We start from the raw sequence: 230686 nt of genomic DNA, 5'->3' as shown, positions 1-230686 counted from the left end.
TAGGGGATTTCGCGCAGACGCGGTTCGGCGTCGGCGGCAACGGTGGCGGCGGCGCCGTGCGGATCGAAAACTTGAGGTGCGTTCATGTTTGGACGACTCGGTAGGTCAGCGGCGTGCGCTCATCGTTGAGGCCCGCTGACAGTGCGCGTGGGGCGCAATGCTGGAAATCTTTCTAGTGTGCGAAGCCGCAACCGGCGGGCCAGCGCCCGGGATCGCCGGGGATATGGCTGGAACGTGGGTGGCCGGCCGCCTCGCGGCGCTCAGAGGCAGCTACACGATCGTGCATGCCGCACGTGCCGCTGCGCCGCGGGACGAGACTCGCGCGGGACGGGCATCAAATGGGCGATCCGAGGCTGCCAGTGCATCTTCCGATCCTTGTTCCAAAATAGGATTCTACCGCATGATCCTATTGCGCGTTGACGCCTGAATGTCCGCGCGACAAGCCTTTGCGCGTTGGCTTGCCAGAATTCGCCACGAAAATGCCCGGCGGCGACTCCCTCAAAACGCATCGCGTCCGCGCCCACGCTGAGCCCGATTTTTCGACCGTCCGGTCGGCTGGCCAAGCTTGTCGATAAAGCGAACGCAATCGGACGAATCCCGGATCAGGTGCGTCCGGACAGACGGTTGGCGCTATCATTGATCCTTTCCTGTCCGAAATAGCGCATCGCGCGTGACCCGCATGGCTTCCCACGACTACCTGAAGAAAATCCTCACCGCCCGCGTCTACGACGTCGCGCGTGAGACCGAACTCGAACATGCGCGGAATCTGTCCGCACGGCTGCGCAACCCGATTTACCTGAAGCGCGAAGACAACCAGCCCGTCTTCTCCTTCAAGCTGCGCGGCGCCTACAACAAGATGGCGCACATTCCCGCCGACGCGCTCGCACGCGGCGTGATTACGGCTTCGGCGGGCAACCATGCGCAAGGCGTCGCGTTGTCGGCGGCACGGATGGGTGTGAAGGCGATCATCGTCGTTCCCGTGACGACGCCGCAGGTGAAAGTCGACGCCGTGCGCGCGCACGGCGGCCCGACCGTCGAAGTCGTGCAGTCGGGCGAGTCGTATAGCGATGCCTACGCACACGCTGTCAAACTGCAGGAACAACACGGCCTGACCTTCGTCCATCCGTTCGACGACGAATACGTGATCGCCGGCCAGGGCACGGTCGCGATGGAAGTGCTGAGCCAGCATCAGGCGCCCATTCACGCGATCTTCGTTCCTATCGGCGGCGGCGGTCTCGCGGCGGGCATCGCGGCGTACGTGAAATCGGTGCGCCCGGAGATCAAGGTGATCGGCGTGCAGACCGAGGATTCCTGCGCGATGGCACAGTCGCTGAAGGCGGGCGAACGCGTCACGCTGAACGAAGTGGGTCTGTTCTCGGACGGCACGGCCGTCAAGCTGGTCGGCGAGGAGACGTTCCGCCTGTGCCAGGAATATCTCGACGAAGTGTTGACCGTGGACACCGACGCACTGTGCGCGGCGATCAAGGACGTCTTCCAGGACACCCGCAGTGTGCTGGAACCGGCCGGGTCGCTGGCTGTAGCGGGCGCGAAGCAGTACGCGGAACGTGAAGGCATCGAGAACCAGACGCTGATCGCCGTCACGTCCGGCGCGAACATGAACTTCGACCGCATGCGCTTCGTCGCGGAGCGCGCGGAAGTCGGCGAGGCGCGCGAGGCCGTGTTCGCGGTGACGATTCCCGAAGAGCGCGGCAGCTTTAAGCGGTTCTGCGAACTGGTCGGCACGCGCAGCGTCACGGAGTTCAACTACCGTATTGCGGATTCGAAGTCGGCCCATATCTTTGTCGGCGTGCAGATCCGCAACCGCAGCGAGTCCGCGCAGATCGCGGGCGCGTTCGAGGCGCACAACTTCGCCACCGTCGATCTGACGGGCGACGAGCTATCGAAGCAGCATATCCGCTACATGGTCGGCGGCCGCTCGCCGCTCGCGCACGACGAGCGCCTGTTCCGCTTCGAGTTTCCCGAACGGCCGGGCGCGCTGATGAAGTTCCTGTCGTCGATGGCGCCGAACTGGAACATCAGCCTCTTCCACTACCGGAACCAGGGCGCGGATTACAGCTCGATCCTCGTCGGCATCCAGGTGCCGTCGGCGGAAGATTCGGAATTCGCGCGCTTCCTTGCGACGCTCGGCTATCCGTATTGGGAAGAGACGTTGAACCCGGTGTATCGACTGTTCCTTGGATAACGAAGCACGCGCATGGCCTTTTCGCTCGACGACAAACTGGTAGTGGCGATTTCCTCGCGCGCGCTGTTCGACTTCGAGGAAGAGAACCGCGTGTACGAGGATGGCAATCTGCGCGACTACGAAGCACTGCAGCGTGAGCGGCTGAACGTGCCGGCCAAGCCAGGCGTCGCGTTTCCGCTGATTCGCAAGCTGCTTGCGCTCAACACGGGCGCGCATTGCGTGGAAGTGGTGATTCTGTCGCGCAGCGATCCCATCAGCGGCTTGCGTGCGTTCAGTTCGTGCCGCGAGCATGGGCTCGCAATCGAGCGTGGAGTGTTCACGCGCGGTCGCGCGCCGTTCGCATATCTGAAGCCGCTGAATGCATCGTTGTTTCTGTCGGCGAATCAGGATGACGTTCGCGATGCCTTGGCCGCCGGTTTTCCTGCTGCACGCGTGTTGCCCGAATCGGCGAGAATGGCGAGCAAGTATCCGGACGAAATCCGCATTGCGTTCGACGGCGACGCGGTGCTGTTTTCCGACGAAGCGGAGCGCGTGTTTCAGAAGGACGGCTTGGGGGCGTTTGTCGGTCATGAGATCGACAACAAGGATTTGCCGCTTGCCGATGGACCGCTCAAGCCTTTGTTGAAAGCGTTGCATCGGCTGCAGACGCTGGCCGACGAAGCCGCGCCGATGCAGATTCGCACCGCGCTGGTGACGGCGCGTTCGGCGCCCGCGCATGAGCGCGCGATACGCACATTGATGGCCTGGAACATCGAAATCGACGAAGCGATGTTTCTTGGCGGGCTCGACAAGAGCGCGTTTTTGCGCGAGTTCGAGCCGGACTTTTTCTTCGACGACCAAATTCGCCACTGCGAGTCGGCCCGTGACGTGACAGCGATCGGGCATGTATTGAGTGGCATCGTGAACGCATCATGACACCCGAACAATCACCGCTGGGCAAACCGTCCAGCTACACCGAACAGTACGATGCATCGTTGCTCTTTCCGATCGCGCGAAAGAATGCGCGCGAGCAGATCGGTATTGGGGCGACGTTGCCGTTTTTCGGCACGGACATCTGGAACGCTTATGAACTGTCGTGGCTGAATGCGCGCGGCAAGCCGCAGATTGCGATCGCCACTTTTTATATTCCGGCGGAATCGCCGAATATCGTCGAGTCGAAGTCATTCAAGCTGTATCTGGGCTCGTTCGCGCAGACTTCGTTCGATTCCATCGAGACGGTTCGCGACACGATCAAGCGCGATGTTTCCGCTGCGTGTGAGGCTTCCGTTTCGCTGCATCTTTATCCGCCGGCGGAATTTTCGAAGCTCTCGATGGATGAGTTTGAAGGGACTTCGCTGGATCGGCTCGATCTGGATACCGATGTTTATTTGCCGGATGCTTCGTTGCTCAAGGCTGCGCTTGACGAGGCGCCTACCGAAGAGACCTTGTTCTCCAATCTTCTGAAGTCGAATTGTCCGGTGACTGGGCAGCCTGATTGGGGTTCGGTGCAGATCCACTACGTGGGGCCGCAGATCGATCATGCTTCGTTGCTGCGGTACATTATTTCGTATCGAAACCATACTGGGTTTCATGAACAGTGTGTCGAGAAGATCTTTCTCGACGTGCTCAAGGTTTGTCAGCCTGTGAAGCTGGCCGTCTATGCGCGCTATACGCGGCGCGGTGGGCTGGATATCAATCCTTTCCGTACTAACTTTAATCTGCCGATGCCGGATAATTTGCGGACCGCAAGGCAGTGATTTTGGGGTTTTCTGTCTGCGACGCTTGGGGTGGGGTTTGGGTTTTGGGGTTTTGGGGTTTTGGGGTTTTGGGGTTTTGGGGTTTTGGGGTTTTGGGGTTTTGGGGTTTTGGGGTTTTGGGGTTTTGGGGTTTTGGGGTTTTGCGGTGGCAGCCGGGTTGCGGGTTCTGAGCTTTCGGTGGCATCCGCGAACTGTTAGCGTGCTTCACGCGTCGCCGTTCGGTGTTTTGGTCTTTGCGCCGGCATCCGCGATGCGTTAGCTCGCTTCAAGCGTCGCCCCTGTGCGGGGCGGCACCTACTTTTCTTTGCCGCCGCAAAGAAAAGTAGGCAAAAGAAAGCGGCTCAAACCGCCAACATTTCTTCTTGCCTGAGGGCCCCCAAAGGTTCTTACGCTTCACACGGCAATCACGTCATTCTTGCTCGTTGCCAGCGCTCTTGCTGGGCGCCTCACCCGCTTCACGCTCCCGCGTCACGCTACGCCCTGCCAGACAGTCCACCGCCGCCCAGGTGGCAAACTGTGTGTCGGCCCTCGGTGCTCCACATGCTTCACTCCAGACCAATTGCGCACGCGCTCCACCCTGTAAGAGCGCTAACGTGTACGTCAGGAAAACCTACACACAGTTTGCCACCTGGGCGGCACATACCATTCGCTGGCGCCGGCTCATGTACGGGTTTTTGAAGTGGGTGAGGCGCTAATTCAGCGCGTTGGCAACGCCCATCAACTAGCACGTTGCCGTTTGAAGCGTGGGGACGTTGGGGGCCCGTGGGCAAACGTCAAGCGCTGGCGGTGTGAGCCGCTTTCTTTTGCCTACTTTTCTTTGCGGCGGCAAAGAAAAGTAGGTGCCGCCCCGCACAGGGGCGACGCGTGAAGCACGCTAACGCATCGCGGATGCCAGCGAAAAAGCAAATCGCGGATGCCAGCAAAAGCAAAAGCAAAAGCACAAGCAAACCAAACCAAACCAAACCAAACCAAACCAAACCAAAAAACCTCAACCCGCAGGCTTCTTATAAGCGACGCAGTCAACCTCAACCTTACAATCGATCACCATCGACGACACAACACATGCCCGCGCAGGCGGATTCGCCCCAAAGTACTCCTTGAACACCTTGTTAAAGGAAGCAAAATCCCGCGGATCATCGAGCCACACCCCACACCGCACGACGTGCTCAGGCCCATACCCGGCCTCGGTCAAAATCGCCAGCACGTTCTGAATGGTCTTGTGCGACTGCTCGACAATCCCGCCATTGATCACTTCGCCGTTCTCCATCGGCGTCTGCCCCGACACGAACAGCCAGCCGTCCGCCTCGACCGCACGCGCAAACGGCATCACCTGACCGCCCGTGCCTTTGCCACCTTCAACGCCATAACGCTTCATCGTTCAACTCCTGTAACGTAAGCGCGTCCGCACCCAATGCGAACGCAAAAATTCAAAAGCCCTGCGTATGCTCGGCCCGCGACGCCGCCGTCGCCCCACGCGCCACAAACTTCCCCGCGCGCTCGCCCGTCGGCTTGCCATCCAGATACGACAGCACACCATTCACCCACACCGCGTCGATTCCGTCAGCCGCCTGCTGCGGCTTCTCGAATGTCGCCGCGTCGCGCACGCGCGCCGGGTCGAACAGCACGAGATCGGCGTGATAACCGATGTGCACCTCGCCACGCTCCTTCAACCCAAAACGCCGCGCCGACAAACTCGTCATCTTGCGAATCGCCTCTTCCAGCGGAATCAGCTGCTGGTCGCGCGCATAGTGGCCCAGCACACGCGGAAACGCGCCCCACAAACGCGGATGCGGCAACGGATCGTTCGGCAAACCATCGGAGCCCACCATCGTCGCCGGATGCGACAGGATGCGCCGCACATCGTCCTCGGACATGTTGTGATAGACGGCACCCGCAGGCTGCAAACGCTTCGCCGCTTCCTGCTGCGGCACACCCCACTCCGCCGCGATCTCCTTCACCATCTTGCCCGCCATCTCGGGATGCGGCGTCGACCACGTGATCGTGATGTCGATATCGCCCGTCACCTGCTTGACGTCGAGCGTCGATGAACTGCGGTTGTACGGATAACAGTCGCAACCGACAGGATGAAACTGCCGCGCGCCTTCCAGCGACGCAAGCACCTCGACACTGCGCCCCCAGTTCGACGGCCCCGCGCATTTCAGGTGCGAGATGATGACTGGCACGCGCGCATGCTTGCCGATGCGGTACGCCTCGTCCATCGCATCGAGAATCGCATCGAACTCGGTGCGCATGTGCGTCGTGTACAACGCGCCCGCCACCGCGAGCGGTTCAGCCAGCGACATCACTTCTTCCGTCGGCGCGGCAAAGGCGGAGCCATACGCGAGCCCCGAACTCAAGCCCAGCGCGCCATTCGCGAGCGCCTCTTCGAGCTGCACGCGCATCCCGTCGATTTCCTCACGCGTCGCCGCGCGGTCGAGCCGGTCCATGTGGTTGTTACGCAGCGCCGTATGTCCGATCAACGCGCCGACATTCACAGAAGGCTTCGCCTCATTCACGGCATCGACATAGGCGGCGAATGTGGGGTACTGAAATGCATCGCGCGCGCCGAGCAGGTTCATCGGATCGGGCGGGTCGCCTTTGAGCGACACGGGCGACGCGCTGATCCCGCAATTGCCGACGATCACCGTCGTCACGCCCTGGGTGATCTTCGGCAGCATTTGCGGCGAGCGGATCACGTGCGTGTCGTCGTGCGTGTGCACGTCGATGAAGCCGGGCGCGAGCGCGCGGCCGTTCGCCTCGATCACCTCTTCGGCCAGCCAGTTCGACAGATTGCCGATCGCGGCGATCTTTCCATTGCGCAACGCGACATCGCGTTCGACAGGCGGCGCGCCCGTGCCGTCGTACAGTTGCGCGCCGACGATCAGCGTATCGGCGGCTTCGGGGTGCGAGTGCATGAATCAGTCTCCTAGCGGTTGTCGATCGCCGCCGCCACGATGCGCATCGAGCGCATGCTTCATGCGGCGCAGCAGTTCACGGCTCTCGTCGCCGAGGCTCACGGCCAGTTCGGTGACGAGCACGTCGAGCGCCATCATCATCGCGTAGCGCGACGACGACGGCTTGTAGATGAAATCGGTTTCGAAAGCGACGATGGGAATCACCCAGTCGGCCAGCTTCGCAAGCGGCGAGGCAGGCGCCGTCACCGTGATCAGCGTCGCGCCATAGCTGCGCGCGATCGTGCAGCTGTCCACCATTTCCGGCACGCGCCCTGTCGTCGACAGCGCGATCACGACGGTGTCGCGCGAGACCGTCGATGCAACCATGCGCTGCAACAAGCCGTCCTGATACGTCGCCACGGGCCGCCCCAGGCGCACGAGCCGAAAGCGCATTTCATCGGCAAGCGCCGTCGAGCCGCCGCCCATGCCGAACACGTAGATCATGCGAGCTTCGCGCATCGCCGCCGCGGCCTGCGCGACGGGCGCCTGACACAGCAACTGATGATTGTGCGTAAGCGCCGTCTGCAACTCGTCGAACACACGCGTCGCCAATGGCTCAGGCGCGTCGGCCTGTGCACCCGGTTGCAGGAACCGCTGACCGACGGCGGCCGCCTGCGCGAGCCGCAGCTTGAGCTCGCGCACGTCGCGGCAGCCAACCGCTTTTGCAAAACGCGTGACCGTCGCGACGCTCACTTGCGCCCGCTCGGCCAACGCGCCGATGCTCGCGCGCGACGCGCCCGTCAGATCGTCGAGAATCAGCGCGGCGACCTTGCGCTCGGCCGAACGCAATTCGGGCGCGCATTCCGCAATGCGGGCGACAATGTCGAAGGCAACGGGTTCGGCGGTGGAATTCATGGCTCGCGAGTGCCACGCGCCGCGGGTAACATTGCTCGCGGCACGCGTGGTACTAAATAACATTTCATCAAACATCGTACTTTCGGTAACATATGAAAGTCAACTTCGATTCGATTTAACTGGCCGATGGAGCAGGATGACATGAAAGTTACAAACTATCAGGGAGCCACGATCGACCCTTACAGCAAGGGCTTGGGCAATGTGCCGGGCACCAGCATCCAACTGACGGACGCGGCGCGTCTCGAATGGAATCTGCTCGACGAAGACGTGAGCCTGCCCGCCGCCGTTCTGTATGCGGACCGTATCGAGCACAACCTGAAGTGGATGCAGGCGTTCGTTGCCGAGTACGGCGTGAAGCTCGCGCCGCACGGCAAGACGACAATGGCGCCGCAACTGTTCCGCCGCCAGATCGAAACGGGCGCGTGGGGCATCACGCTTGCCACCGCGCATCAGGTGCGCGCCGCGTATCACGGCGGCGTCTCGCGCGTATTGATGGCGAACCAGCTGGTCGGCAAGCGCAACATGCTGATGATCGCGGAACTGCTGAGCGATCCGGACTTCGAGTTCTTCTGCCTGGTGGATTCCGTCGAAGGCGTCGAGCAACTGGGCAAGTTCTTCGGCTCGGTGAAGAAGCAGTTGCAGGTGCTGGTCGAACTCGGCGTGCCTGGCGGCCGTACAGGCGTGCGCGACGACGCGCAAACGCATGCGGTGCTCGATGCGATCGCGCGTTACCCGGATTCGTTGAAGCTCGCGGGCATCGAACTGTATGAAGGCGTGTTGAAGGAAGAACAGGAAGTGCGCGACTTCCTGCGCAGCGCGGTGAAGCTCACGCTCGAACTGTCGGACAAAGGCCGCTTCGCTCGCACGCCGGCTGTGCTGTCGGGCGCGGGCTCGGCATGGTACGACGTCGTCGCGGAAGAGTTTTCGAAGGCGTCGCGCAAGGACCGCATCGAAATCGTGCTGCGCCCGGGTTGCTATCTGACGCACGACGTCGGCATCTATCGCAAGGCGCAGACGGATATCTTCAAGCGCAATCCGGTTGCGAAGCGCATGGGCGAAGGGCTGTTGCCCGCGCTGCATCTGTGGGCGTACGTGCAGTCCATTCCCGAACCGGACCGCGCCATCATCGGCCTCGGCAAGCGCGACTCGGCATTCGACGCGGGCTATCCGGAGCCCGCGAAGCACTATCGTCCGGGCACGCAGGCGCCGCGCGACGTCGCCGCAGACGAAGGCTGGGAAATTTTCGGCCTGATGGATCAGCACGCCTATCTGCGGATTCCCGCAGGCGCCGATCTGAAAGTCGGCGACATGATTGCGTTCGACATCTCGCATCCGTGCCTGACGTTCGACAAGTGGCGTCAGGTGCTGGTGCTCGATCCGGCGTATCGCGTGACGGAAGTGATCGAAACGTTCTTCTGATTCTTCTTCGATCGAAACGGCGCTGCGTCTCTCACGACACAGCGCCGTTTTCTATTGGCTCATTGCTGGCTCAACGCCCGGTTTGCGTCGCTTCCACATCGGTCCCCGCAGACGCGGCTACTTCGCCGATGCGCGCTTCGAGCATCGTCAGCGCGCTCGACAGACCCTCTAGCACATCGTCGGGCAAGGCGGCCATCGTGTCGTGCAGGAATGCGTTGCGATCCGGCAGGCTCGTTTCGATCGCGGCGCGGCCATGCGCCGTGAGCTTCACGTTCGTGATGCGGTTGTCGCGCTCGTCCATGCTGCGCGAGATCCAGCCCATCGCTTCGAGCGACTTCAATTGCCGCGTCAGCGCGCCCGGATCGATGCGCAAGCGTTCGACCAGTTTCTTCTGCGACGACTCGCCCGCCTGCTCGTACAACGCGAGCAGAATGCGCCAGCGCGGCATAGGATGCCCGACGCGCCCTTCGAACGCCGACATGAACGCGCGATACGTGCGTCCAAACTGATGCAGGATAGCGACGCGGTCCTGTTCTTCCATGATCTATCTTCGATTCAAAAGCGCTTACATTCCCGTCAATCCGCGTGGATGACCGGCTCGATCTGCTTGCGCAGCTTGACGGGCGGCACGCGCCGGCTCTGCCAGATCGCAAACAGCGACACCAGCGCGCCCAGCATCAGGCCGATATGGATCGCACCCACCAGCGACTCGCGCGCCGACTCCAGCAGTACGGCGCCATTGTGCCCTGCCTTCGCGAGTTCGTTCAAAAGCGTGTGCTGCGCGTCGCGGTTCACGAGGATCTGCGGATCGCCGAGATCGGCGATCCATTGGCTCGCCTGATCGCCATCGAGCGCGCTGCGCACGCCGCTCGCGTACATATGCGTGACGAGCGTGCCCGTCAGCGCCGTGCCGATCATCCCGCCGATCATCCGCAGCGACTGCAGCAGCGCCGTCGCGATGCCGAGATGCTCGCGGCCCGCCGTCTGCTGCGCGAACACGGTCAGGTTCGGCAGCACGAAGCCGAGGCCGAGTCCGCCGAAGGTCATGAACAGCATCAGCAGCCAGTGCGGCATCGCGCGCGTCGCGACCACCACGCCGAGCGACGCCGCCGCGAACAGCGCGAAGCCGATGAACAGCATCACGTTCGGGTTCGGCACGCGCGACACGATGCGCCCATTCGCAATGCTGCCAATCGTGATGAACACGACGAGCGGCGTGATCACGAGCCCCGCCTCGTTCGGCGTCATGCCGAAGCCGCCCTGGAACAACAGCGGCGCGTAGAACAGCAGCGAGAACATCGCGAAGCCGCCGAGCACGGCCAGCACGAACAGCGCGGACAGGCTCTTGTTGCGGAACATGTCGATGGGGAGAATCGCTTGTGGGAAGCGCTTTTCCCATTTCCACAACGCAATCGCGCACGCCACGCTCACGACGAGCAACGCAAGCGCCGAAGCTGTCACGCCATGCTTGGGCAGCAATTCGACGAACATCTGCAAGCTGCCGAGCGACAGCGCGATCAACAACGCGCCGGGCCAGTCGAGCCGCATCTTGCCTTCGTGAACGACATGCCGCAGATGCGGCAGATAACGCCACACGAAAAACAGCGACAACAAACCGACGGGCAGATTCACGTAGAACACCGAGCGCCAGCCGTAGTACTGCGTGAGAAAGCCGCCGAGCGACGGACCAATGGCGTTCGCGATGCCGAACGCCGTACTCATCAGCACCTGCCAGCGCAACCGGACCACGGAATCGGGAAAGAGATCGGGAATGCAGGCGAACGCGGTGCCGACCAGCATGCCGCCGCCGATGCCCTGCAAGCCGCGCGCGATCACCAGGAACAGCATGTTGTTGGCCGCGCCGCAGAGCACGGAAGCAGCCGTGAACACGATGATCGATGCAATGACGAACGGCTTGCGGCCGTAATAGTCACCGAGGCGCCCGAAGATCGGCACGGTAATCACCGACGTCAGCAGATACGACGTCGCGACCCACGCGTACAGCTCGAAGCCCTTGAGATCCGCGACGATCGTCGGTAGCGCGGTGCCGACCACGGTTTGGTCGAGCGCGACGAGCATCGAGACGAAAGAAACGCCGAGCATCGCCAGCAGCGACTCCCGGAACGGTAAAACTTGCCCACTCGAATGGTGGGCGGCGGTATGCACGGCCATTTTTGATCGAACAACAGTTGACGAGTCAACGATAAGGAATCATACCATGCTGAATGGTTCTAATTCGGGTGCGTCGATTGCGACCGCTTCCTCCGACGATTCTCAAAAATACCGACACTCAGGGACATCATGGAACCCACTATGCTCGCCGCCCCGCCGCTTTCCGCGGACGATCTCGCGGCCCTGCGCCGCGCCAAACACGAGCTCGAAAGCCCGGCGCTGACGATGAAGCTCGCCAGCATCGTCGGCTCGCCGATGGAAAAGCTGATTTCGCGCATGCCGTCGATCGCCAGCGACAAGGTCAACGACGCGACGCAACTCGCACTGCGCAAATGTCTGCAGATCGCGCTGCGCACGCTCGGTCGTCCGATGGGCGGCGCGCCGCTCGGTGCCAGCGACCGGCCGAGCAATCTGCTGCACAAGTTCGCGGTGGCGACGACGGGCGCAGCGGGCGGCGCATTCGGGCTGTTCGCGCTACCCGTCGAACTGCCCGTCACGACCACGCTGATGTTCCGCTCGATCTGCGATATCGCGCGCAGCGAGGGCGAGGATCTGACGTCCGTCGATGCACAACTGCAATGCCTGACGGTGCTCGGCATGGGCGGCACGTCGAAAGCCGACGACGACGCCGATTATGGCTACTTCATCATGCGCGGCGCGCTGGCGCAGGCGGTGTCGAAAGCGTCGTCGGAGATCGCGACGAAAGGGTTTACGACACACGGCTCGGCGGCGTTGCTGCGGCTCTTGAACACGATCGCGGCGCGCTTCTCCGTGCAGGTGAGCGAGCAGATTGCTGCGAAGTCGATTCCGGCCATCGGCGCGGTGCTTGGCGCGATGGTCAACACCGTGTTCATCGATCACTTCCAGCAGGTTGCGCACGGCCACTTCACCGTGCGCCGGCTCGAGCGCCAGTACGGCACCGAGGCCGTGCAGGCCGCGTATCAGGCGATCGACCTTTCGCTCGCCGGATGAATGTCGCGCGGCTCGCTCGTCACGCGCGCGACGAAGCGCGCGGCGAGATCGAGCGCACGGCGCGCTTCGGGAATGAACGGCGCCCAGAGCTGCCACACGTGCGGCATCTTGCGCCAGATCTCGAAGTCGATATCGACGCCCGCTGCGCGCGCCTTGTCCGCGACGCGGCGCGAATCGTCGAGCAGGACTTCTGTGCTGCCCACCTGCATGAAGAGCGGCGGCAGCCCCTTCAGTTCCGCGTAGAGCGGCGATGCGTATGGATGCGTAGACGGCGTGTCGGCGAGATAAAGCCTTGCGGCCCTTGCGATGGAAGGGCCGTGAAACATCGGATCGATGCCGTCATTGGTTTGCAGCGACGCGCCGGTCGCCGCGAGATCGGTCCACGGCGAAAACAGGATTGCACCGGCCGGCAATGGCTCCCCCGCATCGCGCAGCGCGACCAGCGTTGCGAGCGCGAGGCCGCCGCCCGCCGAATCGCCGGCGATCACGACCGAGTCGGGCTTCGTGCCGTCTTCGAGCAAGCGGCGATACGCGGCCAATGCATCGTCGAGCGCGGCGGGAAACGGGTGCTCGGGCGCGAGACGGTAATCGAGCGAGAACACCCGCGCGCCGCTGCGCGAAGCAAGCCCAAAGGATGCCGCGCGATGCGTTTGCGGCGAGCAGAAGTAATAGCCGCCGCCGTGCAGATAGAGGATCGTCGCCGTGTGCCTGCCGTCGACGCGCGTCAGCCATTCGCCGCGCAACGGCCAGTCGTGCTCGCCGTAGCGTTCATCCAGCGTCCAGCCGGACGGCACACGCGGCGTGTACGCGCGTTTCGCCGTCAGCCTGCGTGCACGTTCGGCGCTGATCGTCGGATGCCGCGTCTGCGGATGAAACTGACGGCGCAGGAACCAGCATGCCAAGGCGCTTTGCCAACTCATCGGGCACTCTCCGTCGCGGGTTGAATCGCCATGGTACGTGGCTTTCGACGCGCTTCAGTCGAAGTCGGCTTCTATTGGCGACGTGGACGCGCGCGCGCCGTTTGAAAACAAACGGCCGGAACCCTTGCTTGAAGGTTCCGGCCATCGTACTGCGTGCTTCGCTTAATTCGCCGGCAACACCTGCCCGCGAATTTCCCCCGTCGGATTCTGCGCGGTGTGAACGTTGAAGTACCACTGGCCGCCCATCAGGTCGGTGACCTGATGCTCCGTCAGCGTTGCCGAGCCTTTGATCGGACTGGCGAGCGCGTTTTTGTCGATGGGCACCTGCACCTTGGCGTTCTGCCCGACGGGCGCTGGACCGTGGAAATGCGCCATCGTCACGGGACCCGACAGACTCTCGTAAGTCGCTGTCCACTTGAGTGTATTGGTGGAGGTATCGAACGTGGCGTTCAATGCGCCATGCCCGTGACTCACGCGCGGCGGCACTTCACTCGACGGCTCCAGGTCCGCCTTCAATTCCACCGTATCCGCCAGCGCGACGCCCGACGCCAGCGCCCACAAGACAGCCACCATGCTCAGCTTTCGAATTGCAATCATCGTTCTCTCCGAGTCTTTGCGCGCTGGATCGGCGTCGCTTCACGCGTGGTGCGTGAGCAGACGCCGTCTCATGCGCCAGCACATACTAGTGTAATTCGGAGCACTGCGCGTGACGCACGCGCAGCGGTGCAAGGCGTGGCGAAGCGGGAGAAGGAACGGGGGAACTCAGGCGAGCAGCGCCGCCTGCTCTTCGATGCCGTCGAGCATCGCATTGCACGTCCGCACGAGCGCAATGCCCTCGCTGCGCAGCGCATCCGACGGCGCCGAGGTCAATTGCCCCCGATACTGTTCGAGCGCGCCGAGCAGCGGCGGATACTGCAAGACGCCCACCGCGCCAGCGACACGATGATGCCATTGACGCAACGCCGGAATATCGATGTCGTTCAGCAGCGGCGGCAACGCGCGCAGATCGTCGCGCACGGCCGACACGAACGCATCGAGCAGCGATTTGACCGTCGATTCACTGCCCCAGATCTGCGTCAGCTGGCTGAGATCGACGGGAACGAATGGGATGCCGCCGGCGCTTTCATGTCCGGCATCCGGGACGACAGCCGTGGTTGCGTCGCCTAGCGTGGCGGGCCGCGCGCTGTCCGCGCCGAACCAGCGGCTCAGATATTCACGCAAGGTGGCGAGCCGCGTCGGTTTGACAAGGCAATCGTCCATGCCGGCCTCGCGGCATGCCTTCAGATCTTCGGGCGCGGTGTTCGCGGTGATCCCGAGTATCGGCAGATGCGCGCCTGTCAGCCGCTCGCTTTCGCGCACCGATCGCGCCAATTCGTAGCCGGACATGATGGGCATGTGACAGTCGGTAATCAGGAAGCCGTACGGTGTGGCGTCGAGTGCTTCGAGTGCCTCGGCGCCGTTATTGACGACGTCGCACGCGAAACCGAGCAGCGCCAGTTGATGACGGATCAGCTCCTGATTGACGGGATGATCTTCGGCGACGAGCACGAGGCGCCCGCACGCAATCGCGCGCTCCCGATCCGGCGGCGCGGCCGCGGTTTCGGCTGCGCCGGGAAGACGCGCGGGCGTCGGCGAAAGGCCCGTCAACGCGGCCGCGCATGCCGCGCTCAGGCCGCGCCATGAGATCGGGTTGATGCTCACGCGCACGGCGTTATCGACGATCCGGTAGCCCGTCGGCTTCGGCTTCTCGGTCAAGCTGATGATTTTCGCGCCGGCCTGCGCGACGGCCGCCGGCAGTTCGACGCCGTCGCCGACGAAGATGAGGTCCACGCTTCGCAGCGCTTGCGGATCGCGCAACTCGGCAAGGTCGGCACCGGCGCACCGCAGTTCGATGCCGAGGGCCGCGCCGAAGTGCGCGAGCGCCTTCGCGACGCACGCATCCGGCGTCGCAACGATGCCGCGCTTGCCGCGCAATCCGCCCGCCGTGTATTGCTGCATTTCGAGCGGCATGCGCAAACGCAGCGTCATATGCGTGCCTTTGCCAGGCGTGCTCGACAACGACAGCGTGCCGCCCATCAACGCGATCAGTTTGCGGCAGATCGTCAGCCCCAGGCCCGTGCCGCCGAAGCGCCGCGTGGTCGACGATTCCGCCTGCATGAAAGGCTCGAACAGGCGAGCCTGGACCTCGGGCGCGATTCCAATGCCCGTATCGACGACGGTCATCTCGACCGTTTGTCCCGCCTCGCTCTCCTCGACTACCTTCACATTCACGTCGACCTCGCCTCGCGGCGTGAACTTGATCGCGTTGCCGAGCAGATTGAACAGGATTTGTCGCAGACGTACGCTGTCGCCGCGCAGCGTTGCAGCGATTTGCGGATCGATATCGACGCGCACCTTGAGACCTTTCTCATGCGCACGCCCCGCCAGCAGACCGACCGCCGTATCGACCAGATCACGCAGGTCGATCGGCTCGGACTCGATGGTCAGTCGTCCCGCCTCGATCTTCGAATAATCGAGCAGGTCGTCGAGAATCTGCAGCAGCGCACCCGCCGATTCGTGGATCATCCCGAGCATCTCACCTTGGTCGGCATCGAGCCGGGTGCGCTCCAGGACTTCGACGAGTCCGAGCACACCGTTCATCGGCGTGCGGATTTCGTGGCTCATCATCGCGAGGAAATCGTCCTTCGCACGCGATGCCGCTTCGGCCAGATCGCGTGCGCGCGCCAGTTCGTCGGCGCGCAGGCGTTCGATGCTCGCATCGACCCAATAGCCGCTCCAGACGGTCGCATTGCTCGGCTCGCGACGCGGCACGAGTTGCGCGCGAACCCAACGCTGCTCGCTCGGACCGTCGATCCGGAACTCCAGATGCAGCGGCTCCGACATTTCAGCGGAACGCTCGAGCGCGGCGACGACGCCGGGACGGTCGTCCGCGCAAATGCTGCCGAAATCGAGCGCTGGGCGGCGCATCAGCACAGCGCTGTCGTAACCCAGCAAGTGTTGGGTATCGCCGCCTACATAGGGGAACGTGTATCGGCCATCGAGCCCGCGGCGCAACTGGAAGACGACCGCCGGCAACGAGCTGGTTACGTCGACGAGACGCCGCTGCATCTCGCTGGCGAGCATTTCGGCGCGGCGGATATCGGTGATGTCGACCAGCGTGCCGAGCACGCAAAGCGGCGTACCGTCGGCGCCGTTACAGATGCACACGCAAAAGAGTCCATGCCGGATGTCGGACTCGCCGTCTTCGAACTCCAGTTCGATCTGCGTGGCCGAGCCGCTCTGCAGCGCTTCGCGCGTCAACTGTTCGAGACGTGAGCTATTGTCCTTCCCCCAGGCGTGCACGTCCGCGCTCGTGCGGCCGATCACGGCTTCACGCCTGAGGCCCGTCGCCTGCTCGTAAGCCCTGTTGACGCCGATATAGCGCCCTTGCAAGTCTTTGGCGACGAGCGGATATGGGACCATTTCCATCATCGTCTGCTGGAAGTTCAGCTGCGACTCGAGCTCGCTCTCGGTGCGCTCGCGTCGACCCACTTCACGCTGCAGCAACACATAGGCGCGCAAGGTCACCAGCAGCACGACGCCGATGCCGATCAGCACGGGCAGCAGTCGCAGTGCCGTCACGCTCCAACCGCCTTGCGGCGGCGCGTCGCCCGTCACCCATTTCTGACGGATACGCTGGCGCTCGGAAGCAGGCATCGCGAGCAGCGCGCGGTCTATCAGCCCCGCCAACGGCGCGAGGTCGTCATGAACCGCGAAGCCGACGGGAGCTGGCTCGCGCACCACGCCGACCACTTTCAGCACGCCCGCATATTCCCGTGTCAGCGCAGCGTCGATTTCCGCGACGTTGCCCACCAGCGCGTCGGCGCCGCCGGCGGCCAGCAGTTTCAGCGCGGCATCGAGATTGGGCGCGACCGTCGCGTGCGTCGCGACGACGCCGTACAACTCGAATGGCAACGCCCCCTGGCTATGCATCGACACCACGATGCGGCGCGCGGCAAAATCGTTGAGGCCGCGCGCAGCAGGTTCCGCCTCGCGCGCGACGATGACAAGCGGATAGGTTTCGTAGGCGCGGGTAAAAGTTGCGTGCTCCAGTTCGGAATCATTGCGCGTGGCAGTGGCGAGCAACGCGACGTTACCGCGGTTGAAGTCGGCAATCGTGGTCGGCCAGTCCTTCGCTGGAGCGCGGTGAAACGAGAGGCCGAGCGTGCGGCCCAGATAGTCGAGATAGTCGGCGGCGATACCCGCGGGACGGCCAAGCTCGTCGAGCGTGGTGAACGGCGCCCAGTCGGCGTCGAAGCCAACGGAAAGCGGCGGAAGCGACTTGAGCCACGCCTGCTCCTCACGGCTTAGCACGAGACTGGACACCGACGGCTCTGGCCGCGATTCGAAACTGCCGCCGATCCAGCGCGCCCGGATTGCGGCTTCGTCGTCCGGCCGCAACGCGGACAGCCCGCGGTCCAGCTTGTCGCGCAGCTCGCTTTTCGCGGCGGGCACGGCAAAGCGCATCTCGCTCGCCTGCCCCGTCTCCTCGAACGCGATACTGAGGTCACGGAATTCCGGGTCCGCCAGATAATGCCGCACGGCAGGCGTAAAACCGAAATAGGCGTCGTCGTCACCCCGCTTGATGGCGCGCAACGCGGCAAGCGTGTCGGCGAAGCTGTCGATACGTGCGCGCGGGAAACGCTCGCGTAGCACGGCGCCGAGCGCGAACCCCCGCTCAATGGCGACGCGCGCGCTTTGAATCTGTGCCTCGCCCGTGAAAGCCATCGCATTGCTCGCCCGCGTCACGACGGAAGTCGATCCCCGAAAATACGGCACCGAGAACGACAGGCAATGCTCGCGCTCCGGCGTGCGGGCTATGCTCATCAATACATCCACGCGATTCGCGCACGCGGCGGCAAGCAACTCGTTGAGGTCTGGAAACGACTTCGTCGTGATCTCGACGTCCGGCCCGACGACGGCGCGCAGATAGTCGACGCTCAGCCCGGTGATACGGCCTTCCTGAAACATCTCGAACGGCGACCAGCCGTTGGTGAGCACGCCGACTATCAGTCTGGACGGAAACGCTGGTGGACGCGCGCCAAGCGCGGCTTGGGCCGGCTGACCGCTCAGCAGTATCAACAGCAGCGCGAGGCTTGCCTTCAATGCCAGGCAAACTCCCGGCAACCAGGCGCGACGTGTGGCGTGAACACGAGAATGGGTGAAGATGCGCGATCGGTCCATGTGCGTACGCTCAGGCCGACTCGCCATGCCGCCCCCCCCGGGACGGCTGCGCGAAGATATCGCCCGGGTCGCCGGACAGATGCGAATGGAGCAAGCCGGCAAGCATGCCGCCCGCCAGCGGAGCCGCCCAGAAGAGCCACAACTGGTCGAGCGCCCAGTCGCCTACGAACAGCGCCGGTCCCGTGGAACGCGCGGGATTCAACGATGCATTGGTGATGGGCGTCGCAACGACGTAGCTCAGCATCAGCCATACGCCTGCCACGAGCGGATCGATCAGGTTCGCCGACTGGACATTGGAAACGAGCATGCGCACCAGCACGAACGCAAACGACATGGTGATTTCGACGGCCAGCGCGGAATGGAGCGGATAGTCGCCGGGAGAATGGTCGCCATATCCGTTCGCGCCGAACTCGCTTGCTGCGAGTTCGAAGCCGGGACGTCCGCTGGCGATGTAGACGAGCAGCGCCGCACCTGCGAGCGCGCCGAGCACCTGCGCGGCGATATACGGCGCGAGATAGCGAACGGGAAAGCGTTGCGCCGTCACAAAACCGACGGTGACGGCAGGATTGAAGTGGGCGCCCGAGAAGCGCCCGAGTACATAGGTCGCTGTAGCCAGCGCGAGACCGAATGCGAGCGGCGCAGCGAGAAGGCTATTCCCCTGCGCCCCAGCGTTGAGCATGGCCGTGCCGCATCCAACGAACACGAGCCACGCCGTACCGGCACCTTCGACAACCAACCGCTTTCCCAGCCCTGACATGCATCCTCCCGTAACGGCTCGTCGCGGCAATTTTTTGAGACGGCTTACATACTTGCGCCGGGTGTCGATTGATTCGCATGACAAATCAATGTTGGCGCCGCTCCCCCGCGATCCGGGAGTCCAACAGAAGATTGTTGGCCCCGTGAACGAGATAGAGAATCAGACAACTCCTAAACCATTCAGGTGAGGCCGATCTGGCAGGCAAAGTCGATCACGTCAGCCTCCGTCTCGAGTCCGAGCTTGCGCATTGCATTGCGCTTCTGCGTGCTGATCGTCTTTGCGCTACGGTTCAGCCTGGCGGCAATCTGGCCGATGGTCAGACCGCTCACGTACATCGTGAAGACTTTCCATTCGCCTGCGCTCATCACGCCGGCCCGCGGCTGCGGTGTGCCCGCCTTCGCAATGGCGGCGCGCGCGTGATCTGACACATAACCTTGACCAGTCAGCGCAGCGTCGATTGCGTGAACCAACGATGCGGTGATATCCCGCTTGTCGACGATCGCCGCAACGCCATGCTGCAGCAGCCCCATCAGGATGGACGGCTGATGAATCATGGTGAGCACGACAACCGGCAACTGAGGCGTCTGATGCAGCAACCGCCGCAGGAACTGGATCGCATTGCTTTCTCCGTCGATGCCCGGCATGCCGATATCCGTTACGACGACGTCGCATGCGCATGCATCGAGCAGTTCGGCGAGCGCCTGCGTGTTCGCTGCTTCGCCCGCCACCGACACATGGGCGATCTGTTCAAGCAGACACCTGACGCCCACGCGTACACACGCGTGATCGTCGGCGACGATGACGCGAATCTTGTTTTCCATCTTGTTGTGATCTTGTTGATGGACCGTCACCGTACAGCGCGTTCCCCTCGAGGACGGTCACTTCGCCAGGGTTGCAGCTTCGCTGCGTCAGCCTCTTTTGCCCGACCCGCCGGGGCTGCTTGATGGATCGTCAGGCACCAGTCCATGTTCGACGGCGAACCGGAATAAATCGGCATCGCTATGCAGCGACAGCTTGCGCATTGCAGTGCATTTCTGTGCGCTGATGGTCTTGACGCTGCGGCCGAGCCTCAGCGCAATTTCGGTCACGCCGCGCCCGGTCGCATAGTGCGTCAACACTTCGAGTTCGCGTCGCGAAAGAACCTGTCGGACATAGTCGATCCGGCGCGACAACGTGGCGTCGGCGAGCAGCACGCGAATGGCGGGGCCGACATAGCATTCGCGCGCCAACGCGGTGATGATCGCCACATGGATCAGATCGATACGGTCGCGCTTGCTGAGGACCGCACCCACGCCCAGCGAAATCACCTTTTGCAGGCAATCCGCCGCGGTTTCCATGGTCAGCACCACGACCACGACGTCGGGATGACGTTCCTTGAACTGTCGAACCATTTCGACGCCGTCGCCATATACGCCGCCGGGCATGTGCAGATCCATGACGACCAGCTCGCATTTGATACGCTGCGCCTCGGCGAACAGCTCCGATGAGTCCGTTGCCTTCCCAACGATCTCGATATTGGGGAACCCCGACATCAGATTCTCCATCGCGAGCAGGACCAATGGATGGTCGTCGGCGATGACGGTGCGGATTGGCCGTGTCACATCCTTTCTGATATTCACGCGTGATCGCTCCCTGTGCTCTGTAGATTGGTATTGATTTGGCGAGCCTTTAGCCGGCTGAGGATCAGACATTCAACCGCTTCCCGACATAAGACTTCTCTGAATTTGAATGAACCTCTAACAACTACGCTTGATTAGCGGTCCTGTATAACTTTCTGTGCGAAACCGTACGCCCGCACGAACGCAAAAAGCCCTGGGTCGTTGCTGACGCCCAGCTTCGCCATTGCGTCGCGCTTTTGGCGGCTGACCGTCCGCACATCCCGCCCCAGGTCACGGGCGATTTCGGAGATCGACTTGCCGCGCACGAACATGCGGATCACCTCGGCCTGGCGTGGGGAAAGATTGCGCATGGGCGATATGCCAATTGGCTCACCGCTCGCTTCTGCGAGCGTCAGCAGGATCGACTGGCTGACGTAGGAACGGCCCGCGCCCGCCGCGCGGATAGCCGCGGCCAGCTCGTCCATTGATTCGCTCTTGTTGAGCATGCCGGTCACGCCGTCGGACATGATCGACCGGAGAATGGCCGCGTTAGTCAAACTGGTCAGCACGACGATGCGCACCTCGGGCCAGCCGCCCCGGATGCGCCGGATCAGCCGCAGCCCGTCGTCCGCGTCACCCGACGCATCCGGCATGGTCAGGTCCGTGACCAGCACATCGCATGAGGTCTTGCTCATCAGTTGAACGAGCGACGAAGGGTTCGTCGCCTCGCCGACGATCGTGAATCCTCCGTGCGCCACGAGCGTGGCCCGGATACCGAGCAGAACAAACGGATGATCGTCTGCCAGCATGATTCGAAGATTCACTATTGCCGCCTTGTTATTGGTTTGTGTTTGTCGATGTCGAAACGCTCATTTCGCAGCAACGTCGAAACGAGCCCGCTTTACGACAGCGCTCGCGACATATAGCGAATCATGTTCCGACAAATGAATCAAAACATTTACGTCAAAAACGGAATATCAGAGAGTTCCGAATCAATGGCCGATTCAAAGATAAACTACAAGGTTCGTTGAGTAATTACCGATTTCAGAATTCTCCATTGAGATAGCGCTTAACCATTTTCATCACGCTATTTCCGAAATTTCCAAAGAGCTGCTAGGAAACCACAGCGCTCAGAACGACGGCACGCAGAGGCGATCGGCGCACCCGGCTCGTTCTCGCAACATCGCGCCAATGCATCTTAGATTCGCCTTGAGTACGAGGCACGTCGCGGAATAGCGGTCACGAAATACGCTCACGAGAGAAGAACTCCCTTAGAAATCGAAACCCGTTAAATCAACCTCTAAAATAATTCCTACTTTCACAGCAGAAACATCAGACACATCAGATCGAATTCCATCCATAGGACGAACTCGATTAACTTCACCTCGAAGCAATACCGCAAATAAAAAAGGCGTCCGGCTCATCACCGGACGCCAAAAGAGATGTTCAGAAAAGTGTCGACGCGATCACGCCCTGGCTCTCGACGCATACCGCGCCGTGCGCACAGGGCGCGGGAAGATGGGCAGCGCAATCAGCGCGCACGCGCTCGCGATCGCCCACACGGCCGGCCACGATGTCGCCGCGAGCAGCGGCGGGATGGCGAGCGGCGTCACGAACAGGGTCATGAACGCGCACGTGTTGCCCATCGCCAGCGCGGTGCCGGCGCGGCGCGTGCCCGCGAGCGTCGCAAGTTCGGTGTAGGCGACGCCGTGCCATGCGGACGCGCTCACGCCACCGAGCACCACCATCGCCGCGAGCACGATCGCGATTGCGCCATGCGCGCCGTGCGCGCCGTGCGCGCCGTTGGCGCCCGCGGCAATCAGCGCGAGCGTCGCGAACAGCAGCGCCGTCAACACGCTGCAAGCGCGCATGTACTGACGCCGGTTGCCGTGCCGGTCCGTCCAGCGCCCGCTCCACACGCGCGCGACGGCGGCGCCCGTCTGCACGGCGGCCATTGCCGCGCTGATCTCGAACACGCCTGCATGGCCGAAGTCGTGAAGAAAGACCGTCGCGAACGTCACGACGGCGAGCTGCGGCACGCACAGCACGCCGATGCCGAGCGCAACACGCCACACGCCGGCATCGCGCAGCGGCGAAACAGACTCGGCCGAGGAAGCCGCGGGCTCGCCGCCCGCCCCTGATTGCTGGCCGGCCGACGCAGCCGCGACGGGCGGCTCGTGCAGCCAGCGCCACGCGAACCACGCGGTCACCGCACACAGCACGGCGAGCACGCCATACACGGCGACGAAGCCGAAATGCGCGGCAAGCGAAGGCAACGCCAGCGCGCCCAATCCGCCGCCTGCGGGCACGGCCGTCTGCCGGATGCTCATCGCGAGGCCGCGCTCGCCTTCGCGAAACCACGCCATCACCGCGCGCCCGCTCGACCCATTGACGCTGCCGCCCAGCAGCCCGACGGCCAGCAATCCGAGCGCGAGCGGCACGATGCCGGGCGCAACGGCGCCGTGCGGCACCACGAGGCCTGCCATCGCGGCGAGCGCGGCGGCCGTCGTCAGGAGGCCGAGCAGCAGCACGCGCCGGTCGCCCCATCGGTCGGTGAGCAATCCCCATGGCAATTCGCTGACGGCGATGCCGAGCCCCAACATGCCGAGCACGAGGCCGAGCCCGCCGTTGCCTATGTGATAGCCATTGCGCAGAAAAATCGCCGTCGTCGGAATGCCCGAAAACGCGGCCGAAAAGCTCGCGTTCGCGGCAAAACCGACGCCCAGCACCTTCCAGCGGTGATTGCCGCCCATTCCAGATCCCTGTCCCACGCTCGCCTCCAGTTGTATCGGTTGGCGACCATCGTAGGATTGGACGATCAATCGGAAAAGCGGGAAAATAGGATGTCATCCATCGGAAAATCCGAAACATGAACCAACGTGCGTTCGACCTTGCGCAGTTGCGCACCTTCGTTGCCGTCGCGGAAGCGGGCAGCGTGTCGGCGGGTGCGGAGCGCTTGTTCCTGTCGCAATCGTCGGCGAGCGAGCAGTTGAAGAAGCTTGAAGAGCGCGCGGGCCAGCCGCTGTTCTTGCGCGGCAAGCATGGCGTCACCGCGACGCCCGCGGGCGCGAAGCTGCTGGACCACGCGCGCCGCATTCTGGCGATGAGCGAAGCGGCGTTCGAAGATCTGCAAGGCCGCTCGCTCGACGGCGAACTGCGCATCGCGATCACCGACTACTATCGGCCGCAGGATGTCGCGCGCGTGCTGAAAATGTTTTCGGAGCAGCATCCGCGGCTGCGGCTGCATGTAACCGTGCTGCCGAGCGCGGTGATCGACAGCAGCGTCGAAGACGACACGACGTTCGATATCGGCCTGTCGCTGCGCATCGTCGCGCCGGACACGAAGCGCGCAGTATCGAACCGGCCGCACGCGGCGAGCACCGTCGTGCGGCGCGAAAAGCTGGTGTGGGCCATGTCCGCCGACGCCGAGCCGAGACACGTCGCCGCGCCTTTTCATCTCGTGCTGCTGCCGTCCACGTGTCAGCTGCAACGCTTCGTCGTCAGATTGCTGGACGAGAACAAGGTGCCGTATCTCGTCTCGCATTCGGCATCGGGCATGGCGGGTCTGCAACTGGCGTTGAAGGCAGGGCTCGGCATCTCATGTCTGAATGAATCGTCGATCGGCCCGGGCATGGTGCTGTGTCCGCCGGCCATCGGCCTGCCCCAGTTGCCTGCCGTCGAGTTCCATTTGCTGCCAGGACGTCCCGGCGAAAACGCACGCGTCACCGATGCGCGCGAAGCGTTCATGCGTCTGCTCGCGTGAATGCATTTGCAGTATCTGCACAAGTGCTTAGTTGACACGACAATTGCTGCAACTGTTTTTGCTGCGTTGAAACGCGCCCGATTGCCACCTATGATGATTGCAACGCCAACGTCATCCCGATGCCTTACTGTGTCGACGCGTTCGCCGCATCGACGGCAGGCGCGAGGCATACGCGCGTCAATCCGTACCCTCTTCTGCGGGCTTTTACGGGCTTGACTAGACTGTCGTCGCCGCGCATCAAGTATGCAAGAGAAGCAGTTATTCGCATGTCGTGGGTCGCTTATGCGGCAGCGGTAGAGAAGCAAAAGAGAAGAGCGCAATGCGTTTCTTCTCAAGGGTGCAACACAACGATACCTACAAACCCTATTTCCCTACGAGGCCAGTCGTGCATCGCAGAACCATCGGCTCTTCGATCCTTTTGCTGCTGTGCGCCCTTTGTGCGCGAGCGTCATCCGCAGCGTCGAATGACGCACCCGCGCCGTCGGCGATGGACGAGAAAATGCACGCCTGCACGACCTGCCACGGCGCGCAGGGCCAGGGACGCAACAACGATTACTTTCCGCGTATCGCGGGCAAGCCCGCCGAATACCTGTTCAATCAGTTGACGGCGTTTCGCGACGGCGGCCGCACCTATCCGCCGATGGGTTATCTGCTCGCATTTTTGCCCGACGAGTACCTGCACAAGATCAGTCAGTACTTCGCCGATCTGCAGCCGCCGTATCCGAATCCCGACACCAACCCGGTGCCGCAAGCGACGCTCGATTACGGCAAGCAGGTCGTCATGCAAGGCGACACGAAGCGCGGCATACCGGCCTGCGCCGCCTGTCATGGCGAGCGTTTGACGGGCCAGCAACCTGGCATCCCCGGTCTGCTCGGTCTGCATGCGAGCTATATCGCCGGGCAGATGGGCACGTGGCGCTCGGGCACGCGTCACGCGCTCGCACCGGACTGCATGCACACCATCGCCGTCAAGCTGAGCGACAAGGACATCACCGCCGTATCGAGCTGGCTCGCGCGCCAGCCGCGTCCCGCCGATCCGCGTCCCGTGCCGCGATTGCCCGGCAAGCTGCCGCTCGCATGTGGGAGCCAACCGGAATGAAGACTCTCTCCTTTAGCTCCGTGTCGATCAGCTCCGTGTATCGCATGCCGCGCGTCGCGCGCCGCATCGCCGTGTCGCTCGCCGTGGGCGCCATGTTCACGCTCGCCACGCTCGCGCCGAACTCGCCGCTCGTCGCCTGCGCGCATGCGGCAGAAGCCGCGCCGCCTGCTGGACCGGACACGCGCCCCGAGATCGTCAGGCGCGGCGAGTATCTTGCGCGCGCGGGCGACTGCGTGGCCTGTCACACCGCGCCGCGCGGCAAGACGTTCGGCGGCGGCCTCGCGATGGAGACGCCGTTCGGCACGTTCTACACGCCGAACATCAGCTCCGACAAGGAGTACGGCATCGGCAAATGGACCGCCGACGAGTTCTTCAAGATGATGCGCACGGGTAAAAGTCCCGACGGCAAGCTGATCTATCCGGTGATGCCGATTGCGGCCTACACCAAAGTCACGCGCGAAGACTCCGATGCGATCTTCGCGTATCTGCAGTCGGTGGAACCCGTCCATCAACCGAGCCGCAAGCTGGAGCTGCGCTTCCCGTTCAATCAGCGCGAGCTGCTGATCGGCTGGCGCTCGCTGTATTTTCGCGAAGGCGAGTATCAGCCGAACCCGAGCCGTTCGGTCGAATGGAATCGCGGCGCGTATCTGGTGGAAGGGCTCGGCCACTGTTCGATGTGTCACACGAAGATCAATCTGCTCGGCGGCTCGTCGAAGAGCGAGCAGTTCGCGGGCGGCCTGATCCCCGTGCAGAACTGGTACGCGCCGTCGCTCACGTCCGACAAGGACGGCGGTCTCGGCGACTGGAGCATCAAGGACATCGTCGATCTGTTGCAGGCGGGCATCTCGGATCGCGGCGCGGTCTATGGCCCGATGGCCGAGGTCACGTATCACAGCCTCCAGTACCTGAGCGATGACGACGTCAAGGCGATGGCCGTCTATCTGAAGACGCTGCCCGACAACGACCCCGGCCGCAAGACGGGCCCGTCGGCGACCGTGAAGCCGGCCGTGTTCGAGAACGGCCAGCGCATCTACATGCAGAAGTGCGCGACCTGTCACGGCGAGCACGGTGAAGGGCGACTGCAGCACTATCCGCCGCTGGCGCACAACCAGTCGATCGAAATGGACTCGGCCGTCAACCCGATTCGCATCGTGCTGAACGGCGGTTTCCCGCCCGGCACGCGGCGCAACCCCGAGCCGTATGGCATGCCGCCGTTCGCGCAGGAGCTGAACGACACCGATCTCGCCGCCGTCGTCACGTATATCCGCACCGCTTGGGGCAATCATGGCCAGCCTGTGACGGCGAAGCAGGTCAATGAACTGCGCAAGGCGCCGTTGCGCTAGCACACATCAGTCGCATAAACCCTGTCCTCGGAGATATGGCAGATGGACCCTAACGTTCACTCCGGCGACCGTTCCGGCAACGCTTCGGACGACGAAGTCCAACGCATCGTCGCGCAAGGCCCGCACGGCGCAATCGCGGTCGCGGGCGTAGCAGCCGTGGTGGTGCTGGCAATCTGGATCGGCTTTTACTTTCTCGTGTTTCTGCCGCGCGGCGTCATTCACTGATCATGTCGACCCAACCTTCTCACTCGCCCGATAACGGCCACGACATCGCCGAGCGCTCTGAACGGCGCTGGGCCTGGTTCGTCATCGCGATCGTCGTGTTCATGCTCGTGGTCGTCGTGTACTCGGGCTTGCACTACGCGATGATGCCGCCGTCGCGCGTCGAAACCGTCGACCCGTCGCGGCTGCAAATGTCGGGCGAATTCGTCGAAAGCAATCTGGGAACAGGCGTCGATCCCGACGGCAAGGTCGTCGTGCGCTTCATCGCGCAGCAATACTCGTTCACGCCGCAATGCCTGGTCGTGCCCGCCGGCACGGACATCACGTTCCGCACGACCAGCGCCGACGTCGTGCATGGCCTGCTCGTCACGGACACGAACATCAACACGATGGTCGTGCCGGGCTACGTCGCGACGTTTTCCTCCTTCTTCGACAAACCCGCCGATCACCTGATGCCCTGCCACGAGTTCTGCGGCTTCGGCCACCAGACGATGTGGGCGCACGTGAAGGTAATCGACAAGGCTGCCTTCTTCGAACAGGCAAAACAACATCGGAGGCTCAGCTGTGTTTCACGCTAAGCGACTCGTTCTCGCGCACTTCTGGCTCGCGTTCATCGCGTTCGGAATCGCGCTGCTGTTGGGCGCATGGCAGATGCTCGTGCGCAGTCCGCTGCATCCGTGGATCGGCGAACCGGAGCTGTACTACCGCTCGGTGACGGCGCACGGCACCGTCATGGCCTACGTGCTGCCCACGCTGGTGGCGATGGGCTTCGGCTATGCGATCGTCGAACTCGCGCTGCAACAGGCGCTGGTGGGGTTGAAGTGGGCGTGGGGCGCGTTCGTCCTGCTGGTGGTCGGCGCGGTGATGGCGATGATCCCCGTCGCGGCGGGCCAGGCATCGGTGCTCTTCACGTTCTATCCGCCGATGATCGGCAGCCCGTTCTATTACCTCGGCGTCGTGCTCGTGGTGGTCGGCTCGTGGATCTGGGTCGCGCTGATGGGCATCAACCTGCACATCTGGAAGCGCGCGAATCGCGGCAAACCGGTGCCGCTCGCGATGTACGCGAACGTGGCGGGCGCGTATCTGTGGGCATGGACGGCCGTGGGCGCCGCGCTCGAAATCCTGTTGCAGATTCTGCCCGTCGCACTCGGCCTGAAGTCGACCATCGACGCGGGCCTGGCCCGCGTGCTGTTCTCGTGGACGCTGCACGCGATCGTCTATTTCTGGCTGGTGCCGTCGTATATCGCGTACTACACGCTGGTGCCGCGCGCGATTGGCGGCAGGCTGTATAGCGATTCGATGGCGCGCGTGTCGTTCATCCTGTTCCTCGTGTTCGCGATGCCGATCGGCATCCACCATCTGTTCGCCGATCCGCAGGTCGGTGCGGGCTTCAAGTTCGTGCATGCCGTGTTCACGGGCATGGTGTCGGTGCCGACCCTGCTCACCGTGTTCACCATCTGCGCATCGGTGGAAATCGCCGGACGGCTGCGCGGCGGCAAGGGCGCATTCGGCTGGCTGAAAGCGCTGCCGTGGGACAACCCGATGATGCTCGTCATCGCGTTCTCGTTCATCATGCTCGGCTTCGGCGGCGCGGGCGGGCTCATCAACATGAGCTATCAGCTGAACGAGACCATTCACAACACGCAGTGGGTCACGGGGCACTTCCACCTGATCTTCGGCGGCGCGATCGTCATCATGTACTTCGCGATTGCGTATGAGTTGTGGCCGCAACTGACGGGCCGTGCGATCGGCTCGCTGAGCCTGATCCGCTGGCAGTTGTGGCTGTGGTTCATCGGCATGATGGTCGTTACGCTGCCTTGGCATTACGTCGGTTTGCTGGGCGCGCCGCGCCGCATGGCGTACTACGACTACAGCAACCCCGCGATTGCGCCGCAAGCCGTCTGGGTCGCCGTGTCGGCATTCGGCGGGTTGATTCTGGTGATCTCCGGGTTCCTGTTTCTCTACATTCTCGCGAAGGCGCAGTTCGGCGCGATCGAGCAGCCCAGGCAATTCCGCTTCAGCGCGCCTGTCCATCCCGTCGAACGCGTGCCCGCGGCGTTGAACAGCTTCGGCCTGTGGGTCGCGCTGATGATCGGACTGACGATCGTCAACTACAGCGTGCCCATCGCGCAACTGCTCGGCTTGCAGCAGACTTCGGTGCCGGCCGTATCGGTGGGAGCGCGGTCATGAACGAAGAACGCGTCTTCAGCCTCAGCAACCGGTGGTTCACGTCGAGCGTCGGCGGCGTGATCGTGATTGCCGTCGTGTCGATCCTGATCGGCTTTGTCTGGCTGCCGTCGAAGCATCCCGACTTCACGCAACGCGGGCTGTGGGCGACGATCTGCAGCGCAGCGGGCGCGCCGTCGAGCTGGTTCACGCAAAGCGACAACATCGCCGGCCCCGCGCCGAGCAACGTGCTCGTGCTGCCGCCTCTGCCGCCGTGGGGACGCACGCGCCCGAGCGCCGACTCGATCGGGCGTGGCGCTACGCTGGCGCAGAACTGCTCGATGTGTCACGGCGTCGAAAGCCTGATCCAGGTCACGGCGCCCGTGCTCGCCGGGCAATATGCCGACGTGGTCTACAAGCAGTTGCGCGACTACCAGAGCGGCCAGCGCGCGAACGCGATCATGCCGCCCATCATTGCGCATCTGAACGACCGCGATCTGCACGACCTCGCGAACTACTATTCGACGCTGCCCCGTCCCGCCGCCGTCGAGCAGGCAACCACGGATGACGCGACCATCCGCAAGTTCGTCAACGAAGGCTCGCCGATGCGCAACATCGCGCCTTGCGCGGCCTGTCACGGCGACCGCGATCGCAAGGGTGCCGCGCCCTGGCTGGGCGGGCAGTCGTCGGTGTATATGGCGGCGCAGCTGCGCGCGTTCGCCAACGGCGACCGTCATAACGACATCAACGAACAGATGCGCAACGTGGCGCGCAATATGACGCCGGAAGAGATCGACGGGGCCGCGAAGTATTACGCTGAAAGGCAGCCTTGAAGCGTTACGTCGAAAGACGAACGGCGGTGCAAGCCTGAAGGCTTGCACCGCCGTTTTGTTGTATGGCCGTGCATTTCTGTGCCGCGAGTGAATCGCACTTCGCGATTCACTCATGCCTGGCCACCGCGATCAAACCGCTTCCGCCGCCTCCATCTGCATCGCCACGTCCTGCCTGTGTGTCACGACATGGCGCGCTGCACCTCGCGACGCCGATGCCTGCCCGCTGTCCGTGCGGAACACGGCCACCGCTGTCGTCAGCCGGCGCGCCTGCTCTTCGAGCGAACTCGCCGCTGCCGCCGCCTGCTCGACGAGCGCCGCGTTCTGCTGCGTCACTTCGTCCATCTGCGCGACGGCGAGATTCACCTGATCGATGCCCGTGCTTTGCTCGGTCGCGGCCTCCGCGATCTCGCTCATGATCGCGCTGACACGCGCGATTGCATCGACGATGTCCGTCATCGTCGAGCCCGAACGCTGCACGAGGTCCGCGCCCGCCGTCACGCGCTCGTTCGATTCGCCGATCAGACCTTTGATCTCCTTCGCCGCTGCCGCGCTACGCTGCGCAAGCGAGCGCACCTCGCTCGCCACCACTGCAAAGCCACGGCCCTGCTCGCCCGCGCGCGCTGCCTCGACGGCCGCGTTCAAGGCGAGAATATTGGTCTGAAACGCGATGCCTTCGATCACGCCGACGATATCCGCAATGCGCCGCGAGTCGTCGACGATCTTCTGCATCGTGCCCACCACCTGCTGCGTGAGATCGCCGCCCTGCGCTGCGAGTGTCGATGCGCCCTGCGCGAGCGAGCTTGCCTGCTTGGCGTTGTCGGCCGTCTGCTTGACGGTCGACGTGAGCTCTTCGATGCTCGCCGCTGTTTCTTCCAGCGACGCCGCCTGCTCTTCCGTGCGTTGCGACAGGTTCGTATTGCCTGCGGCGATTTCGCTCACACCCGTATCGATCGAATCGGTGCCGTGACGCACGGTGTTCACCGTCGCGATCAGCGACTCCTGCATCTTGCGCAGCGCCGCCGCGAGACGTCCCATTTCGTTGTCGCTAACGTTGTCGATACGGCCCGTCAGATCGCCGTTCGCGATGCGCTGGAACTGTTCGATGGTGGCATCGACGGGATGGACGATGGCGCGAACCATCATCATGCGTCCGAGCCACGCGAAGATCAGCGTAGCCGCCATGCCGATCGCGACCGCGACGCTGATCGTGTAGAAGAGTTGCTGTGCTTCCTGGTAACGTTGCTCGGCGTGATCGAGCTGCAGCTTTTCGAGCGTCAGCATCGCCTTTTCATAAGCGCTGTAGAGCGGCGACAGCTTGTGCGCCTGAAGTTGCTGGAAGGCCGCCTTGTCGCCGGACTTGAGCGCCGCGAGCGCGGGCTCGGCGCCTTCGTGCAGGAACGCATCGCGCTTGTCCTGCATGTCCTTGATGAGACGCTGTTCGTCGGCGTCGTTGCTGGCCTTGCTGATGTAATGCGCAAGACGTTCGTTCGACACCTTCTGATACGTATCGAAACGCTTCAGCACCGCGTCGGCGCCTTCCTGATCGTTCAGCTCGATCAGCGAGGAGTAGGTTGCCAGCGCGAGACGCAGGCGCAACAGCTGGCCGGCGCTGCCTTCGAGATCCGCGACGGCGGGCGTATCGACGGTGTACATCTGTTGTAGCGACGCATTGCTCTCACGCAGCGATAACAGACCCGCCGCCGCGCCGATCAGCAATACCACGCCGAACAGCACGACCATCAACGTAAGGTATGCGCGAATCGAAAGACCTTTCAACATGAAGCATGTCTCCTATGGCCGCCTGACGGGACTCGTCGAGTTCCACGGCAGGCTTGCTGCGCCCAGGCCCATAGGCAAGGTCCGCAACCCGATTAAAAATTAAGCAAACGCACCACATTTTCAGTTACGGCTGATTCGCGAAAAACTTTATGGCCTGTCAGGTCGCTTTCGACTGAAACGCTCGCTAATTGATCTGGCGCATAGACATGTGTCGCCTTGCTAAATATTTCTTCTCGCTATTTGGGTTTTCTGCGCTGGATTTAACAGTTCGGATAGGAACTTGCCCGCGCCGCAAAGTTGTTGGACATTAGCTAGGCGACGGCTATGTGGACCAGACTCATGCAAGAGACCTTGTCAGCGCTCGTGGTGTTCGCCCTGCTTCTGGCGGGAACGGGCGTCGGCTTTTTCGGCAAGGCTTATCTGCCTGAAGAGCACCGCAGGCACGAGACGCTTCAGCTGATCCAGCTCGTGATGACGATGCTCGTGACGTTCGCGGCGCTGGTGTTGGGCTTGCTCACGGCATCCGCGAAAAGCAGCTTCGATACCGTCGGCAACGACTTCCGCTCTTATGCCGCAGAACTGATCCAGCTCGACGCGGCGCTGCGTCAGTACGGTCCCGAGGCGCAATACTCGCGTACGCTGCTGCGCGCGTACACCGCTGCCGCGATCGCCGCGACATGGCCCGGGGAGGACCCGCCGTCGGGCGACTATCCACGATTCAAGTCGGATCTGAACCACGACAGGCTCGAAGGCATCGGGCTCGGCGAAATGCTGAATGAATCGTTTGTCGCCGTGCGCCAGCTGCAGCCGCTCGACAGCTACCAGCAACACACGCAGGCCGAATGCATCGCGCGTTTCGAGCGCGTCATCCAGGCCCGCTGGAAGTTGATCGAAGAAGCGCACAGCTCGATCTCGAAGCCCTTTCTCACCACGCTCACCTTCTGGCTGATGATCATCTTTCTATGCTTCGGCATCGTCGCGCCCCACAACGCGCTGGCCGTCGTGATGATCGTGCTGGGCGCGGTGTCGATTGCATCGGCCGTGTATGTGATCGTCGATCTCGACACGCCGCTGACGGGCCCGATCGTTTCCTCCAGCCTGCCGATGCGCGATGCGCTCGCGCATCTCGACCGCGCCTCCGCGCCCCCCTTGGTCGGCCATTAGGCGCTTGTTAGCCGACCTTCAGCCGACCTTCAGCCCGCCCGCCGCGTCGAAGATCTCGCGCAGCCATTGCGCGAACACCCGCACGCGTGACGACAACTGACGGCTTTGCGGGTAGAGCACGGTGACGGGCATCGGCGGCGGCGGAAATTGCGGCAGCACGACAACCAGGCTGCCCGCGGCGAGTTCGCTTTCCACGCGATAACGCGGCACCTGCACGAGACCCAGCCCAGCGACGGACGCGCCTGTGTACAGATCAGTGCCCGTCACGGAAACAATCGCCTCGAGATTCACCTCGACGATGCGTTCATCGACGGTGAATTCGAGCGGCAGCGCGTTGCCCGTCGCACTCGACATGTAATTGACGGCGCGATGCGTGGTGAGCGCGGCGAGATCGTCGGGCATGCCGTGGCGTTCCAGATACGCCGGGCTCGCGACCGTCACCTGTTCGAGCCGCGCGACGCGCCGCCCGACCATCGACGAATCCTGCAGATTCCCCGCGCGCAGCACGCAATCGACACCCTCGCGCACCAGATCGACCAGCCGGTCGTCTTCGCCGATATGCAATTCGATACCCGGATAGCGCGCGAGAAAGGTCGGCAACGCGGGCACGATGAAATGCCGCGCGAGCGTGCCTTGCAAATTCACGCGTAACAAACCCTTGGGCGCGGCGTCGCGAAACGAACCCTCCGCTTCTTCCATGTCCGCGAGCAGACGCACGCAGCGGCGGTAATACGCTTCGCCGTCGTGGGTGAGGCGCACGGTGCGCGTCGTGCGTTCGAGCAGCCGCGCGCCGAGCCGCTGCTCCATCCGCTTCATCAGGTTCGTGACGGTCGCGCGCGGAATCTGCAGATCGTCCGCCGCACGCGTGAAGCTCTGCCGCTCGGCGATACGGACGAACACCTGCATTTCCTGAAAACGGTCCATGACGGTATGCGGCGGCTTGGCTTCCGCGCCATTGTTAAAGTGAATGGAATGATGATAACAACTTTCGGCTGATTATCTCTTTGCCGAGATATCCGATCATCCTTCTCACGCACTCACCACTTCAAGGAATCGGATCATGAACAACGTCAAGAATGCACAGGTTGCGATCGTCACGGGCGCGTCGCGGGGTATCGGCGCGGCCATCGCGCGGCGGCTCGCCAGCGACGGCTTTGCGCTCGTCGTGAACTACGCGGCGAGTTCGAAGGAAGCGGATGCGCTCGTCGCGGAGCTGAAGGCGCAGGGCGCGGCGGCGATTGCGGTGAAAGCAGACGTCTCGAACGCCGACGACGTGCGCCGCATGTTCGAAGCGACGGAACAGCAACTCGGCAAAGTCGACGTACTCGTCAACAACGCGGGCATCCTGAAGACGCTGCCGCTCGCAGAAACCAGCGACGCGCTGTTCGCGCAAACCTTCGATATCAACGTGCGCGGCACCTTCAACACGCTGCGCGAAGCGGCAACGCGGATGAATAGCGGCGGACGTATCGTCAACTTTTCGAGCACGACGCTCGCGCTGAACATGCCGGGCTACGCGATCTACAACGCAACCAAGGCAGCCGTCGAATCGTTCACGCATGTGTTCGCGAAGGAGTTGCGCGGGCGGAACATTACCGTCAATGCCGTGGCGCCGGGGCCGGTAGCGACTTCGCTGTTTCTCGACGGCAAGACGGAGGAGCAGATTCAGACGTTCGCGAAGATGCCGCCGCTGCAACGTCTGGGACAACCGGACGATATTGCTTCCGTGGTCGCGTTTCTTGCAGGGGCGGATGGCGCGTGGGTGAACGGCCAGATTCTGCGGGCGAATGGCGGGGTGGCTTGAGGCTTCTCGCCCGGCGCTTTACACCGGATTTGCGTTTGCGATCCGGCCGAAACGTCGGCATGTAAAAAAACACCCCGCTCGATGGCGGGGTGTTTTTGTGTTCGTTCGTCGACGCTTGTGGTCGTGGACGGCTTCAGAACGGAATATCGTCGTCCATTTCGTCGAACCCGCCACCAGCCGGCGCGCTCGGACGGCTCTGACCGCCGCCACCGCCGCCCGACACACGGCCTGCACCACCGCCGCCGCCCGACATGCGGCCACCGCCGCCACCGCCGCGCTCCATCGATTCGCCACGGCTATAACCGCCGTCGTCGCCACCGCCGCCGCCCGCGCCACCACGGCCGCCGAGCATCTGCATCTGTTCAGCGACGATTTCCGTCGAGTAACGGTCGGTGCCGTCCTGCGCCTGATACTTGCGCGTGCGGATGCGGCCTTCGATGTACACCGCCGAGCCCTTCTTCAGATACTCCGACACGATCTCAGCCAGGCGCCCGAAGAACGAAATGCGGTGCCATTCCGTCATTTCCTTGAATTCACCGGATTGCTTGTCCTTGTAGCGATCAGTCGTGGCAAGGCGAATGTTCGCCACTGCGTCGCCGCTCGGAAGATAACGGACTTCCGGATCGGCACCCAGATTGCCGACGAGAATGACCTTGTTCACGGATGCCATGAGTTTCTCCTGTTGATTCCGTTGCCGGCGACGCGGCGCCGATGGCGCCTCGCGCCCCAGCCGCCTGTGTCAGTGAACGGAAAGCGCGCCGCTGCGCCCCGATTGACCGCCGCCTTGTAAATTCGTGCCGTAAAAGCGTTACGCCTTGCGTGGCGGCTGTTTCATGCTGGCCGCGATTATAAGCCAGCAAGCGACAAGCCCTGAGCATGCAAAAAACACGGCGCTCTGTCCATCGACTTTCAAAAGCCAGCCGCCGATCACGCCGCCCATTGCAAGGCCGATCGACTGCGTGGTGTTGTAGACGCCCGCCGCCGCGCCCTTGCGGGTGCCCGGCGCCAGCTTCGACACCAGCGAAGGCTGCGAAGCCTCGAGAATGTTGAAACCGAGAAAGTAGACGAACAGAATCGCGGCCACAGTCAGAATGGTATGCGGTGCGATGCCGAGAAGTAACTGGCCGATCAGGATAAGACCAATCGCACCCAGCAGCACCGGCTTCATCTTGCCGCGCTTTTCCGCAGCGATGATCGCCGGGACCATCATCACGAACGCGAGGCCCATCACGGGCAGGTAAATCTTCCAGTGCGACGAGACGGGCAGGCCGCCCGCCTCCAGAATGCGCGGCACCACGAGAAACAGCGCCGTCTGCGTCGCGTGCAGCACCAGCACGCCGAAGTTCAGACGCAGCAGTTCCGCGTTGTGCAGGACTTCGCGGAACGGCGCGGGCACATGCACGGGCTTCGGCGCGTCGGGAACGATCCACAGCACGACGCCGATCGCCAGAATCGAGAAAATGCCGACCAGCGCGAACAGGCCGCTCATGCCGAGCCAGTGAAACACGATCGGCGCGCCGACGATCGCCACCGCAAACGACACGCCGATCGAGCCGCCCACCATCGCCATCGCCTTGGTGCGATGCTCTTCGGCCGTCAGGTCCGCGATGAACGCGATCACCGCCGACGACACCGCGCCCATCCCCTGGATCACCCGGCCGACGATGATCCACGTCATGTCGTGCGCGAACGCGGCGACGAAGCTGCCCAGCGCGAAGATCAGCAGGCCCATCGCGATGACCGGCTTGCGGCCGATCATGTCGGACACCCAGCCGTAGAAGATATAGAGCAGCGACTGCGTCACGCCGTACGCACCCAGCGCAATGCCGACCAGCAGCACGTTGTCGCCGCCCGGGATCGTCTTCGCGTAGATCGAGAAGACGGGCATGATCATGAAGAGACCCAGCATGCGCAGCGCGAAGATCGCGGCAAGCGACACGGTCGCGCGCAACTCGGGCGCGCTCATGCGTGTGGAGGTGGCGGACGGATTGGACATCGGGAACGATTATTGAATGAACGGGCAGCGAATGCGCGGTAGCCCGCATGCACGACGCACGCGCAGCCTCCGACGCTGACCGAGCTTACAACGGCTGCCTGGTGCCTTGCAGAAGGCAGAAATCGCCCTCACATACGAGCCATTCGCCACAACGCTGAACCGCGAAAAAACGACGCTTTCGTCTTTGTCAGCGCGCCGTTTGCGCACTGTCAGGAAGCCGTAACGGCGGTCTGGAAAAGTCGTTATAGTAGCAGGTTTAGCCTTCTCCTCTTCCCGCCGGTTCATGGAACAAATCCGTATCCGTGGGGCTCGGACCCACAACCTGAAGAACGTCAATCTCGACCTGCCGCGTCACAAGCTGGTCGTGATTACCGGCTTGTCCGGCTCGGGCAAATCGTCGCTCGCCTTCGACACGCTCTACGCCGAGGGCCAGCGCCGCTATGTGGAGAGCCTGTCCGCGTACGCCCGGCAATTTCTGCAACTGATGGAAAAGCCGGACGTCGATCTGATCGAGGGTCTGTCGCCCGCCATTTCGATCGAGCAGAAAGCCACCTCGCACAACCCGCGCTCGACGGTCGGCACGGTCACCGAAATCCACGACTACCTGCGACTCCTTTACGCACGTGTCGGCACGCCTTACTGCCCGGACCACGAAATTCCGCTGGAGGCGCAAAGCGTCTCGCAGATGGTGGACGCCGCGCTCGCGCTGCCCGAAGACACACGGCTGATGATCCTCGCGCCCGTCGTCGCGAACCGCAAAGGCGAGCACACGGAGCTGTTCGAAGACATGCAGGCGCAAGGCTTCATCCGGTTTCGCGTGCGCTCGGGCGGCGGCACGGCGAACGAAGGCGTCGCGAAAATCTACGAAGTCGACTCGCTGCCGCAGTTGAAAAAGAACGACAAGCACACCATCGACGTGGTGGTTGACCGTCTGAAGGTGCGCGCCGACGCGAAGCAGCGTCTGGCCGAATCGTTCGAAACCGCGCTGCGTCTTGCCGATGGCCGCGCGATCGCGCTCGAAATGGACACCGACAAAGAGCATCTGTTCAGCTCGAAGTTCGCGTGTCCGATCTGCTCGTATTCGCTGCAGGAACTGGAGCCGCGCCTTTTTTCGTTCAACAATCCGATGGGCGCGTGCCCGGAGTGCGACGGCCTCGGCCAGATCACGTTCTTCGACCCGAAGCGGGTGGTCGCGCATCCGTCGCTGTCGCTTGCGGCGGGCGCGGTCAAGGGTTGGGACCGGCGCAACCAGTTCTACTTCCAGATGCTGCAAAGCCTCGCGGCGTTCTTCGAATTCGATATCGACACCGCGTTCGAAGACCTGCCCGAAAAGGTCCGCCAGATCCTGCTGTATGGCTCGGGCAAGCAGACGGTGCCGTTCTCGTACATCAACGAGCGCGGCCGCACATCCGTGCGCGAGCATGTGTTCGAAGGGATCATTCCGAATCTGGAACGGCGTTATCGCGAGACCGATTCGGTCGCGGTGCGCGAGGAGCTGGCGAAGTATCAGAACAACCAGGCGTGTCCGTCGTGCGAAGGCACGCGTTTGCGCCGCGAAGCGCGTTTCGTGCGAATCGGCGCGGACAGTGACGCGCGCGGCATCTTCGAAGTCAGCGGCTGGCCGCTGCGCGACACGCTCGGCTATTTCCAGACGCTGCGGCTCGAAGGCGCGAAACGCGAAATCGCCGACAAGGTCATCAAGGAAATCGTCGCGCGTCTGATGTTCCTGAATAACGTCGGGCTCGATTACCTGTCGCTCGAACGCAGCGCCGAAACGCTGTCGGGCGGCGAGGCGCAGCGCATCCGTCTCGCGTCGCAGATCGGCTCGGGCTTGACGGGCGTGATGTACGTGCTCGACGAGCCGTCCATCGGCCTGCATCAGCGCGACAACGACCGCCTCATCTCGACGCTCAAGCATTTGCGCGATCTCGGCAACTCGGTGATCGTCGTCGAGCACGACGAAGACATGATTCGCATGGCCGATTATGTCGTCGATATGGGGCCGGGCGCGGGCGAGCACGGCGGCATGGTGATCGCCGAAGGCACGCCTGACGAAGTGCAGGCTGACCCGGCGTCGATGACGGGCCAGTATCTCGCGGGCGCGCGGCGCATCGAATTCCCCGACGACCGCAAACAGCCCGACGAACGCCGTCTGCGCATCATCGAGGCGTACGGCAACAATCTGAAGCACGTAACGCTCGATCTGCCCGTCGGTCTGTTGACCTGCGTAACGGGCGTGTCGGGCTCGGGCAAGTCGACGCTGATCAACGACACGCTGTATCACGCCGTCGCGCAGCATCTGTACGGTTCCTCGGCCGAGCCTTCGCCGTTCGAGGCGATCGAAGGGCTCGAACATTTCGACAAGGTCATCAACGTCGACCAGTCGCCTATCGGCCGCACGCCGCGCTCGAATCCCGCCACGTACACGGGCCTCTTCACGCCGATCCGCGAGCTGTTCGCGGGCGTCCCCGCCGCCAAGGAACGCGGCTACGATCCCGGCCGCTTCTCGTTCAACGTGAAGGGCGGGCGCTGTGAATCGTGCCAGGGCGACGGCGTGCTGAAGGTCGAAATGCACTTCCTGCCCGACGTATACGTGCCGTGCGACGTCTGTCACGGCAAGCGCTACAACCGCGAAACGCTCGACATTCTCTACAAAGGCCAGAACATCAGCGAAGTGCTGGAGATGACGGTCGAGCACGCATACGACTTTTTCAAGGCGGTGCCCGTCGTCGCGCGCAAGCTGAAAACGCTGCTCGATGTCGGTCTGGGCTATATCCGGCTTGGCCAGTCGGCGACCACGCTGTCGGGCGGCGAGGCGCAGCGCGTGAAGCTGTCGCTGGAACTGAGCAAGCGCGATACGGGTCGCACACTGTATATCCTCGACGAGCCGACCACGGGTTTGCACTTCCACGATATCGCGCTGTTGCTGGAAGTGATCCATCGGTTGCGCGATCAAGGAAATACCGTGGTCATCATCGAGCATAATCTCGATGTGATAAAAACTGCCGACTGGGTCATCGATCTCGGCCCCGAAGGCGGCGCCGGCGGCGGTCAGATCATCGCGCAAGGCACGCCGGAGCAGATTGCGAAGTCGAAGGCAAGTTTTACCGGACGCTACCTCGCGCCGCTGTTGCAGCGCGACAAGGCGGCAGACGAAGCGGCAGCAGGCGCGGACAATGCGAAGCAGGTGGACAGCGAAGAATCTGACGAGGAAGCGGAGGCAACTGTCATCGAAGGCGCTGCAGAATCGGCGAAACCGGCCGTAAAACCGGCAAGGTCGAAAAAGGCCGTTGCCGCAGATGCGCCGAAACCGGCATCGAAATCGACAGCGAAACCAGCGGCAGGAACAGCAAGAGCAACGGGCAAGGCACGGGCGAAAGCCGGCAAGCCGAGCGTCAAAACCTGAGGTTGGAGACTATAGAAAGCCATGGCCAAGCGTAATCCGGCCCGTGATGACGGGCAGGTGCAGGATCTGCGCCCTCGCCCGGTCAGGCTGACCAGCGACATGAGCCTGCCGAAACTGTCGGCGGTCGAAATCGGCAGCTACATCGTCGCGCTCGTCGCGATGTGGGCGGTGCTCGAACTCAGGCTGCTCGGCGCGCTGCTCGCCGGTATGCTCGTGTACCAGCTCGTCCACACGCTCGCGCCCCGCATCGAAAAGCACATGTCGAGCGGGCGCGCGCGCTGGCTCGCGGTGGTGATTCTCTCGGCGGTGATAGTCGGTGCCCTCACAGGCTTCACCGTCGCCATCATCGAACACTTCGAGAAGGACGTGCCCAGCGTGCAGAAGCTGCTCGACCAGGCCATGTCGCTGATCGATCAGGCGCGCGGCCGTCTGCCGCAATTCGTCGCGCAGAACCTGCCCGTTTCCACCGAGCAGATGAAGGAAAAGGCCGCCGTGCTGATGCAGACGCACGCGAGCACGCTGTCGCAAGGCGGCAAGAACGCGGCGCGCATCTTCACGCATGTGCTGATCGGCATGATCATCGGCGCGATCATCGCGGTCGGCGCGACCCGGCATATGCAGCGGCTGCCGCTGTCCACAGCCTTCATCACGCGTGTCAGCCGTTTTGCCGACGCGTTCCGCCGCATCGTGTTCGCTCAGGTGAAGATCTCGGCGATCAACACCGTGTTCACGGGCATTTTCCTGTTGCTGCTGTTGCCGCTCTTTCACGCGCCGCTGCCGATGGCGAAGACGCTCGTGATCATCACGTTCATCGTCGGCCTGCTGCCTGTGATCGGCAATCTGATCTCGAACACGCTGATCGTGGCCGTGGCGCTTTCGGTGAGCTTTCCGGCTGCTGTGACGGCGCTGATCTTCCTGATCCTCATCCACAAGCTCGAGTATTTCCTCAACGCCCGCATCATCGGCGGACAGATCGAGGCGCGCGCGTGGGAACTGCTGATCGCCATGCTCGTGATGGAAGCCGCGTTCGGCATTCCGGGCGTGATCGCTGCGCCGATCTTCTACGCGTACATCAAGCGCGAACTGATCTATCTGCGGTTGGTTTAACGCTACGAAGGGCGAGCGCACGAGCACAAAGGGCGGCCTGAGGTCGCCTTTTTCATATCCGCGACGCAAAGAAAGTGCGTTGAAAAGGCATCTGCGTCATTTTGTCGCACAACCGTACGATCTCATTGACGGCACCGCGCCGACCGTCGCACGCACAGAAATAAACATCTCCCGTCCTTACGAAGCTCTTGCGGCATCCTCGTTCGCCCCATAAGATGCGAATCATTCTTATTCGCAAGGCATCGCGCCGTCATGTCCGTCATTTTTCCGCCGTCCACGGCCGTCATCGTCGACGGGAGCTGCGCATGAGACCCGTGCTCGTGCGTCTGCATCGATGGTTCGGCATCGGAACGGCGCTGTTTCTGTTCGTCGCGGGACTCACGGGCGCGCTGATCGCGTGGGATCACGAACTCGACGCGATGCTCAATCCGACCTTCTTCTATGCGCGCAGCGACGCACGGCCGCTGCCGTCGCTGGAACTCGCGCGCCGCGTCGAAGCGGGCGATCCGCGCCTCGAGGTGACCTATCTGCCGCTCTCCGTCGAACCGGGCCATGCGTTGCAGATGATGGTGCTGCCGCGCGTTGACCCGAAAACGAACCAGCCGTACACGCTCGACTTCAACCAGATCGCCGTCGATCCCGCGACAGGCGCAATCCAGAGCCGCCGTGAATGGGGGGCGCTGTCCATCGCGCGGCTCAATCTGATGCCGTTCATCTACAAGCTGCACTACACGCTGTTCCTGCCGTTCACGGGCGGCATCGACATCGGCACGTGGCTGATGGGGATGGTCGGGATCGTGTGGATTTTCGATAGCGTGATTGCCCTCGTGCTGTCGTTCCCGAGCATGAAGGCGTGGAAGAAGTCGTTTGCGTTTCGTGTGCGGCGCGGCGGCTACGCGCTCACGTTCGACTTGCACCGCTCGGGCGGCGTCTGGATCTGGGGTTTGCTGCTGATGATGGCGGTGACGTCGGTATCGATGAACCTCTCGGCGCCTGTCGTGCAGCCGGTCGTCAAGTTCTTCTCGACGCTCACGCCCACGCCGTTCACCGATCCGTCGTTGCTGCCCAACGCAAAGCCGAACGAAGCTCCGATCGCACGCGAAGCGATCCTGAAGAAGGCGGTGCAGGCACGCGCGGACAAGCACATCGAAGCGCCGCCGGGCGCGATCTACTACGCACCGATGTTCCACGTGTACGGCATCGGCTATTTCGGCGCCGGCGACGACCACGGCGACGGCGGTCTCGGCAACGCGTGGACATACTGGAACGCGCAAACCGGCCAGCCGCTAGGCGCGCAAATTCCCGGCAAGGGAACGGCGGGCGACCTCTTCATGCAGGCGCAATTCCCGTTGCATTCGGGGCGTATTCTCGGCACGGGCGGGCGAATCCTGATCAGTTGTGTCGGCGTGATGGTCGCCGTGCTGAGCGCCACGGGTCTGCTGATCTGGCTGAAGAAGATGAACGCGCGCCGCCAGGCATCGAGCGCACGCAAGACAAAAACGCGGGTCGTTCAGACGCAGACGGAAAGCGCGGCTTCGCGCTGACGCATCATCCGCTTCGCCAAATAAAAAACCGGCGCTGCCGATCATGACACGCGCCGGTTTCAATCAAGGCAAGCAGTATCAGCGGAACACGACCGTCTTGCTGCCGTTCAGCACGATACGATGCTCGACGTGCCACTTCACCGCGCGCGCAAGCGTCACGCATTCGACGTCGCGGCCAATCGCCGTCAGTTGATCCGGCGTCATGCTGTGATCGACGCGCTCCACTTCCTGTTCGATGATCGGGCCTTCGTCGAGATCCGTCGTCACGTAATGCGCAGTCGCGCCGATCAGCTTCACGCCGCGATCGAACGCCTGGTAATATGGCTTCGCGCCCTTGAAGCTCGGCAGGAACGAGTGGTGAATGTTGATCGCGCGTCCCGCCAGCCGTTCGCACAGTTCCGGCGACAGAATCTGCATATAGCGCGCGAGCACGACCAGATCCGCCTTGCACTCGTCGATCACTTCGAGCACCCGCGCTTCCTGCTGCGCCTTTGCGTCCTTCGACGTCAGCGGGAAGTGATGGAACGGAATGTCGTAGCTGGCGGCGAGCTGATAGAACTCCTTGTGATTGGAGATGATGGCGGGAATCTCGATGTTCAGTTGCCCCGTGCGATAGCGGAACAGCAAATCGTTCAGACAGTGGCCGATCTTCGACACCATGAGCACGACGCGCGGCTTCTCGTTCGCGTCGTGCAGTTCCCAGCGCATGCCGAACTGCTCGGCGAGTGTCGTGAACGCAGCGCGCAGCGCGTCGAGGCCGGGATCGCCGCCCACCTGCTGGAAGTGGACGCGCATGAAAAACTCACCCGTGTGGCTGTCGCCGAATTGCGCGGAGTCGAGGATGTTGCTGCCGCGCTCGAACAGAAAACCCGACACGGCGTGAACGATGCCGGGCCGATCGGCGCACGACAGTTTGAGAATAAAGCTGTGTTCGGTCGACATGACCTCGGTGACTCCCTTCTTCAGTGCGTGTTTCGTGGTGTACGTCAAGTCGCGTCGTCAGGCGAGAACGGGCGGTGCGAATAGCGCTTCGATGCCTTCGCATGCATCTTCGTCGATCCAGCGGCGGCGCAACAGACAATCGAGTGTCGCGAGACTTGCATCGACTGTCATCGCGCCTTCTTCGATCGCCTGCGCGACATCTTCGATGCGCGCCAGCCGATGCTCGCCGACTTCGCCGTCCTGATTGCGCGGCGCAAAGTCTTCAGGCAACGCGAGGTCGTAGATGAAGATCTGCTCGGCCTGCGTGCCTTCGGGCAGCGATTGCAGCACATGCGCGGTGCGTCCGGCCACAGCGCGCGCGGCGATCTCTTCCGGAATGCCCGCTTCTTCCCAGCACTCCTTGACGATAGTCTCGGCGAGGCTGAAGCCCCAGCCGATGCCGCCCGCGACGACGTTGTCGAGCATGCCGGGATCGGTTGCCTTCGTGTCGCTGCGGCGCGCGATCCATAGCTGCGGCGCGCGATCCGCATATTCTACGACGCCGTTCAGGTGCACCGCGTACGTCATCGTGCCGAAAAAGCGCGACGCCGCACGCTCGATATAAGCGAGGGGCGGCGCATCGAAGGCATTGCGGATCGCATACGTTTCATCGCGCCAGCCAGGAATGCGGCCCTCGGCGGCAAGCGCGCCGATCACCGAGCCGAGCGCCGCGCTGCGCAGATCGACGGTGCCGAACTGCGGGGAAAGCGCCACGCGCTGCGTGTCGATGTCAAACACATCGGGCCAGCGCTGGAGCAGCGGCACGTCGCTCGCGCGAAACCAGCCGACTCGCTCGCCGTCGATCACAAACGGAACATGCAAGGCAGGATCGAAACGGCGCGCGGCGACGATGCAAGGCAAAGACATGAAAACTCCAGACAGCGTGTTGAATTGAGCGCGATGAATCAATCGCGCAGCGCGACGCGAATGCCGATCGCGATGAAGGTCGCGCCCGCGAGCCGGTCGAGCCACACGCCTACGCGCGGCCGGCGCTTGAGCCATCCGCCGATCATGCCGGCGCACACGCCGAACAGCGAGAACACGACGACCGTTTGCAACATGAACAGCGCGCCCAGTTCGAGCATCTGCAACGTGACGCCCTGCGCGCCATGCGGATCGACGAATTGCGGCAGGAACACGACGAAGAACAACGTTACTTTCGGATTCAGCATGTTGCCGATCACGCTCTGACGGAAGATCGACGCGAGCGGTTGCGGCGGACGCTCGTGCGCCGTCGCAAGACCTTTGCTGCGCAACGCCTTGATGCCGATCCAGATCAGATAGGCGGCGCCCGCGAGCTTGAGGACCTCGAACGCAACGGGCGACGAACGCAGCACGGCCGCGATGCCGAGCGCGGCGAGCGTCGTGTGAAACGAAATACCCGCCGCGAAACCGAGTGCCGCGACGAAGCCCGCTGCGCGTCCCTGCGAAATGCCGCGCGCGAGAACCTGCAGATTGTCGGGACCGGGCGCGAACGTGATCGCGATCGACGTCGCGAGGAAGAGCAGGAAGTTTGGCATCCGCTTAAGCTCCGTTCGAAGGGACGTACACAGAGACGTGCAAAGGAATCAATGGCCGCCAAACGTCGTGACGGTGAAAAGCGGCAGGCCGGCTTCACGCAGCAGCTTCGAGCCACCGAGATCGGGCAGATCGACGATCGCCGCGCCTTCGATCACCGTCGCCCCGAGACGCTCGAGCAGCTTCTTGCCCGCCATCATCGTGCCACCCGTTGCGATCAGATCGTCGACGATCACGACGCGGTCGCCCGGCTTGCAGGCGTCCTCATGAATCTCGACAGTCGCCGTGCCGTATTCGAGTTCGTACGATTCGGACACGGTCTTGTACGGCAGCTTGCCGACCTTGCGGATCGGGATGAAACCGAGGTTCAGCTCGTACGCGAGAATCGGCCCGATGATGAAGCCGCGCGCATCGAGCCCCGCGACATAGTCGAGCCTCTGGTCGATATAGCGCTGCACGAACAGATCGATCAGCACGCGCAGCGTTTTGGGGTTTTGCAGAAGCGGCGTGATGTCGCGGAACTGCACGCCGGGCTGCGGCCAGTCGGGCACCGTGCGGATCTGGCTGTTGATGTAATCGGCCGGATCGAAAGGCTGATTCGCAGGCGCGTTGGACATGATGACTCCAGACGGGTCCGTCAAGACCCTGATATTTCCAGTGAATTGCTTGAATGCAGCGCGCGTTCGTCTAGCGTGGCGAACCGCGCGCGGCGTGATCTACGGTGAAATGACAGCAAGCGTCAGGCCGCTGCCGCGCCCGCGCGCCGATGCTTCGACAAACGCTCTTCCGCTTCGGCCAGCGCCTCGGGCAGGCCGCGCAGCACGACGATATCGCTTGCGCGCAGCTTGGTCGACGGATCGGGCTCGACGCCGCGTATACCGTGCCGGCGAATCGCCGTGACTTCGACGCCCAGATCGAACAGCCCGAGCTCTTCGAGCGTGCGTCCGACGGCATCCGCCTTTTCGTCGACGGGCACCGATTGTAGCCGCACCTGCTCGTGACCGTCGTCGTCATCGACGTCGTCCGCGCCGTGGAAGTAGCCGCGCAACAGACTATAACGCTCGTCGCGCAGCTCCTCGACACGCCGCACGACGCGCCGCATCGGCACGCCCATCACGACCAGCGTGTGCGACGCGAGCATCAGGCTGCCTTCGACGATCTCCGGAATCACTTCCGTCGCCCCTGCGGCGAGCAGCTTTTCGAGGTCGGAGTCATCGACGGTTCGCACGATCACGGGCAGCGTCGGTTCGAGCTCGTGGATGTTGTGCAGCACGCGCAGCGCGGACGGCGTGTTCGCATAGGTGATCGCGACGGTCGCCGCGCGATGGATACCCGCAGCAAGCAGCGACTCCCGCCGCCCGGCGTCGCCGAACACGACCGACTCGCCCGCCGCAGCCGCCGCCGCGACGCGGTCGGGATCGAGGTCGAGCGCGACGTACGAAAGGCCTTCGTGTTCCAGCATGCGCGCAAGGTTCTGCCCGGCGCGGCCGTAACCGCAGATGATCACGTGGCCGCTCTGCTTGAGACTTTGCGTCGCAATACGCGTCATCTGCAGCGATTGCATCATCCATTCCGTCGACGACACGCGCAGCACGAGACGGTCGGCGTTCTGGATCATGAACGGCGCGGCGAGCATCGACAGCAGCATCGCGGCGAGAATGGCCTGCAACAGCGTCGCGTCGACGAGATGTTTGTCGAGAATCAGATTGAGCAGCACGAAACCGAACTCGCCCGCCTGCGCGAGCCCGATGCCCGTGCGCATCGCCACGCCCGGCGTCGCGCCGAACAGGCGCGCGAGCCCCGTGATCATCACCGCTTTCAGCAGCACCGGGCCAATCAGGAACGCCAGCACGATCAAGGGATGCTGCCAGATCACCATCGGATTGAGCAGCATGCCCGTCGTCACGAAGAACAGACCGAGCAGCACGTCGCGAAACGGCTTGATGTCCTCTTCCACCTGATGCCGGTACGGCGTCTCGGCGATCAGCATGCCCGCGATGAACGCGCCGAGCGCGAGCGACAGGCCGAATTTATCCGTGATGAACGCAGCGCCGAGCGTGACGAGCAGCAGGTTCAGGATGAACAGTTCCTGCGAGCGCCGCCGCGCGACCACGTTGAACCAGCGCGTCATGAACTTCTGGCCGACGATCAGCAGCAGCGCCAGCGCGATCACGATCTTGATCGACGCGATGCCGAGCGCCGCCATCAGGTCTTCCGAGTTGCCGCCGAGCGCCGCGATGATGATGAGCAACGGCACCACGGCCAGATCCTGGAACAGCAGCACGCCGAAGATATTACGGCCATGCTCGGTTTCGATTTCGAGCCGCTCCGCGAGCATCTTGCTGACGATGGCCGTCGACGACATCGCGAGCGCGCCGCCCAGCGCGACGCTCGCCTGCCACGAGATATGCACCCAGCGCTCGAATACGAAGCCGAGCGAGACCGCGACGGCAATCGTGCCGAGCACCTGCAACAGGCCGAGGCCGAAGACGAGCCGGCGCATCGAGCGCAACTTGGCGAGCGAGAACTCCAGCCCGATCGAGAACATCAGGAACACGACGCCGAATTCGGCGAGGTTCTGCGCGCCGACCGAATCCGGCACGATGCCGAACGCGTGCGGCCCCACCACGATCCCGACGGACAGATAGCCCAGCATCGGCGGCAGGTTCAGATAGCGGAACACGACGACGCCCACCACTGAAGCCAGCAGCAGGAACAGCGTCATTTCGAGCGGGGAAATCATCGGCAAAAGCGCATGGAAGAGAGCATCCTGGTTCGTCGGCGGAGCCACGCGCAAACGCCCGCGCAGCAAGGTTCAGGGGCCCGTGAAGGCAATGTCCGGAAAGGTCGTTCCCGGCGCGGCGAACAAGCGCCTTTGCTATACTCCCCGGATGATAGCGAAAATCAATGGCGACCGGGCACTTGCGCTCGCTCGCGACGTGCTGGACATCGAAGCAGAAGCCGTGCGCTCGCTTCGCGATCATCTCGACGATGCGTTCCTCGAAGCAATCGACTTCATTCTCGGCTGCCGCGGGCGTGTGGTCGTGTCCGGCATCGGCAAATCCGGTCATATCGCGCGCAAGCTCGCAGCGACGCTCGCGAGCACGGGCACGCCCGCGTTCTTCGTGCATCCCGCGGAAGCCAGCCACGGCGACCTCGGCATGGTGACGGCCGACGACGTCTTCATCGGCATGTCGAATTCCGGCGAATCGGAGGAACTGGTTGCGATCCTGCCGCTCGTCAAGCGCCTCGGCGCGAAGATGATCGCGATGACGGGCCGCCCCGGTTCGAGCCTCGCCACGATCGCCGACGTGCATCTGTACTGCGGCGTCGAAAAGGAAGCGTGCCCGATGAATCTCGCGCCGACGGCCAGCACCACGGCTGCGCTCGCGCTCGGCGATGCGCTCGCCGTTGCCGTGCTCGAAGCGCGCGGCTTCGGCGCCGACGATTTCGCGCGCTCACATCCCGGCGGCGCGCTGGGCCGGCGTCTGCTCACCTACGTGCGCGACGTGATGCGCACGGGCGACCAGGTGCCGAAGGTGCTGTCGGACGCGACCGTACGCGACGCGCTGTTCCAGCTGACGGCCAAGCGCATGGGCATGACGGCCATCGTCGACGAAAATGAGCGCGTCAAAGGCATTTTCACCGACGGCGATCTGCGCCGCGTGCTCGAGCGCGACGGCGATTTCCGCGCGCTGTCAATCAGCTCCGTGATGACGCACGGCCCGCGCACGATCGGTCCCGACCGGCTCGCGGTCGAAGCCGTGGAACTGATGGAGCGCCACCGGATCAATCAGATGCTCGTCGTCGATGAAGCAGGCAAGCTGATCGGCGCACTCAACATGCACGATCTGTTTTCGAAGAAGGTGATCTGATGGCCACCGCCCTGACCGCAGCCGAACGCGCAAGCCGCGTGAAGTTGATGATTTTCGACGTCGATGGCGTGCTCACCGACGGCAGCCTGCTGTTTACGGCCGAAGGCGACACGATGAAGGCCTTCAACTCGATGGACGGTCACGGCGCCAAGCTGCTGCGCGAGGCAGGCATCGACACGGCGATCATCACGGGGCGCAAGTCGGGCATCGTCGAAAAGCGCGCGGAAAATCTGCGCATCACGCATGTGTATCAGGGCGTCGAGCACAAGCTCGCGGCATTTGAAGCGTTGCTGAAGGAAACGGGCCGCACGCCGGAAGAATGCGGCTACATGGGCGACGACTGGGTCGATCTCGCCGTGATGCTGAAAGTCGGCTTCGCGGCCGCACCGGCAAACTCGCATCCCGAAGTGATCGCCCGTGCGCACTGGGTCAGCGAAGCGCGCGGCGGCCACGGCGCGGTGCGCGAAGTGTGCGACGCGCTGCTGCGCGCGCAAGGCCGCTATGACGCGCTGCTCGCCGCCGCATGCAGCGGTGAGGTGCAGCGAGGCCTTGTCGGATGAACCAGTTTCGCTGGACCTCGCTGATCCCGCTCGTCGCGATGGCGGCGCTCGCCGGCGTCACGTACTGGCTGCTGCAGGCTACGCTGCCGCGCCAGGACGAAGGCGTGGTCAGGCCGAAACAGCACACGCCGGACTATTTCGCGGATAACTTTTCGATATCCGAACTCGACCAGTCGGGCGCAACGCAATACCGCCTCACCGCGTCGAAGCTCGTCCACTACGAAGATAACGAAGTGAGCGACCTCACCATGCCCGCCATCCGTGCGTTCCAGCCGGGCAAACCCGTCGTCACGGCGACGGGCGACCGGGGCACGGTGAACGGCGACGCGTCGATCGTCGATCTGTACGACAACGCGCGTATCGTGCGCGACGCGGGTTTTGGCGACCCGAGAATGCAGGCCGATTCCTCGCATTTCCGCGTGCTCGTGAACGACGATGTGATCGAGACGGAAAAGCCGGTTAAACTTCAGCGCGGCCAGTCGATCATGACGGCCAGCGGTATGAACTACAACAATGTCACCCGGGTCATCCAGCTATTCGGCAACGTGCGTGGCGCCATCGCCCCCGTCGACTCCGGCAGTTCCCAGAAGCAACCCGGGTAAATCCAATTCCAGCGTGACTGCATGAACGAATCGTTCCCCCGTTTTGAGTCCGGCCGCATGCGCGCGTTTCGCACGAGCCGCGCCGGGCTTGCGGCTCTGTTGATCGCCTTGCCGCTTGCCGGTATTGCGCCGCTCGCGCACGCCGAACGTGCCGACAAGGACAAACCGCTCAATATCGAAGCGGACAACATGACGTATGACGACCTCAAACAGGTCAACATCTTCACCGGCCACGTGGTCGCGACCAAAGGCACGATCGTGATCAAGGCGGACCGCGTCGAAGTGACGCAGGACCCGCAGGGCTATCAATATGCAACGGGCACGTCGACGGGCAAGAACCTCGCGTACTTTCGCCAGAAGCGCGACGGCGTCGATGAATACATCGACGGTGATGCCGAACGCATCGACTACGACGGCAAGCAGGACCTCACCACGCTGACGACGCGCGCAACCGTGCGCCGCCTGCAAGGTCTGAACACGATCATGGACGAAGTGCACGGCAGCGTCATCACGTACGACGGCCAGAACGACTTCTACACGGCGAAGGCCGGCAAGGACGTCGCAGGTCCGGGCAATCCGAACGGCCGTGTGCGCGCCATGCTGTCGCCGCGCAACGGCGGCGCCCAGCCGATCACCGGGCCGTCCACCACACTACAACCGACCAACCAGTTCCAGGGACAAGGATCGACGAAGCCGTGAGCGCCCCCGCCCTTCCCAACCGAAAGCCGGCGGGCACCAGCAGTTCGCTCGTCGTCCGCAATCTGAAGAAGCGCTATGGTTCGCGCACGGTCGTCAAGGACGTCTCGCTCGACGTGAAGAGCGGCGAAGTGGTCGGCCTGCTCGGCCCGAACGGCGCCGGCAAGACCACGTCGTTCTACATGATCGTCGGCCTGGTGCCGCTCGACGCCGGCGAGATCGATCTCGACGGCAAGTCGATCAGCCTTCTGCCCATTCACAAGCGCGCGTCGCTCGGCCTGTCGTATCTGCCGCAGGAAGCGTCCGTGTTCCGCAAGCTCTCCGTCGAGGAAAACATCCGCGCGGTGCTGGAGCTGCAGATCGGCGAGGACGGCAAGCGTCTGTCGAAGGACGCGATCGCGTCGCGCACGGAAGCGCTGCTCGACGAACTGCAGATTGCGCACTTGCGGGAGAACCCGGCTCTGTCGCTGTCGGGCGGCGAGCGCCGCCGCGTCGAGATCGCGCGCGCCCTTGCGACCAATCCGAGCTTCATCCTGCTCGACGAACCGTTCGCGGGCGTCGACCCCATTGCGGTGCTGGAAATTCAGAAGATCGTGAAGTTCCTGAAGCAGCGCAACATCGGCGTGCTCATCACCGATCACAACGTCCGCGAGACACTCGGTATCTGTGATCACGCATATATCATCAGCGACGGCAGCGTGCTCGCAGCCGGCGCGCCCGGCGACATCATTGAAAACGAGAGCGTGCGCCGCGTCTATCTGGGCGAACACTTCCGCATGTAACGCCCGCACGCGGCTCGTGCACGCCGCTTGCAGCGCCCTCACGGCCTGATCCCAGGCCGTTTCATAACACGGGTTCAGTAATTTTGACGGGCTACGCTGGCGCGTTGTCGCTTGCGCAGTTGCGCGCGGTTTGCGCGCGTTATCGGCCGTCCGCGCCAAAATCTGGGACACGCGCGTTTTTGCGGGTGTCGCAAGGTATCGCGGTCGTGGCAAACTCTCTACAATGAATCACACATTGCCATGAAAGCCAGCCTCCAACTTCGCCTGTCGCAGCATCTTGCGCTGACACCACAACTGCAACAGTCCATCCGGCTGCTGCAGCTGTCTACGCTCGAACTGCAACAGGAAGTGTCGATGGCGATCGCCCAGAATCCGTTGCTCGAAACGGAGGACGACTGGATCGCGAGTCCGTTGCGCGTCGCCGCCGACGGCACTGTCATCGCGCAGACCTCGCAGAACACGTCGCCGGAAGAGATGTCGGGCGCGCCGCCGTCCTCGTCGTCGTCGACCTCCTCCGGCGAAAGCCAGGAAGGCGGCGAGCCACAGGGTGTGGACGAATACAACGGCATGGGTTCGGATGCGAACTCGGACGCCAACCAGTGGAATCTCGACGACTACGGCCGTTCGGGCAACGCATCGGACGACGACGATCTGCCGCCGCTGCAAATCCACGAATCGACCACGACGCTGCGCGATCACCTGACTGCTCAACTTCGCGTAACGGGAGCAAGCGCACGGGACCGCGCGCTCATCACGTTCCTGATCGAATCGCTCGACGACGACGGCTATCTGACGGCCACCTTCGACGAAATCCTCGCCGATTTGCCGGAAGAACTCGAAGTCGATACCGACGAACTCAACGCGGCCCTCGCCTTGCTGCACAGCTTCGACCCAGCGGGGGTCGGCGCGCGTTCGGCGTCGGAATGCCTGCGTTTGCAGTTGGGCCGGCTCGAGCCGTCGCCCACGCGCACGCTCGCGCTCGACATCGTCGCGCATCACCTGGAACTGCTCGCCGCACGCGACTTCACGCGACTGCGCAAATACCTGAAGGCAAGCGACGACGATCTGCGCGAAGCGCATGCGCTGATCCGCTCGCTGGAGCCGTTCCCCGGTGCGGCCTACGGCAAGGCCGAGGCGGACTACGTCGTGCCCGACATCATGGTGCGCAAAACGGCACAGGGATGGCAGGCCGAACTGAATCCGGAAGTCGTGCCGAAACTGCGTATCAACCATCTGTATGCGAATATCCTGCGCAACAATCGCGGCGATCCGGGCAGCGGTTCGCTGCGGCAGCAACTGCAGGAAGCGCGTTGGCTGATCAAGAATATCCAGCAGCGCTTCGAGACGATCCTGCGTGTCGCACAGGCAATTGTGGAGCGTCAAAAGAACTTTTTCGCCCACGGCGAAATTGCCATGCGCCCCTTGGTTTTGCGGGAAATAGCTGATACGCTGGGTTTACACGAGTCGACGGTCTCGCGTGTGACAACCGGCAAGTACATGCTCACCCCATTCGGGACGCTTGAATTTAAGTACTTCTTCGGATCGCACGTGTCCACCGACACGGGGGGCGCGGCCTCTTCAACGGCCATTCGCGCACTCATCAAGCAACTGATAGGAGCGGAAGACACCAAATCTCCTCTTTCAGACAGCCGCATTGCCGAACTGCTGGCGGAACAGGGTTTCGTCGTCGCTCGCCGTACCGTTGCGAAATACCGCGAAGCACTGAAAATCCCGGCAGTCAATCTGCGCAAGTCTCTTTAGCCCGCTACCTCCTGTGGCGGGTATTTTCCGGCCGCGCCGCTGTTTGGCGGAGCAGGCTGGCCGATGCGACCTGCCAGCAGCCTGTCAAACGGGGGACGGCGTGGCAGATCGAGGGAATCGACCGGCGCTCGCGCGATTCATGCGGACCAGGCGGCCACTAGCTTGGAGAAGCACTATGAATCTGAAGATCAGTGGACACCATCTCGATGTAACGCCAGCGTTGCGAGAATACGTGATCACCAAACTTGACAGGGTGCTAAGACATTTCGATCAGGTGATCGATGGCAGTGTGGTCCTCTCGGTCGACAACCACAAGGAAAAGGAAAAGAGGCAAAAGGTTGAAATCAACCTGCATCTGAAGGGCAAGGATATCTTCGTCGAAAGCTGTGATGGCGACCTCTACGCCGCGATCGACCTGATGATCGACAAGCTGGACCGGCAAGTCATTCGTCACAAGGATCGCCTGCAGGGCCATCAGCACGAGGCAATCAAGTATCAGCCACTGGCGGCACAACCCGAAGTGCCACCGCAATAAGCCAGTAGAGGCTTTTGCTTAGCCCCGCGAACCGCCCGATATCGGGCGGTTTTTGTTTGTGCGCATGTTGCTCGCGGCACGCGGTGTTGCATGCGCGTGGTTGGCAGTCCCGGACGATCCGCGGGGCACGCCAATTAGAGTCATGGCGCGGCGCACCATCGGTAGCAACCCTGTTCTATAATAAATCGGTTACCTTCGGGGTCTTTGTCCAGCCCGAGCCCTGCACAAAGGGATCATTGCGGGTCTCAAGAGCAGGGCTCATCGCGCGTCGCTGGATTCGCCATGAGCAGCTGCGAGGCATGGAACGCTTTTCAAACGCCACAGCGAGGAGAATCCAGGCGACCTTTGCGCCTGTCAACATGAATCGTTTAGCCAAATATCTTCCCCTCGAAAACGTCGTCGTCGGTCTCGCGGTTACAAGCAAGAAACGCGTATTCGAGCAAGCGGGCCTGATCTTCGAAAACCAGAACGGCATCGCCCGCAGCACAGTGACTGACAATCTGTTCGCGCGCGAACGCCTCGGTTCAACGGGGCTCGGCGAAGGCGTGGCGATCCCGCACGGCCGCATCAAGGGCCTCAAGCAGCCGCTTGCCGCGTTCGTGCGGCTCGCCGATCCGATCCCGTTCGAATCGCCGGACGGCCAGCCCGTTTCGCTGCTCATCTTCCTGCTCGTCCCCGAACAGGCGACGCAGCAGCACCTTGAAATCCTGTCGGAGATCGCCCAACTGTTGTCGGATCGCGAAGCGCGCGAACGGTTGCACACAGAAGAGGACCGCGAGGCGTTGCATCGCCTGTTGACTCAGTGGCAACCTTGACGTATTCGCGGCATTTCGCGGCTGAAATGCGCAGGAGCCACCAGCGCGTTTGATTCGAGGCTTGCGGCGAAGTCCGGCAAACCCGCATCGCCGCGAGCCGAACATGTTCCGTGCACGCCGTCGCAGCGCTGGCAACAGCGCACCGGCAACAGCCGACGCGCAGCAGGCGGGCGGCAGACCAGAACGCCAGCAGCACCCTAGCGGCACATACGAGGTCAGGGAGTCAGGGATTCATGGATACGTCCAGCATCAACGCCCAAAGCATTTTCGACGACAACGCCGCCGCGCTGAAACTCAGCTGGCTGACGGGGCATGAGGGCTGGGAGCGCGGCTTCTCGGCAGAAACGGTTGCGACTGCAACGTCCAGCGCCGACCTCGTCGGCCACCTTAACCTGATCCACCCGAACCGGATCCAGGTGCTCGGCGAAGCCGAAACCAACTACTACCAGCGTCAATCCGACGAAGACCGCTCGCGCCACATGGCCGAGCTGATCGCGCTCGAGCCGCCGTTCCTGGTTGTCGCGGGCGGCGTCGCCGCGCCGCCGGAACTGGTCCTGCGATGCACGCGCTCGTCGACGCCGCTGTTCACCACGCCGATGTCGCCCGCTGCGGTGATCGACAGTTTGCGGCTCTACATGTCGCGCATCCTTGCGCCGCGTGCAACGCTGCACGGCGTGTTTCTCGACATTCTCGGCATGGGCGTGCTGCTCACGGGCGACTCGGGCCTGGGCAAGAGCGAACTCGGCCTCGAACTGATCTCGCGCGGCCACGGTCTGGTCGCCGACGACGCCGTCGACTTCGTGCGCCTCGGCCCGGATTTCGTCGAAGGACGCTGCCCGCCGCTGCTGCAGAATCTGCTCGAAGTGCGCGGCCTCGGCCTGCTCGACATCAAGACGATCTTCGGTGAAACGGCCGTGCGCCGGAAAATGAAGCTGAAGCTGATCGTCCAGCTGGTACGCCGCCCGGACGGCGAATTCCAGCGCCTGCCGCTCGAGAGCCAGACCGTCGATGTGCTCGGCCTGCCCATCAGCAAGGTTACGATCCAGGTGGCGGCCGGCCGAAATCTCGCCGTGCTGGTCGAGGCGGCCGTGCGCAACACGATCCTGCAACTGCGCGGTATCGACACGCTCCGCGACTTCATGGACCGCCAGCGCCTCGCCATGCAGGACCCCGACAGCCAGTTTCCCGGCAAGCTGATCTGACGTAATGCGCGCAAAGCCGCGGCGGCACAGCGGGTGACACCGGATGCTATGATGAACCCAACGGATTCCACGACTCCATGCGCATTATCCTGATCACCGGTATCTCCGGCTCCGGCAAGTCTGTCGCTTTGAACGCGCTCGAAGACGCGGGCTACTACTGCGTCGACAATTTGCCGCCGCGCTTTTTGCCCGAACTCGCCGCGTACCTCGCGGGCGATGGCCAGGACCGGCTAGCGGTGGCGATCGACGCGCGCTCGGGCGCCTCGCTCGACGACATGCCGCAAATGATCCGCGATCTCGCCGGTCAGCACGACGTGCGCGTGCTGTTCCTGAACGCCAGCACTCAGGCACTGATCCAACGCTTTTCCGAAACACGCCGCCGCCATCCGCTGTCGGGGTCGCCCGCACACGATGCCGACGTCGGCGTGTTGACGTCGCTGGCCGAAGCGATCGAGCGCGAGCGCGAACTGGTCGCGGGGCTCGCCGAATTCGGCCATCAGATCGATACCAGCAACTTGCGGGCAAACGTTTTACGCGCGTGGGTCAAGCGTTTCATCGAGCAGGAGCACACTGGGCTCGCGCTGATGTTCGAGTCGTTCGGCTTCAAGCGCGGCGTGCCGCTCGACGCCGACTTCGTGTTCGACGTGCGCACCCTGCCGAACCCTTACTACGACCGCGAACTGCGTCCGCTGACGGGACTCGACAAGCCTGTCATCGATTTCCTCGACGCACTGCCCGTCGTTCAACAGATGATCGGCGACATCGAGTCGTTTCTGCAGAAATGGCTGCCGCATTTCCGCGACGACAATCGCAGTTATCTCACCGTTGCAATCGGTTGTACGGGCGGACAGCACCGCTCGGTATTCATCGCCGAAACGCTTGCCGCGCGTTTCGCGAGCGAAGCAAACGTGTTAGTGCGGCATCGCGATGCGCCGATCAACGTCGACGACTCATCGAAACTGGTCGCCTGAGTTATCCGATGGTGGCCCGACCGGCCGTCGCTCGCAGCGGCGGCCCTAACCGAAGCGTTGCGCCATGTCCTCTACACCGTCCGTGCTTGCCGATGTGCCGCTGTTTCCTTTGCACACCGTCCTCTTTCCCGATGGACTGCTGCCGCTGAAGATCTTCGAGGCACGCTATCTCGACATGGCGCGCGACTGTCTGCGCGACCACACGTCGTTCGGCGTGTGTCTGCTGAAAAGCGGCGGCGAAGTCGCGCAGCCCGATGAGCCGTCCGTGCCGGAGAGCGTCGGTTGTCTCGCGGAAATCGACGTTTGCGATGTCGACGAGTTCGGCATGCTGCTGATTCGCGCACGCGGCACCGAGCGTTTCCGGCTGCTGTCGCATCGCGTTGAATCAGGCGGGTTGCTGGTCGGGATGGCCGAGTTGATCGGCAGCGACGTCCCGCTCGAAGGCACCCATTACATGGAAAAGTTCGGCGCGTGCGCGGAAGTGCTCGAGCGCATCATCGCGACGATCCGCGAGCGCGACGCCGAGAGCCTGCCGTTCCTCGAGCCGTTCAGGCTCGACGATCCGACATGGGTGTCGAACCGCCTGTCCGAAGTGCTGCCTGTCGCGCTGAAGGCGCGGCAAAAGCTGATGGAACTGCAGGACGCCGGGGCACGGATCGACATCGTGCATCACTACATGCAGCAGCATCAGCTGCTGTAGCGCCGGCGTTCAGATCAGCGAGCCCTGCAGGGCTTCGAGCAGCTTGCGCACGGGCGCGGGCACGCCATACGCGTCCAGTTCGTTCAGCGAGATCCATACGGTGTCGGCGTCGCGCGCGCTCGCGACTGTCGCCGCATGATCGAACTCCGCGATGCGCGGCTCGATGTCGAGCCTGAAGTGCGTGAACACATGAGTGAGCGGCGCGAGCGGCGAAACGTCTGCTGTCGCGCCGAAGTCGCGCGCGAGTTGCACGAGCGCCGCTTCATCCGCTGCTTCCGGCAGGCTCCACAAGCCGCCCCAGATGCCCGACGGCGGGCGTTTTTCGAGCATCACCGTGTCGCCGTCGCGCAGCAGCAGCATCCACGTGCGGCGCGTCGGCACCGTTTTCTTCGGGCGCGCCGCCGGTAGTTCGCGCTGACGGCCCGTCACGTTCGCCACGCAATCGACTGCAAACGGACAGCGCACGCAATCTGGCTTGCCGCGCGCACACAGGGTCGCGCCGAAATCCATCAGCCCCTGCGTGTAGGCGCTGATGTCGTCGTCGGTCGCATTCACGGGCAGCAGCGACTCCGCCAGCAGCCACATCCCGTTCTCGACTTTCTTCTCGCCCGGAAAACCTTCGACGCCGAACACGCGCGCAAGCACGCGCTTCACGTTGCCGTCGAGAATCGTCGCGCGCGCGCCGAATGCGAACGATGCAATCGCGGCCGCTGTTGATCGTCCGATACCCGGCAACTCCGCGAGCGCTTCCACGCTCTCGGGAAACCGCCCGCCGTGCTGCTCGACGACGACCTGCGCGCAGCGATGCAGATTGCGCGCGCGCGTGTAGTAGCCAAGGCCGGCCCACAGCGTCATCACGTCGTCGTCGGGTGCGGCGGCGAGGGCGGCAACATCCGGAAAACGCGCGAGAAAGCGCGCGTAGTACGGGATCACCGTCGACACCTGCGTCTGCTGCAGCATGATTTCGGACAGCCAGATCCGATATGGATCGCGCGTGTTTTGCCACGGCAGGTCGTGACGGCCGTGTTCGCGCTGCCATGCGATCAGCCGCACAGAGAAATCGGACAGCGTTGGTATCCTGGGAAAAACAGTCGAGGAAGCGGGAACGGACATGAACGGATCAGCGTTGGCAGGTCGGACAGTAGTAAGTGGAGCGTTGCCCCTGCACGATCTGTTTGATCGGCGTGCCGCATACGCGGCATGGCAGACCCGCGCGATCATAGACGAAATAGTCGAGCTGGAAGTAGCCGCTTTCGCCGTTGCTGCCGACGAAGTCGCGCAACGTGCTGCCGCCCTTCTCGATCGCGGCGGCAAGCGTGATGCGCACGGCGTCTGCAAGCAGACCGTAACGAACGGACGAGATCCGGCCGGCGGCCGTGGTCGGCCGGATACCCGCGCGAAACAGGCTTTCAGATGCGTAAATGTTGCCCACGCCGACGACGATATCGCCCGCAAGCAGCGCCTGCTTCACCGAAATCTTCCGCCCGCGCGTCTTTCGATGCAGCAGCGCGCCGGAGAACGACGGTGCGAACGGCTCGACGCCCAGATCCGCCAGCAACGGATGTTCGAGAACGTCGCCAGCCGAGCGCGTGTGCCATAACACAGCGCCAAAGCGGCGCGGATCGCGGAAGCGCAAAATGAAGTCGTCGAACACCCAGTCGACATGATCGTGCTTCGCAGCGGCCGGCGGATGCGGCACGTTGCGCAGCACCCTGAGCGTCCCCGTCATGCCGAGATGCACGATGAACCAGCCTTCGTCGATCTCGAACAGCAGGTACTTGCCGCGCCGCGCTACTTTGTGGACCAGCCGGCCCTGCAGCAGACGTGCGAAACCGGGCGGAATCGGCCAGCGCAGTGCCGGCGTGCGCACGTCGACTCGCTTGACACGCTGTCCGGCTACATACGGCTCGATTCCGCGTCGGGTAACCTCGACTTCTGGTAACTCTGGCATGTGTTGAGACCTGATATCGCTAACAACCGGCTTGCGCTCACCGTCGGAGTGATCGGGCGCAAAAAATGGAACGAAGTGGATACTGGACGTATCCACAAGGAGCACGACGCGGCGAATGGCCCTTCGGGCGTCCCGCCGAACAAGGCGTGTTGCAAGCGGCAGATTGCGCCTTGACGGCCACACGCCCTTTATGGGCGCGAATGGCCGCGACTGGTCTGCTACTTGCGTCCGCGGTTATGCGCTTATTGTAGCGAGCGCGTTACAATCGACTGAAACATTGAACGGATATGTATGAACCTGTCCATCGTTAAGCAGTTTTTGAAGCGCCGGACCGGTGCGAACGGCGTGCCGCACGCTGTTTCCGCACGCCGGCTGCTGGGTGTGGCCGTGCTGGCTGTCTGGGCGCTCGGCGCATTGCCCGCGCATGCGCAGGATCAATCGCCCGATGCGGATGACAACACCGTCTCCGTGCAAGATGCTTTCGGCCCCGATTCCGCCGACGAAAAAGCCAATCTGCCCAGCGTCGCGCTGACGAGCCAGATTGTGTTCCAGGTGCTCGCGGCAGAAGTCGCGCTGCAGCGCAATCAACCCGCGCCCGCGTATCAGACCTACCTCTCGCTCGCGCGTGACACGCACGACCCGCGCATGGCGCAGCGCGCGACTGAAATCGCACTGGCCGCGCAGAGTCCGTCGGATGCGCTGACGGCTGCGCAATTGTGGCAACAGTATGCGCCGCAATCGGAACGCGCCGCGCAACTGGATGCGTCGCTGCTCGTGTTGTCGGGCAAGCCCGACGACGCGAAGCCGATGCTCGCGAAGGAACTCGCGAAGATTCCGCCTGAAAACCGCGGCAACGGCATTCTCGCGTTGCAACTGCTGATCTCGCGCGGGCCGAACCGGATCGGCGGCCTGCACGTGCTGCAGGATCTCGTCGCGAACGACCTGAACCGCCCCGAAGCGCAATTCGCGATCGCGCGTCAGCAACTCATTGCCGACGATGCGCCCGGCGCGCGCAAATCGCTCGAACAGGCGCTCAAGCTGAAGCCCGACTATCTGCCCGCGGCATTGATGCTGTCGCAGATGGGGCCGGAGGAGCGCAAGGAAGGCATCGCGTCGATCGAGAAGTACGTGCAGGCGAATCCGAAGTCGCACGAGGCCCGCCTTGCGCTCGCGCAGATGTATCTGGCCAGCGACCGCCTCGACGACGCGCAGAAACAGTTCGAGTTCATGCAGAAGGACAACCCGAACGATCTGACGCCGCTGATGGCACTCGCGCTCATCAAGATCCAGCAGAAGAACCTGCCCGAAGCGCAGAACTATCTGCAGCAATATGCGCAAAAGGCCGAGAAGACGCCGGGCGCCGATCCGGGCCAGGCGTATATCTATCTCGCGCAGTTGTCGCTTGAACAGAAAGATACGGCAGGCGCGAACCGCTGGCTGGACAAGATTCCCGCCACGAGCACCCAATACATTCCCGCGCAGATCACCCGCGCGCAACTGCTGCAAAGAGACGGCAAATCCGATGACGCGCGCAAGCTGCTCGCCGGCATTCGCACGCAGGACCCGCATGAGCAGGCGCTGATCGCACGCACCGACGCGGCGATCCTGTTCGATGCGAAGCGCTATCCGGAGGCTGAAGCGCGCCTCGCCCAGGCCACCACCGATTTCCCCGACGACCCCGATCTCACGTACGACTACGCGATGGCTGCCGAGAAGAACGGCCATTTCGACGTAATGGAAACGCAGCTGCGCAAGCTGATGCGCACGCAACCCGACAACGCGCAGGCGTATAACGCGCTCGGCTATTCGCTCGCGGACCGCAACCAGCGTCTGCAGGAAGCGGACAAGCTGGTCGAGAAGGCGCTGGCGCTGTCGCCGAACGACGCGTTCATCATGGACAGTGTCGGTTGGGTCAAGTACCGGCTCGGCGATACGTCGGATGCGATCCGCGTACTGCGCAAGGCCTACGATCTGCAACCCAACGCCGAAATCGGCGCGCATCTGGGCGAAGTGCTGTGGAAGAGCGGCGATCAGGATCAGGCGCGCGCTGCATGGCGTGATGCCCGCAAGCTCGAACCCGACAACGATACGCTCGTCAAAACGCTCAAACGTTTTCAGGTGAACGATCTCTGATGCATTTTTCTTTTCCTGTGTTTTCTTCTCCGGCGCCGCGCCGCGCGGCGCTGGGTCTCGCAGCCGCAGCCATCGTCGCCTTGTCCGGCTGCGCATCCGTCAAGCCGCAAGGTCCTTCCACGTCGAATGCCGCGACTGCCGTCACCGCGCAGACGAGCCGCGCGTATCACGGTCGCTTTGCCGTCCAGTACGTCGACCAGAACGGGCAGCAGCGTAACGCCTATGGCAATTTCGACTGGCAAGAACGTGGCGATACTGTCACGCTGCAGCTGCGCAACCCGCTTGGACAGACAATGGCGATCGTCACGTCGTCGCCGTCGGCCGCCACGCTCGAACTGCCGAACCGCCAGCCGCTGACGGCCGATAACGTTTCCACGCTGATGCAGAACGCGCTGGGCTTCGCGCTGCCTGTCGAAGGACTGCGTTACTGGCTGCAGCCATCGGTTGCGCCGACATCGAAGGCGACGACCGAGAAAGATCCGCAGCAGGAAACGCGTCTGAAGGAGATTCAACAGGACGGCTGGACGATCGACTATATCGCCTATGCCGATGCGCCCGCAGCGGGCGTGAAGCGCGTGAATCTCGCGCGCACCGAACCACCGCTCGACATCAAGCTCGTGCTCGACCAGTAACCCGCACGCGCGCCTTGCAAAGACTCATGATCGAAACGAACGACTCGCTGCGCGACTGTCTCGCTCCAGCGAAGCTGAACCTCTTCCTGCACATCACCGGCCGTCTGCCGAACGGATATCACGCACTGCAGACGGTGTTCCAGTTGCTCGACTGGGGCGACACGCTGCACTTCACGCGTCGCGACGACGGCGCGATCACGCGCGGCACCGACATCGCCGACGTTCCCGCCGATACCGACCTCACCGTGCGCGCCGCGAAGTTGCTGAAGGAACACACGGGCACGCGCCTCGGCGTGAACATCGAGATCGACAAAGTACTGCCGATGGGCGCAGGTCTTGGCGGCGGCAGCTCCGACGCGGCGACGACGCTGCTCGCGCTGAACCGTCTGTGGAAGCTCGATCTGCCGCGCGCGGAGCTTCAGGCACTCGCATTGAAACTCGGCGCCGACGTGCCGTTTTTTGTTTTTGGAAAAAATGCATTCGCAGAGGGTGTCGGAGAAGCACTTGAGCATGTACAATTGCCGCCGCGCCACTTTCTGGTGGTGACACCGAGGGTTCATGTTCCAACGTCAGCAATTTTTTCAGAAAAAGCGTTGACAAGAGATACAAAGGCTCTCATAATTACGGACTTTCTTGCACAGCAAAGTTGCAACGCAGAATGGCCTGATAGCTTCGGCCGGAATGACATGCAGCAAGTTGTCGTGGGAAAATACGTGGAAGTTGCGCAGGTGCTTAGATGGTTTGATAACATCGCGCCGGCGCGGATGACGGGATCAGGCGCAAGCGTTTTTGCAGCGTTCCGTAGTAAAGATGAAGCAGTTGCGGCGCAAGCCAAACTGCCAGTCGAATGGAACAGCGCAGTGACGGCAAGTCTGGATACGCATCCACTCTTTACTTTCGCGGCATAAGTTTCGCGGCACTGAATGGCCTACACGTTCAGTGAAGCTCAAAGTTAGTGTAGGGGAGTCGCCAAGTTGGTTAAGGCACCGGATTTTGATTCCGGCATTCGAGGGTTCGAGTCCTTCCTCCCCTGCCAAAATTTCTCGCAGTTCCTCGCCTCCCACAGCCTGAAGCAGGTGCATGATGAGCAGCCATGACGGCCTGATGGTTTTTACTGGCAACGCAAATCCCGCGCTTGCACAGGAAGTCGTCAAAATCCTCGGTATCCCCCTCGGCAAAGCAATGGTCTCCCGTTTCTCGGACGGTGAGATCCAGGTCGAGATTCAGGAAAACGTGCGTGGCAAGGACGTCTTCGTCCTTCAGTCCACCTGCGCGCCGACCAACGACAATCTGATGGAACTGATGATCATGGTCGATGCGCTCAAGCGCGCATCCGCAGGCCGGATCACCGCAGCCATCCCCTACTTCGGCTATGCCCGTCAAGATCGACGCCCGCGTTCGGCGCGCGTTGCCATCTCGGCGAAGGTCGTGGCGAACATGCTGGAAATCGCTGGCGTCGAGCGGATCATCACGATGGATCTGCACGCTGACCAGATTCAAGGTTTCTTCGACATCCCCGTCGACAACATCTACGCCACGCCCGTGCTGCTCGGCGATCTGCGCAAGCAGAATCACGAGAACCTGCTGGTCGTGTCGCCGGACGTCGGCGGCGTGGTTCGCGCGCGTGCGCTGGCCAAGCAACTGAACTGCGATCTCGCCATCATCGACAAGCGTCGTCCGAAGGCGAACGTCGCCGAAGTGATGAACATCATCGGTGAAGTCGACGGCCGTACCTGCGTGATCATGGACGACATGGTCGACACGGCGGGCACGCTCTGCAAGGCAGCGCAAGTGCTGAAAGAACGCGGCGCGACGAAGGTGTTCGCTTACGCCACTCACCCGGTTCTGTCGGGTGGCGCTGGTCCGCGCATCGCTGCATCGGCGCTCGACGAACTCGTCGTCACCGACACGATCCCGCTCAGCGAAGAAGCCCGCTCGTGCGCAAAGATCCGTTCGCTGACCAGCGCGGGTCTGCTGGCAGAGACGTTCTCGCGTATCCGTCGCGGCGACTCGGTGATGTCGCTGTTCGCGGAAGGCTAAAGTATTCGCGAAGGCGCCGCATGACGAATGCGGCGTTTTTGCATTTGGCGTGAACGAACGAAGGTTCATGCCGGTTTGTCTGGGTCTTCAGCCCGTCACGGGTAGCAAGGCCCGTTTTACTGCCTGGTCGCGGGCAGATAATGGAGATTCAAATGAAAGTAGTCGCTTTCGAGCGTAATTTGCAAGGTACGGGTGCGAGCCGCCGCCTGCGTAACTCGGGCAAGGCCCCGGGCATCGTGTACGGCGCTGGCGAACCGCAACTGATCGAACTCGATCACAACGCGCTGTGGCACGCTCTGAAGAAAGAAGCATTCCACTCGTCGATCCTCGACCTGGAAGTGGCAGGCAAGTCGCAACAGGTTCTGCTGCGCGACGTGCAATACCACCCGTTCCGTCAGATCATCCTGCACGTGGACTTCCAGCGCGTCGACGCGAAGAAGAAGCTGCACACGAAGGTGCCGCTGCACTTCATGAATCAGGAAAGCAACCCGGCTGTGAAGCTGGGCGGCGCGATCATCTCGCACGTCATCAACGAAATCGAAATCGAATGTCTGCCGGGCGCTCTGCCGGAGTTCATCGAAGTCGATCTGGTGAAGATCGAAGCGGGTCAATCGCTGCATGCAACGGACATCGTTCTGCCGGCTGGCGTCGCACTGGTTGCGCACCTCGTTGCAGAAAACCCGGTGATCGTTTCGGCGCCGGTTCCCGCTGGTGCACAGTCGGAAGAAGCGTCGGCTGAAGGCGAAAAGCCGGCAGCTGAATAAGGCCGCTATCCTCTCGATCCGTTTCAATGGAACGGTCGACGTAACCCGCCGCGGTTCGCCCCGGCGGGTTTTTTTTCGGTTTTTTCAGGCTGCGTGGCACGCCGCGCGGCCCACTTGAACATGATCAAGCTGATCGTCGGGCTCGGCAATCCGGGCGCTGAATACACCGCGACGCGGCACAACGCCGGCTTCTGGCTCGTCGACCAACTGGCGCGCGAAGCCGGCGCGACGTTGCGCGACGAGCGGCGCTTTCACGGCTTCTATGCGAAAGCGCGCCTGTATGGCGAGGAAGTGCATCTGCTGGAGCCGCAGACGTACATGAACCGCTCGGGTCAATCGGTCGTCGCGCTCGCGCATTTCTTCAAGATCCTGCCGGATCAGATTCTCGTCGCGCATGACGAACTCGATCTGCCGCCCGGCACCGTGAAGCTCAAGCTTGGCGGCGGCAGCGGCGGACACAATGGCCTGAAGGACATCTCCGCGCATCTGTCGACCCAGCAGTACTGGCGCTTGCGCATCGGCATCGGTCATCCGCGCGACCTGATTCCCGAGAGCGCACGTGCGGGCGCGAAGCCCGACGTCGCGAACTTCGTGCTGAAGCCGCCGCGCAGGGAGGAGCAGGACGTGATCGACGCGTCGATCGAACGCGCGCTCGCGGTGATGCCGACCGTCGTCAAGGGCGAACTCGAACGCGCAATGATGCAGTTGCATCGCAATTCGTGACTGCCTGCCGCCACGGATAACAGAGGAGCAGAACTTGAGCCGCTACTGGAGCGATATCGTTCATCGCTTGACGCCGTACGTGCCGGGCGAGCAGCCCGCGCTCGCGCATCCCGTGAAGCTGAACACCAACGAGAATCCGTATCCGCCCTCGCCCGCCGTGGTGAGCGCGATTCGCAACGAGCTTGGCGAGTCCGCCGAGTCGCTGCGCCGCTATCCCGATCCGACGGCGCGCGTATTGCGCGAGACTGTCGCCGCGCATCACGGGATCAAGGTGGATCAGGTGTTTGCGGGCAACGGTTCGGATGAAGTGCTCGCCACGGTGTTTCAGGCGCTTCTGAAGCACGACACGCCGATTCTCTTTCCCGACGTCACATACAGCTTCTATCCGACCTACGCGCGTCTCTACGACGTCGCGTACCGGACGATTCCGCTCGACGATGCCTTTCAGATCCGTATCGACGACTACACGCAACCGAATGGCGGCATTCTCTTTCCGAATCCGAATGCGCCGACTGGCCATGCGCTGCCGCTTTCGGACATAGAACGGCTTGTCGCATCGAGTCCTAGTTCTGTCGTCGTTATCGACGAAGCATATGTGGACTTCGGCGCGCAATCTGCGGTATCGCTGATCGGCAAGTATCCGAATCTTCTCGTCGTGCATACGACGTCGAAGTCGCGCTCGCTTGCGGGAATGCGCGTGGGCGTCGCGTTCGGCGATGCTGCGTTGATCGATGCGTTGAACCGCGTGAAGGACAGCTTCAATTCGTATCCGCTAGACCGTCTCGCGCAGGCCGCCGCGACCGCGGCATACCAGGACGACGCGTGGTTCCGCGAGTCCACCGAAAAGGTCATCGCGAGCCGCGAACGGCTGACGGCGCAATTGACGGCGCTGGGTTTCGAAGTCGTGCCGTCGTCGGCGAATTTCGTGTTCGCGCGTCACGAGGGCTATGACGCCGCGACGCTGGCGGCACAACTCAGGGAAAAGGAAATCTTCGTGCGGCATTTCAAGCTGCCGCGCATCGATCAGCATCTGCGCATCTCGATCGGCACCGACGCCGAGTGCGACACGCTGCTGGATGCGTTGAAGAATATTTTGGGCGGGTACGTCGGCTAAGGCGCCGCCGACAAAACAACGGCGCGCTGTTAGACAGCGCGCCGCTTCCAGATGCTTCCAGATGCGCCTCCGGATGAATCAGGCGTTCTTCGCGGCTTGCAGCCCGTTGTACTTCTCCATCAACTGGTCCTGCGTCTCCAGATGCTCCGGATTGCGCGGAATACATTCGACGGGACATACCTGCACGCATTGCGGCTCATCGAAATGGCCAACGCATTCGGTGCACTTCTTCGGGTCGATCACATAGATTTCCGGGCCCATCGAAATCGCGTCGTTCGGGCACTCGGGCTCGCAAACGTCGCAATTGATGCACTCGTCGGTAATCATCAGGGCCATGCTGTTCTCACTTCATGCCGGCACGCATGCTCCACATGCCGGCTAACGATCCGTAATCCGCAATTTTACGCCTGACGAACAGACCACGCTGAGCGTCCGGTTATCGCGGACAACGCGTGCGTTGCGTTCTGTCAGGCGCGCAAGGATCACGGCTTGGCGGCGCGCGCCTCTTCGAGCACGGCAACCTTGTCCTGCAGCCGCTTTTCCACGGACGGGAACACGAACTTGCTCACATCCCCGCCCAGTTGGGCGATTTCGCGGACGATCGTGCCCGAGATGAACTGGTACTGATCGGACGGCGTCATGAACATGGTCTCGACGTCCGGCAGCAGATAGCGGTTCATGCCCGCCATCTGAAACTCGTACTCAAAGTCCGACACGGCGCGCAGCCCGCGCACGATCACGCGCGCATTGTTGACGCGAACGAAATCCTTCAATAGCCCCTTGAAGCTCATCACCTGAACGTTCGGATAGTGGCCTAGCACTTCGTTCGCAATCTCGAGCCGCTCTTCGAGTGTAAAGAAGGGCCGCTTGTTGCGGCTGTCCGCCACGCCGACCACCAGCGTGTCGAAAATGCTCGATGCACGACGCACGAGGTCTTCGTGACCGCGCGTGAGCGGATCGAACGTACCCGGATACACGGCGACAACCATGGGATTTCTCCTCTCTACAGACTAGAAGGCGTGCCGGAACACGCCCCGCAGGGCTCGTCTGACGACGACACCGCGCGCGTAACGGCAAGCCGCCCGGCGCTTGTTATGGAACGCGCATTATTCCTCATTTTCGCGCTGCAGCAAATGATAGTGGACGGCGCCTGCCTTGCCCTGCCGCACCACGGTCCAGCCTTCGAGCGCCGCATGTCCGGCGGCATCGAGCGAGTCTCCAGATTCGACATACAGGAAGCCATCCGCGCTGATCAGAGGCGCGGCGAGTTCGAGCGCGCGGTCGAGCAGATCTTCGCCGAACGGCGGATCGAGGAACACGACGTCGAACGAGCCGGGCGCGAGGCTCGCGGCAAGACGCAACCCGTCGGCTTCGGCGATTTCGATTGCGCCTGCTGCCAGTTTGGCCTGATTCGCCCGCAGTTGCGCCGCCGCGCGCGCGTTGCGCTCGACCATCAGCACGCGCGCCGCCCCGCGCGACGCGGCCTCGAAGCCGAGCGCGCCGCTGCCGGCGAACAGATCGAGACAGCGCTGGCCGTCGAGCCGCTGCCCGAGCCAGTTGAACAGCGTTTCGCGGACACGGTCGGGAGTGGGCCGCAGACCGTCGAGGTCGATCACGGGCAGCGGCGTACGCTTCCAGTCGCCGCCGATAATGCGGATAGCGTGTGGCTGGCCACGGCCGGAAGGCGCGCTTTTCGCACCGGTTTTTGCGCGTGAGGGGGAAGTACGGGACATACGGTTCGTGTGTTGAGCGTGCGCCCGCCGATCGTCGATGAAAACCTTGATCCGCGGGCCGGAGCGCCAACGTTACCACACGCGCGCGCAGTCGCCTTCGTCAAAGTTCACTACGGCGGTGCACGCGTGCCGGCGCTCACGACGCGGCCTGACGCGCCTGATAAAATATGCGGCTTCCAGCGCTTCGCATCATTCGCTGCCATGCGGACGCCGCCGAACTGTCGCGTGGCTCGCGCCGTTCGTCGCCACGCGTCGCCGGGCCAAAGCAGGAATCCGGCGCAATCTCACTCCAGTCCAGACCATGTTCAGCTTTTTCAAACGATTCAAGGGTTCCAAGGCGCCCGACGACACGCCTGAAGCGCCGCACGCCGATTCCGGCGCCGACGTCGACATGCAGGACGGGGCTGCGCCGGAAGCGCCCGCCGCCGCGCGTTCGCAAGCCGTCCCGGACTCGGCCGATGCGCCTGAATTCGATCCCGATTACGTCCCCGACGCCGCCGACTTCGAAGATGCGGACGACGAAGCCGCGGAAATCATCCCGCCGCCCGTGCCCGAAGCGGCCGAAAAGCGCTCGTGGCTCACGCGCCTTCGCAGCGGCCTGTCGAAGACCAGTTCGAGCATCACCGGGATCTTCGTCGGCGCGAAGATCGACGAAGACCTGTATGAAGAACTCGAAACGGCGCTGCTGATGTCCGACGCTGGCGTCGACGCGACTGAGTTTCTGCTCGAAGCACTGCGCGAGAAAGTGCGCGCGGAGCGACTCACCGATCCGCAGCAGGTCAAGGGCGCGCTACGCACGCTGCTGGTCGAGTTGCTCAAACCACTGGAAAAATCGCTGACGCTCGGCCATTACCAGCCGACCGTGATGATGATCGCGGGCGTCAACGGCGCAGGCAAAACGACGAGCATCGGCAAGCTCGCGAAGCATATGCAGCACTTCAACCAGTCGGTGCTGCTCGCCGCGGGCGACACGTTCCGCGCCGCCGCGCGCGAACAGCTCGCGATCTGGGGCCAGCGCAACAACGTGACGGTCGTTCAGCAGGAAAGCGGCGACCCCGCTGCGGTGATTTTCGATGCCGTCGGCGCCGCGCGCGCCCGCAAGATCAACGTGGTGATGGCGGACACGGCCGGCCGTCTGCCGACGCAGCTTCATCTGATGGAAGAACTGCGCAAGGTGAAGCGCGTAGTCGGCAAAGCGATGGACGGCGCGCCGCACGAGGTGCTGCTTGTCATTGACGCCAACACCGGTCAGAACGCACTCGCCCAGGTGAAGGCTTTCGACGATGCGCTCGGTCTGACGGGCCTGATCGTGACGAAGCTCGACGGCACGGCGAAGGGCGGCATTCTCGCGGCGATCGCGCGGCAACGCCCTGTGCCTGTGTACTTTATCGGCGTCGGTGAAAAGGTCGAAGATCTTCAGCCGTTCAGCGCCGAAGAGTTTTCGGATGCGCTGCTGGGTTGATGTCGTGGTCTTCTGAAGCTGGCAGCGATTGAAATATAAAGGGCGTCATGCATTCGCATGACGCCCTTTCTTCATTGCCTCAGCGCTTCATTCGGCATCCGGCTGCACGCTGGGTTCCGCGCGCGCGAACGCGTCGAGCGTGTTCGCATGCTCGCACATGCGCCGGATGGTCGGATACGGGCTCATATCGACATTGAACCGGCTCGCGTTGAACACCTGCGGCACGAGGCAGATATCGGCGATGGTAGGCGTGTCGCCGAAACACAGCTTGCCCGCACGGCCGTCCGCGACCAGATATTCTTCGAGCGCGGCAAAGCCCGAGCTGATCCAGTGGTGATACCACGCGTCCTTCACCTCGTCGTTCACGCCCACGGTGCGCTTCAGGTACTTCAGCACGCGCAGATTGTTCAACGGATGAATCTCGCATGCGAGCTGCTGAACGATCGAGCGGACATACGCGCGATCAATAGGCTTCGACGGCAGCAGGGGCGGCTCGGGATGCGTCTCGTCGAGATATTCGACGATCGCCAGCGACTGCGTGATCACATGGTCGCCGTCCACCAGCGTGGGAACGACGGCATCGTGATTGAGCGCGCGGTACTCGGGCTTGAACTGCTCGCCGCCGTCGCGCAACAGATGCACGGGCTGGTACTCGTAAGGCAGGTTCTTCAGGTTCAGCGCGATGCGCACGCGATACGACGCCGAACTGCGAAAGTAGCTGTACAGCTTCATTGTGTTGTGCTCCCCCTGAATGGCGTTGTCGAGCTCAGACGACGCGCACGCTGAACTCGCCCAACCCGTCCACGCCGCCCTTCATCAGATCGCCCTGCACGATCGCGCCGACGCCTTCCGGTGTGCCCGTGAAAATCAGATCGCCCGGTTGCAGTTCGAACAGCGTCGACAGATACGCGATCGTCTCGGCGACGGACCAGATCAGTTGCGACACGTCCGAACGCTGCTTTTCCTCGCCGTTGACGGACAGCCAGATCGCGCCCTTGCCGACGTGACCGACTTTCGAAACGGGATGGATCGGGCCGAGCGGCGCCGAATGGTCGAAGCCCTTTGCGGTGTCCCACGGACGGCCCAGCTTCTTCGCTTCCGCCTGCAGGTCGCGGCGCGTCATGTCGAGACCGAGCGCGTAGCCGTAGACGTGATCGAGCGCGCTGTCCGCCGAGATGTTCTTGCCTGCCTTGCCGATTGCCGCAACGAGTTCCATTTCGAAGTGCACGTTCTTCGACTGCGCCGGATAGGGAAATTCGCCCGTTGCGCCCGGCGCGACATACAGCACGGCGTCGGCAGGCTTGGCGAAGAAGAACGGCGGTTCGCGGTCGGGATCGTGGCCCATTTCGCGCGCGTGCGCCTCGTAATTGCGACCGACGCAGTAAATGCGGCGCACTGCGAATTGATCGTCCGATCCGATGACCGGCACTGCCGTCACCGGCGCTGGCGCAAACACGTAACCCATTCCATTCTCCGTCTTTTGTTGGGCCGCTCCGATGCGGCGAAGCAATGAGTGTAGCGCGCCGCCGTTTCCCGCGTAGCCTGGCCGAACGGCCAGGTGGCGCGCGCTGAAGCCGTCCCGTAAGGTTCGTGGCAGGCGATGAATTTGCTCGCATTCTGCAGGCGCACCCGGCGTGCGATACTCGAAAGGAAAACGTAGCGCCCGGTAGCACCGCTCGCGGCGCGTGCAAAGCGTCGTTGCCCGCCGTCCCCACATTCTGATTTGCCCGATGACCGATCTCACCGACACCACACCATTGCCCTGCGCCCGATTCATCAAGGAAATCGGCCGCGGCCCCAACGGCGCGCGTGCGCTGACGCCGGAGGACACGCTCGCGCTCTACACGGCGATGCTCGACGGCCGCGTCGGCGACCTGGAACTGGGCGCGATCCTGTTGGCGTACCGTGTGAAAGGCGAATCCGCCGACGAACTGGCCGCCATGCTCGCGGCCGCCCACGCTTCGTTTGCGCCCGTCAACGTGAAGCACGGCGCGTATCAGGCCGTGTCGATCCCGAGCTACAACGGCGCGCGCAAACAGCCGAATCTCGTGCCGCTGCTGGCATTGCTGCTCGCGCGCGAGGGCGTGCCCGTGCTGGTGCATGGCGTGACGGAGGACCCCGGCCGCGTGACGAGCGCCGAAATCTTTGCGCATCTGAACCTCGCACCCGCCCAGACGCATGCGGATATCGAAACGAGTCTGGCGAACCAGCGGATCGCATTCGCCCCCATCGACACACTCGCGCCGAAGCTGGCGCGGCTGCTGTCGCTGCGTCGGCGGATGGGCGTGCGCAATTCGACCCACACGCTCGTGAAGATTCTTCAGCCCTTCGCGCCGGCGGGCCTGCGGCTCGTGAACTACACGCACCCGCCGTATCGCGAGAGCCTGACACAGCTGTTCGTCTCGCATCCCGACATGGCGGTGGGCGGCGCATTGCTCGCGCGCGGCACCGAAGGCGAAGCCGTCGCCGATACACGCCGCCAGGTGCAGATCGACTGGCTGCATGACGGCATCTGCGAGACACGCGTCTCGGCCGAGCGCTCATCGGCGGATGCGCCTGAGGTCGCGTTGCCGGAAGGCCGCGACGCGCCGACCACGGCCGCGTGGATCGCAGCGGCGCTGGCGGGCGAAGCGCCCGTCCCGGCTGCCATCACACGCCAAGTCGAACTGATCGTCGAGATCGCGCAGAAGGCCGCCTGACAAGGGCTACACCTTCCCTGATGGCCTCGGCGACCGCTCTCGGGAACGCCTCGCAGCGAATGGCGGGTTGACAGCCCCCCGCCGCCTCGCTTATCTTGTAAAAATGCGTTCCATTCCGAACACCCTCCGAATTACCCTCGGCCGCCTAGCGCGGCCCCTATCGCTACGTCTAGCGTAAGCAAGGCGTAGCGCCGCACGCAGTCGCCACAGCGGCTAGCGGCGGTCCTCCAGAGCAGTTCCTGTTTCACCCCAGTCCGTAGTTCCTTCAAAACCTGTAGTCGTCCGTATTCGTCCGTTTATCGCGCGGACGAATCGCGAGGGTCAAATGCACGTTGCATGGGCTTCCGTTCCGATTGTCGCCTTCGTCGTCGTTCAAACGACGCTGTTCGTTCGCGCCCGTTCGTTGCTCCCGCTAGCGCCCGGCTTGCGGGACGTGCATCTGTGGCAACCCGCCAGCCGCTCGACGCCACACCACCCAGCACACGACTAGACGAATCGAACGAGGCCTCAACATGTTGCGCAACCCTGCCGAAAAGTACCGCCCCTTCCCCACCGTCCGTTTGACCGGCCGCAAGTGGCCCACCCGCACCATCGACCGCGCGCCCATCTGGATGAGCACCGATCTGCGCGACGGCAACCAGTCGCTGATCGAGCCGATGAGCATTGCGCAGAAGACGGAGTTCTTCGAGATGCTCGTCGCGATCGGTTTCAAGGAAATCGAAGTCGGTTTTCCGTCGGCGTCGCAAACCGACTTCGATTTCGTCCGCAAGCTGATCGACGAAAAGCGCATTCCCGACGACGTGACCATCGAAGTGCTCGTGCAGTCGCGCGCCGACCTGATCGCGCGCACCTTCGAAGCGCTCGAAGGCGTGCCGCGCGCGATCGTCCATCTGTACAACGCGATCTGCCCGTCGTTCCGCAAGATCGTGTTCAACCAGTCCCAGGACGAAGTGAAGGCGCTCGCCGTCGAGGGCACGCGGATCATTCGCGAACACGCCGACGCCCGCCCGCAGACGCACTGGACCTACCAGTATTCGCCCGAAACCTTCAGCATGACCGAGTTGCCGTTCGCGCGCGAAGTCTGCGACGCCGTCGCGCAGACGTGGCGCCCGACGCGCGATCACAAGATGATCGTGAACCTGCCCGCCACCGTCGAAGCCGCAACGCCGAACGTGTATGCCGACCAGATCGAGTGGATGGACCGCAATCTGGGCTACCGGGACAGCATCGTGTTGTCGGTGCATCCGCACAACGACCGCGGCACGGCCGTCGCCGCAGCGGAACTCGCGCTGATGGCGGGCGCCGACCGCATCGAAGGATGTCTGTTCGGCAATGGCGAGCGCACGGGCAACGTCGATATCGTGACGCTCGCGATGAACCTCTACACGCAAGGCATCGACCCCGGCCTCGATTTCTCGGACATCGACGCCGTGCGGCGCGTGGTCGAGCGCTGCAACCAGATTCCCGTGCATCCGCGTCATCCGTATGCGGGCGATCTCGTCTATACGGCGTTCTCCGGCTCGCATCAGGACGCGATCCGCAAGGGCTTCGCACAGCAGCAGCCCGACGCCGTCTGGGAAGTGCCGTATCTGCCCATCGATCCCGCCGACGTCGGCCGCAGCTACGACGCCGTGATCCGCGTGAACAGCCAGTCCGGCAAGGGCGGCGCGACGTATCTGGTCGAGCGCGGCATGGGCTTCGCGCTGCCGCGGCGCGTGCAGATCGAATTCAGCCACGCGGTGCAAAAGGTGGCGGATCAATCCGGCGAGGAAGTGACGGGCGACGCGATCTGCGCGCTCTTTGCCCGCGAATACTTCGAGGCCGACGGCCCGGCGCAGCGCGTCAACGGATCGACGGTGCGCTGGAACAAGCGCGAGATTGCCGTGCCCGCGACGGCAGCGGCGAGCATCGACGGCCACGAGGCGTATGCGAAGGCGGTCGCGCAGGAAATGGCGGTGGTGGCGAAACACGCCATTGAAATCACGTCGTTCGAGGCGGCGCGCACCACGGACGGCCGCACGGTCGTGTTCGTCGCGAGCCGCGTGGGCGACCAGCCCATGCGTCATGGCATCGGCGTAGCGGAGGACGAAATGACGGCCGTCGTCGATGCCGTCGTCAGCGGCGTCAATCGTGCGGGTTGGGCGACTGTCGACCGGCGGGTCGCGGCGTAACGTCAAGTAACGTAACGGCATCCGAAAACGGCAGAGGCGCAAACGCCGGCGACTCAAGCGTCGCCAGCGCGCACGGACCGCTCACGAGGCGGCCTCCGTCAGGTGAAGAGTGATGGCGCGATCCGCGTCACTCGATTGCGCAACGCGTCGCCTGCCAGGCGATCAGCTGCCATTTGCCGTCTTCCTGCGCCTGAATCGCCATGTAGGCGATCGGAAAGAGCAGCGCGCCGCTATTCGCTTCCATCTCGATCAGCGCGCGCCCCGTGACAACGCAAGTCTCGCGTCCGACAGGCAGCACGTCCTGCGACTGCACCTCGATCTGGCGATAGCGCCGGCGCCCGGCCGTGATGGCGTCGATGAACTGCTGCTTCGACTCGCGCTTGCCGTTCGTGTGGACGTAGATGACGTTGTCCGACAGCAGCGCGTCGAGCTGCTGTCCGTTTCCTTCCACCATCGCGCGAAATCGATCGCGCTCGAGCCCGCGAATCGCTTCGATCACTTTTGCCGGCATCGCGTTCGCCCCTATCGACGACCGCGCCGACAACGGCAGCGGTCGTCAGAAGTTGTACTGCACGTAAATCTGCTGGAAATTTATACCAGGATTCGGCTCTTTGATACTTGCATTGGAGACGTGCTGAAAGCGGTAGCCAAACTGGTACTGCTGATGCTCGCCGAATTGTGCGCCGACACCCACCATATCGGCGAACTGGAAGGCGGTGCTGAGCGTGTAATTCGACGAGATGCGCGGATGCGTCAAAAGCCGCACACCGACGCCCGCCTCGATGAACGGGCGGAAATAACCCGCGCTCTTGATGAACCGCACTACGGGCGTCACGCCGAATTCGCCGATGTCCTCGTGAACGTTGCCTTCGTCCGTATGCCACCACGCGGCGTGCGCCTCGCCGAGCAGCGCGAAATGCCAGCCGCCGATTTCCCACCACGTCAGATTGGGGTCCCAGACGAAGCCAAGGTCGAGTTTTCGAACGTGGTGATCGGCGACACCGCCCGCAATCTGAATGCCGAACTGGTCCGCCGAGGCGAGACTCGATACGCCGAAAAGCGCTGCCACGACGACACATTTCGGTGCCACATTAAACGAGCGCTTGTTCTTTTTTTCCATCGTGCGTCCACCGGATGCGAGGTTTAGCAGGGACATCGTGCAGCGACATTCTAGAGATAGAAGCAACTATCGGACCCTTTAATAACAACCGAAAGCCGCAAATCACTGCTTCTGTTTGCGAAAAAATCTTACAGACGATTGCAAAATCCTGCTGCAGCCGACGAATGCTAAGCGGTCGGTGCCAAACCCGCAGATGAGGTACTATGCTATTGAATGTGTATTTTCGATAGGAGAGAGGGAACTCTCATGCCCCTACGGCTTCTAAGTATTAGCACTCGGGAAATGAGAGTGCTAACATCCATCGTGGTCCGCTTTGGCGGACATTTGTCTGAATAAAGGAGTTTGCTACGTGAGCAACACACTGACCCTTCCGAGTACTCTGAGCCCGTCGTCGGCTAAGGCCGCTCCGGCAGGTGCACTGGCGCTCTCGCACGCTTCGCTTCTGCCCGGCCAGCTGGGCAACATCGACGCCTACATCCAGGCCGTAAACCGGATTCCGATGCTGACGCCGGCAGAAGAGCGCCAGTACGCCACCGAATACCGCGAGCAAAACAATCTTGGCTCCGCTCGCAAGCTCGTCCTGTCGCACCTGCGGCTGGTCGTGTCGATCGCGCGAAATTACCTCGGATATGGTCTGCCGCACGCCGACCTGATCCAGGAAGGCAACATCGGCCTGATGAAAGCCGTGAAGCGCTTCGACCCGACGCAGAACGTGCGCCTCGTGTCCTATGCAATGCATTGGATCAAGGCCGAAATCCATGAGTACATCCTGCGCAACTGGCGCATGGTGAAAGTGGCGACGACCAAGGCGCAACGCAAGCTGTTCTTCAACCTGCGCAGCCACAAGCAAGGGTTGCAGTCGTTCACGCCGGACGAGATCGAGGGCCTGGCGAAAGAGCTGAATGTGAAGCGCGAAGAAGTGTCCGAGATGGAAACGCGTCTGTCGGGTGGCGATATCGCGCTCGAAGGCCAGGTCGAAGACGGCGAAGAAGCATTCGCCCCGATCGCCTATCTGGCCGACTCGCACAGCGAGCCGACAGCCGTGCTGGCCGCGCGTCAGCGTGACCGTCTGCATAGCGACGGCATCGCGAGCGCGCTGGAATCGCTCGATCCGCGCAGCCGCCGCATCATTGAAGCACGCTGGCTGCAGGTGGAAGACGACGGTTCGGGCGGCTCGACGCTGCACGAACTGGCCGACGAGTTCGGCGTATCGGCCGAACGGATTCGCCAGATCGAAGCAAGCGCGATGAAGAAAATGCGCACGGCGCTGGCCGAGTACGCGTAACCTCAGAGAAGCAGCGGTGCGCGCCGGTCCTCCGGCCGCACCGTCTCGAAACAGAGCCCTGCTCTTCGCAAGAAGGCGGGGCTTTTTCTTGTGCGTCGTCAAATATTGCGTCGATCCGCATCAATGTCGAGACATTGTCTTGACCTCGCTCAGAACGTGAATTATCAGTGATAGAAACGGACCACCTCGCGACACGATGACGCGGGCCCGTCCGTCGTCCCATTCCTACAATGGTTGTGCATGCGTCAGTGCCGCGAGTGATGCGCACTGTGTCCTGCCGGGTCAACCGGCGCGATGTCGTTGCCCATAAAACATGACCATTACGCTAGATCACAGGAATGCCGCCCGCCGCACATTCGCCAGCCGCATCGTCGCGTGGGCTCGCGGTCCGACATTCGCCCGCGACATCCTGATCGTGCTCGCGATCAAATTCGCGCTTCTTTTCGCGCTCAAATTCGCGTTCTTCAATCATCCGCAGGCGCAGAACATGTCGCTGCCGCCTGCCCAGGTCGCCCAGGCGCTGCTGTCGGTGCCGGCGTCCGCCTCACCGCCGCCTTCGACTCAAGGTGACAACCATGCCCGCTAGCGACGTCGTCGATCTCTCCCGTCTGCAATTCGCCGTCACGGCGCTCTATCACTTCCTGTTCGTGCCGCTGACGCTCGGCCTGTCGTGGCTGCTCGTCATCATGGAAAGCGTCTACGTGATGACGGGCAAGCCGATCTACAAGGACATGACGCAGTTCTGGGGCAAGCTGTTCGGCATCAACTTCGCGATGGGCGTCACCACGGGTCTCACGCTGGAGTTCCAGTTCGGCACCAACTGGTCGTACTACTCGCATTACGTCGGCGATATTTTCGGCGTGCCGCTCGCCGTCGAAGGGCTGATGGCGTTCTTTCTCGAATCGACCTTTGTCGGGCTGTTCTTCTTCGGCTGGAACCGGCTGTCGCGCATCCAGCATCTGATGGTCACGTTTCTGGTCGCGCTCGGCTCGAACCTGTCCGCGCTGTGGATCCTGATCGCCAACGGCTGGATGAACAACCCGGTCGGCGCGGAGTTCAACTACGAAACGATGCGCATGGAACTGTCGAGCCTGTTCGCCGTGATATTCAATCCCGTCGCGCAGGTGAAGTTCGTGCATACGGTGTCGGCGGGCTATGTGACGGCGTCGATGTTCGTGCTCGGGTTGTCGTCGTGGTATCTGCTCAAGCGCCGCGACATCGACTTCGCACTGCGCTCGTTCGCCGTCGCGGCTGGCTTCGGGCTGGCGTCCACCTTGTGCGTGATCGTGCTCGGCGACGAATCCGGCTACACCACAGGCGAAGTGCAGCAGATGAAACTCGCCGCGATCGAATCCGAATGGGAAACCGCGCCGCCGCCCGCGCCATTTACGATTGTCGGCATTCCGAATCAGCAGGAAGAGCGCACCGACTACGCGTTGCGCGTGCCGTACGCACTCGGCATCATCGCGACGCGTTCGATCGACGAGCCGGTCATCGGTCTGAAAGAACTGATGGCGCGCAACGAGACGCGCATCCGCAACGGCATGCTGGCATACGGCGCGCTGCAAAAGATCAAGCAAGGCGACGCGAGCGACGCCACGCACGCCGCCTTCGACCAGCACAAGCAGGACCTCGGCTACGGCCTGTTGCTCAAGCAGTTCACGCCGAACGTCACCGACGCTTCCGCCGAGCAGATCAAACAGGCCGCGAAAAAAACCGTGCCGCCCGTTCTGCCCGTGTTCTGGTCGTTCCGGCTGATGGTCGGCCTCGGCATCCTGTTCCTTGCCACCTTCGTGCTCGCGTTCTTCTTCTGCGCGCAACGCTCGCTGCTGCGCGACAGCCGACGCTGGTTCCTGCGCTGGGCCGTGTGGGCGATTCCGCTGCCGTGGCTCGCGGCGGAGTTCGGCTGGATCGTTGCGGAACTCGGGCGCCAGCCGTGGACTATCGCAGGCATTCTGCCGACTTCGCTATCGGCGTCGAGCCTGACGACGGGCGATCTGTATCTGAGCCTCGCGGGCTTCGTGGTGTTCTACACCGCGCTTTTCATCATCGAGATCACGCTGATGTTCAAGTACGCGCGGCTTGGTCCATCGTCGCTGCATACGGGGCGCTACCACCACGAGCAGGCCAGTAAGCCGGCGGTCGGCGCGAATACGGCGGCATGAGCGGCTTGCATAGCGGCTTCGACCGCGACGCGCTTGCTGTCGCACGAAAACACGAGGAAACATCGCTATGGATTACGCAACCCTCAAAGTGATCTGGTGGGTGCTCGTCGGCGTGCTGCTGATCGGCTTCGCGCTCACCGACGGCTTCGACATGGGCGCAGCGATCCTGCTGCCGTTCATCGGCAAGACGGACGCAGAGCGGCGCATCGTCGTCAACACGGTCGGCGCGACCTGGGAAGGCAACCAGGTCTGGCTGATCACCGCGGGCGGCGCGATGTTCGCCGCGTGGCCGCTCGTCTACGCCGCGTCGTTCTCGGGCTTTTACTTCGCGATGCTGCTCGTGCTGTTCGCGCTGTTCTTCCGCCCGGTCGGCTTCGACTATCGCGGCAAGCGCGATGATCCGCGCTGGCGCAGCGCGTGGGACTGGGCGCTGTTCGTCGGCGGCTTCGTGCCGGCGCTGGTGTTCGGCGTCGCGTTCGGCAACCTGCTGCAAGGCGTGCCGTTCCAGTTCGATCAGGATCTGCGCGTCACCTATCACGGCAGCTTCTTCGAGTTGCTCAATCCGTTCGCGCTGTTGTGCGGCGTGGTGAGCGTGTCGATGCTGGCGGCCCACGGCGCGGCGTTCGTCAAGATGAAGGCGGATGGTGTCGTCGCGCGGCGCGCGTCGATTGCGCTGCGCATTGCGTCGCTGGTCGCAGTCGCGCTGTTTCTGATCGGGGGCGTGCTGATCGCGACGCTGATCGGCGGCTTTCAGATCACCGAGCCCGCGCCATTCGACACCGTCGCGAATCCGCTGCTGAAAAACGTGATCGGCGCGCCGGGCCTGTGGCTCACGAACTACGCGACGTATCCATGGATGGTCGCGGCGCCCGTCGCGGGCGTGGTCGGCGGCGTGCTCGCGCTCCTGCTGGCAAGTTCGCGCTTCGAGCGCAGCGCCTTTCTGTCGACATCGCTGATGGTGATCGGCGTAATCCTGACGGCGGGCTTTTCGATGTTTCCGTTCATCATGCCGTCGTCGCTCGATGGGCGCAGCAGCCTCACCGTCTGGGATTCGACATCGAGCCAGATGACCCTGCAGATCATGCTGATCGCGGTGATCATCTTTCTGCCGCTGATACTCATCTACACGAGCTGGGTGTATCGCGTGATGCGCGGCAAGGTGACGGCCGACGCAATCGAGCAAAACCATCATTCGATGTACTGACACGCCGCGCGCAAGAGGAGCGAACCATGTGGTACTTCAGCTGGATTCTCGGTATTGGACTTGCGCTCGCGCTCGGCATCATCAACGTGATGTGGCTCGAAGCGAATAACGCCGTCGACCCGGACGCCAATCCGGACCGACGGTAAGCGCGTAAGCGAAAATCGGCGCCCTGCGGGGCGCCGATTTCCATTGCTCGAGGCTCAGGCCGCGACGAGCGTCAGGCCGTTGCCGTCAGGCGCGTCGACAGTTGCTGCGCGTAACGTTGCGCATCGTCGCCGACGACGATGTGGAACGTATCCGTCGACACCCACGCGACGCTCAGCGTGTCGAGACGCTGGCGATCCACTGCCGACGGATCGCGCACGACGATACGCAGACGCGTCGCCGCGACAGCTTCCAGCGAAACGACATTGGTCGCGCCGCCGAACACCGCGAGCCAGCGCAGCGGGTCCGGATCGAGCGGGCCGTTGCCTGTGGCGACAGCGGCAGCGGGCGCCGAAGCGGCAGCCGCCTTGGCCGAGACAGGAGCGGTCGAAACAGCAGCCGCCGCGCCGCCGCTCGCGATCGTCGTGCGGATTTCATCGGCGATGATGTCCGCTTCCGGTCCGATGATCACCTGCACGTTGCCGCCGCCGCGCTTCAGCACGCCACGCGCGCCGATCGACTTCAGCCCGTTCTCCGACACCTTCTCCGAATCCACCACCGACAGACGCAGACGCGTCGTGCAGGCATCGACCACCGACAGATTCGCCGCACCGCCCAGCGCCGCGATGTAACGCTGCGCGCGCGTGCCCGACGCGGCCGCCGCACCTTCGACAGGCGCCACATAACCGGCCGACGCGTACGACTCATTGGCCACTTCCGGCGTTTCCTGCTCGCGGCCCGGCGTCGCCATGTTGAACTTGCGGATGAAGAAGCGGAACAGGCCGTAGTAGATGACGGAGTACGCGATGCCGATGGGAATCGCTTCCCAGCCCTTCGTCGACAGGCCGTAGTTCAGCACATAGTCGATCGCACCCGCGGAGAACGTGAAGCCGAGCTTGATCCCGAGCGCCGAGCAGATCGCAAGCGACAAACCCGTCAGCACGGCGTGGATCGCGTACAGCACGGGCGCGAGGAACATGAAGCTGAATTCGATCGGCTCCGTCACGCCCGTCAGGAACGAGGTCAGGGCCATCGAGAACAGCAGGCCGCCGACCATCGCACGGCGCTCCTTCGGCGCTTCATGGAACATCGCGAGACACGCTGCGGGGAGACCGAACATCATGACCGGGAAAAAGCCCGTCATGAACGTGCCCGCCGTCGGGTCGCCCGCGAAGAAGCGGTGCAGGTCGCCCGTGACAGCGGCGCCGCCCGGCGGCGTGAACGAGCCGAACACAAACCACGCGAGCGAGTTCAGGATGTGATGCAGACCCGTCACCAGCAGCAGACGGTTCAGCAGACCGAATACGAATGCGCCGACTGCGCCTGCCGTCGTCAGCCAGTGGCCGGCTGCGTCGATGGCCGCCTGAACAGGCGCCCACGCGTAGCCGAACACGATGCCTAACACCAGACACGCCACCCCCGTGACAATCGGCACGAAGCGCTTGCCACCGAAGAACGCGAGGTAGTCAGGAAGCTTGATGTCCTTGTACCGGTTGTACAGCATCCCCGCGACGATACCGGCGACGATCCCCGACAGCACGCCCATGTTGAGCTTGTCGTTGATGTCCTTCATCACGGCCACTTCGACCAGATAACCGATCGCGCCCGCCAGCGCCGCAACGCCGTTATTGTCCTTCGCAAAGCCGACAGCGACGCCGATCGCGAACAGAAGCGGCAGGTTGTCGAAGATCGCGCCGCCCGCGTCGGCGATCATCTTGATGTTGAACACATCGGGCTGGCCGAGACGCAGCAACAGGCCGGCGACGGGCAAAACCGCGATTGGCAGCATCAGTGCGCGGCCAAGGCGCTGAATCTTCAGAAACGGATTTCCATCCATTGATACCTCCACTCCTTTGTCTCGTGTAGTTGCGTAATTGCTTTACATGCTGGTTGAAATGTCGAGCTGACGGATCTGGCTTTTCAGACTGGTTGCGACGCAAGCGCCTTCAGTCTTGCGGCCAGATTTCGCGGCTCAGGGCTCTTACCGCTTGTGCCGATTCGAGCGCCAGAGCGTCCTGGGCGCGCTGACGGCACAACTGATAATCGAGTTTGCGCACGCGCGCCTTGATGCCTGGCACGGAGACGGGATCGACCGACAGCTCCGTCACGCCGAGACCGACGAGCAGCGGCACCGCGAGCGGATCGCCCGCCAGCGCGCCGCACACGCCGACCCATTTGCCGTGCTGGCCGGCGCCCTGCACCGCCGCCGCAACCAGCCGCAGCACGGCCGGATGCAGGCCGTCCGCCTGGGCGGCGAGGTCCGGCTGGCAGCGGTCCATCGCGAGCGTGTATTGCGTGAGATCGTTGGTGCCGATCGACAGGAAGTCCGCGTGCTTCGACAGCTGATCGGCGAGCAGCGCCGCCGACGGCACTTCGATCATCACGCCGACTTCGATCTTGTCCGTGCGGCCCGCTTCAGCAGCGAGTTCGTCGATCCGTTTGCGCAGTCGCAGCAGTTCACCCACGTCCGTCACCATCGGCAGCAGAATGCGCACCTTACCGACAGGCTGAACCGCGAGCAGGCCGCGCAACTGGTCTTCGAGCAGATCCGGGCGCACCTGCGCGAGACGGATGCCGCGCAGGCCGAGCGCCGGGTTCGGCTCCGGCGGCAGCGTCAGATAGTCGACTTCCTTGTCCGCGCCGACATCGAGCGTACGGATGATGGCGGTGCGGCCCTGCAGCGCCTCGACGATCGACTGATAGCTCTGGCGATGTTCGTCGACGGTCGGCGCCGCCTGGCGATGGATGAACAGCAGTTCGGTACGCAGCAGACCCACGGCGTCCGCGCCGTTGTCGACGGCCGTGCTTGCATCGTCGAGTGTCGCGATGTTGGCGGCAACTTCGATCGCGCGGCCGTCGCTGGTGGCGGCGGCTTGCTGCGACGTGCGGCGATTCACTTCGCGCACGCCGGCCAGGCGCTCGCGCTCAGTGCGCGCCCGTTCGACATCGAGCGCGCTCGGCGCGTATTCCAGACGGCCCGCCGTCGCGTCGACTACAACCTGCGTGCCGTCGGCGATCGCGTGCAGCGCGTCGCCCATCGCGACCAGCGCGGGAATGCCAGCCTGACGCGCGATGATCGCCGCGTGCGACGTCGCGCCACCGCGCGCCATCACGAGCGCCGTCACGCGCTTGCGATCCAGCGACGACAGATCGGACGGCGTAAATTCGTCCGCGCTCAGCACGGCCTCGTCCGGCAACGAACGCGCAGCAGCGTTCGAGTAACCGAGCGCGCGCAGCACGCGCTTTTCGATGTCGCGCAAGTCGGCAGCACGTTCGGCGAGCAGCGCGTCATCGACCTTCGACAGCACCCCGATCTGCGCACGGATCGCCTCGCGCCACGCGAAGCCCGCGCTCTTGCCGAGGCTGATCAGATCGCGCGCGGCGTCGATCAGCGTCGGGTCTTCGAGCAGCACGCGATGTACCGCGAAAATGCCCGCTTCGCCATGCGCGCCGCGTTGCGATGCGTCGCGCACAGTCGTGTTCAGTTCGCCGTCGACGGCGGCGATTGCCTTGTCGAGCGCGCGGCTTTCGGCGGCGGGCGTGTTGCCCGCCGTCTCCGGCGGATCGATGTCGGCGTCGTCCCAGCGCACCAGCTTGCCGACGGCGATGCCGGGCGCCGCGCACACGCCCGCGAGCGTGTTCGGCGCGAGCGGCTCGCCCGTCGTCGGCACCGCGGCAACGGGCGCCGGAGACAGCTGACGTGCAGGCTTTTCTTCCGCTTCGCCGTGCGCCTCGCGCGTCATTTCGCGCACGACGGCTTCGACGGCCGCAGCCGCCTGCGCACCGATGCCGACCACTTCGACCGTTGCACCCTGTCCCGCACCCAGACCAAGCAAGCCAACGACGCTTTCGATCGCCGCCTTCCTGCCTTCGAAACGCACTTCGACACGCGCATCGAGACCGCGCGCTGCTTCGCGCGCCCGTGCGGCGGGACGCGCATGCAGACCGCCAGCATGTTCGAGCACGATGGTCTGGCGCGCTTCCTCGCTCACGCTCGACGCTTCGCGCGACGCGGCAACGGCCGCGCCGTCGCGCACGCGCAGCGTGAGCAGCGGCGACTGGCCAGCCTTGAGCACGCCATCGGCAGCAGCGCGTTCAACGATCTCGAACGCATCCGAATTCGCAATCGCGATCACCGACACGAGACTCGGCGCCTGGCGTGCAACCGCGTCCTGATCGAACTCGATCAGCACGTCGCCCGCGCGCACGCTCGCGCCTTGCTCGATCAGCGGGGCAAAGCCCTTGCCGTTCAGCTCGACCGTGTCGATACCGATATGCAGCAGGATTTCGACGCCTTCTGCCGTCGTGATCGTGACGGCGTGGCCGGTGCGCGCCAGATGCATCACGACGCCGTCGCACGGCGCAACCAGCTTGCCTTCGAGCGGATCGATACCGATCCCGTCGCCGAACATACCGCCCGAAAACACCGGGTCGGGCACTTTAGCGAGCGGGACGACGGGACCCGTCATCGGCGCGAGCAGGACAATATGGCCTTCGGAATGGCTCTTCAAACGGGACTCCTCGACACGTCGCATCTGCATCTCTCGATCAATGAGTTTCGGTGACTTTCATCAGATGGCGCGGCGCGTCAGGATTGCGTCCGCGGGCGGCGGCGAGGCCGGCAGCCATCACATAGAAAGAAAGGATTGCGGCAATCGGATCGAGCGCCGCGTGCGCCGTCGATACGAGCGGCAAGGTGGCTTCGGGCACGTCTTCGGGTGCGGCGAGCAGCACGCGCGCGCCGCGCGCCTGCATGTCGCGCGCGAGTTGCAGAAGACCCGCCTGCTCCGGTCCGCGCGGCGCAAACACCAGCAACGGATAGTCGCGGTCGATCAGTTCCATCGGACCGTGACGCACTTCGGCGCTCGAAAACGCCTCGGCCTGGATGCCCGAGGTTTCCTTCAGCTTGAGCGCCGCTTCCTGCGCGATCGCGAGACCGAGACCACGGCCGATCACGATCATGCGTTCGACATTGCGCAGTTCATCGACGGCCTTCGACCAGTCGAGCGCGCCCGCGCGGCGCAGTGCGTCCGGCAGCGACTTCAGGCCGTCGAGCAACGCTGCGTCCTGCTGCCAGTGCGCGACGAGTTGCGCGGATACGGACAGCATCGCGATGTAGCTCTTGGTCGCCGCGACGCTCAGTTCAGGACCGGCGACGAGCGGCAGATAGAACTCGCACGCGTTTTCGAGCGGCGAGCCTGGCACATTGACGGCGGCCACGGTCAGCGCGCCCGCTTCGCGCAGCGCCTGCATCGTGCCGACCAGATCGGGGCTCTTGCCTGATTGCGAGAAGCCGAGCGCAAGCTGATTGCGCACCTGAAGCGGCGCCTGTTGAAGCGTCGCGACCGACATCGGCAGCGACGCGACGGGCAGGCCGACGCGGCTCATCGTCAGCGAGGCGAAGTAGCTCGCCGCGTGGTCCGAGCTGCCGCGCGCCACCGTCAGCGCGACGTGACGCGGCTCTTGTGCGAGCCGGGCCGCGAGCGATTCGACGCGCGAGGTATCGTTGAGTTGCGCGGCGACCACGTCAGCGGAAGCCAGCGCCTCTTTAAGCATATTCGACAATCGATTCTCCTTCGACGTAAGTCGCCGTCAACGCCAGTTCGCGATCGAACACGACGATGTCTGCCCACGCGCCGCGCGCGAGACGGCCGCGGTCTTCGAGGCCGAGATAGTCGGCGGCGTAACGGGACATACGGTTTGACACATCGGCCATCGGCAGGCCGAGCGATACGAGGTTGCGCAGCGCCTGATCCATCGTCAGCGTGCTGCCTGCGAGCGTGCCGTCGGCAAGGCGCACGCCGCCGAGGCACTTCGTCACGTGCTGGCTGCCGAGGCGATATTCGCCGTCAGGCATGCCCGTCGCCGACGTGCTGTCCGTCACCACGTAGAGGCGCGGAATCGCGCGCATCGCGGCGCGGATCGCGCCCGGATGGACGTGCAGCAGGTCGGGAATGATTTCCGCGTATTCGGCATGCGCGAGCGCCGCGCCGACCATCCCCGGATTGCGGTGATGCAGCGGCGACATCGCGTTGAACAGATGCGTGAAGCTGCGCGCGCCGTGCTTCATCGCGGCGACGGCGTCGTCGTACGTGCCGAGCGAGTGACCGAGTTGCACGCGCACGCCGCGCGCGTTGATCTCGGAGATGATCTCCATGTGGCCGGAGATTTCCGGTGCGATCGTCACGACGCGGATGGGGGCGATCGACAGATACTTCAGCACTTCGTCGAGCACGGCCTCCACCGCCGCGTCAGGCTGCGCGCCGAGCTTGCCGGGGTTGATGTACGGACCTTCGAGGTGCACGCCCAGCACGCGGGCGCCGCCCGGCACCCGGTTCTTCGCGACGTCGCCGAGGCCCGCCACGACGGCCATCAGCTCGTCGCGCGGCGCCGTCATCGTGGTGGCGAGCAGGCTCGTCGTGCCGAAGCGCGCATGGGTACGCGTGATCGCCTCGATCGCGTTGCCCGCTTCCATCACGTCGGCGCCGCCGCCGCCGTGCACGTGCAGATCGATGAAGCCCGGCAGGATGTACGGCGCGTCGTTGGTCGACGGATCGGCGGCGTTGCCCGTGATGGCCGTGATGCGGCCGTTTTCGGATTCGATCGTGCCGTGGATCCAGCCTTCAGGGGTGAGTATGTTTCCGGTCAGCATGAGTCTCTCTGATGTTGCGTTATGCAGTGCGTGACTGATTCGCGCCGCGTGCGTTCCGTTTGTCTGCCGTCGCGCCCGTCAGCGCGCCAGGTCACAGCCGCAGTTCAGCGACGAAGTCGTAGTAGTCGTCCCGGCAATAGGTATCGGTGAGTTCGATGGCGCGCTGATCCGCGCTGTAGCCCACGCGCGTGATCAACAGCAGCGCGCAGCCCTGCTCGATGTCCATCAGCGTGGCGATCTCGCTCGACGCGTTGACGGCGCGAAAGTGCTGCAGCGCCCGCACGACGGGCATGCCGCGCTGTTCGAGGTAACTGTAGAGCGAGCCGCCGATGGCCTGCGGATCGGACACGATCGACACGGGCAGCGACGAATGCTCGACCGCCATCACGATGCCGTCGGCGCGCCGCAGGCGGCGCAGGCTCGCGACGGACGCGCCCGGCGACAGCCCCAGATGCACGATCTCGTCGCGCGTCGCGCTGCGGACTTCGCGTTCGAGCCAGATCGAATCCGGGCGGAAGCCACGCTGCTCCATCTTCTTCGTGAAGCCGGTGAGACGCGACAGCGGATCTTCGACACGCGGCGTGATGAAGCTGCCCGCGCCGCGTGCGCGCCGGATCAAGCCTTGCTCGACCAGCAGCGCAATCGCCTTGCGTGCTGTGATGCGCGACACGCCGATCGCGTCGGACAACGAGCGCTCCGACGGCAGCGCCTCGCCCGCCGACCACACGCCGCAATGGATCGCCGTCGCCAGATTGCGGGCGAGCTGCAGGTAGAGCGGCGTGACGTTGTGGGCGTCAGGTGTGAGTGCGGACCAACGGGTTTCCATATGGCTCGGTCGGGATCGTGAGGAGGCAGGATTGCTTGGCCTACGAAATTGGAGCCCATTATATAACCACAATAATACCAGTCAACGAGCTGGTATCTAGTTGGTCTTCCTCAAGCAAACCCTTGTCCAGTAAGGAATCGCGCGAATTAAGCGGTTTCCAACTGACAGCTCACTGGCATTAGGGCATACCCGTATTTGAGACCACTTGCCCGACTGGTCCGCACGAATCGTCTGTCAAGTTACGTGCGTTAACCCGCAAATGTCATACCTCTTTATTAACAATCTGGTGCAAACTTCGAAATTCGCACGCGATCACTCGATGGAAACAACATAGCTTGGTGACCGAATGACAGGCCAACACGGGGAGCGGAAACGGTGAACGATCCCGCGATAGTCCGGGCGGAAGCCGTCCGCCATTTCAACCGCTTCTACACGCAGCACATCGGGGCGCTGCACGAGCATCTGCAGAAAAGCCCGTTTTCGCTGACCGAGGTGCGGGTCATGCACGAACTGTCGCGCAGCGAGCACCAGACGGCAGCGGCGCTCGCGCGCAATCTGGGTATCGACAGCGGCTATCTGAGCCGGCTGCTGGCGAGCTTCGAACGGGGCAACCTGATTTCCCGGCGGACCTCGGAGATCGACGCGCGCCAGTCGCTGGTGTCGCTGACCGAGGCGGGGCTTGCCGCGTACCAGCCGCTCGACGCCGCCGCGATCGATGAGGTCGGCACCGTCCTCGCGCGGCTCGCGCCGCATTCGCAGGATCAACTGATTCACGCAATGAAGCTGATCGAGCGTCTGCTCGACGAGCGGCCGAGGCATAGCATCGTCACGCTGCGCGCACCGCGCGCGGGCGAATACGGTTGGCTGATTTCGCGCCAGGCACAGTTGTTCACACACGGCTATGGCTGGGATCACACCTTCGAAGCGCTGCTCGCGCAGCAGGCCGCGCGCTTTGCGCAAAGTCATGACACGCAGCGCGAGATTTGCTGGGTTGCGGAACAGGATGGCCTTATCGTGGGTTCGGCGCTGGTCGCGGCGATATCGGAGATGCAGGCGAGCGTTCGCATGCTGTACGTCGAACCCGACGTGCGGCGGCTCGGCATCGGCACGCAACTGATCAACGAATGCCTGCGCTTTGCGACGCGCGCGGGATATCGCACGCTATCCATTGAAAGCGAAAGCTCGCTCGACGAGGCGCGGCGGCTCGTGACGCAGGCTGGCTTTACCGTGGTATCGACGGCACCCGAGCGGCGTTTCGGGCGCGATCTCGTCATCGAGCAGTGGGAGCGCACGCTATAGCGGCGGCGTCTCGTGCCTTCGCTACGCGCACAAAAAAAGCGCCACGGTTTCCCGTGGCGCTTTTTTCACGTCATTGAGCAGGCCGCGCCGCTCAGAACGACGGCACGACAGAACCCTTGAACTCGGTTTTGATGAACTGACGCACATCTTCCGACTGATACGCCGCGACCAGTTTCTTCACCCACGGCTGATCCTTGTCCTTGATACGCACGGCGATCAGATTCGCATACGGGCTATGCACGTCTTCAAGCGCGATCGCATCCTTGGTCGGCTGCAGGCCCGCTGCCAGCGCGAAGTTCGTGTTGATCGCGGCGGCATCGACGTCGGCGAGCGAGCGCGGCAATTGCGCCGCGTCCAGTTCGATCAGCTTCACCTTCTTCGGATTGTCGGCGACATCGAGCGGCGTCGCGTTGCTGCCGTTCGTGCCCGCGCCCGCCTTCAGCTTGATCACGCCTTGCGACTGCAACAGCAGCAACGCGCGGTTTTCGTTCGACGGATCGTTCGGCACGGCAACCTTCGCACCTTGCGGCAGATCCTTCAGCGACTTCAGCTTCTTCGAATAGACGCCGAGCGGCGAGATGTAGGTCAGGCCGGCGTTGACGATCTTGTAGCCGCGCTGCTTGATCTGGCTGTCGAGATACGGCTGATGCTGGAAGCTGTTTGCATCGAGATCGCCCGCGTCGAGCGCGGCATTCGGCTGCACGTAATCGTTGAATTCGATGACCTTCACGTTCAGGCCTTCGCGCTTCGCGACCTTCTGCACTACCGACCAGATTTGCGCGTCGGGGCCGCTGATCGTGCCGACCTTGATGACCTTGTCGTCAGCGCGAGCGCCGAAGCTCGTGACGAGCGCCGCCGAAGCGAGCGCTGCGGAAAAGACCTTGATGAGTGTTCTGCGCTGCATGTGATTCTCTCTTGACTACCTTGTTACGGATTCGTGTTCGACAGCGGGCGCATTGACGTTGCCCTCGAAGTGTCGAGGCCGGAATGGTCTCACAGGCGCGCGTGGATGGGAAATACAGGGTTCGCATATGGGTATGCGCGTTGTCGGATGGGGTTTGAGGCGGGATGGAACTCGACGTCCTGCGCGGGGCGGGTGCCGTGCTTGAACGGCATCGCCCCGCGATGCTGATCGAGATGATCAAGTCCGATCGTGGCGCAATTGAGACTTTGCTCACAGGACTCAGGTATCGTCAGTTTGCCTACGTAATCGACACGCTGGCGATTCATGAATCGGACCCGATTCTCCAGCACATCCAGCAGACTGACGGCGGCCTCGCGATCAGTTGACGCGCCGCTAAAACGTAGTCCAATCGTCATCCGATGACGCCGCCTTCGCCGCGCGCGGTGCCGCGGCCGGCTTGGCTGCCGGGCTCGATGCTTCGCGCGCCGTCGCTTCGGACGCCGCTTTCGGGGGCGCGGTGGTCGTAGCGGCAACCGCCGTCGGTTTCGCGAGAGGCTTTGCCGCCGCCAGGCGGGTCACCTTCTTTTCAGCCGCTGTCACCGTCCTCGCAGCAACGACGGCCGGCTCGCCGCCATTCACCCGAAACGTGCCGATCGTCTGACGCAAACGCGCGGCCTGATCCTGCAACGACGCAGCCGCAGCAGCGGCCTGCTCGACCAGCGCCGCGTTCTGCTGCGTGACCTCGTCCATTTGCGTGACGGCACGTCCGACCTGCGAAATGCCGCTGCTCTGCTCTTCCGACGCCGCCGCGATCTCACCCATGATGTCCGTCACGCGGCGCACCGCCTGCATGATCTCGCTCATCGTCGTGCCGGCCTGCTCGACGAGCGTGTAGCCGTTGTTGACGCGCTCGACGGAATCGCCGATCAGTTGCTTGATTTCCTTAGCCGCCGTCGCCGAGCGTTGTGCAAGGCTGCGCACTTCGCCTGCAACCACGGCGAAGCCACGCCCCTGCTCGCCCGCGCGCGCCGCTTCGACGGCCGCGTTCAGCGCGAGAATGTTCGTCTGGAACGCGATGCCCTCGATCACGCCGATGATGTCGGAGATCTGCCGCGAGCTGTCGTTGATCTCCGTCATCGTGCTGATCACGCGGCTCACGACCTCGTTGCCCTTCGTCGCGATCTCCGACGCGTTGTTCGCAAGACCACTCGCCTGACGCGCGTTGTCGGCGTTCTGCTTGACGGTCGCCGTCAGCTCTTCCATGCTCGCCGCCGTTTCCTGCAACGACGCCGCCTGCTGTTCCGTGCGCTGCGACAGATCGCCGTTGCCTGCCGCGATCTGCTGCGTCGCCGACGCAATCGACTCCGCCGACTGGCGAATCTCGCCGATCGTGCGCTGCAAGCGGCTCTGCATCTCGTTCATCGCGGCCATCATGCTCGACGAATCGTTCGCGCGCACGGACACGATCTGCGTGAGGTCGCCCGTCGCGATCCGCGCTGCGAGCTTCGCGGCATCCTGCGGCTCGCCGCCGAGGCTGCCGCGCACATTGCGGATGATCAGCAGCATCGCGAACGAAATCACCGCGCCGATCACCAGCACGACGATGAAATGCTCGATCAGGTTCGCGTAGTAAGCGGTATCGATGTCGCGCACGAACACGCCGCTGACGATGTTCCAGTCCCAAGGCGCGAAGCGCACCGCATAGCTGATTTTCGGCACGGCCTCTTCGCTGTGCGGCAGACGCCCGCGATATTCAGCGAAGCCCTTGCCCGTCGCCTTCGCCGCATCGACGATCGACACGTACAGCAACTTGCCGTCCGGGTCCTTGAAGTCGCCCACCGCCTTGCCGTTCATCTGCGGCAAGGTCGGGTGCATCAGCACGACGGGCTTCGAATCCATCACGAACAGATAACCGGACTCACCGTAGCGCATCGTCGCGAGACGCGCGAGTGCTTCGCGCTGCGCATCTGCCTGGCTCATCTTGCCGGCCTGCGCGAGCGCGTAGTAGCCGCTTACGACGCCTTGTGCTGCATCGACGAGGTTCACCATGCCGGCCTTGCGTTCGTCGAGCATCGTCGAGCGGGTTTCTACCGCGCTCCACAATCCGACGCCCAGCAGACCCAGCCATACGAGCACAAGCGATAACCACAGCTTGCGGTTCAGACTCATCCTACTCATTGTGTTGGTCTCTTGTTGTGTGGTCACATCTTTGGCATATCTGCGGCGCCCGCCTAAGACAGAATGGGCGCAAACGATTGCTCTCCTGGATAACGGCAAATCGATTCTCCGACTTGAGGCGGCGAGTCCGTCACGCCTCGTGCCGTGTCAGCCGATAATGACGCGATGCGGCGCCGACACGCGCCGTCCGCCTCTTCCCCATTTGCGAGGTTTTTTATGTATGTCGTCTCCCTCAGCTACACGGCATCGCTCGATCGGGTCGACGATGCACTGGAAGCGCACCGCGCCTTCCTGACGCGTCAGTTCGATGCCGGCGTGTTCATCATGGCAGGGCCGAAGGTGCCGCGCGACGGCGGCGTGATCATCGCGGCGGGTATCGAACGATCGAGACTCGACGAGATCCTCGCAAGCGATCCATTCGCGCAGCAGAAGGTGGCGCGCTACGACGTGACGGAATTCAAGGCGACGCGGATGGCGCCGGGGATGAATCTGAAAGTGCCAGAGTGAACTGGGGCCTGGAAAATGAAAAAGGCTGCACGACGACGTGCAGCCTTTTTCATTTCAATAGGCGATTTTTGCGCCGCCCGCTCAGCCGAGCAACAGCTTCAGATCGTGCACCCACGGCGATGCGCCCTGTCCGTCGCGCGCGAAAAGACGCAGCTTGCCGTCGGTGTCGAACACATAGCTCGCGGCCGTGTGATCCATCGTGTAGCTGTCGGGCGTCTTGCCCGGCACCTTCGCGTAGTAGACGCGGAAGTCCTTTGTCACCTTCGTCAGTTGCTCCTGATCGGCGGGGCGCAGGCCGACGAAAGTCGGATTGAACGCTGGCACGTACTGCGCCAGCAGTTCGGGCGTATCGCGCTCGGGATCGACGGTGACGAACAGCACTTGCACGCGCTTCGCGTCTTCGGGCCCGAGTTGCTGCAGCGCTTGCGAAAGCTCGGCCATCGTCGTCGGGCAGACGTCGGGGCAATGCGTATAGCCGAAGAACATCACGACGACCTTGCCCTTGTAATCGGCAAGCGAGCGCGTCTTGCCGCTCGAATCCGGCAGCGAGAAGTCGGCGCCGAACTGCTTGTTGCCCGTGATATCCACGTTCGTGAATGCGGGCTGTTCCTTCCCGCATCCCGACATCAGTGCCGCGCCGCCGAGCGCGCACGCGACGAGAGCAACGCGCGCCGCGCGCGCGAACCGTTTAGTGAGCATGGTGTTACGCGCCGATCAAGGCACGCGCATAGTGGTCGATCAACAGCGCCGCAAACAGCAGCGACAGATAAACAATCGAATAACGGAAGGTTTTACGCGCGAGGTCGTCGGAATATTCCCGATAAATCTTCCACGCATACGCGAGGAACACGGCACCCAACAGAACCGCCGACGCCAGATACACGATTCCGCTCATGCCCGAGATAAACGGCATCAGCGTGACCGCGAACAGAATGACGGTGTACAGCAAGATATGCAGACGCGTGTACTGCTCGCCGTGCGTGATGGGCAGCATCGGCAGGCCGGCGTTTTCATAGTCTTTACGGCGATATAGCGCGAGCGCCCAGAAATGCGGCGGCGTCCAGACGAAGATGATCAGCACGAGAATCCATGCGTCGCCGGGCACGGCGCCCGTCACGGCCGCCCAGCCGAGCGCCGGCGGCATTGCACCCGAGGCACCGCCGATCACGATGTTCTGCGGGGTATACGGCTTGAGCAGCAGCGTGTAGACGATCGCGTAGCCGACGAAGGTGGCGATGGTGAGCCACATGGTCAGCGCGTTGGTGAACGTGTAAAGCGTCCACATGCCAAGGCCGCCGAGCACGGCCGAGAACAGCAGAATCTGTGAAGTGGTGATCTCGCCGCGCGCCGAAGGACGCCACGCGGTGCGGCGCATCTTCGCATCGACTTTCTGTTCGACGAGACAGTTGATCGCGAACGCAGCGCCCGCCAGCAACCAGATGCCGACAGCGCCGCCGATCAGCACCGTCCACGGCACCATGCCGGGCGTGGCCAGGAACATGCCGATCACTGCGCAAAACACGGCGAGCTGCGTGACGCGCGGTTTTGTCAGCGCAATGTATTGGGAAATCCGGCTACCGGGCGAATGGGGGAGAGTTGTGCTGTCCATGAGGGATCACGCTGGCGCGGCGTCGCGCGCGGGAACCGTGGCGCGGCCGGGACGGCTATAAGCGATTCGAAAGTTTAACATAACGAGCAAAAGCAACAGGATCGCGGCCCCGCCGTTATGGGCGACGGCAATGGGCAAAGGCCATTGCAAAACGATGTTCGACAGGCCCGTGACGAACTGGATCACGATCACGAGCAGCACGCCGTTTGCGGGCCGCCGCAGCGACTCGAAGCGGCGCATTTTCAGCGCGAACCACAGCAGATACGCGACCACGACAAAGGCGAACGTGCGATGCGTCCAGTGGATTGCGACCAGCGCGTCCTGCGTGATCACGTCGCCGTCGCCCGTCATGCCGAGCGCGCGCCACAGATGGAAGCCGTGCTCGAAGTCCATCGGCGGAAGCCACTGGCCGTTGCAGGTCGGGAAATCGGTGCAGGCGAGCACCGCGTAATTCGTGCTGACCCAGCCGCCGAGCGCAATTTGCACGATCAGCAGCGCAAGGCCGAACAGCGCTGCGACACGCCACTGCGACGCTTGCGGCTCGTACGCGGGCAGCGGCGTCTGACGTGCGGCGAGCCAGCCGAGCGTGCCGAGCAGCGCGAGCCCGAGCAGCAGGTGAATCGTCACGATCACGGGTTGCAGCTTCATCGTCACGGTCCACGCGCCGAACGCGCCCTGCACGAGGATCAGCAGCAGCAGCGCGGTCGGCCACCACGGCGACACATGCAGCGGACGGCGCTTGATGCGCGCGACCCACGCGATGACCGTCTGCGCGACGATCAGCACGCCGATCGCCATCGCGAAGTAGCGGTGAATCATCTCGATCCACGCCTTCGTCATGCTGACGGGGCCGGACGGCATCGCGTGATACGCGGCATTGATCGCCGCGTGCGCGATGAAGGGCGACGACGTGCCGTAGCAGCCCGGCCAGTCCGGACAGCCGAGGCCCGAGTCGGTCAGGCGCGTGAAGCCGCCGAACATCACGAGATCGAGCGTCAGAAAGGTGGTGACCCAGACCAGCTTGCGAAACTTGTTGTCGTCGGCTTTCACCCACACGTACGACAGCGGCAGCAGCGCAATGCACAGCCCGATCAGTCCCAGTTGCAATACGAACATCTATCTTTCCTTCTCTCGCCACCAGGCGAGTTTCAACGTGCTCGCGGCACTTTAGCCGATACCCGAATTTCTGAGCAGTTTCGTGACATCGCCCTTGATCTTGCTCGGGTTTGCGTCTTTCGGGAAACGCATCATCAGGTTGCCGTTCGGGTCGACCATGTAGATGTGATCGGTGATCTGCGTGCCTTGATCGGCGGGCAGCCATGCGCTCACTTCCTTCGGATCGGCGATCAGCATCTCCGTGTCCTTGTACGCGTTATCGACGACGTCGGGCACCTTGCCGGGATCCGTGCGAAGAAACACGTTGACGATGCGCTCGCGTTCGCCCGCCTGCGTGGCGCGCACCTGGCGCATGAAATACAGCTTCGTCACGCAAGGCTTGTCACACGCGCTGCTGTCGACGGAAATCATCAACCAGCGGCCGCGCAACGATGCGAGCTTGATCGGCTTGCCGTCCTCGCCTGTGACGACGAGCGCTTCGGGGATCGGGCGTTGCGGATCGATCAGCGTGCCGTAGCTCGTCGTGCTGCCCTTCGGCTTGATGACGTAATACGTGAAATACGACCCGATGACGGGCGCCGCGCAGACCAGCGCGATCAGCAGCAGCATCCAGCGGCCGCGCTGCCACGAGCCTGTGCCGTTCGGTTGACCCGGAACCTTATTTTGCTCGCCATGCGCGCGTCGCTGTCCGGTTTGCTGCGAACGGGGGTTTTGCGTCGACACTCCTGATCCTCTTTTCATGATGGCGCCTGCATCGCGCCTGTAAGCTGCATCCGGGCAACGCGTGAAGCATCACGCGCGGGGCGTCTGTCCGTTGCCGGCCGCGTCGCCCTCTTCCAGTCCCTTGCTCTCGATCCGGTTCGCATTCTTCGCTGCACGCCGGGCCGCATACAGGCCGAAAACCACTGCGGCAGCGGCGATGCCCCACCACTGGGCCATATAGCCATAGTTGCGTTCGACACCCGACGTCGGCATCGGCCAGTCGCGCACGAGCTTGTCGCCGTCGTCGCTGGTCTGCTGGATCACGAACGGCTGCAGCGGCAAGCCCGTTTCCGCCGCGTACGACGCGACGTCGAGATTCTGGCGTATCGTCTGATGCGCGGCCGAGCCGCCCTCGCCGAGTTCGTACGCCCGGGTGGCGTCGGCTCGCGCGATGCCTTCGATTTCGATCTCGCCCTTCGGCGTATCGTACGGCGCGATCGCCGTGCGTTCGTTCATGTTGCGCGGCAGCCAGCCTCGATTGACGAGCACAACGCCGCCGTCGCGCAGTTTAAAGGGCATCACGACGTAAAAGCCCGGCTGATCGTTATACGGGCGATTATCGAGGTACACCACTTGCTGCGGCATAAACTGTCCAACCGCACGCACGCGATGAAACTCGATGTCCTTCAGCGCGACGGGCGCGGCGCCCACGGTCTGGGCGGGCGCGTTCTCGAACTGCGTGATCTGCGCCTGCAACGCTTCCTTCTGATGCGCGCGGTCGCGCTGCCAGAAACCGAGCCGCACCGTCACCGCGACGACGATCAGAATCAGCAGCGTCGGTATGAGACGAATCTTCATCGCGCGATTCTGGTCGGAACACGAACCATTGCGTGCGGTGCGATAATGAAATCGTTGCGTCCGCTTTCCTGAATTTCAGTTGGTTCCATGCACATTCTCGTTCCCATCGCGTTCGTTCTGATCATCGCCAGCATGGTGTCCGCGCTGTATTTCATGATGCACGACCGGGGCAGAACGAAGCGCATGGTCTGGTCGCTCGCGACACGTGTTGGCCTGTCGATTACGCTGTTCCTGTTCATCCTGTTCGCAAACTGGATGGGCTGGATTCATTCGACGGGCATTCCGTACGGACGCTGACGGCACACTTGCCACGCGTTCGGCGGCGGCCGCACACCGCCGCGCCTTGCGCCGGCGTGACGCGAGCCGTCTCAATTTGACGGCGAAGTATGCCACTTAATTTCGCGCCTTTCAGGCAATACACCGTTACGCGATCGGCGAAATCCTCACACCATCGAAGCAAAACGCCGCCCTGACGGGGTCGAGGGCGGCGCTCCTAAGTCTTTCCGATACAGCACTCACAACTGAACGCTCGACGTTCACGGCACGCCACGCCCCAACTGCTTGTGGGCAGCCTGCGGCGCCTTTCTGCGTCGATATGACGCACGAATCGACGCATACGCCGCGCAGGCTCCGTGGCGTTCCAACGACGCTTACAGCCAGTACACGACGACGTACAGACCCAGCCACACGACGTCGACAAAGTGCCAGTACCACGCCGCGCCTTCGAACGCGAAGTGATGGTCGGCCGTGAAGTGGCCGCGGATCATTCGCACCAGTACGACGGCCAGCATCGTGCCGCCGAGGAACACGTGAAAACCGTGGAAGCCCGTCAGCAGGAAGAACGTCGAGCCGTACACGCCCGATGCAAGCGTCAGGTTCAGTTCGTTGTACGCGTGGAAATACTCGAAGCCTTGCAGGAACAGGAACGAGACGCCCAGCACCAGCGTGGCCGCGAGCCATGCAATCGCTTTCGTGCGGTGATTGTCGCGCAGCGCGTGGTGCGAGACCGTCAGCGTCGCGCCCGACGACAGCAGCAGCGCCGTATTGATGGTCGGCACGGGCCACGGCGTCATCGACTTGAAGTGCGACACGAGATCCGCCGGTCCGATATTCGGCCATACCGCCGTGAAATCCGGCCAGATCAGCTTGTAATCGAGACTGCCGAGCTGGTGCATCGCGATTTCGCGCGCATAGAACAGCGCACCGAAAAACGCGCCGAAGAACATCACTTCCGAAAAGATGAACCAGCTCATGCTCCAGCGGTACGACGCATCGACTTTCTTGCCGTACATCCCGCCTTCCGACTCGGAGATCGCATCGCCGAACCAGTGATACAGCGTGAAAAGCAGCCAAAGCAGACCGATCAGCGCCGTGATGGGCGCCCACGGCTCGCCGTTCACCCACGCCGCAAACGATCCGAGCATGACCAGCAGGCCAATCGCAGCGCTGATCGGATGCCGCGACGGGTGCGGTATGAAATAGTACGGGCTCTCGTTTTGACCGCTCATCGTTGATTCTCCACTTCAGTCCAGTTGTTCTGCTTGGTCCGGTTGAATCCGCAGCCGACTGCGCTGCGCCCCGGCTCTATCTCCAACGGCGCGCTGCGTTGCGCCGCCCTGCTCCATCCATTCGGTTCCGCGAAGACCGCCATGCCGCCTTGCCCTGCTAGCCGACCACCACGCGCACGATCAGGATCAACACCCCGATGAAAATCGCCGCGCCGATCAGCGCCGCGATGATCACGTGCAACGGGTTCAACTGTGTGGCATCCGCTTCCAGATCGCGCCGTTTGCGCACGCCGAAAAACGACCACATCACCGCTTTCATCGACTGGCCGAAACTGCTCTTCCTGCCGCGACCGCTATCGTTCATATCCTCGCCTTCTTTGGGCAAGCGTCGTTGGTACGCGTCAGGCCGGGTTCGCTGCTTTCGCTGCACCGTCCGCCGTCTGACCTGCCGTGCCGCGCGCCGTGGGCGCAGGCGCGTTCAGTTCGAAGAACGTGTACGACAACGTGATCGTCTTCACATCTTTCGGCAGCTTCGGATCGACAACGAACACGACGGGCATCCGCTTCGATTCGTTCGCCTTCAACGTCTGCTGCGTAAAGCAAAAACACTCGATCTTCTTGAAGAACTCGGTAGCCTGCTTCGGCGCGTAGCTCGGGATGGCTTGAGCCTGAATGGTGCGCGCCTGCTGGTTGCTCACGTCGTACATCACCGTCGTCACTTCACCCGGATGCACGTCGATACTGTTCTGCTCCGGCTTGAATCCAAGCGGTCCGCGCGCATTCGCGTCGAACTCGATCGAAATCGTGCGGCTCATGTCGACCTGCGTATTCTTCGCCTCGCGCGCGGTTGCATCGCGCTGCACGAGGTTGTTGATGCCCGTGACCTCGCAGATCGCGCGATACATCGGCACCAGCGCAAACCCGAAGCCGAACATCAGCAACGCGACGACGACGAGCTTGAACAGCATCGGACGGTTAAAAGAGCGGTCGGCCCCGGCGGGCGGTTGCGTCGACATCGAACTTCCTCAACAGATCACATGCACAGGCGATCCCAACTCGTCACGGCAGGTCAGGTCAAGTCACGAAGCAAACCAGACCTGCTTGACGACGGCACCCAGAAAAAAGACGGCGACGACGGCAAGCAGAATCAGACCGAGTCGCAGGTTCCCTGCACGAATTTCTTCAGGCGTACGGCTTTTTTGTGGGTTCCGGGTCATGCTGAAGTTTCTTGATGCTGCGTGCTGCTGGATGATTCGGTTCCGCTTCGGTCCCGCTACGGGCCCGCTTCGGTCCAGCCAGTCCGCCCCGGCATTGCTCAGCCGGAGCGGACTTCGAAGACGGCTTATTCGACCGTCGGCGGATTTTCGAACGTGTGGAACGGAGCCGGGCTCGGCACGGTCCACTCGAGGCCCGTTGCGCCATCCCACGGCTTGTCGCCGGCCTTTTCGAGTTCGCCGCCGCCGCGATAGGCAGGCAGCGCGACGGCAAACAGGAAGTACACCTGCGCGAGACCAAAGCCGAATGCGCCGATCGTGATGACCTGGTTCCAGTCGGTGAACTGCGCCGGGTAATCGGCATAACGACGCGGCATACCGGCGAGACCCACGAAGTGCATCGGCAGGAACGCGAGGTTGAAGAAGATCAGCGACGACCAGAAGTGGATCTTGCCGCGCGTCTCGTTGTACATCCAGCCCGTCCACTTTGGCGCCCAGTAGTACCAGCCGGAGAACAGGCCGAACAGCGAACCCGCCACCAGCACATAGTGGAAGTGCGCGACCACGAAGTAAGTGCCGTGATACTGGATGTCGAGCGGCGCCATCGCGAGCATCAGGCCCGTCAGACCGCCGAACGTGAACACGAACAGGAAGCCCACCGCGAACAGCATCGGCGTTTCGAAGGTCAGCGAACCGCGCCACATCGTCGCGACCCAGTTGAACACCTTCACGCCCGTCGGCACGGCGATCAGCATCGTGGCGTACATGAAGAACAGCTGGCCGGTAACAGGCATGCCCGTCGCGAACATGTGGTGCGCCCAGACCATGAACGACAGGATCGCGATCGACGCCGTTGCGTACACCATCGAGCTATAGCCGAACAGCGGCTTGCGCGCGAACGCCGGGATCACCTGCGACACGATCCCGAACGCCGGCAAGATCATGATGTACACCTCGGGGTGGCCGAAGAACCAGAAGATGTGCTGATACATCACCGGGTCGCCGCCGCCTGCCGCGTTGAAGAACGACGTGCCGAAGTGGCGGTCGAACAGCACCATCGTGATCGCGCCAGCCAGCACCGGCATCACGGCGATCAGCAGGTAGGCGGTGATCAGCCACGTCCAGACGAACATCGGCATCTTCATCAGCGTGAGGCCGGGTGCGCGCATGTTCAGGATCGTGACGACGATGTTGATGCCGCCCATGATCGACGACGCGCCCATGATGTGCACCGCGAAGATCGCGAAGTCCATGCCCGGGCCCATCTGCGTGGACAGCGGCGCGTACAGCGTCCAGCCGGCGGCCGTCGCGCCGCCCGGCGTGAAGAACGAGCCGACCAGCAGCACGGCGGCAACGGGCAGCAGCCAGAAGCTGAAGTTGTTCATCCGTGCGAAGGCCATGTCCGATGCGCCGATCTGCAGCGGAATCATCCAGTTCGCGAAGCCGACGAAGGCCGGCATGATCGCGCCGAACACCATGATGAGGCCGTGCATGGTGGTCAACTGGTTGAAGAACTCGGGACGCATGATCTGCAGACCCGGCTCGAACAGCTCGGCGCGGATGCCCAGCGCCATCACGCCCCCGGACAGGAACATGATGAACGAGAACAGCAGGTACAGCGTACCGATGTCCTTGTGGTTGGTGGCGTACAGCCAGCGGCGCCAGCCATGCGGCGTTTCGTGGGCATGATCGCCGTGAACATGCTCGTGGCCCGCGGCTACATCGTGTCCGATGCTAGACATGACAATCTCCTAAATCTCGAATGCTGCTTTTCTCTGACTGTGACACGTCAGGCCGCTGGGCTGATCTCGACACGGCGTGCTTCCTTCGCGTCCGCACCGCCCGTGATCGTCTCCGGCTTCTTCAAAATAATGTGGTCTTCGGCGATGCCTGCTGCCTTCAGCGCGTCGCGCACGGCTTCAGCGCGCGCCTTGGCGAGCTTCGCGTTTTTATCGGCGGAACCCGTTGCGTCGGTATAGCCCGACAGCGTGAACTTCGCGTCCGGGTGCGCCTTCGCGTAGGCAGCGGCTGCGTCGATGGCGGCTTTCGCGTCGGCGGGCAGCGTGCTCTTGTTCGTTTCGAAGTAGACGCTGGCGGGCAGCGACGCTTGCGGCGCCGATGCCGCCGCGTTGTCCGATGCGCCCGAGGCCGCTGCAGGAGCCGATGCGCCCGCTTCGCCGCTGGCCGCAGCCGCACCGCTCGCGCCTTCCGCGCCGCTCGCCGCGGCTGCGTCCGAGGCGGCAGCCGCCGCCGCGCCCGCCAGGTGATCGCCACCCGCCGGCAGACGGCCGTTGCGTGCATCGGCAACCTGCTTGGGTTGCAGGATGTCGCCCGTGTGGTTGCCCCACGAGTTACGCTCGAACGTGATGACGGAAGCGATCTCGACGTCGTTCAACGTCGGCGCCCACGCCGGCATCGCGTTCTTGCCCTTCAAGACGATGCTCACGTGCTCGGCGAGCGGGCCGTTCGCGACCTTGCTGCCGTCGAGCGCCGGAAATGCGCCCGCGCCCTTGCCCGTCGGCTGGTGGCAGACGGCGCAGTTCGCCGCGTACACCTTGCCGCCGCGCTCCGTCAGTTCGGCGAGCGTGTAGTTCTTGTTGGGATCGTCCTGACCAGCGGCCATTTTCTTCTTCTGGTCGTCGACCCACTTCGCGTAGTCGTCGTCCGACAGCACGGTCACGACCACGGGCATGAACGCGTGTTCCTTGCCGCACAGTTCGGTACAGAAGCCGCGATACGTGCCGATTTTCTCCGCCTTGAACCACGTGTCGCGCACGAAGCCGGGAATCGCATCCTGCTTGACGCCGAACGCGGGCACGTACCACGAGTGCACGACGTCATTGGCGGTGGTGATGATGCGGATCTTCTTGTTGACGGGAACGACCAGCGGGTTGTCGACTTCCTGCAGATAGGTATCCGTCTTCGGCGCGCGGCCGTCGACCTGGCTACGCGGCGTGGTCAGCGTGGACAGGAAGCTGATGCCTTCGCCCGGGCCCTTCACGTAGTCGTACGCCCACTTCCACTGGTAGCCGGTGACCTTGACGGTGAGATCGGCGTTCGTGGTGTCCTTCATCGCGACGACCGTCTTGGTGGCGGGCAGCGCCATCAGCACGACGATGATGAACGGAACGATCGTCCAGATGATTTCGACGGTGGTGCTTTCGTGGAAATGCGCGGCCTTGTGGCCCTTCGACTTGCGGTGCGCAAACATCGAATAGAACATCACGCCGAACACGCCGATGAAGATCACCGTGCAAAGGATCAGCATGAATGTGTGGAGGCTGTAGAGCTCTTCGGCAATCCTCGTCACGGGCGGCTGGAGATTGATCTCGTTGACGCGGGGGCCGCCCGGACTGTCGCCGATTGCATGGGCAGCGCCGGCGAACAGCAGTCCGCTAGACGCCAGCACGCCCACGAGGGCTCGCTTGATTGTTTTCATAGCTTCCTTACCCAAATTTTCCATTCAAACCCTCGACCCCGCTGGAAGGCTGCCTCTCGTCTTCTGGAACGGCGCGCGATTCGATTCATTACGCAACTTTTTACGCCTGACACTGCCTGAGCCACAGACGCAGTTCGTCGGCGAATTGTGCGCGCCGATATTGCGCAAGGTGCTGCCCGACCGCGACCGTCTCGCCGCGCGAAACCAGTCTGATCCGGTCGCGCGGCGTCGCTCCTGGTTCTACCCGCACCCAGCACGGGTTGAATTCGAACTGCGTGAGATGCTCGGCGCTGACCTGTTCGATCACGAGCCGGTTGGGAAACAGCCGGATGCGCTCGTAATCGACAGCATGGCGTGCATAGATGGCAAATGCGACACCGACAGCGAGCAGCTCGATACCTGTGAACGGCAACACCAGCCATGCACCGCACAGGACCAGCAGGAATGCTATCAAGAGCGAGAATGCCGCGAGCGACACATAGAAGAACACGAATTGCCGCGGCGAAGCCGAACAGTTGCGCTTCATCAACCAGTCCTTGAGGACGGGTTCTGACTCAGCCAGCAGATCGGTTGCATTCATCGCTGCCTCCCGCGAACCGCCAGTCACCGCATACCGCCAATGCCATTCACGCCCAGCGCAACTACCGCCACCCGAACCGCAAAGGCCTCGGGCCTGTCGCTCCTATTGTGTGAGCTTTAAGCGACAAACTGACGCATTATAGGGCCGATCCAGGGCATCCACAAGCAACGCTCTATCGGCCGAAAAGCCAAGCCACACAAGCCTCTGCGCCGTTTTGACGCAGTTTTCGAGCCGCTAATTTCGAGCATAACGGATGCCCTCTTTACCGACTCAACGATTGCCCTGCCGCCCTCTTCCGATGTCTTCTATTCGCACGATTCCGTGCCCTTCGGGGGTCATTCTCGGCACCGCCTTCCATGCATGTCCGTAGATCACCTCGAAGGTCAGAGGGATCGTGCCGTCGGCGCGCCGGCGCGCCTCCAGCGCGGCAAGCAGCGCTTTTCGCATGCGCCTCGAGGCGACGCCCGGCGACGTCTCGCGCCGGAACGGATAGGCGCCCCAGCGACGCACGTCGGCAAGCAGCGACTCCGGCGACTTGTACGTGATGGTCAAGGTCTCCTGGTCCATCACGGGAATTTCGAAGCCACTTTCGACAAGCATATCGCCCAGATCGTGCATGTCTACGAAGTCGATTACATGTTTGTGCGTATTGACGCCGTGCGCCGCTTCGATTTCGGCATACGCGCCGCGCAGTTCTTTCAGCGTGTCAGGCCCGAGCGTGCTGAACATCAGCAGGCCGTTGACCTTCAGGACGCGCTGCCATTCGGGGAACACGAGGTCGGGCCGCGAGTGCCAGTGCAACGCGAGATTCGACCAGATGAACTCGAATGCACCCGATGCAAAAGGCAGCGCGGAAAAATCCGCCTGAGCGAAGCGCGGCCCGCGCGAGCCGAGCGCCTTGCCAAGCGAGGCGGGCAGAAAACGGCGCCAGCTGGTGTCGGTGGCGTCGTGCTGGACCGCGCGCGCGAGCATCGCGCGCGAAAGATCGGCGCCGAACACGGGCGCCTCGGGAAAGCGCTCACGCAGCGCCGGGAGGTCGTCGCCCGCGCCGCAGCCGGCGTCGAGCACCTGCGCCGGATTGACCTTGATGTAGTCGAGCCGTTCGCGCATGCGTTGGGCGATCTCGCGTGGCAGGAACGCGACGTCGTCGAAGGTCGCCGCCCGGCGGTCGAAAATCTTCCGGAGACGGCGCGAATCATAGGCCGGACGGCCAGTATCGGTGGGAGACACGGTATTCGAGTCGTGCGGACGAAGAGTGCGAAGTATACTCGCTCGATTCCGTCCCTTCAGCGTCAGCGGCCTTCGGAGGCGTATCGATATGCCGAATTGGGCTTTTCGTTGGTCTCGCGCCACCCGTTCCGGGCGACTGCTTCACGAACGGCTCTTCGAGGTCGCGCAACGATCCATCTCGAAACTTCCGGCGCTCGCGCGTTGCGCGCTGCCGAATCCATGTGTGTTGTGCGGCAATATGTCGCATCGGGCGCTGTGCGGCTTTTGCGACGAGGCCTGGTGGAACGAAGCGCGGCTACGCTGCGTCGTCTGCGCGATGCCGTTGAGCAGCTTCCGGCGGGCAAGCGTCATGCATTACCGGTGCGGCGACTGCCTCGCCGCGCCGCCCGCGTTCGACGCGACCGTGGCGCTTGCCGACTACCGCGCGCCGCTGGACGCGCTGGCCGTCGGCCTCAAGTTCCGCGCGCGGCTTGGGCTCGCGCATGAATTCGCGCGGCGGCTCGCGTGGTCCGCGATCGATGCGCTCGACGAACGCGATCGCCCGGACGTCGTCGCGCCCGTGCCGTTGTCGGCGCGGCGGCTGGTCGAGCGTGGCTACAACCAGGCATGGGAAATCGCGCGGCCCTGCGCGAGAGCGCTCGGCATTCGCGGCGACGCGACGCTGGTTCGGCGCGTGATCGACACGGCGCCGCAATCGAAGCTCGATCTCGATGCGCGCAGGCAGAATGTCGGCCGTGCGTTCGAAGTGGCAAGGCCGGTGCAGAGCCTGCATGTGGCTGTCGTCGACGATGTGATGACGACAGGCGCGACACTCGATGCGCTAGCTCGCACGCTGAAGGCAGCCGGCGCGCGGCGCGTGACGAATCTCGTCGCGCTTCGCACGCCGAAAAACTAGATTCCGACTCAGTTTCCCCATTCAGTGCATATGTTCAACGTCGTTCTCGTCGAACCCGAAATTCCGCCGAACACCGGCAACGTGATCCGCCTGTGCGCAAACACGGGCGCGCGCCTGCATCTGATCGAGCCGCTCGGCTTTCCCCTCGACGACGCGAGAATGCGCCGCGCCGGCCTCGACTATCACGAGTACGCGCAGATGCGGGTGCACTCCAACTGGGACGCGCTGATCGACAGCGAAGGGCCTGACTTCTCGCGCATGTTCGCGTTCACGACGCGCGGCTCCAGCCCGTTCCACTCGCATGCGTTCCTGCCCGGCGACTGGTTCGTGTTCGGCGCGGAAACGCGCGGCCTGCCGGACGCCGTACTGAACCGCTTCCCCGACGCGCAGCGCGTGCGCCTGCCGATGCGCCCCGGCAATCGCAGCCTGAACCTGTCGAACACGGTCGCCGTAGTCGTGTTCGAGGCATGGCGTCAGGCGGGCTTCGAAGGCGGCGCCTGAAGGCGTCGTTCGAATTCGGACTGGTAGCGCGTGTGCATCGCTTCGTCGAAGCAGGCGAAGATCACGTGTTCGACAGCAGGCGTGTGCGGCAGCGTGTCGATTACCGTTTGAATGGCGATACGCACCGCTTCGTCGGCTGGGAAACGGTAGACACCGCAACTGATCGCAGGAAACGCGATGCTCTTCGCTTTGGCGTCGCGTGTCAGCTCCAGCGAGCGCCTGTAGCACGCAGCCAGCAGTTCCGCCTCGCTCCGTTCGCCGCCGTGCCATACAGGGCCGACGGCATGAACCACATGGCGCGCCTTCAGCCGGTGGCCGCCCGTGATCTTCGCGTCGCCTGTCACGCAGCCTCCCAGTGTTTCGCATTCGCGCAGCAGGTCCGGGCCCGCCGCGCGATGAATCGCGCCGTCCACGCCACCGCCGCCCAGCAATGATGTATTCGCCGCGTTGACGATCGCGTCGACGTCGAGCGTCGTGATGTCGACGATGCGCGCCTCCAGCGTGCAATGGCCAATGGTGAGCATGGGGAAAACCTCCAGATTCGATGCAACGAGCGATAGGAGGTGGACAGCAAAAGAAACGAGCCGTTCGGCGCTGGCCATTACCGGCTGTGTAAAAGACCTTCAGGCAACGTGCTGCAATGGTTGCGGGCCGCGAGGCCCGCTTCGGACAGCGGCTGTTATTCAGCCTTCGCGTCCCGGCGCAGCAGCGCGCTAACGGCGTCGCGCGGCGCCACGTTGTTGAACAGCACGTCGCAGACGGCTTCGGTGATCGGCATGTCGATCCCGTGCGACTGCGCGATCGACAGCACGCTCCGCGCGCAGCGCACGCCCTCGGCGACATGCCCGAGCGCGTTGAGAATGTCGTCGAGCGAACGGCCGCTTGCGAGCTGCATGCCGACCGTGCGGTTGCGCGAAAGATCGCCCGTCGCGGTCAGGATCAGATCGCCCAGGCCCGTGAGGCCCGTGAACGTTTCCGCCCGGCCGCCCAGCGCCGCGCCGAGGCGCGACATTTCGGCAAGACCGCGCGTGATCAGCGCCGCGCGTGCGTTCAGCCCGAGACCGAGGCCATCGGCGATGCCCGTGGCGATGGCCAGCACGTTCTTCACCGCGCCGCCCACTTCGACGCCGACCACGTCGTCGCCGCTGTAGATACGCATGGCGCCGTGATGGAACGCCGCGACAGTCCGCTCGCGGCAGGCCGCCGACGCACTCGCCACCGTCAACGCGACGGGCAGTCCCTGCCCCACTTCGCGCGCGAAGCTCGGGCCTGACAGTGTGCCGTTGCTCGTGTGCCCGCTCAGTTCTTGAGCTACGACCTGATTCGGCAGCAGTTGCGTGTCCGCCTCGAAGCCCTTGCACAGCCACACGATATGCGCGGGCACCTTGCCCATGTCGCGCATCGTGCGCAGCATGGCGCGCAGGCCCGCGACGGGCGTCGCGACCACGCACAGCGCGTCGTCGGCAAGCGCGTGATCTAGCGCGAGATCGAGATTCGCTTCGAAGCGAAGCGCGGATGGCAACGCAACGCCCGCCAGATAGCGGACGTTTTCATGCGAAGTGGAGAGTTCGGCGATGAGCGCGGCGTCGCGCGCCCAGAGCACCGTGTCGTGCCGCGCGGCCAGATGGCCGGCGAGTGCGGTGCCCCATGCACCGGCGCCGAGAACGGCGACCTTCATACCCGGCACCGGCTGCACGCGTCAGTGATGCGCAGCGCTGCCCGCGCCGGTTTCCTGCGTGGCGATCTGCGCGAGGCGTTGCTCGTACAGTGCCTGGAAGTTGATTTCGGCGAGGTGGATGGGCGGGAAGCCTGCGCGGGTGATCGCGTCGGCGATGTTCGAACGCAGATACGGGAACAGGATGGTCGGGCACGCAATGCCGACGAGCGGATCGATCTGCTCAGCCGGGATGTTGCGGATGTCGAAAATACCAGCCTGCTTCGCTTCGATCAGGAACGCGACCTTGTCGCTGACCTTGGCCGTCACGGTGCCCGTGACGAGAATTTCGAACACCGTGTCCGCGAGGCGCTCGGCCTTCACGTCGACTTCGACTTCGACCGACGGCATTTCCTGCTCGAGGAAAATAGCCGGCGAATTCGGCTGCTCGAGCGACATGTCCTTCAGATAAATGCGCTGGATATTGAAGAACGGCTGGTTGTTGTCGTCGGACATGAGTCTCTACTCCCTAAATTTCGTTGCGGCGGACGGATGCCGCCAGATCTCGTAATGGTGCGAGCCGCCCCGAAGGGCGGCATTCAGCTGGCCGGTGCGAATCCGGCCTTGTTTTTTCGCTGCCGCGCGGCGTCCGACACCGCCGGCACACCGGGCCGACCGCGCTTCAGCGTGATGTCAGGCGACGGCTGCCAGCAGCGGCGTCAGACCGCCCGCGCGATCGAGCGCGGACAGATCGTCGTAGCCGCCGACGTGCGTGTCGCCGATATACACCTGCGGCACCGTGCGGCGGCCCGTGCGCGTCATCATTTCCTGACGGCGCGCCGGATCCTTGTCGATCAGCACCTTTTCGACGTGATCGACGCCGCGCGACTTTAGTAGACGTTCGGCCATCTGGCAATACGGGCACACCTGCGTGCTGTACATGATCACTTTGTTCACTTCGCAACTCCTTGTTTGACGACGGGCATGCCCGCCTGCTGCCAGGCGTTGACGCCGCCTTCCAGCACGTGCACTTCCGCATAGCCTGCGTCGCGCACAATACGTGCCGCCTTGTTCGACTGCTGTCCGTTCTGGCAGACGAGCAGCACCGGGTTGCTCTTATTTTTCACGAGTTGGGCGACTTTCGCTTGCAACTCGCCAAATTCGACGTGGCGCGCCGACGGCAGGTGCCCACCGGCGTATTCCGCCGCAGGGCGCAGGTCGACGACCACGGCGTTGCGCCGGTTGATCAGCTGGGTGGCGGCAGCCGCCGACAGGCCGCCGCGTCCGCGCCGGGAAATCGACGGCCACAGGAGCAATGCCCCAGAGATGAGGGCGACCGCGATCAGTACAAGGTTCGTGTAATCGGTGAAAAACTTCACGGAAGATCCGCCGGAAAAAGAGAAGAAATCGGGATAAATCGGAAAGGGCAATCCGACCATTATAAAATAACCGTCTGACGCGATGGCGACCGCCAGCAGCAGGCTGCGGTGCCGCCCCGATTACCGCTTCCTCACTACCGACCGGCACGACATGTACAAACTCGTTCTCATCCGCCACGGCGAATCGACGTGGAACAAGGAAAACCGCTTCACGGGCTGGGTCGACGTCGACCTGACCGAACAGGGCAACCTCGAAGCGCAGCAGGCAGGCACGCTGCTCAAGGACTCGGGCTATACGTTCGACATCGCCTACACCTCGGTGCTCAAGCGCGCGATCCGTACGCTGTGGCACGTGCAGGACAAGATGGACCTGATGTACCTGCCCGTCGTGCACTCGTGGCGTCTCAACGAGCGACACTACGGCGCGCTGTCGGGCCTGAACAAGGCGGAGACGGCCGCGAAGTTCGGCGACGAGCAGGTGCTGGTCTGGCGCCGCAGCTACGACACGCCGCCGCCCGCGCTGGAGCCGACCGATTCGCGCACGTCGTACAACGACCCGCGCTACGCGAAAGTGCCGCGCGAGCAATTGCCGCTCACGGAATGCCTGAAGGACACCGTCGCGCGCGTCATGCCCATCTGGAACGAATCGATCGCGCCCGCGATCAAGTCGGGCCGCAAGGTGCTGATCGCCGCGCACGGCAATTCGATCCGCGCGCTGGTCAAGTATCTGGACAACATCTCCGACAACGATATCGTCGGGCTGAACATCCCGAACGGCGTGCCCCTCGTCTATGAACTGGACGAGGACCTGAAGCCGATCAAGCACTACTACCTCGGCGATCAGGAAGCGATCGCGAAGGCGCAGGCGGCTGTCGCGAAGCAAGGCAAGGCAGGCTGATCACGGCCATTCCAATGATCGTGACCCGCCGCCATGCCGCTGCGGGTCACGGCGCGCGCGCTTCGCGCGTGCCGTGCGCTTGCCTGACAGCATTGCCATGTAACCGCCATGCTGACGCCATCATGCGTCGTCGCGAGCCGGGGGGACGTTGCGCCACGCTCCCTGCACGCAAGCAACCCATACCGATGCGCACGCAACCAGGTTGGCAGTCCAGCCCATGCGTGGCGGCGCTTTTGGCGTTGCGGGCGTCCGCCAACGCACAGTCGCTGCGCAGGACGGCAGCGATCCTTAGAACCTCGCAGCGCGACCGCTGTCGAAACCCGATTACCCACACGTACAGGCCGTGCAAGCGTCAAGTTATACTTGTCCGTCCTTTTTCCTTTGACGCTGCCACGCGCTTCCGACCGCAACACACTCTATGCGAAAGAACCTGAAAAATATCGGCCTTATCGCCGCGGGCCTGGCTACCGGCGTTTTTGCAACCCTGCAACTCAGCGCCTCGGCCCAGCAACCCGCATCGGCGGCCACGCCCTTGCCGCTCGACCAGTTGCGCCTCTTCGCCGAAGTCTTCGGGCAAATCAAGCATGAGTATGTGGAGCCCGTCGACGACAAGAAGCTGCTGACGGCCGCGATCAAGGGCATGGTGTCGAGCCTCGATCCGCACTCGTCGTATCTCGACAAGACCGACTACGAAGAACTACAGGAGCAGACCAAGGGCCGCTTCGCGGGCCTCGGCATCGAAATTTCGCAGGAAGACGGCCTCATCAAGGTCATCTCGCCGATCGAGGACACGCCCGCGTTTCGTGCCGGCATCCGTCCGGGCGACCTGATCACCCGCATCAACGACAAGCCCGTGCGCGGCATGACGCTGGACAAGGCCGTCAAGCAGATGCGTGGCGACCCGGGCACGAAGGTCACGCTGACCATCTTCCGCAAGACCGACGACCGCACGTTCCCGCTTACCGTCACGCGCGCGATCATCAAGGTCCAGAGCGTGAAGTCGAAGATCCTCGCGCCGGGCTATGCCTATGTCCGCATCACGAGCTTCCAGGAACGCACGGTGCCCGACCTCGCAGCCAAGCTGCAGGACATTGCGCGCCAGCAGCCTAACCTGAAGGGCCTGATCCTCGACCTGCGCAACAACGGCGGCGGTCTGCTGCAAAGCGCCGTGGGCGTCGCGGGCGCGTTCCTGCCGCCGGATTCCGTCGTCGTGTCGACCAACGGCCAGATTCCGGACTCGAAGCAGGTCTATCGCGACACCTACGACAACTATCGTCTGCCGTCCTTCGACACCGATCCGCTGAAGAACCTGCCGTCCATCTTCAAGACCGTGCCGATGATCGTGCTGACCAACGCGTACTCGGCGTCGGCGTCGGAAATCGTCGCGGGTGCGCTGCAGGATCAGCATCGCGCGCTGATCGTCGGCAAGACGACGTTCGGCAAGGGCTCGGTGCAGACCGTGCGTCCCATGACAGCAGATTCGGCGCTGCGCCTGACCACCGCGTACTACTACACGCCGAGCGGCCGTTCGATCCAGAACAAGGGGATCCGCCCCGACGTCGCAGTGGATCAATACGCAGACGGCGATCCGGACGACGCACTCGTCACGCGCGAAGTCGACTACTCGAATCACCTTGCGAACACGCAAGACCCGAACGAGAAGAAGGAACAGGAGCAGCGCGAACAGGAGCGCATGGACCAGTTGCGCCTGCTCGAAGAGCAGAACGACAAGAAGACGCCGGAACAGAAGCAGAAGGATCGCGATCGCAAGCCGGTCGAGTTCGGTTCCAACGACGACTTCATGCTGCAACAAGGTCTGAACAAGCTCGAAGGCAAGCCGGTGCAGGAGTCGAAGTCGCTGATGGAGCGGCGTCTCGCGCAGAACAAGCCGGCGCAATCGGCTTCGGCGCCCGTCGCTGTGAAGCCCGCGCTGCCTGCCACGCCGACGGCGTCGAACCCGGCCGCGCCCGCTTCGGCGACGCAGCCCGCTTCGCAACCGGCAGTTCCGGCGAAGTAAGCGTCTTGGCTGTCCCAGTGTCTTCGCGGCCCACGTTGCCGCGAAGACACTTTCCTCCGCGCGATTAGAATAACGAGAACCTCGCGCCGTCTCTCTTCACAGCCAGCGCGACATCAACGATACACGCCGCGCCCCGCCATGAACGACGATCAACTCCTGCGCTATTCCCGTCACATCCTCGTCGATGAACTCGGCATCGAGGCTCAGCAACGCTTTCTCGACGCGCACGCCATCGTAGTCGGCGCGGGCGGTCTCGGCTCGCCGGCGGCGATGTATCTGGCGGCGGCGGGCGTTGGCAGGCTGACGCTGGTCGATGCCGATACCGTCGATCTCACCAATCTGCAGCGGCAGATCCTGCATGTGACGAAGTCGGTTGGCCGGTTGAAGGTCGAGTCGGGACGCGACGCGATCGCGCAACTGAATCCGGAAGTGGTGGTGAACGCCGTGGCCGAACGCGTCGACGACGCATGGCTGGACGGCAACGTGCCGCGGGCGACGGTCGTACTCGACTGCACGGACAACTTCGCGACGCGTCACGCGATCAACCGCGCGTGTGTGACGCACGGCGTGCCGCTGGTATCGGGCGCGGCGCTGCGCTTCGACGGCCAGATCAGCACGTTCGATTTCCGCAGCGAAGCGTCGCCGTGCTACGCGTGCGTGTTTCCGGAAGATCAGCCGTTCGAGGAAGTCGCGTGCTCGACGATGGGCGTGTTCGCGCCGACCGTCGGCATTATCGGTGCGATGCAGGCGGCGGAAGCGCTGCGTGTGATCGCGGGCATCGGCGAGCCGCTGGTGGGCCGCCTGATGATGCTCGATTCGCTAAGGATGGAGTGGAACACGATGCGCATCGCGCGCCAGCCGGATTGCCCGGTGTGCGGCGAGCGGCATGGTTCGTAACGCCCCACCACTCGCCGAAAGGTAGAACGCGTCAGGCCTGCGCGATGCGGTCCAGCGCCGACTGCACCTCTTCAGGTTCGAACGCCGCGAGCACGTCCGCCACCGGCTTTTCGAGCGCCTTCAGATGCGCGCGCAGAACCTCCTGCTTCACCAGCAGCACCTGGCTCGGATGCATCGAGAACTCCGTCAGACCCATGCCGAGCAAGAGACGTGTGAGCGTCGGGTCGCCGGCCATCTCGCCACAGATCGACACCGGCACGCCCGCGCGCTTCGCCTCGCGCAGCGTGAACGCGATCAGATGCAGCACCGCGGGATGCAGCGGATCGTACAGATGCGCGACCGCGTTGTCGGCGCGGTCGATGGCAAGCGTGTACTGGATCAGGTCGTTCGTGCCTATCGACAGGAAATCGAGCCGCTTCAGAAATAGCGGCAACGCGATCGCTGCGGCCGGAATTTCGATCATCGCGCCGACGCGCACGTTCGGATCGTACGCGAGGCCCGCGTCGTCGAGCTGACGCTTGGCTTCCTGGATCAGGTCGAGCGTCTGGTCGATCTCGCGCGCGTGCGCGAGCATCGGGATCAGGATCTTCACCGTACCGAACGCCGACGCGCGCAAGATCGCGCGCAGCTGCGTGAGGAACATATGCGGCTCGGACAGGCTCCAGCGGATCGCGCGCAGGCCCAGCGCCGGGTTGGGCGCCGTCTCGTACTCGTCGCCGATCGAATCGAGCGGCTTGTCCGCGCCGACGTCGATCGTGCGGATCGTCACGGGCATGCCGTTCATCAGTTCGACGGCACGCCGGTACGCGGCGAACTGCTCTTCCTCTTCCGGCATCCCGTCCTTCTGGTTCATGAACAGGAACTCGGTGCGGAACAGGCCGATGCCCGTCGCGCCCGCGTCGAGCGCGGCCTGCGCGTCGTCGGGCAGCTCGATGTTCGCGCACAGGTCGATGCGCGTGCCGCACACCGTTTGTGTGGGCGAAAACTTCAGGCGCTGCAGCTTGCGCGCTTCCAGCGCCTTCTCGCTCTGCCGGTATGAATACTCTTCGAGCACGATAGGCGCCGGATCGACGATCACGATGCCATGATCGCCGTCGACGATGATGAGATCGTCCTGACGGATCAGCGCGCTCGCATGCTGCACGCCGACCGTCGCGGGAATGCCGAGGCTGCGCGCGACGATCGCCGTATGCGACGTGCGGCCGCCGAGATCCGTGACGAAGCCCTGGAAGGTTTGCCCCTTGAACTGCATCATGTCGGCGGGTGCAATGTCGTGCGCGACCACGATCATTTCGTCGCAGCGTCCGTGAATGCCGTTGACGAGCCCGCCCGTTGCGCCCGCGAGCGCCTTCAGCACGCGCTCGACGACCTGCTCGATGTCGGCCTTGCGCTCGCGCAGGTATTCGTCTTCCACTTCGTCGAAATGACGGGTGAGGCGTTCGAGCTGCTCGGTCAGCGCCCACTCGACGTTGTAGCGGCGCGTGCGGATGAGGTCGATGGTTTCCTGAACGAGCATTGCATCGTTCAGGATCATGGTATGGACGTCGATGAAGGCGCCCATTTCGGAGGGCGCGTCGGCGGCGAGGTCGGCACGCAGCTCGTCGAGCTCCCGATGCACGAGCGCCTGGGCCGTGCGAAAACGCTCCACCTCGCCCTCGATCTGGGTGGGCTCGATCAGATAGTGGTCGACGTCCAGTGCAGCCGGGGCGATCAGATATGCCCGCCCGATGGCGATACCGCGTGACACGGGAATTCCATGCAGCGTGAACGACACGCGCACCTCCTCTAGTTGTGTGATGCCGCGGCAAACCGCTGCAATGCTCTCAGACCCCGACGGTCATTATAAATTCCGCACCGCAGATCGGTGCTGTGCAGCGCAGCATCGAATGTCGCAGCAAGCAGTCAGCAGGAAGCAGTAAGGCGCGCGCAATCCGGCGGACCAAAAGAAAAACGCCGCGACATCGCGCGGCGTCTTGCATGCAGAACGAATGCGGCAGCGGATTTTTTATTGTCCTTCGCCGAATTTGTCGGCGATCAGCTGGAGCAGCGCATCCATGGCATCTTTCTCGTCGGCGCCTTCCGTTTCGATCACCACCGTACTGCCGATTCCCGCCGCCAGCATCATCACGCCCATGATGCTCTTCGCGTTGATCCGCCGTCCGTTGCGGCTCATCCAGATTTCCGACTGAAAATTGGCGGCGAGTTGCGTGAGTTTGGCCGACGCGCGTGCGTGCAGCCCCAGCTTGTTCACGATAGTCGTTTCCTGTTGCAGCATGTGTTGGTCCGATGCGCGGGTGTTGATGTTATCGAGGTAAAGCAGAAATCTTGTGGGCGGTGCTCAGGTGACGTTCCCGCCGCAGCCCGTGTCGCCGCCTGCCTTGCAGCTTTCGACGAGCACCTTGTCCGGCGGCGCGACGGGGAGGCAGTCGTCGGTGTTCGCGACGGCACAGGCGGCCGCCGCCTGCGTCGCCGCTCCGACAGCGTGGACGCCCTTGGTCGCGCCCGCCAGCGCCTTGTCGACGAGCACGTCGAGCGGCGTTGCGCGATAGCAGACGGCGCGCACGAGCATCGGCAGATTGACGCCTGCCAGCACGCGCACATCGGGAATCGACGCAAGCCGGCCCGCGATGTTCGCCGGCGTCGCGCCGAACATGTCCGTCAGCACGAGCGCGCCGTTTTCTTCCCTGAGCCTGTCGATCTCCGCATGCGCGAACGCCACGACCTGGGCGGGATCGCAATCCGCCGACACGTCAATGACGCCGATGCGAGCGGGCAAGCCGCCGTAAATATGAGAGACACACTCGCGAAGCGCGGAGGCGAAGGGAGCGTGCGCAATGATCAGAATGCCTGCCATGTCAGCCTTGCTGCAGAAAACCGCCCGAAAATCGCGGCCATGCTTGCGTTGCGCTGTCTGGCTGCCGAAACAACGGCGCAGACGCGGCGAACGGCACAGCAGGCCATCGAACTCGCCTGAGATCCGACCGCCAAGGGGCCGGATCGCGTGGGCCCTCGCGGGCCGCTTTCAGGGGAGCGGGCATTGTATCAGCCTCATTTTCGCGCTTTCGGCCTTTTCTCGCTTGGCTGGCGGACAGCGCGACGTCCAGAACAGAACATGGCGGCGGACCCGCGCCGCTTCAACCGACGGCCTTCTCTAGCGCGTCGATGAACATCGCCGCCACATCGAAGCCCGTCTGATCCATGATCTCGCGGAAACATGTCGGGCTCGTCACGTTCACTTCCGTCAGCCAGTCGCCGATCGCGTCCAGTCCGACCAGCAGCAGGCCGCGCGACTTCAGCACCGGGCCGAGCGTTTCGGCGATCTCGCGGTCGCGCGCCGTCAGCGGCTGCGCGACGCCCAGGCCGCCCGCCGCGAGGTTGCCGCGCACCTCGTTGCCCTGCGGAATGCGTGCGAGCGAGTACGGCACCGGCTCGCCGCCGATCAGCAGAATGCGCTTGTCGCCCGTCTTGATCTCGGGGATGAACTTCTGCGCCATCACCGAACGCGCGCCGTCGTGGCTCAGCATCTCGACGATCGAGCCGAGATTCATGCCGTCCGCCTTCACGCGAAACACGCCCATGCCGCCCATGCCGTCGAGCGGCTTCAGGATCACGTCGCCATGCTCGGCGTGGAAAGCGCGCAAACGCGCGGGATCGCGTGTGACGAGCGTGGGCGCGACGAACTGCGGAAACTCGCCGATCGCCATCTTTTCCGAGTGATCGCGAATCGCCTGCGGCTTGTTGAAGATGCGTGCGCCGGCGCGCTCGGCCAGTTCGAGCAGCCATGTCGACGTCACGTATTCCATGTCGAACGGCGGGTCCTTGCGCATCAGCACGGCGCCAAAGCCCGTCAGCGCGCGCGGCTCGACGGGTTGCGCTTCGAACCACAGGTCGCGATGCCCGTCCGACTGGTCGCCGACGATCTCGAAGCGGTACACGTTCGCCTCGACGCCGCTGCCCGTCCACGCCAGATGCTGCGGCTCGCATGCGTACAGCGTATGACCGCGCTTCGCGGCCTCGGCCATCATCGCGTAGGTCGAATCCTTGTAGATCTTGAAGCGGGAAAGCGGGTCGGCGATGAAGAGAATGTCCATGGAGTTCCTGAGGCGCCCTCGCGGGCCACACGTTGTTCGTTATAGCGTACGGCGGACGCGCTGACGCCGCACATCCGCCTGCAAATGCTGCCGCGTTCGACGCGGCGGGAGCGTCAGCCTACCGCGAGCGAGCTGTACGCGCTTGCGGGGTGTCTGTCCAAGATCGGGCCCGATCAGACCTGGATGGCCTCGGGATCGGTCTTCTCCAGTTCCACCGACGCCGCCAGCAGCCCCAGCCGCCCCACCACGCCGTACATGTAGAAGCGGTTCGGCGGCGCGGCGCCCGGCTTCGCGTGGGCATCCGGCAGGGCCGTGTGCTCGAAGCCGAGCGGCACGAAATGCATGCCTGGCGCGTTCAGGTTCTGGTCGCGTTCGCGGCTGCCGTGCACACGGTAGAAGCCGCCCACCACATACCGGTCGATCATGTACACGACGGGCTCGGCCACCTCCTCGCCGATGCGCTCGAACGTGTAGACGCCTTCCTGCACGATCATGTCGTGCACGTCGAGGCCTTCCTTCGTGGTGGACATCCGGGTGCGCTCGCGCTTGGTGAGCGCGGCCACTTCCGACGCGTCGTGCACCGTCATCACGCCCATTCCGTACGTGCCCGCGTCTGACTTGATGACGACATACGGCCGCTCCGAAATACCGTACTCGCGATACTTTTTGGCGATTTTCTTCAGCACGCCGTCGATCGCGTCGGCGAGCGCTTCCTCACCCGTGCGCGCCTCGAAATCGACGCCTTCGACATGCGCGAAATACGGATTGATCATCCACGGGTCGATCTCGACCATCTTCGCGAACTTCTTCGCGACGTCGTCATAGCACGAAAAGTGCGTGGATTTGCGGCGCACGGCCCAGCCCGCGTGTAGCGGCGGCAGCAGGTACTGCTCGTGCAGATTTTCGAGCACGGGCGGAATGCCGCCCGACAGATCGTTGTTCAGCAGAATCGAGCAGGGATCGAAATTCTTCAGTCCGATGCGGCGCGCGGAGCGCTCCAGCGGCTCCAGCACGATTTTCTGGCCGTCCGACAGCGCGATCGTGACAGGCCCGACGATGCTTTCGTCGAGCGTGCCGAAACGCACGTTCAGGCCCGCCTGACGCATGATCGTGGCGAGCCGCGCGACGTTCTCCAGGTAAAACGCATTGCGCGTGTGACGCTCGGGAATCACGAGCAGGTTCTTGGCGTCCGGGCAGATCTTCTCGATCGACGCCATCGCCGCCTGCACGGCGAGCGGCAGCGTTTCCTGCGGCAGGTTGTTGAACGCGCCGGGGAACAGGTTGGTATCGACGGGCGCGAGCTTGAAACCGGCGTTACGCAGATCGACCGAGCAATAGAACGGCGGCGTGTGCTCCTGCCATTCGAGACGGAACCAGCGTTCGATCGCGGGCGTGGCGTCGAGGATCTTCCGCTCGAGATCGAGCAGCGGGCCGTTTAACGCCGTGACTAAATGCGGAACCATTGATCACTCGCAGACTGGAGAAAAAAGATTGTAGAGCAAATGCTTTGTCCATTTGGGGGCGCTTTCTCCATTCGCAAGTTATGGGTGGATGCATTCTCCCTATAGGAACGATAGCCGGAAAATCTGCTGTTTGTGAGACAAGATGATTGCGGTGGTCTGCGACGCTGGGATGGGTTTGCTTGGGATTGTTGCGGGCGTCTGCGCCTTGTTTTTGGTGTGCCGGGGATTGTTGCAGGCATCCGCGAATTGTTAGCGTGCTTCAGGCGTTGCCCCTGTGCGGGGCGGCACCTACTTTTCTTTGCCGCCGCAAAGAAAAGTAGGCAAAAGAAAGCGGCTCACACCGCCAGTGCTTGACGTCTGCCCACGGGCCCCCGGCGGCCCCGCCCCGTACGCGGCCGCATCCTTCTCGATGCCCGTTGCCAGCGCTCTCATTGAACGCCTCACCCGCTCCACACTCCCGCGTCCGCCAGATGCGCGATCAAGTCGCCCACGCTCTATAGCGGCAAACTGTGTGTAGGTTTTCGCGGCGGATGCGCGCCACTCCGGACGAAAAGCGAGGTCTGTGTCGTAAGAGCGCCGACGTGTGAAGCGTCACGACCTACACACAGTTTGCCACCTGGGCGGCAGTGACCATTCGCTGCCACTGGTTGCCCTACGGTTGCCTGAAGTGGGTGAGGCATTTGTTCGACGCGCTGGCAGCGGGCATCGAGAAGGATGCGGCCGCATACGGGACGGGGCCGCCGGGGGCCCGTGGGCAGACGTCAAGCACTGGCGGTGTGAGCCGCTTTCTTTTGCCTACTTTTCTTTGCGGCGGCAAAGAAAAGTAGGTGCCGCCCCGCACAGGGGCAACGCCTGAAGCACGCTAACAATTCGCGGATGCCAGCGAAGCGCGAATACCAGCAAACCGCGGATACCAGCGAAGCGCAAATACCAGCACAGCAGCAAAAAGACCAGAAAAAAGCCCGCCATGAAGGCGGGCCAAAGTCGCTGTGCTTATACCTTTCGAATCCCCGTTGCCGGGGAAAACCGGCCTTGCCAGACGTGTTACTCGACGTGTTCGCCGTGCAGAATCACGTCCAGACCTTCGCGTTCTTCTTCTTCCGTCACGCGCAGGCCAATCGTCACGTCGATGATCTTCAGCAGGATGAAGCTGATCACGCCGCTATACACCAGCGTAGTCACGACACCCTTCAGCTGCAGCAGCACGCTGCCATCCGCGCCGCCGATGTCCTTGACAGCGAATACGCCCGTCAGGATCGCGCCAACAATACCGCCGATGCAGTGCACGCCAAACGCGTCGAGCGAATCGTCGTAACCCATCTTGTGCTTGAGCCACGTAGCCGACCAGAAGCACACCACGCCTGCAATCAGACCAATGGCGAGCGCGCCGCCCACGCCAACGAAGCCCGAAGCCGGCGTAATCGCAACCAGACCTGCCACTGCGCCTGACACGATGCCGAGCACCGACGGCTTACCCTTCGCGATCCATTCGGCGAACATCCAGCCGAGTGCGGCGATAGCCGTTGCAACCTGCGTCGTCAGCATCGCGAAACCGGCACGGCCGTCAGCCGCCACTGCCGAACCCGCGTTGAAGCCAAACCAGCCCACCCACAGCATCGAACCGCCGATCATCGTCAGCACGAGGTTGTGCGGCGCCATCGAGTCCTTGCCGTAACCCGTACGCTTGCCGAGCACGAGACAGCAGACGAGACCCGCGATACCCGCGTTGATGTGCACCACCGTGCCGCCCGCGAAATCGAGGATGCCCGCCGTCGCCAGCCAGCCCGTCGGTTCCCAGACCATGTGCGCGATCGGCGAGTAGACGATGATCGACCACAGCGTCATGAAAATCAGCATCGCGGAGAACTTCATACGGTCGGCGAATGCGCCCGTAATCAGTGCCGGCGTGATGATCGCGAACGTCATCTGATAGACGAAGTAGACCGATTCCGGAATGGTCGGCGCGAGGTGGCTGACCGTCAGGGTCGTCGCCTTGTCGCCCTTGATGAAGGCCATGCCGTGCAGCATCACGCGCGAGAAGCCGCCGAGGAACGAGCCGCCCGGCGTGAACGCAAGGCTGTAGCCGACCACGGTCCAGATCACCGTCACGATGCAGGTGATCGCGAAGCTCTGCATCACCGTCGCAAGCACGTTCTTCTTGCGGACCATGCCGGCATAGAAGAGCGCGAGACCGGGGATCGTCATGAACAGAACGAGGGCCGTCGAGGTCAGCATCCAGGCGGTGTCGCCCGAGCTGATCTTCGACGAATCAACCGAGAACGGCGCAGTCGGCGCAGCAGGCGCCGCGTCCGACGCGGCAGCCGCTGCCGATGCGTCAGCGGGCGCGCTGGCGGCGGGTGCGGCCGAAGCGTCGGCGGCAGGGGCGCTCGCAGCGGCATCCGACGCAGCAGGCGCGCTCGCCGTCGTGTCCGGGGCGGAAGCCGCGGCGGGAGCCGACGCGTCGTCCGCGAGGGCAGCGCCGATGCCGACCGTCAGCAGCGAGCCGGCCATCAGCAGGGACATCAATAATTTACGCATCTTCAGTTTCCTCTTGTCGCTGTTTTTTACAGTGCGTCCGCGCCGGTCTCGCCGGTGCGAATCCGAATCACCTGTTCGATCGGCGTGACGAAGATCTTCCCGTCACCGATCTTGCCCGTACGTGCCGCGCGCTCCAGAGCTTCGATCGCCTGGTCGACGATGTCGTCCGACACCGCAGCCTCGATCTTCACCTTCGGCAGAAAGTCGACGACGTACTCGGCTCCCCGATACAACTCCGTGTGGCCCTTCTGACGACCAAACCCTTTGACTTCCGTCACCGTGATCCCCGAGACGCCGATCGCCGACAGGGCTTCGCGCGCCTCATCGAGCTTGAAAGGCTTGATGATTGCGGTAATGAGTTTCATGAAATCCTCGCTGTAGTGACTCAACCCGTTTGCGTGACTTGCATTTTCCTTGCGCCCTGCTTTCGGCAACTCCCCCGAAACCCCTAGCAATGGCGCTTCTCCTGACGGCGTCCCGCCGGTGCGCGGGGCAGTAACAGCAACGTCCATGCCATGTTTGTGGCAGACTCCCGCCGGCGCTTGTGGCACAAGGCTTTGCGCGTTTTCTTGTCCGGATGGCCAGTTCAGGCCGGGCACGCTGGCGCGCTATCGGGATCGTTGCTAGAGTGTTTGCAGGCTTGGACAACAGGCGTGCGCACCAAAGGCGCCCATGCTGTAGCGGGCGACAGGGGAACATGCACCAGAAACGATCATTCAGTGTTACGAGGCACGCGCGTAACATCACATGCACATTTTTTGTGCAATTAAGGGGAATGAAATGAAACAACCAAACGACGTCTTCAATGACTTTCAGGCCAAGGTTTCCGAGTTGTTCAAAAACTCGCCGGCCAAAGATGTCGAACGCAATGTGCGCGCAATGCTGTCGCAAGGCTTTTCGAAGCTCGACCTGGTGACGCGCGAGGAATTCGACACGCAGACGCAGGTGCTCGTGCGCACCCGCGCGCGGCTCGAGGAACTGGAGCGGCGCGTCGCCGAACTCGAGCAGAAGCTGCCCGTGAGCCAATCGTCCTGAGCACGCCCGTCTGATCTGCACATCACAGGCAAGCGGCCCGTGACGTCATTAGCGCTTTAAGGTGAACGCGCCCTGCGGGCGCGTCGGGACGGGAGACAACATGTCGCTTGCCGTGGTGCGCAGTCGCGCGCCGGCCGCTGGCCGCGCGCCCGAAGTTACCGTCGAGGTTCACCTCGCCAACGGACTTCCCTCTTTTTCCATCGTCGGACTGCCCGATCTCGAAGTGCGCGAGAGCCGCGAGCGCGTGCGCGCCGCGTTGCTCAATTGCGGTCTCGATTTTCCTGTGCGCCGGATCACGGTCAATCTGGCGCCCGCCGATCTTCCGAAGGAATCCGGCCGTTTCGATCTGCCAATCGCGCTCGGCATTCTCGCCGCCAGCGGGCAGATCCCCGTTGAGTCGCTTGCGAATCGGGAATTTGCGGGAGAGCTCTCGCTGACAGGCGCGTTGCGTCCGATGCGTGGCGCGTTCGCAATGGCGTGCGGCACGGCGCGCGGCCATCAGTCGTATCCCGAAGCTTCGCCCGGTACGCCGGAAGACGCTGCGAGCGGCCGCACGCCGGAACTCTACTTGCCGCTCGCTAGCGCAAAAGAGGCGGCGCTCGTACCCGGCGTCGCTGTGTATGGCGCGGCCGATCTGCCGTCGCTATGCGCGCATCTGGCGGGCGACGCGGACGCGCGGCTCTACCCGGTCGAGGCGGCGACCTTATCCGACGATGCGCGGGTCGCGCCACCCGATATGGCCGACGTCATCGGTCAGCGTGGCGCCCGGCGCGCGCTCGAGGTCGCGGCGGCGGGCGGCCACCATATGCTGATGATCGGCCCGCCAGGCGCGGGCAAGTCGATGCTCGCGGCGCGCCTGCCTGGCGTGTTGCCGTCGATGACCGACGACGAAGCGCTGACCTCCGCTGCGCTGCTCTCGGCGAGCGCGATTGGATTCACGCCTGCGCAGTGGCGGCAAAGGCCGTTTCGCGCGCCGCACCATTCGTCGAGCGCCGCGGCGCTGGTGGGCGGACGCAATCCGCCGCAGCCGGGCGAGATCACGCTCGCGCATCTCGGCGTGCTGTTTCTCGACGAACTCCCGGAATTCGACCGGCACGTGCTCGAAAATCTGCGCGAGCCGCTGGAGAACGGCCGCATCACGATTTCGCGCGCCGCACTCCAGGCCGACTTTCCAGCCGCATGCCAGCTGATCGCCGCGATGAACCCGTGTCCGTGCGGCTGGCGCGGGGATCCGGGCGGGCGCTGCCGGTGCACACCGGAAGTGGCCGCGCGCTACATGCGCAAGCTGTCCGGGCCGCTGCTGGATCGCATTGATATCCAGATCGAGATTCCTGCGTTGTCACCAGCGGAACTGTCGGCCCGTTCGACGGCTTCCGGGGAATCAAGCGCGCCGATCGCGCAACGGGTCGAGGCGGCGCGCGAGCGCCAGCTCCAGCGGCAAGGCAAAACGAACCGCGAACTCAGCGGCCGGGAGGTCGATGCCGTCTGCCGGCCCGACAACGATGGCGAACGTCTGCTGCGCGAAGCGGGCGAGCGCTTCGGCTGGTCAGCGCGCGCTTACTACCGCGTCCTGAAAGTGGCGAGAACCATCGCCGACCTGGCCGGCCAGGATGTCCCGAACGCGGCGCAAGTCTCCGAGGCGGTCCAGTATCGGCGGGCATTCGGCGCTCAGTAAAAGCTGCGGGCGACAAAAAATGCATGTCAAGACTTGACTTATGCACATTTACGGCTGCGCGACAGATTTTGATACAACTGAAAGCCTGTTGTGAGACATTCGCCGAACGCCCTTGATTTTATTGGTTTTTTCAAAATGCCAAGATTCAGGGCAAAGTGGCAAACTGCCCGTCCGATGGGCATTTGCGGCCTACCGCACAGAGTTACTAACAAAGTTATCCACAGATCCTGTGGGTAACAAAAAAAGTCCCGTGTAAACGCGAGATTAGCGAACTTTTCTGCGAACAAACATTCACTCTGTCGGGCGAGCGCCGCCCTGCTGTATGACCCCAAATCAGTAAAGTTTGAACGATCCGAAGAATTGCTCAACTTGTTCCGGAGGCGGTTCCTTGCTCGCAATGACGGCCGCCTGGTACACATGCCGCCCCTTCGCGACCAGGCGCGCGTGCATGATCCGCGCTTCCTGTTTCGGCCCCGCCTTGCCGCTGAACGTCATTTCCAGCCCCGGCACCTGACCGCCCGCCGCGAGCGGGATCGACGCCACGTGGGCATCGGGCGGCGAGCCCAGATTGTGAGCGAGGCCCGAGCGCAGGTAGTCGAGCGCGGTGCGCTGCACCTGCGGGTCGTCGCTCGGCAGCATCACGGTGCCCACCGCGAACACTGCGTGGTCCGCCTCGGCAATCTGCATCGACATATTCATCGGCGTGCCGCCGATGTCGATCTGCCGCTGGTCGGTCGTCGGCTTGGCGGGCAGGTCGACGGTGTAGCCGTTGTCGTTGTTCATGATCGTGCGCCAGTCGTAGGTCGGCGAACAGGCGGCCAGCAGCCAGCCTGTCGACGCGGCGACGACGGCCGTTGCCAGCAGCGGACGGAAGGGGACGGACAACCAACGGAGAGCGGAACGGAGCATGACGCGGCGAATGGAATCCATGAGGCGGAAAGCATCATTATCGGACGTTATTCGCGGCTTAACCGCGCCGCCAACTGCGTCACAAGATTGCCGGTACAATATGAGACAGTATCCGGGGCGCCCGTTTCCGTTGCTGTTCTCGCAGCCGTCAAGCGCCTCAAGACGTGTGTTCCACGCGTTCCCCGAGGTCTGTTCATGAGCCAAACCAACGTTTCCCGGCGTTCGAGCCCGATTCGCTACATCGCTGCCGCCGTCGTCGCAGGCGCGATCGCCGTTGCGGGCTACTTCGCGTTCGGCAGCCAGCAGCACGTGCCCGACGCGACGTTCACGCTGCTGTCCGGCCAGAAGGTGTCGACGGCAGATCTGAAAGGCAAGGTGTATCTCGTCAACTTCTGGGCGACGAGTTGCGACACCTGCATGAAGGAAATGCCGCAGATGGTCCAGACCTACAACCGCTTCAAGGACAAGGGGCTCGAGTTCGTCGCGGTCGCGATGAGCTACGACGCGCCGATGTACGTGACCAATTACACGGAAACGCGCCGCCTGCCGTTCAAGGTCGCGATGGACGACGGAACGGCTGCGAAACAGTTCGGCAACGTCCAGCTCACGCCGACCACGTTCGTGATCGACCGGAACGGCAAGGTGCTGAAGCGCTATGTCGGCGAGCCGCAGTTCGCGGAACTCGATCAGTTGCTGGCCAAGGCGCTCGGCACGACCTGATCGCCTGGACGTCTCTCTTCTGCGGCGGGCGTCGCGCTGAAATCTTCACAGCGCACCCGCCGCCAGCAGCACCTCACTCCCGCTTCGTCTCTCGCTTCACCCCCGCCTCACCTCTCGCTTTCCCCACGCGCCGCCAGGCCATAGCGCTTGATCTTCTCGTAGAGCGTCGCCTTGCCGACCTGCAGCCTGTCCGCCGCCACCGCGACCGCGCCGCCCGTCTGCTCCAGCGCCTCGGCGATCACCGCCCGCTCGAACTGCTCGACGCGTTCCTTCAAAGGCTGCGTGATCGACGTCAGCGCATCGTCGGCGGGAGCCGCGACGGTATCGTCCCCGACGCCGAGCACGAAGCGATCCGCCGCGTTGCGCAACTCGCGCACATTGCCGGGCCATTCGCGCTGCATCAGGTTCGTGCGCTGACGATCGGTGAGAATCGGCGCGGGACGCTGATAACGCACCGCCGCGTCGAGCAGAAAATGCTCGAATAGCGGCACGATGTCTTCGCGCCGTTCCGACAGCGGCGGCAACGCGATCGTCACCACGTTGAGCCGGTACAGCAGATCGCGGCGGAAAGTGCCCGAGGCGACATGGTCGGTCATGTCGCCCTTCGCTGCCGCGACAATGCGGCAATCGACGCGTATCGGCTGGTTCGATCCGAGCCGCTCCAGCACGCCATCCTGCAACACGCGCAGCAGCTTGACCTGTAGCGCGAGCGGCATGCTTTCGATTTCGTCGAGAAAAAGCGTGCCGCCCGAAGCGTGCTCCAGCTTGCCGATGCGCCGCTTCGCCGCGCCCGTAAACGCGCCCGGCTCATAGCCGAACATCTCCGATTCGAACATCGGCTCCGGCAGCGCGCCGCAGTTGACCGCGAGAAACGGTTTGTCCCGGCGCGGCGACAGCTCATGCAGGCTGCGTGCGATCAGTTCCTTGCCGGCGCCCGTATCGCCGTTGATCAGCACCGACGCATCCGTCGGCGCGACGTTCGCGATCAGCTTGCGCACCTGCTCGATGGCGAGACTGCGCCCGATGATGCGCGGCGCGAGCGTCCCCTGTTCCGCCAGTTCGCGGCGCAGCGCGAGGTTTTCGAGCACCAGCGTGCGGCGCTCCAGCGCGCGGCGCACGGTCTCGATCAGCCGCTCGGAAGGGAACGGCTTTTCGATGAAGTCGTACGCACCGTCGCGCATCGCCTGCACGGCCATCGAAATATCGCCGTGACCCGTGACGAGAATGATGGGCACGTCGGGCGCGCGCTCGCGGCATTGCGCGAGCAGATCGAGGCCGCTTGCGCCCGGCAGCCGGATATCGCTGACGATCACGCCGGAAAACTCCGCGTTGATCAGCTTCGCCGCCGATTCCACCGACGCATGCCCGACCACGTCGAACCCTGCGAGTTGCAGGCTTTGCACGCTCGCGCGCCGCACGAGTTCGTCGTCTTCGATATAGAGGACCTGCCAGCCCTTGTTCATTGTGTTTCCCACGCCTTGAATACGCTTTGAATCACGGGCCCGTCGTGACGGAGCGCGCGATGTCGGTTGCCTGCGCCCGCGCGCGGCGCAGCGTCAGCATGAACTCGGCACCGCCTTGCGCGTTGTTGCGCGCGACGAGCGAGCCGCCGCAATCGCGTGCAATCGACGAACAGATCGCCAGACCCAGCCCCAGCCCCTGACCCATTTCCTTCGTCGTGAAGAACGGCTCGAACAGGCGCGGCAGCACGTCCTCGGGAATGCCCGGGCCATTGTCGCTCACGACGATCGCGAGCGATTCCTGCGAGGTTTGCACGTCGATCGCGATGCGCGGCGCGGGCGTGCCCGCCACCGCGTCGAGCGCGTTGCCGAGCAGATTGATCAGCACCTGTTCGAGCCGCAGATCATCGCAATGCGCGACGAGCTTCGGATCGTCGCTTTCGAGATTGAAGCGCACGGCCGCCGCGCCCTCCTCGATCAACGATACCTCGACCGTCACGCCCTGCAAGCGTTTCTGCAGCAGCGCCAACACATTGCGCAATGCGCGCGCCACGCCTGCGCGCGCATTGCGAGGCCGCGCACGGCCGACGAAGAGCTTCAGTTGATTCGTGATCTTGCCCATGCGCTCGGTGAGCGCGGCGATCGCTTCGAGGTTCTCCTTCGCCGATTCATGGTCGCCGCGTTCGAGAAACACGCGCGTGTTGTCGGAGAAGCCGCGCAATGCGGCAAGCGGCTGGTTCAGCTCATGCGTGATGCCCGCCGCCATCTGGCCGAGCGCGGCGAGCTTGCTCGCCTGAATCAGTTCGTCGTGCGCGGCGCGCAACTCCTGTTCGGCGCGCGTGCGTTCGCTCACTTCCTTCGTCAGTTGCTCGTTCGCCTGCGACAGGTCGGCCGTGCGCTCGGCCACGCGCTGGTTGAGTTCCGCATACGCCTTCTGCAATAGCGCGCGGCTGCGCATCACTTCACGCACGCGCGCGCGGCGCATGCGCCAGTAGAACAGCAGCAGACACAGCGAGACATAGCCGAAGCCCGTCACGATCGTCGCGTAACGCGCGTCGGCGTTGACGGGATCGATCGGCGCCATGGTAATGAGACGCCAGTCCGGCTCGCCGAGCATGCGCTGCGACGCCAGAAAACGCGGCGCCGCATAGTTCCCGGTGCGCCCGCCGCCGATCCGCACGATCTGCGCGCCGCCTTCGAGGGTGCGCACCACCGACATCGGCAGCGGCGCGATGGGCTGGCGCGCGTACTGGCGCGTGTCGAAGATCGACGCTATCACGTCGCTGGTGAGCGGCTTGACCGTGTGATACTTCCACGCAGGCACCGACGACAGAAAGATCACGCCGTGATCGTCGGTGACGATGAGCGGCTCCGACGCGTCCGCGCCCTGGAACCATTCGAGATTCAGTTTGACCACGGCCACGCCGACGATCTTGCCGTCGCGGCGCACCGGTTGCGAGATGTAGTAGCCCGGATCGAGCGAAGTCGTGCCGATGCCGAAGAAGCGCCCAACGTTGCCCTTCACCGCTTCGACGAAATACGGCCGGAACAGATACTCCTGGCCGATGAAGCTGTCGGGTTGATTCCAGTTGCTCGCCGCCACGCAACGGCCCGTGGCCGTGACGATGTACGCGACATTCGCACGGGCGCGGCGATTGAGGTCTTCCAGATATTGATTGGCGCGCGCGACATTGTCCGCATCCGGCGACGCGAGCGCGTCCTGCACGATGGGATGTTCGCCGAGCAGATAGGGCAGCGACTCATAGCGTTCGAGCGTGCTCTTGAGGGCGGCTGTGGTGCGATCGGCGCGCACGGCGGCGTTGCGCCGCAGCGTATCGATGCCGTGCTGCCACGTGATGGTCCATGTGAGTCCGCAGGCCGCCACGAGCCCGGCGACGAGCGCGAACAGGATCAACAGGCGGCGCGTCACGATGGCGGGTGTCGTTCGATGAGGATCGCCTATTGTGGCATATCGCTCCTCATCGCCGAACGCGTCGAACTCGTCGAGCGCTTCGGCTGCCGCACGCGCTTGCGTCTGCGCGGACGGCGCCTGCGTTGCATGCGGCGCCGCGCCATGTTGCCGCGGCGCCGCTTTCATGGCTCAGACCTCAGCCGCTTCGCTGACCGACACATCGCGGCGCATTTCGTTGCGCAGCTTCGTACGGTCCAGTTCCTTTTCCCAGGCCGACACGACGATCGTCGCCACGCCGTTGCCGACGATGTTCGTCAGTGCGCGGCACTCGCTCATGAAGCGGTCGATGCCGAGAATCAGCACCATGCCCGACAGCGGAATGGTCGGCACGACGGCGAGCGTCGCAGCGAGCGTGATGAAGCCTGCGCCCGTCACACCGCTTGCGCCCTTCGACGTCAGCATCGTCACCGCGAGCAGCGTCAGCTGCTGGCCCCACGAGAGGTCGGTGTTGGTTGCCTGCGCGATGAAGAGCACGGCCATCGTCATGTAGATGTTCGTGCCGTCGAGGTTGAACGAGTATCCCGTCGGCACGACGAGGCCCACCACCGAGCGCGAGCAGCCGAGCTTTTCGAGCTTCAGCATCAGTTGCGGCAAGGCTGCTTCCGACGAGCTCGTGCCCAGCACGATCAGCATTTCTTCCTTGATGTACGCGACGAAGCGAAGGATGTTGAAGCCCACGACACGCGCGATGAGGCCGAGCACCACGACCACGAACACGATCGAGGTCAGATAGAACGTGCCGATCAGCTTGAGCATCGGCACCAGCGAGCCGATGCCGTACTTGCCGATCGTGAACGCCATCGCGCCGAACGCGCCGATCGGCGCCAGCTTCGTGATGATCTTCACGATGCCGAACAGGATGTGCGACAGGCTTTCGATGAAGCTCACCACCGGCTTGCCCTTGTCGCCCGCCGTTGCCAGCACCGCGCCGAACAGCAGCGCGATCAGCAGGATCTGCAGGATTTCACCCTGCGCGAACGCCGACGACAGCGTGTCCGGAATGATGTGCATGAAGAAATCGACGGTCGTCTGACCGTGCGCCTTCGCGGCGTACGACGCGACAGCCTTGCCGTCGAGCGTGGCGGGGTCGATGTTGAAGCCGACACCCGGCTTCAGCAGGTGCGTGGCCGCGAGGCCGAGCACGAGCGCGAACGTCGACACGATTTCGAAGTACAGCAGCGCCTTGCCGCCGACGCGCCCGACCTTCTTCATGTCTTCCATGCCCGCGATGCCCGTCACCACGGTGCAGAAGATGATCGGGCCGATCACCATCTTGATGAGCTTGATGAACCCGTCGCCGAGCGGCTTCATGTCGGTGGCGAGCGCGGGATAGAAATGCCCCAGGGCAATGCCGACGATGATCGCGAAGATCACCTGCACATAGAGGACTTTATAAAAGGGTTTCTTCACGATGGTGTTCCTGCAATGGAGTAAAGCTGGGTGGACCGAAGGCCGGCCACGCATCACATGGGACGAATGCGTCGACATGCGTCATGCGGTGGCAAAGCCGCCGGAACGACGAAATGACGACGAAATCAGAGGGACCAGAACAGGAACTCAGGCATCGTTGTCTCCATGCTTATTTATGGACGGGCCATTGCGGCCGCGCTTTCTTTTTGCAAGGTCGATGCCAGCGCGCAAAACATGCTTAGCGCGTTGATTTTTAAGACACTTTGGAAGCGCCGACGGACGCCGTCTTCCGGGTTTCCGGAAATCCGGAATCCGGGCGTCCGGAATCCCGAACGCCCTGCTCCAGCAAACCCAGGGCTAACCCTGAGCGCCTTCCTCGAGCACGAGCAGGTTCTCGTGCGAGAAACCGAGCGCCACCGGCTGACCGCGCTCGGGCAAACGGCGGTTCGGATCGTTGAAGACATCCAGCGAAATCACCTCGTCCTTCACGCGGGTGCGGATGCGCACGATCGCGCCGAGAAAACTCACCTCTTCGACGGTCGCCGTCAGCGTGTTGCGGCCCGCGACGGGCGGTTCCAGCACGATCGCCTCGGGACGCAGCGCGAGCATCCGCTTCTTGCCGGCGTCGTCGGCGGGTAGCGCCTGGGTGGTGCGCAGTTCCTGACCGTCGACAGCCATGCGTCCTGTGGACGGATCGACCACGTGCCCCGACAGAATGTTCAACGTGCCGACGAACGACGCGACGAAACGCGTGCGCGGAAAGTTGTAGATTTCGAGCGGCGTGCCGACCTGCTCGACGCGGCCTTCGTTCATCACGACGATGCGGTCGGAAATGGACAGCGCCTCTTCCTGATCGTGCGTGACGAAGATCGACGTGATGCCGAGTTCGCGCTGCAAGGCGCGAATGTCCTGGCGCAGCGAAATGCGGATCTTCGCGTCGAGGGCCGACAGCGGCTCGTCGAGCAACAGCACTTGCGGCTTGCCCGCGAGCGCGCGCGCCAGCGCGACGCGCTGCTGCTGACCGCCCGACAGTTGCCACGGATACCGCTCGCCCAGATGCGGCAGCTTGATCAGTTGCAGCATGTCGTCGACGCGCTTCTTGATCTCGCCTTGCGGACGATGCGCGATCTTCAGCCCGAAGCCGATGTTGTCCGCGACCGTCATGTTCGGAAACAGCGCATATGACTGGAACACCATGCCGACCTTGCGCTGCCGCGTGCGCAAATGCGTGACGTCGCGGCCGTCCAGACGGATCGTGCCGCGTGTCGGCGACTCGAAGCCCGCGATCATGCGCAGCACCGTCGTCTTGCCGCAACCCGACGGCCCGAGGAAGGTGATGAACTCGCCGCGTTCGATCTTCATGTCGAAGTGATGCAGCGCCGTGTTCGCGCCGAACGTCTTGTGCAGATTGTCGATCTCAAGAAATGCCATGACGGTGCCTCAATTCAACATCAGGGTTTTTGCGCAGCGAGCGTGCGCGCGGAGCCGAACACCTGGATCAGTCCCATCGACGCCCACGTGACCACGAACGCGATGATCGCGAGCGCCGACGGTTCATACGCGCGGTTCGCGCCGATCAGCTGCAGATAGGGGCCGAACGCCGGCCGGTCCAGCAGGCTCGCGAGCGTGAACTCGCCGATCACGACCGCAAAGGTGAGAAACGCGCCGGACAGAATGCCCGAGCGGATATTCGGAAAGATCACCTTGAAGAGAATGGTCGGCCAGTTCGCGCCGAGACATTCGGCCGCTTCCGTCAGCGAACGGATGTCGACGGCGCGCAAGCCCGCATCGACCGCGCGGTACATGTAGGGCAACGACAGCGTCACGTAGCCGAACACGAGCAGCAGATCGGTCGCGCGTTCGTTCGACGTGAGCGGCAGAATCGAACTGCTGTTGTAGATGCGCAGATAGCCGAACACGATCACGATGGCGGGCACGACGAGCGGCAACAGCGTGATGAACTCGACGATGCCGCGCAACTTCGGCAGGCGAAGTTGCACCCAGTACGCCGTCGGCACGACGAGCAGCACGCCGACGACGATCGTCAGCAGCGCCATCAGGATCGAATAGCCGAACGACGCCTGAAAATGCGGGTCGCCGAGCACCACCTTGTAGGCGTCGAAGCTATACGTGCCGCGCCGCATGCGCAGACTGAACTCGAAGGTCGCGATCAGCGGAATCAGGAAGTACAGGGAACCGACGATCATCGCCGTCCATGCGCCCACGCGCGATTGCCTGTTCATCGGCGGCCCCTTTCAACACGCGAACGCAACCAGATATAGCCGCCGTTCGACAGCCCCGTCACGAGGATCATGCCTAGCGCGAGCGCATAGCCGAGGTTCTGGTTATGCAGCACGTCGCCGCGAATCTGCGCGTAGAGCAGAATCGTCACGATGTTCAGCGAGCTGCCCGTCAACGCATACGCCGTCGCGACCGCGCCGAACGAGTTCGCGAACAGCAGCAGCGTCGCGCCGAGCACGCTCGGCCACAGCACGGGCAACGCGACATGGCGCCAATACTGGTAAGCCGTGCCGCCGAGGCAATCGCACGCCTCGCGCCATTCGCGCCGGAGACCGTCGAGCGCGGGCGTGATGATCAGCACCATCAACGGAATCTGGAAATACAGGTAGGTGATCGTCAGGCCCCAGAAGCTAAGGATGCTGAAGCCCGTCGAATAGAGATTGATGTCCGCGTACTTCTTCAGCAGCACCGTCACGAGACCGACGCGCCCCAATGTGCAGATGAACGCGAACGCGAGCGGCACGCCCGCAAAGTTCGACGCGACGCCGGAGAACGTCAGCAGCGTCGGACGAATCCAGCCCGGCAGCTTGCCGTGCACGGCCGCCCATGCGAGCAGCGAGCCGAGTACCGCGCCGCCGATCGCCGAAGCCGCGCTAACCTTGAAGCTGATCCAGTAGGCGTCCATCACGCCCTCCTGGAACAGCTCGCGCATGTTGGCTAACGTGAAGTGGCCCTGCGCATCCTGAAACGCGCCGACCATCAGGAAGCCCGTCGGCAGAATCAGGAACAGCAGCGCGAAGATGAAGAACGGCAGCACGCCGATCCATGTCCAGACAGGCGACGTCCTGCCCGGGCCGTCGACCTTCGGCGCAGGTTGCGGCACGGACGGAACCAGCAGGTCGGCCTGACCGCCGGGCCCGGCTCCCGATGAAGCGCTCATAACTCATCCTCGAACAAACTCAACCGCTTCGTCTCGCCGTTCCATCCGGCGCGCGATGCGGACCGAAAGCGCGGCCCGCATCGCATCATGCAGCGCTTACTTGACGTTGGCGCCGACCACGGAGTCCCACTGCTTGGTCACGACTTCCTTCGTCGCGTCCTGCTGCTGGAGCGTCGGGAACACAGCGTTCTTGTATGCCGATGCGGGCGGCAGCTTGTCGAGCAACGCCTGCGGCACCTTCTTCTGCGACACGAGCTCGTTGTAGCGGATCGGGTGGCAATAGCCCGTCAGCCAGCCGATCTGGCCTTCGTCCGAGTACAGGTATTCCAGCCACAGCTTCGCGGCGTTCGGATGCGGCGCGTAGGCGCTGATCGCCTGCACATAGACGCCCGCGACCACGCCCGTCTTCGGCACGACCACCTGCACCTTCGGGTTGCCCTTCAGCGTGTCGCGATCGGCGAGCGCGTTGTAGTCCCAGCGCACGATGATGGGCGTCGTGCCTTGCGCGAGCGATGCGGCCTTGCCGATTACGGGTACGAAGTTGCCGTTCTTGTTCAGATCGGCGAAGTACTTGAGACCGGCTTGCGCGGCCTTGCTCGCGTCGCCCTTGGCGGCGGAAAGACCGGCGGCGTACACGCCCTGGATTGCCTGGTTCGCCGAGCGCGGATCGCCCGCAAGCGACACGGCGTTCTTGTAATCGGGCTTTTGCAGATCGGCCCAGTCGGTCGGAATCTTGTCGATCATGTCGGCGTTCACTTCGAACGACAGCACGCCGTAGTAGTCGCCCGTCCAGTAGCCTTCCGGGTCCTTGTTTTCGTTCGCGATCGACTTCCACGTCGACACCTTGTACGGCTGCAGCAGACCTTGCGCCTTGGCCGTCGGACCGAACGACAGGCCGACGTCGATCACGTCGGGCGCCTGCGGACCCTTGTTGCCCTTGTTCGCCTTGATCGCTTCGACCTCATCGCCGGAGCCGGCATCGGGGTTCAGTTCGTTGATCTTGATGCCGTACTTCTTCTGGAAGTCCGCGATCATCGGACCATAGCCGCACCAGTCGTGTGGCAGCGCGATCACGGTCAGCTGTCCTTCCTGCTTCGCCGCGGCGACGAGCGCATCGGGCGGCGCTGCGACGGCATTCCCCGCGGCGGCCACGCCGGCCAGCGCCGACGCCGAAATGAAACAACGCAACGTGGTCGGTTTCATAGTTTTCTCATCCTCTGCCGAAAATTGCTACGTTAGGAAAACTGCATGTCGACGTCTTTCGATGTGCGTGCCTGCACGCTTATGTCTGGCTCACGACGTCCGCGCCGATCATATCGAGGCGATCGGTACAAATCATGTCAACGCCCCACCTCGCCAGTTCGCGCGCGCGTGCCGGTTCGTTCACCGTGTACGCGAGCACACGCAAGCCGGCATCGCGGATCGCGCGGATGTTCTGTTGCGTCAGATGCTTGTGGTCCGCATGCAGCGACACACAGCCGAGTTCGCGCACGATCGCGAGCCAGTCGTCGGGCAGCGCCTCGAACAACATGCCGCGCGGCAGCGACGGCGCGGCGTCGCGAGCGGCCTTCAGCGCGTCGAACGAAAACGACGACAGGAGCGGCTTCTGCGCGCGCCACAGGTCTTTGGCCGCGAGCGCGACCAGGCGCCCCGTGATTTCGTCGCGGCCGGGACAAGGCTTGATTTCAATGTTCGCTGCAATCGCTTCGCTCGCGCAGCGCGCCGCTACCTGCGAGAGCGTCGGCAGACGCTCGTCCGTATAGCGCGGATCGAACCATGCGCCGGCATCGAGCGATGCCAGTTGATGCCATGTGTGCTGCGCGGCCGGGCCGTGCCCGTTGGTCGTGCGGTCCAGGTCGTCGTCGTGCAGCAGGAAGATCTGGTCGTCGGAAGAAAGCTTCGCGTCGAACTCGATCATCTTGTAGCCAAAGCGCGCGCACATCTCGAAGCCCGCGAGCGTGTTCTCCGGCGCGAGCTTGCCGCCGATGCGATGCGCGACGAGCCGTGGATACGGCCAGTCTGCGATTAATGCCTGATCGATCCCGTTGCCCATCGTGCTTGCCTTCACAAAGATCTGATGGAACTGCGGCCTGCGTGCGCCGATGTATCTTATTCTGAGGATCGCGAATGGATGCTATTCCATCCGCAAAGCGACGCAAGCTTGTCAATGCACGACATCGCGCTTGCCTGGAACATGGTGCAGCGCATATTTCATTTCGTTTTCGAAAATGTGCTGTTCGCGATGTTTCAAATCGGGCGCGAATGTCTCAAAATGCGAAGGCTAAATACAAATACCCAAAGTTGCAAGCTCCCAAAAAAATACAACCGCAAAGGACACAGGCAACCCGCCTGTCATGCATTTTGACATCGCATCGACATAATCCGTTGGTAGTGGTTTATACGGAAACGTGCGCATGGCAAGCGGTGCGAAGAGCAGAGCGCGAGCAGCACGCAAAACGTTAAATACGACCAGGCGAGGAACGATACGCATGTGGCAGGAAGACCGTCATCAACGAATACGCGCGCTGCTCTCGACACTCAAACGTGTGTCGACGGAGCGCATCATGGCGGACCTGGGCGTATCGCGCGAAACCGTACGGCGCGACCTGGTCGATCTCGAAGCGCTCGGCGAGTTGCGCCGCGTGCATGGCGGCGCAATCAGGCCCGCCGACGAAGCGCCCATTGCCGAGCGTGCGCAGGCGCACGTTAAGTCGAAGAAGGCCATCGCGAAGGCGGCGACGGGCGTCGTGGCGAGCGGACAGACGCTTTTCATCGACGCAGGCACGACCACGGCGGCGCTCGCCGATGAACTCGCGAAGCTCGCGAACCTGACCATCGTTACCAACTCGATCGACGTCGCGATGAAGATGCGCGGCGCGCCGGATAAACGCGAGTCGTCGGCAAACGAAGTCATTCTGCTGGGCGGCTCGATCAGCGACCGCGCATTGTCCACCACGGGCGAGACGACTATCCTCGATATCCAGCGTTATCGCGCGGATATCGCGCTGCTGTCGCCCGTCGGCGTCGATTCGAAACACGGCGCTAGCAACTACGACCTCGCGGAAACCGATGTCGCGCGCGCGATGGTCGCCAACTCGGACAGCGTCGTGATACTCGCCGACTACAGCAAAATAGGCCAGCGCAGCCGCATCGCGTATTGCCCGCCCGAAAAGATCGATCTGCTCATCACCAACCGCAAGGCGGCGGAAGTCGCAACGTTCGCGCAACTCAAGCGCAAGGTCGGTAAGGTGATACTCGCGTGATGTCTTGTGTGCGGCGGGTCACATTTGTTGGGGCACCGTGTCGGCGGGCACTTCTTCATGCATGCGTTTGCGCAAACGCGTATCGTGCAGTGCGCCCGCCGCGTCGAGCACCGGATAGGCAGTCGAACAGAACAGCGAGTTGAGCCGCTTCATGTCGCTGATCACATCCAGATGCAGCGCGCTCGTTTCGACGCTTCGCAACGTCTGTCCCGAGAGCCGGTCGAGATGCTTGTACGAATAGGCGCGCTCGAGATCGCGGAAACGCTCCTTCTCGGCGAGCAGTAGCTCCGCGCAACGCAGATCGTTGTTCAGGAACACCGACATGCCCAGCTGCAGATTGCCCACCAGCCGCGTGTGCAAATCGTCGAGTTCGCTCAAGCCTTCTTCCGAAAACGCGAGCCGGTGCGCAATCTTCTTCTCTTCGATGTCGGTGACGATGCGCTCGATGATGTCGCCCGCGTGTTCGAGGTTGATCGTCAGGGCGATGATGTCGGTCCAGCGGCGGCTGTCGGCGTCATCCAGTTGCTCGCGCGAAACGCGTGCGAGATAGGCTTTGACCTCTGCATACAGATGATCGACGTCGTCGTCCATGCGGATCGTGTCGCGTGCCTTCGCGAGATCGTTGTGATGAATCAGATGCGAGACGTTGTCGAGCATCGACCGCACAATATCGCCGATGCGCAGCACCTCGCGCGCGGCATTCGACAGCGCGAGCGCGGGCGTGGCGAGTGACGCGGCGTCGAGATGAATCGGACGAAGCTGACCGTTCGGATCCGGCCGCTCAGGCAGCACGCGGCAGCATGCGCGCGCGACGGCATCGATCAGCGGCATGCACGCGCAGCAGCGCAATGTGTTGTAGATCACATGGAAGCCGACCACGGATTCGCGGGGATTGTTGATCAGGACGGGCAAGCCACGCGCGAGCAGTGACGTGAAGGGCAGGATCAGCAAGGCGCCCGCCAGCTTGAACGCGAGGCTGCCGAGCGCGAGCCGGCGCGCCGCGGTGTTCTGCGCGACCGTGCCTGCCAACGCGAGCAATCCGCTGCCGAGGTTCGCGCCGATCACGAGACACAGCGCCACCTTCAGCGAGATCACGCCCGAGGACGCAAGCGTCGCCGTCAGCAGCACGGCGGCGAGACTCGAATACGAAATGACGGCGAAAGTCGCGCCGACCAGCGCATCGAGCATCGTGTCGCCCGTCAGCGCGCCGAACATGACGCGCACGCCGGCGCCGTGCATCATCGGCTGCGCGGTTTCGACGATCAGATGCAGCGCGAGGAGAATCAGTCCCAGCCCGATCAACGTCCGGCCGACCTGGCCCAGGCGGTTCTGCTTGCGAGAGAGAAAGAGCGGCACGCCGAAGACGATCAGGAACGGCGACAGCCACGATAGATCGAGTGTGAGAATGCGCGCCATCAGCGCCGTGCCGACATCCGCGCCGAGCATGATGGCGAGGCCGCTTGTGAGCGGCAGCATGCCTTGGGCAGCAAATGACGTGACGATCATCGCCGTGGCATTGCTGCTCTGCACGAGACTCGTGACGCCGACGCCGGCGGCGAAAGCCTTTGCGCGGCTATTTGTGCTGCGCGCCAACGCGCGCCGCAGATCGGCGCCCCACACGCGCAGAATACCGGTGCGCACGATGTGCGTGCCCCACACCAGCAGAGCGACACCCGACAACAAGTTCAACAGGATCAACATAGGCACGACGCTTCAGGACTTCCGCGATCGCCCGGAATGCATGCGCCGTTGCTGCTGGACGCGTGCGTCCGGATCTCATGCTGCCTAGTGTTGCATAGTTTTGCGTTGTTGTAATTTTGTGCGTTTTGTTTTTTTGTGGCATTTGCAACAGAATGTGTGCGGTGCTGCGCATGGTGGGTGTGTTTTTTTTGTCCTTGTGCATGCTTTTGCGGTGGCAGTTGCGTTTTGTTAGCGGGCATCCGCGCATTGTTAGCGTGCTTCACGCGTCGCTCCTGTGCGTTTGCCTTTGCGCTGGCGTCCGCGATTCGTTAGCTTGCTTCAGGCGTCGCCGTTTGGTGTTTGGGCCTTTTCGCGGGCATCCGCGCGTTGTTAGCGTGCTTCACGCGTCGCCGTTCGGTGTTTGGGCCTTTTCGCGGGCATCCGCGCATTGTTAGCGTGCTCCAGGCGTCGCTCCTGTGCGTTTGCCTTTGCGCTGGCGTCCGCGATTCGTTAGCTTGCTTCACGCGTCGACGTTCGGTGTTTTGCCCTTTTCGCGGGCATCCGCGCATTGTTAGCCTGCTTCAGGCGTCGCCCCTGTGCGGGGCGGCACCTACTTTTCTTTGCCGCCGCAAAGAAAAGTAGGCAAAAGAAAGCGGCTCACACCGCCAGCGCTAATTCTTGCCTGAGGGCCCCCAAAGGGTCTTACGCTTCACACGGCAACCACATGATCCACGTCCGTTGCTAACGCTCTGAATGAGCGCCTCACCCACTTCGCGCACCTGCGTGTCAGCATGCCTCACCAGACAGTCCACGGCCGCCCAGGTGGCAAACTGTGTGTAGGCTTTCGCGCCATACACGCATCACTCCGGACTGGGTAGCACGATTGGTGTTTCTGGTAAGAGCGCTAACGTATGTGGTGCGACAACCTACACACAGTTTGCCACCTGCGATACCATTCGCTGCCGCTTGCCCGGGTACGGGTAATCGAAGCGGGTGAGGCACCTGTTCGAAGCGTTGGCAACGAGCACCAGCCACGGTACTGGCGTGTGAAGCGTGGGGCCGTTGGGGGCCCGTGGGCAAGGGTCAAGAATTGGCGGTGTGAGCCGCTTTCTTTTGCCTACTTTTCTTTGCGGCGGCAAAGAAAAGTAGGTGCCGCCCCGCACAGGGGCAACGCCTGAAGCGAGCTAACAATGCGCGGATGCCCGCGAAAAGGCCAAAACACCAAACGGCGACGCGTGAAGCAAGCTAACGAATCGCGGACGCCAGCGAAAGCGAAAGCGAAAGCACAAGCACCCCCCCACGTCGCAGACATAAAAAAAAGCCCGCTTACGCGGGCATTCCCTGATCAGTCGGCATCTGCCGACAGACAAAGACAACGACAAAATCAAAAACAAACCTCACACCACCCCAGCATCATGCGCCTGCACATCCGCGTGATAACTCGAGCGCACCATTGCGCCAACAGCCGCATGCGTGAACCCCATCTTGTACGCTTCTTCCTCGTACATCTTGAATGTATCCGGGTGCACATACGCCCGCACGGGCAAATGGTGTTCCGAAGGCTGCAGATACTGCCCAATCGTCAACATATCGACGTTGTGCTCGCGCAGATCGCGCATCACCTGCAAGATTTCTTCTTCCGTTTCGCCCAGGCCAACCATCAAACCAGATTTCGTCGCGACGTCCGGATGCAGCGCCTTGAAGTCCTTCAGCAGCTTCAGCGAATGCGCATAATCCGACCCGGGGCGCGCTTCCTTGTACAGACGCGGCACCGTTTCGAGGTTGTGGTTCATCACATCGGGCGGCGCCGCGTTCAGGATGCCGATTGCGCGATCAAGACGGCCACGGAAGTCCGGCGTCAGGATTTCAATGCGCGTCTCCGGCGACAGCTCGCGCGTCTTCGCGATGCACTCGACAAAGTGCGCCGCGCCGCCATCACGCAGATCGTCGCGATCGACGCTCGTAATCACGACATACTTCAGCTTCAGCGCGGCGATCGTGCGCGCAAGGTTCAGCGGCTCTTCCGGATCGAGCGGGTCGGGACGGCCGTGACCGACGTCGCAGAACGGGCAGCGGCGCGTGCACTTGTCGCCCATGATCATGAACGTCGCAGTGCCCTTGCCGAAGCATTCGCCGATGTTCGGACAGCTCGCTTCCTCGCACACCGTGTGCAGGTTGTGCTCGCGCAGAATCTGCTTGATCTCGTAGAAACGCGAACTGCCCGTCGCCGCCTTCACGCGAATCCAGTCGGGCTTCTTCAGTTTTTCGATCGGAACGATCTTGATCGGAATGCGCGCGGTCTTGGCTTGCGCCTTCTGCTTGGCGGTCGCATCGTAGGGCGCCGCAGCAGCGGCGTTGACAGGACTCGAGGCTGCGGGATTCGCGGTAACGTCAGTCATTCGTTCGTTCCAGTCAGGCGGTGATGGCACCGGCCTGCGGTAGGCCGACGGCTGCGGGGACGCCGTCGATGTTGGCGATGAGGCTTGCTGCAAGGGTTCGGGCTACGTCGTCCCAGCCGGCTGCGACGCCAAGCGTCGCCATATCGACTGTTTCGAGCCCCGCGTAACCGCACGGGTTGATCGCGAGAAACGGCTGCAGGTCCATTTTCACGTTGAGGCTGACGCCGTGATAGCTGCACCCGCTACGGATCTTGAGGCCCAGCGCGGCGATCTTCGCGCCGACATGCAGCCCGGCGTTCGGCTGCTCAGGCGCGACATAGATGCCCGGCGCACCCGCCTTGCGTTCACCGGCGAGATTATACGCCGCGAGTGTGTCAATCACGGCCTGCTCGATCCGCGTCACCAACTCGCGCACCATCAGCTTGCGACGGCGCAAGTCGAGCAGCAGATACGCGACCACCTGGCCGGGACCGTGATACGTGATCTGCCCCCCACGATCGACCTTGACGAGCGGAATGCGACTATCGGCAGTGAGCAGATGGGCGGGATCGCCGGCCTGGCCGAGCGTGAAAACGGGCGGGTGTTCGACGAGCCAGATTTCGTCAGATGTTTCGGCGGTGCGCGAATCGGTGAACGCGCGCATCGCGTCGAAGCTGGCCTGATAGTCTTCCGAGCCGCGCCAGCGCACGATCACCGGCTGTGCGGCACGACTTTGCGGCGCGGCCTCCGACGCAACGGCGTCAGGCTGGATGGAACTCGAAGACTCGGGGGACGGTGAAACCGGCGTGGCACACATGATTCCGGCAGTTTACCGAAATCCCGCGTGCCTCGCCGACCACGCGGGCAATAACTGGGATCAGGAGCAGTGATCAGACCGTGCGCCATCCGGAACGCAGCCACGCGCCAACGCGTTCGCTGGCACGCGCGGCCCAGTTGAGCGCCTTTTGCTCCGGCCGCGTCGGCACGTAAAACGCCACCCGCGCCTGCGTGCCGCGCTCGACGGACAGCCACAGCCGCTCGCCGCGCCGCAGACGCAGCGTCTTGCCCGGCTCGAGCCAGTAATCTTCGACGTCGTCGCTGCGGGTCACCCACACCGCGCCGCCTGAAACGGCCAGGCGCGTACTGCGCGTGATCTTCATCGGAACGGTTTCACCAGCTACGATTTCAAACGTGATGCTAGAGGAAATTTCTCGCATGATGGGCCTCGCCAAAAATCGTTTCATGGCTACAATCCTATATGTGACAAGGGTTTACGCCAAACGATCAATTTTCACCCTTATGTGAGAAAAATTGCGATGGACCTCCGCCAGCTGCCCGCCCTGAATGCGATCAAGGCCTTCGAGGCCGCCGCCCGTCACGAGAGCTTTTCGCGCGCCGCGGACGAGCTGTACGTCACGCACGGCGCCGTCAGCCATCAGATTCGCGCGCTCGAAGAAGAACTGGGCGTGAAGCTTTTCGCCCGCGACGGCAAGCGCGTGCGGCTCACCGATGTCGGCCGCCGCTATGCCGCGCAGGTGCGCACGGCCCTGATCTCGCTGGCGGAGGCGACGCGCGAGATTCGCGCCGGCGACCGCGACCGGCGGCTGGTCGTGTCGATGCTGTCGTCGTTTGCGGCACGCTGGGTGACGCCGCGCATCGGCAGCTTCATCGAGGCGAATCCGCAATGGGATCTCGAACTGCTGTCGACCAACGCGCTCACCGATTTCGCCCGCGACGACGTCGATTGCGCGATCCGGTTCGGCTACGGTGACTATCCGGGGCTGCACGCCGAACTACTGCTAGAAGAGGTGTTCTTTCCGGCCTGCTCGCCGACCTTCAACGGCGGCAATCTGCCGAAAGTGCCCACCGACCTCGCCAACGTGCCGCTGCTGCGCTCCGACGACGAACTATGGCGTCCGTGGTTCGACGCGGCCGGCCTCACCGACTGGCCGGAGCCGAAGCGCGGCGTGCTGTATCAGGATTCATCGAACCTGCTGCAGGCCGCCAGCGACGGCCAGGGCGTCGCGCTGACGCGTCGCTCGCTGGCGATGCACGAAGTCGCGGCGGGCCGCCTCGTGCGGCTATTCGACATCGACGGGCCGAGCCCGTGGCAATACTTCTTCATCTGCACGCCGCAGATGCTGCAAACGGCGCGCGTGAAGGCGTTCCGCGACTGGGTGTTCGACGAAGTCGGGCGCTTCAGGCAACTGTTCGAGAGCGCGTGTAGCGAGAGCGCGAAGCGCGCGAGGCCGGATAAAACGCAGGGAAAAAGAGAGACACAAGCTGAGCCGAACGCGTTGCACGTCCGGAATCCGGCGGCGCAGGCGGAACGCTGAAGCGCTGCCGCCCGCTCACCGGCCCAACAATTACAGCACAACCTTCACCATCGGATGCCCGGTCAGCGCCCGGTAGATATCGTCCAGATGCTCGCGATTCAGCGCGCGCACCGTCACTGTCAGGCCGGTGTAGTTACCGCCGCTAGACGGCCGCACTTCGACACGCGCCGCATCGAAACCGCCATCGAACCGGCGGATCACCTCGACGATGGTTGTCTGGAATTCCGGGTGCGACTTGCCCATCACCTTGATGGGGAAATCGCACGGAAAATCTATCAATGATTCGTTCACGGCATTCATCCTCGACTCCTTCATTCACCGCACGCAATCACCGTATATGACTGCGTGCGGCGAAAAAGCAAGCCGCAGGTTTCCTTCTTGTCTACGGCTTACTTCTTCTTGTTGAACATCAGCATCATCGAATCCCACACGCGGCCGACAATGCCCGCCTGCGGCACCGCCTGCAGCGCCACGAGCGGCACCTGCGCGAGCGTCTTGCCGTCGGCGACGAACTTCACCGTGCCGACCTGCTGACCTTCGGCGATCGGCGCGATCAGCGGATCGACGTGTTCGACCTGCGGCTTGGCCTTGTCGGCCATGCCCTTCGGCAGCGTGATGTACTGGTCCGTCTTGACGCCCAGCTTTACGGTATCCTGCGAGCCCTTGTAGACACGAGGCGTCTCGACCACCTGATTCGCCTTGTACAGGCGCACCGCGTCGTATGCGGAATAGCCGTAGTTGAGCATCTTCAGGCTGTCCTGCACACGGTCGTGTTCTTTCTGCTCGCCCATCATCACCGTCACCAGACGGCGCGACGCATCGGGCACGCCCGGCAGCGGACGCTTCGCGCTCGCGATCAGGCAGTAGCCGGCCGCTTGCGTATGACCCGTCTTGAGGCCGTCGACGGTCGGGTCGATCCACAGCAGACGGTTGCGGTTCGGCTGCTTGATCTTGTTATACGTGAATTCCTTGACCGAGAAGATGTTGTAGTAATCCGGATAGTCGCGGATCAGGCGCGCCGACAGAATGGCAAGGTCGCCCGCCGTCGTGTAGTGCTGCGCGTCGGGCATGCCGTTCACGTCGGCGAAGTGCGTGTTCTTCATGCCGAGCTTTTGCGCTTCCGCGTTCATCATGTTGACGAACTGCGCCTCGCTGCCGCCGACCAGCTCAGCCAGCGCGATAGCGGCGTCGTTGCCCGACTGGATAATCATCCCGTAGACGAGATCGTGCACCGTGACGGGCTTGTTCGCCTCGATGAACATGCGCGATTCGTCGTTCTTCACGCGCCGCACAGCCTCGCTCGGATTGACCGACTGGTCCATCGTGATCTTCTTGGTCTGCAGCGCCTCGAACGTGAGGTATGCGGTCATCAGCTTGGTCAGCGACGCCGGCTCGACGCGTTCATCCGGATTGCCCGATGCGAGCACCTGGTTGCTGGTTGCGTCGACGAGCACCCACGAGCGCGCGTTCACGCCCGGCGGCGGCACCTGCGCGAACGCCGTGCCGGCGATCAGCGCGGCAGGCAGCGCAAGACCCAGCGCCAGCTTGCTGGCGGCGGATTGCGGAACGAAAGAAACAAGGCTGGGGAGGCTGAAAGAGCCGGGATTCGAAAAGCGCATAGGATCGATTCGGGCAGAAATGGGCTGGTGCGCAGGATGCGCAGTTCGGATGATTCGCGTGATGCCGGACTGGCAGTCACCGCCGCGCGCGAGTGTCATAAGCGGTACAAGTGACCTGAATGACATAAACGCGGCACGGCGTGGTTTTGACTGCTCGTCAGACTGTCTGTCACGCGGTCGGTTCGCGCAGCGCGCCTCGCATCTCGCGCCGAATCCGCTGCCATGAACTCACGAGCGAGGCGATTCGATCCACCAGACGGGCAATGCTGCGCCCAAAAAAGAGCGCTCATTATACGCGCCGCCGCCTGACAATTTGCCGTACATCATGGAGTTTTCCCGCATTTTTCGCGGGTTTTTACAACATCGGCGGCACGCGGCCGCCGATGTTTTCGTGATACGCCTGCGCCGTGAAATCAGCGCCACGCGTCGACGATGATGCGCTTGAGGATATGCAGCTTGCGATGCAGGAAATGCTCCGCGCCCGGAATCACCACGACGGGCAGTTCCTGCGGCTGCGCCCAGTCGAAAACCGACTGGATGGGCACGGTATCGTCGGTTTCGCCGTGAATCACGAGCGTGTTTTCGGGCACGGGCGCGACCTCCCAGCGGCTCGCCGCCGTGCCGACGAACACCATCCGCTCGATCTCCTGCCCTTCTTCGCGCAGCCGCGCGGCGACGTGCGAGAGAACGAACGTGCCGAACGAAAAGCCCGCGAGCACGAGCGGCAGATCGGCGTGGCCCGGCTGCTCACGCATGTGGTCGAGCACCGCGCGCAAATCGTCCCGTTCACCGATACCGGCGTCGTGCGTGCCTTGCGTTTCACCGACACCGCGGAAATTCGAGCGATAAGTGATGTAGTTCAGCTGCACCAGCGTGCGCGCGAGCGTCTGCGCGACCTTGTTGTCCATCGTGCCGCCGAACAGCGGATGCGGATGCGCGACCAGCGCGATGCCGCGCGGCGCGGCTCCGCCGTCGCGGCTGGCGTCGGGCGCATCGACGGCGACTTCGATCTTGCCCACCGGGCCGTCGATCAGATATTTCTTCGTGTGTACGTTCATCTTGTATGGACGAGTGACGCGGTTGAAACGCTACGGATCAGCGGTCGATCAGCAGGCGCTCGACAATCTTGCCGTTGGCGAGATGCGAATCGACGATCTCGTCGATATCGCTCTTGTCGACGTACGTGTACCAGACGCCTTCCGGATACACGACGACCGTCGGCCCTTCCTCGCAGCGGTCGAGACACCCCGACTTGTTGATGCGCACCTGGCCGGGACCGGCAAGGCCGAGCTGTTTCACGCGTTTCTTCGCGTATTCCTGCATTTCCTGCGCGCCGCAGTTCGCGCAGCTCGGACGCGTTGCGCCCGGTTCGCGCTGATTCAGACAGAAAAAGACGTGATACTTGAAGAAGGAATCCATGGTGGCCGACGTGTGAGGTGCGTGGACGAAGCGCTGCGCATGCGTGACGCGGCTCGTCGTAAGCGGAGATAAGAGGTCCCGTCGATTATAACGACGGGGATCGAACATCGCAGATTGCCGCGGGCGTCGATCGCGCCGATGGCGCCGTCGCACCGGCAGCGACCCGGCATGTATGCCTGCTACGCGCGCGAGCCGCGCCGCTTCGACAGCAATGCGCGTTCCGCCGACAACCCTACCCAAACAAGCGCCGCATACGGCCACATCCACGCGAGCCAGCGCGCGAGGCCATTGAAATGCAGATAGCGGCCTTGCCGCCAGTCGGCGAGCACGACGTCGAAATACGGGTTCACGGGCAGCAGATTGACGAACACCAGCGAAACGCCGAGCGCGATCGCCGCGAGCGCGACGCGCGAGCTGCGCGGCAGCATGAGCGTCAGCAGCATCGCGATGAAACCGCCAGCGAGACCGATCAGCGCGCCCGGCGTCGCCCAGTTGAACGCGAGGCCCGATTGCGATTGCAGAAACGTCGCGCCCGCCTTGACGGCGAGCGTCGCCACGACGAACGCGATCAGAAGGCGCACGCGCGGCGCGCGCTCGCGCATCGGCAGCGAGGCGAGCGCGCCTGCCGCCAGCAGATTGAGCGCGGTGATGATGGCTTCCCACGCATCGTCGGGCATCCACGCGGCGACGAGCGCCGGCCACGCCGGCACGTGCCACGTGGCGGGCGCCCAGGCGAGCAGCGCATCCTGCATCGAGGCGTCGGAGCGCAGCCACAGCTCGCGCGGCCACGAGCCCAGGCCGAGCAACAGCGGCGCCGGGTACATCGTCGCGACCGGCCACAAAGCCGCCAGCCCGATCACGGCCGTGCTGTCGCGCTCGAACCACAGGAAGCGCATTCGCCGCAGCATGCCGCGATCGAGCAGCGCGCCCGTCAACGGCGACATCAGCGTCGCGCCGAGCAGCGCGCCCAGCGCGTTCGCGGCGAGATCGAGATTGGACGCGACGCGCGTCGGCAGCCAGGTTTGCACGGCTTCCATCAAGCCCGACAGCAGCGTGCCGAGCCCGAATGCGAACGCCACGGCAGCCGCGCCGCGCCAGCGCGGATAGACGGCGAGCACCACCAGCGCGCCGAACGGCATATAGCCGAGCACGTTCGTGACGACATCGAAGGCCGTCAGATACTGCGGGAAAGGATCGAAGAGATAGTCGAGCGGGCCAATGCCGAGCGAGCGCCAGCCATAGAACGGATACCACGACCCGTAGACGATCAGCGCCGCATACAGCAGCAGCGCCTGCCTCGCAAACGCCGACGGCCGCCGCTGCCATGGCTTGTCAGCCATCCAGCGCTCCCGTGACCGCGCGACAACGCGTCATTGCTGCGCGACGAGCGCCTGCACGCCGAGCCAGGCGGAAATCTGCGCGACGAGGTCGTCGGTGGCTGCAGCGAGCGCGCGCGCACCGCCTGCGGCGTCGGCGGAACTCGCGGGCGCGCGGGCCATGAAGGTGCGCTGCCCGACCACCTTGCCGTCGACGAACAGCGTCGTGCGCGCGGTGACGGAGCCGTGGCTCTCGGACTGGCCGTCGAAGTCCTGCTCGAACTCGTCGAGGTCCACCTTCAGCACGGGCGCGCGCACGCCGTCGCCGCCCGTGAGCACCGTGCCGCGCGACGACAGCGCGTTGCGCAGGCGCTGCGTGACGAGTTGCGCGGGCGGCATCGTCCAGTGGCTGTTCGCGTACGAGGCCGTCTGCTGGGAGTCCGAATAGCTCATGCGATAGATCAGCTTGTCGGAATCGAGCGTGGCCGGCGCGGTGACCTCGAGCACCTTGATGGCCGGCATCGTGCCCGTGCTGCCCGGCAGCGGGGCCGGGCCGAGGTCGTAGCGGATATCGGAGAGCGCGGCGGGATTGCCCGCGCAGCCGGCCAGCGCGCCGAGCAGGAGGAGCACCGCAGCGAGCGCGGCGCGCGAGGTGAAGAGACGGTTGATCGAGCGTGACATGCTGTGTTTCCTTTGAAATTCATTTGGCCGCGTGGCCCGCAGGCCACACGAAGCCCGGTTCGCCGGGACCGGGCGCGGCGCGCGGCGCGCCGAACAGCACGCTGTTGGGCGCTTCGTCGAACGTGTTCGCGGCGCGGTCGACGGAGCGCACGGCGGAGCGCACGTCTTCCGCCAGCGAATTCACGCGCGGCAGCGTGTCGTAGCCGACGCGCGCCGAAATGTCCTGCAGCGTCGCGTTCATCGCCGTCAGCGCGTCGCCCGCCTGCTGCGCAGCCGTGCCGACCTTGTTCAGCGTGCCTTCCAGCGGACCATCCGGGCGGTTCAGGCTGGTGATCATCCGGTTCGTCGAAGCAAGCGTCTGATCCAGCTGATTGAGCGTGCCCGGCAACTTGCCGACGGCGGGGCCCATCTGCGCGGTGAGCGTGGTGACGCCATCGGCGGCGTGCTGCAGGCTCGCCGCCGTCGCCATCAACTGGTCGCGCATTTCCGGCGACAGCAGCAAGTCGACATCGCGCACCGTCTTTTCGATCTGCCGCAGCAGCACGTCGCCGCGCGCCTGCAACTGATCGAACAGACCCGGACGCATGGGCAACTGCGCGACGTCCTTGGCCGACGACACGAGCGGCGAGAGATCCTTCCCCGTATCGTCGAGCTGGATGAACGCGAGGCCCGTGACGCCCTGCAGCCCAAGCGTGCCGAAGGTGGAATGCGTGATCGGGGCGTTCTTGTCGACGAGAATGCGGATCAGAATCTGCCCCGGATGCGCGCGGTCGAACTTGATCGACTGCACCTTGCCGACGTCGAGGCCGCGATATCGTACCGCAGCATCCGGGTACAAACCTGTGACATTGGTCCGCGCAATCAGATCGAAAGGTATGCGCACCGACCGGTCGACATTGAACAGAAACGCCGCCGCAGCAATCGCAACCACCATCACGACGGTGAAGAGCCCGGCCCAGAAGGCGTGTGATTTGTTTTCCATTGTCAGGTTCCTTCGGCGTTCATGGCGCGGTGCGCAGCGGAATCGCTTCCGACGCGGGCTCCAGCGCTTCGGGCGGCAGCTTCATGCGCCGTTCCGGCGACAGGCCCTGCAACGCGAGCCGCCCGCGCAGCCCGAGAAAATACTCGCGGATAAACGGATGATCGTAGCCCGCCACTTCTTCGACGGGCGCCGCGACGATCACCTTGCGGTCCGCGATCACCGCGACGCGGGTCGACAGCGCGACCATCGTGTCGAGATCGTGCGTCACCATCACCACGGTCAGGCCGAGCGCGCGATGCAACGCGCTGATCAGTTCGACGAATTCGTCGGAGGCCTGCGGATCGAGCCCTGCCGTCGGTTCGTCGAGGAACAGCAGTTCCGGCTCCAGCGCGATCGCGCGCGCGATGCCCACGCGCTTGACCATCCCGCCCGACAGCGCCGCCGGCATCTTCGACGCGTGCTTGCACGGCAGCCCGACCATTTCGAGCTTCAGCATCACGATGTCGCGCAGCAGGTCTTCGGGCACCTTGCCGAGTTCGCGCAGCGGCTGCGCGATGTTGTCGAACACCGACAGCGACGAAAACAGCGCGCCATGCTGGAACAGCATGCCCGAGCGCACGCGCATCAGGCGGGCTTCTTCCTTGTCGAGCGTGGCCATGTCCTCGCCGAACACCTTGATGTTGCCCGAGGTCGGCCGCTCCAGCCCGAGAATCTGGCGCATCAGCGTTGTCTTGCCCGAACCCGAGCCGCCGACGATCGACACGATCTCGCCGCGCCGCACGTCGAAGTCCAGGTGCTGGTGGACGATGTTGCGCCCATAGCGTTTGGTGAGGTTGCGCACCTCGATCACGGTTTCGGCGATTTCCGGCAGCGGCTGGTCCCGTACGGCGGTGGTGAGCGGCGCGATCATGACAGCCCCACGTTCTGAAAGAGAATCGCGAACACGGCGTCGGCGAGAATCACGACCGTGATCGATGTGACGACCGAGGTCGTCGTGCCCTCGCCGAGGCTCTGCGAATTGGCCTTGATGCGAAAGCCGAAGTGACAGCCGACGATCGCGATCAGCATGCCGAACACCGTGCCCTTGCCGAGCCCGATCCACAGATTGGCGACGGGCACGACGGTCGGCAAGGCGCGCGCGAAATACGACATGTCGATTTGCAGCACGAGCTTCGCGGCAAGCGCGCCGCCGAGCAGCGAGATGATGTTGGTCCACATCACGAGCAGCGGCATCGCGAGCGACAGCGCGAGCACACGCGGCAGGATCAGGCGCAGGCCGTGCGGAATGCCCATCACGCGCATCGCGTCGAGCTCTTCGGTCACGCGCATCACGCCAATCTGCGCGGTGATGGCAGAGCCGGAGCGCCCCGCGACGAGAATCGCCGACAGCACGGGCCCGAGTTCGCGCAACACCGACATGCCCAGAATATTCACGATGAACTGGTTCGCGCCGAATAGCCGCAACTGCTGCGCGGACAGATAGCTCAGCACGATGCCGATCAGAAACGCGACGAGCGCGGTAATGGGCAGCGCCTGCGTGCCCGCGCTGTAGACGTTCGCCGAAATCTCCTTCCACGGCGCGAGCTTCGGATTGCGCGCGATCGCCACCAGATCGATGATCACACGGCCGAACATCGCGATGCCGCCATACAGATGCTCGACGAGCGCGAAGATACCGAGGCCGAGCTTCGTGAACGGATCGAAGCGGTGCACGGGCTCCGGGTTCTCGCGCACGGTGTCGAGCAATGCAATGCGATCGAAGATGTCGCGCTGCGTGTCGTTGAGCGCGACGAGATCGACGGGCAGCTTGTAGCCCCACACGCGCCACAGCGCCTGGCCGCCCACGTGGTCCATCCGCTCGACTCGCGACAGATCCCATTGCGCGACGTGCGCACGGCTGTCGATCAGTTCACGCAGACGCGGCAGCGCCTTTCCGTGCAGTCGGTCGCGCGCGAGCGCGAGCGCCGTCCACTGCCCGGACAGGCGGACGATCTTGCCCTGGCTGCCTGCCGCCACTTCGAGGCCGGGAGGAGTGTCGTAGTTCAAGGATCGCTGGATGTGGTTATCGGATTAACGGGCATTGTAACGAAGCGTTCGAGATTGGGTCCTGGTGGGATGCGCGGCAGGGCGGCATACCGCGCGCATCTCGTGAACAAGGCGCGGCCGGCGCATCTATCGATCACGATGACAGGCGCAGTAGCTAAAATACCCTTCATGAATACTCCACTCTCCCCCAGCCCTTCGGGCGACTGGCGAATCGACCGGCAGCGCGCCGTCGCGCTGTTCGGCCCGGCTGCCAATGACTGGCCGATCGAAATCGTCGAAGAAACCGGCTCGACCAACGCCGACCTGATGGCCCGTGTGAAAGCGTTGCCGCGCGAACCCGGCGCGCTTGCGCGGCCGATCGTGCGCGTCGCCTATCTTCAGACGGCAGGACGCGGCCGGCGCGGCCGCCCCTGGTATGCGGAGCCGGGCAATGCGCTGCTGTTCTCGGTTGCCTGCGTGCTGCCGCGGCCGCTCGAAGGACTCGCGGGTCTGAGCCTCGCGGTGGGTGTCGCGCTGGTCGACGGCCTGCGCTCGCTGCCCGTCGCCGGTCCCGGCCAGATCGCGCTGAAATGGCCGAACGACGTGCTGCTCGAAGGCGACAAGCTCGCCGGCATCCTGATCGAAACGGCATGGAGCACGCCGGACGCGAGCGCGGTCGTGATCGGCATCGGCACGAACGTGAAGGGCGCCGAGGAACTCGCAGCCAAAGTCGGCGCGCTCAACGCCGGCGTGCCGGCGCAAGCGCGCGGCGCGGCGCCGACGGCGCTCTCGCGTGCCCTGCCGAACGCGAATCTCACCGACACGCTTGCCGCCGAGCTCAACGCGCTCGAACCCGCGTTGCAACGCTTCGGCGTTGAAGGCTTCGCGCCCTTCCGGCAGCGCTGGAACGGCTGCCATGCGTATGCGGGACGCGATGTCGTGCTGTTCGAGCAAGGCGTGGAAATCGCGCGCGGTGTGGCTGCGGGCGTCGACGATCTCGGGCAACTGCTGCTCGATACGCCGTCCGGCCAGCAAGCCATCGCGACGGGAGACGTGTCGCTGCGTCTCGCGGACGAAGCAAGCGGCGCCGCATGAGCGCGCCGTATCTGCTGATCGATGCGGGCAATAGCCGCGTCAAATGGGCGCTGGTTGATGCGGATGGTACACAGACGCACTCGGGCGCGTTCTCGCATGGTGGTCAACTGGTAAAGGGCACTGGCGATCCGTTGCAGTCGCGGCATGAACCCGATTGGTCGACGTTGCCCGCACCGGGTTCTGCATGGTTATCGAATGTTGCAGGGGACGCGGCGGCGCGCCGTATCGATGCATTCATCGACAGGCGCTGGCCCGGTCTCGCGCGCACGACGATCCGCTCGGCCGCGCAGCAGTGCGGCGTCACGAACGCATACACGGCGCCGACGCAGCTTGGCAGCGACCGCTGGGCGGGTATGATCGGCGCGCGCGCCGCATTTCCGGGCGAGCCGCTCCTGATCGCAACCTTCGGCACGGCGACGACGCTCGAAGCATTGAACGCCGACGGCGTGTTCGTCGGCGGATTGATCGCGCCCGGCTGGTCGCTGATGATGCGCTCGCTCGGTGAGCACACGGCGCAATTGCCGACGCTCGACGCCACGGCCGCGCGCGGCCTGCTCGACGGCGATGCCGCCGGCGCGAGCCAAGGCGCGCCGCTCGCGCGCGCAGCGTGGTTCGCAACCGATACGCCGCGTTCGTTGTCGTCGGGATGCGCGCTGGCGCAGATCGGCCTGATCGAGCGGATGTGGCGCGATCTGCAGGACGAATGGAAAGTGTCCGTGCGGCTCGTCGTGAGCGGTGGCGCCGCGGGCGAACTGGTGCAGGCGCTCGGCGTGCCGTACACGCGTCACGACTCGCTCGTGCTGGCGGGACTCGCGCTGATCGCCGCGCAGGCATCGGCCAGTCCGCCGACGGACGCTCACCCGGCCTGAACGCCGGGCTACTGAACAAGCAAGCTGGAGAATTTCAACGATGCTGCGCTGGCTACTCGCCCTGCTCTTTCTCGCCAACATCCTCGCGTTCGTCACGATGCGCGGGCTGTTCGGTCCGTCGCCCGCCGCCGGGCCGCGCGAGCCGAATCACCTGAACCGGCAGGTCCGTCCGGACCAGTTGCGCGTGCAGCCCATGTCGTCCGCCGATGCTGCGGATCTGGCTGTCGTCGGCGGTCCGGCGCCCGTTGCGCCCATCGCGGCTTCGGCGTTGCCGCAGTAACGCGGACGTCTTCTACGACGCGGGCTGCGTGCCCGCGTCGCCTTGCGCTCAGCCTTGAGCGCGCACCTTCTTCAGAAGCGCTGTCGTCGAGCGGTCGTGCTCGAACGGAATTGCCAGCGCCTTGCCGCCCCAGCCGCGCACCAGCGCGGATTCGGGCAACTTGTCCATGTCGTAGTCGCCGCCCTTCACCAGCACGTCCGGACGCAGTGCGTCGATCAGCGCGACGGGTGTCTGCTCACCAAAGCACACCACCCAGTCCACGCTCTCCAGCGCCGCCAGCAGCGCCATCCGGTCGGCTTCGTTGTTGATCGGCCGGTCGTCGCCTTTGCCCAGCATGCGCACCGACGCGTCGCTGTTCACGCCGACGATCAGCGTCGCGCCCAGTGCTTTCGCGTCCGCGAGATAGGTGACGTGCCCGCGATGCAGGATGTCGAAAACGCCGTTCGTGAACACCACGGGGCCTGTCAGCGACGGGCGAAGTTGAGCGAGGGCGTCGCGTGTGGTGAGCTTGCGTTCGAAGGTAGCAGCCATGAGAGCAATCGTTGAGCAGGTTGGAGAGGCGAGACGCGCCTCCGAGAATAGAAGACGCACGCCCGCGACAAGGCAAAAAAAACGGCCCGGCGGGTTCTCACCTGCCGGGCCGTTGCGTTTCTGTGCGACGCGCCGGGCGGTCGGCCCGGCCGGCGCGCGGCCCCTATCAGGCCGGTTGCTGTTGCGCAGTCTGCTGGCTAGCCTGCAGACGCGTCACGACTTCCTTGCGATAGCGGTTCAGTTCCTGAGCCGTCGTGAACGAGCGCTCGAACAGAATGGACAGGTTATGCAGAATGCGTTCGACCACCTTCTTTTCCCAGCCGTCGTCGAAACGGATCTGCTCGTCGAGCCAGCGCTCGAGCCACTCGGGATCGGGCAGGCGCGATTGAACGGTGTCGCGCGGGAACAGCGACTGGTTCACGTGCAGGTTGGTGGGGTGCAGCGGCTTTTCCGTGCGGCGCGCGGATGCCATCAGCACACCGATCTTGGCGAACGCGGCGCGCGCGCCGTCGCCGAAGTTCGTCAGTGCCTTCTTCATGTAGCGCAGATACGCGCCGCCATGACGCGCTTCGTCGCGCGAGATGGTTTCGTAGATGTGCTTGATGACAGGCTCGGTGTGCCATTCAGCCGCGCGGCGATACCAGTGGTTCAGGCGGATTTCGCCGCAGAAGTGCAGCATCAGCGTTTCGAGCGGCGGCGCCGGATCGAATTCGAAGCGCACCGCATGCAGTTCTTCTTCCGTCGGGCACATCTCCGGCTTGAAGCGGCGCAGGTATTCCATCAGCACCAGCGAGTGCTTCTGCTCTTCGAAAAACCACACGCTCATGAATGCCGAGAAGTCGCTGTCATGGTGGTTATCGCGCAGGAACATTTCCGTGGCGGGCAGCGCTGACCATTCGGTAATCGCGTTCATCTTGATGGTCGCCGCCTGCTCGTCTGTGAGCAGCGACGCGTCGAATTTGTCCCAGGGAATGTCCTTCTCCATATCCCATCGAACGGACTCGAGCGATTTATAAAGTTCCGGATAAAGCATGGTGTTCATGATCCCACCCCTGTTCTGCGCAAGGCGACGTCTGTTATCTGTTGCTACATTTGCGGCCGACGAACGGGAACTTTCGGAAACTTTCTCCGTCGTCAGCGCAGCATTCAATTTTACGCGGTAATCGGTTGCCAAGATGCAAGTGTTTGGCAAAAGAACTACTGCGGCTCGTGATACGTACGCGATTTTCGTGCCTCGCGTGCGCGGCCAACCGTGGGTGAGGGAGAACCTTTGCCTGGGGTCGTGCCAGCCTGCCGCCGAACGACGGCATTAGGGTCCGCAGCGGACGAACCGGCACCGCATGACACCGGCTAAAACGGCGAATCTGGCGATCTTCGCACGCGTCCGCGGGCCAGAAAAAGCTTACACAATAATAGCATGCGGCCCTTACACGCCCCATTTTCGGACCGTCGAAACCCGCTTTGGCATTGACGTAAAACAACGTCGGCACGCGTTGACCGCACGCTGTCAAAGGAATGTGCTAACGCGGCGACATTCCGTCGCAGTTCGAGGCGCGCTGGCCGTCGCGGCCGCGCGCGCCCGTTTCATCGCATACACCCGCGTTCATTCGGACGTCGACGAGGTCTTCCTGGCGGACGATGCGCCCGGCCGTTTCGTGCTGGCCGCACGCTTCGCGGCGGGACGCGGCGCGTCATCGGATTTCGCCTGCGCGGCGCCTTCCGGGTCCGGCTCGGGCGCGTCGTCGGGTTCGAGATCGCTCGGTTCGATTCCCGCGCCCGCTTCGGATGCGCCCGTCGCCGTCGTGGCCGGCGGCTGCGCCATCGCGAACTGCGCGATCTGGTTGAACTGCGCTTGCAGCAGATTCCACCAGCCGGACGCATCGAACGCGGGCGATGCCGTCGACTCGCCTGCTTCACCCGCTTCCGGCGCGCTCGCAGCGGGCGGCGGCTCGTGCCGCGGCGGCGCTTCAGGCGCGGGCTGCGTCATCGATTGCTGCGCAAACGCGCCGAACGCGCGCAGCGTCGCGAGCGTCGCGCGCTGCACTTCGAGCGCCTGGATCGCCGACTGCAGCATGTTCAGATTCAGCTTGAGCCATTGCTCGACAGCGCGCATGTCGGTGATGCGCTTGTCGAGTTCCTCGACGTTCGTGAGCGGCGCCATCATGTCGGACATCATCGACAGCGACGGCACGAACCCCTGCGCCGAAGCCGGACTCGTGCCCGGGAATGCTGCGCCGAACGGCGTGAGCCGCATCATGCCCCACATGCGATCCAGCATCTCGGCGGGGGGAAAACCTGGAAATCCGGGGAAAGGCGGCGTCGAGCCGGGATTGTCGGTCATTGCTGAGCTCCTGTGTTCGGTTCTGGGCCTGTGGCGCCTGTTGCCGTTCGCTTATCGCGGTTCGCTTATCGTGGTTCGCTTATTGTCCTTCGATCCAGCCTTCGAAGCGACGTTCGACATTCACGGCTCGATCATACCGCGTGAAATTTTCGCGTCGAGCCGCAGACGCAGACGCAATCGCGGGGTATCGTGCGCACGCCGCCATGACGCTTTTGCGTCCGCCTGACGCAAGCACACGCGTTCGCCTAGAACGGCTCCTTGCCCGGGAAATCAGGCGCGCGCCGCTCGCGCAGCGACGCCACGCCTTCGCGCACGTCGGGTCCTGCGAAACCCATGAACTCGAGTGCGAGCGACGTATCGAAGGTCGGCCCCGCCGAGCGCAGCCAGTTGTTCAACGCATACTTGGTCCAGCGAATCGCCGTCTGCGAACCCTGCGCGAGCTTGCGCGCGACTTCGAAGGTCTTCGGCAGCAGGTCGTTGTCGTCGACGGTCAGCGAGACGAGGCCGATGCGCTCCGCCTCTTCGCCGCTCACCGGCTCGCACAGCAGCAGGTAGTACTTGGCCTTCGCCATGCCGCACAACAACGGCCACACGATCGCCGCATGATCGCCCGCCGCGACGCCCAGACGCGTATGACCGTCGATGATGCGCGCCGACTTCGTCGCAATCGAAATATCCGCGAGCAATCCGGCGACGAGCCCCGCGCCCACGGCCGGCCCGTGCATGGCCGAGACGATCGGCTTGCTGCAGTTGATCACGTTGTAGACGAGATCGCGCGCCTCGCGCCACACGCGCGTGCGCACGTCGAAGTCGGTCGCCATCTCTTCGACGAGAGCGAGATCGCCGCCCGCCGAAAAGCCCTTGCCCTCGCCGCGGATCACCGCGACGCGTGTCTCCGGGTCGCGATCGACATCGCGCCAGATGTCGGCCAGTTCGCGATGCATGTTCGCATCGGCGGTAGCGAGCGCGCTGCGGTTCGCGCCTTCGCCGCTCATCACGATTTCGAGGATGCCGTGCGCATGACGCCGCACGCGCAGCGACGTGTAGTGCGCGTAAAACGCGGGTTCAACCGATTGCGATTCCGATTCGTGAGACATGGCAGACATCCGTAAGAGCGACGCGTCGGCGTCGATACCCACATCATGCGCGTAACGCAGCCGACGCCGCGCCACGCGAACCACTTTGCCTAACGCGGCTGATACACCCACTTGCCGTTGCTGATCTCGACCATCACGCGCGCGCGCTGATCGAGGCCGAGGTGATCAGTCGCGCTCATGTTGACGACGCCGTTGGTATCGGCGAGTCCTTTCGTCGCTTCGAGCGCATCGCGCAGCGCGCGGCGGAACTCGACCGTGCCGGGCGCGGCCGTTTTCAGCGCAACGGGAATCGCGTTGTTCAGCAGCATGCTCGCGTCCCACGCATACGAGCCGAACGCCGACACGCTGCCCGGCCCGCGCAGCTTCTCGAATCGCGCGATGTAATCGAGCGCGAGGCGCCTGGAAGCGTAGTCCGCGGGCAGCTGCGAGGCGACCAGCACCGGGCTCGCGGGCAGGAACGTGCCGTTGCAGTCCGCGCCGCACACACGCAGGAAATCGTTATTGCCGACGCCGTGGTTGTGATAGATCTTCCCCTTGTAGCCGCGTCCGATCAGCGTCTTCGGCGGCAGCGCGGCAGGCGTTCCCGCTGCGCCCACGACGACGGCATCGGGATTCGCCGCCATGATCTTCAGGATCTGGCCCGTGACGCTCGGATCGGTGCGATTGAAACGCTCGTTGGCCACCACGTTGATCTTGTGAATCTGCGCGAATTTCGCGACCTCGGCGTAAAACGTTTCGCCGAGCGCGTCCGCCTGGCCGATGTACGCGATGGTCTTCACGCCGTGCTGGCTCGCGTGCTCGGTGATCGCGGATGCCATCATTGCGTCCGTTTGCGGCGTCTTGAACATCCAGTGCCGTTTCGCGTCGACAGGCTCGATGATCTTCGCCGACGAAGCGAGTGAGATCGCCGGGGTTTCGCCTTCGGCGACTACGTCGATCATCGCCAGCGAGTTCGGCGTGATCGACGAGCCGATGATCGCGTCGACGTGATTTTCGGAGATCAGCTTCTTGGTGTCCTGCACGGCTTGCGTCGTATCGGACGCATCGTCGAGCACGATGTATTCGACTTTCTGCCCGGCAATCTCTTTCGGGAAAAGCGTCGCCGTATCGCGCGCGGGAATGCCAAGCGACGCAGCCGGCCCCGTCAGCGACAGCACGAGACCGATTTTCACCTGCGCGAGCGCAAGTCCGGGTAACAGGGAAAGCGTAGCGGCGAGCGTCGTGCGCCGCCTGAGTGTGAATTTGCGAGCGCGGTTGCGCAAAGTTGAAGATGCAAACGTCCCGTATCGCGGCATGCGTTGTCTCCTTTGGTTTTTGTGCGTTCTGCGATGCTGCGTGTTGCATGTTCCTGCCCGCGCGTGGTGTCGTTCGCGCGGGCGAGCGTGCGAGACCCGATGGCCTCGCGCGAGCGTCAGTGTAGCGGCGCGCGTGGCGCTGCCGGCATCGGGCGAAACCCTCTCGGTTCGCCTGCCGCCTCGCGCCGGCTACATAATCAAAGCCCGCCTTCGAGCGGCGCGACAGCCTGATCGATCGAACCGAAAATCGACTTGCCGGCTTCGTCGAACATCTCGATCTTCACGGTATCGCCGAACTTCATGAATTCCGTCTGTGCGCTGCCGTGCTCGATGGTTTCGAGGCAGCGTTTCTCGGCGATACAGCAATAGCCGCGTTTCGCGTCCTTGTTCGATACCGTGCCCGATCCAACAATGGCCCCCGCGCGCAGGTTGCGTGTTTTCGCGGCATGCGCGATCAACTGGCCGAAATGGAACACCATGTCGGTGCCCGCGTCGGGCTGGCCGACCTTCTTGCTATTCCAATGCACGATCATCGGACGATGCACGCGGCCCTCGCGCCACGCGTCGCCGAGTTCGTCGAGCGTGACGGCAACGGGCGCGAACGACGTCGCCGGCTTGCTCTGGAAAAAGCCGAAGCCCTTGGCGAGCTCGGCGGGAATCAGGTTGCGCAGCGAGACATCGTTGACGAGCGTGACGAGGCGAATGCTCTTCAACGCCTGCTCGGGCTTCACGCCCATCGGCACGTCGCCCGTGATGACGGCGACTTCGGCCTCGAAGTCGATGCCGAACGATTCGGACGCGCACACGATGTCGTCCTTCGCACCGATGAAATCGTCGCTGCCGCCCTGGTACATCAACGGATCGGTCCAGAACTCGGGCGGCATTTCCGCGCCGCGCGCGCGGCGCACCAGTTCGACGTGGTTCACATACGCGGAGCCGTCGGCCCACTGGAACGCGCGCGGCAGCGGCGCCATGCATTCCTTCGCATCGAACGAAAACGTGTTGCGCGCCCGGCCCTGATTCAGCTCGTCGTACAGATCGCGCAGTTGCGGCGCGTAGAAAATCCAGTCGTCGAGGACGCGCTGCATCGTCGGCGCGATGGCGTCGGCGATGGCGGCCGTATGCAGGTCACGGGAAACGACGATCAGTTGACCGTCGCGCGTGCCGTCCTTCAGCGAGGCAAGTTTCATGGCGGAAAAGGCATGTGGATGACGATAAGAGGAATCTATTCTACGATGGTGAATCGGCGCGGCCCAAACGGACGCTTCAAGCAGACGATGTCCATTGCAAAGCCCGCGTCGCTTTTCGCCGCTTTAAGGCTCACCGTTCAACCACTGCCTATGCCGCCGACCGCCCGCTCCAGTTCGATCCGCAAGGATGCCCATTCCGCCGAACCGCTCGATCCCGCCGACGACGATGCCGCCGACGAACAGGACGCTGGCGAAGAAAAACTGCGCTCGGGCATCCAGTCGATCGAAGTCGGGTTCCGTCTGCTCGACGTGCTCACGCACGAGCCACGCGCGATGATGCTGCGCGATCTCGCGCAGCGCGCGGGCATGAGCCCCGCGAAAGCGCACCGCTATCTGGTGAGTTTCCAGCGCCTGGGCGTCGTCGCGCAGGACCCGTTGACGGGCCGCTACGAATTGGGCGGTTTCGCGTTGCAGCTAGGGCTGGCGCGGCTCGCGCGCGTCGACGGCGTAAAGCTCGCGCGCATCGCGCTTGCCGGATTGCGCGACCGGCTCGATCTGACCGTCGGCATTGCTGTATGGGGCAATCAGGGGCCGACTGTCGTGCACTGGATGGAATCGAGCTATCCCGCGAAGGCATCGCTGAAACTCGGCGACGTGATGCCGATGCTCAGTTCGGCGACGGGTCTGCTGTTCGCCGCCTATCTGCCGCGCAGCAAGACGGCTGCGATGATCGCGCGCGAACTCGCCGACACCCGGCGTTGGGCCGCCGCCAACAGTCCGCGCACGCCGGAAGATGTCGAACGCGTGCTCGATGACGTGCGTGCGCATGGCTCGGCACGCGTCGAAGGCATGTTGCTGCCGACCATTCACGCGTTTTGCACGCCCGTGTTCGATTCGAATGGCGATCTCGCACTCGGATTGATCGCGCTGGGTCACGAGGGCGCGTTCGATATCGCGTGGGGCGGGGAAGTCGACACAGCGCTGCGCGAATGCGCGCAGAAGCTGTCGTATGAACTCGGGTATAGTCCGACGCCTCGATGAGCGTGAGGAACACATGACGGCGGTGCGCGGTCGAATTGTGTTCAAACGCGCATAGCCTTGCGTTCCGCCTTCAGGATTCTGCCTCTTCCGATGTCATCTCCAGCCGCTCTCCGTTCCGTCACACAGGCTCGACTCGCCGCTGCGCAGCGACGCTCGTCGCGCTGGCGTTGGGCGGGCGTGCTGGCGGCTGTGGTCGGCGCGCATTTCATCGCGGCGCAATGGTTCGAACGGCATCACGACACCTTCAAACCGGCGTCGCCCGAGCATGTTCCCGTGCAGGTCGCGCTGCTCAAGCCCGAGCGTATCGAAACGCAGGCGGCCGGTTCGCCGCCGCCCGTGAAGGCGGCGCCTGCTACCCCAAAACGCGTGGCGCGAGCGCCTCGAGAACATGTACTGACGGCCACCCGGCCCCGTCCGGAACCGCTTGAAACAGCGCCCGCAACGCAAACCGCAAGCACACCTGCAGACGCTACGGCTGCCGCTTCAGCACCGAACGTTGCGTCGTCCGCAACGGCAGACGCCGGTTCCAACGCCGATGCTGCTGGTCAAGGCAACGCGCCGCACACTGCGCCGGGCGTGAAGTTTTCCGTGCCGCCCTCGGGCGAACTGCAATACGACACGTTCTACAACGGCGTGCGCAATCAGCCCGGAACGATCCACTGGTCGAGCGATGGCCGCTCGTACGACATGGTCGTATCGGTGCCCTTGCCGTTCATAGGCACGTTCAGCTATTCGAGCCATGGGCATGTCGATGCCTTCGGCCTCGCGCCTGATCAGTACATCGAAAAGCGCGGCCGGCGCGGCGAAGATATCACCGCCTTCCATCGCGACACGAAACAGATCGGCTTCACCCGTACGCCGAACACGCTGCCGCTGCAGGACGGCGCGCAAGACCGCTTCAGCATGGTGATGCAACTCGCCAGTCTGGTGCGTGGCGACCCCGACGCGTATCAGCCGGGCGTGACGCGCCAGTTCTTCGTGACCGACAACGACAGCGGCGAAATCTGGTCCATTGAAACAATAGGCGACGAAGGCGTGCGCACCGATCAGGGCACCATCGATGCGCGCCATTTCATGCGCCTGCCCCGCCACGAAGGCGACCGGCGGCGCATCGACGTATGGCTGGCGCCGTCGCTCGGCTGGCTGCCTGCGCGTCTCGTGCAAACCGAGCCGAACGGCACGCAGATCGAACTTGTATGGCGCGGCAAGATCGCGCCACCGGAGGCGAACAGCAGCAACGCCGCTTCGTCCGACGACACGCCACCCGCCCCTTCCCAACCGTCCGTCGCCGATCCAGGCGCAGGGCCGGAAAAGCCCTGACGCAAACAGGTCCTTCTTCATGCAGGACACTGTCAAACCGGGACTACAAACGCTGCGCGTCAGAAACTTCCGTCGTTTGCATGAATCGCACGACAAAGCGCGCTGATACGCGCCGGCGGTTCATGCAGATCCAATGAACTGTCGATCCGTTCGTACTTTCATTGCGACATCAATTATGGAGTCTGCATGCAAATCAATGTGAATGGCATCGATACGCGCTACGTCGTGAGCAACGAGGGCGGTGGCCCCTGGCTCACGTTCATTCATCAGCTTGGCGGCGATCTGTCGATCTGGGATCAGCTCGCCGGATATTTTCGGGACGACTACACGGTCTTGCGCTACGACGTGCGCGGGCACGGTCAAACGGCCGTATCAGACAGGCCCTTCGGTGTTGCAGATTTGTCGCAGGATCTGGGCATGCTGCTAGATGCGCTTGGCGTTGAGAAAACGCATATTGTCGGTATGTCGATGGGCGGGATGATTGCGCAACAGTTCGCGCTGGATCACCCGGCACGCATCGAAACCTTGACGCTCGCCGACACGCACGCCGCCACGCCGCCCGACGGTCGTGCCATATGGGAGCAGCGCGCGGCGAAGGCGCGCAACGAAGGCGTCGCGGCGCTGGCGGGGGCAACGATGGAACGCTGGCTCACGGCGGGTTTTCGTGACGCGCATCCGGAGGTGGTCGAACCGATTCGGGAGGTATTGGAGAACACTTCGTCTGAAGGTTACGCACAAGCGTGCATTGCGCTGCGCGATTTCGACGTGCGCAGTAGACTGAGCGAAATCGATCTTCCTACTCTGACTGTGGCTGGACGCCACGACGCAGGCACGCCACCTGCTGCTACACACGAAATTGCGAATGCCATCCGGAACGCGCAGTTCGAGTTGCTGGACGCAGCTCACCTCGCACCGATCGAACAGTCGCAACGCTTCACCGCTTTGCTGGAATCGTTTTTGCAAAAACGGGTCTAACCGATAGGTCCGGAGAATTCAAAGCGTCAGGCCGGACCCACCCCTTGAATTCCAAACCAAGGGCTCCATCTACGCTGCAACACTGGCCAGGAGCCATCGGAAATAAGGAGTGTCGCCATGCAAATGATCTACAACAGCCCCAACTACTGTGTCGTCGAGTTCCCGCCGCAAGACGGCCATGTCTCGATGCTATCCGGCGGGTATGAGATCGTCGACAAGAACACGCAGCGCGAGATTTACATCGACGGTGCGATGGCAGCCAGTTTTCGCGAACACGTGCAGAAACTGATCGAAGACGAACCGACGCTCGACGAAGTCGACGAGTTTCTCGGTCAATTCGACAGTCTGATGAACCAGCCGGTCATTCTTCACTGATCGACAGGCGCCATCCTCCAGGCGACACGTCCCCATCAACCCCGTCCGGCCCCGCGCCGGGCGGGGTTTTTCGTTTTATGCGGCCGGCTGGCGCTGAATGTGGCGCTTTTGTGTGATATCGCGTCGCGAAACGCGGGGGCGCTCTGTTGCGAAAGCAGCGACCCGCGTCAGATTTACGCGTCGCGCTGGCCTGCCCGCACCCGCCGCGCCCTGTGCCAGTCCGTCCCGCGCGGCACGCCCGCGACCATGCGGCTACAATATTGAGTTTCCTGAAAAAAGCCGGCCCGTCCGGCACGAGCCCGATCAGACCATGAACCAGCCCGTCACGTCAGCCCCGTCAGCCGTCGGCCCGCGCGCCGCCTACACGCGCGGCGCGGCCCTGCCCGCGTTGCTCGAATCGCGCATCCTGATCCTGGACGGCGCAATGGGCACGATGATCCAGCGCTACAAGCTCGACGAAGCCGCCTATCGTGGCGAGCGCTTCAAGGACTACGCGCGCGACATCAAGGGCAACAACGAACTGCTGTCCATCACCCAGCCGCAGGTCATCAGCGAGATTCACGAGCAGTATCTGGCGGCGGGCGCGGACATCATCGAGACGAATACGTTCGGCGCGACGACCGTCGCACAGGCCGACTACGGCATGGAAGATCTCGCCGTCGAGATGAACCGCGAATCGGCGAAGCTCGCGCGCGCCGCATGCGACAAGTACTCGACGCCCGACAAGCCGCGCTTCGTCGCGGGCGCAATCGGACCGACGCCGAAAACGGCGAGCATCTCCCCCGACGTCAACGATCCGGGCGCGCGCAACGTCACGTTCGACGAACTGCGCACGGCGTATTACGAACAGGCAAAAGCACTGCTGGAAGGCGGCGCGGACCTGTTCCTGGTCGAAACGATCTTCGACACGCTGAATGCAAAGGCCGCGCTGTTCGCACTCGACGAACTGTTCGAAGACACGGGCGAGCGCCTGCCCATCATGATCTCGGGCACGGTGACGGACGCATCGGGCCGCATCCTGTCGGGACAGACGGTCGAGGCTTTCTGGAACTCGCTGCGTCACGCAAAGCCGCTGACGTTCGGCCTGAACTGCGCGCTCGGCGCAGCTCTGATGCGCCCGTACATCGCGGAACTGGCGAAACTGTGCGACACGTATGTGTCGTGCTATCCGAACGCCGGTTTGCCGAATCCGATGAGCGACACGGGCTTCGACGAACTGCCTGCGGATACTTCCGGCCTCCTGAAGGAATTCGCACAAGCGGGCCTCGTGAACATCGCGGGCGGCTGCTGCGGCACGACGCCGGAGCACATCGCTGCAATCGCGAAAGCGCTGAACGACGTGAAGCCACGCAAGTGGCCGAGCCAGTATCGCGACGCCGCCTGACACATTCATAGCCCGCTTGACGGCGCGCGCACACCGAAGCTTTGACGCACTGACGAAACACGCACACCAACATGACCGATCACACGATGCGCCTTTCCGGCCTCGAGCCGTTCAACGTCACTTCGGGGACGCTCTTCATCAACGTTGGTGAGCGCACCAACGTGACGGGCTCGAAGGCATTCGCGCGGATGATCCTGAACGGCCAGTTCGACGAAGCGCTGGCCGTCGCGCGCCAGCAGGTCGAAAACGGCGCCCAGGTCATCGACGTCAACATGGACGAAGCGATGCTCGATTCGAAAGCGGCCATGGTGCGCTTCATGAATCTGATCGCGTCGGAGCCGGACATCGCGCGCGTGCCGATCATGATCGACTCGTCGAAGTGGGAGGTGATCGAAGCGGGCCTCAAGTGCGTGCAGGGCAAGGCGATCGTCAACTCGATCTCGCTGAAGGAAGGCGAAGATAGCTTCCGCCATCATGCGAACCTGATTCGCCGCTACGGCGCGGCGGCCGTCGTGATGGCCTTCGACGAGCAGGGCCAGGCAGACACCTTCAAGCGCAAGACGGAAATCTGCAAGCGCTCGTACGACATTCTCGTCAATGAAGTCGGCTTCCCGCCCGAAGACATCATCTTCGACCCGAACATCTTCGCAATTGCGACGGGTATCGAAGAGCACAACAACTACGCCGTCGACTTCATCGAAGCGACGCGCTGGATCAAGCAGAACCTGCCGTATGCGAAGGTGAGCGGCGGCGTGTCGAACGTGTCGTTCTCGTTTCGCGGCAATGACCCGGTGCGCGAAGCGATCCATACCGTGTTCCTCTACCATGCAATCCAGGCGGGCATGGACATGGGTATCGTCAACGCGGGCCAGCTTGGTGTGTACGCGGACCTCGACGCCGAGCTGCGCGAGCGCGTCGAAGACGTCGTGTTGAATCGCCGCGAGGACGGAACCGACCGTCTGCTCGAAATCGCCGACAAGTTCAAGACGGGCGCAGCGAAGAAAGAAGAGAACCTCGAATGGCGCAATCAGCCTGTCGAGAAGCGTCTCGCGCATGCGCTCGTGCACGGCATCACGAACTTCATCGTCGAAGACACGGAAGAAGCGCGCGCGAAGATCATGGACGGCGGCGGCCGCCCGATCAACGTGATCGAAGGGCCGCTGATGGACGGCATGAACGTCGTCGGCGATCTGTTCGGCCAGGGGAAGATGTTCCTGCCGCAAGTCGTGAAGTCGGCGCGCGTGATGAAACAGGCTGTCGCTCACCTGATTCCGTTCATCGAAGAAGAGAAGCGCCAGCTTGCCGAAGCGGGCGGCGACGTGCGCGCAAAAGGCAAGATCGTCATTGCGACGGTGAAGGGCGACGTGCACGACATCGGCAAGAACATCGTGTCCGTGGTGCTTCAGTGCAATAACTTCGAAGTGGTCAACATGGGCGTGATGGTCCCGTGCAACGAGATTCTCGCGAAGGCGAAGGTCGAAGGCGCGGACATCATCGGGCTGTCGGGTCTGATTACGCCGTCGCTCGAAGAGATGGCCTACGTCGCCTCGGAAATGCAGCGCGACGACTACTTCCGCGTGAAGAAGATTCCGCTGCTGATCGGCGGCGCAACCACTTCGCGCGTGCACACGGCCGTGAAGATCGCGCCGCACTACGAAGGCCCGGTCGTGTATGTGCCGGACGCGTCGCGCTCGGTGTCGGTCGCGTCGAACCTCTTGTCCGACGAAGGCGCGACGAAGTATCTCGACGAACTGAAGTCCGACTACGACCGCATCCGCGACCAGCATGCGAACAAGAAGGCGCTGCCGCTCGTCACGCTCGCCGAAGCGCGCGCGAACAAAACGAAGATCGACTGGAGCGGCTATCAGCCGGTGAAGCCGAAGTTCATCGGCCGGCGCGTGTTCAAGAACTTCGATCTGAACGAGCTCGCGAACTATATCGACTGGGGTCCGTTCTTCCAGACGTGGGATCTCGCGGGTCCGTATCCCGCGATCCTGAACGACGAGATTGTCGGCGAATCGGCGCGCCGCGTGTTCTCGGATGCGAAGTCGATGCTCGCGCGCCTGATCCAGGGCCGCTGGCTGACGGCAAATGGCGTAGTCGCGCTGCTGCCCGCCAACACCGTCAACGACGACGACATCGAAATCTACACGGACGAATCACGCAGCGAAGTCGCGATGACGTGGCGCAACGTGCGCCAGCAAAGCGTGCGTCCCGTCGTGGACGGCGTGATGCGCCCGAACCGGTCGCTTGCCGACTTCATCGCGCCGAAGGACTCGGGCGTCGCCGACTACATCGGCATGTTCGCGGTCACGGCGGGTCTCGGCGTCGACACGAAGGAAAAGCAGTTCGAACAGGATCACGACGACTACAGCGCGATCATGCTGAAGGCGCTTGCCGACCGCTTCGCCGAAGCCTTTGCCGAAGCGATGCATGCACGCGTGCGCCGCGATCTGTGGGGCTACGCGCAGAACGAAACGCTGTCGAACGACGAGCTGATCGGCGAGAAGTATCGCGGCATCCGCCCCGCGCCGGGCTACCCGGCTTGCCCGGATCACCTCGTCAAGCGCGACATGTTCGACGTCCTGCAGGCGGGCGAAATCGGCATGAGCGTGACGGAATCGCTCGCGATGCTGCCCGCCGCGAGCGTCTCCGGCTTCTACCTCGCGCATCCCGACAGCACGTATTTCTCGGTGGGCAAGATCGGGCAGGATCAACTGGAGGACTACGCGCAGCGCATGTCGCTGTCGAAGGCGGATGCCCAGCGCGCTCTCGCGCCGTTGCTGTAAGTCGGGGACGGCGGGCGGCAGGACTATATCGCTGGCCGTAGGCTGAATATTTTCAGTTGAAAGCACAGCGAGTATTTTCGGCTTTGTAGACTGAGTGGGCATTACTTGCCGACCTGCCAGACGCGACCGAAAAAAACGCGTCGGCTCAACGACTTGCAACCGTCAACGGAGAAAAATCGTATGAAGAAGCTGACGCTGATGTTGACCGCGTTATCGCTTGCCGCCATTGCACCGATCGCCGAGGCCCAGCCTCAGGCGCCGGGCGGATCGAGTTCGGTGAGCTCGTACTCCCCGCCCACCGTCAAGCATGTGAAAAAACCGAAAAAGAAGAAGAACGGCGCATCGGCTCCCGCGACTGCGCCGCAGGGCGCGAGTCAGTAAGGCTTGCGGCGCTGCAAAAGCAAAAGCCCGTCGTTCGACGGGCTTTTGTGCTTCTGGGCTCGACGCAAGGGGCTGACCGAGCGCCATGCGCGGTCTGCGCCACCACGAAAGCGGCGGCCATAAAACCCGACGCAGGCGCCTGGACAGGCGCCGCTCAACGCACGCTGGCGGCTCGCTTCACAGGCCCCAGACGATATCCGTATTGTCCTTCTGCGCCGCGCGCAGCATGTCGAGAAACGGATACGACCGTTGCGCGAGACCAATCGGAATTTCGTGGTGCTCGTGGCCTTCCTCCCCTTCGTGGAAGTGGCCTTCATGCTCGGCGCGCTCCTGCTTGTCCGTGACGATGGCGGCTTCGAGCTTCGAGATCGCCACGCCCAGTTCGTCGTGATTGATCACGCCGCGTTCGCCGAGCCGCTTGCCGATGATGCCCAGCAAATATTGGGCGAGATTCTCCAGCATCACCACATCGGGGGCGGAGCGGCATTTGAAAGTAATCAGCATGATGACGGTTCCCTTTTCGTTATGTTGGCTTCTCGCGCGGCCAGCCGCCGGACACTCGCGACATCGCAACAACCGGCCGCACGGGTTCCGTTGACGCGCCCGCCTGTCAACCGGCGGCAGGCTGGCGGCCACGGCCCTTGCTGGGCATCTCATTGGACATATTAGCACCTGCTAAAATCCGACATTGACGGAAAAAGCTCGCTGCCGTGCGGCCGGGCACGCTGCGCTGCGGCTGCGCGTGTTGCAGACTGTCGCCACGGCCCGCGCCACGATACGTTAGCCGCCTGCCGCGCCGCCGCAGCGTCACGCGGGCGCCGCGCATCGGGCGCCCAAGCGCTTTCCACGCCGTCGACGGCCTTGCATCACGCCGTTCGCGGCGCTGCCCCGCTTCATCGGACTGCCTCACTGGACTCGCAACAAGCATGCTGCCTGCACACAAACACACTCTCGAAACCCTGTTGACCGACGTGGTCAAGCAGGTCGCCCAGGCGACGCAAGGTGAATCCGAAGCCGCGTTCATCGCGCCCGCCATCACGCTCGAACGGCCGAAGGTTGCCGCGCACGGCGACGTCGCGTGCAACGTCGCGATGCAGCTCGCCAAGCCGCTGCGCGCGAACCCGCGCCAGCTCGCGCAGCAGGTCGTCGATGCGCTGCTCGCGCATCCGCTCGCCAAAGGCCTCGTCGACAGCGCCGAAGTGGCGGGTCCGGGCTTCATCAACCTGCGTCTGTCGGCGGCTTCCAAGCAGGCCGTGATCGCCGCCGTGTTCGAGCAACGCGAAACCTTCGGCCGCTCGCAGCGCGACGCCGGCAAGCGCGTGCTGGTCGAGTTCGTTTCGGCCAATCCGACCGGCCCGCTGCACGTCGGCCACGGCCGCCAGGCCGCGCTCGGCGATGCGACGTCGAACGTGCTCGCGTCGCAAGGCTACGACGTGCACCGCGAGTTCTACTACAACGACGCCGGCGTGCAGATCGGCAATCTCGCCATCTCGACGCAGGCGCGCGCCCGTGGCCTGAAACCGGGCGACGCAGGCTGGCCCGAAGCCGCGTACAACGGCGAATACATCGCTGACATCGCGCGCGACTACCTGAACGGCGAGACCGTCTCTGCCAGCGACGGCGAACCCGTCAAGGGCGCGGGCGACGTCGAAGACCTCGAAGCGATTCGCCGTTTCGCCGTCGCGTATCTGCGTCATGAGCAGGATATGGACCTGCAGGCGTTCGGCGTGAAGTTCGACCAGTACTACCTCGAATCGTCGCTGTACAAGGAAGGCCGCGTCGAGAAAACCGTGAGCGAACTGATCGCGGCCGGCAAAACCTACGAGCAGGAAGGCGCGCTGTGGCTGCGCACCACCGACGACGGCGACGACAAAGACCGCGTAATGCGCAAGTCCGACGGCACGTACACGTACTTCGTGCCCGACGTCGCGTATCACGAGACGAAGTGGGAACGCGGCTTCACCAAGGTCATCAACATCCAGGGCTCGGACCACCACGGCACGATCGCGCGCGTGCGCGCCGGGCTGCAGGGTCTTGGCATCGGCATTCCGAAGGGCTATCCCGACTACGTGCTGCACAAGATGGTCACCGTGATGCGCGACGGCCAGGAAGTGAAAATCTCGAAGCGCGCGGGCAGCTATGTGACCGTGCGCGATCTGATCGAATGGTCGGGCGGCGCGCTGCCGGGCCAGGAGGCCTCGCCCGACCTGCTCGACGAAGAAACGATCCGCCGCGGCCGCGACGCCGTGCGCTTCTTCCTGATCTCACGCAAGGCCGACACGGAGTTCGTGTTCGACGTCGATCTCGCGCTCAAGCAGAACGACGAGAACCCGGTGTACTACGTGCAGTACGCGCACGCGCGCATCTGCTCGGTGATCAACGAATGGAAGTCGCGCTACGGCGCCGATGAAGCCGTGCTGCCGTCCGTCAGTCTCGCGCCGCTCGACAGCGAGCGCGCGATGGCCCTGCTGCAGAAGCTCGCCGAATACCCCGACATGCTCACCCATGCCGCCGACGAGCTTGCGCCGCATGCCGTCGCGTTCTATCTGCGCGACCTCGCAGGCGAATTTCACTCGTTCTACAATGCCGAACGCGTTCTCGTCGACGACGAAGCGCCGCGCAACGCGCGCATCGCGCTGCTCGCGGCGACGCGCCAGGTGCTGGCTAACGGCCTTGCTGTGATCGGCGTGTCGGCACCCGCAAAAATGTAATCTCCGCGCGGTTCAATTGAACTTAATTGGGACGATACAAAGATGACCGTCGTTATAATCGACGGTCATTCCAGATTTCCTTTTGCAGGTGAATTAGACGATGGCAAAACCACGCCGCACTACAAAGCAGTCGAAACAAACCGGGGGCACTTTTCTCGGTATCGTGCTGGGCCTGATCGTCGGCCTGGCCATCGCGGTGGTGGTGGCGCTCTACATCACGCGCGCACCGACGCCGTTCGTTGCGAAGGTCGCGCCGCCCGCTGCGTCCGATAGCGGCGCAAGCCAGCCGCAATACGACCCGAACCGTCCGCTGCAAGGCAAGACCCCCGGCCAGCCGGTGCCGCAAGCTGCGCAACCCGCGCCGCCCAACACCGCGCCAGGCCAGACCACGAACCAGACCCAGACGTCGGGCATGCTCGAAGAGCCGCAGATCGTCGAAGTGCCGCCGTCGAACAACGGCGTCGCCGTCGCGCCGAAGCCCGCGCAGGACAACGGTGCCAACAACGGCACGACCACGGCAGCCATTCCGCCGAAGAAGGCGCCGAACCCGACCAGCGCACCCGCCACGACGGCCAGCAACGCGCCGACGCAGCCGCCCAAGGCCGGCTCGACGCCGAACGCCAACGCCGCGCCGCCCGCCGCGAACGACGCGAACACCGGCTATCTGCTGCAGGTCGGCGCCTACAAGACGTCCGCCGACGCCGAACAGCAGCGCGCGCGCCTCGCGTTCCAGGGCTTCGAATCGAAGGTCACGCAGCGCGATGCGGGTGGTGTGACGTACTATCGCGTGCGTATCGGCCCGTTCTCGAAGTTCGAGGACATGAACACCACGCGTCAGCGTCTTTCGGATGCGGGCGTCGATACGGCCGTGATCCGCTTCACCAAGCAGTGATTCACATTCGGTAATGCATTGTCATGCGCCGCCGCTGAACCTTCGGCGCGCGGCGCAAGTCTCAGGTGCGGCAGTCTGCCGTCGAATCCGTAGCGGTCGCGGCGCGCAACAGCCGGCCACCGTTACTTTCCCTGATTGGGTTCACAAGACATGAAAAAACTGCTCAGCATTCTTTTCCTTTCGATCGGTCTCGTCGCGAGCGCGGTGCAAGCGGCGCCTGCCGCGCCCGTCGCCGGCAAGGACTACACGGTGCTGTCCACGCCGCAGCCCGTCGAAGCACCTGCCGGCAAGATCGAAGTCATCGAGTTCATGTGGTACGGCTGCCCGCACTGCAACGAGTTCGACCCGTATCTCGAAGCGTGGGTCAAGAAGCAGGGCCCGGACGTCGTGTTCAAGCGCGTGCCCGTTGCGTTCCGCGACGACTTCATTCCGCACTCGAAGCTCTATCACGCAGTGGATGCGCTCGGCCTTGCCAATCAGCTCACGCCGGACATCTTCCACGAAATCCACGTCAACAAGAACTATCTGCTGACGCCGGAAGACCAGGCCAAATTCCTCAAGACGAAGGGTGTCGATCCGAAGAAGTTCATGGACGCGTACAACTCGTTCTCGACGCAGAGCGCGATCCAGCGCGACAAGAAGCTGCTCGAAGACTTCAAGATCGACGGCGTGCCGACGCTGGCCGTGCAGGGCAAGTACGAAACGGGTCCGGCGCAGACCAACAGCCTGCCGGGCACGATTCAGGTACTCGACTACCTGGTTGCGCAGGTTCGCGCCAAGAAGATGTAATTCGGTTCGCACGCGCCGCATGAATTCACCATTGAAGGTTTTCATCACCGGCGCGTCCAGCGGTATCGGCGAAGCGCTCGCCGCCGACTATGCGCGGCGCGGCGCGATTCTCGGCCTCGTCGCCCGTCGGGGCGACGCGCTCGCCGCCTTCCAGCAGTCCCATCCCCAGAACGCAATCTCCGTGTATTCCGTCGATGTCCGGGATGCGGAGGCGCTCGCGCAGGCCGCGCAGCAGTTCATCGCCGAGCACGGCTGCCCCGACATCGTGATCGCGAATGCGGGCATCAGCCGCGGCGCCGTCACGGGCCACGGCGATCTGCAAACGTTTCGCGACGTGATGGACGTCAACTACTTCGGCATGGTCGCGACCTTCGAGCCGTTCGCGCAAGCAATGGTCGATGCGCGCAAGGGCGCCCTCGTCGGTATTGCGAGCGTCGCCGGCGTGCGGGGGTTGCCGGGTTCGGGCGCCTATAGCGCGTCGAAATCGGCGGCGGCGAAGTATCTGGAAGCGCTGCGCGTCGAGATGCGGCCGTTCGGCGTGTCGGTGGTGACGATCGCGCCGGGCTATATCCGCACCCCGATGACGGCGCACAATCCGTACGCGATGCCCTTCCTGATGGATGCGGACCGCTTCGCCGCAAAAGTCGCCGATGCGATCGCGCGCAAAAAACGCTTCGCGACCTTCCCGTGGCAGATGCGCCTCGTGTCCATGCTGCTGCACGTCGCGCCTCGCTGGCTGTACGACGCCGTCTTCGAAAAGGCTCCGCGCAAGCCGCGCGCAGCGCAGTAGAGCATGCGCACGCGTGACTTCGATGCAGCCGGTGTCGAGCACGCGAAAGCGGAACGCGGTGCGCGCATCGTGTCGCTGGTGCCGAGCATCACCGAACTTCTCTTTGCCTTGAAGCTGGATGCGCAGATCGTCGGGCGCACGGGTTTTTGCGTGCATCCGCGCGACAAGGTGCGCCGTGTGCCAAAAGTCGGCGGTACGAAAGCCGTGAAGATCGACGCCGTGCGCGCGCTGCAACCCACACATGTCATCGTGAATATCGACGAGAACGAGCGCGCAACTGTCGAACAGTTGCGCGAGTTCGTGCCGCATGTCGTCGTCACGCATCCCTTGGCGCCCGAGGACAACTTCGCGCTGTATGCGCTGCTCGGCGCGATTTTCGATCGCGACGACGAAGCGCGCGCGTTGGGCGTCCAGCTTCAGACGCAACTGGATGCATGCGCATCGCGCGAATGGCCGCAGCAAACCGTGCTGTACGCAATCTGGCGCGAGCCGTGGATGACCGTCGCGCGCGACACCTATATCTCGGCGATGCTACGCCTCGTGAACTGGCAGACGCTGCCCGATGTGCGCGGCGGCGCAACGGGCGCGGCGCGGTATCCTTCGTTCGATCTGGACGCCGCGTGGCTCGCTCAGGCCGACCGCGTGCTGCTGTCGAGCGAGCCGTATCGCTTCACCCAGCAACATTGCGACGCTCTCTCGCAGGATGCACGCCTCGCGGGCAAACGGATCGGGCTGGTCGACAGCGAGCAGGTGTCGTGGTACGGCTCGCGCGCGATCGACGGCATCGCGTATCTTCTGGACTACGCCAGCCGTTAGCGCGTATCCGCCGCCATATGGATATGCAGATTCAATTGTTGTCGCTGCTGAAAGCGTTCGATAAGCTTGCGCCAGAGCCGGCGAGACGCGCAGCACCGCAGTCACGTACGCCTGCACCGAAACCGTATCAGAATCAGTTTGCGTGAAAGCACCCGCCCGGAGCGCGCGTCGTGAGCAGCCAACGCACGACGCCGCCCCGCCACGAACAATTCGAAATCCCGGGAGATCTTATGCGTTTCAAGTTGCTTGCCGCCGCCGCGGCGCTGACGGCCCTCGCCACCGTGCCCGCGCTGGCCGTCGCGAAGCCGCTCACCGTTTGCACGGAATCGAGCCCGGACGGCTTCGACGTCGTCCAGTACAACTCACTCGTCACGACCAACGCATCGGCGGATGTGATTTTCAATTCGCTCGTGTCGTACGACGAAGCGGCGAAGAAAGTCGTGCCGTCGCTCGCCGACAAGTGGGATGTGAGCACCGACGGCCTCACCTACACGTTCCATCTGCGTCCGAACGTGCAGTTCCAGACCACCGACTATTTCAAGCCCACGCGCGCGCTGAACGCCGACGACGTCGTCTTCACGTTCAGCCGCATGCTCGACGACAACAATCCGTGGCACAAGGTCGCGGGCGCGAGCGGCTTTCCGCACGCGCAGTCGATGGGTCTCGTGAAGCTGATCAAGGCGGTGTCGAAGGTCGACGACAACACGGTGAAGTTCGAACTGAACGAGCCGAACGCGACCTTCGTGTCGATCCTGACGATGGGCTTCGCGTCGATCTATTCGGCCGAATACGCAGACCAGTTGCTGAAGGCGGGCAAACAGGCCGACCTGAACGCGAAGCCTATCGGCACGGGCCCGTTCGTGCTGAAGGGCTACACGAAGGATTCGATCATCCGCTATGACGTGAACCCGTCGTACTGGGGCGCGAAGCCGAAGATCGACCGTCTGATCTACGCGATCACGCCCGATGCCGCCGTGCGCGCGCAAAAGGTGAAGGCGGGCGAATGCCAGATCGCGCTGTCGCCGAAACCGCAGGATGTCGCCGACGCAAAGCAGGACAAATCGCTCGCCGTCGTGCAGACGCCCGCGTTCATGACGGCGTTCGTCGCGCTGAACACGCAGAAGAAGCCGCTCGATAATCAAAAGGTGCGCGCGGCGCTGAACATGGCGTTCGATCGCACGTCGTACCTGAAAGCCGTGTTCGACAACACGGCAACGCCTGCCACCAATCCGTATCCGCCGAATACCTGGAGCTACGACAAGGCCGTCAAGCCGTGGCCGTACGACGCGGAGAAGGCGAAGAAACTGCTCGCCGAAGCGGGCTACCCGAACGGCTTCGAAACGACGATCTGGGTACGGCCGAACGGCAGCGTGCTGAATCCGAATCCGAAGGCCGGGGCGGAAATGCTGCAGGCGGACTTCGCGAAAATCGGCGTGAAGGCCGAGGTGAAAGTGATCGAATGGGGCGAATTGATCAAGCAGGCCAAGCAGGGACAGCACGACACGCTGTTCATGGGCTGGGCCGGCGACAACGGCGACCCCGACAACTATCTGTCGCCGCTGTTCAGCTGCAATGCGGTGAAGTCAGGGATCAACTTCGCGCGGTATTGCGACCCCGAACTCGACAAGCTGATCGCGCAAGGCAAAGAGACGGCGGATCAGGGCAAGCGCACGAAAGCGTATGAAGCCGCGCAGCAGATCATTCACGATGCCGCGCTGTGGATTCCGCTCGGTTATCCGACCGCGGCGGCGATCACGCGGACGAACGTGAGCGGGTATCACGTGAGCCCGTTTGGCCGCCAGAATTTTGGGGCGGTGGTGGTGCAGTAAGCGGCATTGCGCTTCACACCATGAAAAAAGCCCGGCCTGCAAGATGCGGCCGGGCTTTTTGTTTGGGGTAGTGAAGTGGCTCGGGCGCATCGCGTGCGCCGAACACTTTCACCATAAAATCAAATTTAGCCCGCGTTACTTCGCGTTTATGACGATTCGGGCAATTTCCAAGTTCTTCTGAGGTGTGTCTGCAAGGCACGGATTCATGCCCAGCCCGGACTCTCACCGTGTGATGCAAACGGCCTAGCTGACCTCGCCCTCGAACCGGATCACCCCGTCCTCCCCCAACACCCGCTTCAATTCGCCCTGAAGCCACAGCAGATGCAAATGCGCGAGCGCTTCGCCCATCGCAAACGTCATCTGATGAATATCGAGTTCCCGCCTGAACATGATGGGAACGATATCCGCCGCGCTACACGGCTTCTGGGCGCACGCTTCACGCACTTCCGCCAGCCGCGCCGCATGGTGATCGCGCAACTGTCCGATGCGCGTATGCAGACCGCGAAACGGCTTGCCATGCGAAGGCAGCACGAGCGTATCCGGCGCCATCGTTTCATAACGCCCAAGCGAACCGAGATACAGCGCCAGCGGATTGCCTTCCGGCTCGATGTCGAATACCGATACGTTCGTCGAAATGCGCGGCAACACCATATCGCCGGAAATGAGCACGCCGTCCGCTTCCGCGTGCAAGGCACAATGCTCCGGCGAATGACCGAAGCCCGTCACGACCCGCCACGTCCGCCCGCCGATCGACAGCGCATCGCCGTCGCGCATGCGCCGGTATTGCCCCGGCACGGCCGGTACCAGGTTCGCGTAATAACTCTTGCGGTTGCGCAGTTTGTCGAGCGACGCCTCGTCGCGCAGTCCATGCCGCGCGAAGTGCCGCGCCGCGCCCTCGCCGCCCGCGTTCGAGCCGTCGCCCGCCGCCATTACGCGGCCCAGCATGTACTCGCCGAGGGTGATCCACAGACGCACGTTCCAGCGCTTCTTCTCGCCGCCCTCGCACAACCAGTCCGCGAGCCCGAGGTGATCCGGATGACAATGCGTGACGATCACGCGCAGCACGGGCAGGCCTTCGAGCGCCGTGTCGAATAGCGTTTCCCAGTTCGCCTTGATCTCGTCCGAAGCGATCCCGCAATCGACGATCGTCCAGCCCTTCTGCCCGTCGATTTCGTCGCGCAGCAGCCAGAGGTTGATGTGGTTCAGCGCGAACGGCAACGGCATGCGCAGCCAGTAGACGCCCGGCGCGACTTCCTGCGTCATGCCGGCGGCGGGCATCTGGTCCGCGAATGGATAGTCGAGTTGGTGTTCGAGAGCATTCATCGTGGGGTTTCCTTCGTCGGCGGCACGGTCGGTTACATGAAGCGGCCATGCGCGTGGTTGCGCTTTGTTCAGCTTGACGATAACGTAAACGTCGATTCTAGCGTTCAATCCGTTTTTGTGCCCGGCCCGTCTGAACCGATCGGACAGATCGGACCGACCGGACAGGCCGACCCAGACCCAACGATGAACACCCAATACACGATTACCGAACTGGCCCGCGAATTCGACGTGACGCCGCGCGCGATCCGCTTTTACGAGGACCAGGGTTTACTCTCACCGAGCCGCGAGGGCTCGAGCGGATTGCGCCGCGTGTACTCGGGCCGCGACCGCACACGGCTGCGGCTGACCTTGCGCGGCAAGCGGCTGGGGTTCACGTTGTCGGAAATTCGCGATCTGCTCGACCTGTACGATTCTCCGACGGACACCCAACCGCAGTTGCAGGCGTTCCTCGCGACGGTGGTCCGACATCGCGAAGTGCTGGAACGTCAGCGCGAAGACCTCAACGCGACGCTCGAAGATCTCGCCCAATACGAAGCGCAGGCGCGTGCGCTGCTCGAAAGCGGCACGCGCGGCGACGGCTACAGCGACGCAGAGAAACTCGCGCACGAAGATACGAAGGCAAGCTGAAAGAAAAATCCTGATCGGAAGATCGGACGCCAAACACGACAGTTGGCGCGGCGTTGCGTGAAGATGCGCCGAACGCCATGCAACATGCTTCAAACAGCCATGCGTCGGCGCCGTGCTCAAAAGGCCTGAAGGCGTCTCGCAAGCTCACGCGGGCGATACAATCGCAGGGGTCTTCACGACATTGAGCGAACACTGAGCGAATGCACGGTCGACATGAATCACTTTCCCAAACTGCTGTCGTCACAGATCGGCTTCGACGTCGCGGAGGCGCTACTCGCGGGGTTCGACCGACATTACCGGATCTTCCGTGAAGCGGCCGTCCACGCGAAAGACCTGTTCGAAGCCGCCGACTGGCACGGCCTGCAGAAGCTCGCGCGCGACCGGATCACATCGTATGACGAGCGCGTGCGCGAATGCATCGAACAGCTCGAGGACGAATACGACGCCGAGAGCATCGACGACGATGTGTGGCAGCAGATCAAGCTGCACTACATCGGCCTTCTGACGTCGCACCGCCAGCCCGAATGCGCCGAGACGTTCTTCAATTCGGTGTGCTGCCAGATACTGCATCGCTCGTACTTCAACAATGATTTCATCTTCGTGCGGCCCGCGATTTCGACCGAGTACATCGAGAACGACGAGCCGGCCGCGAAGCCGACGTATCGTGCGTATTACCCCGGCAGGGACGGTCTCGCCGTCACGCTGGAACGCATCGTCACGAATTTCCAGCTGAACCCGCCGTTCGAAAACCTGACGCGCGACGTCGGATGCGTGATTCAGGCACTGCACGACAATTTCGGCCCCTTCAACGAAGCGCCGAATTTCCAGATTCACGTGCTGTCGTCGCTGTTCTTCCGCAACAAGGCGGCGTATGTCATCGGGCGCATCATCAACGGCGACACGATGGTGCCGTTCGCATTGCCGATCCATCACGTGAAGCCCGGCCTGCTCGCGCTCGATGCGCTGCTGTGCAAGCGCGACCAGTTGCTGATCATCTTCAGCTTCGCGCATTCGTACTTCCTCGTCGATATGGAAGTGCCGTCCGCGTATGTGGCGTTCCTCGGCAGCATTCTTTTGGGCAAACCGAAGGCGGAGATTTATACGTCGGTGGGCTTGCAGAAGCAGGGCAAGAATCTCTTCTATCGCGATCTGCTACAGCATCTGAAGCATTCGAGCGACCAGTTCATCATCGCGCCCGGCATCAAGGGCATGGTGATGCTCGTGTTCACGCTGCCGTCGTTTCCATACGTGTTCAAGCTGATCAAAGATTCATTCCCGCCGCCGAAGGAAACGACGCGCGAACAGGTATTGGGCAAGTATCAGCTCGTCAAACGCCATGACCGTCTGGGTCGCATGGCCGACACGCTCGAATATTCGAGCGTCGCACTGCCGCTGTCGAGGCTCGATCACGCGCTCATTCGCGAGCTCGAAAAGGACGCGCCGTCGATGCTCGAATACGAAGGCGACAATCTCGTCATCAGGCATCTGTATATCGAGCGGCGCATGGTGCCGCTGAACATTTTCCTGCAGAACGGCACCGATGCCGACGTCGAGCACGGCATCCGCGAGTACGGCAACGCGGTGAAAGAACTGATGCAGGCCAACATCTTTCCCGGCGACATGCTGTACAAGAACTTCGGCGTCACGCGGCACGGGCGCGTCGTGTTCTACGACTACGACGAGATCGAATATCTCACCGATTGCAACGTGCGCGCCGTGCCGCCGCCGCGCAACGAGGAAGACGAAATGTCGGGCGAGCCGTGGTACACGGTCGGTCCGCACGACATTTTTCCGGAGACGTACAACACGTTTTTGCTCGGCGACACGCGCGTGCGCGAATATTTCCTCAAGCATCACGCGGATTTCTTCGACCCGGCGCTCTGGCAAAAGCACAAGGATCACATCCTTCGCGGCGAGTTGCCCGACTTCTATCCGTACGACGGCAGCCTCCGGTTTTCCGTGCGCTATCCGGAACGGTTCGCGGCGGATCAGAATCACGCCGCCAATGCATCTACCCCGCCGACGGTGCGCGTAGCATGAAAGCGCGCGCCGTCCACGATTGAACAACATCAAACAACCAGATTTACGTCGGAACGAATCATGACTATGAACGCCTCTGCTACTGAACATCCCCTCGCCCATCTGTTCGCGAACAACGATGCATGGGTCTCGCACAAGCTCGAAGAGGACCCCGAGTTTTTCTCGCGGCTCGCGCATCAGCAGGCGCCCGAGTATCTGTGGATCGGTTGCGCGGATTCGCGCGTGCCCGCCAACGAGATCATCGGCCTGCCGCCGGGTGAAGTGTTCGTTCACCGCAATATCGCCAACGTCGTCGTGCACTCGGACCTCAACTGTCTGTCCGTGGTCCAGTTCGCCGTCGATCTGTTGAAGATCAAGCACATCATGGTAGTCGGCCACTACGGCTGCTCGGGCGTCGGCGCGGCGCTGCACGGCCGGCGCGTCGGTCTCGCCGACAACTGGCTGCATCACGTGCAGGACGTGCGCTCGAAGCACGCCGCGCTGCTCGAGCAATGGCCGATGGGCGAAGCGCGGCATCGCCGCCTGGTCGAACTGAACACGATCGAACAGGTCGTCAACGTGTGCCGCACGACGATCATCAACGACGCATGGGCGCGTGGCCAGGACCTCACCATCCACGGTTGGGTGTATGGCGTGCATGACGGCCGCGTGCGCGATCTCGGCATGACGGTCAAAGATCCGTCGAAGCTGGAGGAGACCTACACCAGCTGCGTCAAGGCCGTTTCCGCGAGCCGCGCGCACACGGCTGACAACGACGTGGTCGCCGCCGACGCCGAAAAGCTCGGCGACGTGGCCGCGGTCGTTCACGGTGTTATCAAGGAGCTAAAACATGAGTGAGACAAGCAAGGACCCGATCGTCATCGTTTCCGTCGCGCGTACGCCGATGGCCGCGTTCCAGGGCGAGTTCGCGTCGCTGACGGCGCCGCAACTGGGCGCGATCGCGATCAAGGCCGCCGTCGAGCGCGCGGGACTCAAGCCGGAACAGGTCGAGGAAGCCGTGATGGGCTGCGTGCTGCCCGCGGGCCAGGGCCAGGCGCCCGCGCGCCAGGCGGCGCTCGGCGCAGGGCTGCCGCTATCGACAGGCTCGACGACGGTCAACAAGATGTGCGGCTCCGGCATGCGCGCCGCCATGTTCGCGCACGACATGCTCACGGCCGGCTCCGCCGACGTGATCGTCGCGGGTGGCATGGAGAGCATGACGAACGCGCCGTATCTGCTGCCGAAGGCGCGTGGCGGCATGCGCATGGGCCACGGCCAGGTGATGGACCACATGTTCCTCGACGGCCTCGAAGACGCCTACGAAAAGGGCCGTCTGATGGGCACATTCGCCGAAGAGTGCGCGGGCTCGTACGATTTCACGCGCGAGGCGCAGGACAAATTCGCCATCGAATCGCTGACGCGCGCGAAGCGCGCCAATGAAGACGGCTCGTTCGCGTGGGAAATCGCGCCCGTTACGCTCGAAGGCAAGAAAGGCAGCGTGACGGTCGAGCGCGACGAACAGCCATTCAAGGCGAATCCCGACAAGATTCCGACGCTCAAGCCCGCGTTCAGCAAAACGGGCACGGTGACGGCCGCGAACTCGTCGTCGATCAGCGACGGTGCGGCCGCGCTCGTGATGATGCGTGAATCGACCGCGAACCGGCTCGGCGTGAAGCCGCTCGCGCGCGTCGTCGGCCATGCCACGTTTGCGCAGGAACCCGCCAGGTTCACCACGGCGCCCGTCGGCGCGATTCGCAAGCTGTTCGACAAGAACGGCTGGAAAGCGCAGGACGTCGACCTGTACGAAATCAACGAAGCGTTCGCCGTGGTCACGATGGCCGCGATGAAAGAGCACGGCCTGCCGCACGACAAGGTCAACGTGAACGGAGGCGCGTGCGCGCTCGGCCACCCGATCGGCGCATCGGGCGCGCGCATCCTCGTCACGCTGATCGGCGCGCTGAAAAAGCGCGGCCTGAAACGCGGCGTCGCGAGCCTGTGCATCGGCGGCGGCGAAGCGACGGCGATGGGTGTCGAACTGGTCTGACGCATCGTTCGGATGGTGGCGCGCGGCGGCCCGCGCGCCACGAGACACGACAGGACATCTCATGAAGACAGTGTTGATCGTAGGCGCGTCGCGCGGCATCGGACGCGAGTTCGTGAAGCAGTATCGGCACGACGGCTGGCGTGTGCTCGCCACCGCGCGTGACGAGGCGTCGCTGGGCGAGCTCGTCGCGCTCGGCGCCGAAGCGTTTTCGCTCGATGTCGCCGCGCCCGAGGACATTGCCGCGCTCGGCTGGAAGCTGGACGGCGAGCGGCTCGATGCGGCCGTGATCGTGTCGGGCGTGTACGGGCCGCAGACGGAAGGCGTGGAAACCGTCACCGCCGACGACTTCGACTTCGTGATGACGACCAACGTGCGCGGGCCGATGCAGCTGATCCCCGTTCTGCTGCCGCTCGTCGAGGACGCACGCGGCGTGCTGGCCGTGCTGTCGAGCCGGATGGGCAGCATCGGCGAGACGACGGGCACCACGGGCTGGCTGTATCGCGCGAGCAAGGCGGCGCTCAACGACGTGCTGAAGGTGACGTCGCTGCAGACGCGCCACGCGACCTGCGTGTCGCTGCATCCGGGCTGGGTGCGCACCGACATGGGCGGCGCATCGGCTGCCCTCGATCCCGCCCATAGCGTGCGCGGCATGCGCGAAGTGCTGGCGCAGGCGGCCAGCACGCCGCATCTCTTTCACGGCCGGTTCTTCCAGTACGACGGCACGGCGATCGACTGGTAACGGCAAACAACACACGAATAATCAGGAGACACCCGCATGTTGCTCGATCAGGACCACCTGATGATCCGCGACGCGGTACGCACTTTCGTGCGCGATGCCGTGACGCCGAATGCGGCGCGATGGGACCGCGAGCGCACGTTTCCCGCCGACGTGCATCGCCAACTCGCCGAACTCGGCGCGTACGGCGTGCTGGTGCCGGAGGAATACGGCGGCGCCGGGCTCGATGCGCTCGCGCTCGCGCTGATACTCGAAGAGATCGCGGCGGGCGACGGTGGCACGTCGACGGCGATTTCCGTCAACAACTGCCCCGTCTGCAGCATTCTTCTGGCGTACGGCAACGAGCAGCAAAAACGCGACTGGCTCACGCCGCTCGCGCGCGGCGAGATGCTCGGCGCGTTCTGCCTCACCGAACCGCAGGCGGGCTCCGATGCCTCGGCATTGCGCACCACGGCTACCCGCGACGGCGACTGCTACGTGCTCAACGGCGTCAAGCAGTTCATCACGAGCGGCAAGAACGGCAATGTCGCTATCGTGATGGCCGTCACGGACAAAAGCGCCGGCAAGCGCGGCATCAGCGCGTTCATCGTGCCGACGGACACGCCCGGTTATGTCGTCGCGCGGTTAGAGGAAAAACTCGGGCAGCATTCGTCCGATACCGCGCAGATCGTCTTCGACAATTGCCGCGTGCCGGCCGCGCACCTGATCGGCGCGGAAGGCGAAGGCTACCGGATCGCGCTGTCGGGGCTCGAAGGCGGGCGTATCGGCATTGCTGCGCAGAGCGTCGGCATGGCGCGCGCGGCGCTCGAAGCGGCCCTCGCTTACGCAAAGGAGCGCGAAAGCTTCGGGCAGACGCTCTTCGCGCACCAGGCCGTGCAATTCCGTCTCGCCGACATGGCGACGCAACTCGAAGCGGCGCGCCAGTTGATCTGGCACGCGGCGTCGCTGAAGGACGCGGGCCGGCCATGTCTGACGGAAGCGGCCATGGCCAAACTGTTCGCCTCCGAGGCTGCGGAGCGCATCTGTTCGGCCGCGCTGCAGATTCACGGCGGCTACGGCTATCTGAGCGACTTTCCCGTCGAACGCATTTATCGCGATGTTCGCGTCTGCCAGATCTACGAAGGCACAAGCGATATCCAAAAGATTCTCATCGCACGCGGACTGAGCTGAACCCTTCTCAATCTTCCATGACGGCATCAACACAACAACGTCCGACCGATTGCCCTTGCGGCGGCGCCGCGCCGAACCGGCGTGATTCGGACAAGCCGCCGCGGTTCGCGGATTGCTGCGGCCGGTTCATCGACGGCGGCGCGGCCGCGCCGACTGCGCTCGAATTGATGCGCTCCCGCTATAGCGCCTACGTGCTCGGCGAATCCCAATATTTGCGCGAAACGTGGGCGCCGCAAACCTGCCCCGCCGATCTCGACGTCGACCCCAGCGCCGCCGACGCACCCCGCTGGCTAGGTCTGCAGATCAAACGCTTCACGCCGCTCGACGCCACGCACGCTGAAGTGGAATTCGTCGCGCGCTACAAAGTGGGTGGGCGGGCGCATCGGCTGCACGAATCCAGCCGCTTCAGCAGAGGGGAAGACGGGCAATGGCGTTACGTCGATGGCGATGTAAGCGATCGCTGACGCCCGTATTCCGGTTGCGCTGCAACAACGTATCAAGCCTCCCTTACATTTCTCAAATAAGGGACATTTCTGTAAGAAAATCAACGTGTTGGGCGCGCGCCACGTCCCTCAATTACCCATTCTTTCCGAATCGCCGCTGAAACCCGCTCCGAACGGCGCCGTGCACATCCGACAAAAGGAAATTCGTGGCGCAAGGGGTTTGTACTGAATTGCACAAATATAAATTGTCGTGCCAGGATGAGCCTCACAGATGTTGCAGCGCTCCGTAGCGAGGTGGCGGTCCACCGCTCCCGCAGGATGTCCAGACGCACCGCCTGCTGACTCTTCAGCGGGCACGCGATCAGGGGCATCGCGAGGCGCTCAATTCGACGCGTGGGGTCGCGTCGACCGGGTTCGGTTCATTCCAATGCGGTCTTGATCTATCTAAGTGCGTGTCCACGCACCGTACGATATTTTTGACCCTTGTTTTGGTGTGTCACCGTACCGAAATCCGTTCTACGGGGAACCGTAGAGAAGGTTCGGGCGTTTTTGAGAGCAGGTGTTGCGGATGGTGTTCAGCAAAGTTCTGACGGTATGTGCGATCTCGGCGGCCTTCGTGGCGAGCGCCGTGACGACCGCGCACGCGGACCCGCTCGCGGACGTCGAAGGCGGCCCGCTGGGCCGCGCCCAGGTGCAACGCCTCGCGCTCGATGAAGATGGCTATCTGCCCGTCGTCAAGCTGAGCGAACAGATCGTCCGCATTCCCGTCGCCGCCGACGGCGATGTCACCCTCGAAACGACCATCTACAAGCCCGAAGGTCCGGGCCCGTTCCCGATGGTCGTGTTCAACCACGGCAAGATTCACGGCGATCCGCGCATGCAGACGCGTAGCGATCCCGTGTCGCTGGCGCGCGAATTCGTGCGCCGCGGCTACGTCGTGGTCGCACCGAACCGCCAGGGCTTTGCCGATTCGGGCGGCACCTATGTACAGGACGGCTGCGACGTAACGCGCAACGGCATGAGCCAGGCCGCCGACGTCGCGACGACCGTCGACTACATGTCGAAGCAAAGCTATGTGGACGCGAAGCACATCGTGGTGGCGGGCACCTCGCATGGCGGCCTCGCGACGATTGCCTACGGCACGAACGCCGCGTCCGGCGTGCGCGGGCTGATCAATTTCTCCGGCGGCCTGCGCCAGGACGCCTGCACCGACTGGCAAGGCAATCTGACGCACGCCTTCGGCACGTACGGTGAAAAGACACGTGTGCCGTCGCTGTGGCTGTACGGCGACAACGACTCGATCTGGCCGTCCACACTCGTTTCGAAGATGTACGCGGCATATACCGATAACGCGCAGGGCAAGGGCGCGACGGCGAAAATGGTCGATTTCGGTTCGTACAAGAATGACGCTCACCGTCTGGTCGGCGATCGCGACGGCGTGCAGGTCTGGTGGCCGTCCGTCGAAGCGTTCCTTGCGCGCGTCGGCATGCCGACAGGTGTCCAGTATCGCGTCGCCGAGCCGACGCAACCGAAGGCGACGCATTTCGCGTCGATCGACGCCGTCGACTCCGTGCCTTTCGTGGACGAAGCGGGCCGCGCAGGCTATCGCAACTTCCTGCATCAGTATCCGAGCCGCGCGTTCGCCGTGTCCGATTCGGGCGCGTGGTCGTGGGCGGAAGGCGGTGACGATCCGATGTCCGTGGCCGTCGCCAACTGCCAGAAGCAGAGCGCGGACCCGTGCCACCTGTACGCGGTCAACGACGCCGTCGTGTGGAAAGACGGCGCAACCCGAACGGCCGACGCCGACTCGCCTTCGAAGGACGGCAGCAAGCCCGCACTGGCTAGCCGCTGATTCCGTCTCCGCCCGTTGCGTGTAGCGCGACGGGCAACACCTCCAGACTTCCGCCGCATTTCGAGCACGCGTCCCAGCTGCGTACGGCGTGCTTGCGCAAGCGCAGCGCGTGAACTGCGCGAAGCGCTTCGTCGCCGCTTCGTCCACCGCCGTCCAAACGAGCCAGTCATCAACTTGTTCGATCGATCGCTACGCTGGCGTGCGCAATCTTTGTCAGCTCGTCCAGCACAGGCCGCCAGATCGCACGCGAGCTTGTCGAGCCCGCATCCGTCGCGCCTTTGACGCGCGCCCGCTGCACACCGCCCTCTGCACCCTGCCAGCACGCCCTCCGCCACAAGCGTTCCCCGATACAGCACTGAAAACGCCGACATGCGGTCAGAATTTTTTCACAGGGGGCCCATGACTTTGCCGTCGTCATCTACGGCCATTTGCGGTCTTTGAAATCGAACGGTCGCGAGCTGTCGCGAACCACCAAAAATCGCACGCAGGTCCTTGAAAACAGGGCGTTTTCAGATAGTGCATCGCAGCGGAGTTCGCGCTAATCTCACCTCCTCTGTCGCAAAAAAGGCGTGCTGCGGAGGCACTGCAAGCCTTTGCAGCACATCGTCGCGGCAGCCAATCCGACGCGCGGAAAACGCCCGCAGTCGCCGTCTCCGGCGCGCTGCCAGTCACGCTTCCCGTCGATGGATTTCAGGTGGACCTCAACCGTCCCGATTCGCCAGCAGCATTTGCATGACCGACACGCAAGACGCGCCGCACCGCCAACGCCCGCGCCCTGCCCGGTTCATGTCCGGAGCAGTTTTGAATACACAGGCAAACGAAGACTGGATCGCCCGCAGCCTGCGCGCTGTGTGGCATCCCTGTACGCAGATGAAGCATCACGAGCGCTATCCGCTCGTGGCCGTATCGCGCGGCGCCGGCGCGTGGCTTTACGACCGCGCCGGACACCGCTATCTCGACGCGATCAGTTCGTGGTGGGTAAATCTGTTCGGCCACGCAAACCCGCGCATCAACGCGGCGCTGAAAGATCAGCTCGACACGCTGGAACACGCGATGCTCGCCGGTTGCACGCATGAGCCCGCAATCGAACTCGCCGAACGTTTGAGCGCGCTCACGCAGAACACGCTCGGTCACGCATTCTTCGCGTCGGACGGCGCGTCGGCCGTCGAAATCGCGCTGAAGATGAGCTTCCATTCGTGGCGCAACCGCGGCTACGACTTCAAGCGCGAGTTCGTCTGCGTCGCGAACAGCTACCACGGCGAAACAATTGGCGCGCTCGGCGTCACCGACGTCGCGCTGTTCAAGGACGCCTACGATCCGCTGATCCGCAATGCGCACGTCGTCGCGTCACCCGACGCCCGTTTCGCGCGCGAAGGCGAAACGGCCGCCGACGTCGCGCAGCGCGCGCTCGCCGACGTGCGCTCGCTGTTCGAATCGCGTGCCGACAACATCGCCGCGTTGATCGTCGAGCCGCTCGTGCAATGCGCGGCGGGCATGTCGATGCACGACGCGTCGTATATAGCAGGCTTGCGCGCGCTCTGCGACCGCTACGGCGTTCATCTGATCGCCGACGAGATCGCCGTCGGCTGCGGACGCACGGGCACGTTCTTCGCCTGCGAACAGGCCGGCGTGTGGCCGGATTTCCTGTGTCTGTCGAAGGGCATCAGCGGCGGCTATCTGCCGCTGTCGATCGTACTGTCTCGTGACGAGATCTTCGCCGCCTTCTACGACGACGACACCACGCGCGGCTTTCTGCATTCGCATTCGTACACGGGCAACCCGCTCGCGTGCCGCGCGGCGCTCGCCACGCTCGACCTGTTTGGAAGCGACAACGTGCTCGCCGCGAACGAAAAGAAATCGGCGGCACTGCGCGCCGCGCTCGAACCGCTCGCGCAACACGCGCAGGTACGCAATCTGCGCCAGCGCGGCACGATCATCGCGTTCGATGCCGTCATCGACGATACCCATGCCGCGAAGACCTTCTCGCGCCGCTTCTTCGAGAACGCATTGCAGCGGGAATTGCTGCTGCGCCCGATCGGCACGACGGTGTACCTGATGCCGCCGTACATTCTCGACGACGAAGAAATCGCGCTGCTGGCCGAACGCACGCGCGCCACCTTCGACGCGACATTGACGGAGGCGCGCTGATGCACTTGCTCGAAACACTAGAACAAGACTTGCAGGACATCGACGCACGCGGCCTGCGCCGCCGCCGCCGCACGGTCGACTCGCCGTGCTCCGCGCATATGACCGTCGACGGCCGCAACATCATCGGCTTTGCGAGCAACGACTATCTGGGTCTCGCCGCGCACCCGCTGCTGGTCGCGGCGATTGCGGAAGGCGCGCGCCGCTACGGCGCGGGCAGCGGCGGCTCGCATCTGCTCGGCGGCCATTCGCGCGCGCACGCGCAACTCGAAGACGACCTCGCCGAATTTGCGGGCGGCTTCATCGACAATCCGCGCGCGCTGTATTTCAGCACCGGCTATATGGCGAATCTCGCGACGCTCACGGCGCTCGCGGGCCGTGGCACCACGCTGTTCTCCGATGCGCTCAATCACGCATCGCTGATCGACGGCGCGCGGCTGTCGCGCGCCGACATCCAGATCTATCCGCACGGGAATGCCGAAGCGTTGAGCGCGATGCTCGAAGCGTCGGAGGCCGCGGTAAAGCTGATCGTCACCGACACCGTCTTCAGCATGGACGGCGATATCGCACCGCTCGCGCGTCTTCTCGAACTTGCGGAACGGCACGGCGCATGGCTCGTCGTCGACGATGCGCACGGCTTCGGCGTGCTCGGCCCGCAAGGTCGCGGCGCGATCGCAGAGGCGGCGTTGCGCTCGCCGCATCTGATCTCCATCGGCACGCTCGGCAAGGCGGCGGGCGTGTCCGGCGCGTTCGTCGTCGCGCACGAAACGGTGATCGAATGGCTGGTGCAACGCGCGCGTCCGTATATCTTCACGACGGCGTCAGTGCCGTCGGCGGCGCATGCCGTATCGGCGAGCCTGCGCATCATCGGCGGCGACGAGGGCGAGCATCGTCGCACGCATCTGCGCGCGCTGATTGGCCGCACGCGCGAGATGATGAAGCGCACGCCGTGGCTGCCCGTCGATTCGCATACCGCCGTTCAGCCGCTCATCATCGGTTCGAACGAGGCGACGCTCGACATTGCCGCTGCGCTCGATCGCGCGAATCTGTGGGTGCCCGCGATCCGTCCGCCGACCGTGCCCGAAGGCACGTCGCGCCTGCGCATTTCGCTGTCCGCTGCGCATTCGCACAACGATCTCGACCTGCTCGAAAGTGCGCTGACGAAGACTGCGGAGGCGGCCGTATGAGCAACGCACTGTCCCTCTTCGTCACGGGCACCGATACGGAAATCGGCAAGACCCTGGTTTCGGCAGCGCTGTTGCGCGGTTTCGCGCGCGAAGGACTGCGCGCGACCGCGATGAAGCCGATCGCGGCGGGCGCGTCGCTGGTGGACGGCGTGCTGCACAACGAAGACGCCGATCAGCTCGACGCAGCCGCCAATGTGCTGCTGCCGCGCGAGATTCGCACGCCGTACATGCTCAGGGAACCCGCAGCGCCGCATATTGCCGCCGCGCTCGACAACGTGGTGCTGGACATGACGCGTATCGTCGACGCGCATGGCGCGGCGCTGCAAATGGCCGATGTCGTCGTCGTGGAAGGCGTCGGTGGCTTTCGCGTGCCGCTCACCGACGCGCACGACACCGCCGATCTCGCGTTCGCATTGAATCTGCCCGTGGTGCTGGTCGTCGGCATGCGGCTGGGCTGCATCAGTCATGCGCTGCTGACGGCGGAAGCGATCGCCGCGCGCGGCCTGACGATTGCCGGTTGGGTCGCGAACCGCGTCGACCCGTCGATGCTGTTCCCCGACGAAAACATCGCGGCGCTACGCGACCGGCTCGACCGGCAGTACGGCGCGCCGTTGCTTGGCATCGTGCCGCATCTGAGCCCTGCGTCGGCGGATATCGCCGCGACGCATCTGGACACCAACCGGCTGTTGCAGACGCTGCGTGCCGCGCAGCGCTAGCCGCGCGCGGTTTGCCTCTCGCCAGTCAAACGCCTTCAAGAAATCAGATCATCGAGGATCGATCCCATGAGCCATATCACTACCGCTGCACTGCCCGTCACGCCTTCGCAGGCCGCCGCCGCTGCCGATGCCGCCGCCGCGCGCTGGCGCGTCGCCGACGTCGTCGCGTTGTACGAACTGCCGTTCAACGACCTGCTGTTCCGCGCGCAACAGGTGCATCGCGAGCATTTCGACGCGAACACCGTGCAACTGTCCACGCTGCTGTCGATCAAGACGGGCGGGTGCGAGGAAGACTGCGCGTACTGTCCGCAATCGGTGCATCACGACACGGGGCTGAAGGCCGAAAAGCTGATGGATGTCGAAGACGTGCTGGCCGCTGCGCAAGTCGCCAAGCAAAACGGCGCGACGCGTTTCTGCATGGGCGCGGCATGGCGCAATCCGAAGGACCGGCATCTCGAACCGATCAAGGACATGATTCGCGGCGTGAAGGCGATGGGTCTCGAAACCTGCGTGACGCTCGGCATGCTCGAAACGCACCAGGCGCAGAGTCTGCGCGACGCGGGTCTCGACTACTACAACCATAACCTCGACACGTCGCCCGAGTTCTACGGCCAGATCATTTCGACGCGCACGTATCAGGACCGGCTCGAAACGCTCGAACGCGTGCGCGACGCGGGCATCAATGTGTGCTGCGGCGGCATCGTCGGCATGGGCGAGTCGCGCCGGGAACGCGCGGGGCTGATCGCGCAGCTCGCGAATATGGAGCCGTATCCGGAATCGGTGCCCATCAACAATCTGGTGCAGGTGGAAGGCACGCCGCTCACGGGTACGGAAGCGCTCGACCCGTTCGAGTTCGTGCGTTCGATCGCTGTCGCGCGTATTACGATGCCGCGCGCGATGGTGCGGCTGTCGGCTGGCCGCGAGCAGATGGATGAAGCGCTGCAGGCGTTGTGCTTTCTCGCGGGCGCGAACTCGATCTTTTATGGCGATCAGTTGCTGACTACGAGCAATCCGCAGGCGGAAGCCGACCGCAAGCTGTTGGAGCGCCTGGGTATTCGCGCGGAGGCCGCGCAGCAGATGCCGCTCGAGGGCGGGGGCTGTGAGGGGCATTGAGGTTTTTTTGCCGCGTGGCGGGTGCGGTGGTCGATGCTGGCTGAATGATGTTTTGGGGCGTTAGAGGTTTGTCCTGCGCGGACGCTTGTTGGTGTTTTGCTTTTGCTTTTGCTTTTGCTTTCGCTGGCATCCGCGATTTGTTAGCGTGCTTCATGCGTCGCCCCTGTGCGGGGCGGCACCTACTTTTCTTTGCCGCCGCAAAGAAAAGTAGGCAAAAGAAAGCGGCTCACACCGCCAGCGCTAATTCTTGCCAGAGGGCCCCCAAAGGTTCTTACGCTTCACACGGCAACCACATGACCCCACGTTCGTTGCCAGCGCACTTGCACTGCGCCTCACCCGCTTCATGCTCCCGCGTCGCAGCCGCCGCGCCAGACAGCCCGCCGCCGCCCAGGTGGCAAACTGTGTGTAGGTTGTCGCGTCGTATAGGGTAGCGCTCTTACAGGGTGGAACGCATGCGCTATCGGTCTGGAGTGAAGCATGTGGAGCACCACGGGCCGACACACAGTTTGCCACCTGGGCGGCGGAGGACTGTCTGGCGCGGCGTGTTGTGACGCGGGAGTGTGAAGCGGGTGAGGCGCAGGGAGAGAGCGTTGGCAACGCAGGTGAACAGGTGCGTTGCCGTGCGAAGGGCGGGGACGTTGGGGGCCCGTGGGCAGACGTCAAGAATTGGCGGTGTGAGCCGCTTTCTTTTGCCTACTTTTCTTTGCGGCGGCAAAGAAAAGTAGGTGCCGCCCCGCACAGGGGCGACGCGTGAAGCACGCTAACGTAACGCGGATGCCAGCGAAAGCAAAGGCAGAGGCAAACCGCGGATGCCAGCACCAAAACAGGCAAACCACCCAGCGTCGCAGACAAGACCCCCCCAGCGCTCTGCGCCTATTTCCTGTCTACGATGATCTGATCGAACGTACCCCCATCTGCGAAATGCGTTTGCTGCGCCTTCTGCCAACTGCCGAACACCTGTTCGACGGTGAACGTCTTCAGCGGCTTGAACTCGCTCGCATGCTTCGCAAGCACGGCAGGATCCCGCGGACGCAAGTGGTGCTGCGCGATGATCTCCTGCGCGGGCGCCGTGTACAGATAGTCGACATACGCCTGCGCTTCCTTACGCGTGCCACGCTTGTCGACGACCTTGTCGACGATCGCGACGGGCGGCTCGGCCAGAATGCTCATCGACGGATACACGGCCTCGAAACTGCCCGCGCCCACGCCCGTGTCGATCAGCGACACTTCGTTTTCGAACGTCACCAGCACGTCGCCGATGTCGCGCTGCGTGAACGTCGTCGTCGCGCCGCGCCCACCCGTATCGAGCACCGGCACGTTGCGGAAGATCGCCTTCTCGAAATCGAGCGCCTGTGCATCCGTTGCGCCATTCTGCTTCTTGTAACCCCACGCGGCCAGATACGTGTAGCGGCCATTGCCCGCCGTCTTCGGATTCGGAATCACGACCTGCACACCGGGCTTCGCCAGATCGTCCCAGTCCTTGATGTGCTTGGGATTGCCCTTGCGCACGAGGAACACCATCGTCGTCGTGTACGGCGCACTGTGGTCCGGCAGGCGCGCCCGCCAGTTCGCGGGCACGAGCTGGCCACGCTCGGCCAGCAGATCGATGTCGTTCGGCTGGTTCATCGTCACGACGTCAGCCTGCAACCCCTGCAACACCGACAGCGCCTGTGCGCTCGACGCACCGTGCGACTGTTTGACCGAGACCGTCTCGCCGCTCTTCTGCTTGTACGCCGCAATGAAGCCCGGATTGATGTCCTTGTACAGCTCGCGCGTGACGTCGTACGACACGTTCAGCAGCGATGCATCCGCACGCGCGCCCTGCGCAGCGCCGAGCGAAAGCGTCAACGTCATGAAGCCAACCACGAGCCTGCGCGTTTGATCCCCTCTGCCTGCCATCTTTTCCCCGCTTGTCAATGATGAAGCATGTCGCCGCGACGTTGCAGCTGGAGCAGCGATTCTAGCGGATCGATTCGTGAGAACGCGTGGATAAATTCCTACGTCGTCCGGCCAGGTTTCTCGACTTGATAGCCGCGCGTACGATTGGTTCGTAACGGTGCACGCGAAACGCGGATCGTCGCGTTGCAGCGCAATTTGCCGTTGTTCGTCCGTTGGGTTTCTGATCATTCAGAACCCTACTTAAGAAAGATTTTGCTTAGGATGATACGAATGGAAACGCTAGAAAAACCCCTTGTGAAGCACCGCTTTCACACGCTTCGACTGATCCACGGTGGTCTCAATATGGAGGCACGCATGACCCGGGCTGAAACCACAATCGAACATATTCTCCAGGACCTCGAAGACCTCAAACGTGAAGTGCGAGAGTTGAGGGCCTACGTCGACCAGCGCTTCAGTGCGCTGGAAAGTATCATGCGCACCGAATTCCGCCTGCTATGGGCGGCGAACTTCGCGCTCGCCGGTCTGCTGGCCAAGGGCTTCCACTGGATCTGACAAATATGACCTTGCCAGGCCGCAGGCTAGCCGACTACCTGCGTGGCAAGCGCCTCGCTATCATCGTGAAACCGTAGCGGCGCGGCGCAATGCGCGAGCGTGTCCACGAAGTATTTCGCGCGCGGCCACGGTCCAAAGCCCGCGGCAGTATTGATGTGACCTGCATCGCCCAGATTGACGAACGCGCTGCCCAGATGCCTTGCCAACTCGCGCGCGTCGGCAAGCGCCATCCACGGGTCGGTCTCGCTGCCGATCAAAATGGAAGGCACGCCAAGACGGCGTGCGTCGAATGCACCCGCAAACTCGAACTTCTTCGGGCTGGCAGGCGCGACGAATAGCACGCCCGCTATATCGGCAACTGGCACGCCCTGTTGCAACGCATGCACGGCGGCGAGGCACCCGAAGCTATGCGCCGCAAGCACAAACGGCCCGCGCTCCCTGGCCAGTACATCGCGCACCGCCTGCGCCCATCTTGCGAGATCCGGTGCGTCCCAATCCGTCTGCTCGACTCGCAAGGCACGCGGAAACTGACGCTCCAGCCAGGTTTGCCAGTGTGCCCCTTCGCTGCCGTGCAAGCCCGGCACGGTCACGAGCCTTGGCGGCCAGATCGATCGGGTGCACGAAAACATGATTCTTTCCTCGTAGCGGGAATCTGGAAATCATTGTCGCGTGGGCGGCGCATGGCTTGAACCAATTTTTCGTGCTTTGCATATCGCCGTGCCGCTGCGCGTGCCCGCTCGCGCCCGCATCGTGCGCCTCGCGTCCGCGGGAATGCGCGCGAAGGCCGGCGAAAAAGTAGAATGAAGCCTATCCATAAAAGCCGCCCGACATCTGGCGACAGCAACGCTCCACCTGCCACGCATGAAAGTCCTGTTCTATACACCGCAATCCGATGCCGATGTCTGGCTGCACGATCTGTCGCGCGTACTGCCGGGCGTCGACTTGCGCGAATGGCACCCGGGCGACAACGCCCCCGCCGATGTCGCCGTCGTCTGGAAACCGCCGCGCGAAATGCTCGCCGGCCGCGACGACTTGCGTGCGATCTTCAACCTGGGCGCCGGCGTCGACGCGATCCTGAAGCTCGAACGCGAGCATCCCGGCACGCTGCCGCGCAACGCGCAGCTCGTGCGGCTCGAAGACACAGGAATGGCGCAGCAGATGTCCGAGTATGTGATGCACGCGGTGCTGCGCTACATGCGACGCTTCGACGAATACGACCGGCTGCAGGCAGAACAGCGCTGGCATGTGCTCGAACCGCATACGCGCGAAACCTTCACGGTCGGCGTGCTCGGTCTGGGCGTGCTCGGCTCGCATGTCGCGACGACGCTCGCCGCGGCGGGCTTCCCGGTGCGTGGCTTTAGCCGCAGCGCGCGCGAAATTGACGGCGTCACGACCTTTGCGGGCGAAGCGCAGTTCGACGCGTTCCTCGATGGCCTCAGCGTGCTCGTCAATCTGCTGCCGCACACGCCCGACACGCATGGCGTGCTGAATCAGCGCAACTTCTCGAAGCTCGCGCGCGGCGCGTACCTCGTCAATATCGCGCGCGGCGCGCATCTCGTCGAACAGGATTTGCTCGTTGCACTGGAGCAAGGCCAGATCGCCGCAGCAACGCTCGATGTATTCGTCGAGGAACCGTTGCCGTCGCAGCATCCGTTCTGGACGCACCCTCGCATCTCGATCACGCCGCATATCTCGGCATTGACGCTGCGCGAAGAAAGCATTGCGCAGATTGCGCAGAAGATCGACGCGCTGATGCGTGGCGAGCCGATCGGCGGAATCGTCGATATCGGGCGCGGCTACTGAGCGCGTTGGCAGCACGATAATCTCGCGGCAAGCGCCGGTTGCCGTCGACACAGGAGACAAACATGACCATGCCACAAGCAGTGAAAATCGTCGAAGTCGGTCCGCGCGACGGGCTGCAGAACGAGAAGGAATTCGTACCCACTGACGTCAAGATCGAGTTGATCAATCGTCTGTCGGCGGCCGGGTTCAGAAATGTGGAAGCGGCGTCGTTCGTGTCGCCCAAGTGGGTGCCGCAGATGGCCGACGGCGCCGACGTGATGGCGGGCATCGCGCGTCGCGCGGGCACGATCTACTCGGTGCTGACGCCAAACCTGCGCGGCTTCGAAGGCGCGCTCGCCGCGCGCGCCGACGAGATCGTGATCTTCGGCGCGGCCAGCGAGGCGTTCTCGCAAAAGAACATCAATTGCAGCATTGCGGAAAGCATCGAGCGCTTCGTGCCCGTCGCGGAGGCTGCGAAGGACAAGGGCCTGCGCATACGCGGCAGCGTGTCGTGCTCGCTGGGATGTCCGTATCAGGGCGACGTGCCCGTCGCGTCCGTGGTCGATGTGGTCGAGCGTTTCGCCGCGCTCGGTTGCGACGAGATCGACATCGCCGACACGATCGGCGTCGGCACGCCGAAGCGCACGCGCGAAGTGTTCGCCGCCGTCACGCAAGTGTTTCCGCGCGAGCGTCTGTCAGGGCATTTCCACGATACTTACGGCCAGGCGCTCGCGAACATCTACGCCGCGCTGCAGGAAGGCATCGAGATTTTTCATGCGTCGGTGGCGGGCCTCGGCGGGTGTCCTTATGCAAAGGGCGCGACGGGCAACGTCGCCACGGAAGACGTGCTGTATCTGATGAACGGACTCGGCATCGAGACAGGCATCGACCTCGCGCAGGTCGTCGAGATCGGCGATTTCATTTCGACGTCGATCGGCAAGCCGAACGTATCGCGCGCGGGCAAAGCGCTGCTGGCGAAGGCGCGCAGCGAAAAGTCCACCTGCGTATGACCCATCACAGGAACCCACCACATGTCGGATAACGCAACGGTACAAACACCTCACACGCCTGATCTGGATTCGCTGCCCGATTCGGCGCGCCGCGTCGCGCTCTTGCTGCGCGAGCGCGGCCATGCCGGGCAGGTCGTGATGCTGCCGGAAACGGGCAAGACCTCGGCGGAAGCGGCGGCGGGACTGGGCTGCTCGATCGCGCAGATCGCCAAGTCGATCCTGTTTCGTCGCCGCGAAGACGACGCGCCCGTGCTGATCATCGCGAGCGGCGCGAATCGCGTGGATGAAAAGAAGGTGGCCGCGCAAGTCGGCGAGATTGCGCGCGCGGACGCGAAGTTCGTGCGCGAAAAGACGGGTTATGCGATCGGCGGCGTGTGTCCGATCGGTCACGCAACGACGCCCGTCACGCTGATCGACGCCGATCTCTTCACGCTCGACAGCCTGTGGGCCGCCGCCGGTCATCCGCACGCCGTGTTCAACCTGACGCCGCAGGAACTGGCCACGCTGACGGGCGCACCCGTCATCGACGTGGCGTTGCGCGAGACGGCATGACAGCCGACACCGCTCGCGTTCAGGACCCGGCACAATCCATCGCGCCCGTTCCTTCGCCATGCATCAACGTGTGCCGGATGAACCCGTCCACGGGGCTGTGCGACGGTTGCCTGCGCACGATCGACGAAATCGCAAACTGGTCTTCGTTCGACGACGCGGCAAAGCGCGCGGTGTGGGATGCAATCGACAGGCGCCACGTGGACTTCATGGCGAAGCAAGCACCGAAACGCGAGACGAAAACATGAACACGCCGCCGCGCGTCGTCACCGTCGGCGAGACATTCAGCGCGACGCTGAGCCTTGCTGCGGAATCGATCAAATCGTTCGCCACGCTCGTGAACGACCTCAACCCGCTTCATCACGACGACGCGTACGCGGCGCAAAGCCGCTTCGGCGGCCTGATCGCCTCCGGCACGCAGCCGACCGCGCACTTCATGGCGCTGCTCGCCACGCACTACTCGACCTACGCACAGCCGCTTGGGCTCGAGTTCGACATCAAGCTGAAGAAAGCCGCGCACAGCGGCGACACGCTGACGATGACCTGGCGCGTCGTCGGCGCATTCTGGAAGGCGAGTCTCAATGGCGATCTGACGCAACTCGAAGGCAGCGTCGTAAACCAGCGCGGCGAAACGGTACTGATCGGCAAGTCGACGATACTCGTGATGCCGAAGCCCGCCGCACAGGAAGGCGGCGCATGATCGCGCTGCCTCCGTCGATACGCGTGTTCGAACGCGGCTGGCTGTCGTCGAACAACGTGCTGCTCGTCGACGATGCAAGCACGGCGCTGGTCGATACCGGCTACGCGTCGCACGCGGCGCAAACGGCGGCGCTCGTCCGGCATGCGCTCGGCACGCGGCCACTCGACCTGATCGTCAACACGCATCTGCATTCGGATCACTGCGGCGGCAACGCGCAATTGCAGGCAACGTGGCCATGCCGGACGCTGATTCCATCGACGGAAGCGGATGCGGTGCGCGAATGGGACGAGTCGCGTCTGACGTTTCGCGCAACGGGTCAATTCTGCGAACGTTTCGCGTTTTCAGACACGATCGAACCGGGCATGCGCCTGACACTCGGCACGCTCGACTGGGATGTGCTCGGCGCGCCGGGCCACGACCCGCACTCGCTGATGCTCTATTGCGCCGGGCAAAAGCTGCTGATCAGCGCGGACGCGCTGTGGGAAAACGGCTTCGGTGTGATCTTTCCAGAACTCGAAGGCGACAGCGGTTTCTCGGAGCAACAGGCCGTGCTCGAACTGATCGGCACGCTGGATGTGAAGACTGTGATTCCCGGCCACGGCGCGCCGTTTTCCGATGTGCATGCGGCGCTCGATCGCGCGTTGTCGCGGGTTGCATGGCTGCGCGCCGATCCGGCGCGCAACGCGAAAAACGCGCTGAAGGTGTTGATCGTGTTCAAGCTGCTCGACGCACGGTCGCTATCTTTCGAAGCCTTACTGCGCATGCTCGACGACGCGAGCGTGATGCGGGCCGCGGCATCGATGCTGAAGCCGCGCAGCGCATGGCCCGCACTGTTGCGTGAACTGGTAGAAGGATTGGCGGCGGAGAACGGGCCGCTGCGATTCGACGGCGAGCAGATCACTGCGCGCGCCGATTGATTCGTGGGCACGAAGCCGCGTGCACGGCCGTATAAAAAGAAAGCCGCTCGGCTTTCGGTTCGAGCGGCGCAATTACTGTTGACGTGATCAGCGTCGAAGAAATAATAACCGCGCGTAGCTTTCGAACGCATCGGTGATTTCCCTACAGATTCTTAACGTCCGACCTGACACGTTATTCGGATTCCGTACTATCGGTATGAAGTACCGTTATATGGAGTAGCGGCGCGCCGGCACGATGCGCCACCCGAGATTCACGCCGGCCGCCGCCAGCAGGATCAGCACCGCGCCGGCCACCTGAATCCACGCGAGCTTCTGGCCGAACGCGATCCGGTCGACCACGATTGCTACGACTGGGTAGATGAAGGACAGCGCGCCCGTCATCGCCGTCGGCAGTTTCTGGATTGCGCCGTACAGCAGCACGTACATGATTCCCGTGTTCACGATGCCGAGCGTGACGAGTTGCAACCAGTGCGCGCCCGTCGTGGGCAACGCGTCATACTGCACGAACGGTGCGAGCATGGCGACGCCTGTCGTCACCGTAATCAGCGCGATAAGGTGCGGCGGCGTGTTCTTCAAGTGTTTTGTAATGATGGACGAAACCGCGTACAGGAAAGCCGCGCCGACGGCATACGCGACGCCTTGCAGATATTGCCCCGGCATCGCGAGTACGGCCGGCTCCACTTTCACGACGAACACGAGTCCGACGAACGCGATCAGCAGCCAGGCGAGCGTCGATGCCGTCACGCGCTCGCGGAACACCAGCGCGCCAAGTGCGACGAGCATGAAAGGCTGCGTGCTGTAGACGGTCGTCGCCATCGAGATCGACGCGCGCGAGTACGCAGCGAACAGCAGCACCCAGTTCATGACGATGGCCGCGCTGCTGAACGTGGCGAGCGCGATCATCTTCCAGGAAAACAGCTTGCGTTTGAGCAGTCCGAGCACCGCGCAGATCAGCAAGAGCGTCGCGCCGCCGAACAGGCATCGGAAGAACGCGACGTTCAGCGCCGACTGCTGCGACGAAACGACCAGCCAGCCAATCGTCCCCGACATCAGCATCGCGAGCGTCATCTCGAACGCGCCGCGCCGCACCTCGTTGTTTGCCGCCATCTGAAAGCCTCCAGAAGAATCACATCTTGCGATCAGTGTAATTAATCTGAAGTGGCCGATACATATCTAAAATCAGGCCATCGACCAAATCCACCTTAAATGCGAAGGCCCAAATGACAAAGCGCCTTAATCCCGACACCAGGCAAGCGCCCGCGCCCACGACGCTCGACGACACCGACCGCATGTTGCTCGCGAGTCTCGCCGACGACGCGCGCCAGCCCGTCAGCGACCTCGCGCGCAATGTCGGCCTGTCGGCGCCCGCGACGGCGGACCGCTTGCGCCGCCTCGACGCGCAAGGCGTGATCGAGCGCTTCACCGTGCAGATCGATCCGCGCGCGCTCGGCTACACGCTGCAGGCGATCGTGCGCGTGAAGCCGCTGCCGGGTCAGTTGCATCTGGTGGAAGACGTGATTCGCCGCATTCCGGAGTTCGTCGAATGCGACAAGGTGACGGGCGACGATTGCTTCATCTGCCGCCTGTATCTGCGTTCGATCGATCAGCTCGACGAGATCCTGTCGAAAGTGACCGAGCGTGCGGAAACCAGCACCGCGATCGTCAAATCGACGCCGGTGCCGCGGCGCTTGCCGCCACTCGCCTGAGGCGGCGAGCGGCTCGAAAGCCCCCGGGAATCAAAGCTCGACGGCTTCGAAGAAGGACAACATCTCCGCAACGAGTTCGGCGGGCGCTTCCTCGGGAATGTAGTGGCCGCACGGCAGCGAACGGCCGCTGACGTCGCGCGCCACCTTGCGCCATTCGGCGATCGGCTCGAAGCACTTTTCGATCACGCCTTCCGCGCCCCACAGCACGCGCAGCGGACAGGCAATCTTGTGGCCGCGTTCGATATCGGCGCGATCGTGCTCGAGATCGATCGTCGCGGAGGCGCGGTAGTCCTCGCACATCGCGTGCACGGCGCCCGGCTGCCGCAAGGCCTTGCGATACTCGGCGAGCACCTCGGGCGCGAACGGCGCGAGGCCCGCGTGACGGCTGCCCATCACGCGGTCGACGTAAACGTCGGGATTGCCTTCGATCAGCGTCTCGGGCAGCGGCTCCGGCTGGATCAGGAAAAACCAGTGGAAATAGAGCGTTGCGAACGTGCGGTCGGTGGCTTCGTACATCGCGAGCGTCGGCGCGATGTCGAGCAGCATCAGGCGTTCGACGGCATCGGGAAAGTCGAGCGCCATCCGGTGCGCGACCCGCGCGCCGCGATCATGCGCGCACACCAGAAACCGCTCGTAGCCGAAGTGCCGCATCACGGCGATCTGGTCCGCCGCCATCGCGCGCTTTGAATACGCCGCGTGCGTCGCGTCGCTCGGCGGTTTCGCCGACGCGCCGTAGCCGCGCAGATCGGTCGCGATCACGGTGAAATGCTCGGCGAGTTGCGCCGCGCATCGATGCCAGATCAGATGGCTCTGCGGATGACCGTGCAGCAGCAGCAAAGGCGGTCCTGCTCCGCCCTTGACTCCATGAATATCGACGTCGCCGGCCGTGACCCGGAAAGGTGTGAAGTCCGCGAAGGGCATGACGGAACTCGTTGTCGTTGTAAATCTCGGCATTGTAGAAGGCGAGTGTGTCGCGGCGAGTGGGATAGCCCACGCTTTCGTAGAACCTGAACACTCCTTCCAACGACACCGAACGAGCAACGCGGCCCAGACTCGCCTATAATCGAACGATCGTTCTTAAATTTGAAACTCAACGGCTGTTTGAAGCGACACGTGGACGGCAGCCGCTACACTCATATCGCCGGGCATCGGATGCACCGGCATGTCGATCTGGAGACTCGCACCATGGCCTTGCCCGCCGTTCTGCAGAACCTTGCTCTGCCCGTCGTCGCCTCGCCGATGTTCATCGTCAGCTACCCCGAGCTTGTGCTTGCGCAGTGCAAGGCGGGGATCGTCGGTTCTTTTCCGGCGCTCAACGCGCGCCCGGCCGAACTGCTCGACGAATGGCTGACGCAGATTCAGACATCGCTCGCCGCGCACAAGGCGGCGAACCCGAACGCCGTGATCGGGCCGATTGCCGTGAACCAGATCGTGCATCAGTCGAATGCGCGACTGGAGCACGACATCCGCGTGTGCGTCGAACACAAGGTGCCGATTTTCATCACGAGCCTGCGTGCGCCCGCCAAGGAGATCGTCGATGCCGTACACAGTTATGGCGGCATCGTGCTACATGACGTGATCAATCTGCGTCACGCGCAGAAGGCGCTGGACGCCGGGGTCGACGGGCTGATTCTGGTCGCCGCGGGCGCGGGCGGCCACGCGGGCACGACGTCGCCGTTCGCGCTGGTCGGCGAAGTGCGGCGCATGTTCGACGGCCCGATCGTGCTGTCCGGCTCGATTGCGAACGGCGGCTCGATCCTCGCCGCGCAGGCGATGGGCGCCGACCTCGCATACATGGGCACGCGCTTCATCGCGACAAAGGAAGCGCACGCCGTTGAAGGCTACAAGCAGGCGATCATCAACGCGAATGCCGCCGACATCGTCTACACGAATCTCTTCACGGGCGTGCACGGCAACTACATCCGCGAGAGCATCCAGAACGCGGGACTCGATCCCGATGCGCTGCCCGAGTCGGACAAGACGGCGATGAACTTCGGCGGCGATAAGGCGAAGGCGTGGAAAGACATCTGGGGCGCGGGCCAGGGCGTGGGTCTGATGCACGATGTGCCTGACGTCGCCGAACTCGTCGCCCGTTTGAAGGACGAATATCAGGCAGCGAAGACTCGGCTCGGGATTGGTCGCTGAGTCGCCGGGCGGGTCCGCATGCAAAATCTGAAAAGGCCGCAGACGCGGCCTTTTCGTTTCACGAAGCCCTCACATGTTGCGCCGGTACTGACCGCCCACTTCGAACAGCGCATGGGTGATCTGTCCCAGTGAACAGACGCGCACCGCCTCCATCAGCACGGCGAAGACGTTTTCATCGTCGATGACGGCCTGCTTCAGGCGCTCCAGCATCGCCGGTGCGTCGCTTTCACGCGATGACTGGAACGCGCGCAGGCGCTTCAGTTGCCCCTGCTTCTCTTCTTCCGTCGAGCGCGCGAGCGCAATGGGCGGCGGCGCGTCGTGCGCATGCGCGCCAAGGAACGTATTCACGCCGACAATCGGATACGACCCGTCATGCTTGCGATGTTCGTACAGCATCGACTCGTCCTGAATGCGGCCGCGCTGATACCCCGTTTCCATTGCACCGAGCACGCCGCCGCGCTCGGTGAGCCGGTCGAACTCCGCGAGCACGGCCGCTTCCACGAGATCCGTCAGTTCGTCGATGACGAAGCTGCCCTGGTTCGGGTTCTGGTTCTTCGCGAGTCCCCATTCGCGATTGATGATCAGCTGGATCGCGACCGCGCGGCGCACCGAGTCTTCCGTCGGCGTGGTGATCGCTTCGTCGAACGCGTTGGTGTGCAGCGAGTTGCAGTTGTCGTAGATCGCGATCAGCGCCTGCAACGTGGTGCGGATATCGTTGAAGTCGATTTCCTGCGCGTGCAGGCTGCGGCCTGATGTCTGCACGTGATACTTCAGCTTCTGGCTGCGTTCGTTCGCGCCGTAGCGGTCGCGCATCGCAACGGCCCAGATACGCCGCGCGACACGGCCGAGCACCGTATATTCCGGGTCCATTCCGTTCGAGAAGAAGAACGACAGGTTCGGTGCGAAATCGTCGATAGCCATACCGCGCGCGAGATACGCCTCGACATACGTAAAGCCGTTTGCGAGTGTGTACGCGAGCTGCGAGATCGGGTTCGCACCCGCCTCCGCGATGTGATAGCCGGAGATCGACACCGAATAGAAATTGCGCACGCCGTGCTCGACAAAATACGCCTGTATGTCGCCCATCACCTTCAGGCTGAATTCCGTCGAAAAGATGCAGGTGTTCTGCCCTTGATCTTCCTTCAGGATGTCGGCCTGCACCGTGCCGCGCACGTTTTCCAGCGCGAAGCGACGCGCGGCATCGAGTTCGTCTTCGGAAAGTTCGCGGTTTTCCTGTTGCGCTTTCGCGTGCGCGAGCGCGATCTGCTGATCGATCGCAACGTTGAAGAACATCGCGAGAATGGTCGGCGCGGGTCCATTGATCGTCATCGACACCGACGTGTCGGGCGCGCACAGATCGAAGCCGTCGTAAAGCGCTTTCATGTCGTCGAGCGTCGCCACGGAGACACCCGAGTTGCCGACCTTGCCGTAGATATCGGGCCTTTCGTGCGGCTCTTCGCCGTAGAGCGTGACGGAATCGAACGCCGTCGACAGGCGCCTCGCGGGCATTCCTTCGGACAGCAGCTTGAAACGGCGGTTGGTGCGGAACGGGTCGCCCTCGCCCGCGAACATGCGTGTCGGGTCTTCGTTCTCGCGGCGGAACGGAAACACGCCCGCCGTGAACGGAAAGTAGCCGGGCAGGTTATCGAGCATCAGCCAGCGCAGGATTTCGCCGGGGTCCTTGAACGCCGGCAACGCGACCTTGCGGATTTTCGAGCCCGACAGTGTTTCGACGGTGAGCGCGGTGCGGATTTCCTTGTCGCGAATCTTCACGACATGTTCGTCGCCGGAATAGGCAGCGACTGTGTTCGGCCACGCATCGAGCAGCGCCTTCTCGCGCTCGCCCATCTGCGACGCGCGAGCGTCGATGAGCGAATCGAACGCAGCGGCATCCTGCACGCCGCCGTTCGCCTCGTTCAGCATGCGGCGCGCTTCGTCGAGCTGCCAACGTTCGCGCGCGAGCTGCGACTGCGCTTCGACGCGCTCCCGATAACCGCGCACCGTCAATGCGACGTCCGACAGGTAGCGCACGCGCGCGGGCGGCACGATGGCGTTACGGCCTGTCGAATGCCGCACGCCTTGCAGTTTCGGCAATCGCCCGTCGCTCTCATGCAGACCGTGGTCGTGCAGTGCCTTCGCGACATATTGGTACACAGCCGTCACGCCGTCGTCGTTGAAACGCGACGCAATCGTACCGAATACCGGCATCTCCTCAATTTTCGAGGTGAATTTATGTTGGTTACGCTGCACCTGTTTTGCGACATCGCGTAACGCGTCGGCGGCGCCTTTGCGGTCGAACTTGTTGATCGCGACAACATCCGCGAAATCGAGCATGTCGATCTTCTCAAGCTGGCTTGCGGCGCCGAACTCCGGCGTCATCACGTACAGCGACTTGTCGGCGTGCGGCACGATCGCGGCATCGCCCTGTCCGATGCCCGACGTTTCGACCACGATCAGATCGAAGCCCGCCATCTTGCAGGCGTCGATTGCGTCGGGCAGCGCGTCGGAGATTTCACTCGATGCCTCGCGCGTCGCCAGCGAACGCATGAAGACGCGCGCGCCGCTGCCCCAGTCGCCGATCGCATTCATGCGGATACGATCGCCGAGCAGCGCGCCGCCCGATCTGCGGCGAGAAGGATCGATGGCGATCACGGCGATGGTCAAGGTGTCGCCGTAGTCGAGGCGAAAACGCCGGATCAACTCGTCGGTCAGCGACGACTTGCCAGCGCCGCCCGTCCCTGTGATGCCCAGCACGGGCACGCGCGTGGGTCCGGCTTGCGCGGCGAGTGCCGCGCGCGTGGCGGGATCGACGTCGCCGGTTTCGAGCGAGGTGATCAGTTGCGCGAGCTTGCGGAATGCGGCGACACGCCCGGCTCGATCCGTGTCGCGGTGCATCGCGTCCTTCAGGTCGACAAGGAGTTGCGCAGGCCGGGTGTCCGCTCGCGCCGCGTCGCGGCAACGCGCGATCATGTCGTCGATCATCCCTTGCAAGCCGAGCCGCTGGCCGTCGTGCGGCGAGTAAATACGCTCGACACCGTAGCGCTGCAACGCCGCGATCTCATCGGGAACGATCACGCCGCCGCCGCCGCCGAACACCTTGATCCGCTCGCCGCCACGCTCGCGCAACAGATCGACCAGATAGCGGAAATATTCGACGTGCCCGCCCTGATAACTCGACACCGCTACGCCGTCTGCGTCTTCGTGCAGCGCCGCCGTCGCGACTTCTTCGACGGAGCGGTTGTGGCCAAGGTGGATCACCTCGACGCCGCTCGCCTGCAGGATGCGCCGCATGATGTTGATCGACGCGTCGTGGCCGTCGAACAGCGCGGCGGCCGTGACGAAACGCAGGCGTCGCGAGGACGGCTCGTGCGGCGAGCGCGGCGCGGAAGAGCGGGAAGCGGGCGCGTCGTCGCCGATGCGCTGCGGCGTGGAAAGATCAGTCATGTCTCCCCCGGATCGAATCGTCAGGTTCGTTCGTCTCTGCTTCGGGTGCTGCAACCAGTATAACGATACGACCCGATCGTCCGTGCGGCGTTCAGTGGGAGCGAACCGACGTGCGCCGCGCCGCGAATCTCACCGCGCGGCGAGCGCCCTGATCTGCTCGAGCGTGGGCCACAGCGTCTCGCTCGAAAAACGCTCCGCGATGAAATCGACGAATGAGCGCACCTTTGCCGACAGATGCCGTCGGCTCGCGTAGACGACATGGATGGGTAGCTCGCGCGGCGGCAGTGCATCGACGAGCAGCGGCACGAGGCGGCCAGCAGCGAGATCGTCGCCGATCACTTCCGTGCCGAGCAGCGCGAGCGCCGCGCCCTGCAGCACGACGACGCGCTGCGCCTCCAGATGGTTGACGACCAGATTGCCCGACAGCTTGACGCGCGCGCTTTCGGCATTCGCGCCCGCGACCAGTTCGAGCGCCGACACGCCCGCGTACTGGATGAAGTTGTGGCGCGCGAGATCGGCGGTAGTTTTGGGCGCGCCGTGCCGCTCGATATAGTCCGGCGACGCGCACAGCACGAGATGCGCGGTCGCCACCTGGCGCGCGATCAGCGACGACGACTTCAGCCCCGACGGCGACGCGCGAATCGCGACATCGTAGCCCTCGTCGATCAGTTCGACGACGCGGTCCGACAGCGTGATATCGACGGTGACTTGCGGATACTGCGTCGCATAGTCGGCGACGGCGCTCATCACGTGCCGCAAGCCGAACGCGGACAACGTCGACACGCGCAAGCGCCCTTGCGGCACGATGCTCGCCGCGCCGACCGCCTGCTCGGCTTCGTCGAGTTCGCTCAAGACCTGGCTCAGACGCTCGTAGTACTCGCGGCCCGCTTCCGTGGGCGCGACGCGGCGCGTGGTCCGGTTCAGGAGCCGCGCGCCGAGTTGCTGCTCCAGATGCATCACATGCTTGCTCGCCATCGCCGCCGACATGTCCATCTTCTCCGCCGCGCCGACGAAGCTGCCGACCTCGACCACGTGGCGAAACACTTTCATGCTGACGAGGGTATCCATGGCGATCGCTCGGAATAGGAATGAATCAGGCTGGTTTCCGGGACTTTATCAAGGAGCGGTCGACAATGCGCGGTACGAGCGAGCATCGGAAAGAAAAAGCCCCGCCTTCCGTGAGGAAGGCAGGGCTTCGCGGAGAACTGCACGACGGCGCGCCGCGCACGCCGTCGCGCCGCTGTCGTGTAGCTGTCGCGATCAGAACTTCGCGCGAATACCGACGCCGGCCGTATACCCCGACGCCAGGCTCGTGTACTTGTCGTAGAGATAGGCCGCGTAGACGTCGGTCCGCTTGGACAGCGGGTAGTCGTAACCGATCGCCGCCGACTGGTGCATCTGGTCCAGGCCGCCAGAATCGCGCGAGTACGCGTACGACGCCATCACCGTGCCCGTGCCGAGCGGCACCGACACGCCGCCCTGGGCCGTATTCACGTGCCAGCTGCCGACGTCCTGATCGTTCTTCGTGTACATGTATTGACCGTAGAACTTCGCGAACTTCAGGTCGTACGACACGCCCAGCTGGCCAACCGACTGGCTCTTCAGGCCGGAAACCAGCGAGCCGAGGTCGGTGGGCGAGTTGTTGAAGTTCACGTACTGGAACACGCCCGTCGCCGCGAACGGACCGTGGAAATACAGGAACTGCGCGCTGTATTTTTTCGAGCCGTTGTGATCGGCCGAATTGCCCAATGCATACATCGCGCTGCCCGACAGGCCGTTGAAGTCCGGCGACGAATACTGAACCGCGTTGTTCCAGCCGGAATCGCCAACCACGCCCATGTCCGTCGTGTAGGTCGGGAACGTGCCCAGGCCGAGGAACACGTGATAAACCATCGGCGAGAACACATACGAGTCGATGAACGGATTGAACAGAATCGTCGACACGAACAGTTGCGTGGTCAGACGGCCCGCCGTCAACGTGCCGTACGGCGACTCGATGCCGACGTACGCGTTACGCCCGAAGAACGTGTCGCCATCGAAGCGGCCGTACTTGCCGTTCTGCGCGCGGAAGAAGTCCTCCAGTGTGAAGATCGCCTTGTAGCCGTTGCCCAGATCTTCGGCGCCCTTGATGCCCCAGTACGACGTCGACATACCGCCACCCGACACGTTCCATGCGCTCTGGCTGCCCGGGAACTTCGTGACGCCGACCCATTCGTCGACCTGACCATAAAGCTGCACGCTCGACTGCGCGAACGACGACGTCGATGCGACGGCCAGCATGGCGCCGATGACGCTCGCCTTCAGGGTTGTTCTCAGCGCACGGCTGATGGTGGTATTCATGGGTTCTCCTGTCTTTGTCAAAAGGTGTGGCTGTGCAGCGGGGCGCTCGCCGATCCGTGTTTGTTTATCCGTTTGATCGTCGAGCCAATCTGGGCTGGGACAAATCTTTGCGGACCATTTTTATGGACAAAAATATCTGTGGTTATTGCGGGTATATGGGACTGAATAGTTTGGTGGACTTTCGGCCTGATACTGGTTGCCGACGCACCTTGTTTCCGCAGTGCCGCAATCACCCGCCCGCCCTTCGAAGCGCGCGGATTCTACAGCACAGCGGGTAATGCGAAGCGCATCGACGATGATTGATGCGCCGCCACAACGAAGAGGCGATTTGATGACAAACGCCGTAGGCTGACGAGCGTTTTCAAAAATGTGTGGCGTGCTTACGTCAGATCAAACGGGGTATTTTGTCGGACGTGCGGACGCCGAGAAGTTTGAGTAGCTGAACTTGAGACGAGACCGATCCGGTCTCAGAGAAAGGCGGGGAACAACAGAATGGACCGAACTATGTAACGTCCGGCAGGAGACTGAGATGTGATCAGTTACGGTAAGGCGACGGGGACGGGATGCGCGACGAGTCCCCTGGCGGGCGCGGGATCGGACGCGATGCGCCGCGCTCTTCGTTGTAGCGCGTGACGTCGTCACGGATCGATCCGACGTGCGCCGATTGCGCATTCGCAGGCGGTCGCGGCGCGTTACGCGACTCGGTGCTGATGGGCGTGATCGCACCGGCATACTGGGTGCCGCCGTATTGCGCGGCGGGGCGGTTGCGGTAGACGTCGGCGGGAAGCGTCAAGCGTTGCGCGGTGTAACCGGACGCATTGCTGCCACCCACACGCCCAGCGAATGTGTTGTTCACACTGTTCCGGTCCGACGCGTTGCCGCGGGAGCGCGGCGCTTCGCTTCGCGCATATCGGCCGCTGTAGTGCGGCGTCGCCATGCCGCGCGAGATGTTGGCGCGCGGCGCAGCGTTTCCATGGACAGGGCCACCGAACGACGCCCCTTGAAAACTCGACGCGCCGCCGAAGAACCCGTGTCCTCCATGACCGACAAATGACGGCTTCGCATAGGCGAGCGAAGTCAGCGCGACGATCAGCGCGCCCGTCACCCACCATTTGATCCTGGACAGCCCTACAAGCACCATGTTTCACCTGCCCGACGACCCGCCTGAGAGCCCGCCGTTCGAGCTACGGCTTGGCTGGTTCCGGAGCTGCGCGACTTGCCATGACAAGCTGTCTCGCGCGATGCCCCATCGGCCTTCGAACAGTAATTTATTGGCGGCCTCCAAGGGTGTCGAGCCAAAATATGTTAGGTCTGCGGCACTCTTGTAACGCATTGTTACTGCGACGTTTTTTCGCCACAAACCTCTTGCGGCGCAAGGCGAAAAAGCGCTGAAACGCGGTCGTTCGAACACCTGAATTCGTATGAACAGTGAGGCTGAAATATGCCCCTTTCGAGGTGTCGTTTCGACAGATTCCGGAGGCTCGCAACGGTCGCTCCGAGCAGCAGACTCGATGCGAACGCAACCATGTACGTCAACGGGCGTTTCATGCGCCAAGGTAATTAATCGATTCGGCAAATGAATTTGCTTTTTCAATCACTTTGCGCGGACAATAGCCCTTTGGCGCCCGCCCGCGGCAATCAAGGCGATCGCTGCACCTGCATCGAGATTTGAAAGATGGCACGTCCGAAACTCCTGCCCGACAATTTCACGCTGTGCCTGATCGGCACGGTGATTTTCGCCAGCCTGCTGCCCGTGCACGGCCACGCGGCGACGGCGTTCAACTGGGTTACGGATTTCGCGGTCGGGCTGCTGTTCTTCCTGCACGGCGCCAAGCTCTCACGCGAAGCGATCATTGCCGGTGCCACGCACTGGCGGCTGCACCTCGTGGTGCTGCTAAGCACGTTCGCGCTGTTTCCTGTACTCGGGCTCGTACTCAAACCGCTTCTTTCGCCCCTCGTGACGCCTGCGCTCTACGCCGGCATCCTCTTCCTCTGTACGCTGCCGTCGACGGTTCAATCTTCGATCGCGTTCACGTCGATCGCGAAGGGCAATGTGCCCGCCGCCGTGTGCAGCGCGTCCGCCTCGAGCCTGCTCGGCATCTTCATCACGCCCGCGCTCGTCAGCGTGATCGTCACGAGCCAGGCCGCGAGCGGCACGTCGCCGTGGCATACGGTGTGGAACATCGTGCTGCAACTGCTGGTGCCGTTCGTCGCCGGGCAGTTGCTGCGGCCGATGATTGGCGGATGGATAGACCGTAATCGCGGCGTGCTGAAGTTCGTCGATCAGGGCTCGATCCTGCTGGTGGTGTACGCCGCGTTCAGCGAGGCCGTCAACGAAGGGCTGTGGCATCAGATTCCGCTCGTCGCGCTGGGCGGGCTGCTCGTGGTGTGCGCGGTACTGCTGGCGCTCGCGCTGGCGGTGACGATGTTCGTCGGCAAGCGTCTGGGCTTCAGCCGCGCCGACCAGATCACGATTATCTTCTGCGGTTCGAAGAAGAGCCTCGCCGCCGGTGTGCCGATGGCGAAAGTGATCTTCGCCACCCATGCGGTCGGCGCCGTGGTGCTGCCGCTGATGCTGTTCCATCAGATTCAGCTGATGGTCTGCGCCGCGCTCGCGCAACGCTGGGGCGCACGCGACGTCAGCGCTGAGAAGCGCGCCGCGCAAAAGAGCACGACGGCCGCTGTTGCGCGCCGCTAGGCCTGTTTCGAATGAGTCGAGATTCATAAGCGCTCTCCCTGAGTGCATGTCGTGAAAGCCGCCTACGGGCGGCTTTTTCGTTATTTCATCCTGCCCGGCCGCTGCCGTCGCCTCGGCACGACGGCATAGGACAAACGCACACGCCCGCCGCCCCAAATAATGAAAACGCTTCCGCCGGGCACCAGAACGGTGCGGGGCGTCATTAAAAATTCATTTAATTTCAGCGACTTGCTGCCGATAAGCCGACGGTCCAATGCTCCGGCCATGTGTCATGCCTCAACGCTCGCTCTCCACCATCGCAGCGCCGCGCATCGTCGATCTGATTGCGCAGCGTGACCTGTCCGCCGTGTTCCAGCCGATCGTCGATTTCGACGACGGCGAGATTCTCGGCTACGAAGGGCTGATCCGCGGGCCGGCCGGCTCCGCGCTTGAAGCGCCGTACGCGCTGTTCGCGCAGGCGGCCGCCGAAGGCAGCGTGATCGAACTGGAACGCGCCGCCGCGCACACCTGCATCGAGGCATTCGCGAAGCTCAAGTACGAGGGCAAGCTGTTTCTGAATTTCAGCGCCGGCGCGATCCGTCAACTCGCCGACAACCGCGAAGACACCTTCGTCATGCTTCGGAACATGGGCGTCGATGCCGAACGCATCGTGATCGAACTGACCGAGCAGAGCGCGATTCCCGATGTCGCCGGTTTCCTGCCCGCCATCGCCATGTTGCGGGTGGCGGGCGCCCAGTTCGCACTCGACGACTACGGCACCGCCAACGCCAGCATGAATCTGTGGGTGCGCCTGCAGCCGGACGTCGTGAAGATCGACCGGTTCTTCATTCACGACATTGCCAGCGACCCGCTCAAGTTCGAAGCCGTCAAGGCGATGCAGCACTTCGCGGCCGCGAGCGGCGCGCGCCTGGTGGCCGAGGGCATCGAAAACGAGGCGGATCTGATCGTCGTGCGCGACATGGGGATCGCCTGCGGCCAAGGCTATTTCTTCGGCAAGCCGCATGCGCACCCGCCGCGCAAGGTCTCCGACGACGCGCGCGAAGCATTGCGCGCCGGCCATATCGCCGTGTTCCCCGAGGCGACGCGCGCGATGAGCGCGTCGCCGTCGGGCGGGATGGCATCGGCGAAGATGGTCGTGCATGCGCCCGCGCTGCCGCGCAACGCGACCAACAACGACGTGCTCGAACTCTTCAACCGTCTGCCGAACCTCCATGCCGTCGCCGTCGTCGAGCACAACGAGCCGGTCGCGCTGATCAACCGGCGCGCGTTCATGGACCGTTATGCGCTGCCCTACCACCGTGAACTGTTCGGCAAGCGGCCGTGCCTGCTGTTTGCAAATGCATCGCCCGTGGTCATCGAAAAATCGATGACGGTCGATGACATGGCCAAGCTGCTCGCCAGCGACGACCAGCGCTACCTCGCGGACGGCTTCGTCATCACCGAGGGCGGCAAGTACGTCGGCCTCGGCACGGGCGAAAGCCTCGTGCGAGCGGTGACCGAAGTGCGCATCGAGGCGGCGCGTTACGCGAATCCGCTGACTTTCCTGCCGGGCAACATTCCGATCAGTTCGCACATCACGCGGCTGCTGAGCCACGAAGCGGCCTTTTACGCCTGCTACGTCGACCTGAATCACTTCAAGCCGTTCAATGACCAATATGGCTACTGGCAAGGCGACGAAGTGCTGAAGTTCGCCGCGCACGTGCTCGCGGAAGTCTGCGATCCGACGCGCGATTTCCTCGGCCATGTCGGCGGCGACGATTTTCTGATCCTGTTCCAGAGCGAAGACTGGCGCGAGCGCGCAGAGCGCGCCATCCATGTGTTCAACGAAGGCGCGCAGCGCTTCTACGCGCCGGGCGACCGCCTGGCGGGCGGCATCCGTGGTGAGGACCGGCGCGGCAATCCGACGTTCTTCGGCTTCGTGACGATGGCGATCGGCTGCGTGCTGGTGCAGCCGCAATCGCGCGAAGCCGTATACAGCAGCGAAGACATTGCATCGGTTGCGGCGCTCGCGAAACGCCGCGCGAAGAGCGCAGCGTCTGGTCTCGTGATGATCGGGTTCGAAGAAAGTCAGATGTTGCTGCAAGGGCGCACGGCGGTGGCCATCGACTGAGCTTCTTCTAGGCCCGGCTTCCCGACCTCCGGCGTGCTCTCCAGCCGCGCAGCACGCCGCGACGACATTCCTCTGTCACGACGAACCATCACCTTCGCAGCACGGCTCGGACTGCACACGTTCGCTATCCATTTCATCGCATTGCCGGGCGGCGCGGCAGTCAATATCGATTGATGAATCCAACGTGCCGTTTAGTGCATTTTACTAAACAAGCGATTCACCTTCACTCCGCCTGTATACGGGTATCTACGCGTGTCGAAAGCCATTGAGCGAGGGATTTGCTCAGTGGTTTTACTATACAATCACCCGAACTTGAACTCCGCCGCCGCGCGTCTCTCGTGCGGCCGCTCTATTCGATGGCTACAACGATCCGCGACGTCGCCCGCGCGGCCAGCGTGTCGATCGGCACCGTCTCACGCGCTCTGAAGAATCAGCCCGGTTTGTCGGAAACGACGCGCGAACGCGTCGTCGAAACGGCGCGCCGGCTCGGCTACGATTCCGCGCAGCTGCGTCCACGCATTCGCCGGCTCACGTTTCTGCTACATCGTCATCACAACAACTTCGCCGTCAGCCCGTTCTTCTCGCACGTGCTGCACGGTGTCGAGGACGCGTGCCGCGAGCGCGGCATCGTGCCTTCCGTGCTGACGGCGGGGCCGACCGAGGACGTCGTCCAGCAGATGCGCCTGCATGCGCCCGACGCGATCGCCGTCGCCGGGTTCGTCGAGCCGGAAACGCTCACGACGCTCGTGGCGATGAAGCGCCCGCTGGTGCTGATCGACCTGTGGGCGCCGAACCTGCGCTCGGTGAACCTCGATAACCAGGCGGGCGCCGCGCTCGCGATGCAGCATCTGTTTGCGCAGAAGCGCACGCGCGTCGCGTTCATCGGCGGCTCGCTCGCGCACTACAGCATCGCGCAGCGCGCGCTCGGCTACCGGCGCGCGTTTTTCGAAGCGGGGCTGCTGTTCGATCCGTCGCTGGAAGTGACGATCGACGCGGGGCTGGACCCCGACGCCGGCGCCGCGCTCGCGATGGAGCAACTGCTCGACCGCCCCGGCCCGCGCCCCGACGCCGTCTTCGCGTACAACGACCTCGCCGCGCTTGCGGCGCTGCGCGTGTGTCTCGCGCGCGGCCTGCGGGTGCCTGAAGACATCGCGATCGTCGGCTTCGACGACATTCCCGCCGCCGCGCACGCGCGCCCGCCGCTCACGACGATCGCCGTCGACAAGGAAGCACTCGGCCGGCGCGGCGTCGAACTGCTGCTCGAAGACACGCCGTCAGCACTCGACATTCGCATTCCGGTCCAACTCGTTGTCCGTGCCAGCACTTCGGTGAACACGCCATGAAACAACCCGACACGACTCTTTCGAACAACACCGCCAATCACCAGGCGCCGCCTGTCGCGAGCTTCCGCGACGGCGCTTTCCTGCTGTCTCACATCGAGGACACGCTGCGCTTCTACGCGCCGAACGTGCTCGATCCGAGCGGCGGCTTCTTCCACTTCTTCCGCGACGACGGCACGATCTACAACCGCGCGACGCGTCACCTCGTCAGCAGTTGCCGCTACGTGTTCAACTACGCGATGGCGTACCGGCAGTTCGGCGACCCGCAGCATCTGGAGTATGCGCAGCATGGGCTGAAGTTTCTGCGCGATGCCCACTGGGACCCGCATCACCAGGGCTACGATTGGGAGATCGACTGGCGCGACGGCCACAAGCGCACGCTCGACGCCACGCGCCACTGCTACGGCCTCGCATTCGTGCTGCTCGCGTACGCACATGCGGCGATGGCGGGCATTGAAGAAGCGAAGCCGATGATCGCCGCGACCTTCGAGCTGATGGAGCACCGTTTCTGGGACCCGGCAGCCGGCCTGTACGCCGACGAAGCCACGCCTGACTGGAGCGTGAGCTCGTATCGCGGCCAGAACGCGAACATGCACACCACCGAGGCGCTGCTCGCCGCTTACGAGGCGACGGGCCATCTCGTGTACCTCGACCGCGCCGAGCGCGTCGCGACCAACATCACGCTGCGCCAGGCCAAGCTGTCGCAAGGTCTGGTGTGGGAGCACTTTCACGCCGACTGGTCGGTGGACTGGCACTACAACGAGGAAGACAGCTCGAACATCTTCCGTCCGTGGGGCTTCCAGCCCGGCCACCAGACAGAATGGGCGAAGCTGCTGCTGATCCTGGAGCGCCACCGTCCGCTGCCGTGGCTGCTGCCGCGCGCAATCGAACTGTTCGACGCGGCGATGACGCACGCGTGGGACAACGATCACGGCGGCCTGTACTACGGCTTCGGCCCGGACTACACCGTCTGCGACCACGACAAATACTTCTGGGTGCAGGCCGAGACCTTCGCGACAGCCGCGCTGCTCGGCCAGCGCACGGGCAACGAGCGCTTCTGGGACTGGTACGACGAGATCTGGCGCTACAGCTGGGCGCATTTCGTCGATCATCGCTATGGCGCGTGGTACCGCATTCTGACGTGCGACAACCGCAAGTACAGCGACGAAAAGAGCCCGGCCGGCAAGACCGACTATCACACCATGGGCGCATGCTACGAAGTGCTGCTGCACGCACTGCGGCCCGCAGCGCAGCCTTCCGGCGCGTCCGAATAACCTCGTACGGTGAGCAACATGAGCGCGAGCCCTGAATTTCACGCTGAGTTTCCCGAATTCGTTTCCGCCGGCGACATCCTCACCGATCTCGTGCGCACGGGCCCTGCCAGCTGGCTGTCGGTTCCCGGCGGCGCGGGCTGGAACGTGGCGCGCGCGGTTGCGCGGCTGGGTCTGCCGACGGCCTGCGCCGGATCGCTCGGCGTCGACAATTTCTCCGACGACCTGTGGAACGCCAGCGTCGCCGCGGGTCTCGACATGCGCTTCATGCAGCGTGTCGAGCGTGCGCCGCTGCTCGCCGTCGTGCATCAGACTCACCCGCCTGCGTATTTCTTCATGGGCGACAACAGCGCGGACCTCGCCTTCGATCCGTCGAAGCTGCCCGAAGGCTGGATGTCGCAGGTGAAGTGGGCGCATTTCGGCTGCATCAGCCTCGTGCGCCAGCCGCTCGGCGCGACGCTCGCGAAGCTCGCCGCCGCGCTGCGCGAGCGCGGCGTGAAGATCAGCTTCGATCCGAACTACCGCAACCTGATGGCGCACGGCTACGAGCCGACGCTGCGCCACATGGCGTCGCTCGCCGATCTGATCAAGGTATCGGACGAAGACCTGCGGCTGCTGTTCAAGACCGACGACGAAGCAGCCGCCCTCGCGCAGCTGCGCGCGATGAATCCGACGGCGATCGTGCTCGTCACGCGCGGCTCGGAGGCGGCTACGCTGATCGACGGCGAGCGGATCGTCGAAGCAACGCCGCCGCGCGTGGCCGTTGCCGATACGGTCGGCGCGGGCGACGCGTCGATCGGCGGGCTGCTGTTCAGTCTGATGACGGCGCCGCAGCGCAAGTGGGAAGAGCATCTGGCGTTCTCGCTCGCGGCAGGCGCGGCGGCTTGCCGCCATTCAGGCGCGCATTCGCCGACGCTCGATGAAGTGGTATCGCTGCTGCAGGATTGATCGGCCGGCGCCGTCGGCGGAGGCTGCCGGCGCATGCGCCTGACCGGGCGACGCCGTCCGCTGCGCGGCGGCCTGCAAACATGCTGGGAGCCCGGAAGAGCGCGCCTTCGGGCGCCGACATGTGAGCGTCGACATCGCGTGCTAGGATGGAATCTCCCCCTTGCAGGAGATGCATCATGGAGGACGTCACCTACACCAAAGGCCTCTACACGGCGACGGCGAGCGTGCGCCCGGTAGATGGCGGGCAATACCAGGGCGTCGTTGCACTGTCGCGCGACGAAGGCGACGAGACGGAAGACACGCTCTACGAAGTCGAAGCCACGTCGCCGACAGCCGACGAGGCGCTCGAAGACGCGAAGGCGCTAGCCCACAGAATCCTCGGCGAGATCGAACTTTAGGCACGGGGCTTTCGCATTGAACGATACGTGGCGCGTCCGCCGCGCGCCGCGCCGACGACGTTTTCTTCGTTGAACAGGCGGAGGCGATCATGACAGAACCGCTCTTTCTCTACGGCGTGTACGCGATACACGTGCGGCCACTCGAACTTCAGGGCGCGCGCTGGGACGCGGAATACGAAATCCGGCATCGCGATCATCCCGTACAGCGCTGGACCACGGTAGGCGGCGACACGGGCTTCGCGACGCAAGCCGAAGCTGTCGAAACGGCACATCAGCAGGCCGTTGCCGATATCGAGCACGGCGCGGGCGTGCCGAAGCCGCGCGCGTTTCCCTGAGCGGACCAAGGTCGCGTCGCCTGAAGTCGCGCATTGCCGCCGCTAACCGGGCGGACGGGCTACACTACATGCCGCAGCGGGCAACCGGCATGACGACCGCGCCGCGACGCTGCGCAACAAACCCGTTAGCAGAACAGAAAAAGAATGAGCGCGACCCCGCCCGAATCCAACCCTCACCGCGCGCGCAAAGGCCGGATCCTCGACCGGAAAATTCGCGTGCGCTCGCACACTGTCATCGCGCATGGCTTGCCGCTGCGCGTCTGGCAGGACCTCTATCACCGCGCGCTGACAATCAGTTGGCCCGTGTTCTTCATCTCGCTCGCGTTCCTGTTCCTCGTGCTGAACTCGGTCTTCGCGTCGCTGTACGAACTCGGCGGTGACGCCATCGCCAATCAGAATCCGAAGGGCTTTGCGGGCGCGTTCTTCTTCAGCGTCGAGACGCTCGCCACGGTCGGCTACGGCGACATGCATCCGCGCACGCTTTACGGGCATCTCGTCGCGACACTCGAGATTTTCGTCGGCATGTCGGGTATTGCGCTGGCCACGGGCCTGATCTTCGCGCGCTTTTCGCGGCCGCGCGCGAAGATCATGTTCTCGCAATATGCGGTGGTGCGCCCCATCGACGGACGCACCACGCTGATGGTGCGCACCGCGAACGCACGGCAAAACGTGATCGTCGAGGCTCGTGCGCGGTTACGGCTGATGCGCGTCGAGCGGTCGTCGGAAGGCTATGTGCTGCGCAAGATTTACGACCTGCGGCTGGTGCGCGACCAGCAGCCGATGTTCTACCTCGGCTGGAACCTGATGCACGTGATCGACGAAGCCAGCCCGCTTTTTGGCCAGACGCCGGAGAGCCTCGCCGGGCAGGACGCGTCGCTGCTGATGACGATAGAAGGCTCGGACGAAAACACTGCGCAGACGATGCAAGCGCGCTATTCGTGGCTCAGCGACGACATACGCTGGCAGTACCGCTTCGTCGATCTGATCCGCGAAGTGAACGGGGTGAGCCATATCGACTACACGCATTTCGACGACGTCGAGCCCCTTCAGCCGCACGAACTGCAGCAGGCGCCGACAGGCTGAGCGCGTGGTTTTTCCACGCGGCGGCTAGTGCTTCGCCTTCAACGTGTCTATTTCACGTTGCTCGATTGCCATTGCCCGCGCGTGACCTTCCCGCGCGATCGCGCGCTCGACGTATTCGCCGATGCGGCCCGAGGGCTCGAGCAGCTTCGCGACAAACGCGATCTGCAGCGTGCCCGCCAGCAGAAGGTCGGCGGCGGAGAAGCGCTCGCCGAGCAGCCAGTCGCCTTCATCGAGCGCCGTGTCGATGGCCGCCTTCACGCGCTCCAGGTTGCCCCAGCCGAAGCTGAATGAATTTCCCGACGCACCTGTCAATTTTTCGGCCATTGCGGGTTCGAGGCAGCCCGGGGTGAAGAAAAGCCACTGCAGGAAACGGCCTCGCAACCGATCGCCGACGGGCGCGCCGAGACGGGCTTCGGGAAAACGGTCCGCCAGATACAGCAGCACCGCGCCCGATTCCGCGACCTGTACGCCGCCGTCGTCGAGCGCGGGAAGCTTGCACATCGGATTGACGTGGTGGAAATCGGAGGTGTCCTGCTCGCCCGTGCGCAGGTTCACGCGCGCCAGCTCATAGGGCTCGCCGATTTCCTCGAGCATCCACAGCGCGCGGAAAGCCCGCGTTTTCGGCCAGTAGTACAGTTTCATCGCCCGTCTCCTGTGGGTTGCAAAGCTGTTGGCATAGCGTAACCCAAGGGCGGGCATCACGAACCTCGTCTGAATGGCATAGGCATGTCTCAATAGCCATTCGAGGTAACGCTCTCAAACGCCCTTCCGACGCCCCAGCATCCGAAGGCGGTGGATCTATCTCAATACGAGCCCGAATAGCCGGAATCGTGTCGCAGTAAATGAATCAGAGACAAAAAGTAGCAAGAATCTTCTCCAATTGACGCGAAAGAATGGAGTCTCTTTCGCTGCGACGGCAAGCCGCAACACGATGCCGCCAGCGAAACGCAAAAACACGGAGACTCCACAATGACCGCTCGTCTACCCATCGACGGCACCCCCGCACTCGCCGACTACCGCCTCTCCGACAACCTGACCGCCACGCGCGGCCGCATTTTCCTGACGGGCACGCAGGCGCTCGTGCGTCTCGCGCTGATGCAGCGCCAGCTCGACAAGGCGCGCGGCCTGAACACGGCCGGCTTCATCAGCGGCTATCGTGGCTCGCCGCTCGGCATGGTCGACCAGCAGTTGTGGAAAGCGAAGAAACTGCTCGAAGCGAACGACGTGCGCTTCCTGCCTGCGATCAACGAGGAACTCGGGGGCACGGCCGTGCTCGGCACGCAGCGCGTCGAGGCGGACCCGGAACGCACCGTCGATGGCGTGTACGCGATGTGGTACGGCAAAGGACCCGGCGTCGATCGGGCGGGCGATGCCCTCAAGCACGGCAACGCCTACGGCTCGTCGCAGCATGGCGGCGTGCTGGTCGTCGCGGGTGACGACCACGGCTGCGTGTCGTCGTCGATGCCGCATCAGAGCGACTTCGCGATGATCGCGTGGCACATGCCCGTCGTGAACCCGTCGAACATCGCGGACATGCTGGAGTTCGGCATCTACGGCTGGGCGCTGTCGCGCTACTCGGGCGCCTGGGTCGGCTACAAGGCGATTTCCGAAACGGTTGAATCGGGCTCGACCGTCGATCTCGATGCTTTGCAGATGGAATGGCCCACGCCCGAAGGCTTTCAGGCGCCCGCGGGCGGCCTGCACAACCGCTGGCCCGACTTGCCGAGTCTCACGATCGAACAGCGTTTGCACGCGAAGCTCGACGCCGTGCGCCACTTCGCGCGTCTGAACAGCATCGACAAGTGGATCGCGCCGAGCCCTCACGCGAACGTCGGCATCGTCACGTGCGGCAAGGCGCATCTCGATCTGATGGAAGCGTTGCGCCGGCTCGATCTCACCGTCGCCGATCTGGAGCAGGCGGGCGTGCGCATCTACAAGGTCGGGCTGTCGTTTCCGCTCGAAATGACGCGCATCGACGCGTTCGTCGCCGGTCTGTCGGAAGTGCTGGTGATCGAAGAAAAGGGACCCGTAATCGAGCAGCAGATCAAGGACTATCTGTACAACCGCACGGAAGGCGCGCGCCCGGTGATCGTCGGCAAGCATGCTGAAGATGGCTCGATGCTGCTGTCGTCGCTCGGCGAATTGCGGCCGTCACGCATTCTGCCCGTGTTCGCGAACTGGCTTGCGAAGCACAAGCCCGCGCTCGATCGCCGCGAGCGCGTAGTCGATCTCGTCGCGCCGCAGATTCTCTCGAATGCCGCCGATGCCGTGAAGCGCACGCCCTACTTCTGCTCGGGCTGCCCGCACAATACGTCGACGAAAGTGCCCGAGGGCTCGATCGCGCAAGCAGGCATTGGTTGTCACTTCATGGCGTCGTGGATGGAGCGCGACACCACGGGCCTGATCCAGATGGGCGGCGAAGGTGTCGACTGGGCCTCGCATTCGATGTTCACGAAGACGCGCCACGTGTTCCAGAATCTCGGTGACGGGACGTACTTCCACTCGGGCATTCTCGCGATCCGCCAGGCGGTCGCGGCGAAAGCCACGATCACCTACAAGATCCTTTACAACGACGCGGTCGCGATGACGGGCGGCCAGCCGGTCGACGGCAGCATCTCGGTGCCGCAGATCGCGCGTCAGGTGGAAGCGGAAGGCGTGTCGCACTTCGTCGTGGTCAGCGACGAGCCGGAAAAGTACGACGGCCATCATGGCCAGTTCCCGAAGGGCACGACGTTCCATCACCGCAGCGAACTCGACAAGGTGCAACGCGAGTTGCGCGACATCGACGGCGTGACGGTACTGATCTACGACCAGACTTGTGCCGCCGAAAAGCGCCGCCGCCGCAAAAAAGGCGAATTTCCCGATCCGGACAAGCGTCTCTTCATCAACGAGGAAGTGTGCGAAGGCTGCGGCGATTGCGGCGTGCAGTCGAACTGCCTGTCCGTCGAGCCCGTTGAAACGCCGCTCGGACGCAAGCGCCGCATCGATCAGTCGTCGTGCAACAAGGACTACTCTTGTGTGAACGGTTTCTGCCCGAGTTTCGTGACGATCGAAGGCGGCAAGCTGAAGAAGGCGGCAGGCGTCGCATTCGATGCAGCCGCGCTCGCCGCGCGCGTCGACGCATTGCCGACGCCAGCGACGCACCTCGACGCCGCGCCCTACGACATTCTCGTAACGGGTGTGGGCGGCACGGGTGTCGTGACGGTTGGCGCGTTGATCAGCATGGCCGCGCATCTGGAGGGCAAGAGCGCTTCGGTGCTCGATTTCATGGGCTTCGCGCAGAAAGGCGGTTCGGTGCTGTCGTTTGTGCGCTTCGCCGCGCGCGACGAATGGCTGAACCAGGTGCGCATCGACACGCAACAGGCCGACGTTCTGCTCGCCTGCGACATGGTGGTCGGCGCGGGCGCGGATGCATTGCAGACGGTGCGGCACGGCCGCACGCGCATCGTCGTGAACACGCATGCGATTCCCAATGCTTCGTTTGTGCAAAATCCGGATGCGAATCTGCATGCCGACGCGCTGCTCGACAAGATGCGTCATGCGGCGGGTGAAGAGCGCATGTCGTCATGCGATGCACAGGCGCTCGCGACGCGTTTCCTCGGCGACACGATCGGCGCGAACATTCTGATGCTGGGTTTTGCGTGGCAGCTTGGCCTCGTGCCCGTATCGTTCGCCGCGATGATGCGCGCAATCGAGTTGAACAATGTCGCTGTGCAGATGAACCAGTTGGCGTTTTCGATTGGCCGTATGGCGGCCGCCGATCCTGCCGGACTGGAGGCGCTGTGGACGCAGCGTCATGCGGCGCAGGCTGTTGATTCGTTGGAGACGCTCGATGCATTGGTCGCAGATCGCGAAGCGCGTTTGATGGCGTATGGCGGCGCGGCATATGTGAAGCGCTATCGTGCGCTGGTCGATGCGGCGCGTCAGGCTGAGCGCAAGCTCGCAGGCGCGGTTGAGGGTGAAGAGCGCTTGAGCCGCGCTGTTGCTACGACGTTTTATCGGCTGCTCGCCGTGAAGGATGAATACGAAGTCGCGCGTCTGCATAGCGATCCGGCATTCCGTGCTGCGCTCGAAGCCCAATTTGAAGGTGTCGCGGGGAAGGATTTTGGCGTGAAGTTCAACCTTGCGCCGCCGACTATTTCACGAGCGAAGCATGGCGCTATGGCGCAGAAGAAGACGTTTGGTCAATGGATGTGGCCGGTGTTCGGTGTGATGGCGAAGTGGCGCGGGCTGCGGGGCACGATGCTCGATCCGTTTGGCCGCACTGTCGAGCGGCGAATGGAGCGCCAGTTGTCCGCCGACTATGAAGCGACGATGCAGCGGGCGTTTTCGGTTTTTGATGCCGGTACGGCGGATGATGTCGTTACCCTTGCTGGGTTGCATGCGCGGGTGCGCGGGTATGGGCATGTGAAGCTTGCCAATCTGGCTGCGGTTAAGCGCAGTGAGCGCGCGCTGGCAGCGCAGTTGGATGTCGAGGCCGCGACTGGGGCGGCTGTGGAGGGGGCGCTTCGGGAAGCTAAAGGTTTTGGGGCGTTGCGGGGGATTCCTGTTGTTGTAGCAAAGTAGGTTTTTTTGTCTGCGACGCCTGTTTTGGTTTGCTTTGGTTGGCGTTGGTTTGTGCTGGCATTCGCGGTTTGCTTTTTTTCTGGCATCCGCGAATTGTTGGCGTGTTGCACGCGGTGCCGTTCGGTGTTTTGGCCTTCGCTGGCATCCGCGTTTTGTTAGCTCGCTTCACGCGTCGCCCCTGTGCGGGGCGGCACCTACTTTTCTTTGCCGCCGCAAAGAAAAGTAGGCAAAAGAAAGCGGCTCACACCGCCAGTGCTAATTCTTGCCTGAGGGCCCCCAAAGGGTCTTACGCTTCACGCGGCAACCACATCATTCCTGCTCGTTGCCAGCGCTCTTGCTGGGCGCCTCACCCGCTTCACGCTCCCGCGCCATGGCACACCTTGCCAGACAGGCCACGGCCGCCCAGGTGGCAAACTGTGTGTCGGCCCTCGGTGCTCCACATGCTTCACTCCAGACCGATAGCGCACGCGTCCCACCCTGTAAGCGCGCCAAGATATACGACGCGACAACCTACACACAGTTTGCCACCTGGGCGGCACATACCATTCGCTGCCGCCGGCTCATGTACGGGTGTTTGAAGTGGGTGAGGCGCGCATTCGAAGCGTTGGCAACGGGCACCAAATAGGGCCACTGGCGTGTGATGTGTGGGGACGTTGGGGGCCCGTGGACAAAGGTCAAGCGCTGGCGGTGTGAGCCGCTTTCTTTTGCCTACTTTTCTTTGCGGCGGCAAAGAAAAGTAGGTGCCGCCCCGCACAGGGGCGACGCCTGAAGCGAGATAACAATTCGCGGATGCCCGCGAAAGCAAAGGCAAAGGCAAAGGCAAACCGGGGATGCCAGCGAAGCCGAATGCGAGACCAAACCAAAACCAAACCAAAACCAAACCTCACCCGCCCAACAACCCGCGAACCACTCTCACCTTCTCTTCAGAAACAGAAGCGTGCGCAGCACACCTAACACCAGCCCCAAAATGCACAGCCCGAACGCCCGTAGCGCGAACAAACTCTTGAACACGATCGACGGTAAGCCCAGCCCCTGCCAGCACAGTGCAATGCGAACGCGCGGCCCGCGCAACGAGCGACCGAACCTCATCCACAGCATCCAGCACCGAACCCTTGCCACCTGAAGTCAGAACATTGGTAACAGCATCGAACTCAAGCAGCACATCAAGCGCCTCATGCAGATCACGCGCCTCATCAAACGCACGATGAAACGTGACAGGTATCCCATCCGCAGCATCGACAACCCGCAACAACCCATCCCGATCAACTTCACGCGACGCAGTCAACATCCCAATCACAACCGCATTCGCCCCCGCCGACTTCACAGCGCGCACATCGCGCAACATGACCGCGAAGTCATCGGCATCATAGACAAACGACCGGCTGTGAGGCCGCACAATCACATTGACGGGAATCGACACCGCCGCGACCACGGCCTCGATCATCCCGATGCTCGGCGTCAACCCGCCCTCGCCCGTCGCCGTAATCAGTTCAAGCCGATCCGCACCGCCGCGCGCAGCGGCCATGGCATCGGCAACCGTCGTCGCGATGACTTCGAGCACTACCCGTTCGCTTCGCATATCAGAGAGTCACGTCGTGAAAAACAAAACCCTCATGATCTCAGAAGTGAGGCTCCTCGAACCAGTCGATATCGCCGCACAACACGCACGTGCGCGCGCCAATCTGCGTCGCCACCGACAACGTCACACACGGCACCGCTTCGTTGATCGACAGATACGGCCGCGTCACATGCACACGCTCAGGCGCCTCCATCGCCGCACGAAAATACGGGCGTCGCAGCCAGTTCGCGCCCTGCGCATCCGATAGCGGCAAAAAGCGCGTTTCGTGTGAAGCACGGTCGGCGCGCAGCACGACGTTGCGCCCAGCCTGCCGCCCCTTGTCGTCGAGCAGATAACAGCGCGCAGCGTGATCGAGCGCCAGAAAATTCCAGCACACTTCGTCGAGCAGTTCGCCCGCAGCAAGCCGCTCAGCCGCGCGCTCGAACGCGCGAATGTAAGGCGCGAGCCGCGATGCGTTGCGCCGCTCGCGCTCCTCCGTCTGCGTCTGATAACGCTCGGTCAACTCGCCAATGCACGCCGCCGCATGCGTCGCGTCGGCAAGACCCGGATGCGGCCGCCCAAAGAAAAAGCCCTGCACGAAATCGACGTTGCACTCCATCGCCATGTGCGCCTCGTGCTCCGTCTCCACACCTTCGATCAACACCAGCTTGCCCGCCTCGTGCAGCAGCGCGACAAGACCCGGCAGTATCGATGCGACGTCCGCGCGATGCGCCGCATGCGACAGCATGATGCGGTCGAGCTTCACGATATCGGGATTCAACTGCCAGATGCGCTCGATGTTCGAATGCCCGGCGCCGAAGTCGTCGAGCGCGATCAGGAAGCCCCGCTCGCGAAACTGGCGCACGGCATCGGCCAGACGCTCGATGTCTTCCGCGCTCTGTTCGAGCACTTCGAGCACGATGCGCCGCGGCGACAGATTCAGCCGCCGCAGGTTCGCCAGCAGCGCCGCCGAATGATACGAGTCGATCAGCACGCCCGGATGGACGTTGAGAAACAGCCACTCGCGCTCCGCGCCGAGCACCTTGAAGTTCTCGAGATGCAGAGACTGCGCGAGCCGGTCGACATGCAGCACGTCGCCGACGCGTGCCGCGTGGCCGAACACGTCGACGGGCGACACCGCGCGGTCGAAGGGATCGTGTGCGCGCAGCAAGCCCTCGTAGCCCACGGCACGCATGTGCGACAAACTGAATATCGGCTGAAAAACGCTCGTCAGCGTCAGGTCGCCGTGTTGTACCGAATAGCGCTGCAGGCCCGAGGTCATGCTGATCTCGAAACCGTGCGGCACCGTTGTTCTTTCCTGTTGCGCAATCGTCATGCAGTCCTCTCACGCAAAAGCACGGCGGGCGCGTCGCAAAGGCGAAGGGCCGCCGCCGTCCTCGAAATGTGCGTTATCAGTTCCTATTAAGCAAGCTCCATGCGCACGGTGGCGCACCTACAAACGAAATTTGCATGGAAGGCTGCACCGCGCGAAGCGCCCGTGCGTCGCGCAAGGGCGCACAGTGCACCGTAGCAGTGCATTCTGCTTTCGGACGACTTGCAGCCTTCGATGCGCGATGTCATCCCGTCGGGCTACACTTCGGGCTGACCGACACGCCGCATCGTCTTTCCAGACGCGGCGATTCATGTCGCGACGCGTGGACAGAGTCTCGCTCTTCCCGTCGCGCGCCACTGCCTGTTTCCCCACACCCGGTTTCCGATGGATATCGTCTTCACCGTTTTGATCCTGCTGCTCGCCGTCGCCGCTTCGGGCGTCGTGGTGCGGCTGGTGCCGTTCAAGCTGCCGCTGCCGCTCGTGCAGATCGCCTTCGGTGCGCTGCTCGCGTGGCCGCGTCTCGGCCTGCACGTGACGTTCGATCCCGAACTCTTCATGATGCTGTTCATTCCGCCGCTGCTGTTCGCGGACGGCTGGCGCATCCCCAAGCGCGAGTTCTTCATGCAGCGCCGCGCGATCCTGATGCTCGCGCTCGGCCTCGTGTTCATGACCGTGGTCGCGGTCGGCTACTTCATTCACGCGATGGTCCCGTCGATCTCGCTGCCCATCGCGTTCGCGCTCGCCGCCGTGCTGTCGCCGACAGACGCCGTCGCGCTGTCGGGCATCGCCGGGCGCAACCGCTTGCCCGAGCATCTGATGCATATCCTCGAAGGCGAAGCGTTGATGAACGATGCGTCCGGTCTCGTCGCGCTGAAGTTCGCGATCGCCGCCGCGTTGACGGGCGTGTTCTCGCTGCGCGACGCGTCGGTGAGTTTCGTGATCATCGCGCTCGGCGGGCTGGCCACAGGCGCGGCGGTGGCGTGGCTCTTCAGCTTCGCATCGACGCGCTTTCTCAACCTCACCGAAGAAGGCGACCCTGCGCCCGGCGTCGTAATGACGATGCTGATTCCGTTCGCCTCGTATCTGTTCGCCGAGCACTTCGGGTTTTCCGGCATTCTCGCCGCCGTCGCCGCCGGCATGACGATGAACTACTCGACGTTCGCGACCTCGAGCCCCGCGTCCGCGCGCGTGCGGGCGAGCGTCACATGGACGATGATCGAGTTCGTCTTCAACGGCATGGTCTTTATCCTGCTCGGCCTGCAGTTTCCGCACATCATCGGCAGCGCGCTGCTCGACGCGCATCAGGAAGCGAGCGGCTCGGAGTTGCGGCTGATCTTCTACGTCGCCGCCGTCGCGGTGGCGCTGTACGCGCTGCGTTTCGTGTGGGTCTGGCTGCTGCGCTGGTTCGCGAGCCGCGGCGCGGCGAAGCAAGGCGTCGCGAATGCAGTGCCCGGCCTGCGCACCGTATCGATGACGACGATCGCAGGCGTGCGCGGCGCCGTGACGCTCGCGGGCGTGCTGTCGCTGCCCGTTGCGTTGTCGAATGGACAGCCGTTGCCTGGACGCGATACTGCGATCTTCATCGCGTCGGGCGTGATTCTCGTGTCGCTATTCGTCGCCGTGATCGGCTTGCCGCTATTGATGAACGGCGCGCGCCGCCGGGCCGATCCGCATGCCGCCGAAGAACGCATGGCGCGCATTCAGGCGGCGCAGGCGGCAATCCGCGCAATCGACCGCTATCAGGAAACGGCGACCGCCGATCTCGACGAAGCCTCATCCGCCCATGCCGCCGATGTGACCGCGCGCGTGATGGACATTTACCGCCGCCGTCTCGCCACACTCGACGACGACATCGAACCCGCCGAAAACGCGCGGCGCGCTGAAGCGCTGGAGTTTCAGATGAAGCTCACGGCGATGCGCGCCGAACGCGTGACGCTGCTCGACCTGCGCGGCAGTCAATTGATCAACGACGACACGATGAACAAGCTGATGCGCGAAGTGGATCTGTCGGAAACCGCGTTGCTGACGCGCGGAAAAGGAAAGAAGTAAAAAAACGGGCGCCTCGCTGAACTGCGGGCGCCCGTTGTGCTCGAGCGGCTCGAACTGCTCAAGCGGATAACTGCTTCAAACTCAAACAGCCGGCTCTTGCGGCCCCTTGCGACGCAGCAGCGCGTACAGAATGATCGCGCCGAACGTTGCAGTGCCGATCCCGCCGAGCGCAAAGCCGCCGAACTTCAGCGAGAAGTCGCCCGCGCCGAGCACCAGCGTCACGGCGGCGACGATCAGATTGCGGTTGTCGGAGAAGTCGACCTTGTTGACGACCCAGATGCGCGCGCCCGTCACCGCGATCAGACCGAACACGACGATCGACACGCCGCCCAGCACCGGGCCGGGAATGGTCTGGATCACCGCGCCGAACTTCGGCGAAAAACCGAGCACCAGCGCGATCACGGCAGCAATCACGAACACGAGCGTCGAGTAGATCTTCGTGACGGCCATCACGCCGATGTTTTCCGCGTACGTCGTGACGCCCGTGCCGCCCGCGAAGCCCGACACGACCGTCGCAATACCATCGCCGATAAACGCGCGGCCGATGTAGCGGTCCAGGTTCTGCCCCGTCATCGCGCTAACCGCCTTGATGTGGCCGAGGTTTTCGGCAACGAGGATCACCGCAACGGGCGCGAGCAGCGCCATCGCCTGTGCGTTGAAGACGGGCGCCGTGAAATGCGGCATGCCGAACCACGCCGCATTCGCGACGATCGAGAAGTCGATCGGCTTGCCCATGCCCATGCCGTTCGTGACGATCGCGTAGATCACGTAAGCGATCAGCAAGCCGACGAGAATCAGCAGACGCTGCAGCATGCCGCGCGTGAACACCGCCACGGCACCGACGCACAGCACGGTGACGAGCGCCATGTATGACTCGAACGCGCTGCCGCTCACGCCCTTGACGGCGATCGGTGCGAGATTCAGGCCGATCACCGCGACGATCGAGCCCGTCACGACGGGCGGCATCAGCGTCTCGATCCATGCCGTGCCGACGGCCGACACGATCAATCCGATGATGACGTACACCACCCCGCACGCGATGATCCCGCCGAGCGCAACAGGGATGTTCATGTTCGGGCCATGACCGCTGTAGCCGGTGATCGCGATCACGAGACCGATGAACGCGAAGCTCGAACCGAGATAGCTCGGCACGCGCCCACCCACCAGCACGAAGAACAGCAACGTGCCGATCCCCGACATGAAGATGCAAAGATTGGGATCGAAGCCCATCAGGAGCGGGGCGAGTACGGTCGAACCGAACATCGCGACGACGTGCTGGATGCCCATCGCCAGCATCTGCGGCCCGGGCAGGCGCTCGTCGGTATTGACGACGCGCCCCTCGACGCTCTTGGACTGGACGCGCCAGCGCGGAAAATAGGAATCGGCCATCGCGGGGGTT

At 63.4% G+C, this 230686-nt stretch carries 210 protein-coding genes and 1 tRNA gene (1 of these 211 only partly in view); 105 read left to right on the top strand and 106 right to left on the bottom strand.

The features are described from left to right. A protein-coding gene (locus C2L66_RS02055) for a DUF3683 domain-containing protein (RefSeq protein WP_103323675.1) crosses the window boundary here: on the bottom strand, positions 1–86 show its start. Its footprint begins 3991 nt before the window's first position; only the first 86 of its 4077 coding nucleotides appear in the window; it begins with the start codon at positions 84–86; its stop codon lies off the left edge, out of view. Positions 87–679: 593 nt separating this feature from the next. Here C2L66_RS02055 and ilvA point away from each other — a divergent pair. From ilvA to queF, 3 genes are read left to right on the top strand one after another with little or no spacing between them, the layout of a single operon-like run. Then, positions 680–2203, top strand: a complete 1524-nt coding sequence (gene ilvA / locus C2L66_RS02050) for a threonine ammonia-lyase, biosynthetic (protein WP_054929693.1) — start codon at positions 680–682, stop codon at positions 2201–2203. A 12-nt stretch (positions 2204–2215) separates the two neighbouring features. Beyond that, the gene (locus C2L66_RS02045) at positions 2216–3118 is read left to right on the top strand and encodes a 5'-nucleotidase (RefSeq protein WP_060599282.1); all 903 of its coding nucleotides are present in this window, start codon (positions 2216–2218) and stop codon (positions 3116–3118) included. Then, the gene (gene queF, locus C2L66_RS02040) at positions 3115–3939 is read left to right on the top strand and encodes an NADPH-dependent 7-cyano-7-deazaguanine reductase QueF (protein ID WP_060599283.1); all 825 of its coding nucleotides are present in this window, start codon (positions 3115–3117) and stop codon (positions 3937–3939) included. The genes C2L66_RS02045 and queF overlap by 4 nt, the downstream gene beginning before the upstream one ends. A 988-nt stretch (positions 3940–4927) precedes the next feature. Here queF and C2L66_RS02030 read toward each other — a convergent pair. From C2L66_RS02030 to C2L66_RS02020, 3 genes are read right to left on the bottom strand one after another with little or no spacing between them, the layout of a single operon-like run. After that, the gene (locus tag C2L66_RS02030) at positions 4928–5314 is read right to left on the bottom strand and encodes a RidA family protein (RefSeq protein ID WP_060599284.1); all 387 of its coding nucleotides are present in this window, start codon (positions 5312–5314) and stop codon (positions 4928–4930) included. Positions 5315–5366: 52 nt separating this feature from the next. Then, complete coding sequence (locus C2L66_RS02025; RefSeq protein ID WP_060599285.1) at positions 5367–6854, bottom strand: N-acyl-D-amino-acid deacylase family protein; 1488 nt, start codon at positions 6852–6854, stop codon at positions 5367–5369. A 3-nt stretch (positions 6855–6857) separates the two neighbouring features. After that, entirely contained in the window at positions 6858–7748 is an 891-nt protein-coding gene (locus tag C2L66_RS02020) for a MurR/RpiR family transcriptional regulator (RefSeq protein ID WP_060599286.1), read from the bottom strand. A 141-nt stretch (positions 7749–7889) separates the two neighbouring features. On the opposite strand from C2L66_RS02020, the gene C2L66_RS02015 reads away from it, so the two are divergent. Then, a complete protein-coding gene (locus C2L66_RS02015) occupies positions 7890–9167 on the top strand; it encodes an amino acid deaminase (protein ID WP_060602359.1) in 1278 nt (425 codons plus the stop codon). Positions 9168–9237: 70 nt separating this feature from the next. Here the strand turns inward: C2L66_RS02015 and C2L66_RS02010 are convergent, their stop codons facing one another. Together C2L66_RS02010 and C2L66_RS02005 are read right to left on the bottom strand one after the other, a co-directional pair. Further along, positions 9238–9708 carry a MarR family winged helix-turn-helix transcriptional regulator gene (locus C2L66_RS02010; RefSeq protein ID WP_060599287.1) on the bottom strand — a complete coding sequence of 157 codons (471 nt, stop codon included), beginning with the start codon at positions 9706–9708 and terminating at the stop codon, positions 9238–9240. A gap of 35 nt (positions 9709–9743) precedes the next feature. Next, entirely contained in the window at positions 9744–11339 is a 1596-nt protein-coding gene (locus C2L66_RS02005) for an MFS transporter (RefSeq protein ID WP_054929687.1), read from the bottom strand. Positions 11340–11468: 129 nt separating this feature from the next. Between C2L66_RS02005 and C2L66_RS02000 the strand changes: the two genes are divergently transcribed. Next, positions 11469–12311, top strand: coding sequence for an EcsC family protein (locus C2L66_RS02000; RefSeq protein WP_060599288.1), 843 nt, complete (start codon positions 11469–11471; stop codon positions 12309–12311). Here the strand turns inward: C2L66_RS02000 and C2L66_RS01995 are convergent. From C2L66_RS01995 to C2L66_RS01960, 8 genes are all read right to left on the bottom strand, one after another. After that, positions 12281–13231, bottom strand: a complete 951-nt coding sequence (locus C2L66_RS01995) for an alpha/beta hydrolase (RefSeq protein ID WP_060599289.1) — start codon at positions 13229–13231, stop codon at positions 12281–12283. The genes C2L66_RS02000 and C2L66_RS01995 overlap by 31 nt on opposite strands. A gap of 162 nt (positions 13232–13393) precedes the next feature. Beyond that, positions 13394–13828, bottom strand: a complete 435-nt coding sequence (locus C2L66_RS01990) for a CHRD domain-containing protein (RefSeq protein WP_060599290.1) — start codon at positions 13826–13828, stop codon at positions 13394–13396. Positions 13829–13993: 165 nt separating this feature from the next. Further along, positions 13994–18481, bottom strand: a complete 4488-nt coding sequence (locus C2L66_RS01985; RefSeq protein WP_082670287.1) for an ATP-binding protein — start codon at positions 18479–18481, stop codon at positions 13994–13996. Then, entirely contained in the window at positions 18465–19211 is a 747-nt protein-coding gene (locus C2L66_RS01980; RefSeq protein WP_054929684.1) for an aquaporin, read from the bottom strand. Before C2L66_RS01980 ends, C2L66_RS01985 begins: the two co-directional genes overlap by 17 nt. Before the next feature lie 179 nt (positions 19212–19390). Next, entirely contained in the window at positions 19391–20032 is a 642-nt protein-coding gene (locus tag C2L66_RS01975; RefSeq protein WP_060599291.1) for a response regulator transcription factor, read from the bottom strand. Between the two features lie 87 nt (positions 20033–20119). Then, entirely contained in the window at positions 20120–20830 is a 711-nt protein-coding gene (locus C2L66_RS01970) for a response regulator transcription factor (RefSeq protein WP_060599292.1), read from the bottom strand. A gap of 134 nt (positions 20831–20964) precedes the next feature. Continuing rightward, complete coding sequence (locus C2L66_RS01965; protein WP_054929681.1) at positions 20965–21618, bottom strand: response regulator transcription factor; 654 nt, start codon at positions 21616–21618, stop codon at positions 20965–20967. 657 nt (positions 21619–22275) lie between these two features. Beyond that, a complete protein-coding gene (locus tag C2L66_RS01960; protein ID WP_060599293.1) occupies positions 22276–23562 on the bottom strand; it encodes an MFS transporter in 1287 nt (428 codons plus the stop codon). Positions 23563–23678: 116 nt separating this feature from the next. On the opposite strand from C2L66_RS01960, the gene C2L66_RS01955 reads away from it, so the two are divergent. From C2L66_RS01955 to C2L66_RS01925, 7 genes are all read left to right on the top strand, one after another. Continuing rightward, positions 23679–24572: a LysR family transcriptional regulator gene (locus C2L66_RS01955; RefSeq protein WP_060599294.1), complete on the top strand. Its 894-nt coding sequence runs from the start codon at positions 23679–23681 to the stop codon at positions 24570–24572. Between the two features lie 385 nt (positions 24573–24957). Further along, the gene (locus tag C2L66_RS01950) at positions 24958–25671 is read left to right on the top strand and encodes a c-type cytochrome (RefSeq protein ID WP_035986656.1); all 714 of its coding nucleotides are present in this window, start codon (positions 24958–24960) and stop codon (positions 25669–25671) included. Continuing rightward, positions 25668–27014 carry a c-type cytochrome gene (locus C2L66_RS01945; protein ID WP_060599295.1) on the top strand — a complete coding sequence of 449 codons (1347 nt, stop codon included), beginning with the start codon at positions 25668–25670 and terminating at the stop codon, positions 27012–27014. Before C2L66_RS01950 ends, C2L66_RS01945 begins: the two co-directional genes overlap by 4 nt. Before the next feature lie 42 nt (positions 27015–27056). Continuing rightward, positions 27057–27239, top strand: coding sequence for a hypothetical protein (locus tag C2L66_RS01940; protein ID WP_054929676.1), 183 nt, complete (start codon positions 27057–27059; stop codon positions 27237–27239). Between the two features lie 2 nt (positions 27240–27241). Next, a complete protein-coding gene (locus C2L66_RS01935) occupies positions 27242–27814 on the top strand; it encodes a cupredoxin domain-containing protein (protein ID WP_054929675.1) in 573 nt (190 codons plus the stop codon). Continuing rightward, positions 27801–29426 carry a b(o/a)3-type cytochrome-c oxidase subunit 1 gene (locus tag C2L66_RS01930; protein ID WP_060599296.1) on the top strand — a complete coding sequence of 542 codons (1626 nt, stop codon included), beginning with the start codon at positions 27801–27803 and terminating at the stop codon, positions 29424–29426. The genes C2L66_RS01935 and C2L66_RS01930 overlap by 14 nt, the downstream gene beginning before the upstream one ends. Next, a complete protein-coding gene (locus tag C2L66_RS01925) occupies positions 29423–30235 on the top strand; it encodes a c-type cytochrome (protein WP_054929673.1) in 813 nt (270 codons plus the stop codon). Before C2L66_RS01930 ends, C2L66_RS01925 begins: the two co-directional genes overlap by 4 nt. A gap of 129 nt (positions 30236–30364) precedes the next feature. Here C2L66_RS01925 and C2L66_RS01920 read toward each other — a convergent pair whose 3' ends face one another. Continuing rightward, positions 30365–32014: a methyl-accepting chemotaxis protein gene (locus C2L66_RS01920; RefSeq protein WP_054929672.1), complete on the bottom strand. Its 1650-nt coding sequence runs from the start codon at positions 32012–32014 to the stop codon at positions 30365–30367. Positions 32015–32353: 339 nt separating this feature from the next. Here C2L66_RS01920 and C2L66_RS01915 point away from each other — a divergent pair, with 339 nt between their 5' ends. Then, entirely contained in the window at positions 32354–33178 is an 825-nt protein-coding gene (locus C2L66_RS01915) for a bestrophin-like domain (protein ID WP_054929671.1), read from the top strand. Positions 33179–33196: 18 nt separating this feature from the next. Here C2L66_RS01915 and C2L66_RS01910 read toward each other — a convergent pair whose 3' ends face one another. Continuing rightward, positions 33197–34102 (bottom strand): LysR family transcriptional regulator, encoded by a 906-nt coding sequence (locus C2L66_RS01910; protein WP_054929670.1) that lies wholly within the window; start codon positions 34100–34102, stop codon positions 33197–33199. A gap of 136 nt (positions 34103–34238) precedes the next feature. Between C2L66_RS01910 and C2L66_RS01905 the strand changes: the two genes are divergently transcribed. Next, complete coding sequence (locus tag C2L66_RS01905) at positions 34239–34982, top strand: SDR family oxidoreductase (RefSeq protein ID WP_060599297.1); 744 nt, start codon at positions 34239–34241, stop codon at positions 34980–34982. A 133-nt stretch (positions 34983–35115) separates the two neighbouring features. Here C2L66_RS01905 and C2L66_RS01900 read toward each other — a convergent pair whose 3' ends face one another. Continuing rightward, positions 35116–35652 (bottom strand): single-stranded DNA-binding protein, encoded by a 537-nt coding sequence (locus tag C2L66_RS01900; protein WP_054929668.1) that lies wholly within the window; start codon positions 35650–35652, stop codon positions 35116–35118. Between the two features lie 138 nt (positions 35653–35790). Then, on the bottom strand, positions 35791–36978 hold the full coding sequence (locus tag C2L66_RS01895) for an MFS transporter (RefSeq protein ID WP_098021490.1): 1188 nt from the start codon (positions 36976–36978) through the stop codon (positions 35791–35793). Between the two features lie 283 nt (positions 36979–37261). Between C2L66_RS01895 and uvrA the strand changes: the two genes are divergently transcribed. From uvrA to C2L66_RS01880, 3 genes are all read left to right on the top strand, one after another. Then, positions 37262–40384 (top strand): excinuclease ABC subunit UvrA, encoded by a 3123-nt coding sequence (gene uvrA / locus C2L66_RS01890; RefSeq protein ID WP_060599298.1) that lies wholly within the window; start codon positions 37262–37264, stop codon positions 40382–40384. 21 nt (positions 40385–40405) lie between these two features. Further along, complete coding sequence (locus C2L66_RS01885; RefSeq protein ID WP_054929666.1) at positions 40406–41491, top strand: AI-2E family transporter; 1086 nt, start codon at positions 40406–40408, stop codon at positions 41489–41491. A 305-nt stretch (positions 41492–41796) separates the two neighbouring features. After that, a complete protein-coding gene (locus tag C2L66_RS01880) occupies positions 41797–43035 on the top strand; it encodes a PepSY-associated TM helix domain-containing protein (RefSeq protein WP_060599299.1) in 1239 nt (412 codons plus the stop codon). Positions 43036–43113: 78 nt separating this feature from the next. Here C2L66_RS01880 and purU read toward each other — a convergent pair whose 3' ends face one another. From purU to C2L66_RS01855, 5 genes are all read right to left on the bottom strand, one after another. Next, on the bottom strand, positions 43114–43977 hold the full coding sequence (purU, locus tag C2L66_RS01875; RefSeq protein ID WP_035987621.1) for a formyltetrahydrofolate deformylase: 864 nt from the start codon (positions 43975–43977) through the stop codon (positions 43114–43116). Positions 43978–44034: 57 nt separating this feature from the next. Beyond that, positions 44035–44883, bottom strand: a complete 849-nt coding sequence (locus C2L66_RS01870; RefSeq protein WP_060599300.1) for an NUDIX hydrolase — start codon at positions 44881–44883, stop codon at positions 44035–44037. 38 nt (positions 44884–44921) lie between these two features. After that, a complete protein-coding gene (locus C2L66_RS01865) occupies positions 44922–45536 on the bottom strand; it encodes a LysE family translocator (protein WP_054929663.1) in 615 nt (204 codons plus the stop codon). Positions 45537–45584: 48 nt separating this feature from the next. Further along, entirely contained in the window at positions 45585–46151 is a 567-nt protein-coding gene (locus C2L66_RS01860; protein WP_054929662.1) for an adenine phosphoribosyltransferase, read from the bottom strand. A 122-nt stretch (positions 46152–46273) separates the two neighbouring features. Beyond that, positions 46274–48277 carry a monovalent cation:proton antiporter family protein gene (locus C2L66_RS01855; RefSeq protein ID WP_054929716.1) on the bottom strand — a complete coding sequence of 668 codons (2004 nt, stop codon included), beginning with the start codon at positions 48275–48277 and terminating at the stop codon, positions 46274–46276. 148 nt (positions 48278–48425) lie between these two features. On the opposite strand from C2L66_RS01855, the gene kdsD reads away from it, so the two are divergent. From kdsD to C2L66_RS01800, 11 genes are all read left to right on the top strand, one after another. Further along, entirely contained in the window at positions 48426–49409 is a 984-nt protein-coding gene (gene kdsD, locus C2L66_RS01850; protein WP_054929661.1) for an arabinose 5-phosphate isomerase KdsD, read from the top strand. Next, entirely contained in the window at positions 49409–49969 is a 561-nt protein-coding gene (locus C2L66_RS01845) for a KdsC family phosphatase (protein ID WP_054929660.1), read from the top strand. The genes kdsD and C2L66_RS01845 overlap by 1 nt, the downstream gene beginning before the upstream one ends. After that, on the top strand, positions 49966–50571 hold the full coding sequence (gene lptC, locus C2L66_RS01840; protein ID WP_054929659.1) for an LPS export ABC transporter periplasmic protein LptC: 606 nt from the start codon (positions 49966–49968) through the stop codon (positions 50569–50571). The genes C2L66_RS01845 and lptC overlap by 4 nt, the downstream gene beginning before the upstream one ends. A gap of 21 nt (positions 50572–50592) precedes the next feature. Then, positions 50593–51270, top strand: coding sequence for a lipopolysaccharide transport periplasmic protein LptA (lptA, locus tag C2L66_RS01835; protein ID WP_054929658.1), 678 nt, complete (start codon positions 50593–50595; stop codon positions 51268–51270). Further along, complete coding sequence (gene lptB / locus C2L66_RS01830) at positions 51267–52049, top strand: LPS export ABC transporter ATP-binding protein (RefSeq protein WP_060599301.1); 783 nt, start codon at positions 51267–51269, stop codon at positions 52047–52049. The genes lptA and lptB overlap by 4 nt, the downstream gene beginning before the upstream one ends. 240 nt (positions 52050–52289) lie before the next feature. Then, on the top strand, positions 52290–53810 hold the full coding sequence (locus C2L66_RS01825; protein WP_054929657.1) for an RNA polymerase factor sigma-54: 1521 nt from the start codon (positions 52290–52292) through the stop codon (positions 53808–53810). 175 nt (positions 53811–53985) lie between these two features. Beyond that, on the top strand, positions 53986–54345 hold the full coding sequence (hpf, locus tag C2L66_RS01820) for a ribosome hibernation-promoting factor, HPF/YfiA family (protein WP_012399744.1): 360 nt from the start codon (positions 53986–53988) through the stop codon (positions 54343–54345). Between the two features lie 299 nt (positions 54346–54644). Then, complete coding sequence (locus tag C2L66_RS01815) at positions 54645–55160, top strand: PTS sugar transporter subunit IIA (protein ID WP_028365018.1); 516 nt, start codon at positions 54645–54647, stop codon at positions 55158–55160. Between the two features lie 233 nt (positions 55161–55393). After that, positions 55394–56362: an HPr(Ser) kinase/phosphatase gene (hprK, locus tag C2L66_RS01810; protein WP_007579699.1), complete on the top strand. Its 969-nt coding sequence runs from the start codon at positions 55394–55396 to the stop codon at positions 56360–56362. Between the two features lie 77 nt (positions 56363–56439). After that, positions 56440–57333 carry an RNase adapter RapZ gene (rapZ, locus tag C2L66_RS01805; protein ID WP_060599302.1) on the top strand — a complete coding sequence of 298 codons (894 nt, stop codon included), beginning with the start codon at positions 56440–56442 and terminating at the stop codon, positions 57331–57333. Positions 57334–57397: 64 nt separating this feature from the next. Then, positions 57398–58033, top strand: a complete 636-nt coding sequence (locus C2L66_RS01800) for an LON peptidase substrate-binding domain-containing protein (RefSeq protein WP_054929655.1) — start codon at positions 57398–57400, stop codon at positions 58031–58033. A gap of 9 nt (positions 58034–58042) precedes the next feature. Here the strand turns inward: C2L66_RS01800 and mutY are convergent, their stop codons facing one another. Together mutY and mutM are read right to left on the bottom strand one after the other, a co-directional pair. Then, complete coding sequence (mutY, locus tag C2L66_RS01795) at positions 58043–59146, bottom strand: A/G-specific adenine glycosylase (protein ID WP_082670288.1); 1104 nt, start codon at positions 59144–59146, stop codon at positions 58043–58045. Positions 59147–59153: 7 nt separating this feature from the next. Next, on the bottom strand, positions 59154–59984 hold the full coding sequence (gene mutM / locus C2L66_RS01790; RefSeq protein ID WP_054929654.1) for a bifunctional DNA-formamidopyrimidine glycosylase/DNA-(apurinic or apyrimidinic site) lyase: 831 nt from the start codon (positions 59982–59984) through the stop codon (positions 59154–59156). 291 nt (positions 59985–60275) lie between these two features. Between mutM and C2L66_RS01785 the strand changes: the two genes are divergently transcribed. The 8 genes from C2L66_RS01785 (at position 60276) to hisC (ending at position 67390) form a co-directional block, all read left to right on the top strand. Next, positions 60276–62117 (top strand): tetratricopeptide repeat protein, encoded by a 1842-nt coding sequence (locus C2L66_RS01785; protein WP_054929653.1) that lies wholly within the window; start codon positions 60276–60278, stop codon positions 62115–62117. Beyond that, positions 62117–62749, top strand: a complete 633-nt coding sequence (gene lolB, locus C2L66_RS01780; RefSeq protein WP_054929652.1) for a lipoprotein insertase outer membrane protein LolB — start codon at positions 62117–62119, stop codon at positions 62747–62749. Before C2L66_RS01785 ends, lolB begins: the two co-directional genes overlap by 1 nt. Before the next feature lie 26 nt (positions 62750–62775). Continuing rightward, entirely contained in the window at positions 62776–63657 is an 882-nt protein-coding gene (ispE, locus tag C2L66_RS01775) for a 4-(cytidine 5'-diphospho)-2-C-methyl-D-erythritol kinase (protein WP_060599303.1), read from the top strand. A gap of 51 nt (positions 63658–63708) precedes the next feature. Beyond that, positions 63709–63785 (top strand) — tRNA-Gln (locus tag C2L66_RS01770). A 47-nt stretch (positions 63786–63832) separates the two neighbouring features. Next, positions 63833–64789, top strand: coding sequence for a ribose-phosphate pyrophosphokinase (locus tag C2L66_RS01765; RefSeq protein WP_035987628.1), 957 nt, complete (start codon positions 63833–63835; stop codon positions 64787–64789). Between the two features lie 152 nt (positions 64790–64941). Then, on the top strand, positions 64942–65553 hold the full coding sequence (locus C2L66_RS01760) for a 50S ribosomal protein L25/general stress protein Ctc (protein WP_054929714.1): 612 nt from the start codon (positions 64942–64944) through the stop codon (positions 65551–65553). Positions 65554–65673: 120 nt separating this feature from the next. Continuing rightward, the gene (pth, locus tag C2L66_RS01755; RefSeq protein WP_035986745.1) at positions 65674–66276 is read left to right on the top strand and encodes an aminoacyl-tRNA hydrolase; all 603 of its coding nucleotides are present in this window, start codon (positions 65674–65676) and stop codon (positions 66274–66276) included. Positions 66277–66310: 34 nt separating this feature from the next. Further along, positions 66311–67390: a histidinol-phosphate transaminase gene (gene hisC, locus C2L66_RS01750; RefSeq protein ID WP_060599304.1), complete on the top strand. Its 1080-nt coding sequence runs from the start codon at positions 66311–66313 to the stop codon at positions 67388–67390. A 78-nt stretch (positions 67391–67468) separates the two neighbouring features. Here the strand turns inward: hisC and C2L66_RS01745 are convergent, their stop codons facing one another. From C2L66_RS01745 to rsmD, 3 genes are all read right to left on the bottom strand, one after another. Further along, entirely contained in the window at positions 67469–67726 is a 258-nt protein-coding gene (locus C2L66_RS01745; protein ID WP_054929648.1) for a YfhL family 4Fe-4S dicluster ferredoxin, read from the bottom strand. Between the two features lie 146 nt (positions 67727–67872). Further along, complete coding sequence (gene coaD, locus C2L66_RS01740; RefSeq protein WP_054929647.1) at positions 67873–68379, bottom strand: pantetheine-phosphate adenylyltransferase; 507 nt, start codon at positions 68377–68379, stop codon at positions 67873–67875. 117 nt (positions 68380–68496) lie between these two features. Next, on the bottom strand, positions 68497–69123 hold the full coding sequence (gene rsmD / locus C2L66_RS01735; RefSeq protein WP_060599305.1) for a 16S rRNA (guanine(966)-N(2))-methyltransferase RsmD: 627 nt from the start codon (positions 69121–69123) through the stop codon (positions 68497–68499). A 301-nt stretch (positions 69124–69424) separates the two neighbouring features. Between rsmD and ftsY the strand changes: the two genes are divergently transcribed. Next, complete coding sequence (gene ftsY / locus C2L66_RS01730; protein WP_054929713.1) at positions 69425–70585, top strand: signal recognition particle-docking protein FtsY; 1161 nt, start codon at positions 69425–69427, stop codon at positions 70583–70585. 87 nt (positions 70586–70672) lie between these two features. Here ftsY and maiA read toward each other — a convergent pair whose 3' ends face one another. Both maiA and C2L66_RS01720 read right to left on the bottom strand, forming a co-directional pair. Then, the gene (maiA, locus tag C2L66_RS01725; protein WP_060599306.1) at positions 70673–71317 is read right to left on the bottom strand and encodes a maleylacetoacetate isomerase; all 645 of its coding nucleotides are present in this window, start codon (positions 71315–71317) and stop codon (positions 70673–70675) included. Between the two features lie 34 nt (positions 71318–71351). Continuing rightward, positions 71352–72050 (bottom strand): fumarylacetoacetate hydrolase family protein, encoded by a 699-nt coding sequence (locus tag C2L66_RS01720; protein WP_060599307.1) that lies wholly within the window; start codon positions 72048–72050, stop codon positions 71352–71354. 265 nt (positions 72051–72315) lie between these two features. Here C2L66_RS01720 and ybiB point away from each other — a divergent pair, with 265 nt between their 5' ends. Both ybiB and leuA read left to right on the top strand, forming a co-directional pair. Continuing rightward, the gene (gene ybiB / locus C2L66_RS01715; RefSeq protein ID WP_060599308.1) at positions 72316–73284 is read left to right on the top strand and encodes a DNA-binding protein YbiB; all 969 of its coding nucleotides are present in this window, start codon (positions 72316–72318) and stop codon (positions 73282–73284) included. A gap of 512 nt (positions 73285–73796) precedes the next feature. Then, positions 73797–75455: a 2-isopropylmalate synthase gene (gene leuA / locus C2L66_RS01710; RefSeq protein WP_060599309.1), complete on the top strand. Its 1659-nt coding sequence runs from the start codon at positions 73797–73799 to the stop codon at positions 75453–75455. A 127-nt stretch (positions 75456–75582) separates the two neighbouring features. Here leuA and C2L66_RS01705 read toward each other — a convergent pair whose 3' ends face one another. Together C2L66_RS01705 and C2L66_RS01700 are read right to left on the bottom strand one after the other, a co-directional pair. Then, positions 75583–75966: a nuclear transport factor 2 family protein gene (locus C2L66_RS01705; protein ID WP_035986766.1), complete on the bottom strand. Its 384-nt coding sequence runs from the start codon at positions 75964–75966 to the stop codon at positions 75583–75585. A gap of 45 nt (positions 75967–76011) precedes the next feature. Continuing rightward, entirely contained in the window at positions 76012–76575 is a 564-nt protein-coding gene (locus C2L66_RS01700) for an acyloxyacyl hydrolase (protein WP_060599310.1), read from the bottom strand. Positions 76576–76924: 349 nt separating this feature from the next. On the opposite strand from C2L66_RS01700, the gene rpoH reads away from it, so the two are divergent. The 5 genes from rpoH (at position 76925) to cydX (ending at position 81375) form a co-directional block, all read left to right on the top strand. Next, positions 76925–77860 carry an RNA polymerase sigma factor RpoH gene (rpoH, locus tag C2L66_RS01695; RefSeq protein ID WP_042306326.1) on the top strand — a complete coding sequence of 312 codons (936 nt, stop codon included), beginning with the start codon at positions 76925–76927 and terminating at the stop codon, positions 77858–77860. Between the two features lie 313 nt (positions 77861–78173). Continuing rightward, positions 78174–78446 (top strand): cytochrome oxidase putative small subunit CydP, encoded by a 273-nt coding sequence (cydP, locus tag C2L66_RS01690; RefSeq protein WP_054929640.1) that lies wholly within the window; start codon positions 78174–78176, stop codon positions 78444–78446. Continuing rightward, positions 78436–80025 (top strand): cytochrome ubiquinol oxidase subunit I, encoded by a 1590-nt coding sequence (locus C2L66_RS01685; RefSeq protein WP_060599311.1) that lies wholly within the window; start codon positions 78436–78438, stop codon positions 80023–80025. Before cydP ends, C2L66_RS01685 begins: the two co-directional genes overlap by 11 nt. A 67-nt stretch (positions 80026–80092) precedes the next feature. Further along, on the top strand, positions 80093–81229 hold the full coding sequence (gene cydB / locus C2L66_RS01680; protein WP_060599312.1) for a cytochrome d ubiquinol oxidase subunit II: 1137 nt from the start codon (positions 80093–80095) through the stop codon (positions 81227–81229). 26 nt (positions 81230–81255) lie between these two features. Then, positions 81256–81375: a cytochrome bd-I oxidase subunit CydX gene (cydX, locus tag C2L66_RS01675; protein WP_063786953.1), complete on the top strand. Its 120-nt coding sequence runs from the start codon at positions 81256–81258 to the stop codon at positions 81373–81375. A 71-nt stretch (positions 81376–81446) separates the two neighbouring features. Here the strand turns inward: cydX and nagE are convergent, their stop codons facing one another. From nagE to C2L66_RS01650, 5 genes are all read right to left on the bottom strand, one after another. Beyond that, a complete protein-coding gene (nagE, locus tag C2L66_RS01670) occupies positions 81447–83210 on the bottom strand; it encodes an N-acetylglucosamine-specific PTS transporter subunit IIBC (protein ID WP_060599313.1) in 1764 nt (587 codons plus the stop codon). A gap of 109 nt (positions 83211–83319) precedes the next feature. After that, on the bottom strand, positions 83320–85908 hold the full coding sequence (ptsP, locus tag C2L66_RS01665; RefSeq protein WP_060602368.1) for a phosphoenolpyruvate--protein phosphotransferase: 2589 nt from the start codon (positions 85906–85908) through the stop codon (positions 83320–83322). A gap of 13 nt (positions 85909–85921) precedes the next feature. Next, a complete protein-coding gene (locus C2L66_RS01660; RefSeq protein ID WP_060599314.1) occupies positions 85922–86929 on the bottom strand; it encodes an SIS domain-containing protein in 1008 nt (335 codons plus the stop codon). Beyond that, positions 86922–88025 carry an N-acetylglucosamine-6-phosphate deacetylase gene (nagA, locus tag C2L66_RS01655; RefSeq protein WP_054929630.1) on the bottom strand — a complete coding sequence of 368 codons (1104 nt, stop codon included), beginning with the start codon at positions 88023–88025 and terminating at the stop codon, positions 86922–86924. Before nagA ends, C2L66_RS01660 begins: the two co-directional genes overlap by 8 nt. Before the next feature lie 91 nt (positions 88026–88116). Continuing rightward, on the bottom strand, positions 88117–88851 hold the full coding sequence (locus C2L66_RS01650; protein WP_054929629.1) for a GntR family transcriptional regulator: 735 nt from the start codon (positions 88849–88851) through the stop codon (positions 88117–88119). A gap of 375 nt (positions 88852–89226) precedes the next feature. On the opposite strand from C2L66_RS01650, the gene C2L66_RS01645 reads away from it, so the two are divergent. Continuing rightward, on the top strand, positions 89227–90150 hold the full coding sequence (locus tag C2L66_RS01645) for a bifunctional helix-turn-helix transcriptional regulator/GNAT family N-acetyltransferase (protein WP_060599315.1): 924 nt from the start codon (positions 89227–89229) through the stop codon (positions 90148–90150). Between the two features lie 91 nt (positions 90151–90241). Here C2L66_RS01645 and C2L66_RS01640 read toward each other — a convergent pair whose 3' ends face one another. After that, positions 90242–91054 carry a MetQ/NlpA family ABC transporter substrate-binding protein gene (locus C2L66_RS01640; protein ID WP_035986793.1) on the bottom strand — a complete coding sequence of 271 codons (813 nt, stop codon included), beginning with the start codon at positions 91052–91054 and terminating at the stop codon, positions 90242–90244. Positions 91055–91218: 164 nt separating this feature from the next. Between C2L66_RS01640 and C2L66_RS01635 the strand changes: the two genes are divergently transcribed. After that, complete coding sequence (locus tag C2L66_RS01635; RefSeq protein ID WP_060599316.1) at positions 91219–91440, top strand: hypothetical protein; 222 nt, start codon at positions 91219–91221, stop codon at positions 91438–91440. A 7-nt stretch (positions 91441–91447) separates the two neighbouring features. Here C2L66_RS01635 and C2L66_RS01630 read toward each other — a convergent pair whose 3' ends face one another. Next, positions 91448–93223 (bottom strand): methyl-accepting chemotaxis protein, encoded by a 1776-nt coding sequence (locus C2L66_RS01630; RefSeq protein ID WP_060599317.1) that lies wholly within the window; start codon positions 93221–93223, stop codon positions 91448–91450. A 225-nt stretch (positions 93224–93448) separates the two neighbouring features. Between C2L66_RS01630 and C2L66_RS01625 the strand changes: the two genes are divergently transcribed. Further along, positions 93449–93739, top strand: a complete 291-nt coding sequence (locus tag C2L66_RS01625) for a YciI family protein (RefSeq protein ID WP_060599318.1) — start codon at positions 93449–93451, stop codon at positions 93737–93739. 81 nt (positions 93740–93820) lie between these two features. On the opposite strand, the gene C2L66_RS01620 is transcribed toward C2L66_RS01625, so the two are convergent. The 5 genes from C2L66_RS01620 to C2L66_RS01600 all read right to left on the bottom strand — a co-directional run bounded on the left by C2L66_RS01620 (position 93821) and on the right by C2L66_RS01600 (position 98024). Beyond that, a complete protein-coding gene (locus C2L66_RS01620) occupies positions 93821–94438 on the bottom strand; it encodes an SCO family protein (protein WP_054929625.1) in 618 nt (205 codons plus the stop codon). Between the two features lie 4 nt (positions 94439–94442). Continuing rightward, positions 94443–95348 (bottom strand): heme o synthase, encoded by a 906-nt coding sequence (cyoE, locus tag C2L66_RS01615; RefSeq protein WP_042306340.1) that lies wholly within the window; start codon positions 95346–95348, stop codon positions 94443–94445. Between the two features lie 6 nt (positions 95349–95354). Then, positions 95355–96464, bottom strand: a complete 1110-nt coding sequence (locus C2L66_RS01610) for a COX15/CtaA family protein (protein ID WP_054929624.1) — start codon at positions 96462–96464, stop codon at positions 95355–95357. 51 nt (positions 96465–96515) lie between these two features. After that, positions 96516–97187 carry an SCO family protein gene (locus tag C2L66_RS01605; RefSeq protein WP_060599319.1) on the bottom strand — a complete coding sequence of 224 codons (672 nt, stop codon included), beginning with the start codon at positions 97185–97187 and terminating at the stop codon, positions 96516–96518. Between the two features lie 69 nt (positions 97188–97256). After that, entirely contained in the window at positions 97257–98024 is a 768-nt protein-coding gene (locus C2L66_RS01600; protein WP_054929622.1) for an SURF1 family protein, read from the bottom strand. An 87-nt stretch (positions 98025–98111) separates the two neighbouring features. On the opposite strand from C2L66_RS01600, the gene C2L66_RS01595 reads away from it, so the two are divergent. Beyond that, positions 98112–98321 carry a twin transmembrane helix small protein gene (locus C2L66_RS01595; protein WP_054929621.1) on the top strand — a complete coding sequence of 70 codons (210 nt, stop codon included), beginning with the start codon at positions 98112–98114 and terminating at the stop codon, positions 98319–98321. A gap of 353 nt (positions 98322–98674) precedes the next feature. On the opposite strand, the gene C2L66_RS01590 is transcribed toward C2L66_RS01595, so the two are convergent. The 8 genes from C2L66_RS01590 to C2L66_RS01555 all read right to left on the bottom strand — a co-directional run bounded on the left by C2L66_RS01590 (position 98675) and on the right by C2L66_RS01555 (position 105995). After that, positions 98675–99532 carry a cytochrome c oxidase subunit 3 gene (locus tag C2L66_RS01590; protein ID WP_054929620.1) on the bottom strand — a complete coding sequence of 286 codons (858 nt, stop codon included), beginning with the start codon at positions 99530–99532 and terminating at the stop codon, positions 98675–98677. Between the two features lie 157 nt (positions 99533–99689). Further along, positions 99690–99896, bottom strand: a complete 207-nt coding sequence (locus tag C2L66_RS01585) for a DUF2970 domain-containing protein (protein WP_007579648.1) — start codon at positions 99894–99896, stop codon at positions 99690–99692. A 37-nt stretch (positions 99897–99933) separates the two neighbouring features. Beyond that, entirely contained in the window at positions 99934–100548 is a 615-nt protein-coding gene (locus tag C2L66_RS01580) for a cytochrome c oxidase assembly protein (RefSeq protein ID WP_060599320.1), read from the bottom strand. A 63-nt stretch (positions 100549–100611) separates the two neighbouring features. Next, positions 100612–100749, bottom strand: coding sequence for a cytochrome oxidase small assembly protein (locus C2L66_RS01575; protein WP_007579644.1), 138 nt, complete (start codon positions 100747–100749; stop codon positions 100612–100614). 125 nt (positions 100750–100874) lie between these two features. Further along, positions 100875–102488: a cytochrome c oxidase subunit I gene (ctaD, locus tag C2L66_RS01570; RefSeq protein ID WP_035986814.1), complete on the bottom strand. Its 1614-nt coding sequence runs from the start codon at positions 102486–102488 to the stop codon at positions 100875–100877. A 47-nt stretch (positions 102489–102535) separates the two neighbouring features. Then, on the bottom strand, positions 102536–104209 hold the full coding sequence (coxB, locus tag C2L66_RS01565) for a cytochrome c oxidase subunit II (protein ID WP_054929618.1): 1674 nt from the start codon (positions 104207–104209) through the stop codon (positions 102536–102538). 76 nt (positions 104210–104285) lie between these two features. After that, a complete protein-coding gene (locus C2L66_RS01560; RefSeq protein WP_035986818.1) occupies positions 104286–104765 on the bottom strand; it encodes a DUF2244 domain-containing protein in 480 nt (159 codons plus the stop codon). A gap of 270 nt (positions 104766–105035) precedes the next feature. Continuing rightward, positions 105036–105995, bottom strand: coding sequence for a methyltransferase domain-containing protein (locus C2L66_RS01555; RefSeq protein WP_060599321.1), 960 nt, complete (start codon positions 105993–105995; stop codon positions 105036–105038). 88 nt (positions 105996–106083) lie between these two features. Here C2L66_RS01555 and C2L66_RS01550 point away from each other — a divergent pair, with 88 nt between their 5' ends. After that, complete coding sequence (locus C2L66_RS01550; RefSeq protein ID WP_060599322.1) at positions 106084–106890, top strand: ComF family protein; 807 nt, start codon at positions 106084–106086, stop codon at positions 106888–106890. A gap of 30 nt (positions 106891–106920) precedes the next feature. Then, positions 106921–107391, top strand: a complete 471-nt coding sequence (gene trmL, locus C2L66_RS01545; protein ID WP_054929615.1) for a tRNA (uridine(34)/cytosine(34)/5-carboxymethylaminomethyluridine(34)-2'-O)-methyltransferase TrmL — start codon at positions 106921–106923, stop codon at positions 107389–107391. Here trmL and C2L66_RS01540 read toward each other — a convergent pair. From C2L66_RS01540 to C2L66_RS01520, 5 genes are all read right to left on the bottom strand, one after another. Beyond that, entirely contained in the window at positions 107364–107915 is a 552-nt protein-coding gene (locus tag C2L66_RS01540; RefSeq protein WP_054929614.1) for an O-acetyl-ADP-ribose deacetylase, read from the bottom strand. The genes trmL and C2L66_RS01540 overlap by 28 nt on opposite strands. 155 nt (positions 107916–108070) lie before the next feature. Further along, positions 108071–109069: an NAD(P)H-dependent glycerol-3-phosphate dehydrogenase gene (locus C2L66_RS01535; protein WP_054929613.1), complete on the bottom strand. Its 999-nt coding sequence runs from the start codon at positions 109067–109069 to the stop codon at positions 108071–108073. A gap of 21 nt (positions 109070–109090) precedes the next feature. Continuing rightward, positions 109091–109561 carry a protein-export chaperone SecB gene (gene secB / locus C2L66_RS01530; RefSeq protein ID WP_054929612.1) on the bottom strand — a complete coding sequence of 157 codons (471 nt, stop codon included), beginning with the start codon at positions 109559–109561 and terminating at the stop codon, positions 109091–109093. A 177-nt stretch (positions 109562–109738) separates the two neighbouring features. Beyond that, complete coding sequence (gene grxC, locus C2L66_RS01525; protein WP_035986834.1) at positions 109739–110002, bottom strand: glutaredoxin 3; 264 nt, start codon at positions 110000–110002, stop codon at positions 109739–109741. Then, on the bottom strand, positions 109999–110424 hold the full coding sequence (locus tag C2L66_RS01520; protein ID WP_054929636.1) for a rhodanese-like domain-containing protein: 426 nt from the start codon (positions 110422–110424) through the stop codon (positions 109999–110001). The genes grxC and C2L66_RS01520 overlap by 4 nt, the downstream gene beginning before the upstream one ends. Before the next feature lie 151 nt (positions 110425–110575). On the opposite strand from C2L66_RS01520, the gene gpmA reads away from it, so the two are divergent. The 3 genes from gpmA (at position 110576) to C2L66_RS01505 (ending at position 114236) form a co-directional block, all read left to right on the top strand. Next, entirely contained in the window at positions 110576–111322 is a 747-nt protein-coding gene (gpmA, locus tag C2L66_RS01515) for a 2,3-diphosphoglycerate-dependent phosphoglycerate mutase (RefSeq protein ID WP_054929611.1), read from the top strand. A gap of 418 nt (positions 111323–111740) precedes the next feature. Further along, positions 111741–113339: a S41 family peptidase gene (locus tag C2L66_RS01510; RefSeq protein WP_054929610.1), complete on the top strand. Its 1599-nt coding sequence runs from the start codon at positions 111741–111743 to the stop codon at positions 113337–113339. A 138-nt stretch (positions 113340–113477) separates the two neighbouring features. Next, positions 113478–114236, top strand: a complete 759-nt coding sequence (locus C2L66_RS01505; protein WP_054929609.1) for a HesA/MoeB/ThiF family protein — start codon at positions 113478–113480, stop codon at positions 114234–114236. Between the two features lie 31 nt (positions 114237–114267). Here C2L66_RS01505 and ptsP (C2L66_RS01500) read toward each other — a convergent pair whose 3' ends face one another. The 7 genes from ptsP (C2L66_RS01500) to C2L66_RS01470 form a co-directional block, all read right to left on the bottom strand. Then, a complete protein-coding gene (gene ptsP, locus C2L66_RS01500) occupies positions 114268–116010 on the bottom strand; it encodes a phosphoenolpyruvate--protein phosphotransferase (protein ID WP_054929635.1) in 1743 nt (580 codons plus the stop codon). A 231-nt stretch (positions 116011–116241) separates the two neighbouring features. Next, positions 116242–116511 (bottom strand): HPr family phosphocarrier protein, encoded by a 270-nt coding sequence (locus C2L66_RS01495; RefSeq protein WP_035986843.1) that lies wholly within the window; start codon positions 116509–116511, stop codon positions 116242–116244. 63 nt (positions 116512–116574) lie between these two features. Then, positions 116575–117090 carry a PTS sugar transporter subunit IIA gene (locus C2L66_RS01490; RefSeq protein ID WP_054929608.1) on the bottom strand — a complete coding sequence of 172 codons (516 nt, stop codon included), beginning with the start codon at positions 117088–117090 and terminating at the stop codon, positions 116575–116577. Between the two features lie 280 nt (positions 117091–117370). After that, complete coding sequence (gene gshB / locus C2L66_RS01485; protein WP_054929607.1) at positions 117371–118327, bottom strand: glutathione synthase; 957 nt, start codon at positions 118325–118327, stop codon at positions 117371–117373. 173 nt (positions 118328–118500) lie between these two features. Continuing rightward, positions 118501–119790 (bottom strand): glutamate--cysteine ligase, encoded by a 1290-nt coding sequence (gene gshA, locus C2L66_RS01480; protein WP_035986848.1) that lies wholly within the window; start codon positions 119788–119790, stop codon positions 118501–118503. Positions 119791–120834: 1044 nt separating this feature from the next. After that, positions 120835–122328 (bottom strand): ammonium transporter, encoded by a 1494-nt coding sequence (locus C2L66_RS01475; protein WP_054929606.1) that lies wholly within the window; start codon positions 122326–122328, stop codon positions 120835–120837. Between the two features lie 26 nt (positions 122329–122354). Continuing rightward, positions 122355–122693 carry a P-II family nitrogen regulator gene (locus C2L66_RS01470; RefSeq protein WP_006048089.1) on the bottom strand — a complete coding sequence of 113 codons (339 nt, stop codon included), beginning with the start codon at positions 122691–122693 and terminating at the stop codon, positions 122355–122357. 415 nt (positions 122694–123108) lie between these two features. Between C2L66_RS01470 and C2L66_RS01465 the strand changes: the two genes are divergently transcribed. Beyond that, entirely contained in the window at positions 123109–123363 is a 255-nt protein-coding gene (locus tag C2L66_RS01465; RefSeq protein ID WP_007577719.1) for an accessory factor UbiK family protein, read from the top strand. A gap of 100 nt (positions 123364–123463) precedes the next feature. Beyond that, a complete protein-coding gene (locus tag C2L66_RS01460; protein ID WP_054929634.1) occupies positions 123464–125038 on the top strand; it encodes a YifB family Mg chelatase-like AAA ATPase in 1575 nt (524 codons plus the stop codon). Between the two features lie 333 nt (positions 125039–125371). On the opposite strand, the gene C2L66_RS01455 is transcribed toward C2L66_RS01460, so the two are convergent. Further along, positions 125372–125947, bottom strand: coding sequence for a hypothetical protein (locus C2L66_RS01455; RefSeq protein ID WP_060599323.1), 576 nt, complete (start codon positions 125945–125947; stop codon positions 125372–125374). Positions 125948–126142: 195 nt separating this feature from the next. On the opposite strand from C2L66_RS01455, the gene C2L66_RS01450 reads away from it, so the two are divergent. Next, positions 126143–126667: a TlpA disulfide reductase family protein gene (locus C2L66_RS01450; RefSeq protein ID WP_035986852.1), complete on the top strand. Its 525-nt coding sequence runs from the start codon at positions 126143–126145 to the stop codon at positions 126665–126667. Between the two features lie 107 nt (positions 126668–126774). On the opposite strand, the gene C2L66_RS01445 is transcribed toward C2L66_RS01450, so the two are convergent. The 8 genes from C2L66_RS01445 to ugpQ form a co-directional block, all read right to left on the bottom strand. Next, entirely contained in the window at positions 126775–128130 is a 1356-nt protein-coding gene (locus C2L66_RS01445) for a sigma-54-dependent transcriptional regulator (protein ID WP_054929604.1), read from the bottom strand. A gap of 31 nt (positions 128131–128161) precedes the next feature. After that, positions 128162–130225, bottom strand: a complete 2064-nt coding sequence (locus tag C2L66_RS01440) for a sensor histidine kinase (protein ID WP_060599324.1) — start codon at positions 130223–130225, stop codon at positions 128162–128164. A 3-nt stretch (positions 130226–130228) separates the two neighbouring features. Then, entirely contained in the window at positions 130229–131509 is a 1281-nt protein-coding gene (locus C2L66_RS01435) for a dicarboxylate/amino acid:cation symporter (RefSeq protein WP_054929602.1), read from the bottom strand. Positions 131510–131866: 357 nt separating this feature from the next. Beyond that, on the bottom strand, positions 131867–132940 hold the full coding sequence (locus C2L66_RS01430) for an ABC transporter ATP-binding protein (RefSeq protein ID WP_054929601.1): 1074 nt from the start codon (positions 132938–132940) through the stop codon (positions 131867–131869). A 20-nt stretch (positions 132941–132960) separates the two neighbouring features. Then, on the bottom strand, positions 132961–133752 hold the full coding sequence (locus tag C2L66_RS01425; RefSeq protein ID WP_054929600.1) for an ABC transporter permease: 792 nt from the start codon (positions 133750–133752) through the stop codon (positions 132961–132963). Beyond that, positions 133749–134690 carry an ABC transporter permease gene (locus tag C2L66_RS01420; RefSeq protein ID WP_060599325.1) on the bottom strand — a complete coding sequence of 314 codons (942 nt, stop codon included), beginning with the start codon at positions 134688–134690 and terminating at the stop codon, positions 133749–133751. The genes C2L66_RS01425 and C2L66_RS01420 overlap by 4 nt, the downstream gene beginning before the upstream one ends. Before the next feature lie 96 nt (positions 134691–134786). Beyond that, positions 134787–135893 carry an ABC transporter substrate-binding protein gene (locus tag C2L66_RS01415; RefSeq protein WP_054929599.1) on the bottom strand — a complete coding sequence of 369 codons (1107 nt, stop codon included), beginning with the start codon at positions 135891–135893 and terminating at the stop codon, positions 134787–134789. 79 nt (positions 135894–135972) lie between these two features. Beyond that, positions 135973–136743, bottom strand: coding sequence for a glycerophosphodiester phosphodiesterase (ugpQ, locus tag C2L66_RS01410; RefSeq protein WP_060599326.1), 771 nt, complete (start codon positions 136741–136743; stop codon positions 135973–135975). Between the two features lie 436 nt (positions 136744–137179). On the opposite strand from ugpQ, the gene C2L66_RS01405 reads away from it, so the two are divergent. Continuing rightward, positions 137180–137953, top strand: coding sequence for a DeoR/GlpR family DNA-binding transcription regulator (locus tag C2L66_RS01405; protein ID WP_060599327.1), 774 nt, complete (start codon positions 137180–137182; stop codon positions 137951–137953). 18 nt (positions 137954–137971) lie between these two features. On the opposite strand, the gene C2L66_RS01400 is transcribed toward C2L66_RS01405, so the two are convergent. From C2L66_RS01400 to C2L66_RS01385, 4 genes are all read right to left on the bottom strand, one after another. Next, the gene (locus C2L66_RS01400) at positions 137972–139654 is read right to left on the bottom strand and encodes a Na/Pi cotransporter family protein (protein ID WP_060599328.1); all 1683 of its coding nucleotides are present in this window, start codon (positions 139652–139654) and stop codon (positions 137972–137974) included. Positions 139655–141030: 1376 nt separating this feature from the next. After that, positions 141031–142032, bottom strand: coding sequence for a lipoyl synthase (gene lipA / locus C2L66_RS01395; RefSeq protein WP_035986875.1), 1002 nt, complete (start codon positions 142030–142032; stop codon positions 141031–141033). A gap of 13 nt (positions 142033–142045) precedes the next feature. Beyond that, positions 142046–142828, bottom strand: coding sequence for a lipoyl(octanoyl) transferase LipB (lipB, locus tag C2L66_RS01390; RefSeq protein WP_060599329.1), 783 nt, complete (start codon positions 142826–142828; stop codon positions 142046–142048). 73 nt (positions 142829–142901) lie between these two features. Further along, positions 142902–143228 carry a DUF2917 domain-containing protein gene (locus tag C2L66_RS01385; protein ID WP_054929595.1) on the bottom strand — a complete coding sequence of 109 codons (327 nt, stop codon included), beginning with the start codon at positions 143226–143228 and terminating at the stop codon, positions 142902–142904. A gap of 99 nt (positions 143229–143327) precedes the next feature. On the opposite strand from C2L66_RS01385, the gene C2L66_RS01380 reads away from it, so the two are divergent. Further along, a complete protein-coding gene (locus C2L66_RS01380; protein ID WP_054929594.1) occupies positions 143328–144347 on the top strand; it encodes a transcriptional regulator GcvA in 1020 nt (339 codons plus the stop codon). Positions 144348–144377: 30 nt separating this feature from the next. Here C2L66_RS01380 and C2L66_RS01375 read toward each other — a convergent pair whose 3' ends face one another. The 9 genes from C2L66_RS01375 to C2L66_RS01335 form a co-directional block, all read right to left on the bottom strand. Beyond that, positions 144378–144647, bottom strand: coding sequence for a DUF493 family protein (locus tag C2L66_RS01375; protein WP_054929593.1), 270 nt, complete (start codon positions 144645–144647; stop codon positions 144378–144380). A gap of 89 nt (positions 144648–144736) precedes the next feature. Further along, the gene (locus tag C2L66_RS01370; protein WP_054929633.1) at positions 144737–145966 is read right to left on the bottom strand and encodes a D-alanyl-D-alanine carboxypeptidase family protein; all 1230 of its coding nucleotides are present in this window, start codon (positions 145964–145966) and stop codon (positions 144737–144739) included. Positions 145967–146379: 413 nt separating this feature from the next. Next, positions 146380–147024, bottom strand: a complete 645-nt coding sequence (locus tag C2L66_RS01365; protein ID WP_054929592.1) for an alpha/beta hydrolase — start codon at positions 147022–147024, stop codon at positions 146380–146382. Positions 147025–147061: 37 nt separating this feature from the next. Next, positions 147062–147385, bottom strand: a complete 324-nt coding sequence (locus tag C2L66_RS01360) for a (2Fe-2S) ferredoxin domain-containing protein (protein ID WP_054929591.1) — start codon at positions 147383–147385, stop codon at positions 147062–147064. Between the two features lie 179 nt (positions 147386–147564). Continuing rightward, positions 147565–148725, bottom strand: a complete 1161-nt coding sequence (locus C2L66_RS01355; RefSeq protein ID WP_060599330.1) for a VanZ family protein — start codon at positions 148723–148725, stop codon at positions 147565–147567. Between the two features lie 30 nt (positions 148726–148755). Further along, positions 148756–149382, bottom strand: coding sequence for an ABC-type transport auxiliary lipoprotein family protein (locus C2L66_RS01350; protein WP_054929589.1), 627 nt, complete (start codon positions 149380–149382; stop codon positions 148756–148758). A 19-nt stretch (positions 149383–149401) separates the two neighbouring features. Further along, positions 149402–150364 (bottom strand): MlaD family protein, encoded by a 963-nt coding sequence (locus tag C2L66_RS01345; protein WP_060599331.1) that lies wholly within the window; start codon positions 150362–150364, stop codon positions 149402–149404. Positions 150365–150383: 19 nt separating this feature from the next. Beyond that, positions 150384–151274: an ABC transporter ATP-binding protein gene (locus tag C2L66_RS01340; protein WP_060599332.1), complete on the bottom strand. Its 891-nt coding sequence runs from the start codon at positions 151272–151274 to the stop codon at positions 150384–150386. Beyond that, entirely contained in the window at positions 151271–152410 is a 1140-nt protein-coding gene (locus C2L66_RS01335) for an MlaE family ABC transporter permease (RefSeq protein ID WP_054929587.1), read from the bottom strand. The genes C2L66_RS01340 and C2L66_RS01335 overlap by 4 nt, the downstream gene beginning before the upstream one ends. 168 nt (positions 152411–152578) lie before the next feature. Here C2L66_RS01335 and C2L66_RS01330 point away from each other — a divergent pair, with 168 nt between their 5' ends. The 3 genes from C2L66_RS01330 to C2L66_RS01320 are packed head-to-tail and all read left to right on the top strand — an operon-like array spanning position 152579 to position 154633. Continuing rightward, positions 152579–153484, top strand: a complete 906-nt coding sequence (locus tag C2L66_RS01330) for a biotin--[acetyl-CoA-carboxylase] ligase (RefSeq protein WP_176052241.1) — start codon at positions 152579–152581, stop codon at positions 153482–153484. Next, a complete protein-coding gene (locus C2L66_RS01325; protein ID WP_054929586.1) occupies positions 153481–154353 on the top strand; it encodes a type III pantothenate kinase in 873 nt (290 codons plus the stop codon). The genes C2L66_RS01330 and C2L66_RS01325 overlap by 4 nt, the downstream gene beginning before the upstream one ends. A 40-nt stretch (positions 154354–154393) precedes the next feature. Continuing rightward, a complete protein-coding gene (locus C2L66_RS01320) occupies positions 154394–154633 on the top strand; it encodes a hypothetical protein (protein WP_007577754.1) in 240 nt (79 codons plus the stop codon). A 48-nt stretch (positions 154634–154681) separates the two neighbouring features. Here C2L66_RS01320 and rfaE2 read toward each other — a convergent pair whose 3' ends face one another. From rfaE2 to C2L66_RS01285, 6 genes are all read right to left on the bottom strand, one after another. After that, on the bottom strand, positions 154682–155164 hold the full coding sequence (gene rfaE2 / locus C2L66_RS01315) for a D-glycero-beta-D-manno-heptose 1-phosphate adenylyltransferase (RefSeq protein ID WP_035986907.1): 483 nt from the start codon (positions 155162–155164) through the stop codon (positions 154682–154684). 166 nt (positions 155165–155330) lie between these two features. Beyond that, a complete protein-coding gene (locus tag C2L66_RS01310; protein WP_054929584.1) occupies positions 155331–156206 on the bottom strand; it encodes a ferritin family protein in 876 nt (291 codons plus the stop codon). 561 nt (positions 156207–156767) lie between these two features. After that, positions 156768–157505 (bottom strand): PhaM family polyhydroxyalkanoate granule multifunctional regulatory protein, encoded by a 738-nt coding sequence (locus C2L66_RS01305; RefSeq protein WP_054929583.1) that lies wholly within the window; start codon positions 157503–157505, stop codon positions 156768–156770. A gap of 245 nt (positions 157506–157750) precedes the next feature. Further along, positions 157751–158602, bottom strand: a complete 852-nt coding sequence (locus tag C2L66_RS01295) for an enoyl-CoA hydratase/isomerase family protein (protein ID WP_054929581.1) — start codon at positions 158600–158602, stop codon at positions 157751–157753. 89 nt (positions 158603–158691) lie between these two features. Then, positions 158692–159897 carry an ABC transporter substrate-binding protein gene (locus C2L66_RS01290; protein WP_060599333.1) on the bottom strand — a complete coding sequence of 402 codons (1206 nt, stop codon included), beginning with the start codon at positions 159895–159897 and terminating at the stop codon, positions 158692–158694. 197 nt (positions 159898–160094) lie between these two features. Then, on the bottom strand, positions 160095–161087 hold the full coding sequence (locus C2L66_RS01285; RefSeq protein ID WP_054929579.1) for a fumarylacetoacetate hydrolase family protein: 993 nt from the start codon (positions 161085–161087) through the stop codon (positions 160095–160097). An 18-nt stretch (positions 161088–161105) separates the two neighbouring features. Between C2L66_RS01285 and C2L66_RS01280 the strand changes: the two genes are divergently transcribed. From C2L66_RS01280 to C2L66_RS01250, 7 genes are all read left to right on the top strand, one after another. Then, positions 161106–162128 (top strand): IclR family transcriptional regulator, encoded by a 1023-nt coding sequence (locus C2L66_RS01280; RefSeq protein ID WP_409372572.1) that lies wholly within the window; start codon positions 161106–161108, stop codon positions 162126–162128. A gap of 90 nt (positions 162129–162218) precedes the next feature. Beyond that, positions 162219–163448, top strand: a complete 1230-nt coding sequence (locus C2L66_RS01275) for a DUF3108 domain-containing protein (protein ID WP_060599334.1) — start codon at positions 162219–162221, stop codon at positions 163446–163448. Between the two features lie 186 nt (positions 163449–163634). Next, positions 163635–164423, top strand: a complete 789-nt coding sequence (pcaD, locus tag C2L66_RS01270; RefSeq protein ID WP_060599335.1) for a 3-oxoadipate enol-lactonase — start codon at positions 163635–163637, stop codon at positions 164421–164423. A gap of 117 nt (positions 164424–164540) precedes the next feature. Further along, positions 164541–164798, top strand: a complete 258-nt coding sequence (locus C2L66_RS01265) for a BTH_I0359 family protein (protein ID WP_054929575.1) — start codon at positions 164541–164543, stop codon at positions 164796–164798. 310 nt (positions 164799–165108) lie between these two features. Beyond that, entirely contained in the window at positions 165109–166182 is a 1074-nt protein-coding gene (locus C2L66_RS01260) for a homocysteine S-methyltransferase family protein (RefSeq protein WP_054929574.1), read from the top strand. A 71-nt stretch (positions 166183–166253) separates the two neighbouring features. Beyond that, a complete protein-coding gene (gene metH, locus C2L66_RS01255; protein WP_082670289.1) occupies positions 166254–168971 on the top strand; it encodes a methionine synthase in 2718 nt (905 codons plus the stop codon). A 180-nt stretch (positions 168972–169151) separates the two neighbouring features. Beyond that, entirely contained in the window at positions 169152–169352 is a 201-nt protein-coding gene (locus C2L66_RS01250) for a hypothetical protein (RefSeq protein ID WP_054929573.1), read from the top strand. A 177-nt stretch (positions 169353–169529) separates the two neighbouring features. On the opposite strand, the gene C2L66_RS01245 is transcribed toward C2L66_RS01250, so the two are convergent. Next, positions 169530–169856 (bottom strand): DUF1840 domain-containing protein, encoded by a 327-nt coding sequence (locus C2L66_RS01245; protein ID WP_035986930.1) that lies wholly within the window; start codon positions 169854–169856, stop codon positions 169530–169532. 422 nt (positions 169857–170278) lie between these two features. Between C2L66_RS01245 and argS the strand changes: the two genes are divergently transcribed. From argS to C2L66_RS01215, 6 genes are all read left to right on the top strand, one after another. Further along, positions 170279–172063, top strand: a complete 1785-nt coding sequence (gene argS, locus C2L66_RS01240; RefSeq protein WP_054929572.1) for an arginine--tRNA ligase — start codon at positions 170279–170281, stop codon at positions 172061–172063. A 100-nt stretch (positions 172064–172163) separates the two neighbouring features. Then, positions 172164–172955: an SPOR domain-containing protein gene (locus C2L66_RS01235; protein ID WP_054929571.1), complete on the top strand. Its 792-nt coding sequence runs from the start codon at positions 172164–172166 to the stop codon at positions 172953–172955. Between the two features lie 150 nt (positions 172956–173105). Further along, entirely contained in the window at positions 173106–173744 is a 639-nt protein-coding gene (locus C2L66_RS01230) for a thiol:disulfide interchange protein DsbA/DsbL (RefSeq protein ID WP_042306407.1), read from the top strand. 19 nt (positions 173745–173763) lie between these two features. Beyond that, positions 173764–174534 carry an SDR family oxidoreductase gene (locus C2L66_RS01225; protein WP_060599336.1) on the top strand — a complete coding sequence of 257 codons (771 nt, stop codon included), beginning with the start codon at positions 173764–173766 and terminating at the stop codon, positions 174532–174534. Positions 174535–174537: 3 nt separating this feature from the next. Further along, positions 174538–175350 (top strand): helical backbone metal receptor, encoded by an 813-nt coding sequence (locus C2L66_RS01220; RefSeq protein ID WP_060599337.1) that lies wholly within the window; start codon positions 174538–174540, stop codon positions 175348–175350. A 230-nt stretch (positions 175351–175580) separates the two neighbouring features. Beyond that, positions 175581–177179 (top strand): ABC transporter substrate-binding protein, encoded by a 1599-nt coding sequence (locus C2L66_RS01215; protein WP_054929568.1) that lies wholly within the window; start codon positions 175581–175583, stop codon positions 177177–177179. Positions 177180–177422: 243 nt separating this feature from the next. Here C2L66_RS01215 and C2L66_RS01210 read toward each other — a convergent pair whose 3' ends face one another. Beyond that, positions 177423–178502: an MBL fold metallo-hydrolase gene (locus C2L66_RS01210; protein ID WP_060602369.1), complete on the bottom strand. Its 1080-nt coding sequence runs from the start codon at positions 178500–178502 to the stop codon at positions 177423–177425. A gap of 183 nt (positions 178503–178685) precedes the next feature. Here C2L66_RS01210 and C2L66_RS01205 point away from each other — a divergent pair, with 183 nt between their 5' ends. The 12 genes from C2L66_RS01205 (at position 178686) to bioB (ending at position 192554) form a co-directional block, all read left to right on the top strand. Beyond that, positions 178686–179129 carry a MerR family transcriptional regulator gene (locus C2L66_RS01205; protein WP_054929567.1) on the top strand — a complete coding sequence of 148 codons (444 nt, stop codon included), beginning with the start codon at positions 178686–178688 and terminating at the stop codon, positions 179127–179129. Between the two features lie 213 nt (positions 179130–179342). Continuing rightward, the gene (gene aceK, locus C2L66_RS01200; RefSeq protein WP_060599338.1) at positions 179343–181169 is read left to right on the top strand and encodes a bifunctional isocitrate dehydrogenase kinase/phosphatase; all 1827 of its coding nucleotides are present in this window, start codon (positions 179343–179345) and stop codon (positions 181167–181169) included. Positions 181170–181229: 60 nt separating this feature from the next. Beyond that, positions 181230–182006 carry a carbonate dehydratase gene (gene can, locus C2L66_RS01195; protein ID WP_060599339.1) on the top strand — a complete coding sequence of 259 codons (777 nt, stop codon included), beginning with the start codon at positions 181230–181232 and terminating at the stop codon, positions 182004–182006. Then, positions 181999–183192, top strand: a complete 1194-nt coding sequence (locus tag C2L66_RS01190; protein WP_054929564.1) for an acetyl-CoA C-acetyltransferase — start codon at positions 181999–182001, stop codon at positions 183190–183192. The genes can and C2L66_RS01190 overlap by 8 nt, the downstream gene beginning before the upstream one ends. Before the next feature lie 61 nt (positions 183193–183253). Further along, a complete protein-coding gene (locus C2L66_RS01185; RefSeq protein WP_054929563.1) occupies positions 183254–183931 on the top strand; it encodes an SDR family oxidoreductase in 678 nt (225 codons plus the stop codon). Between the two features lie 36 nt (positions 183932–183967). Beyond that, complete coding sequence (locus C2L66_RS01180; protein ID WP_060599340.1) at positions 183968–185098, top strand: acyl-CoA dehydrogenase family protein; 1131 nt, start codon at positions 183968–183970, stop codon at positions 185096–185098. A gap of 17 nt (positions 185099–185115) precedes the next feature. Beyond that, positions 185116–185562, top strand: a complete 447-nt coding sequence (locus C2L66_RS01175; protein ID WP_054929561.1) for a YchJ family protein — start codon at positions 185116–185118, stop codon at positions 185560–185562. A gap of 547 nt (positions 185563–186109) precedes the next feature. After that, entirely contained in the window at positions 186110–187393 is a 1284-nt protein-coding gene (locus tag C2L66_RS01170; protein ID WP_054929560.1) for a dienelactone hydrolase family protein, read from the top strand. An 801-nt stretch (positions 187394–188194) separates the two neighbouring features. Next, a complete protein-coding gene (bioA, locus tag C2L66_RS01165; protein ID WP_082670359.1) occupies positions 188195–189541 on the top strand; it encodes an adenosylmethionine--8-amino-7-oxononanoate transaminase in 1347 nt (448 codons plus the stop codon). Then, a complete protein-coding gene (bioF, locus tag C2L66_RS01160) occupies positions 189541–190725 on the top strand; it encodes an 8-amino-7-oxononanoate synthase (RefSeq protein ID WP_060599341.1) in 1185 nt (394 codons plus the stop codon). Before bioA ends, bioF begins: the two co-directional genes overlap by 1 nt. Further along, a complete protein-coding gene (gene bioD, locus C2L66_RS01155; RefSeq protein ID WP_060599342.1) occupies positions 190722–191441 on the top strand; it encodes a dethiobiotin synthase in 720 nt (239 codons plus the stop codon). Before bioF ends, bioD begins: the two co-directional genes overlap by 4 nt. Positions 191442–191507: 66 nt before the next feature. Further along, complete coding sequence (gene bioB / locus C2L66_RS01150; RefSeq protein WP_054929556.1) at positions 191508–192554, top strand: biotin synthase BioB; 1047 nt, start codon at positions 191508–191510, stop codon at positions 192552–192554. Positions 192555–193427: 873 nt separating this feature from the next. On the opposite strand, the gene C2L66_RS01145 is transcribed toward bioB, so the two are convergent. Further along, positions 193428–194453 carry a sulfate ABC transporter substrate-binding protein gene (locus tag C2L66_RS01145; RefSeq protein WP_054929554.1) on the bottom strand — a complete coding sequence of 342 codons (1026 nt, stop codon included), beginning with the start codon at positions 194451–194453 and terminating at the stop codon, positions 193428–193430. A 270-nt stretch (positions 194454–194723) separates the two neighbouring features. Here C2L66_RS01145 and C2L66_RS01140 point away from each other — a divergent pair, with 270 nt between their 5' ends. Continuing rightward, complete coding sequence (locus C2L66_RS01140) at positions 194724–195005, top strand: hypothetical protein (protein ID WP_054929553.1); 282 nt, start codon at positions 194724–194726, stop codon at positions 195003–195005. Positions 195006–195031: 26 nt separating this feature from the next. On the opposite strand, the gene C2L66_RS01135 is transcribed toward C2L66_RS01140, so the two are convergent. Beyond that, on the bottom strand, positions 195032–195634 hold the full coding sequence (locus tag C2L66_RS01135) for an RBBP9/YdeN family alpha/beta hydrolase (protein ID WP_054929552.1): 603 nt from the start codon (positions 195632–195634) through the stop codon (positions 195032–195034). Positions 195635–195866: 232 nt separating this feature from the next. Here C2L66_RS01135 and C2L66_RS01130 point away from each other — a divergent pair, with 232 nt between their 5' ends. From C2L66_RS01130 to C2L66_RS01105, 6 genes are all read left to right on the top strand, one after another. Further along, complete coding sequence (locus C2L66_RS01130) at positions 195867–196808, top strand: 2-hydroxyacid dehydrogenase (protein ID WP_060599343.1); 942 nt, start codon at positions 195867–195869, stop codon at positions 196806–196808. Positions 196809–196870: 62 nt separating this feature from the next. Beyond that, positions 196871–197797: a hydroxymethylglutaryl-CoA lyase gene (locus C2L66_RS01125; protein ID WP_060599344.1), complete on the top strand. Its 927-nt coding sequence runs from the start codon at positions 196871–196873 to the stop codon at positions 197795–197797. Positions 197798–197818: 21 nt separating this feature from the next. Then, positions 197819–198349, top strand: a complete 531-nt coding sequence (locus tag C2L66_RS01120; protein ID WP_060599345.1) for a YbaK/EbsC family protein — start codon at positions 197819–197821, stop codon at positions 198347–198349. Continuing rightward, positions 198346–198594, top strand: a complete 249-nt coding sequence (locus C2L66_RS01115; RefSeq protein WP_035986981.1) for a DUF1289 domain-containing protein — start codon at positions 198346–198348, stop codon at positions 198592–198594. Before C2L66_RS01120 ends, C2L66_RS01115 begins: the two co-directional genes overlap by 4 nt. After that, positions 198591–199046: a MaoC family dehydratase gene (locus tag C2L66_RS01110; RefSeq protein ID WP_060599346.1), complete on the top strand. Its 456-nt coding sequence runs from the start codon at positions 198591–198593 to the stop codon at positions 199044–199046. The genes C2L66_RS01115 and C2L66_RS01110 overlap by 4 nt, the downstream gene beginning before the upstream one ends. After that, entirely contained in the window at positions 199043–199963 is a 921-nt protein-coding gene (locus C2L66_RS01105) for an MBL fold metallo-hydrolase (RefSeq protein ID WP_060599347.1), read from the top strand. Before C2L66_RS01110 ends, C2L66_RS01105 begins: the two co-directional genes overlap by 4 nt. Positions 199964–200170: 207 nt before the next feature. Here C2L66_RS01105 and C2L66_RS01100 read toward each other — a convergent pair whose 3' ends face one another. Next, a complete protein-coding gene (locus C2L66_RS01100) occupies positions 200171–201070 on the bottom strand; it encodes a DMT family transporter (RefSeq protein ID WP_060599348.1) in 900 nt (299 codons plus the stop codon). 113 nt (positions 201071–201183) lie between these two features. Between C2L66_RS01100 and C2L66_RS01095 the strand changes: the two genes are divergently transcribed. Further along, on the top strand, positions 201184–201669 hold the full coding sequence (locus tag C2L66_RS01095) for an Lrp/AsnC family transcriptional regulator (protein WP_060599349.1): 486 nt from the start codon (positions 201184–201186) through the stop codon (positions 201667–201669). A gap of 30 nt (positions 201670–201699) precedes the next feature. On the opposite strand, the gene C2L66_RS01090 is transcribed toward C2L66_RS01095, so the two are convergent. Further along, positions 201700–202590 (bottom strand): alpha/beta fold hydrolase, encoded by an 891-nt coding sequence (locus tag C2L66_RS01090; protein ID WP_060599350.1) that lies wholly within the window; start codon positions 202588–202590, stop codon positions 201700–201702. Between the two features lie 264 nt (positions 202591–202854). Between C2L66_RS01090 and C2L66_RS01085 the strand changes: the two genes are divergently transcribed. Beyond that, positions 202855–203814 carry an NAD(P)H-dependent flavin oxidoreductase gene (locus C2L66_RS01085; protein WP_060602379.1) on the top strand — a complete coding sequence of 320 codons (960 nt, stop codon included), beginning with the start codon at positions 202855–202857 and terminating at the stop codon, positions 203812–203814. 69 nt (positions 203815–203883) lie between these two features. On the opposite strand, the gene icmF is transcribed toward C2L66_RS01085, so the two are convergent. The 4 genes from icmF to C2L66_RS01065 all read right to left on the bottom strand — a co-directional run bounded on the left by icmF (position 203884) and on the right by C2L66_RS01065 (position 210739). Beyond that, a complete protein-coding gene (icmF, locus tag C2L66_RS01080; protein WP_060599351.1) occupies positions 203884–207258 on the bottom strand; it encodes a fused isobutyryl-CoA mutase/GTPase IcmF in 3375 nt (1124 codons plus the stop codon). 129 nt (positions 207259–207387) lie between these two features. Further along, a complete protein-coding gene (locus C2L66_RS01075) occupies positions 207388–208326 on the bottom strand; it encodes a LysR family transcriptional regulator (RefSeq protein ID WP_060599352.1) in 939 nt (312 codons plus the stop codon). A 192-nt stretch (positions 208327–208518) separates the two neighbouring features. Next, positions 208519–209598 (bottom strand): porin, encoded by a 1080-nt coding sequence (locus C2L66_RS01070; protein ID WP_035986998.1) that lies wholly within the window; start codon positions 209596–209598, stop codon positions 208519–208521. A 535-nt stretch (positions 209599–210133) separates the two neighbouring features. After that, positions 210134–210739, bottom strand: a complete 606-nt coding sequence (locus C2L66_RS01065) for a hypothetical protein (RefSeq protein ID WP_060599353.1) — start codon at positions 210737–210739, stop codon at positions 210134–210136. 534 nt (positions 210740–211273) lie between these two features. On the opposite strand from C2L66_RS01065, the gene C2L66_RS01060 reads away from it, so the two are divergent. From C2L66_RS01060 to C2L66_RS01025, 8 genes are all read left to right on the top strand, one after another. Next, positions 211274–212296 (top strand): bile acid:sodium symporter family protein, encoded by a 1023-nt coding sequence (locus tag C2L66_RS01060; protein WP_054929540.1) that lies wholly within the window; start codon positions 211274–211276, stop codon positions 212294–212296. A gap of 271 nt (positions 212297–212567) precedes the next feature. After that, complete coding sequence (locus tag C2L66_RS01055) at positions 212568–214406, top strand: EAL domain-containing protein (RefSeq protein WP_060599354.1); 1839 nt, start codon at positions 212568–212570, stop codon at positions 214404–214406. Between the two features lie 356 nt (positions 214407–214762). Further along, complete coding sequence (locus C2L66_RS01050) at positions 214763–215749, top strand: LacI family DNA-binding transcriptional regulator (RefSeq protein ID WP_035987656.1); 987 nt, start codon at positions 214763–214765, stop codon at positions 215747–215749. Continuing rightward, positions 215746–217020: an AGE family epimerase/isomerase gene (locus C2L66_RS01045; RefSeq protein ID WP_060599355.1), complete on the top strand. Its 1275-nt coding sequence runs from the start codon at positions 215746–215748 to the stop codon at positions 217018–217020. Before C2L66_RS01050 ends, C2L66_RS01045 begins: the two co-directional genes overlap by 4 nt. Positions 217021–217038: 18 nt before the next feature. Beyond that, positions 217039–217965 (top strand): carbohydrate kinase family protein, encoded by a 927-nt coding sequence (locus C2L66_RS01040; RefSeq protein WP_054929537.1) that lies wholly within the window; start codon positions 217039–217041, stop codon positions 217963–217965. 176 nt (positions 217966–218141) lie between these two features. Continuing rightward, positions 218142–218363, top strand: a complete 222-nt coding sequence (locus C2L66_RS01035; protein WP_007577857.1) for a hypothetical protein — start codon at positions 218142–218144, stop codon at positions 218361–218363. A gap of 89 nt (positions 218364–218452) precedes the next feature. After that, entirely contained in the window at positions 218453–218698 is a 246-nt protein-coding gene (locus C2L66_RS01030; protein WP_035987658.1) for a hypothetical protein, read from the top strand. 144 nt (positions 218699–218842) lie between these two features. After that, a complete protein-coding gene (locus C2L66_RS01025) occupies positions 218843–219781 on the top strand; it encodes an ion channel (RefSeq protein ID WP_054929536.1) in 939 nt (312 codons plus the stop codon). Between the two features lie 24 nt (positions 219782–219805). Here C2L66_RS01025 and C2L66_RS01020 read toward each other — a convergent pair whose 3' ends face one another. Continuing rightward, the gene (locus C2L66_RS01020) at positions 219806–220423 is read right to left on the bottom strand and encodes a glutathione S-transferase family protein (protein ID WP_054929535.1); all 618 of its coding nucleotides are present in this window, start codon (positions 220421–220423) and stop codon (positions 219806–219808) included. Positions 220424–220750: 327 nt separating this feature from the next. Here C2L66_RS01020 and C2L66_RS01015 point away from each other — a divergent pair, with 327 nt between their 5' ends. Next, entirely contained in the window at positions 220751–224347 is a 3597-nt protein-coding gene (locus tag C2L66_RS01015) for an indolepyruvate ferredoxin oxidoreductase family protein (RefSeq protein ID WP_060599356.1), read from the top strand. Between the two features lie 883 nt (positions 224348–225230). Here C2L66_RS01015 and C2L66_RS01010 read toward each other — a convergent pair. Together C2L66_RS01010 and C2L66_RS01005 are read right to left on the bottom strand one after the other, a co-directional pair. Further along, positions 225231–225926: a copper homeostasis protein CutC gene (locus C2L66_RS01010; RefSeq protein WP_060599357.1), complete on the bottom strand. Its 696-nt coding sequence runs from the start codon at positions 225924–225926 to the stop codon at positions 225231–225233. A 40-nt stretch (positions 225927–225966) separates the two neighbouring features. Beyond that, positions 225967–227241: a sensor domain-containing phosphodiesterase gene (locus C2L66_RS01005; RefSeq protein WP_054929525.1), complete on the bottom strand. Its 1275-nt coding sequence runs from the start codon at positions 227239–227241 to the stop codon at positions 225967–225969. 381 nt (positions 227242–227622) lie between these two features. Here C2L66_RS01005 and C2L66_RS01000 point away from each other — a divergent pair, with 381 nt between their 5' ends. Further along, the gene (locus C2L66_RS01000; protein WP_054929524.1) at positions 227623–229287 is read left to right on the top strand and encodes a Na+/H+ antiporter; all 1665 of its coding nucleotides are present in this window, start codon (positions 227623–227625) and stop codon (positions 229285–229287) included. A gap of 81 nt (positions 229288–229368) precedes the next feature. Here C2L66_RS01000 and C2L66_RS00995 read toward each other — a convergent pair whose 3' ends face one another. Then, complete coding sequence (locus C2L66_RS00995) at positions 229369–230676, bottom strand: solute carrier family 23 protein (RefSeq protein WP_060599358.1); 1308 nt, start codon at positions 230674–230676, stop codon at positions 229369–229371. Positions 230677–230686: the final 10 nt, after the last annotated feature.

It is taken from the genome of Paraburkholderia caribensis, from assembly GCF_002902945.1.
GTDB classification, from domain to species: Bacteria; Pseudomonadota; Gammaproteobacteria; order Burkholderiales; family Burkholderiaceae; genus Paraburkholderia; species Paraburkholderia caribensis.
The sequence above is the reverse complement of the archived record's forward strand: the minus strand, read 5'-3'. Positions and strand labels throughout refer to the sequence as shown.

Coding starts and splice junctions, on each gene's coding strand:
- C2L66_RS01960 (WP_060599293.1), bottom strand. CDS start 23,562: ATGGGCGGCAATCACCGCTGGAAGGTGCTGGGCGTCGGTTTTGCCGCG.
- C2L66_RS01175 (WP_054929561.1), top strand. CDS start 185,116: ATGACGGCATCAACACAACAACGTCCGACCGATTGCCCTTGCGGCGGC.
- C2L66_RS01490 (WP_054929608.1), bottom strand. CDS start 117,090: ATGGCAGGCATTCTGATCATTGCGCACGCTCCCTTCGCCTCCGCGCTT.
- C2L66_RS01290 (WP_060599333.1), bottom strand. CDS start 159,897: ATGCCGCGATACGGGACGTTTGCATCTTCAACTTTGCGCAACCGCGCT.
- C2L66_RS01620 (WP_054929625.1), bottom strand. CDS start 94,438: ATGCTCACTAAACGGTTCGCGCGCGCGGCGCGCGTTGCTCTCGTCGCG.
- C2L66_RS01985 (WP_082670287.1), bottom strand. CDS start 18,481: ATGGCGAGTCGGCCTGAGCGTACGCACATGGACCGATCGCGCATCTTC.
- C2L66_RS01825 (WP_054929657.1), top strand. CDS start 52,290: ATGAAAGCCAGCCTCCAACTTCGCCTGTCGCAGCATCTTGCGCTGACA.
- C2L66_RS01230 (WP_042306407.1), top strand. CDS start 173,106: ATGAAAAAACTGCTCAGCATTCTTTTCCTTTCGATCGGTCTCGTCGCG.
- C2L66_RS01400 (WP_060599328.1), bottom strand. CDS start 139,654: ATGTTGATCCTGTTGAACTTGTTGTCGGGTGTCGCTCTGCTGGTGTGG.
- cydX (WP_063786953.1), top strand. CDS start 81,256: ATGTGGTACTTCAGCTGGATTCTCGGTATTGGACTTGCGCTCGCGCTC.
- C2L66_RS01285 (WP_054929579.1), bottom strand. CDS start 161,087: ATGAAACTTGCCTCGCTGAAGGACGGCACGCGCGACGGTCAACTGATC.
- C2L66_RS01180 (WP_060599340.1), top strand. CDS start 183,968: ATGTTGCTCGATCAGGACCACCTGATGATCCGCGACGCGGTACGCACT.
- rfaE2 (WP_035986907.1), bottom strand. CDS start 155,164: ATGGCTGCTACCTTCGAACGCAAGCTCACCACACGCGACGCCCTCGCT.
- C2L66_RS01265 (WP_054929575.1), top strand. CDS start 164,541: ATGCAAATGATCTACAACAGCCCCAACTACTGTGTCGTCGAGTTCCCG.
- C2L66_RS01170 (WP_054929560.1), top strand. CDS start 186,110: ATGGTGTTCAGCAAAGTTCTGACGGTATGTGCGATCTCGGCGGCCTTC.
- C2L66_RS01260 (WP_054929574.1), top strand. CDS start 165,109: ATGAACCAGCCCGTCACGTCAGCCCCGTCAGCCGTCGGCCCGCGCGCC.
- C2L66_RS01700 (WP_060599310.1), bottom strand. CDS start 76,575: ATGGAAAAAAAGAACAAGCGCTCGTTTAATGTGGCACCGAAATGTGTC.
- C2L66_RS01765 (WP_035987628.1), top strand. CDS start 63,833: ATGAGCAGCCATGACGGCCTGATGGTTTTTACTGGCAACGCAAATCCC.
- C2L66_RS01470 (WP_006048089.1), bottom strand. CDS start 122,693: ATGAAACTCATTACCGCAATCATCAAGCCTTTCAAGCTCGATGAGGCG.
- lolB (WP_054929652.1), top strand. CDS start 62,117: ATGCATTTTTCTTTTCCTGTGTTTTCTTCTCCGGCGCCGCGCCGCGCG.
- C2L66_RS01070 (WP_035986998.1), bottom strand. CDS start 209,598: ATGAATACCACCATCAGCCGTGCGCTGAGAACAACCCTGAAGGCGAGC.
- C2L66_RS01040 (WP_054929537.1), top strand. CDS start 217,039: ATGAGCGCGAGCCCTGAATTTCACGCTGAGTTTCCCGAATTCGTTTCC.
- C2L66_RS01370 (WP_054929633.1), bottom strand. CDS start 145,966: ATGCGCTTTTCGAATCCCGGCTCTTTCAGCCTCCCCAGCCTTGTTTCT.
- C2L66_RS01235 (WP_054929571.1), top strand. CDS start 172,164: ATGGCAAAACCACGCCGCACTACAAAGCAGTCGAAACAAACCGGGGGC.
- C2L66_RS01535 (WP_054929613.1), bottom strand. CDS start 109,069: ATGAAGGTCGCCGTTCTCGGCGCCGGTGCATGGGGCACCGCACTCGCC.
- C2L66_RS01660 (WP_060599314.1), bottom strand. CDS start 86,929: ATGCTTAAAGAGGCGCTGGCTTCCGCTGACGTGGTCGCCGCGCAACTC.
- C2L66_RS01210 (WP_060602369.1), bottom strand. CDS start 178,502: ATGAATGCTCTCGAACACCAACTCGACTATCCATTCGCGGACCAGATG.
- nagE (WP_060599313.1), bottom strand. CDS start 83,210: ATGGATGGAAATCCGTTTCTGAAGATTCAGCGCCTTGGCCGCGCACTG.
- C2L66_RS01745 (WP_054929648.1), bottom strand. CDS start 67,726: ATGGCCCTGATGATTACCGACGAGTGCATCAATTGCGACGTTTGCGAG.
- C2L66_RS01460 (WP_054929634.1), top strand. CDS start 123,464: ATGTCGCTTGCCGTGGTGCGCAGTCGCGCGCCGGCCGCTGGCCGCGCG.
- C2L66_RS01385 (WP_054929595.1), bottom strand. CDS start 143,228: ATGCGAGAAATTTCCTCTAGCATCACGTTTGAAATCGTAGCTGGTGAA.
- lptC (WP_054929659.1), top strand. CDS start 49,966: ATGAACCAGTTTCGCTGGACCTCGCTGATCCCGCTCGTCGCGATGGCG.
- hpf (WP_012399744.1), top strand. CDS start 53,986: ATGAATCTGAAGATCAGTGGACACCATCTCGATGTAACGCCAGCGTTG.
- pth (WP_035986745.1), top strand. CDS start 65,674: ATGATCAAGCTGATCGTCGGGCTCGGCAATCCGGGCGCTGAATACACC.
- ugpQ (WP_060599326.1), bottom strand. CDS start 136,743: ATGGGCAACGGGATCGATCAGGCATTAATCGCAGACTGGCCGTATCCA.
- C2L66_RS01355 (WP_060599330.1), bottom strand. CDS start 148,725: ATGGCTGACAAGCCATGGCAGCGGCGGCCGTCGGCGTTTGCGAGGCAG.
- C2L66_RS01965 (WP_054929681.1), bottom strand. CDS start 21,618: ATGCTGGCAGACGATCATCCGTTTGTTCTGCTCGGTATCCGGGCCACG.
- C2L66_RS02030 (WP_060599284.1), bottom strand. CDS start 5,314: ATGAAGCGTTATGGCGTTGAAGGTGGCAAAGGCACGGGCGGTCAGGTG.
- C2L66_RS01995 (WP_060599289.1), bottom strand. CDS start 13,231: ATGAGTTGGCAAAGCGCCTTGGCATGCTGGTTCCTGCGCCGTCAGTTT.
- cyoE (WP_042306340.1), bottom strand. CDS start 95,348: ATGGACAGCACAACTCTCCCCCATTCGCCCGGTAGCCGGATTTCCCAA.
- C2L66_RS01120 (WP_060599345.1), top strand. CDS start 197,819: ATGTCGGATAACGCAACGGTACAAACACCTCACACGCCTGATCTGGAT.
- leuA (WP_060599309.1), top strand. CDS start 73,797: ATGTTGCGCAACCCTGCCGAAAAGTACCGCCCCTTCCCCACCGTCCGT.
- C2L66_RS01145 (WP_054929554.1), bottom strand. CDS start 194,453: ATGGCAGGCAGAGGGGATCAAACGCGCAGGCTCGTGGTTGGCTTCATG.
- C2L66_RS01815 (WP_028365018.1), top strand. CDS start 54,645: ATGGAACGCTTTTCAAACGCCACAGCGAGGAGAATCCAGGCGACCTTT.
- C2L66_RS01940 (WP_054929676.1), top strand. CDS start 27,057: ATGGACCCTAACGTTCACTCCGGCGACCGTTCCGGCAACGCTTCGGAC.
- C2L66_RS01900 (WP_054929668.1), bottom strand. CDS start 35,652: ATGGCATCCGTGAACAAGGTCATTCTCGTCGGCAATCTGGGTGCCGAT.
- C2L66_RS01450 (WP_035986852.1), top strand. CDS start 126,143: ATGAGCCAAACCAACGTTTCCCGGCGTTCGAGCCCGATTCGCTACATC.
- C2L66_RS01495 (WP_035986843.1), bottom strand. CDS start 116,511: ATGCTGCAACAGGAAACGACTATCGTGAACAAGCTGGGGCTGCACGCA.
- C2L66_RS01550 (WP_060599322.1), top strand. CDS start 106,084: ATGCCGAATTGGGCTTTTCGTTGGTCTCGCGCCACCCGTTCCGGGCGA.
- C2L66_RS01050 (WP_035987656.1), top strand. CDS start 214,763: ATGGCTACAACGATCCGCGACGTCGCCCGCGCGGCCAGCGTGTCGATC.
- C2L66_RS01140 (WP_054929553.1), top strand. CDS start 194,724: ATGGAAACGCTAGAAAAACCCCTTGTGAAGCACCGCTTTCACACGCTT.
- C2L66_RS01855 (WP_054929716.1), bottom strand. CDS start 48,277: ATGATTTCCCCGCTCGAAATGACGCTGTTCCTGCTGCTGGCTTCAGTG.
- lipA (WP_035986875.1), bottom strand. CDS start 142,032: ATGACTGACGTTACCGCGAATCCCGCAGCCTCGAGTCCTGTCAACGCC.
- C2L66_RS01185 (WP_054929563.1), top strand. CDS start 183,254: ATGAAGACAGTGTTGATCGTAGGCGCGTCGCGCGGCATCGGACGCGAG.
- ispE (WP_060599303.1), top strand. CDS start 62,776: ATGATCGAAACGAACGACTCGCTGCGCGACTGTCTCGCTCCAGCGAAG.
- purU (WP_035987621.1), bottom strand. CDS start 43,977: ATGTCGACCGAACACAGCTTTATTCTCAAACTGTCGTGCGCCGATCGG.
- ptsP (WP_060602368.1), bottom strand. CDS start 85,908: ATGCGACGTGTCGAGGAGTCCCGTTTGAAGAGCCATTCCGAAGGCCAT.
- C2L66_RS01650 (WP_054929629.1), bottom strand. CDS start 88,851: ATGGAAACCCGTTGGTCCGCACTCACACCTGACGCCCACAACGTCACG.
- C2L66_RS01125 (WP_060599344.1), top strand. CDS start 196,871: ATGACCATGCCACAAGCAGTGAAAATCGTCGAAGTCGGTCCGCGCGAC.
- C2L66_RS01625 (WP_060599318.1), top strand. CDS start 93,449: ATGTATGTCGTCTCCCTCAGCTACACGGCATCGCTCGATCGGGTCGAC.
- C2L66_RS01075 (WP_060599352.1), bottom strand. CDS start 208,326: ATGGATACCCTCGTCAGCATGAAAGTGTTTCGCCACGTGGTCGAGGTC.
- C2L66_RS01405 (WP_060599327.1), top strand. CDS start 137,180: ATGTGGCAGGAAGACCGTCATCAACGAATACGCGCGCTGCTCTCGACA.
- lptA (WP_054929658.1), top strand. CDS start 50,593: ATGAACGAATCGTTCCCCCGTTTTGAGTCCGGCCGCATGCGCGCGTTT.
- C2L66_RS01905 (WP_060599297.1), top strand. CDS start 34,239: ATGAACAACGTCAAGAATGCACAGGTTGCGATCGTCACGGGCGCGTCG.
- C2L66_RS01885 (WP_054929666.1), top strand. CDS start 40,406: ATGGCCAAGCGTAATCCGGCCCGTGATGACGGGCAGGTGCAGGATCTG.
- C2L66_RS01915 (WP_054929671.1), top strand. CDS start 32,354: ATGCAAGAGACCTTGTCAGCGCTCGTGGTGTTCGCCCTGCTTCTGGCG.
- C2L66_RS01320 (WP_007577754.1), top strand. CDS start 154,394: ATGCTGCGCTGGCTACTCGCCCTGCTCTTTCTCGCCAACATCCTCGCG.
- C2L66_RS01975 (WP_060599291.1), bottom strand. CDS start 20,032: ATGGAAAACAAGATTCGCGTCATCGTCGCCGACGATCACGCGTGTGTA.
- C2L66_RS01540 (WP_054929614.1), bottom strand. CDS start 107,915: ATGCTCACCATTGGCCATTGCACGCTGGAGGCGCGCATCGTCGACATC.
- bioB (WP_054929556.1), top strand. CDS start 191,508: ATGAGCCATATCACTACCGCTGCACTGCCCGTCACGCCTTCGCAGGCC.
- C2L66_RS02005 (WP_054929687.1), bottom strand. CDS start 11,339: ATGGCCGTGCATACCGCCGCCCACCATTCGAGTGGGCAAGTTTTACCG.
- C2L66_RS01215 (WP_054929568.1), top strand. CDS start 175,581: ATGCGTTTCAAGTTGCTTGCCGCCGCCGCGGCGCTGACGGCCCTCGCC.
- metH (WP_082670289.1), top strand. CDS start 166,254: ATGACCGATCACACGATGCGCCTTTCCGGCCTCGAGCCGTTCAACGTC.
- coxB (WP_054929618.1), bottom strand. CDS start 104,209: ATGGAAAATTTGGGTAAGGAAGCTATGAAAACAATCAAGCGAGCCCTC.
- nagA (WP_054929630.1), bottom strand. CDS start 88,025: ATGCTGACCGGAAACATACTCACCCCTGAAGGCTGGATCCACGGCACG.
- C2L66_RS01590 (WP_054929620.1), bottom strand. CDS start 99,532: ATGAGCGGTCAAAACGAGAGCCCGTACTATTTCATACCGCACCCGTCG.
- C2L66_RS02010 (WP_060599287.1), bottom strand. CDS start 9,708: ATGGAAGAACAGGACCGCGTCGCTATCCTGCATCAGTTTGGACGCACG.
- ftsY (WP_054929713.1), top strand. CDS start 69,425: ATGTTCAGCTTTTTCAAACGATTCAAGGGTTCCAAGGCGCCCGACGAC.
- C2L66_RS01910 (WP_054929670.1), bottom strand. CDS start 34,102: ATGGACCGTTTTCAGGAAATGCAGGTGTTCGTCCGTATCGCCGAGCGG.
- C2L66_RS01610 (WP_054929624.1), bottom strand. CDS start 96,464: ATGTTCGTATTGCAACTGGGACTGATCGGGCTGTGCATTGCGCTGCTG.
- lipB (WP_060599329.1), bottom strand. CDS start 142,828: ATGTGTGCCACGCCGGTTTCACCGTCCCCCGAGTCTTCGAGTTCCATC.
- C2L66_RS01295 (WP_054929581.1), bottom strand. CDS start 158,602: ATGTCTCACGAATCGGAATCGCAATCGGTTGAACCCGCGTTTTACGCG.
- C2L66_RS01275 (WP_060599334.1), top strand. CDS start 162,219: ATGTCATCTCCAGCCGCTCTCCGTTCCGTCACACAGGCTCGACTCGCC.
- trmL (WP_054929615.1), top strand. CDS start 106,921: ATGTTCAACGTCGTTCTCGTCGAACCCGAAATTCCGCCGAACACCGGC.
- C2L66_RS01220 (WP_060599337.1), top strand. CDS start 174,538: ATGCGCACGCGTGACTTCGATGCAGCCGGTGTCGAGCACGCGAAAGCG.
- C2L66_RS01280 (WP_409372572.1), top strand. CDS start 161,106: ATGACGATAAGAGGAATCTATTCTACGATGGTGAATCGGCGCGGCCCA.
- C2L66_RS01880 (WP_060599299.1), top strand. CDS start 41,797: ATGAGACCCGTGCTCGTGCGTCTGCATCGATGGTTCGGCATCGGAACG.
- rapZ (WP_060599302.1), top strand. CDS start 56,440: ATGCGCATTATCCTGATCACCGGTATCTCCGGCTCCGGCAAGTCTGTC.
- gshA (WP_035986848.1), bottom strand. CDS start 119,790: ATGGTTCCGCATTTAGTCACGGCGTTAAACGGCCCGCTGCTCGATCTC.
- C2L66_RS01345 (WP_060599331.1), bottom strand. CDS start 150,364: ATGGAAAACAAATCACACGCCTTCTGGGCCGGGCTCTTCACCGTCGTG.
- C2L66_RS01330 (WP_176052241.1), top strand. CDS start 152,579: ATGAATACTCCACTCTCCCCCAGCCCTTCGGGCGACTGGCGAATCGAC.
- C2L66_RS01105 (WP_060599347.1), top strand. CDS start 199,043: ATGATCGCGCTGCCTCCGTCGATACGCGTGTTCGAACGCGGCTGGCTG.
- icmF (WP_060599351.1), bottom strand. CDS start 207,258: ATGACTGATCTTTCCACGCCGCAGCGCATCGGCGACGACGCGCCCGCT.
- C2L66_RS01595 (WP_054929621.1), top strand. CDS start 98,112: ATGCACATTCTCGTTCCCATCGCGTTCGTTCTGATCATCGCCAGCATG.
- C2L66_RS01990 (WP_060599290.1), bottom strand. CDS start 13,828: ATGATTGCAATTCGAAAGCTGAGCATGGTGGCTGTCTTGTGGGCGCTG.
- C2L66_RS01895 (WP_098021490.1), bottom strand. CDS start 36,978: ATGTCCAATCCGTCCGCCACCTCCACACGCATGAGCGCGCCCGAGTTG.
- C2L66_RS01000 (WP_054929524.1), top strand. CDS start 227,623: ATGGATATCGTCTTCACCGTTTTGATCCTGCTGCTCGCCGTCGCCGCT.
- C2L66_RS01705 (WP_035986766.1), bottom strand. CDS start 75,966: ATGCCGGCAAAAGTGATCGAAGCGATTCGCGGGCTCGAGCGCGATCGA.
- C2L66_RS01015 (WP_060599356.1), top strand. CDS start 220,751: ATGACCGCTCGTCTACCCATCGACGGCACCCCCGCACTCGCCGACTAC.
- C2L66_RS01340 (WP_060599332.1), bottom strand. CDS start 151,274: ATGATCGCGCCGCTCACCACCGCCGTACGGGACCAGCCGCTGCCGGAA.
- C2L66_RS01375 (WP_054929593.1), bottom strand. CDS start 144,647: ATGAATGCCGTGAACGAATCATTGATAGATTTTCCGTGCGATTTCCCC.
- secB (WP_054929612.1), bottom strand. CDS start 109,561: ATGTCCGACGACAACAACCAGCCGTTCTTCAATATCCAGCGCATTTAT.
- C2L66_RS01415 (WP_054929599.1), bottom strand. CDS start 135,893: ATGAAACCGACCACGTTGCGTTGTTTCATTTCGGCGTCGGCGCTGGCC.
- C2L66_RS01935 (WP_054929675.1), top strand. CDS start 27,242: ATGTCGACCCAACCTTCTCACTCGCCCGATAACGGCCACGACATCGCC.
- C2L66_RS01245 (WP_035986930.1), bottom strand. CDS start 169,856: ATGCTGATTACTTTCAAATGCCGCTCCGCCCCCGATGTGGTGATGCTG.
- C2L66_RS01475 (WP_054929606.1), bottom strand. CDS start 122,328: ATGCGTAAATTATTGATGTCCCTGCTGATGGCCGGCTCGCTGCTGACG.
- C2L66_RS01685 (WP_060599311.1), top strand. CDS start 78,436: ATGCCCGCTAGCGACGTCGTCGATCTCTCCCGTCTGCAATTCGCCGTC.
- C2L66_RS01445 (WP_054929604.1), bottom strand. CDS start 128,130: ATGAACAAGGGCTGGCAGGTCCTCTATATCGAAGACGACGAACTCGTG.
- C2L66_RS01560 (WP_035986818.1), bottom strand. CDS start 104,765: ATGAATGCAACCGATCTGCTGGCTGAGTCAGAACCCGTCCTCAAGGAC.
- C2L66_RS01090 (WP_060599350.1), bottom strand. CDS start 202,590: ATGCCCTTCGCGGACTTCACACCTTTCCGGGTCACGGCCGGCGACGTC.
- C2L66_RS01135 (WP_054929552.1), bottom strand. CDS start 195,634: ATGTTTTCGTGCACCCGATCGATCTGGCCGCCAAGGCTCGTGACCGTG.
- cydP (WP_054929640.1), top strand. CDS start 78,174: ATGACCATTACGCTAGATCACAGGAATGCCGCCCGCCGCACATTCGCC.
- ctaD (WP_035986814.1), bottom strand. CDS start 102,488: ATGTCTAGCATCGGACACGATGTAGCCGCGGGCCACGAGCATGTTCAC.
- mutY (WP_082670288.1), bottom strand. CDS start 59,146: ATGTCCGTTCCCGCTTCCTCGACTGTTTTTCCCAGGATACCAACGCTG.
- aceK (WP_060599338.1), top strand. CDS start 179,343: ATGAATCACTTTCCCAAACTGCTGTCGTCACAGATCGGCTTCGACGTC.
- gshB (WP_054929607.1), bottom strand. CDS start 118,327: ATGGACATTCTCTTCATCGCCGACCCGCTTTCCCGCTTCAAGATCTAC.
- C2L66_RS01425 (WP_054929600.1), bottom strand. CDS start 133,752: ATGAACAGGCAATCGCGCGTGGGCGCATGGACGGCGATGATCGTCGGT.
- C2L66_RS01380 (WP_054929594.1), top strand. CDS start 143,328: ATGGACCTCCGCCAGCTGCCCGCCCTGAATGCGATCAAGGCCTTCGAG.
- C2L66_RS01100 (WP_060599348.1), bottom strand. CDS start 201,070: ATGGCGGCAAACAACGAGGTGCGGCGCGGCGCGTTCGAGATGACGCTC.
- C2L66_RS02020 (WP_060599286.1), bottom strand. CDS start 7,748: ATGAATTCCACCGCCGAACCCGTTGCCTTCGACATTGTCGCCCGCATT.
- C2L66_RS01580 (WP_060599320.1), bottom strand. CDS start 100,548: ATGTCGACGCAACCGCCCGCCGGGGCCGACCGCTCTTTTAACCGTCCG.
- C2L66_RS01360 (WP_054929591.1), bottom strand. CDS start 147,385: ATGGATTCCTTCTTCAAGTATCACGTCTTTTTCTGTCTGAATCAGCGC.
- C2L66_RS01225 (WP_060599336.1), top strand. CDS start 173,764: ATGAATTCACCATTGAAGGTTTTCATCACCGGCGCGTCCAGCGGTATC.
- C2L66_RS01505 (WP_054929609.1), top strand. CDS start 113,478: ATGAACGACGATCAACTCCTGCGCTATTCCCGTCACATCCTCGTCGAT.
- C2L66_RS01250 (WP_054929573.1), top strand. CDS start 169,152: ATGAAGAAGCTGACGCTGATGTTGACCGCGTTATCGCTTGCCGCCATT.
- C2L66_RS01640 (WP_035986793.1), bottom strand. CDS start 91,054: ATGCAGCGCAGAACACTCATCAAGGTCTTTTCCGCAGCGCTCGCTTCG.
- hprK (WP_007579699.1), top strand. CDS start 55,394: ATGGATACGTCCAGCATCAACGCCCAAAGCATTTTCGACGACAACGCC.
- rsmD (WP_060599305.1), bottom strand. CDS start 69,123: ATGTCCCGTACTTCCCCCTCACGCGCAAAAACCGGTGCGAAAAGCGCG.
- C2L66_RS01035 (WP_007577857.1), top strand. CDS start 218,142: ATGGAGGACGTCACCTACACCAAAGGCCTCTACACGGCGACGGCGAGC.
- C2L66_RS01365 (WP_054929592.1), bottom strand. CDS start 147,024: ATGAACGTACACACGAAGAAATATCTGATCGACGGCCCGGTGGGCAAG.
- C2L66_RS02025 (WP_060599285.1), bottom strand. CDS start 6,854: ATGCACTCGCACCCCGAAGCCGCCGATACGCTGATCGTCGGCGCGCAA.
- C2L66_RS01955 (WP_060599294.1), top strand. CDS start 23,679: ATGAACCAACGTGCGTTCGACCTTGCGCAGTTGCGCACCTTCGTTGCC.
- bioD (WP_060599342.1), top strand. CDS start 190,722: ATGAGCAACGCACTGTCCCTCTTCGTCACGGGCACCGATACGGAAATC.
- C2L66_RS01020 (WP_054929535.1), bottom strand. CDS start 220,423: ATGAAACTGTACTACTGGCCGAAAACGCGGGCTTTCCGCGCGCTGTGG.
- C2L66_RS01720 (WP_060599307.1), bottom strand. CDS start 72,050: ATGGGTTACGTGTTTGCGCCAGCGCCGGTGACGGCAGTGCCGGTCATC.
- C2L66_RS01845 (WP_054929660.1), top strand. CDS start 49,409: ATGGCCACCGCCCTGACCGCAGCCGAACGCGCAAGCCGCGTGAAGTTG.
- C2L66_RS01060 (WP_054929540.1), top strand. CDS start 211,274: ATGGCACGTCCGAAACTCCTGCCCGACAATTTCACGCTGTGCCTGATC.
- C2L66_RS01760 (WP_054929714.1), top strand. CDS start 64,942: ATGAAAGTAGTCGCTTTCGAGCGTAATTTGCAAGGTACGGGTGCGAGC.
- C2L66_RS01110 (WP_060599346.1), top strand. CDS start 198,591: ATGAACACGCCGCCGCGCGTCGTCACCGTCGGCGAGACATTCAGCGCG.
- C2L66_RS01190 (WP_054929564.1), top strand. CDS start 181,999: ATGAGTGAGACAAGCAAGGACCCGATCGTCATCGTTTCCGTCGCGCGT.
- C2L66_RS02045 (WP_060599282.1), top strand. CDS start 2,216: ATGGCCTTTTCGCTCGACGACAAACTGGTAGTGGCGATTTCCTCGCGC.
- C2L66_RS01945 (WP_060599295.1), top strand. CDS start 25,668: ATGAAGACTCTCTCCTTTAGCTCCGTGTCGATCAGCTCCGTGTATCGC.
- ilvA (WP_054929693.1), top strand. CDS start 680: ATGGCTTCCCACGACTACCTGAAGAAAATCCTCACCGCCCGCGTCTAC.
- C2L66_RS01510 (WP_054929610.1), top strand. CDS start 111,741: ATGCGAAAGAACCTGAAAAATATCGGCCTTATCGCCGCGGGCCTGGCT.
- C2L66_RS01785 (WP_054929653.1), top strand. CDS start 60,276: ATGAACCTGTCCATCGTTAAGCAGTTTTTGAAGCGCCGGACCGGTGCG.
- C2L66_RS01350 (WP_054929589.1), bottom strand. CDS start 149,382: ATGTCACGCTCGATCAACCGTCTCTTCACCTCGCGCGCCGCGCTCGCT.
- C2L66_RS01010 (WP_060599357.1), bottom strand. CDS start 225,926: ATGCGAAGCGAACGGGTAGTGCTCGAAGTCATCGCGACGACGGTTGCC.
- C2L66_RS01575 (WP_007579644.1), bottom strand. CDS start 100,749: ATGACCCGGAACCCACAAAAAAGCCGTACGCCTGAAGAAATTCGTGCA.
- can (WP_060599339.1), top strand. CDS start 181,230: ATGACTATGAACGCCTCTGCTACTGAACATCCCCTCGCCCATCTGTTC.
- C2L66_RS01085 (WP_060602379.1), top strand. CDS start 202,855: ATGGCCTTGCCCGCCGTTCTGCAGAACCTTGCTCTGCCCGTCGTCGCC.
- C2L66_RS01310 (WP_054929584.1), bottom strand. CDS start 156,206: ATGAACACCATGCTTTATCCGGAACTTTATAAATCGCTCGAGTCCGTT.
- C2L66_RS01585 (WP_007579648.1), bottom strand. CDS start 99,896: ATGAACGATAGCGGTCGCGGCAGGAAGAGCAGTTTCGGCCAGTCGATG.
- coaD (WP_054929647.1), bottom strand. CDS start 68,379: ATGGTTGTCGCCGTGTATCCGGGTACGTTCGATCCGCTCACGCGCGGT.
- C2L66_RS01925 (WP_054929673.1), top strand. CDS start 29,423: ATGAACGAAGAACGCGTCTTCAGCCTCAGCAACCGGTGGTTCACGTCG.
- kdsD (WP_054929661.1), top strand. CDS start 48,426: ATGATAGCGAAAATCAATGGCGACCGGGCACTTGCGCTCGCTCGCGAC.
- C2L66_RS01205 (WP_054929567.1), top strand. CDS start 178,686: ATGAACACCCAATACACGATTACCGAACTGGCCCGCGAATTCGACGTG.
- gpmA (WP_054929611.1), top strand. CDS start 110,576: ATGTACAAACTCGTTCTCATCCGCCACGGCGAATCGACGTGGAACAAG.
- C2L66_RS01005 (WP_054929525.1), bottom strand. CDS start 227,241: ATGACGATTGCGCAACAGGAAAGAACAACGGTGCCGCACGGTTTCGAG.
- pcaD (WP_060599335.1), top strand. CDS start 163,635: ATGCAAATCAATGTGAATGGCATCGATACGCGCTACGTCGTGAGCAAC.
- C2L66_RS01030 (WP_035987658.1), top strand. CDS start 218,453: ATGACAGAACCGCTCTTTCTCTACGGCGTGTACGCGATACACGTGCGG.
- C2L66_RS01325 (WP_054929586.1), top strand. CDS start 153,481: ATGAGCGCGCCGTATCTGCTGATCGATGCGGGCAATAGCCGCGTCAAA.
- C2L66_RS01870 (WP_060599300.1), bottom strand. CDS start 44,883: ATGTCTTTGCCTTGCATCGTCGCCGCGCGCCGTTTCGATCCTGCCTTG.
- C2L66_RS01455 (WP_060599323.1), bottom strand. CDS start 125,947: ATGCTCCGTTCCGCTCTCCGTTGGTTGTCCGTCCCCTTCCGTCCGCTG.
- C2L66_RS01920 (WP_054929672.1), bottom strand. CDS start 32,014: ATGTTGAAAGGTCTTTCGATTCGCGCATACCTTACGTTGATGGTCGTG.
- C2L66_RS02000 (WP_060599288.1), top strand. CDS start 11,469: ATGGAACCCACTATGCTCGCCGCCCCGCCGCTTTCCGCGGACGATCTC.
- C2L66_RS01465 (WP_007577719.1), top strand. CDS start 123,109: ATGAAACAACCAAACGACGTCTTCAATGACTTTCAGGCCAAGGTTTCC.
- uvrA (WP_060599298.1), top strand. CDS start 37,262: ATGGAACAAATCCGTATCCGTGGGGCTCGGACCCACAACCTGAAGAAC.
- C2L66_RS01860 (WP_054929662.1), bottom strand. CDS start 46,151: ATGTCCAACGCGCCTGCGAATCAGCCTTTCGATCCGGCCGATTACATC.
- C2L66_RS01065 (WP_060599353.1), bottom strand. CDS start 210,739: ATGGTGCTTGTAGGGCTGTCCAGGATCAAATGGTGGGTGACGGGCGCG.
- queF (WP_060599283.1), top strand. CDS start 3,115: ATGACACCCGAACAATCACCGCTGGGCAAACCGTCCAGCTACACCGAA.
- C2L66_RS01025 (WP_054929536.1), top strand. CDS start 218,843: ATGAGCGCGACCCCGCCCGAATCCAACCCTCACCGCGCGCGCAAAGGC.
- C2L66_RS01115 (WP_035986981.1), top strand. CDS start 198,346: ATGACAGCCGACACCGCTCGCGTTCAGGACCCGGCACAATCCATCGCG.
- cydB (WP_060599312.1), top strand. CDS start 80,093: ATGGATTACGCAACCCTCAAAGTGATCTGGTGGGTGCTCGTCGGCGTG.
- C2L66_RS01095 (WP_060599349.1), top strand. CDS start 201,184: ATGACAAAGCGCCTTAATCCCGACACCAGGCAAGCGCCCGCGCCCACG.
- argS (WP_054929572.1), top strand. CDS start 170,279: ATGCTGCCTGCACACAAACACACTCTCGAAACCCTGTTGACCGACGTG.
- C2L66_RS01865 (WP_054929663.1), bottom strand. CDS start 45,536: ATGCCAAACTTCCTGCTCTTCCTCGCGACGTCGATCGCGATCACGTTC.
- C2L66_RS01635 (WP_060599316.1), top strand. CDS start 91,219: ATGGAACTCGACGTCCTGCGCGGGGCGGGTGCCGTGCTTGAACGGCAT.
- bioF (WP_060599341.1), top strand. CDS start 189,541: ATGCACTTGCTCGAAACACTAGAACAAGACTTGCAGGACATCGACGCA.
- C2L66_RS01420 (WP_060599325.1), bottom strand. CDS start 134,690: ATGAGCGCTTCATCGGGAGCCGGGCCCGGCGGTCAGGCCGACCTGCTG.
- mutM (WP_054929654.1), bottom strand. CDS start 59,984: ATGCCAGAGTTACCAGAAGTCGAGGTTACCCGACGCGGAATCGAGCCG.
- C2L66_RS01130 (WP_060599343.1), top strand. CDS start 195,867: ATGAAAGTCCTGTTCTATACACCGCAATCCGATGCCGATGTCTGGCTG.
- maiA (WP_060599306.1), bottom strand. CDS start 71,317: ATGAAGCTGTACAGCTACTTTCGCAGTTCGGCGTCGTATCGCGTGCGC.
- C2L66_RS01630 (WP_060599317.1), bottom strand. CDS start 93,223: ATGAGTCTGAACCGCAAGCTGTGGTTATCGCTTGTGCTCGTATGGCTG.
- C2L66_RS01055 (WP_060599354.1), top strand. CDS start 212,568: ATGCCTCAACGCTCGCTCTCCACCATCGCAGCGCCGCGCATCGTCGAT.
- C2L66_RS01430 (WP_054929601.1), bottom strand. CDS start 132,940: ATGGCATTTCTTGAGATCGACAATCTGCACAAGACGTTCGGCGCGAAC.
- C2L66_RS01440 (WP_060599324.1), bottom strand. CDS start 130,225: ATGAAAGCGGCGCCGCGGCAACATGGCGCGGCGCCGCATGCAACGCAG.
- C2L66_RS01600 (WP_054929622.1), bottom strand. CDS start 98,024: ATGAAGATTCGTCTCATACCGACGCTGCTGATTCTGATCGTCGTCGCG.
- C2L66_RS01800 (WP_054929655.1), top strand. CDS start 57,398: ATGTCCTCTACACCGTCCGTGCTTGCCGATGTGCCGCTGTTTCCTTTG.
- C2L66_RS01045 (WP_060599355.1), top strand. CDS start 215,746: ATGAAACAACCCGACACGACTCTTTCGAACAACACCGCCAATCACCAG.
- C2L66_RS01305 (WP_054929583.1), bottom strand. CDS start 157,505: ATGACCGACAATCCCGGCTCGACGCCGCCTTTCCCCGGATTTCCAGGT.
- ybiB (WP_060599308.1), top strand. CDS start 72,316: ATGACCGATCTCACCGACACCACACCATTGCCCTGCGCCCGATTCATC.
- C2L66_RS00995 (WP_060599358.1), bottom strand. CDS start 230,676: ATGGCCGATTCCTATTTTCCGCGCTGGCGCGTCCAGTCCAAGAGCGTC.
- C2L66_RS02015 (WP_060602359.1), top strand. CDS start 7,890: ATGAAAGTTACAAACTATCAGGGAGCCACGATCGACCCTTACAGCAAG.
- C2L66_RS01980 (WP_054929684.1), bottom strand. CDS start 19,211: ATGTCAGGGCTGGGAAAGCGGTTGGTTGTCGAAGGTGCCGGTACGGCG.